Consider the following 163,662-nt stretch of genomic DNA (forward strand, 5'->3'; position numbering starts at 1 on the left):
TAAACGCAAATATGCCAGTGCTAGTTTAACCTCTTGCCGTTCATAAAAGCGTATTGAACCATAAATTTGGTACGGTAATCCTGCTTGTAATAAAGTATCTTCAAAAATACGCGATTGAACATTATTACGGTATAAAATGGCACAGCTTGAATATTTATCACCTTCTTCATGACGTTTTTTGATTTGACCAATTACAAATCTTGCTTCATCAATATCATTAAAACCGACATAGAGTGAAATCTTTTCACCTTCGCCACTATCCGTCCATAGGTTTTTACCTAAGCGATTTTGATTTTTGGCGATTAAAATGTTAGCCGCATCTAAAATATTACTGGTTGAACGATAGTTTTGTTCTAGACGGATGATTTCGGTATCTGAATAATCATTAATAAACAATTGTAAGTTATCGGCATTAGCACCACGCCAGCTATAGATGGATTGATCATCATCACCAACAATCATGACGTTAGCTGTATCGCCAGCCAATTTTTTTACTAATCGATATTGAATTAAGTTCGTATCTTGGAACTCATCAATTAAAATATTAGAAAAACGCTGATGACAATAATTTAGTACGTCATGATTTTGGTTAAGCAGTTCATAAGCTCGTAAAATTAATTCCGAAAAATCAACATATCCTACTCTGTCACAAATTGCTTGATAATCTCGATATATGGTTTGCCACATTGCTTGCTTAGGATCTTCAGGTGCGATGTCATTAGCTCGTAATCCCATCTCTTTTTGATTAGAGATAAAAGCTGCACACTCTTTCGCTGACCACTGTTTTTCATCAACTTTAAGCTCTCGAAAAATTCGTTTAATAAGGCGAATCTGATCTTCCGAGTCAATAAGCTGAAAGTTGGAAGGTAATTTGGCTTGCTGTGAAAACATCCGTAACAAACGATGCGTTAATCCGTGAAAAGTACCAATCCACATCCCACTAAAATACCCTTCGCCAACTAATGCTTGGATACGCTCTTGCATTTCAACCGCCGCTTTATTCGTAAAAGTTACGGCAAAGATGGATTGGGAAGAATAATGTTTTTCCATGCACAACCATGCAATTCGGTGAACTAAAACACGTGTTTTACCACTCCCCGCACCTGCAAGTACAACAGTATATTGGTTATCGGTAGTCACTGCATTTTGTTGTTCGGTATTGAGGTCTTCTAATAATGATTTTTTAATTTCCATTATATTTAAACCTATTTTGGTTATAACAAATACGAGTTGGTTTCAATTTCATAAGCATTACAAATATATTCATTGTGTATCTAAGTATTGTTTATTGACTGTAAATAAATAGGATATAAAGAAAGGTTTTTAATTAAATGTAAATCCTACTTAGCTTTACTGTCTATTTATACAGATATTTACAAAATTATAACAGATTATCCAATTCAGGCAATTGGCTTATCTCAATATGGGGTAAACATCGAGCATCGGCAAGATGAAAAATATCTTGATTAAAGATATTTATCCAACAGGCTAATAAACCATTATTGATGGCACCATTCACATCGGTCAACAGGTTATCGCCTACATGTAATATATTACCTGCTGGTACACCCAATTTGGAAATCGCTAAATTAAAAATTTCAGGAAAAGGTTTTGAACGTCCATCAGCGCCCCCACGTAAAGAAAATTGAAAGTAATCACTTAATCCAATTTTATTAACCTCAACATTACCATTGGTGATCACCGCTAAAGGGACTTTGGATGCTAATTTAGTTAATAAGGCGTGAGTCGACGGTGGAACATGCATTTTATGACGCCAAAAATTAAATGTATCCATTGTTTCGTCAATAATGTTTGACCATTTTTCTGATGGAATTTTTGCTTTATTTAAAAGAGATTTGATGATTTCAATTCGCCAAACTACAACATCATGATAAATTTCAGGATTGGCAGCAAGCACCGCTTTTTTCTCTAAATGCAGTCCTGATACGGTCAAATGCTGTAAACCCTCATAACGCTGTAAATATTTGACAATTTCCTCTTCGGATTTTTCAACAATGTCACTATTATCATACAAAGTATCATCCAGATCGAAAGTGATTGCCTTAATTGTGTTCATGGAACGATAAATATGCATTACTTGTTTCCTCTTTTCGCTCTTGGATGGGTAGAATCATAAACTTCAGACAGATGTGAAAAATCTAAATGAGTATAAACTTGTGTGGTCGATAAATCTGCATGACCTAACAACTCTTGTACAGCTCGCAAATCACCACTTGATTCTAACATATGAGTGGCAAATGAGTGCCGTAATTTATGCGGATGAACATGCACTGATAATCCGCGTTTAACACCCCATTGTGCAAATCTTTTTTCGACATTACGAGGTGAAATGCGTTTACCTAATTTGGAGATAAATAAGGCATCATCCTTGGGATCCAATAAATTACGCATTGATAACCAATTATTAATCCATTTAATAGACTCATAACCTAATGGTAATTTTCGCTCTTTGTTCCCCTTACCCATCACTCGGACTTCGCCCTCATTCAAGTTCAATTCACGGCAATTAAGATTAACTAATTCTGACAATCGTAGCCCTGAACCATACATAAGTTCAAGCATTGCTCTATCGCGAACAGAAAGAGGATCATTATAATTAATATCGAGCAATTGATTAATTTCATCAATATCAATATTTTTAGGAAGATGTTGCCCTAATTTGGGATTTAAAACACCACGAGCGGGATTGGCACTAATAGATTCATTTTTTATCATCCAATCACAAAAACTGCGTAGCGCCGATAACCTTAAAGATAAACTTCTTGCCTGTAAACCGGTTCGTTTGCTATGACTAATTAATAATCTTACTGCTGATGAATCTACATCTTGCCATTTGGTGATACCCACTTCTTTTGCGATGGCGATAAGCGCATAAAGCTGACGTCGATAATTGACTTGGGTATTTAGGCTGAGCTGTTTTTCCGATTTTAGATAATTTAAAAAACGATCAACCGGTTCGGTTAGTAAACAAAGATTATTTTGAGAGGATTGAATCATAACTTACCTTATTTTTTTCGCATAACCCATTTTTCAATTAATATAGGTAATAGTTGACTCACTTTTTCCAATAATAGTGTACCTTGTTTTTCTTGGTAATGATGCGGATCAGAACTGGTAAACATTAAGATCCCCAAATCACCAAATTGTCCTAATAAGGATAAAGCAACAGAACCGATATAATTACGTTTAGATAATAAAAAATCCAGTTCAGTAGTATTTAATGGACCTAGATATTGGTTGCTGTATTGTAGATGCCTAACTCGAATAAAATCAAAACCTGAACGATTTAAAGCATAGTGTTGATATTTTGAAGGAGCGTTAATTAACCATTTATCATCAAAAAGGTATAAATAAGCACCATTAAGACCCAACGATTTTGCCCAATTTTTTAATATTTGTACCAATTCATCAAGATCATCAGCTTTAAATATTTGAATTTGCAGATCCATAAATTGATTAAACAACAATTCATTAGAACGCGCATATTCCATTAACAAAGTTATTTCAGCCTCAAGATGACTAATTTTATTGCGCTGCCTTGCCATTTGCCATTCAGGGAGTGAAACGCCTCCTCTAATTGGGTGAGGAATGCGCATATTTTCGAAAAGACTTGCGTTTCTAATAAAAAAATCTGGATTGTCATTCAAATATTGACTAACCATCTCATCATTCAATTTCATTTTACGAGTTGTTGGTTTTGTATTTTTTGTTTTATAAGATTGTGTTGTTTTAGCAACCATGCTGAATCTCTGTTATAACCGATATGACACACTAGTCTAAAAAATTACTTAAAATCATAATAGTTAGTTTTTTAAATAATTTATTAACCAAGAATGAAATTTTACTAATCGACTTTACTATCAAACCAAATCTAAATCGCAATAAATCCATCGTAAACATGCGTAGCGGGGCCTGTCATATAAAGCGGTTTATTTGCTTCTTGCCATTCTATGACTAACTTACCCCCAGGCAGGTTTACTTTAACTTTGCTGTTAAGCAATCCTTGATTAATACCAACCGCGACAGCCGCACATGCTCCAGTTCCACAAGCTTGAGTTTCACCAACGCCACGTTCAAATACTCGTAAATTGATATTATTACGATCGATAATATGCATAAAACCAATATTGGCTCGTTCAGGAAAACGTTCGTGCGACTCCAATAATGGTCCTAATTTTTCTACTTCTGCGGTAATGACATTATCCACTTGAAGAACACAATGCGGATTACCCATTGAAGCAACGCCACATAATATTGTGCGCTCTTGGGCTCGAATGATGTATGTTTTTTCTTCTTTGATTGCTTTAAATGGTACTTTGCTCGGCTCAAAAGTAGGCTGCCCCATATTAACTCTTACCGTCTCATCATCATTAACAGTTAACACAATATTACCTTTCATCGTGCTAACTTTTAAAGTCCGTTTTTTAGTCAAACCTTTTAAGCGAACAAAACGCGCAAAACAACGAGCTCCATTTCCACACTGCTGAACCTCACTACCATCAGCATTAAAAATTCGATAATGAAAATCGGTATCTGGAGCATAAGGAGGCTCAACAATCAAAAGTTGATCAAAACCAACTCCAGTATATCTATCAGCAAGACGTTTAATCATTTCAGTCGAAAGATGAACATTTTGGGTTACCGCATCAATGACCATAAAATCATTTCCGAGTCCATGCATTTTTGAAAAGTTCATCTATTTCTACCTTCTATTGAAAAAAACATAATTATCTATTGAGTTATATAACCTAATAAGGTCATCACAATGACTGATGAATGAAACCCTATCACTGAATTTCTAAATCATCAGAAATTTTATTTATTATAGAGATTCACCTCGCCATAAATCGTCAAATGACTCTCGCTGGCGAATAATTTTATGTTGTTGCTCGCCAATTAGCATCACCTCTGCAGGTCTTGGGTGACTGTTATAATTCGATGCCATACTAAATCCATAAGCACCAGCACTACAAACCACTAACAAATCATCTTGTTGAACCGAAAGCTCACGTTGATAAGCCAACACATCACTTGATTCACAAATTGGGCCGACGACATTATATATCAAGGTCTCATCTGATGATTTTGGTTCTTTTGCTGGTAAAACTCGCATCCAAGCATCATATAGGGCTGGTCTAATTAAATCGTTCATACCCGCATCGACAATGGCAAAATGATTACCATCTTGATGCTTAGTATATTCTACTTTTGTGATTAATAGTCCCGCATTGGCCACAATACAACGACCAGGCTCAAAGAGAAGCTCAACATTAGCGTATTTGGCAAATTTCTTTTTCAACTCAGTAACAAGTTGTAAAGGGGATATGGTTTTTTCATCATTATAACAAACACCAAGTCCACCACCTAAATCAATATGTTCAATATTAATGTCATTAGCGTTTAATTCGTCAACTAATGCCACAATACGATCAGCAGCATCTAAAAATGGCGATAATTCAGTTAACTGAGAACCGATATGACAGTCAATGCCTGCTATTTTGATATTCGATAATGATTGGGCTTTACGATACACATCCAATGCTAACTGATAGCTAATACCAAATTTATTTTCACGTAATCCGGTTGAAATATAAGGATGAGTTTTGGCATCAACATCGGGGTTAATTCTTAACGAAATTGCTGCAATCTTATTTAATCTTTTAGCAATATCATTGATTCGGTAAAGCTCAGGTTCGGACTCAACATTAAAACATTTGATACCCACTGTCAGTGCACGTTCAATTTCAACAATTGATTTTGCCACACCAGAAAAGACAACTTTGTTAGCATCTGCCCCCGCTTTTAGCACGCGTTCCAACTCACCCTGAGATACAATATCAAATCCTGCGCCTAAATTTGCCAATTGTTTTAATACGGATAAATTACTGTTAGCCTTAACTGCATAACAGATTAAGTGGTTCGTATCGGTTAAAGCTTGTTGATAAGCTAAAAACTGTTTAGTGATATAATCTGATGAATAGACATATAATGGTGTACCATACTGCTCAGCTAAATCAGATATAGCAACTTGATTAGCAAATAATTGACCGTTTTGATAATGTAGAAAATCCATAAGCTATTCCATTATGATGTTTGGTTAATTGAATCCGAATCCATTGATGCTGTTGAGTTTTCAGCAGGCATATAAAGAGGTCCTTTCAGTCCACATCCCAATAATGTCAATGTAATTAAAAGTATAGAAAGTAATTTTATAGATGATTTCATAGAACATTCACAATTATTTCATTTGTACGATGCCGACTATATTACACGATAGCCATATCCGTGCAAAGCATAAATAATCAAATCGTTATATATTACTTTGATATCAAAAATATTCATTTGTTTACTTATGTTGAGTTAGGTTGCAACATTCAATCTAATTTTTAATTTTTTTGGATCAAATGAGTTTTTATGAACCGATCTACAACGACATCAATTAAAAAATGGGCGTATTCAATTATTTTATATTGATCACTTTTTTGAACGCTATTTAACAATCCATACACTGGTCTTTTTTTACTGATAGATGTGGCATATAGTATTAGAGCATTACAACTCATACTATTATCCTAACCATTTTTTACTGAAACGTAGGTGTTACCTGAAACTTTTTTACAAACCTACTTTTATTCAGTCAAAAAAGAAGATCTTTTACTATGTCTGATTTTACTGATATTTGCGGGCATTTAACGTTAAATCACTACAACTCATATTATCCTAACCATTTTTTACTGAAACGTAGGTGTTACCTGAAACTTTTTTACAAACCTACTTTTATTTAGTCAAAAAAAGATCTTTTACTATGTCTGATTTTACTGATATATGCAGGTATTTAACGTTAAATCACTACAACTCATATTATCCTAACCATTTTTTACTGAAACATAGGTGTAACCTGAAACTTTTTTACAAACCTACTTTTATTCAGTCAAAAAACAAGATCTTTTACTATGTCTGATTTTACTGATAAATGCGGATATTTAACGTTAAATCATTACAACTCATACCATTATTCCAGCCATTTTTTACTGAAACGTAGGTGTAACCTGTAACTTTTTTACAAAGAAATTCCCAAAAAGAAATCATTTATAAAAAAGATCAGCCATATTAGAGTTATATTTAATCTGATTGATTAGGCTTAAAAAATAAATAATCGTTTAGCACTAAGCATTAATGTATTTTTGACGATCTGGAAGCCAACAAGCTATTAATTGCTGAGCGACTTGTGGGTAGTTTTGTTGTAGATAGTTAGATGTTTTTTGTACTTCACTAATCAGATGTTGATCACGAATTAAATCAACGATTTTAAAGTTTGCCACACCCATTTGACGAGTCCCTAAAATTTCACCACTGCCACGAATTTCAAGATCTTTTTGGGCAATAACAAAACCATCATTACTTTCACGCATGACTCTCATTCGGGCTTGAGCGACCTTACTAAGTGGAGCTTGGTACATTAAAACACAATGAGAAACGGCACTACCCCGGCCAACTCGCCCACGTAATTGGTGTAATTGAGCTAATCCCAGTCGTTCAGCATTTTCAATAATCATCAAACTTGCATTGGGTACATCAACACCAACTTCAATTACCGTTGTTGCAACTAAGAGTTGAGTGTTACCAGCTTTAAAGTTTTGCATCACCAACTGTTTTTCATCTGATTTCATTTTGCCATGTATTAATGCAATGGATAAATTAGGTAATCGCTCACGCAATTCTTCAACTAACATTTCGGCAGCTTGGGCATCAAGTGTTTCTGACTCTTCAACTAAGGTACAAACCCAATAAACTTGCCGTGCACTTAAACAAGCTTGATTGACTTTTTCAATAATCTCATCTCGGCGAGAATTAGGAATAACGACCGTTGTAACAGGCGTGCGACCAGGTGGTAACTCATCAATCACCGAGACATCTAAATCAGCATAGACAGTCATTGCCAACGTTCTTGGGATCGGTGTTGCCGTCATAATTAATTGATGAGGATGCATACTTTCTTTTATACCTTTTTCCCACAATGTTAATCGCTGATTAACACCAAAGCGATGCTGTTCATCAATAATCACTAAGCCTAAAGCTGCAAATTCCACTTTTTCAACAAAAACAGCATGCGTACCAATTAACATAGTGATATTGCCACTTTGTACGCCTTCATAACGCTGCTTTTTATTTTTTGCCGTTAAACGCCCAGATAACCAATCCACAGTGATGCCAAGGGGTTCAAACCATTGTTTAAAATTGTTATAGTGCTGCTCCGCTAATATCTCGGTCGGTGCCATTAAGACGACTTGTTGATTATTTTCTATGGCATTTAATGCCGCCAATGCAGCAACTAAAGTTTTACCTGAACCCACATCCCCTTGAATTAAACGCATCATTGGAATAGGTTTAGCCATGTCTTTATAAATATCCCCAACGACACGTTGCTGAGCATTCGTAGGACTAAAAGGTAATGATGCTAAAAAAGGTTTTATAAACTTCTGACTTGTATGCATGGCATAAGCTTGTTGCTTTTGATTATCGACTTTCAATAGCAACATACTTAAGTGATAAGCAAGTAACTCTTCAAAAATAAATCGTTTAATCGCACAATGCTCACCAGTGACTAATTGATTAATATCGGTATCAATTGGTGGATTATGAATGATATTTAATGAATCTAACGCGGGTAAAAAATGGCTCGCTAATTGAGGAGGTAAAATCTCAGCAGGAGGATTACGTTTTAACAGTAATAAAGCAGATTGAATTAACTTACGAATCACATTTTGAGTTAACCCATAGGTTGTCGGATATATAGGGGTATATCTTTCCTGACTCGCATCGGCTAAGGCATTATCTTCACGACTTGCTTTAACTTTATATTGTGGATGAATAATTTCTGGATAATTTTTTCCACTTTTTATTTCACCGTAAGCACTTACCCATTTTCCTTGAGCCAAACTTGCTTTAATGCCAGCATTGAAATTCATAAATCTCAATATCGCTATGCCTGATTCATCCTGAATATGACAAACTAACATTTGTTTGCGTTTTAAAATCACTTCGGTTTTTATAATACAACCTTCAATCGTGGTATGTTCGCCAATAGCTACATCACCAATGGCACATGATGAAGAGCGATCTTCATAACGTAAGGGAAAATGGAATAATAAGTCTTGAATGGTATCAATACCAAGAGTATGGAATTTTTTTTCTAAACTACTACCAATTCCACTTAAGTTAATTAATGGAATGTGATTGAAAAAACGGTTTACCATAATAATTAATTGATATTACGAGTCACACTCACAACATCTTGTTGTAAAGACAGTTTACGCATTAACTCATTAAGTTGTTGAGAGTTTTTCACTTCAATTTGTAAGATGATAGTATAAATTTGTCGATCTTTTTCTTCCGTATTCAACCATTGTAGATGAGCTTTTTCATCGTTTATGATGGAAAGAACATGACCTAATGATCCTTGATTATTTAAAATATCTACCCAAATTTCAGCAACAAAGAACTGGTCAATATTTGTCGCCCATTTAAGAGGAATATACTTATCAGGATTATTTTGATAACCTGTTATATTACGACAAGATTCATGATGTACGGTTAAACCTTTTTCTGCACTCACATGACCAATGATAGGGTCATTAGGTATTGGATGACAACATTTTGAAAAAATAACTAAAACACCTTCACTTCCCGTTATCACTAAAGTTGAACTTGGATCAGATTGATCTTGCAATAATTCATTATGCTTTAAGCCTTTGGCAATAAAGTGACTCATAATATTACCTAAGCCAATTTCAGCCAACACATCATCAAAGGATTGTAATTTGGTAATTTGTAAAATTTTCTTGATCTGTTGATCAGTAAGAGCTTCAATTCCACCTGTGTTAACTAGCGCCAAATTGAGTAATCGACGTCCTAGCTCCATGGCATCTTCACGTTTTAACGATTTCAACGCTTGACGAATACGCGATCTTGCTTTGGCGCTTACCACGAAACTGAGCCAGCGAGCATTAGGTCGAGCCTCAGGTGAAGTAATAATTTCAACCGTTTGACCATTACTTAATGGTTGGGATAGTGGATAAGGTTTGCGATCAACAATTGCACCAATACATTGATGACCAATATCTGTATGGACTGCGTAAGCGAGATCAACGGCCGTTGCCCCTTCAGGTAATTGAACAATGCGGCCTTTAGGCGTAAAGACATAGATCTCTTTAGGAAACAGATCCGATTTCACATTTTCAATAAATTCATATGAATTACCAACACTTTGTTGCAGCTCTAATAAGCTTTGCATCCAGCGTTGAGCCTTAATTTGGGCAGTAGTATGCGTAATCTCATCTTTTTCATTATATACCCAATGAGCAGCTACACCCATTTCAGCCATTTGATCCATATCTTCAGTGCGTATTTGCACTTCTACTGGAGTACCATGAGGACCAATTAACGATGAATGTAACGATTGGTAACCATTGGCTTTAGGAATGGCAATATAATCTTTAAATCGATTAAGACGTGGTTTATATAGATTATGTACTAAACCCAAAGCTCGGTAGCAGGCATCAATATCTTTAACGACAACACGAAAAATATAGATATCCATGATTGAGTGAAAATGCTGTTCACGCATTTGCATTTTCTGATAAATCACATAGATATTTTTTTCTAAACCTTTTACGACTGCATCAATATGAGCATCGGCTAAACGCCCTCTAATTTCTGACAAAATTTGCTCAATAAGTTCCTTTCTGGTGCCGCGAGCGACATCAACGACTTTTTCTAAAACTTTTGCGCGATTAGGATGCATCGCGGTAAAGCCCAATATTTCAAGCTCAGTTTTAATATGATGAATACCTAAACGATGTGCTAAAGGAGCATAAATCTCTAATGTCTCTTTTGCTATGCGACGGCGTTTATCGGGTCTTAATGAGCCCAGTGTTCGCATATTATGGGTACGGTCAGCAAGTTTAATTAAAATAACGCGCACATCTTCGGTCATGGCGAGAACCATTTTGCGAAAATTTTCAGCTTGTGCCTCTTGTCTGTTGCGAAATTTTAATTTATCTAATTTAGAAACACCTTCAACTAAGATAGCAACGTGTTTACCAAATTTTTCCGTTATATCTTGAAAGGTGACAGGTGTGTCTTCAATAGTATCATGTAAGAGTGCAGCGATGATTGTTTCATAATCCAGTCGCATATCGGCTAAAATTGTTGCAACCGCAACTGGATGAGTGATATAAGGTTCACCGCTACATCGGAATTGCCCGTCATGCGCCTTTTGAGCAAAGAGATAAGCATCTTGAATAATTTCAACTTGTTTAGCTGGAAGATAAGATGTGACAACCTCTTTTAAACCATCAAAATATTGCATAAGCAATTCTCATCAGAATTTATTCGTACGAGGGAGTATTATCAAGAAGAATCGATTCATGAAGTGCAGAACGAACTTCCGCTTCTTCATCTTGACGAGCTTGGAAATCAGCAGTATCAAGAATTTGTTTGTTGACAAGGCCATCTTCAATTTCACGTAACGCAACAACGGTTTCCTTGTCGTTTTCTTCTGGAATTAATGGCGATTTATTTTCAATTTGTAATTGACGAGCACGTCTTGCTGCAACTAAAACGAGATCAAAGCGATTACCAATTTTTTCTACTGCATCTTGGACAGTTACACGAGCCATTTTTACCTCTAATTTGTTTTACTAAATTGCTTTATTTGAAAGATCTATTATTGTACTTAATTTTGTAGCAAAATGTCCATATTAATATTATTTTTAAACCCAAGCTAGCTGGATTTTTTACAAAAAACTATCAATCGTTATTCAATCAAATCTAACCAAACATTCGTACCAATAATTGGCATGTTTTCAAAATAGCGGCGTAAAGCATCTAAAGCGATTGCACAAAGAATTTTTTGAGTGATGTGACGATTCTGTTGTCGACCTGTGTATCTCAAATTAAATTTCAAAAACTGCTGTGACGTAGCTATGATCAAGGTAAATTCCGTATTCCTTTCTCTAAAATTAACTAGCCCAAGTACGATATCAGCCCTATTTTTAGTTAATATGTCTAAAAAATAGTCTTTAGAATCCTCAAGAAACAATGGAACGATTTCCGACTTAACCAGCGGCGCTTCACACTCAAATAATTGATGAGCAATAACGCCTGCTGATTGTTGTTCAATAACAGCGATGGTTTGATTTTTTTCGAGTAAAATTCTGGAAACAAGCATTGCTAAGCCTAGATCGCCATGTTGAGTTAAAACACCTTCATACAAGAAGTTGTTAGCCACAATTGATTTAATTTGTTGCCATAACTCATCCATCTTATTTCTTTGTTGTTCTGACCCCGTTAATTTCAGTTCAATCATTGGCATTGCTGCTCGATATCCAACTACAATATCAGTTGGTATATTTAGTTTATTATCAATTTTCGTTGCTAAATCACTTTCTGTTTGTCCCATGGTCATCAGTCGATAACATAATTTCTTTTCTAATGTTGGAAAGCTTAATTTAATTTCAGGCAAAATTGAGGTTTTAACCATTTCTTTAAATTCGCTCGGGACACCAGGAGTAAAATATAAAAGGCACTGATTGATCCGCATTTTAAAGCCACATGCTGTTCCCATAGGATTATCAATTAAAGTAGCACTTTGGGGTAACATCGCCTGCTTTATATTACTTGGCGACATCGTTTTACCACGGCTTGAAAAATATTGCTCAATTTTATCCACCCACTCTTGATGCAATATAAGGGATTCGTGATTGGCTAATGCTGCTGCCTGTGCACTTAAATCATCACTTGTTGGCCCTAAACCACCGTTTACAATAATAATATCATTATCTAAACTATGTTGTTTAAGTGTGTAAATAAGTTGCGTTAAATCATCGCCAACCGTGTGTCTGGAAGTCATTAAGATGCCTTCCTGAAAAAGCAATTCAGACAACCACGCCGCGTTGGTATCAATTATTTGCCCATATAAAACCTCATCACCAGTACTGAGCATTTCGATCTTAATTATTTTTTTATTCATAAAATACCTCATAAACCACGCAATGATTAATTATCAATGTCTTTGCTATTTACATCTTCTTCATCATTATTGTCTATATGTTCTATGCTATTCACATCGTCATCGTCACTGTTTATATGCTCTTTACTTTGCACTAACCTGACTGAAAAATAGAGATCATAAGCAAATTCAATATACTCTTCATCAAGCTGTATATTCATCTGTTTAAACCAATTTTTGAGTGTTTTTCGCCGACCAGATAGGATCAAAATAACATTTCGAACTTTTAAAGATTTAACTAATTCTTCAACACCGAGTAAAACGCTGACATCTTTGTAAGTAAAACAAGGAATCGCATCGACAATCACGTAATTTATTGGCTCTTCTGATTCGTCAATATAACTTATAATTTTTCGCTTGAAATATGCAATATTGAAATAAGTCAGTGGAGAATTAAATCGATAAATAATTGTACTTTTTAGTGGTTTAACCTCTTTACCTAAAGAGTGAATACGACCACTATCATCCATCCCTAAAAGTTGATCTTTCGGTCGGAAAACACGGCGTAAAAACAGAAAGAGTCCTAGCAAAACCGCAAGCGCCATACCCGGGATAATGCCAATCAATAACACCGAGATAAACGTGATTAAACTTAAGTAAAACGCATCACGATCAAACTTGAAAAAACGAAATATAGTTTGGAAATTAATAAGAGAAAGTGAAGAATAAATTAAAATCACCCCCAATACACAAGTGGGAATGTATTGTAAAGGCGATAAGAAAAACAGAACCACTAAACCAATTAATATCGCAGCAATAATTGAAACGAGCTGAGTTTTACCACCATTGGCATCATTGACAGCTGTACGCGATGAAGTGCCACTGACCACAAATCCTTGTGATAATCCTGCTACAATATTAGCCATACCTAAGGCTCTAAATTCTACATCGGCGTTTGTTTCATAATTATTTTTAGAGGCAAAGCTACGAACCGTTATCATCATACTAACAAAACAGATAACCGCTATATTCAATGATGGAACCACTAATTCTCGCATTTTTGCTTTATCAAAACCAATCCATGATTCAGCAGGTATAAATTCACCACTAACTTGACCGATGATACGTATACTGTACGATTCAAAATTAAATAACCATGAAAAAAAGGTCATTATCACTACGGCAAAAAGCGGAGCTGGATAGCGAGGTCTTAATCTTTTCAAAGCAACTAATATGAGTAAAGTAAAAAACGAGACCAATGCGGTTAAAATATGGATTTCAGATATTTTGAAAGGTAAATATACGACTCGTTCAATTAAATATGAAAAGTCATAAGAAAAACCTAACGTCCTAGCAAACTGATCAATGATAATTGTGATTGAAATCCCGTTAAGTAGACCGATTAAAATCGGTTGACTGAGCAAATCAGCTAGCGCCCCTAAATGCAATTTACCGGCAATAATACACCATATTCCAATCATAATGGTTAACAATATAACCAATTGCCAACGTAAAATAGGATCATCCTCAGCTAAAGGAAAAACAACGGCTGCAACTACCGCACAGGTAGCAGTATCTGGGCCAACAATAAGTTGTTTAGAAGAGCCAAAAAGTGCATAAACAATAAGGGGTAAAATAGTTGAATATAATCCAGCTATTGCACCTACGCCCGTTAATTCAGCGTATGCAATTGATACAGGTAACGAAACAGCCGCGACCGATAAGCCTGCTTTTATATCAGAATTAAAATATTCCCGTCTATAATGCAATAAACTGATTAATCCTGGCATCCACAATGCTATTTTTTGTAATATCCCTTTGTTTTCCACTTTTTGCATGTTTTATTATCTTCCAGCTATACTTATGTTTTCCATTAAAATTGATCCGCATTGAATATTACTTCTTGTTTCAAGATCATTCCCTATCGCCACGATATTTTGATACATATCTTTGAGATTACCAGCAACAGTAAATTCATTGATTGGATACTGGATTTGACCATTTTCCACCCAAAATCCAGTTGCTCCACGTGAATAATCTCCCGTGACATAATTAACACCATCCCCCATTAAAGAGGTCACAACCACACCTTTATCTAATTTGGCTAACATTGCATTAAAGTCTGCATCTGTTTGACTTGATGAGACTAACCAATTATGTATACCGCCAGCATGTCCTGTTGATTTTAGACCTAATTTTCTGGCTGAGTAATTACTCAATAAATAAGTTTGTAAAATACCCTGCTCAATAATATTACGTTTAACGGTTTTTGTTCCTTCACTATCAAATGGTGAAGAACCAATTCCTTTTAAAATGAAAGGATCTTCCAAAATAGTTAACCAAGATGGGAATATTGTTTTACCCACACTATCTAACAAAAACGAAGATTTACGATAAATTGCACCACCACTTATCGCACTCACTAAGTGTCTAATTAATCCGACCGCTACATCCGCACAAAACAGAACAGGTACTTGCATGGTCTCAATTTGTCTCGCCCCTAAATGGGCAATCGTTTTTTCGGCAGCTTGTTGGCCGACCCATAGGGGTGATTTTAGATCGCCAATGTCCCGTGATGAAGTGAAAGCATAATTGCGCTCCATTTGCTCATCTTGTTTTGCGATAACTGAACAAGATAGAGAATGAGAACTTGCACAGTAACCATTCAACATACCTAAGCTATTCCCATACATATAAATACCATAACGGCTTCCAAAATAACTGCCATCACTATTAATAATCTCGGGATAAGCTAAAGCAGCTTCTTCTGCTTGTTTGGCTTGCTCAATGGCTTTATCGACATTCAAATCACTTGGATAGAACAGATCTAAATCTGGAGCATCAAATGCCATCAAATCTACATCACCTAAACCAGAATAAGGATCGGGTGAAGTATATTGCATAATGTTGATGGCCATATCAATGGTTTGGGCAATCGCCTGCGGGGATAAATCATTTGTTGATGCACTCCCCTTACGTTGGTTTTGATAAACCGTAATGCCTAATGCACCATCGCTATTAAATTCTACGTTTTCAGTTTCCCCCATACGAGTGCTGATACTTATACCCGTGGATTGATTAATCGAAACTTCAACCGAATCAACTCTTGGTTTAGCTTGCTTAATAGCATGGGCAACAATAGCGGATAAATTTTCTTTTTGGGTTAAAGCGTCTTTCTTGATTTGTTCTATACTCATTTTATTATTTTCTACAATTCTGCTAGTGATACGTTATAATAAGCCAGAATTGCATTTTAGTTAACAAAAGAAATCATATGAATCAAAATCAAGAGACAATCAAAGAGCCAAACTTAACTATCGACGAGATCGAAGATGAGATCATTTATGTCAGTAAGAGCGAAATCAAAAGAGATGCTGAAGAACTAAAAAAACTCGGAATTGAGCTAGTTAATCTAAGCAAAAATGAAATTGTTAAAATTCCTCTTGATGAAGATTTACTTTACGCTATCGAATTAGCGCAAAAAATCAAAAAAGAAGGTTATAGAAGACAAATTCAATATATTGGCAAGTTGCTTCGCAATCGTGATATCGAACCGATAACCCTTGCTCTAAACAAACTTAAAAATCGCCATAATCAACAAGTAGCAATATTTCATAAATTAGAAAAATTGCGCGATGAACTTATTGAAACGGGTGATGCAGAAACTATTATTGGTTTATACCCAAATGCTGACAGGCAACAACTGCGTACTTTAGCTCGTTTAGCCAAAAAAGAGTTACAATCCAATAAGCCGCCTAAAACAGCAAGACAAATTTTTCAATATTTAAAAAAATTGAGCGATACAGAATAAGTTTTATAATGTACGCTCATTACTGATGAACTAAACTATTATTAATCTAGATAGAGGATACAAAAAATGGGACTTTTAAATGTACCAGCTGGTAAAGAATTACCCGATGATATTTATGTTGTGATTGAAATTCCTGCCAATGCAGATCCAATCAAATATGAAGTAGATAAAGATACTGGCGCAGTATTTGTTGACCGCTTTATGGCAACAGCTATGTTTTATCCTTGTAACTATGGCTATATCAATAACACATTATCTCTTGATGGTGATCCTGTTGATGTATTAGTCCCAACTCCGTACCCATTACAACCAGGTTCAGTTATTCGTTGTCGCCCAGTTGGCGTATTAAAAATGACCGACGAAGCGGGCGAAGATGCTAAATTAGTTGCGGTACCACATACTAAACTTTCAAAAGAATATGACCATATTAAAGATGTTGAAGATTTACCAGAATTACTTAAATCTCAAATCAAACACTTTTTCGAACAATACAAAGCACTCGAAAAAGGTAAATGGGTTAAAGTTGATGGATGGGAAAACGCAGATGCGGCTCGTAAAGAAATTATCGAATCTTTCGAAAGAGCTAACAAAAAATAGACTTAACTAAAAAATTTACAAAATTTATATTAAGTAAACGTTAAAAAAAGAGTCGCTAAAAAATAGTTAGTGACTCTTTTTTTTAGTGTAAACTTTGACTTTCGAAATAAATATAATTTTTTGTCATGTTTAAATTGTTTTATATCAAATTAAGTTGATTTTAAACAAAAATTTATATAAAACGGCACTCTAAGATTAAAAAATTGTCATTAAAACCTTGCTTTCGATTATAATTTATGCGGTAATAGTAGCAGACTTATAACGCAGTATTTTATTATGAAAACGATTAACTTTTTTTATGTAATGTTAATCATATTTTTAGTTTTGAGTTGAATTAATAATACTAAGTGAAGGTCTATTCGTGCCTTAAAGGCAAATTATTAATTATTGTTAGGATGTCTAGTAAATGAATAAGAAAACTGGCCAAGTAAAATGGTTTAACGAGAGTAAAGGTTTCGGTTTTATAACCCCTACCGATGGTAGTAAAGACGTATTTGTTCACTTCTCAGCTATTTCCGGCGACGGATTTAAAACTTTAGCTGAAGGTCAACAAGTCGAATTTGCTATTCAAGATAGCCCTCGTGGACCAGCAGCAGCTGAAGTTGTTGTTATCTAACCAACTAATTTCTTTATTAGTTTGAATGCAAAAGCCCATTTAACCAAATGGGCTTTTTATTGCATTTATAAATTGTACATTTATAAATTGATGACAATCTTGTAATAAAAAAGCGACCCAAAGGCCGCTTATTGAAATAATTATGAATTGCTTCTATTATTTAGAAACTACAGCGATTAAATCTAATACTTTGTTAGAATAACCTACTTCGTTGTCATACCAAGCAACAAGTTTCACGAAAGTATCGCTGATTTGGATACCTGCTTTCGCATCAAATACAGAAGTACAAACTTCACCTAAGAAGTCAGTTGAAACAACTGCATCTTCAGTATAACCAAGAACGCCTTTCATTGGGCCTTCAGATGCTGCTTTGATAGCTTTACAGATATCTTCGTATTTAGCTGGTTTAGCTAAACGCGCAGTTAAATCCACTACAGAAACGTCTGGAGTAGGAACACGGAAAGCCATACCAGTTAATTTACCGTTTAATTCAGGGATAACTTTACCTACAGCTTTAGCTGCACCAGTTGAAGATGGGATGATGTTTTGAGCAGCACCACGACCACCACGCCAATCTTTGTGAGATGGACCATCAACAGTTTTTTGAGTAGCTGTTGTAGCGTGAACAGTAGTCATTAAACCTTCAACGATACCAAAGTTATCATTGATAACTTTAGCTAAAGGCGCTAAACAGTTAGTAGTACATGAAGCGTTAGAAACGATATCTTGACCAGCGTAGTCTTTATCATTAACACCCATTACGAACATAGGAGTGCTATCTTTAGAAGGACCAGTTAAAACAACTTTCTTAGCACCAGCTTGGATGTGTTTACGAGCAGTTGCATCATCTAAGAAAAGACCTGTTGCTTCAGCAACAACATCAACACCTACTTCGTTCCATTTTAAGTTTGCAGGATCTCTTTCAGCAGTAACGCGGATAGTTTTACCGTTAACGACTAATTTGCCATCTTTAACTTCAACAGTACCGTCGAAACGACCGTGAGTTGAGTCATATTTAAGCATATAAGCCATATATTCAACATCTAATAAATCATTGATAGCAACGATTTCGATGTCTGAACGTTTTTGAGCAGCACGGAAAACAATACGACCAATACGGCCGAAACCATTAATACCTACTTTGATTGTCATAACAATTACCTTCTTTTTTGTGTTTTTAAATGTAAAAAATCTTTGCTGTAAGCTATCAAATTTTAACGGTTTATTCAAGATCATTCGATCAATTTAGACATGAATTCATTAAATAGTTTTAACAGAAAATTACTGGAATAAGATGATTAGCAATAAAATCATTTACTTATTCAAAACATTTGACCTAACAAAATAAATAAGCAAAAAATAGTACCTAAAATTAAAACCATAGTAACGGCAGACTTAACTACATGACCATCGTTCACTTTATACTGCATAAATTATGTATTTTATTAGTCTATATGCTTATTATTGCTTAAAATTATGTTTAAATGCTCAATTTTTCACTTTCAATGGTAAAGATAAATTTGAAATAAATAAGGGAAGATTATGTGTAAGGATTTTCAAAATACTTTCAAAGTTTAAATCTCACAATGCGCAATTCGTATTGACGTTTATACAACATAACGACCTACCTTGACGCTTGGTTTTTTATATCAGCAGATAAACCCTTATGTGGATTTGATTATGCAACTTAAAAAGTTCAAATTAAGATTGTTGAGTACAATTGCTAAAACAGAAGTTTTAAACTGATAAAAAATGACCTAGTGACTATAACTTTTGTAATATAACTTTCGGCAATATAACTGACTATTGCAAGCACAAGGCAACCAAGAATATCAACTTATTACCACCTATTTTGAATTTATACAAACCATCTAAATAATAGGTTATAATAACCGCTTATTATCTATGATTTAATACACAATTAAATTGCATAAACTTTATTGATTATACCTTTTGGTATATCACAAATTAAACGTTATTGCCGTCACCGACCATAAAATAGCAAAATCTTAGATTTTGTTGAAAGTTAGATAGTGTAATACAGTAATCGCCTGAACTTTAAATAAAAAAGAAATACCGCCATGATAAACGAAGACAATTTTGACAACCACACTCCAATGATGCGACAGTATCTCAAGTTAAAAGCTGAAAATCCCGATATCTTATTGTTTTATCGTATGGGGGATTTTTATGAGATGTTTTATGATGATGCCAAGCGTGCCTCACAGCTTTTAGATATTTCGTTAACTAAACGTGGTGCTTCTAATGGTGAACCGATTCCTATGGCAGGCGTGCCATATCATGCGGTTGAAAGCTATTTAGCTAAATTAATTTCCCTTGGTGAATCGGTTGCGATTTGTGAACAAATCGGCGATCCTGCGACAACTAAAGGCCCCGTCGAGCGAAAAATTGTCCGTATTGTCACACCGGGTACCGTCAGTGATGAATTATTATTAGAAGATCGGAAAGATAATTTATTAGCATCAATTTGGCAATCAAAAAACCATTATGGTTATGCCACACTCGATATTAGTTCTGGACGATTTTTTATTTTTGAAACGGAAAGTTACGAGTCAATGCAGGCTGAATTGCAGCGCACCAATCCGGTCGAACTGCTTTATCCGGAAGATTTTCAATCAATGACTTTGATTGAACAACGCAACGGTTTAAGACGTCGCCCAATTTGGGATTTTGATCTTGAAACCGCTAAACAGCAGCTTAATTTACAATTTGGTACTAATGATTTAGTCGGATTTGGGGTGGAAGATTGCAGTTATGCACTTAGCGCAGCTGGCTGTTTACTGCAATATGTGAAAGATACACAGCGCACCGCCCTACCGCATATTCGTTCAATCATCAAACAATCAGCTTTCGACTTTGTGGTACTTGATGCGGCAACGCGGCGCAACCTTGAAATCACCGAAAATTTATCTGGAGGTACACAAAATACGGTTGCTGAAATTTTAGATAAAACCCAAACCCCAATGGGTAGCCGTATGCTGAAACGCTGGCTCCATGCCCCTATTCGTAACATAACCTTATTACAAAACCGTCAGCAGGCAATCAGTGAGTTACAAAATCATATTGATGATATTCAACCATTATTAAAACTGATTGGCGATCTTGAACGAATTTTAGCTAGGCTGGCATTGCGTACCGCTCGCCCACGTGATTTTGCCCGTTTGCGTGATGCATATAACTTACTGCCTCAAATGCAGCAATTACTAAACCAACTGAGTGCGCCAGCTTTAGTTGGCTTGCGAGCTAAAATCAACCAATTTGATCACATTGCAGATATTTTAACGCGAGCAATTGTTGAAGCGCCTCCGGTAATAATTCGTGATGGTGGTGTCATTGCCGCTGGTTACAATGCCGAACTTGACGAACTGCGCAATCTTGCAGATGGTGCCACGAATTATCTAGAACAATTAGAAATAAGAGAACGTGAAACCTTAGGTATAGACACACTCAAAGTAGGGTTTAATGCTGTACATGGTTATTATATTCAAATTAGTCGAGGACAAAGCCATTTAGCGCCTATTCACTATACACGACGCCAAACGCTTAAAAATGTTGAGCGCTACATCATTCCAGAGCTTAAAGAGTATGAGGATAAAGTCCTCACCTCAAAAGGTCGTGCTTTAGCACTTGAAAAACAGTTGTATGATGAATTATTTGATTTACTTATGCCACAGCTTGCCGATATGCAACTGAGTGCCGATGCTATCGCTGAACTTGATGTACTCACTAACCTTGCTGAACGAGCGTTAACATTAAACTATCAGCAACCAATGCTTGCAGATAAAGCCGGAATTAATATAAAAGATGGTCGACACGTGGTGATTGAACAAGTATTACAAACCCCATTTATCGCCAATTCCCTGCAATTATCGCCTGACAGACGATTGTTAATTATTACTGGGCCAAATATGGGTGGGAAAAGTACTTATATGCGCCAAGCAGCCTTAATTGTTTTACTCACCTATATTGGTAGTTTTGTACCTGCATCGCAAGCAACCATTGGACCGGTTGATCGCATATTTACTCGAATCGGTGCATCGGATGATTTAGCATCAGGCCGTTCAACTTTCATGGTCGAAATGACTGAAACGGCTAATATTATGCATAATGCCACTGAACAAAGTCTAGTGCTAATGGACGAAATTGGACGCGGTACTTCAACTTATGACGGGCTATCTTTAGCTTGGGCATGTGCTGAAAACTTAGCAAACCAAATCAAAGCGATGACGCTCTTTGCTACCCATTATTTTGAATTAACTCAATTACCTGAGCATATGCAAGGTGTTTATAACATTCATTTTGATGCCATAGAACATGACAACACGGTGGCCTTTATCCACGAAGTATCTGAAGGCGCTGCCAGTAAAAGTTTTGGTATTGCGGTGGCAGGATTAGCAGGTGTACCCAAACAGGTATTAAAACGTGCCAAACAAAAGCTAAAAGAGCTTGAAATCATTTCAAAACAAGCAGCAAATAGTCACGTTGACCAATCACAACTGAGCTTTGAGACCATAAGCGAACCATCAGAAGTTGAAGAGACTCTCAAACAGATTGATCCTGATGCTTTATCACCAAAACAAGCGCTTGAAGTGTTATATCAATTAAAGAAAATGCTTTAAAACTATATTGAATTAATAAATGATACATACCCAATGCTAAACATTGGGTAACATTTTATTAGACTCGTTATCACTATAGCATTTCCCAATAATGGGAATATTAAGGCAGATAAAATCTGCCCGATTATCACTGCCAATATTTCTTCTTAGATGTTTTACCTATTCCTGGATTAAAGCTATTAGTTGGATCTAACGCATGATAGAATTTTTTCAAATCCTCATTAGCATGATACAAATGCCCAACATTATGCTCTGCTGGATATTGTGCTCCACGCTGATCAAGTATAGCTAACATCTCCTCTTCCACTTTACTGCAATCAGTACCTTTTTTAGCAATATAATCTTGATGGAATACAGAACAGAAAAAATGACCATAATACAATTTATAGATGAAATGCTGACTAATACTTTCAGGTAACGTTTCGAACCAATCTTTATCATTGCGTCGTAAAGCAATATCCAACGCCACTAAATCCTCAACCGTTTTGGTATGTACATTACGATACACTGTAGCTGCGCCAGCAACGGCAAAACGGTGCAACATTGCAGCCTCCGCTTCTTTATTATTACAACGGAAATAACTGCCATCACGTTTTTCAGCGGTTGAACTATTATCAAAGTAAGATTTCAAAAATGCTTCAGCTTCGGCAATACCTTCATCTGACATTTTTAAAATCAAGTGATGCGCATAACGATCACGATAATCACGCAGAGATTTTGGCAAATGATTTGGCCATAATTTACATACCGTTACTGCGAATTTATCGGAAAAGCTACCAGAAAAACAAGGAATTTTACTCATTATTCGATCGACAAAATTCTTTAATGCATACATCTTTGGTATGGTATCAGTGCCCAGCTTTTGAATCGCCAAAAACAGATGTTTACCATATACTGCCGCTATATCAAAGGCATCTCGATGAATATACTCTCCCGATACGGGCAAATTTTTAAATTGTCCTAAAATATGACGGCGAATATCATCCAATTCATTGGTATTATTCGTTCCTATATAAAATACCGCCGTATTTTCTTCTAAAGGAAACGTATCTAACCGAACAGCAAATACCATCAACCGCCCTGCACTACCTGAAGCCTCATAGTGACGAGCTGGATCAGCGTTATACCTTGCTGGTGTATCAGCATCGATTTGACGCACATGATCGCAATAATCATGATCATGCCCCAAACCAGCATCTCGCTGAATATCTTTATCGGAATAATTATGATTTTGAAGATTTTGCAAAATGGTATCGGGATCATTACCTAATTCAATTCCTAAATGATTTACCAATTGCAACTTACCTTGTGCATCAAGCTGAGCAAATACCGCCATTTGTGTATAAGCAGGCCCGTGCTGAATCAGTGCGCCTCCTGAGTTATTGCATACTCCCCCCATCACCGACGCCCCAATACAAGAGGAACCAATGACCGAATGCGGACCACGCTTATATTTTTTCAACTCTTTTTCTAAACGAAACAACGTACTACCAGGTAAACAGACCACCTGCTCGCCATTTTCGATAACATTAATGCCATCCAAACGACGAGTACTAACAATTACAATTGGGCGATCATAATCATTACCGTCTGGTGTTGATCCCCCTGTTAATCCAGTATTTGCAGATTGAGTGATCACTATGACATCAGCTTCCACACACGCTTTTAATACATGCCACTGCTCAACAAGCGTTCCGGGCAAAACCACCGCCAACGCATCGCCTTTACCAAAACGAGCACCTTGACGGTAAAATAAGGTACGTGCAGGATCGGTTAATGTATGTTTCTTGCCCACAATGGATTGTAGTTTTTCAATAAACGCCGTTGTTTCGTTGCTGTTCATAGTCTTTTTTCCTATATAAAAAATTAGAAGATCACCCAAAATTGCAATTGATTATTTTATAACCGCTAAAATAAATAAAATAGATACATATTGTGCTATTAAAGAAAAAGGAGAAAATAAAAGACAAAATGAACAGATGAATCCAAAAATGTTGATAAAAAATATTATCGTTATCGATAAACAAGACAATCGTAATGATAATCAGGTTAGCTTAAAAAACTTTGCCTAATTAAAAAGTGTATTCAGGCTGATACGTTGTAATCACATAACAAAAAATATCAAAAATTTTACCCTAATTTTTAAGATGACTAAATTTATAAAACAATTCTCTTAGCCAATAAACCGTCATTTATAAAACATACTTATCCCCTATTATCTTTTTTCATAAATAGCAGTTACCAAGTTATATTTAGATAGATTTGCTAACTTTCACTGCAATAAATCACGCAATCTTGTGATTTTGAGTTAACTCCCGATATTCAATTTTGCCAACAAAATATAATTAAAATTTGGTCTAAACATGATCAAAAAAGGATTAACAGATCTTGGATTTTATGGATTTAGTATTGAGGATTATTTAAGATTTTATATCAAAAAATTTCATTTTACTCAAACATCCCCATAACCTGAAACTTTTTGACAAAATAACTGACAACACAATGGCAAAAAATACTTTTTAAAAGTATTACTAAGATATTGAATAGAATTTAGGAAATATCTAATAATTACATTTAGATTAATATAAAAAAATAATTATATTAATAAGTTAAAATTATTTTTGTAAAAAATATTCAGGAGTCTATACCATTACATTATTAAAAAAGTACTTTTTATGAATAATTACTTTCTTTCTATAGTGCCTGCATTCAAGTTTTACACAGTTTAATCTACATTTTATAAATAGACTCAATAAATTTTTTTATCATATCCTCATAGTCCCTCTTAATATCACTCTTATACTTTCACTCTTGAACAATGCCTAAACCACATAACATTTTATTACCATCAACATTTATCAAAATGACAAATCTATTATCATTACATTTGTCGTCATTCAACCAATGGCTGGATATGTCGCAGTAATATGAAAAACCGACTACCTAAACAATATTATAGAGGTGAATACTGTCTAATATTTTGGCAAGGATCAATTCAGTATAATCTTTTCTATTTACTCATTTGCAAATTATTTCTTTCTTTTCAATAAGATCAGCAATCATCATATCATCATCACCATTACTAATGCTTACTTCCATATAACTATATGCAGCCTCATATTGTTGACCATTATAGCGGTAATAAACAATTTGATGTTCTGCCGAACTATACCTACCACTTGTAAAAAAATCTGGCATACCATACAAATAGAGTTTAATGGGTAAAAAGGAGCTTCATAAGAATTAAATAGTAGTTTGGGTTCAATATCGGGTTTTAATAAATAAATCCATGCTTGTGTATTAACCTGATTACTAAACATTTTACAGTCCGCAATAAACAGGTCACCAACGTTCGATTTGCATATATCAAAAAGGATATTGGTATAAGGTTTAGATTTATCTTCATCGATAGGATTATCTTCATAATCTGAAAAATCTTTACTACCACAGTTATCATCAGTACTTAAACTCGCCACTAATTTTTTAATAACCAAGTCCATTTTTTTATCACTAGCCAAATCAATTTTATCACTGCATAATTGACCACTTGTTGGTGAGCGGTGGATGGGAATACTGATATACAGAGGATATAATTGACTAATAATGGTATCCAATGCTTTATCTAAACAAGCGGTATCCTTACACTGTGATATCAATTTATTTTGCTCAACAATTTTAATATCTAAATTCCAAGGGTCATCGACTAAGGTAATCGTCGAATATTGAAGAAAGCGTGCCTTAAATAACTTATTTGCTAATGCAGAGTTATTGCACGTATTAGCTGGATATTTTGATTTTGCTTCATTAACCATCCTAATAATATTATCATCTTTATCATTGAAACCTGATAAGCTAATATCCAAACATGGATTAATTAACAAAGTTGTTGATAAGTAAGGAGGGGCAATTTGATCAATACGAGGAATGGCTCTCTCTTGCTTAATTTGTTGAGTGTAAGCAGGAAAAACAATTATCAATAAACTTAATAAATAAAAAGTTTTTTTATCATTTAAACATTTCTCCTTAATTATTTCCTGCCAAATGTACTCTCGTTTTTTTATTTATTCATTTACAAATTATTTCTTTCTTTTCAATAAGATCAGCAATTGACATACTATTACCGTTATCATCACGGCCAATACCTACTTCCATATAACTATATGTAGCTTCATATTGTTGACCATTATAGCGGTAATAAACAGTGTGATGCTCTCCCATGCTATACCTACCACTCGTCATAAGATCTGGCATACCATTACAAGTGGAATCTAATAGGTAATAAGGACCTTCATAAGAATTAAATAGTAGTTTAGGTTCAATATCGGGTTTTAATAAATAAATCCATGTTGGTGTATTAGCCTGATTACCAAAAACTTTACATTCCGCAATAAACAAGTCACCAACATTCGCTTTGCATAGATCAAAAAGCACATTGGTATAAGGTTTAGATTTATCCTCATCGTAAGAATAACTTCCATAAGCTGAAAGATCTTCACTATCACAGTTATCATCAGTACTTAAACTCGCCACTAATTTTTTAATAACTAAGTCCATTTTTTTATCACTAGCCAAATCAATTTTATCACTGCATAATTGACCACTCGTTGGTGAGCGGTGGATGGGAATGCTGATATACAGAGGATATAATTGACTAATAATGGTATCCAATGCTTTATCTAAACAAGCGGTATCCTTACACTGTGATATCAACTTATTTTGCTCAACAATTTTAATATCTAAATTCCAAGGGTCATCGACTAAAGTAATCGTTGAATATTGAAGAAAGCGTGCCTTAAATAACTTATTTGCTAATGCAGAGTTATTGCACGTATTAGCTGGATATGCTGCTTTTGCTTCATCGACCATCCTAGTAGTGTAACCATCACTATCATAGTTCTCTATTGAGCTAATATCCAAACATGGATTAATTAACAAAGTTGTTGATAAGTAAGGAGGGGCAATTTGATCAATACTAGGAATAGTTCTCTTTTGTTTAATTTGTTGAGTGTAAGCAGGAAAAACAATTATCAATAAACTTAATAAATAAAAAGTTTTTTTTATCATTTACATTTCTCTCCTTGGATAATCTTCTGGAAACTCTAGGGTTAAGTTATTTGTTGCATCAGGAAACTTCATCTCGGTTAATACCGCTAAACAATTTCCATAAGCAGAGCAACGTTGATCGAAACCATTTAAAGTAGAGCTATAAAGATTATTAATTACAGCTGGTAAGTTAACCTTAGCAGAGGCATGCCAAAATGCAGAACTTCGATAATAGACCTTTGTTCCCTGATTTCCTGCGTCAACGGCTACACGCTCTAAGGTGTGTGTTTCATCGGCATACTTTGCCATACTATTCTTAATCCAATAAAAACCTGCCGAATCGGCTGGGTCAATATTAGCTTGGTTAGTCACTTCATCACGCCATGTAAAATACTGATTTAAGTTTGGAAACTCTGCATCTTGAAAACTATCTCGATTCGCTTTTCTTTGTCTATAGTCCATGATTCTACCTCATGATGCCTAGCTATCAAGGTTTCAAATTCTTGCGAAATCTCTCGACCTCTAAATTGCCAATAATACTTGTAATTGTAAGGTTGAGTGAGTTGCAATAAACCTCTACCATGCCAAGGGTAATATCTTTTTTATTTATTCATTTACAAATTATTTCTTTTTTATCATCAATAAGATCAGCAATGACTATAGAGTTATTATGACGGCCAATACCTACTTGCATGTAACTATATGCAGCTTCATATTGTTGACCATTATAACGGTAGTAAACAATTTGATGCTCTCCCATGCTATACCTACCACTCGTCATAAGATCTGGCATACCATTACAAGTGGAATCTAATAGGTAATAAGGACCATTATAAGAATTAAATAGTAGTTTGGGTTCAATATTGGGTTTTAATAAATAAATCCATGTTTGTGTATTAGCCTGATTACCAAAAACTTTACATTCCGCAATAAACAGGTCACCAACATTCGCTTTGCATATATCATAAAACACATTAGTATAAGGTTTAGATTTATCCTCATCGTAAGAATAACTTCCATAAGCTGAAAGATCTTCACTACCACAGTTATCATCAGTACTTAAACTTGCTACTAATTTTTTAATAATTAAATCCATTTTTTTATCACTAGCCAAATCAACTTTACCATTGCATAATTGGCCACTTGTTGGTGGGCGATCAATGGGAATACTGATATACAGAGGATATAATTGACTAATAATGGCATCCAATGCTTTATCTAAACAAGCAGTATCCTTACACTGTGATATCAACTTATTTTGCTCAACAATTTTTCCATCTAAATTCCACGGATCATCAACTAAGGTAATCGTCGAATATTGAAGAAAGCGCGCCTTAAATAACTTATTTGCTAATGCAGGGTTATTGCACGTATTAGCTGGATATGCCGCTTTTGCCTCATCGACCATCTTAATTGTATCATCATCACTATCATCAAAGCCTGATAAGCTAATATCCAAACATGGATTAATTAACAAAGTTGTTGATAAGTAAGGAGGGGCAATTTGATCAATACTAGGAATAGTTCTCTCTTGTTTAATTTGTTGAGTGTAAGCAGGAAAAACAATTATCAATAAACTTAATAAATAAAAAGTTTTTTTTATCATTTAAACATTTCTCCTTAATTATTTCCTGCCAAATGTACTCTCGTTTTTTTATTTATTTACAAATTATTTCTTTCTTTTTAATAAGATCAGCAACTGCCATATCGTTACCCTTATCATCACGACCAATGCCTACTTCCATATAACTATATGCAGCCTCATATTGTTGACCATTATAACGGTAATAAACAATTTGATGCTCTCTCAAGCTAGCCCTACCACTTATCATAAAATCTTGCATACCATTACAAGTCGAGTCTAATGGATAATAAGGACCATTATAAGAATTAAATAGTAGTTTGGGTTCAATATCGGGTTTTAACAAATAAAACCATGTTTGTGTATTAACCTGATTACCAAACATTTTACATTCCGCAATAAACAGGTCACCAACGTTCGATTTGCATATATCAAAAAGCACATTGGTATAAGGTTTTGATTTATCCTCATCGATAGGATTATCTCCATAATCTGAAAAATCTTTACTACCACAGTTATCATCAGTACTTAAACTTGCTACTAATTTTTTAATAACCAAGTCCATTTTTTTATCATTAACCAAATCAACCTCACTAATGCATAAATTGTCACTTGCTGATTCAAACTTGGTAGGGATACTGATATATCGAGGATATAATTGACTAATAATGGTATCCAATACTTTATCTAAACAAGTGGTATCCTTACATTGTGATATCAACTTATTTTGTTCAACAATTTCTATATCTAAATTCCAAGGATCGTCGACTAAGGTAATCGTCGAATATTGAAGAAAGCGAGCCTTAAATAACTTATTTGCTAATGCAGGATTATTACACGTATTAACTGGATATTTTGCTTTTGCCTCATTTACCATTCTAGTAGTATAACTATAATCATTACTACCAGAGATCTCTAATGAGCTAATATCCAAACATGGATTAATTAATAAAGCTGTTGATAAGTAAGGAGAGGTAAGTTGATCAATACGAAGAATGGCTCTCTCTTGCTTAATTTGTTGAGCGTAAGTAGGAAAAACAATTATCAAGCAACATAATAAATAAAAAGTTTTTTTAATCATTTACATTTCTCTCCTATCATAACCTTCTGGAAACTCTAAGATTAAGTTATTTGTTGCATCAGGAAACTTCATCTCGGTTAATACCGCTAAACAATTACCATAAACAGAGCATCGTTGATCAAAAAGACTTAAACGGCGGTCATAAGTGTGATCAATTACAGCAGGTAAGTTAACCTTAGCAGAGGCATGCCAAAATGCATAGCTTCGATAATAGACCTTTGTTCCCTGATTTCCTGCGTCAACGGCTACACGCTCTAAAGTATGTGTTTCATCGGCATATTTTGCCATACTATTCTTAATCCAATAAAAACCTGCCGAATCGGCTGGGTCAATATTAGCTTGGTTAGTCACTTCATCACGCCATGTAAAATACTGATTTAAGTTTGGAAACTCTGCATCTTGAAATCTATCTCGATTCGCTTTTCTTTGTCTATAGTTCATGATTTCTACCTCATGATGCCTAGCTATCAAGGTCTCAAATTCTTGCAAAATCTCTCGACCTCTAAATTGCCAATAATACTTGTAATTGTAAGGTTGAGTGAGTTGCAATAAGCCTCTACCATGCCAAGGGTAATATCTTTTTTATTTATTCATTTGCAAATTATTTCTTTTTTTTCAATAAGATCAGCAATTGACATACTATTACCATTATCATCACGGCCAATACCTACTTGCATATAACTATATGTAGCTTCATATTGTTGACCATTATAGCGATAATAAACAGTGTGATGCTCTCCCATGCTATACCTACCACTCGTCATAAGATCTGGCATACCATTACAAGTGGAATCTAATAGATAATAAGGACCTTCATAAGAATTAAATAGTAGTTTAGGTTCAATATTGGGTTTTAATAAATAAATCCATGTTTGTGTATTAGCCTGATTACCAAAAACTTTACATTCCGCAATAAACAGGTCACCAACATTCGCTTTGCATATATCAAAAAGCACATTAGTATAAGGTTTAGATTTATCCTCATCGTAAGAATAACTTCCATAAGCTGAAAGATCTTCACTACCACAGTTATCATCAGTACTTAAACTCGCCACTAATTTTTTAATAACTATGTCCATTTTTTTATCACTAGCCAAATCAACTTTACCATTGCATAATTGGCCACTTGTTGGTGGGCGGTGGATGGGAATGCTGATATACAGAGGATATAATTGACTAATAATGGTATCCAATGCTTTATCTAAACAAGCGGTATCCTTACACTGTGATATCAACTTATTTTGCTCAACAATTTTAATATCTAAATTCCAAGGGTCATCGACTAAAGTAATCGTTGAATATTGAAGAAAGCGTGCCTTAAATAACTTATTTGCTAATGCAGAGTTATTGCACGTATTAGCTGGATATGCTGCTTTTGCTTCATCGACCATCCTAGTAGTGTAACCATCACTATCATAGTTCTCTATTGAGCTAATATCCAAACATGGATTAATTAACAAACTTGTTGATAAGTAACCAGAGGCAAATGGATCAATGCTAGGAATGGTTCTTTCTTGCTTAATTTGTTGAGCATAAACAGGAAAAACAGTTATCAATAAACTTAATAAATAAAAGGTTTTTTTAATCATTTACATTTCTCTCCTTTCATAACCTTCTGGAAACTCTAAGGTTAAGTTATTTGTTGCATCAGGAAACTTCATCTCGGTTAATACCGCTAAACAATTACCATAAACAGAGCATCGTTGATCAAAAAGACTTAAACGGCGGTCATAAGTGTGATCAATTACAGCAGGTAAGTTAACCTTAGCAGTGGCACGCCAAAATGCAGAGCTTCGGTAATAGACCTTTGTTCCCTGATTTCTTACTGCATTAATGGTTACTCGTTCTAAAGTGTGTGTTTCATCGGCATATTTTGCCATACTGTTCTTAATCCAATAAAAACCTGCCGAATCGGTTGGGTCAATATTGGCTTGGTTAGTCACTTCCTCACGCCATATAAAATACTGATTTAAGTTTGGAAACTGTATATCTTGAAATCTATCTCGATTTGCATATCTTAGATTATGGTCCATTCTTTCTACTACATTATGCTCAGCTATCAAGGTCTCAAATTCTTGTGAAATATCTCGACCTCTAAATTGCCAATAATACTTGTAATTGTAAGGCTGAGTGAGTTGCAATAAACCTCTACCATGCCAAGGATAATACCAACGTAAGTCACCGCTATCTTCATCTAATGCTCTAAACCAACGACATTCTTGAATTGCATTACCAAAAAAACAAGCCATTCTTAATGGCGTATTGATGCAATATTTTCTTAACATCTTATTTATATTCAATTTAAGATCATTTCTTTGTTGATTAGACGGAAAGACTCTTTCCCAATTATTCCCTCTAATGGCATATGTAGGAACTAACTGTTTAAGCTCACTTTCACTTAGCCATCCACATTTTCTAAAATGCTTAATAAATTCAATGGGCGGGCAGTGCCAATGATTTGCATCTATACCTATATTGGCTTGTTCCCAAAATGTCATCGCTTGTACATGGTTTTGAAACCATGTGAATTGTTCATCTGTCTGGTTTCTACCGCCTTGATTTGTAGGATTTTTAATCCATCCAAATCGTTCTTCGAAATTAGCATTTTGCCATTCGGTTGGAAATTTATAGAATATTTTTTGTAATTTTTGTTGAATAGAGGCTTCAGTTAAACGTGTTTGCTTTTGTGCATCTGTTAAACGAGCAAAAGAGCCAGCGGTACCATTATCTAAAATTGTTCTGACAATTTCAGAGTCACAACGACTATCGTTATTAGTATCATCATCTGCAACACTCCAACCTTTCCAGAAAGGAAAATCCGCATCACTGTATTTTTTGATTGCCTCAGTATTAAGATTGACCCAAGTATTGCCACTGGCAGTAGGTATTTGTCGATAATGTGTTGGGGTATCTTGAGCTGTTTCTGTGCCTAATATTCTGCCAAAACGTAATAGTTCATAACCTGCCGTTGGCATAGAGGAACAAATTTTTGATGATTGGTCAAAAAGATTGTACTCATGAACACTTCCTCTTGGACTATCGCCATTTGTAGTAACAGGTTGGCCTATTTGTGTACCATTTTCATCATAAGCGGTAAAAGTACAATTACCACTATGGTATTTCATCTCTAAATAGAGCGCTTGTCCTAATGTATCACCTGTAGCGGTATGTGTATAATGGCTTGTATTATGAACTCCATTGTAGGTTGGAGTATCGGCTGGTAAATAAAAATACATATTTCCGAAACAGCTGCTTGTTCTACCATGTCGGTTAATGTAATGAGTAATATGTCCTTGTCGGTTGGTATAGTAGTTAGCGCCATTTCTATTTAAGGTTATTGAACCAATAATATTTTCTATTTGATCATCAGCAGCGATGATTTCAAAATGAATAAGGTTATCTTGTCCATAAATTTGACCGGCACCACCAAGCTTTGCTTTACGATATATATTATTACCTTGTTTTAAATCGTTTTCTATACGATTTAGGTGCATATAGATCGAGTAATAGGTCACTGTAATATTTTCGCCAATTTCCGTTTGATGCTTTATAACGATGCAACCATTATCTGTCCATCCTTTATTAGGGTCATAAAGAGGATGCTCTCCCAGCTCGGTTGGGTTAGTTGGCCTAGCGGTGGGTTGTCTTAAATAGACAATATTTCCATCCGCGATGGCTCTGACTGGACTATCCGAATCAGGTGCTTGTAAATGTATTCCTCCATGCCATTGCATCTCAAAACTTACAGGAAATTTGCCGGTTAAGGCCGGTGTCATTGCACGACTAACAAAAGTTTCATCTGACTCATTTGCTCTCGCATCTGGTAAAAAAGGAGGACTTATAATCATTCTACTATTCCTTTATCAATTATACTGAAAAACTAAAATAATGATTTTTTACATGCACTAGAGACAGTTCAAGTTCATTTTTTGTAAAGTTAGGTTTCTCGCATTCGAGTGTGTTAGGCCCCATTTTTTGCAATGCATTACTTTTTATATAAACATTATCTGCCGTGCCCAGTTCAATCCCTGCACTACTAAGTTTGATGTATGAACCTCCACACATTAACGTCAAATCTTCACATGCGCTTACTCTAAGTTCACCATCCACACTGTCTATTTTAATATCTTGCTTGGCAGCCATATTCAGGTTGGCATTTTGCGCCTGCACGTTAACATCACCTTGGTTAGCAAAGACTTTCATTCCTGATTTATGGGCAAATAGACCGATGGATTCACCGGATGAGACGGTTATGTTTTTTAACGCATTAATGTCAGTTTGGTTTTCACTGGTCACCGATACACTGTTTGACGTTGACAGTTGGATGTTTTCCGGGCTGGTTAAAGCGATGCCCTCTTGTGCATAAGCAATAATGCCACTTTGGGCTAATTGGGTTAATGTCGCTTTAAGTTGCTCTTGACTGTCGGTATCCGCACCATGAGCTTCAGATGAGGTTGCTGCATTTTGCAGTGCTTTGGCAATTGATAACGCATTTTCAAGCTGGGTAATGGCAGCTTGCATATCAAGTTGTTTACCCTGTGCCTTAGGCTCGGTCTGACTGGTCAGATATAAACCTTTATTGGCAGCAATCGCTCCCCACTCATCGGTGCGCAGTTCAAATCCCTCACCACGCTGCTCTTTGTTTTGGTCTACTAAATGCCCGATGTTAAGCTGGGTTTTACCGTATTCGGTTGCTAACTTGATGTGCTCTTGTCCGCGTTTATCATCCATCCGCAGTTTGTTGTTAGCAGGGGTACGAATTACATTACGGTGTTTGTTTATGGTGGTCACATGGTCAGGGTGTTGACTGTCATGCATCGCATGTGCGATATAAGGTCGGTCCGGATTACCGTTAGTAAACGCTACCGCAACTTCTGTGCCGTCAATCAGTGGAAAGTGAAAACCATAGGTACTGCCCGCATACGGTTTAGCCAGTCTTAACCATAAACTCTCTTCACCGTTTCGCCACTCTTTTAAGTCAAAGTTAAACTTAACCCGATAGCGCCCTTGTGTATCAATATAACCATACGTGTCATTATTCGGACTGGTCACCCGTGCCGGTAAAGTGCCGTCAATAGTCGGAAAAGGAATCGGCTCCGGGCGGTAAGGTTTTAATGGCTGGTAAGGTATGGCGGTAAAGCTCAGTTCATAAGCCTCACTGCGGTTTCCCTGTCCTTGCACCGTTAATATCATTACCCCCTCATCTATTCCGGCAATCGTACTGCCTTTGATGCGGATATGTTGACCCGGAGCTAAATTGGCCTGATTACTTTTACCCCGAATAACAATTTGACGGCTAATGGCGTGTTCATGGCGAATGCGGGCATACCATTCTCCACTTTCAACACCATTACTCGCATTACCAGAATGAGTGCTAATATCACTGCTATTATCGTTATTATTGCCATTACTATCGTCGGTATCAATATCACCACTGTTTTCATCATCATTATTGTTGGTGTCACTATCAATTCCATTATTGCTGTCACCATTGCTATTTAATCCTTTATAGTGCTCATCATAACGGTAATCAGTACCGTAAGTGGTGTTATCTTTCTGTTGGCTGTTAACTTCACCCAGTAAATTAGCTTGCGCATCGCGGTAGTTATAATCTTGTACTTGTACCGATGATTCCACCATCTGACTGTGTAAGGTTATATCCCAGACACTTTCAACGCCGTTATCCAGTGTACCGCTCGGTTGTTTGTACACAATATCAGCCACCTGCTGATAACCTTGTTCATAATCACTGATGACCATCACATCACAATTATGTTCACCATGCGTTTCAAACCGAAAATAGACCCCCACATCCGCAAGCAGTCTTTGAATAAACTCAAGGTCACTCTCCTGCCACTGGGTGATAAATTCACGTTCAGGGTATTGCTCTTTAAGTGCTAAACGATAATCAATCCCGGTATAACCATGACCACGCAAGACCTCTTCAACCACACTGATAACGCTTTGATTCTGAAAAATAGCACAGTTATGACTTAATGCCAGTTTGGCTAATTGCGAGGATAAGACAACCTGATAACGGGCTTCATCATTACTGACTGATAATTGACTGAACTGGGTTATCACACCATAAAGAGTACGGGAGCCACCTTGAGATAATAGTGAGTTTAACGGATTAAGCGGATTAAACTGAGTTAAAGAGTTAAGTGAATCAAGTGGATTGGATTGTTTAAGTTTATCTAACTGTTTTAATGGCTCAGACTGTTTTAATGCATCTAATGGATTAGCCGAAGTTAAGGAATTAAGGGCATTAAGTCCTTGAGTTGCAAAGGCGCTTAAACTGCTAGAATTAGCGGGGTTAAAACTCAAACGGGCATTTTGATTAAGAAATGACTCAACAGAAAGTTGTTTATCCGAGCTGGTGAAAGTAATCATGTAATGCCAAGGCTGGTTAAGTTGCTCATTGCCTTCAACCTGTAAAATTGAAATCTCAGCAGACAAACCATCAATATTTAACGTATAGCGATTGTGACCAGCTCCATTAACCAAACCATGCTTTAAACCACGACTTAAATCATTACCCAACTGATTCACCAAATTGGTTAGTCCTTTATCCATGTTATCCTCGATATATTTCATGTGCACTGCAAATGTGTTTTATTGAATTATTTATTATTAATAAGTATTTAGGATTATTTTTCACTAACAATTTGATTATTTGAAAATTCGTTAGAAATAAAACGTTTGAATAAAGCTGTGATAAAAAATAATCTAAGAAGTCTATAAAATACCTTTTTTTGCGTTTTTTGCAATCTTTTTTTAGTATTTTTTTAAATCAAATTACATGCATAACTTACTGATATTATTAATTATATTAATAAAATATCATTAAAAATTTGTTACTTAAGCATGATCAAAAAAGGATTAATAGAATTTGGATTTTGCAGATTTTTTATTAAGTTCTTTGTAGGATATTTTTTAAGATTTTGTATAAAAAATTTCATTTGACTCAAACATACCCATAACCTGAAACTTTTTGACAAAATAACTGACACCACAATGGTTAAAAATATTTTAAAATATCAATAGAATAATAAATAGGATTTTATTGCGTTTTAATAAATCACAACTATTACTTTGTAATCATCTAACTTTTTTATGTTATTCTTCCAAATCCAACTTTCTGGCTAGTGAGCGAGTTGTTTTTCAATATTGGCTATTTCTTGTTTATAATTTTGAATTAAACAAAACATAACTTTAGATAAATAAGGATCGGTATTTTCCCTATCACCAGAAACTGGAGGTGGTAATTCTAAACAACTTGAAGCCATGTTTTGCTGTAATTTTAAATAAGATTTTTTTATTGTATTGTTATTTTTATTCAATAAGTTAATTTTTTGTTTTAATCTACTATTGTAATGGTTATAAACATCTATATAGCAACTATGATATTCTTCTTTGTCATATTCATCTTCACATGATTTAAGTTCTTGTGAATCGATTTTTGTGACTGGTTTATTCGAAATAATATTAAATTGATTTGGATAAATGATTTGATATTGTACACCATCTGTAACATTGACTAACATATCTTGAAGTACAAACTTCATTTTTTGATTATCAATTTTATAGTGTTTCCAAAACATTGGAGAAATACCTTCTTCATCCTCTATCAAATATAATGTATTTACCTCTCCCTCTGGGGATATAAAATAATGTTGGTAACCTACTGCAAGAAAATCAAAATCAGGAAAAGAAATATGATTATTAGCCAAATAAATCCTATCTTTTACAATATTATCTTTAACTATTGATAAAAATATATCACCTCCAAAAATAGTACTATCAGATTCAATATCATTACTTTTTGACATACTTAATGTCAGTTGAAAATCTTGTCCGTTATAGATGATTACAGGATCTTTATAAATAAATTTATATAACTCTTTTAAATCAAATTTGAGATTATTTTTATTAAAAGGACAAAACTTATATATTTCTTTTCGTTCTAATTCGTTTAATTGCCAATAATTTTGTGGATAAGTACAATCTTTTTCTAATTTATTCATGTCGATTTTCCTAAAAAAGGGGTCGCCACGATACTTGTCTTCTATTTGATAGTGCTGACTGTAACAGTAAGTGCTAAATAGTAAACAAAGTGGTACTAGATAATGTGAGTATTTCATTTTTTAATCCTTTTCTTATTTTGAATAAGTGGCGTTTGAATAGATTGCAAATTTTCTCTATGATATTTAAAGTTTTTTAATGATTTTCATTCTTGCAAATCCGACTTACTTGCTCGGAAGAGAGTTATATATTGCCATTATTTTTTTTACAAATTCTATTTACGGATAATACACAATTTTTACTTGTTATTAATTTTTTTCCAGAATATAAATTGGTTATTAAAATTTCTTTATCATTAGTCTGAGGATCGACTGTTTTATGTTATAACCAGTGAGTATTGTAACTAATAGAATAATTGGTATTTAATTGAAATTTTTCATAATATTATTTCCTTTATCGAACCTGCTTTAAATTCTGAATGTAAATGGTCATCATGAAGAGTTCCATCTAAATCTTGTATTGCATTATCAAATTTTTTCTTATTTTTCCCCGTTCTTTGTTTATTAAAATTAAATTTATGCATGGCATTAATAAATTTTTGTTCATCGTTATCATTTAAATAAAGAGTATCAACGCTTTTTCCATTTACATGTTCAGCACTAGGAAAACAGGACCCCTCAGCAAAACAACTACCAGTAGTTGTTAAATGCAAACCTGTTTCAGCTAAAGCACCAATAAAACCGGCTAAAGCACTTGGTCCTGTATAACGTCTTTTCGTATTTGAAAAACTATATCTAACTTTAACATTACCTTTACTGTAATTGATTTCATCTGGCATCCTAACTATTTCAACACTTTTATTCAATGCTTTATATCGTCGCCAAATTAAGCCTTTTTTTGGATGCTTACCATATTCTGCAATATCTCCATTTTTAAATTTAACTCTTTTTTGGGTATTTCCTTCCTTTAAATTTTCTTTATATTCAATAATATTTGGATCTTTTCTATTCGGCGCGCTTATTACTACACCATTTGCTTTTTCCTTAGTAGTATGCCAATCACAAATACATATTTCATGTTCATTATTCTTTTCATCATGATAAACATACTTATATTTTTGCTCGTAGCCTTTCGATATTTCCAGTGGTATATGTTTTTCAATTTTTCCATCGTGGTAAATATGATATGTCACTATACCTGGACTTATAAATCTACCCATTATTGACACTGGATGAATAAACCATGCTTTACCATCAGCAGAAAGGTTGCTTAGTGCCGGTGTTTGTGGTGTTTGGTTGTTTGATGATTGGGTTGCTTGAGATTGTGCTACTTCTCGCCACCAAAGGGAGGGTTTAATGCGTTGCTCTTTTTCCAGTTGCCAATATATTTTGGTTTCCTCGTGTGCTTCATCAACACTGTTTAACGCTGAGTTTCGCTTATAAGGCATGGTTATGTTATTGTCATCTAACCATTTTTCAATTAATTTTTTTTGTTTATGTGTTTCTTTATCAAATAAATCATCTATTTCTTTCAATTTAGTTAGCGCTTCGTCTGCATACCATTCACTTTCATATTTTATTATTAAGTGACCTATCATTTCGGCTATCCAACTATTGCGTAGACCATCTTTCAGAAATTCAACAGTAAAAGGTGGCAGTCCTTTTTTTCGCTGAACAGAATATAACAGTGATTCAATTAAGATTTTATGCAAAGCTTTCATTGAATCAGTGTATTCTTTAATATCTAATGTTCCTGCTCGGTTATCGTTTATTTTAGTATAAAATTCTCCCACAGAAGCTTTTTCGATTACTGTCTCAAATCCTTGCCAATGCCATGGGCGGATTCGTTTAACGTGCTCTTGAGCATCTTTTTTGATGTTTACCCAACCTGTTATTGACCAACGCTCTTCATTTCCTGCGGTGACTTTTACCCAAATTGAATCCGTGCTTTCGTCTTCTATAGTGATTAAATTCTCATTACTTAATGAATCTAATGATACCGTTCGTGGAAAATGTACCGTGTTATCTTTGGTTGCAGGAGGTAACTTATCAAGTGATAACGGAAAATTATTCCAATAAGGAATCGCGGTATTGAGTGTTCCATCTTGTCCAAATAAGTGAGAGACATCTTTTGATGCTATCCAATAATGTTTAGAATTCACACAAAAACGTATTTTGACAGATGAACTATTGTGATCAACTTCAACAAGTTCAACCTTATCCGGAATATCGGACATGGTTAACTGTGGATAAATTTTACTATATCTATTTTCTAACTGATGTTTATGGTAGTGTGTTAGAATGATTTCTCTATTTTCGTCAGATAGCCTGTCATCAATTTCTTTCGTGTTATTATTAAAGATAGATTTTGTTATCGGATTATTTTCAGAAAAGTATTCCCATGAATTTAAAGTATATTCCAGATTAATTTTAACGTAATAACTATCTTTATCACTGGTAAACTTTATTCCTAATCCTGAATTTAATTTTCCATCTGCTTTTGATGCTTGTATTAATCTTGCACCTTTTTCAATCAGAATTAGGTTTTTTTTACTCTCGGGTAAATTATCGGCTAATTCTCGTGTTTTGGTAATAAATGCTGGCAAATCATCACAGGTAAATAATTCAACATGTAACAGTTGCGGTAATTTTGTATCTGATGGTCGTTTTATTGTGGATATAGATGCTTGTGTAGGCTCATTAAAACGATCTTTTTTGAGTTGATTATGCCCGAACCAATAAAATCGCCACTTGAAATTGCAATCGGCGATTTTAATACCACAATGTCATTGAATTTTTCAGGTTTAAATGTGAATGAAGTCAGTGAGGTTACTTTGACATAACCTTTATGCGCTGCGTCTTCACTGTCATTTTCTTTTAATAAGTTTGGAACATGACAATCTTTAATCTTACGAATTTTAGCGTATCCGTTTTCTTGCCCATCTAATTCAAATGTTGCTTTTAGTGGTAAATAAGTCAATTTTTGTTTGTCATCAGCAGTTTCATATACCGCTATGCCCTTTACGTTCACTTTTAAAATTCCCTGCAATATTTTTATAATTTTTTTATTTTTCAATGTGTTGAATTGATTATTGCTAATATAATTTGATAACCAAGTATTATGAAAGTCTTCTCTAATAGATGGTTATATAGAAAATCAGAAGACGAAAATAATCTATATTCCGCCTAGTAATAGAATTTTTATAAAAACTTAGAGCAATAGGGCAAGTTTACTTTTTTATAATATTTGAGTTCATTTTTAAAAGTATCTGCAATTGTATTGTTAATACTCTCTAACACAACCAAGCAAATAATTGGATAAATTAAGTCTTTTATGCTTTGATCTTTTTCATCCTATAAAATCATATATCCTAATAACAATAAATTTTGAGTTTTTGATTTGATTTTTAATCATCATAACTTAATAAACTTTAAATTATCTTTATCTATTTTATAATGAATATGATTTATATCTTTAATATTTTCACTGTATTCTTTGAATGAAATTATGTAGATATCTCCGCTAGCATCAAAATAGTAGTATTGACTATTTAGGTAAAAAGCACGATCAGAATTATAAGAATAGCTTGCTAAACTTATCCTACTTTTAATTTCCTTTTTGTAAACTAAAGATAAATCTATTTCATAAACTATGTCATGAATTGGATTATCATAATCATAAATTATTTTATCTTTTTTATCAGATTCTTGATGCTTTCTGTCCATAATAAGCTCAAAATCGCCATCACGATAGATGACCGTTTTTTTATCGATTAAATCATAGAGTTTATTAAAATTAAATTTAGTGGTGTTTAAAGAGCAACGCTCTGCCTCCAATTTTCGTTCTTCATTTGTTAAATCTTGCCAATAATCATAATTAAAACCACATCCGGACATATCACCATCTTTCACAAATGGTGCACCTGTATATTTTTCATCAATAATATAGGTGTCACTATAACAAAATGATGTATATATTAATAATAACAAGCCTGAAGAATAAGATATTTTCATTGCATATTTCCCTAAAATCTTGATTAACTCTTTATTAATAGTTAATTATTATATTCTTACGTTTTAATTATATCGGTCATAGATAATAGTTTCTTTGACCTTTTTAAAAATACCAGTTGAACTCATTTGATATATATTCTTTGTGAGAAAATGAATATCTCCATTCTTAAACTCCATATCATCATCAATAAGCATTTGCTCCATTTGATTGACTATTATTTGTCCATCAGTAAGTATTTTAAAATCACTCCATCTTAATACCTCTCCCTCAGCTGAATATCTTTCATCTAACATAATTGCATCAATAAAATTACCTTTTTTATCATAACTATTTAATTGAAAATAAAATATTGGTTCATCATTATCGATATGTGTCATAAAGATAATACCTTTATAAGTAATATTTTTATAATTAAAATAAACAGCAGGAAAATAAAAAGAATATTTTAATGGAATTCTAACTAAGCTTGGTTTATAAGAGAACTCTTTAGCCGAAAATCTGAATGGCATTTTGGAGTTTGGTGATATATGTAATCCTCCTGCTTCATCTTCCCAATAATATTTAGTTATGTCATTGGAAGTGTAAGGTAGATCTATTTTTTTATAATGCTTGAGTTCATTTTTAAAAGTATCTGCAATTGCAATATTAACATTTCCTAACATAGCTAAGAAAAAAATAATGGGATAAATTAATGGTTTCATTCTTTGATTTCCTTAACTTTCTTCATATCATAATATTCAACATGTAAATGATGATCGTGATTTGTAGTTTCTTTTGGAATATGGTTTAAAAAGTATTTTTTTCCTTTTAAGGTATAACTCAAACCTAACATTTTTTATCACTTAATATTGAGTGACCTAACAAATTTAATTGTTGATTTAATCCTTTAACTGATAATAATCTGTCTTTTTCTAAAAAAGTAAATATTTTGTTTGGTCATAAAAATCATAAAATTTACTTTTTTATCAATTATGTATTTCCCTATTTTTATCAATGTAATAATAAATACCAAACCGCTTAATCTTAATCATATTTTATGCTTACACTGTTAAAATTATTATATATCATTTATAGTTATACTTTTTATTCACTACCAGATAATGATTAAAACTACAAATAGAATTGATTGTAGGTACTGAATAGTAAACAAAGTGGTACTAGATAATGTGAATATTTCATCTGTTAACCTTAATTATTTCCTTATTTTTGAAAAAGCTGCGTTTAAAATCACAACTTTTTCTCTGTAATCATTTAACTTTTTTATTATTTTATTCTTCCAAATCCAACTTCCTCGCTAATGAGCGAGTTGTTTTTCAATATTGGTTATTTCTTGTTTATAATTTTGAATTAAACAAAACATAACTTTAGATAAATAAGGATCTGTCTCTCCTCTATTACCAGAAACTGGAGGTGGTAATTCTAAACAACTTGAAGCCATTTTTTTCTGTAATTTTAAATAAGATTTTTTTATTGTATTGTTATTTTTATTCAATAAGTTAATTTTTTGTTTTAATCTATTATGGTAATGTTTATAAACATCTACATAGCAACTATAATATTCTTCTTTATCATATTCATCTTCACATGATTTAAGTTCTTGTGAATCAATTTTTGTGACTGATTTATTCGAAATAACATTGAATTGATTTGGATAAACGATTTGATATCGTACCCCATTTTTAACATTGACCAACATATCTTGAAGTACAAATTTCATTTTTTGATTATCAATTTTATAGTGTTTCCAAAACATTGGAGAAATACCTTCTTCTACCTCTATCAAATATAATGTATTTATCTCTCCCTCTGAGGTTATAAAATAATGCTGGTAAGCAGCTGCAAAATCAGAAAGATTAATATAATTATTAGCCAAATAAATCCTATCTTTTACAATATTATCTTTAACTATTGATAGGAATATATCACCTTCATAAATAGTACCATCAGATTCGATATTATAATTTTCTGACATACTTAATGTCAGTTGAAAATTTTGTCCGTTATAGATAATTACCGGTTCTTTATAAATCAATTTATATAACTTTTTTAAATCAAATTTGAGATTAAATTTTCTAATAGGGCAAAGTTTATCTATTTTTTCTTGTTCTGATTCGCTCAATTGTCTATAATTTTCAGGATAAGTACAATCTTTATCTAATTTATTCATATCGATTTTTCTAAACAATGGGTCGCCACGATATTTGTCTTCTATTTGATAGTGCTGACTATAACAGTAGGAGCTAAATAGTAAACAAAGTGGTACTAGATAATGTGAGTATTTCATTTTTTAACCTTTTATCCTTTTCTTATTTTGAATAAGTTGCGTTTAAATAAATTGCAACTTTTCTCTTTGATATTTAAGTTATTTAATCATTTTCATTCTTGCAAATCCGACTTACTTGCTTGGAAGTAAGTTATATATTGCCATTATTTTTTACAAATTCTATTCACGGATAATACACAATTTTTACTTGTTATTAATTTTTCTCCAGAATATGAATTGGTTATTAAAATTTCTTTATTATTAGTCTGTGGCTCGACTGTTTCATGTTGCAATCAGTGAGTATTATAACTAATAGGATAATTAGTATATAATTGAAATTTTTTCATAATATTATTTCCTTTATAGAACCTGGTTTAAATTCTGAATGTAGATGAGTATTATGAAGATCCTTTTTTAAATCTTGTTTTGCATTATCAAATTTTTTCTTATTGTTACCTGTTATTTGTTCATTAAAATTAAATTTATGCATGGCATTAATAAATTTTTGTTCATCGTTATCATTTAAATAAAGAGTATCAATACTTTTTCCATTTACATGTTCAGAACTAGGAAAACAGGACCCTTCAGCAAAACAACTACCAGTAGTTGTTAACTGCAAACCTGTTTCAGCTAAAGCACCAATAAAACCAGCTAAAGGATCTGGTCCTGTATAGCGCCTTTTTGTATTGCTAAAGACATAACTAATTATTACATCGTCTTTAGTATAATTAATTTTATCTGGCATCCTAACTATTTCGATATTTTTATTTAATGCTTTATATCGTCGCCAAATCATGCCTAGATCACTATGTTTACCATATTCTGCAATATCTCCATTTTTAAATTTAACTCTTTTTTGGGTATCTCCTTCCTTTAAATTTTCTTTATATTCAATAATATTTGGATCTTTCCTATTCGGCGCACTTATTACTACACCATTTGCTTTTTCCTTAGTAGTATGCCAATCACAAATACATATTTCATGTTCATTATTCTTTTCATCATGATAAACATACTTATATTTTTGCTCGTAGCCTTTCGATATTTCCAGTGGTATATGTTTTTCAATTTTTCCATCGTGGTAAATATGATATGTCACTATACCTGGACTTATAAATCTACCCATTATTGACACTGGATGAATAAACCATGCTTTACCATCAGCAGAAAGGTTGCTTAGTGCGGGTGTTTGGTCGTTTGTTGGTTGGGCTTGTTGTTGGTTTTGTGCCACTTCTTGCCACCAAAGGGATGGTTTAATGCGTTGCTCTTTTTCCAGTTGCCAATGTATTTTGGTTTCCTCGTGTGCTTCATCGACACTGTTTAACGCTGAGTTTCGCTTAAAAGGCATCGTTATATTATTGTCATCTAACCATTTTTCAATTAATTTTTTCTGTTTCTGTGTTTGTTTCTCAAATAAATTATCTATTTCGTTCCATTTGGTTAGCGCTTCGTCTGCATACCATTCACTTTCATATTTTATTATTAAGTGACCTATCATTTCGGCTATCCAACTATTGCGTAGGCCATCTTTCAGAAATTCAACAGTAAAAGGTGGCAGTCCTTTTTTTCGCTGAACAGAATATAACAGTGATTCAATTAAGATTTTATGCATAGCTTTCATTGAATCAGTGTATTCTTTAATATCTAATGTTCCTGCTCGGTTATCGTTTATTTTAGTATAAAATTCTCCTACAGAAGCTTTTTCGATTACTGTCTCAAATCCTTGCCAATGCCAGGGACTGATTCGTTTAACGTGCTCTTGAGCATCTTTTTTGATGTTTACCCAACCTGTTATTGACCAACGCTCTTCATTTCCTGCGGTGACTTTTACCCAAATTGAATCCGTGCTTTCGTCTTCTATAGTGATTAAATTCTCATTACTTAATGAATCTAATGATACTGTCCGTGGAAAATGTACCGTGTTATCTTTAGTTGCAGGAGGTAAATTATCAAATGATAGCGGAAAATTATTCCAATAAGGTATTACGGTATTGAGTGTCCCATCTTGTCCAAATAAGTGAGAGACATCTTTTGACGCTATCCAATAATGTTTAGTATTCACACAAAAACGTATTTTGACAGATGAACTATTGTGATCAACTTCAACAAGTTCAACCTTATCCGGAATATCAGACTTGGTTAACTGCGGATAAGTTTTATTATATCTATTTTCTAACTGTTCTTTATTGTCGGCTGTTAAAGTGATTTCTAAAGTCTTATTCGATAAGTCGTTATCATTTTCTTCAATTTTTTTATCAACTTTAGATTGTGCAGCCAGATTGTTATCAGCATAGTATTCCTTTGAATTTAAAGTATATTCCAGGTTAATTTTAACGTAATAACTATCTTTATCACTGGTAAACTTTATCCCTAATCCTGAAGTTAAGTTTCCATCCGTTTTTGATGCTTGTATCAATCTTGCACCTTTTGCAATCAGAATTAGTTTTTTTTCACTCTCGGGTAAATTATCGGCTAAAGCGCGGGTTTTGGTAATAAATGCTGATAAATCCTCACAGGTAAATAATTCAACATGTAACAAAGGCGGTAATTTTGTATCTGATGGTCGTTTTATTGTGGATATAGATGCTTGTGCAGGCTCATTAAAATGGTCTGTTTGCTGTTGATTATGTCCGATATAACCAATAAAATCACCACTTGAAATCGCAATCGGCGATTTTAATACCACAATGTCATTGAATTTTTCAGGTTTAAACGTTAATGAAGTCAGTGAGGTTACCTTGACATAACCTTTATGTGGTGCGTCTGTACTGCCATTTTCTTTTACTAATAGGTTTGGAACGTCACAATCATTAATTTTACTAATTTTAGCGTATCCGTTTTCTTGCCCATCTAATTCAAATGTTGCCGTTAGTGGTAAATAAGTCAATTTTTGTTTATCATCAGCAGTTTCGTATACGGCTATGCCCTTTACGTTCACTTCTGGAGAATCTACAGTGTTATTGTCTTCTTTTACAACTTCATAATTTTGATTGGTATCGGCTTTTTTTCCTGTTGGTTCGGGTGATACATCGCTATGCCAAACATAACCAGTAATAGTATCTAATTGCTGTTTAAATTCGGTTGAGGTCACCAATGTCCCTTCTGATATCGAAACAATTTTAAACCAACCGGCTTTAGTTGCGTGTTTTTCACTTAAACAAATCTTACTTCCTTTTAACAATAAGCCAACCACTTCGGTTCCACTGCCATTTGCTCTAATTACGCTGCCGAAAACAGTATCCGTCTTATTCTCGTCAGCTTTTCCTGAACCAAGTTGCCAATAGTGAGGATATTGTACGTTTGTTTTTTCATCTTTCATTTTTTCCTGATAACCATACCAATCAAGCTGATGCATATACAAACTGTATAAGGTTATTGCCGGTTGCTCAGCTTCTGCATCCGTTGTTTTTGGCATTTGTAATAGGTGTCTTACTAATGTAAAACCAGTCGAAAAATAAGCAACATTTTTTAGAGAGCCTCGTAGTGCAGTAGGTACATTTTCGTCTGGATAGGTTATTTTAGGGTAGACATCATTGATACGATAAGCTATGACTTCACCATTAGCCATGCAATGTAATTGTTCATCATTGCCAAGTTTGTTCAGTACTTTTTCATCGAGATGTATTCCACCATGCCATAAACCATTTTCTCCAAATGGGTAAAAACCGTTATTAGCTTCGGATAATGTCCTATAGTAGGTATCTTGGTTTAATTCTTCATCACCAACCGGAAAAATGAATTTCGTTGTTTTTTTTATGGACATTTATTATTCCTTTATAGATTATCCTGAAAAATTTGTAGAGCTAAATGAGGTATTCTTTTTTGATAATCGTGCACCTTCTTTATTATTGTGATTTGATTTTGGTGACACTATAAAATGATAACGAGTTTCATCTTTATGAAGGGCTATTTGATTTACACCATTAACCGGGTCATGATTTAAACCACCGCTCAACTGATTCATCAGTTTAGTTAATCCTTTGTTCATGTTATCCTCTATGAGTACTTCATGCTTATTAAAAATACATTATTGTTATTGTTATTGTTATTGTTATTGTTATTGTTATTGTTATTGTTATGAATTATTAGATAGTTTTATTTTGTCAATAAATTGCTTATTTAATTATTTATAATTATCAATAAAGAAATGGAATTAATTCACATTAAAAATTAATCTAAAATTGGTTACAAAAATACCTTGTTTTATGTGATTTGCAATCTTTTTTTAAAATATTTTTATATTTCTAATAAGATAGTTAACTTACTGATATCAGTAATCAATTAACAAAAAGTACTTAAAAATTTGTTACTTAAACATAATCAAAAAAGACCAATAGATTTTGCAGAATTTTTATTGAATAATTTTTCACTGAATTTTATTAAAGTTTATATCTAGAAATTTCATTTTACTCAAACATACCCATAACCTGAAACTTTTTGACAAAGTAACTGACAGCACAATGGTAAAAAATACTTTTTAAAAGTATTACTAAGATAATGAATAGAATTTAGATAATTTTGAATGATTAGATTTAAATGAACATAAAAATATAATTATATTAGAATGTTACAATTTATTCTGTAAAAAATATTCAGGAGTCTATACCATTTCGTTATTAAAAACACAGTTTATAAGAGATAAGCTCAAAGGATATTAGTAAAAAGGTTAAGCCTTGTATTAGTTTGATCCGTTTTTAAATATTAAATTCATATAAAAAATTGAAACGGTATAGACTCCTGAATATTTTTTACAAATGCTGAAAGAGTATTTTTCATTATTTTGTCGATAAAACATTCACTAAGGGATCATTACCCTAAGATCCAATTTAGCATACAAATCTTCCTAACTTTTTATTTCAATGTTTAACCAGTTTTTGCCTAAAGTTTCATTAATAGTTTGATTGGTAAACGTTGAACATTTCGGCTATAATTCTTTGCTTTAACGCCTGTAATAGCATATGAAAACCCACTTTAATTTATCATTACTATCATCTATTTTATTAATATTAATGCCGTTTGATATCTATGCTGCAGATTTTAGTGGTCATGATTTGTCAATTTATTGGGGTATTCCCTTTGTCGGAATTTTACTTTCAATTGCGTTAATGCCGCTGTTTTTACCACGGCTTTGGCATCATCATTATGGTAAAGTCACATTAGGCTGGACGCTGATATTTTTATTGTTTGCATTGGTAACGTTTGGCTGGCAAACAACGTTAAATTTAACAGCGCACGCCATTATTGCTGAGTTTATCCCTTTTATTTTATTACTGCTGGCACTGTTTACAGTTTCGGGGGGGATTTTAATTAAAAGTGATGTAGTAAGTACCCCAAAATTAAATGTTGGTTTGCTGGCAATAGGAACTCTGCTTGCATCAGTAATGGGTACAACAGGTGCAGCCATGCTAATGATTCGACCTTTAATTAGAGCTAATCGTGATCGTCAACATGCCGTGCACATTGTTATCTTTTTCATCTTTTTAGTCGCCAATATTGGAGGCGGTCTTACACCGCTGGGTGATCCTCCTTTATTTATTGGTTTTTTAAAAGGCGTCGATTTTGGTTGGACAGTTCAACATATGCTGTTGCCTGTTTTGCTGACATCGAGCTTGTTATTGGCTATTTTTTATATGATTGATCACAAATATTTTAGTCGGCAATATGGTGAATTACCCGTAATGGGCAAGACCTTATCACACAACAAATCAATTAAAATTTATGGGATTAAGAATATATTTTTATTGGTAGCAATTATTGCTGGTGTACTTATGTCGGGTATTTGGCAATCACCGATTAGTTTTGAGTTTTTAGAGGTTCATATTGCATTGCCAAATTTAGTGCGCGACATCATTTTTGTGATAATTACTATTACATCGATGCTTATAACCCCGAAGCAAGTAAGAGCAGGAAATGAATTTAATTGGGATCCAATTATTGAGGTTGCCAAGCTATTTTTAGGAATTTTTATCACTATCGTTCCTGTTCTGGCTATTTTAAGAGAGGGTCATGACGGTGCTTTGGCGCCCGTTGTTGCTTTGGTAAGTGATTCGCAAAACACTCCAATTAATAGTATGTATTTTTGGCTTTCAGGTTTGTTGTCAGGATTTTTAGATAATGCGCCCACTTATTTAGTCTTTTTTAATTTAGCCTCTGGCGATGCCGAACTTTTAATGACCACACTTGAAAAAACTTTACTTGCAATTTCAATGGGATCTGTTTTTATGGGAGCACTTAGCTATATCGGTAATGCTCCTAACTTTATGGTTAAAAGTATTGCAACCCAAAGCAAAATCATTATGCCTAGCTTTTTTGGTTATATGAAATGGTCAATTGGTATTTTGATTCCAGTATTTATAATAGATAATTTAATCTTTTTTGTGCTGTTCTAAATTAACTTTGCCAATCATCTTTTTAACCAAATAAAAGCTAGCATTATCTAAATTTACTTAACCACTGAGATCGACCAGTGGTTGTATTAAAAAAGCGGCATAAGAGTGATTGGCTAACTCACATTTACCGTCTAAACTAATTGAGATTCAACTATTCACTCTCCACCGATCGCCATCTTTAACATCTAAATCTTTTTTACTGTCGTTTTAATGGATGGTTGATGTTTTTTACTTGTAGTATCAATATTGAATTCACTCTCACCCGTTAACCTAAGAACACCTTGTTCTGTCTACCATTCAAATGATGCACGTGTTGGGAGCAAATATAAACATCAGTCTGCAACGACAATTTTTAGCTACATAGACCTCTCCTTTTAAATTATCAAAATACCCTTTAGTACGCTTACTTATCTTCTTATTCACTTTCATTTAATCGTTTGGCATCAAGTTCTGCACAGATGGACGCATAAATGTCATCAAGTTTGTAAAATTTACCAATCCAAAACATAGAAGCTATGATTAAAATTGCAGGTAGATAGAGATAGCAAAGCTTGATGGCAAAAAGTGCACTTGTTACTTGTTCTGCATTAGCGATATAACCACCAGAAGAGAGCAAAAAGCCTGTAATTGCACCTGCACCTGCCATCGCAACCTTACCTAAAAAACCGTTTATAGAGGTTAAGATACCGGCAGTATTAATGCCTGTTTTCCAAACACCATAATCAACAGGATCGGCTTGCATTGAAAAATAGATCGCTAAACGTTGACCTGCTCCAATCGATAAAATCACCGCACCAATTATTAAGCCAAGATGATTAATGCCAGATAGCATCATAATCCCCATTCCGACTAAATTAATGGTGCTAGCAAATAGGTAAATATGGCGTTTTTTAAGACGATTAGCTAAGAAAGGAACGGTGAGCGTTCCAAGCAATGGTACAAAAGTTGATATACCTGCAATAATGGCGGTTAATTCAGTGCTTTGGACATAATAATTGAAAAAATAAACTAACGTGCCCGTTTGTAAAAAGAATGCTCCCCACATGAGAAAGATATTGAAAGCAAATACTTTCCAAGGGGTATTATTTCTTAGACCTTGCCATGCTCGTGTTAGCGTCATTTTATCTTGGGTTATTGAGATTTTTTCTTCAACATTTTTAAAACTGACGATTAAAAAGAAAGTTGCAATGCCACCAAAAATGATTGCAGTATATAAAAAACCATGATTTTGATTACCATTACCTAGCGTTGCAACTAAAGGTAATGTTGCCACTGCAACAATGGTTGATCCTAACGATCCTAATAAAATTCTTACTGAGGATAAGGTTGTACGTTCTAAAGAATCGGCCGTTAAAAACGGTAACATTGCACTAAAAGGGATATTAACAATGGTGTAGATAAATGACAGACACAAGTAGGTCACAAATGCATAGATAAGTTTACCTGTGGTACCAAAATCGGGCACATAAAATACCAACACACATAGTATACCAAAAGGAATTGCGCCGATTAATAACCATGGGCGACAACGTCCCCAACGGGTTGATGTATTATCAATGATAAGTCCCATTAATACATCAGCGACACCATCAACCAATCGCGTAACTAAAAACATAATACCAACATAGTAAGCAGGAAGTTCCATTACATCGGTATAAAAATACATAAGATACAACGAAATTAATTGCCATACTAAGTTGCAGGATAAATCAGCAATCCCATAACCAATTCGTTGTTGCCAAAGTTTAAATATTGAATGCATCATTTTAATGATCCTTTAATAATATTGATTGGTTAAAGAGAGTGTTGACGAATAAACCAAGCAGGTGTACAGCTCCATGCATGGCAGTAACTGTTAATTATTTTGTTTCCGTAAGGTGAATAATTGAGATCATTGGGATCAAAAAGTTCCCAAAAAGTGTCAGCGCCATATTCAACCATTTTTCCCCAATAGGCTTTAATTTCGTCTATCGCCTGTTTTTTCATACCGACTTTTAATAAGGCTAAAATATAGTGATGACGTAAGTAAGGTGTATTCATACAGATATCAGGAGGAGTTAATAGCAACTTATTCATCAATTTTTGCTGATGGTTACGATCCCCTACATCAGCAAGAATCATCCAAATTTGCGTTGCATAGCTAACTTGACGTTGCGCTCCACTTATGTAAAATCCTAATTTGTCATCCCATAGTTGGTCGGCAGCGTGTTTAAGAAAATCCAATTTTTGTTGTAAATTTGAGGATATTTCTGGTTGAAAGGTTTGAGATAGTTTTATCGCTTTGTCTAAACAATAGATTAAAACACCTTGTGAAGCACCTTGTTTATTGAGTTTTTCATGCCAATCAATAAATGACCACCAGTCATCACTATCAACTAGTAGCCCATATTCATCACAACGTTTTAGCGCGATGTCGATCTGTTGTAAGGCTATAGGCCATAATTCTTTGACCGTATTATGATCACTTGTTGCCATGAAATAGTCATATAAGACATCAATGTAAAACAGCGAATAATCGAATAAGAATGTATCATCAGCAATAATTTGTGGTTTGACAAAAATATTGGCCGAAACCATTCCATCTTCTCGCCTATGGCTTGCAAACAAATATAAGCAACGGCGAACAAGGTCATGTTGTTTAAATGTAACATTGTTGACTAAAGCTTGAAGACGTAAGTCTCCTAACCACAATCGTCTATCTCGTTTAGGGCCATCTTCAAACACCTCTTGCATACAGTTTCGCAATGTGTGCACTGATACTTGATCTATTTTAGCGAGTTGAGGATCTTGTGTTTGACACTCAATACAGTATTTAGGCGCTGAACTTACCGTTTTAAACTCGAGATCTTTAAACGTCAAATTGTATTTAGGCGATAGTGAAACAACCTCTATTTTCAAATAGCGAAAACAGTAACGTCTGGATAAAGTTATTTGTGCAGGTAGCACATCAATGTATTCGTCGTGTTCTTGTAACCAACTTTTACTTAACCATCCTTGATATTGACTAAATGGCTCTGCAAGTTCAACCAAAGTTTCCGCAAAGGTAAACTTGATATGTGCAGGAGCATCGGGAGGACTGCCTACCGCATCACACAAAAAAGATAAATAGCCAACACCATGTTGTCCAAAATCAATAATAAAACTTTCGCCAGTTTGAAAGCTTTGATTGAAATAAACTGTCGCAGGGCTAATGACTTTAGCCGACCATCCATGAACCGCTTTAGGATCATTGACTAATGTGATGATATCTTGCGCTTTGATGATTGTTTGATGAATTGTGGGTAATAAATTTTCGGCTTTAGAAATAAACGTTGTGTCTCGAATCATAACAAGATCATTATTTTTTTGCATCGCTTGTGACATAGTCTTCTCCTTTAAAATATCTATTTTTAGGAGTATAGCTATGCGGTGCTTAAGGCAGCTACTTTGACACTGCCAGATTAGCGGTATAAATGGCAGTAGTAAAAAGATCATTAAGTGTCAGTTCACATTTTTAGAATTATTATTTTAAACGGAAAGTTAATTACATTATTGTATGAGGAGTGAAAGTGAAAATAATTTTAACAATCATTACGACTACACCTTTTTTAACTCAGCATTTTCACTCAGCATAACTAGAATTAATTAAAAGAAGTTAGGTAAGCATTATGAACCATTTAAAAATCATTACTTATTTTAATTCTGAATTAGATAAATTAGCACTGTATAAAAGTGATCCAGAAGGTAATAGTTTTGAGCATAACCATGAGTTTGATGAGCTGGTCATTGTAGAGCAAGGCCATGGACTGCACGTTATTAATGGTAAACCTTTATTTATTCAACAAGGTGATGTGTTTTTAGTACGTTGCCATGATTATCATTTCTATGATGATCTAGGCACTTTAAAACTGACAAATATCTTGATTAATCCTCGTCGAAAATTTATGTTTTTAAATAAGATAGAAATGTTATTGAATCGAATTTCCGCAAGTGATTTAAATTCTTATGTTTGGTTAGCACCTAGCCTCAGAAAAGAGTGTAATGCTGTTATCGATCAAATGTTCGATTTGCAAAACTCATTAGAGTATCGTGAATTTTTATTTTTTAAATTAATTACCATTATTGATCAATCAAAACGGCAAGCACAAAAAAATAACACACGTTATAAGCTTCACCTTCTGCTTAATCATTTACAAGAAAACTGCTTTGATGAATATGATTGGCATACTATTGCTCAACATTTTCATTTAACGCTTAGAACAATGTTCAGGCATATTAAACAAGCAACAGGTTTAACACCAGAAAACTACATCAAACGACTACGATTATTATCTGCACGCTCAAAAATTCGTGAAAGTGATATGACCATTACTGAAATATCTTTACTTTGCGGTTTTATCAATAGTACTCATTTTACAACGCTATATAAAAAAACATTTGGTATTACACCAAGTGAAGAAAGGAAAATCGGTAAGCAAAATTCAGTAGATTAAGCGAATAATTAATAGCTCAGCTTGTAAGTTTAATAGGTTGTCAAAAGTGTGAGTCTTCGCACAAATTTGATAAAAAGTCCAAACTACCTATAAATTACAGCCAAAAAAAGATTTTCCATGTCCAGATATTAAAGGTCAGATAAGATTTTACTCTTAGAATATAGATATAATGATTAGTAAAACGATGAGGTCATCTATGATTCAGAAGCTGCTTGATAAGGATTTTTTTGTTTCTAGTGAGCAAAACATCACCCTTGAACCTCGAGCACCACAACCCGTATATCCTGAACATACTCATAATTTTAATGAAATTGTTATTGTTACAAAGGGTTCGGGTAAACATATTTTAAATGGTCAGCTTTTTGACCTTTATCCAGGCATGATGTTTTATATTCATGCAAGTGATTGCCATTTATACGAAAACGTTAATAATCTACATTTAACAAATATCTTATATAAACAGCCCGATAAATTCAATTTCATCAATGGCATTGGCGAATTAATACCTACCCAAAATTCTAGCCAATCGCACTATTTTGTGGACAAAAAATGTAACCAACATGTGCAAACCATTTTGAATCAACTCAATCAAGTTAATGAACAGCCAAATCCCGTTCAGGAAAGCCTTTTTTTTCAGCTACTTTTGTTGTTTAAACAAAATCAGTATGTGAATCAAGGATCAGGTTCGACAGATACTCGAGTTAAACAGTTATTACACTGGCTACAAATTCATTTTAAAGAAGCTATTGATTGGGATAAGATCACTCAACAATTTTCACTGTCACTGCGCTCTTTTCATCGCCACATGAAAAACCAATTAGGTATTACTCCTCAAAAATATTTAATAAAATTACGTTTAGCAGAGGCCTATAGCCAATTAATATATACTAGTAAATCAATTACCGAAATTGCTCAGGAATGTGGATTTAATGATAGCGCCTACTTTTCAACATGTTTTAAACAAGAGTTTAAAGTTGGTCCACAAATATTACGTAATGATCCAGAAAAACGTTATCATTAATGGTTATACAAGGACGTCAGGAACAGGTTATGAATAAACATTTACGTTTATATAAGCAGGACTATTTTATTTCAGAAATAAATACTGTTACTGTCGAAAAAAGAGATGATCAACAGCCTTTTCCTTTGCATAATCATGATTTCCATGAAATTGTCATTGTCTGTTCGGGTAATGGTTTGCATCATTGGAATGATTATATTTATCCTATTACCAGTGGCGATATTTTATATATCACACCTAAAGATATTCATGGTTATGAATCAGTAAATAATCTTAAATTGTTTAATATATTATATTTGCGAGAAACGCTTTTTTTATCAACAATAATTGAAAAATATCTTCCTAAACATAATGCTAAACATACGGAACGCGTTTGGCGTATTAATCCTTCATTTATTAAGCAGCTCTCGCCGTTAGTTGATCAATTAACCTTAGAATCAAAAAAAAATAATTTAGCTTCAGTGCATTTGTCCGAAGCGTTATTTTTACAGTTATTGATTTTGTTAGATAGAATCAAGCAAGTTCCTAATGAACAATCCCCTACAGCAACTCATCAGTTGGATCTGCTCTTTACAACACTGCATAACAATATTGGCAGTTCATTTAATTTAGAGATGTTTTGCAAACAAAATCATATTGCTAAACGTTCGATTAGTCGTTTATTTAAAAGCCAAACTGGCATGACCATTAATGAGTATCTGCAAAAACGTCGTTTATGTAATGCGATGTCATTACTGCGAAATACTCAATACTCGATCAGTATGATTTCATCAGAATGTGGTTATGATGATAGTAACTATTTTTCTGTTGTTTTTAAAAAAGAGACGCAACAAACGCCATCCCAATATCGAGCAAAATTCAAAGATAAGATTAATAACAATCTAAATTTATTGAATTAAATTAGATTAGATTATTAAAGTTAACTCTCTTTTAAATCAGTAAAAGAGAGCAACACATTAATTGAGGTAAAATACGGGTAATAACTCTTCACTTATTGGGCTATTATCGGCATTACTTGGCATAATATCTTGCATAAATGCCCACCATTTTTGACAAGCTTGAGTTTTAGCAACCGCATCCCAACGCTCTTGGGATTCAATTTCTACATATGCGAAAAGTAAACTGCGTTTAGTATCCAAAAAGATCGAATAGTTGTGCGCACCGTGCGCTTTGAGTTCTGTGACCAACTCCGGAAATATTTCATCGTGTCTTTTTTTATATTCCGCATGTTTATCTGGATGTACTTGCATGATTGTTGCTTTTCTTAACATAATCATTCCTTTTAATCTTATTTATAAATAACAAGATAGATTAAATAAATATCATCTAATCTATCTCGACGTTATTAACGGATGAATGTTTTATTCATATATAGCATGATAAAGTTGTTCAATTTCACTCACATTTGTATCACGAGGATTACCGCCCGTGCATACATCATCAAAAGCAGCTTTTGCAAGTGCAGGGATGTCTTCACGTTTCACTCCAATTGCTTTCAAATTAGCTGGAATACCCACATCTTGATTAAGTTGTTTTACGGCATCAATAGCCGCTTGTCTGGCTTTCTCAATGCTCATACTTTCAGTGCCAACAACCCCCATTGCCTTAGCAATATCACGGAATTTATCAGCGGTAAAATCAGCATTGTATGCCATGATATGAGGGAGCAAAACTGCATTTGCCACACCATGTGGTGTACTATAAAATGCGCCTAGAGGATGAGCCATACCATGGACAAGGCCTAAACCAACGTTTGAAAAGCCCATGCCAGCAATATATTGCCCAAGTGCCATCTCTTCCCCCCCTTTTTCGACGCCTTTAACCGAATCACGCAGTGAACGTGAAATGATTTCAATCGCTTTTAGATGGAACATGTCAGAGAGTTCCCATGCACCTTTAGTAATATACCCTTCGATAGCATGAGTTAACGCATCAACCCCCGTTGCTGCTTTTAAACTTGCAGGCATGCTCGCCATCATATCGGAATCAATAATGGCAACTGCTGGAATGTCATGCGGATCAACACAAACAAATTTGCGTTTTTTCTCTTCATCTGTGATAACGTAATTGATCGTTACTTCAGCAGCAGTTCCGGCTGTAGTTGGTATGGCAATGGTTGGAACCGCCGGTTTTTTAGTTGGTACAACGCCTTCTAAACTGCGGACATCGGAATATTCAGGATTATTAATAATGATGCCAATTGCTTTAGCAGTATCTTGTGGTGAACCGCCACCAATCGCGATTAGATAATCAGCACCCGATTGTTTGAAAATTTCAACGCCCTTTTGCACTACACCAATCGTAGGATTAGGTATGACATCATCAAAAATTTGATAACTCAAACCATTGTCATCCAATAAATTTGTAACTTTGGTCGCAACATTGAATTTAATAAGATCTTTGTCCGTTACAACCAAAGCTTTTTTAAAACCTCGTTTTTTAACTTCATCCACAATGTGAACAATTGAACCTGTGCCAAAATATGACGTTTCATTTAGAATCATACGATAAGACATAATTTTTTCCTTCAAATTAATTTGCCATGCCTAAACCAACAATATTGGCAGCAACAATAATCACCAAACAACCAATGCAAAGTACTCTTACTGGTTTTGTACCAGTACCAAGCCACTCTTTTAATACTAATCCAACGATGCCACCACATAATACATAAAAACTCATATGTAACATCCAACTCATAAAACCATATTCGGTTGGGATATTGGCATGTCCCCATGCATAAAAGAAGAATTGGAAATACCACATTGCACCACCCAATATGGCAAAAAGTACATTACTGATGAGTAACGATTTTGCAACAGAAATATCTTGTTTGAATGACAGATCTTTTTTAATACAGAGGCGTGTAATACAGAAACCAAGATTAACAATCGCTCCGCCACCCATAATGACAACATAACTTGGTAGTGCAACATAAAGGTTATCAACACCTAATTCAGCCGCTTTTGTGTGCATAGGTACAGCTGCACTCATGGCAAATGACATACCAGCTGAAAAAATACCACACATAATAGCCAGCAATAACCCTTTTTTAAGGTTAAAATCGACGACTTGTACTCCAAGGGTTTTCTCTTTTAAAAGTCCAGCATAAGTAACAATACCAACCCCGAAAACTGCGACAGCAACGCCTAGTAATGTCATTTTACCGCCAGTTGAAGCAACCAGTTCCCCAAATTTTCCTTGTAAAATCGGCGTCATCAAGGTACCAACAATTAAGGTAATACCAATTGCGATACCGATTCCCATCGACATACCCAAATAACGCATGGTAAGGCCATAGCCGACATTACCCACTCCCCACATTGCGCCAAATAGAAAAACGGGTATCAATATTTGTGAACCAAATGAACCATAATAAGCCCAAAAATCGGGTAATAAAAAGTAGCTAATAGACCATGGTAAAATAATCCAAGAAAACAGACCTGCTATTGACCACATCGTTTCCCATGACCAGTTTTTCACTTTTTTTAATGGTGCATAAAAACAAGCAGCAGAAGTGGCACCCACAAAGTGCCAAAAAATGCCTAGAAAAATCGAACTACCCATATTTGTATCCTTATATCTAAACAATATTAATTAGGCTATTTTTACTAAGCTTATTTATTGTTTTAAAGCATCCTCTAAAGGAGTAACATCAAACCGTTGAGCAAGTAGCCTAAATTGCTCAGTCGTAATGGTTTGTCTCTTGCCGCCCATTGATAATACTTTAACTAATACTTCCGCTGATTTTTCAGCCGTATCAATTAAGCCAAAGGCTTCATCTAAGGTTTGCCCTGTGCCAAAAACGCCATGAAAAGCCCAAAGTACTAAAGTGTGTTTTGCCATTTCTTGCGCGGTTGCATAACCAATTTCATCTTTGCCCGGTACCATCCAAGGCACCACTCCAACACCGTCAGGAAAGACTACCAAGCATTCGGTACTCATTTCCCATAACAAGCGGGTAATGACCGCAGTATCAAGTTCAAGCACATAGGTTAACGCAATTAAATTGGTCGCATGGCAGTGCATAATGACACGATCTTTACCCTGACTTTTCTCAATTCGGACAATATGTGATTGCAAATGTGCTGCCAATTCTGAAGTTGGCAATCCACCATTAATCAATCCCCACATGATGTAATAGCCTTTGCCTTGTTCGTCAATTTTTACAACCGCTAAAGTATCATCAGGATCTAAAATCACATTACGAAAGAATTTACCCGAACCTGTAACTATAAAGTATTGATTGGCCAATTTACTTACATCTTGAGTAAGCGTTACATGACGTGGGTTTTGATAAAAATCGTTTTTGAAAGATATGATATCGCTTTCCAATAATCGCAGACTTACATTACCGCCATTACGTTCATCCCAACCTTTTAACCACATGTCATAGGTCGCTTTAATCATGCCTTGAACAAACCATGAAGATTGTATTTGTTGCATAGTTATCACCTTTATTATCGTTGACTTAATACTTGTTGTTCATACTGACGAACTTCGTCTAACCATGCTTGCCCTACTGGGACATCATTAAGTTGACAATATTTGTCCCAAACTGCTTGCCAAGGCAGTGATTTTTGTTCTTCTAATAATGCTAAACGGGAAGTAAAATCACGGTTATGTTCATATTGTTTGAGCTTATCTGTTGGTTCTAATAGAGCTTTTAATAGACATTTTTTCATATTGCGAGTACCAATTACCCAAGCAGCAATTCGGTTGATGGAGGCATCAAAAAAGTCTAAGCCGATATGAACACGATCGAACAATTTATTACGAATGATCTCACTGGCAATATTTTGAGTTTCATCATCAAATAACACGACATGATCGCTGTCCCAACGTACCGGACGGCTAACGTGTAGTAAAAGATGTTCAACAAATGGCATAACAGCTGAAATCTTATCTGAAATAACTTCTGTTGGATGGAAATGACCAGCATCTAAACACAATGCCGTTTTACGAGAGGTAGCATAAGCTAAATAAAATTCGTTAGAGCCAGCAGTATAGGATTCTAAACCAATACCAAATAATTTACTTTCGACTGCATCAATATGATATTTTGGATCGATTTTTTCACTAATAATCTCATCAATAGATTCGACTAGACGCTGTCTTGGTCCAAATTTGTCAACGGTGATATCTTTCATGCCATCTGGTAACCAGATATTCATAATTGATGGCGTACCTAACTCTTTACCAAAGTATTCTGATACTTTACGACACGCTTTGCCATGATCGATCCAAAATTGACGGATTTGGTCGTTAGTGTGAGTTAAAGTCCCGTCATTACTCAATGGATGCGAAAAGTAAGTAGGATTGAAGTCTAAACCAATTTGTTGTTTTTTCGCCCATTTAACCCAATTGGCAAAATGTTCGGGTTTGATCTCGTTACGATCAACTTTGTGATCGGCTTCTAGGTAACAGGCATGTAAGTTCAGACGTTTAGGTCCAGGAATTAAACTAAATGCTTTATCTAAATCTAAGCGGAGTTCATCAGCACTACGAGCTTTGCCAGGATAATTTCCAGTTGCTTGAATACCTCCAGTTAATTCGCCCTCTTGCTTTTCAAAACCAGCCACATCATCACCTTGCCAGCAATGTACTGAAATTGGCAAGCGAGCCATAGCGGCAATGGCAGCATCCGTGTCTACACCTATTTCAGCAAATCTTGATTTGGCAATTTGATATGCATTTTCAACTACATTCATGGAATACTCCTTTATAAAATTTATAATTTTTTTATTAATTAACTATTGTTTGGATAGTAGTATTTGGTATCAAAATTTTGAGCAATGATCTGACGCAAAGTTTTGACATTTTTAATAGCGCCTAACGAAATCAATTGATAACCCACGTTCCCGAGTGCTGAAGATTCAATTGGCCCAGCAGTAACATTGATTTGACAAAGATTGGCACATAACTGATTTAAAAAAGTGTTTTGGCAGCCACCGCCAACGATATGTAACGTATTGATTTCTTCATTTGTGATCGTTGCCAATTCTTTAATTACATCACGATATAAATGAGCCAAACTGTCAAAAACACATCGTACTAACTCCGATAAACGTTCAGGTGCATGACCGTAATTTTCTAAACAAACTTGTTTAATGGTTTCTGTCATTGATTGAGGATTTAAAAAACGAGAATCATTTGGATTGATAATGTAGGCAAATGGGGATTCTTGTTGTGCTAATTGAATTAATGAGGTGATATCCTTAACTTCGTATTCAGCGCAGATTCGTTGGAATAACCAAAGTCCCATTATGTTTTTTAATACCCGATAATACCCATCAACGCCACCTTCGTTGGTAATATTGGCATTTAATGCTTGTTGCCCAGTAAACGATTGTTTTGATTCAATCCCCATTAATGACCACGTACCAGAACATAAATAAGCACTGTTTTTATCGGTAATGGGTGCAGCAATAACTGCACTAGCCGTATCATGACTAGCAATGGCTATGACAGGAATTTGATCGCCTGTTGGTGCTCGCCACATTCCAACTTGATTCCCAGGTTGAGTAATTTCACCAAGCCATTTACGCGGAACACCCAAATAGTTGAGCAAGTCATCATCCCAGTCATGAGTAGCAACATTAACTAATTGAGTGGTAGAGGCGTTAGTGTATTCGCGATTTAATTGGCCAGTTAACCTATAAATAAGATAATCCGGGATCATCACTAAATCGGTTACTTGTGATAACCAAGTGGGATGTTCAATCATCATCGCTTTGAGTTGATAAAGCGTATTAAAAGTAAGAAATTGGATACCTGTTTTTTGATAAATCGTTTCTTTGCCCAGTTCTGATTGCACAAGTGACATGATATTATCTGTTCGGTGATCACGATAAGCGTAAGTGGGGCCAACTACTTGTCCATTTTTATCAAGCAATACATAATCAACCCCCCAAGTATCAATACCAATACTATCAATTTTGATATTTTGCTGAATAATTTTATTTAGACCGATTAATATTTGTTGTTCCAGATAAACTAAATCCCAACAAAAATGATTACCTATCGCTTTAAATTCATTATTAAATCGGTGAATCTCTTCAAGCGTTATTTTTTGATTTTGCTGTTGATAGCATGACAGCATTACCCGACCACTGGATGCCCCTAAGTCTATTGCTACAATATATCTATCTTCCATTAACACTGCCCTTAGTTTTATTAATGGTGATAGTTTAGATAGAAGTAAATATAGAGACTTTTAATTGATTGCCATTGTTTAATGGATATTGGCAAAATTTTTAAACTAAGTGTGATCTATCACACAAATTGCCGATTTTATGGGTTTTATACATTCCAATAAATTATTGGTATAATGATTCTTTTATACAAAATTTGAGAGTAATCCATGTCAAATCAGTTAAAAGCAATTATTCAGTATCTTCTTCCTAAACAGTTATTAACCTCGTTATTTGGTTGGCTGGCGAAAAAGCAATTAGGTAAAGTTACTACTTGGATAATTCAGGGCTTTATGAAACTGTATAAAATAGATCTAAGTGAAGCAAAATTAGAAAATGCCGAAGACTATAAAACTTTCAATGATTTTTTTGCACGTAAACTAAAAGAAGATGCACGCCCAATTGATAGCGCGGTTAACTCTATAGTTATGCCTGCTGATGGGACTATTAGCCAATTTGGTACGATTCAAGATAATTTATTATTACAAGCAAAAGGACATTATTATTCTTTAGAATCACTCCTTGCTTGCCATTCCGATATGATTAAATTCTTTAAAAATGGCTCTTATGCAACCACCTACCTTTCACCAAAAAATTATCACCGTTTTCACATGCCTTGTGATGGGGTTTTACGTGAAATGATTTATGTACCGGGTTCACTCTTTTCTGTGAGTCAAGCAACTACTGAATGTATACCAAATATTTTTGCTCGCAATGAACGGGTAATCTGTTTATTTGAAACCGATTTCGGACCAATGGCACAGATTTTAGTTGGTGCAACCATCGTTGGCAGTATTGAAGTACAATGGGAAGGCTGTATTACTCCACCACGTGAAGGCATAATGAAACGTTGGGTCTATTCAGGTGAAGTAAAATTAGTTAAAGGACAAGATATGGGATGTTTTAAACTCGGTTCAACCGTCATTACCTTGTTTGCATCTAACACAATTGAATTTGATAGCCACTTAAAAGTTGGTAATACAACACGTGTTGGTCAAAAATTAGCTGAAAGGATATAGCTTTATGTGGATGCGTAGTATTTTATGTTGTGCTTTATTGCTGTTTACATCAATAACATTAGCTGAACAAACAGCCATTACCATTGATAATGAAGAAGAACTATCACAAACAGTCAATCAATTAAGTGATAAAAATGATGAACTCCGTCAAAATTTAGAACTTCAAAAAACACATTTAACCAGCATTACTAATGAACAAAATAATATTACTACGCAAATATCACATGTTCAAAATACATTATCAACCCTTGCTGAACAAGGAGAATGGTTAAGCTTTTCAACTGCACTTGGCGAAACACTTCGCCAACAATTGTTAAATCTACCAGAAAAACCAAAATCACAACCACTTGATGCAGAAATAGCGGAAGCAAAAGTTCAACAATTAAATTACAGTACTAATTTAAAGGCATTAGAGAACTATCCTACATTATCAAACCCACTTAATAGTTCAAAACTTGCCAGCCAGTATCGCCGATCAATTCGAGAACAAAGCGAATTGCTTAAAACGTTAATTTCAGGTACAGATACCACTATTTTGGAGTTAACAAAATTAAAAATATCCAATACACAATTAACCAATGCCATCGATGAAGTTAATGATGCGGCACATCGTTATTTTTTCTGGGTTGCCGATGTAAATCCAATTTCGTTGGAATATCCAGTAAATTTAGCTAAAGATGTGGTGTATGTTCTTTTTTCTATTGATACGCTAACTCAACTGTATAATGCCAGTTGTGAAATATTATCTTCACCTAAATTACTATTCTTATTAACATTATCTATGATATTTGTTTTCGCACATTTCAAAATGCGAGCTAAATATTATGCATTTTTAAACAAATCCGCTGCGCGTGTGGGTAAAGTAACGCAAGACAGTTATTCATTAACGTTAAAAGTGGTTGTCTACTCGTTAATCATGGCGTTACCTGTACCCATTTTATGGGCTGTGTTTGGTTATGCATTACAACAAATTAATTGGGATTATCCGGTAGCTATAGCTCTAGGCTATGGTGTTAATGCTGCAGCACCGATTTTATGGGTCTTTATAATCACGGCTCATTTTGCGGAAGAATCAGGACTCTTTATTACCCATTTTGGCTGGTCAAAAGCTAACGTCCGTGAAGCAATGAAATATTATAAACTTTCAGTTTGGTTAGTGATCCCCCTTGTAATGATTGTGATGAGTTTTGATCAGTTTAGTAACCGCCAATTTGCTGCTACTATTGGTCGTAGTGCTTTTATTATTTTGTGTTTTGCATTAGTATTTATGAGCAACTCAATTCACCGAGCGGGTGTTCCATTGTATATAGATAAAAAAGGCTCTGGTGATAATCTCTTAAGCCATATTTTATGGTTTATCTTATTGAGTGCTCCGTGGTTAGCCATTATTGCCGCCTTTTTAGGATATTTATCAACGGCTCAAGTTCTATTAGGTCGCCTTGAAGCTTCTGTTTTTATTTGGTTCGGTTTATTAGTTATCTATTTTATGATTCGTCGTTGGATGTGGATCCAAAAACGTCGCATCGAATTTGAACGAGCAAAACAGCGCCGACTAGAACGTATGCAACGCGCTAGAGGTCATGAGGAAGAACTAACAATTAATGACAATATGGATGAACCTGTCATAGATTTAGATGCAATTAGTGCTCAATCGTTACAGTTAGTTAGATCGATTATTATGCTGATAGCATTAATCAGTATGATATTACTTTGGTCAGAATTGCACTCAGCTTTTGCCTTTATGAACAATATTAAACTCTGGGGCACGAGTGTAATAATAAATGGAACCGAAGTTGAACAGTACATTACTTTAGGCGCTGTTTGTATTGCCATTTTAGTTATGACCATTACCGTTCAAATAGTAAAAAATCTGCCAGCACTACTTGAATTAGGTATTCTTCAACATTTAGATTTAGCCCCAGGCACGGGGTATGCCATCTCAACCGTATCAAAATATATCGTTTTGATGATAGGCAGTATGATTGCGTTTTCGTTTATCGGTATTGATTGGGCAAAAATTCAGTGGCTTATTGCGGCACTAGGTGTCGGTTTAGGATTTGGTTTACAAGAGATATTTGCAAACTTTATTTCAGGTTTAATCATCTTGTTTGAAAAACCTGTGCGGATTGGCGATACCGTTACCATTCGGGATTTAACGGGAAATATCACCAAAATCAATACGCGTGCCATTACTATTGTCGATTGGGACCGTAAAGAAATTGTTATGCCCAATAAAGCGTTTATTACCGAGCAACTAGTCAATTGGTCATTATCAGATTCAATAACCCGAATTGTATTAACCATTCCAGCAACCATTGATGCGGATAGCGATCTGGTGATCAAATTGCTACAGCAGGCTTGTGAAGAGTGTGAATATGTACTTAAAGATCCTGAACCACAAGTGTTTTTAGTGGATATTCAAGAAGGTATTCAGTTGTTTGAAATACGCGTATTTGCAGCAGAAATGGGACACCGTATGCGGCTACGCAGTGCAATTCATAAACTGATATTAGAAGCTTACCGTGAACACAATTTAAAATTACCATTCCCACCTTTACAAACCAATTTGGAAGCGCTTGGTCGCAAAAGTGGGCGTCGTAGTTATAATGTTGGTACGATTTAACCAAATAGGGTTTCTAACCAAGGTACACCAAATGCACCGGGAGCCAAAAGCACAAATGCCCAAATTGGTGCTGAAGCGATATTAGCTAAATTAAATTTACTTGCTGGCATATGCATCGTGCCAGCAATGAGCGGTACAAATGCTCGTAATGGACCAAAAAACCGACCGATAAAGACGCCTAACGTACCATAACGTTGAAAGAATTGTTCGGCTCGAAAAATAAGTTTTGGGTGTTTGTTTAATGGCCATGAGGCAATCACTTGTTGATGGTAGTGCTTACCTAACCAATAAGATACCCAATCCCCTAAAACTGCTCCGGCTGAAGCAGCAATCATCACAGGAAAAAACGATATCGCACCACCGCCAACTAAGGCGCCAGCCCCCAATAATATGGCAGTTGCTGGCACAAGTAACGAAATAACAGCCATTGATTCACCAAAAGCCAGTAAAAATATAATTGGCAATGCCCACATTTGATGTGTCTGAATAAATTGCATTATTATGTGTGTAATTTCTTGTAATGACATAGTTTGACTTGATAAATTAGCAATTGATATTAGCTTTTTATTTTACCATAATATTAAACGTATAGGATTTGAGCGTATTAATTATTGGCTGCTTTTAAAATAATAAGTATATTGATTTACTCATTATTAACATTGATAAGCTGATCATAAAAAACCTATTTGTTAACAACTAAAATAGCCAGAGTTCAATTATGACGATCGGAACCACTTCATTGGAAGTAACCAAATTCAGTAACAGTACATTACAAAACCCACGAGCGGATAAAGTAGCTATCGAAAAACCCGTTGCCTTAGTTTATAACGGAATTTCGCATGTTGTTATGATGGCAACACCTAAAGATCTTGATTATTTTGCTATTGGTTTTTCATTAACTGAAAACATAATTGAATCAGTTAATGATATTTATGGCATTGATATCGTTGAAAGATCGCAAGGAATTGAAGTTAATATTGAATTATCATCAAGACGTTTTGCTCAATTAAAAGAAAAACGTCGTAATTTAACTGGCAGAACAGGATGCGGAATTTGTGGTACTGAGCAAATTGAGCAAGTTTGTCAAAGTATTTCACCGCTTCAAATAAACGATACAATAGAATTATCCAATTTTAGAGACTCTCTTTCATACTTAACTCAAGTTCAATTGGTTGGCAAACAAACTGGCTGTACCCATGCTGCTGTTTGGCTTGATTTGAATGGGCAATTTTTAGCTGGCTTTGAAGATATCGGTAGGCATGTTGCATTAGATAAATTACTCGGTTATCGAGCAAAACAGCAACAATTGAGTAATCGAGAACAGAAAGGCGTTATTCTAGTTTCTAGCCGCGCCAGCTACGAAATGGTTCAAAAAACAGCTATCTGTGGAATTGAAATTCTTTTGGCTGTTTCTGCCGCAACATCTATGGCCATTGATAACGCCAAACAAAATAACTTAACGTTGATTGGTTTTTTTCGAGGTGATAAAGGGGTTATTTATTCCGATTGCGGGCGTATTTTGGGATGAGATTAAATTTAATCAGAACTAAGCGTTATCAAATAACCATACGATACTGAAAAAGTATTTTTTACATATTATCAATGTGATGCATTCCAAAATAGCACATTAAAAAATAATAAAACTATTTTTATCCCATAATTAAATGAAAGATAAATTAATAAGCATCTTTCTTTATTCCATGAAGATCAGCATAATATACAACTATGAATAACAAATACTTTGTTTTTCTTGTAGATTTTTAGGTGATCTTTTTTTTATAAATGAAAAATAGGGTTATTTATATCGATTATTCTCTATTATTGAATAGTATGATATTTATAACTCTGTTTCTCAAAACTAACAATAATTGTTAGTTTTGAGACATCTAAGTCTTTTGTGATTATGTTTAATCACCAATTTTTTTGTTTTTTTCGATAATTTGAAAGGGTACAGTCATGCATCAAACATCTGATATACAGCAAGCAGTTAATTTTATTCAACAACATACCGATAAAAAACCAACGATTGGGATTATTCTTGGTTCAGGTTTAGGCCCTTTTGCCGATACGCTTGAAGATGCGGTTCACATTCCTTATGACACAATTCCTCATTTTGCGAAATCTGCCGCAGTTGGACATGCTAACGAATTAGTCATTGGTCAAAGTGGCGATAAAACTGTAATCGCGATGAAAGGCCGTTTTCACTATTATGAAGGTTTTACATTAGATCAGGTTACTTTTCCTGTTCGTGTAATGAAAATGCTCGGCGTTGAAAAACTGATTATTACTAATGCTTGTGGTGCTGTGAATACGAGTTTTAAACCAGGCGATTTGATGCTCATCACTGATCATATTAATCTAACAGCTAATAACCCATTAATTGGACCAAATAATCCAGAACTTGGCGTTCGCTTTTTAGATGTAAGCGAAGTTTATAATAAACAATTACGTAAAATCGTGTCTGATGTAGCAAACGAACTAAATATTACACTACAACAAGGTGTTTATGCATGGTGGACAGGACCGACCTATGAAACGCCGGCCGAAGTGAGAATGATTCGAGTTTTAGGGGCGGATGCAGTGGGTATGTCAACAGTACCGGAAGCAATCATTGCTCATCATTCAGGTATTAAAACCATTGGTATCTCTTGTTTAACTAACATGGCATGCGGCATATTAGATCAACCTTTAGGTCACGAAGAAGTAATTGAAACAGCAGAGCGTGTTAAATCAACATTTTTACAGCTAATCACTAAAACAATAGCGCGTTTTTAATCAATACTTTTTATTATTTATTATTTGATATAAAAAGTTCACATTATTTTAGGGATAAATAATGAACATTAAAAATAGATTGAAAATAATGATGTTTTTCCAATATTTTATTTGGGGAAGCTGGTTAGTGACTTTCGGCGGTTATCTGTTCAACACGTTGCACTTTTCAGGCGCCGAAGTAGGAATGATTTTTAGTACAAAAGGTTTAGCCGCATTAATAATGCCATGTATTATTGGCATTATTGCAGACAAATTTTTACAACCTAAATATTTGTATATGCTTTGCCATTGCATTTGTGCTATTGCTCTGTTTTATGCTGCATCAGTCAATAATTCGATAATGCTATTTTGGGTGATGTTATGTAATGCATTTGCTTTTATGCCAACCATTGCATTATCAAATTCAATCAGTTACCACTGTCTGGATGAGGAAAAATTAGATACCGTCGCTGTTTTTCCTAAAATTAGGGTATTTGGTACTATTGGTTTTATTGTTGCAATGTGGATGATTAGCTTACTGAAATTTGAATTGAGCAACGCTCAGCTTTATGTAGCGAGCGCGGCATCAGTTTTGCTAGCGGTGTATAGCACCACGTTACCTAACATTAACATGAATAAATCACAGCAACAATCTTGGAGTTCCCGTTTAGGCTTAGATGCATTTGTGCTATTTAAGAATCCCACTATGGTTGTTTTTTTTCTATTTGCGATGTTACTTGGCGCAATCTTGCAAATCACTAATACATTTGGTGGTGCATTTTTACATGATTTTGGTAAAATTCCAGAGTTTAAAAATAGCTTAATTGTACAGTATCCAGCAATTTTGTTATCTGTTTCACAAATGGCAGAAGTGGCATTTATTTTGACCATTCCATTCTTTCTTAAGAAATTTGGCATCAAAAAAGTCATTATGATAAGCTTAATTGCTTGGACACTCAGATTCGGTCTGTTTGCTTTTGGTGATCCAACACCATTTGGTTTTGTACTGTTAATGCTGTCGATGATTGTGTATGGCTGTGCCTTTGACTTCTTCAATATTTCGGGTTCTATTTTTATCGAAAAAGAAGTAAGCCCGAATATTCGAGCGAGTGCACAAGGATTATATATGACCATGGTGAATGGCATTGGTGCTTATTTAGGGTCAATATTGAGTGGTTTTGTTGTTGACATGTGCACGCATGACGGTGTTAAAGATTGGCAAACAATTTGGATCATTTTTGCATCTTATGCACTGGTATTAGGAGTAGTTTTTTATTTTACATTTAACTACCGCCACAGTAAGTTAGAGCCTGTTGTGCAATAATTTACTGGTCAAAATTACTGGTCAAACTAATGAGCTAAACCTAATAACGTTCATTCAGTTCTGATTCGTTTAGTATTCTTTATACTAATTATTAAATAATTTAAGAGTCACAGGGGATATCCCCTGTGAGCTCTAATTGTGTGTGTTAAATAAAATATTTTGTTAGAGTAATGAGATTTAAATATGAAAGAAAAATTTTTGGGTGGTTTATTAGTTTTTTTAGGAGCATGTAGCTTTGGAGTGCTCTCATCTATTGTAAAAACCGCTTATAAAGATGGCTACACACTTGGTGAAGTGACGGGTGTTCAATGCTTTTTAGGTATGCTAATGTTGTGGTTGATTCATTTTCTGGTTAAAACACTAAATAAATCTAAACCTGATTTAACCCCAAAACCTCAATTAACTAAAAAATGGAAAGCGTGTGCCGTTGGTATTTTTCCAGGGTTAGTGGGCATTTGTTATTATCAATGTGTACAATTAGTTCCCGCTTCAATTGCTATTATCTTATTGATGCAATATCTTTGGATTAGTATCATTATTGATTATGTTATCTTTAAAAATAAACCAACTAACATTCAAATTTTAACCGTAGTAGCAATTATTTTTGGTAGCTGTTTGGCTGCGGGTATTTTTAATGAAGACATTAAATTGAATTTAACTGGTTGTCTGTTTGGTTTTTTAGCTGCATTGATGTACTCATTATTCATCACAACCAGTAGTAATATTGGTAATGATTTACCGAAATTAGAAAAAAGTGCATTGATGATAACAGGCGCTTGCATTGTGACATTTTTAATTTTTCCGCCTATGTTTTTCTTTAAACTCGATATCAGTGATAAACTTTATCAGTTAGGCTTTTTATTAGCTTTGTTCGGTACCGTTTTGCCACCATTTTTATTTGCAGTGGGCATGCCTAAAATAGGGATTTCATTAAGTGCAATACTATCAGCAGCAGAATTACCCGTGGCGGTTACCTGTTCTTATCTTTATCTAAAAGAGTTAGTGTTTTTTAACCAATGGATGGGCGTCATAATTATTCTATTGGCCATTGCACTATCAAATTTAAAACATTTAAAAAAATAATAGGAATTTATGAATGAGTGCGGTTAACTTCCGCACCTTTAGTAAAGGTGAGTATATTAATTAATCTAATGTTTTGATAAAAAAGTCTTACATATAACTTTTTAACCATTTAATAAATAAATCAGCTTTAGGATTATATCGCTCTTTTGGTGTACAGATATAATAATGTTGAGAGCACTTTACTTCCATTCCCTCAAATGGAGTAATTAGTAAGCCTGATTCGAGGTAATTTTTAATGACTTGCTTTCTTCCTATCGCAATACCAGCATGATTTATTGCAGCTATTGCAGCCAAATCGGAACGATCAAAACATATATTTTGCATTTCGTTAAAATCATAAGATAAGGAAAAATGTTTTGCCCAACTTTCCCATTCATCAAAACTTGAATCATATCCCCATGCTTGAGTGTCATGCAGTATGAAGCATTTCGATAAATTCTCAATTTTGTTACATAAATCATTTTGTTGTGCATAATAAGGACTACAAACGGGAATAATGGTTTCATTTAATAAATGTTCACAGGTTAAATCATCATAAGTCAGATCATCATAATAAATGGCTAGATCAACCCGATGGCGACTGAAATTGATAATTTCATTACCCGAAACAATGTTTAACGATATATAAGGATAGTGCCTAGCAAATAGTGATAATTTTGGAATTAACCAATTTTGAGCAAAAGAAGGTCTTGAAAAGATAGTCAAAGTGCCAAAAGCTTCTTGATTTTTAATTTCCAATATTTCTTGATTTAAAATATTTAGAGACTTTTTGACTACTTTAAATAAGTTCATACCTTCATGAGTCAAGGCTATTCGTCGATGATAGCGCTGAAATAATTTAAATGAAAGTTCATCTTCCAGTTTATTAATTTGATGACTTACTGCACTTGGACTAATGCAAAGTTCTTCAGCTGCTAATGCAAATGATAAATGACAAGCGAGCGACTGACTCAAATGTGTGCAGCTTCGAGAGCTGATAACAATTAATAACATGATTTTTATTTAAAAATCTATTTTCATCATACATAATAATTCTCCTTTACTAACTCATTACTATACTATTTCATGTGCAAACATTTCAAAGCTTACGCTTCTAAATAATTATTTACACGAAATTTATTGAAATATTAGCATTTTTTGATTTTAATCACACTTATAGATGAATTTAATTCAAGTTAAAACCATTATTGATCATTTGTCAAATTATCACCAAAAACTTCTAATAAAGCTAGCAATTAATGAAAAAGAATGGAGGGTAATATGGATTCGCAGTTGTGGATTATTAGTGTGTTAATCACCAGTATTATCCTTATAGTAATCTCGATCATAAAATTTAAACTTCATCCTTTTTTAGCGTTATTACTTGCCAGCTTTTATGTGGGTGCGTTAATGAAAATGCCACCACTAAAAATGATTGCAGCGATCGAAGACGGTATTGGTAGTACATTAGGTTTTTTAGCTGCGGTAATTGGTTTAGGCACTATTCTTGGCAAAATGATGGAAATTTCAGGTGCTGCCGAACGCATAGGGCTGACATTACAAAAATGTCGATGGTTATCACCACAAGTTATTATGGTGCTAGTAGGTCTGATTTGTGGTATTACCCTATTTGTCGAAGTAGGTGTTGTTTTATTAATTCCATTAGCTTTTTCAATTGCTAAAAAAACTCAAACTTCTCTTTTAATGCTAGCTATTCCGCTCTGTACGGCACTAATGGCCGTTCATTGTATTGTTCCACCTCATCCTGCTGCACTGTTTGTAACAAATGCGTTGGGTGCTGATGTTGGAACTGTAATCGTTTACGGATTAGGTATCGGATTATTAGCATCATTAATTGGTGGACCTATCTTTTTAAAATGCATTAACAATAAAATCCCTTTTAAGACCGTACCTGAAGAGTTTTCAGATATGAAAGTGAGAACGGAAGAAGAACTTCCTTCTTTAGGTACCACATTATTCACAATATTACTGCCGATTGTTTTGATGCTAATAAAAACAGTAGCCGTCTTTGCTATGGATAAAAATAGTTTTAGTTACTCAATGTTAGAATTTTTCGGTAATCCTATTACAGCAATGTTTATTGGAGCGTTTGTTGCTTACTATATGTTGGGCATTCGACGCAATATGGTTATGTCCATTCTGTTATTTAAGACAGAGGAGTGCTTTTCCTCCATTGCAAATATTTTATTAATCATTGGTGCAGGTGGAGCATTTAACGGTATTTTAAAAAATAGTGGATTAAGTGATGGTTTAGCTGGCATTTTTTCCCATTTAGATATGCATCCAATTTTATTGGCATGGTTAGTGGCAATCATTTTACATGCAGCGGTAGGATCGGCAACAGTCGCAATGATGGGTGCAACAGCTATCGTTTCACCAATGTTACCTCGTTACCCTGACGTAAGTCCAGAAATCATCACATTAGCCATCGGTTCGGGAGCTATTGGATGCACAATTGTTACCGATTCTTTATTTTGGTTAGTTAAGCAATATTGTGGCGCAACATTAAATGAAATATTTAACTACTATACATCAGCCACCTTTATTGCATCATTAGTCGCATTAGCAGGTACTTTTTTACTATCTTATATTATTTAAAATATATTACAGGAATAAATTATGATCCCTAAAGATGTTGAAAAGTTAATACAAAAATATCCTTTAGTCGCTAATTTAATACAACTAAAAGAAACAGCTTGGTTTAACCCAAATATAACGAGCTTGACAGATGGATTATCTTATGTAACACTGACTAAGCAAGATGTTAAGGATGCAAGTAATCGATTAGCAAGATTTGCGCCTTACTTATGTAAAGCATTTCCCGAAACAGCAGTAACGAAAGGAATAATTGAGTCCGAGGTTGTTGCGATTCCCAATATGAAAGCGGTTCTTGAAAACCGTTATCAACACAAGTTCACAGGAAGTCTGTTCCTCAAGAAAGATAGCCATTTACCAATTTCCGGTTCCATAAAAGCTCGCGGTGGTGTGTATGAAGTACTGACCCACGCAGAAAAGCTAGCTATTGAAAATGGCTTATTAACCGAAAAGGATGACTACACCAAAATATTTTCTGACAGATTCACCCAATTTTTTAGTCGATATAGTATTGCAGTAGGTTCAACAGGTAACTTAGGCCTATCTATTGGTATTATGAGTGCCAAATTAGGTTTTAAAGTTAATGTTCACATGTCTAGTGATGCTCGCGAATGGAAAAAACAGAAATTACGTTCACACGGTGTAAATGTTATCGAATACCAACAAGACTATAGTGTTGCCGTTGAAAAAGGTCGCAAAGCTGCGGCGTCTGATCCTAATTGCTTTTTTATCGATGATGAAAACTCAAAAACCTTATTTTTAGGTTATGCAGTGGCTGGCGAACGCCTTAAAAAACAGTTTACTGAAATGAACATAAAAGTGGATAAACAACATCCATTGTTTGTTTACCTTCCTTGCGGAGTGGGTGGTGGACCGGGAGGTGTTGCTTTTGGATTAAAACTTGCGTTTGGTGATGATGTACACTGTATTTTCGCAGAACCAACTCATTCACCTTGTATGTTTTTAGGTGTTTACACTGGATTACATGACCATATTTCTGTTCAAGATATTGGTCTTGATAATATCACCGCTGCTGACGGTTTAGCCGTAGGCAGACCTTCTGGATTTGTAGGACGAGCAATGGAAAGATTAATTGATGGTTATTACACCATTAATGATCAAGAGATGTACGATTTACTCGGTTTATTAAATCAACAACAACAAATTCAATTAGAACCCTCAGCTTTAGCGGGAATGCTTGGTTTATTACATGTTGAAAAAAATTCAACATATTTAGAAAGAATTAATGTTTCATCAGAAATTTTAACAAATGCGACACACTTAGTCTGGGCAACAGGTGGTGGCATGGTTCCAAAGGAGGAAATGGGAAAATATCTTAGCCTATCAAAAATATAAAATGCATTAATATTATAAATGGTCAATTTTATGGTGATTTATTTTTTCAAAATTAGAACATCATGAAAGTTAATAAGGAATTGGAATTAGAACTTGGCAGTTTTAGTTTATTTTTATACTAAAACATTACATTGACATCTTTACAACATAGTAACAATCGTTTTTTTAATTGTCCTATACATTGTTATATTATTGTCCTGAATAAAAAGGAAGTTATAGAATGAAGACACATAAAAAACCATTATTTACCCTAGTACAGAGCAGTGAATCAATACCTGAAACAAATACATTAAGTTTTCTAGACTCTAAATTAAATTATCCTGATAGTATTAATGAAATTATTGCATTGCGCATTAAAGAGCTTAAATTACATCATGGTGAATATAAAGATAAGGAATTCAACTGTAAACACCATAATGATAGCAATAAAGAATTTCGTTTTATATTTGGTGAAAATTTTGAATCAGAACATCATAAAAAACAAATTGGTATTTTAAAAGATGAATTAGCATTAGCTAAAGAATCAAATAAAGTCAAACAATTACTTGGTAGTCGTTTAAAACAAATGGCAAAAATTTACCCTTGTGTTGAGATCGATCTAAATAATATTAATGTGATACCGACAAAAATCAAAGAACACCTTTTTGCTCCGCCACTCATATTAACGGATGATAATGCCATTATGCTTTGGGATGATTAATCAGTTAATCTTAAATAATATAAAAAAATCTACAGCGGTTATGCTGTAGATTTTATTTATATCGTTTTGTTAATCTAATCAATAATTTTATATGTTCAACTTTTTTATCCACATTAACCCTAAGGATAAGTAAACAAAAGAAGTATTATTTATGAAGATAAAAGGTCAGTTCTAAGAAGACAAATAAAGCAGACAAGCATTCTAACAAATATAAATCAAAAGTTTACCGCATTTTGTCGGTAAACTTTTTAATAAAGAGATTTTATTTCTATAAACTATTTCGATAGTTTAACTCAACTGTTGAAAGCACTTTCACCATGAGTGTTAATATCAAGGCCTTCTCGTTCATGTTCTTCACTAACGCGTAAACCAACACAAATATCCGCAATTTTATAAGCCACAAAAGCGATAACAGATGTCCAAATAACACAGGTAATCACACTCATTAGTTGGATTCCAACTTGAGTCGTCATGCCTATTCCATCGGCATAGCCTACTCCACCTAATGATTTTGAAGCAAAGATACCCGTCAATAAGCAACCAACGATACCACAGACCCCATGTACTCCAAATACGTCACAAGTATCATCAATTTTTAAGATTCTTTTTAGTGAAGAGACGCCCCAAACACCCGCAAAACCACAAATAAGACCAATTAGCATTGCGCCCCCTACCCCGACAAATCCTGCTGCAGGTGTGATTCCAACTAATCCAGCTATTACACCTGATGCGGCCCCTAAACATGACGGTTTTCCTCGTAAAACCCATTCGGCAAATGACCAAGATAAAACCGCTGCTGCTGTTGCTGCAACAGTGTTAATAAACGCTAATCCAGCAATTTCATCAGCATGGGTTGAAGAGCCTGCATTAAATCCAAACCAACCAATGTAAAGAATTGCCGCGCCAAGATAAACATAAGGAAGATTAAATGGTTTTAATGGCTCACGATTATAACCGATTCGATTTTTAAGTAGATAAGCACCCATCAAACCAGCAACCGCAGCGTTAATATGAACAACCGTGCCACCAGCAAAATCTAAAGCACCTTCATCACCTAAAATACCACCACCCCATACCATATGGGCCATTGGTATGTATGAGAACGTAAACCATAACACCATAAAGATGAGTACAGCAGAAAAGCGTATTCTTTCAGCAAAAGCACCCAGTATTAAACAGCATGTAATACAAGCAAAGGATCCTTGAAACGCAACCCAAATGAGTTCATAAATGGAGCCATTAACATCCGTTATATCAATACCAACTAAAAGCAAATGTTCGAAATCACCAAAAAACCAGTTTCCCTCACCAAAAGTAAGCGTGTAACCATAAACGATCCATAACACAGAAATCAGTGAAAAAGTAACTAATACTTGTGATAACATAGATAACACGTTTTTAGATCGTAATAAACCACCATAGAATAATGCAATACCAGGAATAGACATAAATAGTACTAATGCAGTACAAATCATCATAAAACCATTATCCGCATTATCCGCGTGTTCTAGAACAACATCTGCAAAGGCGTACGAAGGAAAAATAAGACACAATGGTAAAATACATTTCTTCAACATAATAATATCCTTAATTATGATTACAAAGCTGATTCATCCGTTTCACCGGTACGAATACGAACGACATGCTCAAGTGAAGTTACAAAAATCTTACCATCACCAATTTTGCCAGTATAAGCAGCTTTAGAAATAGTACTAATAACTTCATCAAGTTGTTCATCATTGATTGCTAAATCTATTTTCACTTTTGGTAAAAAATTAACGTTGTATTCTGCTCCGCGGTAGAGTTCTGCGTGCCCTTTTTGTCGCCCGAAACCTTTAACTTCAGTAACGGTTAATCCAGTGATCCCTATATTTGATAATGACTCTCTGACTTCTTCTAACTTGAAAGGCTTAATAATTACTGTGACTAATTTCATTAATTTTTCCTCACGAATATGGTATAAGATGAAATATGCAAACTCTGTGCCACAAAACTATATTTACGCAATCCTATATCTTGCTTTTAAAATTCATATAAAAATTATTAAAACTGCAAAATCGATTTGTTTTTGTTGTCATTGAATAGGCTTACAATAAGTTACAAATGTTCTTTTATTCGAAGTTTTATGCAATGAAGGACGCTTTAATTTCTATGCTATTTAATTAAAATGCTGGATAATTAAAATGCTGGATAATTAAAATACAATTTAATTAACCTACGAAATATTTAAATTAGTAAGCAATTTATCAGTTGCATTGTGTTGAAAATTATCCGAATTGATATTAATTGAGCTGGAGTTATTATTAATATACAAATGTTGATGTGTTAATTTATTCTCTATTAAAATTCTAATTAACAGAAATAGATGTATTATTTTATTATGCACAACGATAGTGCTTATGCTTCTATTTGGTGCTCTATCCGATAAAATGATAATAGGATTAAAAAGTTACCATCAATTTACGGTATTCATCATAAGCAAAGTGATCAGTCATACCGCTAATGTAATCTTGCAACAATCGACAACGGTAATAAAATTCCCAATAGGCAAATTTGGGATCTTTTTTTCCAATCAAGTTCGTTGCCTGTAGATAAGCATCACAATGTTTGGCAGAGAGTTTATGATAAAGTCTGGTTTCAATTGGGTATTGATGATGATTGTTTTCTTCAGCAAGTTTAAAAAATTCATTAGTCGGCATGTTTAGCAACGGACTGTAAATATCTAATAATCCACTGATAATACGATAACCTTGCAATTCTATATTTTCTACCGATTCATGATTAAAAACATGTTCGACACCCACTCTTTTAAATATTTTTAATAATTGATATTCGGCGCCATGATCTTCCAATAATGCATGATTAAACGAACCATGATAGATGTCTTCAATATTTTCAACAAAGCGTTCAGCAGCATGGTAAACAAGTTTACTAATGGTATTCACTCGTAGATACATAAAAAATTGCCCAATAGCAATTGAGTTAAATTTTTTTTGCTCCAGATTAACGTATGGACGTTTTACTACTTTGTCAAATAAATCACCCTCTTTAATATTCCCCCAAGCTTTTTCTAAATAGTGATAGAGTTGTTGAACCGTAAAGAGTTTCTTTTCTACTGCATCTTCAAGATCCGCTATACAGTAAGAGATATCGTCCGCAGCTTCCATAATATAAGTGAGTGGATAACGATGAAATGGCTGAATTTCCAGTTGGTTAGATAATTTTTTTATAAATGGTTCTTCAGACAAATAATAACCAGGTTTTTTCATTAAATAAGAAAACTCTGTAGGTATATCTTCTTTAGGCAAATAAGCAGGTTTAGTGTATTTTAATATTGAGGCGACTTGTGAATAAGTGAGATTTAATCTTTGGATACTATGTACTAACCTTATGGCTTGAGCATTACCTTCAAAGTTGGATAAATCACGACGAATTTTAATTTTTAGTTCTTTAATCGTCTCATCATCCGACTCTTGGGGTTGAAGTACGGAATATTTTGGTTGAACATCCACACCTAACTGTTTAACAAACCAGTGATTTATTGCTTTTTCACCAAAATGGCCAAATGGCGGATTGCCAATATCATGCATTAAGCAAGCCATTTCAACTAAACTTTCAATCGAGGTAATAATATTATCAAACCCATAGGTTTTAAGTTTTTTTGATTTGCTTAGTCGATGGATGATTTCTTTAACAATATATCGACCGACTTGTTGAACTTCCATTGAGTGAGTAAGACGAGTTCTAACAACAGAGTTTCTTTCTAGAGGAAAGACTTGTGTTTTTTGTTGCAAACGTCTTATCGCAGCGGAATTGATTATTCTTCCTCGATCACTCTCAAACTGGCGAACGATTGAATAGGGATCAGTTAAAACCTCGTATGCTTTACTTGCATCACGTTGATAATTGATTTTTTTTGAAAAGTCTACCATATTCAATCCTTTGTATTTAAACTACAACAATTGTTTTTTTGCCCATTCAATCGATGATTGATACTCATCCGGTAAAAGTGGTGTTAAAAGAGATAAAGAGTGTTTCAATTTCTCTGGTTGATTGTGAGTTAAATTTAGATGCCCAACTTTACGACCTGCTCTAACTTCTTTTTCATACCAATGTAGATGAACTAAATCAACAGACAACCAATTTAGGTTTAATTGAGTCCCAACAAGGTTGATCATAACCGATGGCGCAAATACATTCGGTTGTGGGAGTGGTAATGCCAATATCGCCCGCAAATGTAACTCAAATTGACTAATAGAAGCTCCATTTTGTGTCCAATGTCCACTGTTATGTACCCTTGGCGCTAATTCATTAATCAATAAGTTATCGCCCATGACAAAACATTCCATTGCCATTACACCAATATAATTAAGTTTATCCATAATAGCTTTTAGCATTTTTTCTGCTTTAGCTTGTAATATTGGATATTGGTTAGGGATAGCGACACTCATTTTTAAAATACCGTCTTGATGCAAATTATTCGTCAGCGGATAAAAAACAGTTTCACCTTTTCCGTTACGTGCTCCGACTAAGGAGATCTCTTTTTCAAAAGCGATAGCCTGTTCTACAATCGCATTATGGTATATATCATCAGGTACGGTTATATCGCTTTGATTAGTGATACGCCATTGTCCTCGACCATCGTATCCTCCAGTTCGACGTTTGACAATTAACAATTCACCAAGCTCTGCAAATAATTTTGTCCAATTTTGCGGATCTTCTAATAATGACCATTTAGCGGTAGGTAAACCTAGTTCATCAAATAGCTGTTTTTGGGTTAGTCGATCAGCAATAATCGGAAAAATATCTCGATTAATAAAATGAGAATGATTAGCTAAAATTTGAGTAAAAGGGGTATCTGGCCAGCGTTCAATCTCGGCAGTAATGACCGATTGTTGGTATGGGATAGTTGTTGGATCAACATCTAAGCCAACAGGGAATACATGAACGCCTAATGGTTCACCTGCTTGTTTTAACATTCGGCCTAATTGACCATTCCCTAAAACACAAACTGATTTAATCGTCATTTTAAGCATCTACTCTTGGATCGGGGTTATTTAATACTTCATCTGTTTGACTTAATCGCCAAGTGGTTAAACGTTGATAGAGCTCTTGGTTATGTAAAGCAAGAATTTGCGCTGCTAATAGTGCTGCGTTGGCTGCACCTGCTTTACCAATAGCCAGTGTTCCAACAGGTATACCTTTTGGCATCTGTACAATAGAATAGAGACTATCAACACCGTTTAAGGCTGCACTTTGAACAGGTACACCTAATACTGGTACTAAGGTTTTTGCCGCTAACATACCAGGCAAATGCGCCGCACCGCCTGCTCCGGCAATGATGACATCAAAACCTCGTTGTTTGGCTTCTTGTGCAAATTGAAATAATTTATCAGGAGTTCGATGAGCGGAAACAATTTCGACATGATAATTGATAGCTAAAGCGTCAAGAATATCGGCAGCATGTTGCATGGTTGCCCAATCACTTTTGGAGCCCATTACAATGGCAATTTTAGGTTGAATATGCATATAAAATTATATGTGTATATAAATTATTATGTTGTTGAAGTATACACCAAATTTTATCTTATGGGGATAAGAATAACCATGATTTGAAATATCAAAGTTAAAAAATTCGATCATTTTACTAATAGAAAGAGATTTTATTTCTGAAGATTTAAGTAGGTAAACAGATCGTTTAAAAGGGATCCGCCATCTTTAATGGCGGAATTGTAGAACTTTATTTTTTTATAGCAGCAATGATTTTTATTTCGACTAAGTAATCAGGGTTCATTAAGCCAGCCTGTACGGTACACCGCACAGGCGCGGATCCTTTAGCAACCCACTCGTCCCAAGCTTTATTCATCGCTCCAAAATCACTTTTATTTACTAAAAATATCGTCACATCTAAAATATGACTTTTGTCACTGTCGGCACTGACTAAAATTTTATCGATTTCTGCTAGGGCACTTTTAGTCTGCTCATAAGCGTCATGGATTAAATTGCTTGGCACACTAGTATAATATATAACATTATTGTGAATCACTGCTTCTGACCAACGATCTTGTGGGTCAATTCGAATAATTGTCATCATGATTTCCTTGTTCGATGATTAACTAAGATACTTTAATAAAATCTGCACGTAATTTTTTGATCTCGTCACGTAATACACCCGCTTTTTCAAACTCCAGATTTTGCGCAGCTTCGTACATCATTGCTTCAAGCTCTTTAACTCTTGCTTGTACATCTTTAACCGACACATAATTATACGGTTTATTTGGTTCAAACGCCTGTATTTTAGCTGTTGCTTTTTTAGTGCTCAATCCTGCGTCCAAAATATCTTTAATTTCTTTGCGTACTGATTTTGGTGTTATACCATGATTAGTATTAAAATCCTGCTGCTTTTTACGGCGTCGAGCCGTTTCGTCAATCGTTTTCTGCATTGCAGGGGTAATCTTATCAGCATATAAAATTGCTTTCCCATTCACATTACGCGCTGCTCGACCAACGGTTTGAATCAATGAACTCTCAGAACGCAAAAAGCCTTCCCGATCAGCATCTAAAATGGCAACCAGTGAGACTTCAGGAATATCTAATCCTTCACGCAATAAGTTAATGCCCACTAATACATCGACTTTACCAAGACGTAAGTCACGAATTATTTCCATTCGTTCAACGGTATTGATATCTGAATGTAAATATTTAACATTCACATTATGTTCAGATAAGTAATCCGTTAAGTTTTCTGACATTCGTTTAGTCAATGTAGTAACCAAAACTCGCTCATCCTTATTAATACGGAGTTTAATTTCTGATAAGAGATCATCCACTTGTGTCGCAACGGGTCTAACTTCGATAATTGGATCCAATAAACCTGTTGGTCTCACGACTTGTTCAATGATTTCGCCCCCAGATTTTTCAATTTCATAGGTCGCGGGTGTTGCCGATACGTATATCGTTTGTGGCATAATATTTTCGAATTCAGAAAACTTTAAAGGTCTATTATCTAACGCCGATGGTAAACGAAATCCATACTCAACCAGATTCAGTTTACGTGATCGGTCACCATTGTACATGGCTCCAAGCTGTGGAATGGCCACATGCGATTCGTCAATAAACAGTAACCCATCTGCTGGTAAATAATCAAATAACGTTGCAGGTGGATCACCTGGATTACGCTGTGATAGAAAACGCGAATAATTTTCTATCCCCGAACAATAACCAAGTTCTGTCATCATCTCAATATCAAAGAGTGTACGTTGCGTTAATCGTTGCTCTTCTAAAAGGCGATTATTATCAAGAAGTACCTTTTGACGCTCTTTTAGTTCCTGCTTAATTTGTGCTATCGCATTGTCCATAATATTTCTAGGTGTCACGTAGTGAGTTTTTGGATAGATGGTAATACGTGATACTTCATTCACAGCACTCCCCGTTAAAGGGTCGAACATCACAATCCGATCAACTTCATCATCAAACAGTTCAACGCGCACAGCAAGTTCATCTGAGTCAGCAGGAAAAATATCGATCACATCGCCACGAACCCGAAACGTACCTCGGCTAAAACCAATTTCATTACGCGTATATTGTAGTTCAGCAAGACGTGTTAGGATTGCTCGTTGATCGGTTATCGTACCTTTAGTTAAATGCAATATCATTGACATATAGGTCTCAGGCGCACCTAATCCATAGATAGCGGACACGGAGGCAACGATCACGACATCACGACGTTCAAGTAATGATTTGGTTGCTGACAAACGCATTTGTTCAATGTGTTCATTAATCGATGCATCTTTTTCAATAAATGTATCAGTTGAAGGCACATAAGACTCTGGCTGATAATAGTCATAATAAGAAACAAAATACTCAACAGCGTTCTCAGGGAAAAAAGCTTTCATTTCACCGTATAATTGAGCTGCCAATGTTTTGTTTGGCGCAAGAATAATTGTTGGGCGATTATGATGGGCAATAACGTTTGCCATAGTGAACGTTTTACCCGATCCAGTTACACCTAATAATGTTTGATGTGCAATTCCATCATCAAGATTTTGATTAATCCTTTTTATTGCTTCTGGTTGATCACCAGCAGGTTTGAATTCGGAACACAATTTAAATTTTTTCATTACATCGTAACCTAATATTTTACCTATTAATAAAAATTATCCCCAAAAAGGCTTGACCTTTTAAAATCTTATATTTTTTGTTCAGTTAACAAAAACGCTTATCAGATTAGTTCGAAAACAACAGCTTGATTTAATATAACGCATTGATAAATAACAACAATATAAATCATGACTAACATGTGACCAAACCAACTTAAAACCTGATAGCTATTGGCTTCTGAGCTGTTTTCAATAAACTACTCACAGAGTTATCCACAGGCAACGGGGATAACTCTCTAAGTATAATTGCTATAAACTTTTTTCAAAGATCAAGCAAAAAATCCTTAATAAAAACACCTTTTTTTTTAAGGTTATTCCTATTTTTTAAATCGATTTTAATAGTTAAAAACTAATAACTAATTCAGTACTTCAAATTTATATTGATAGCTATGATCGAAGTTAGGCACAAATATTAATCGATGAGTGATGCATTTTGGAGCATCTTCCACATGATGAGATACAAATAACAGTTGTGTGTGCCCTTCCTCTATTAAGCGATCTATCCAACATTTTACTAACTCTCGATTAAGATGATCTAACCCTTGTAAAGGTTCATCTAAAATAAGTAGTGTTGGATGTTTAACCAACGCTCTTGCTATTAATATTAATCTTTGCTGTCCCCATGATAATGATTGAAAAGGCTTATCAGCATGATCTTTCAGACCCAGTAAATGTAACCATTCATCAGCTAATTTCGCTTGCCTATCACTAGCGGCCTGATAGACCCCAATCGAATCAAAATATCCAGAAATTAACACAGCTTTAACGCTGGAACTTACACGATAATCGAGATGCAAACTGCTGCTTACATAACCAATGTGCCGTTTAATATCCCAAATGGTTTCTCCGGAACCACGTCTGCGACCAAATAAAGTAAGATCATTACAATAACCTTGTGGATGATCCCCTGTTATTAAGCTCAATAGCGTGGATTTTCCTGCACCATTCGGCCCGACAATTTGCCAATTCTCATTGGCTTTTACCTGCCATGTTAATCCATTAATGATAAATTTATCATCGTATTGAATATAAACATTATTTAAGCTTACACGTTCTAATTGATCGGCTAATTGAATTGGTGGTTCGTCTGCTTCGGGTAACGGCATATTGGGCAGGTTTTCTAAATCTGCTAGCTGCTTAACTATTTCATCGTTTAATATGGTTGCTTTAGTTCCAAATTTCAATAGCTGACAATCTACAAGAAGACCAATATTTTCAATAAAGGTTGGAATTTCATTAAATCTATTCAAAACCAATACTATTGAAATGCCTTGTTTGGCTAATTGACCCAGTTTTTCTGCTAAATTTTCCCGCGATAAGATATCTAAACCATCAAACGGTTCGTCTAATATTAATAATTGAGGATTTAACATTAACATTCGACAGATGAGTGTTTTACGCGTTTCACCTGTGGAAAGATATTTAAATCGCCGATTTAACAGATGACTTATTCCAAATTGTTCTGCAAGTTTGAGACAAAGTTTTTCGTCTTTATTATTTTCTTGAATAATTTGTTGAGTGGTTAATCCTGTATCATTTTCACCTTCACTAAGCATATCGGTATTATTGCGTTGCCATTCCTCTTCAATTAACTTTTGTAACTGTTCAAACGAAATATAGGCTACGGATTCAAATTGATTAATCACTCGACCCGATAATAATTTTTGTTCGCCCGCAAGTGCTTTAGCTAGTACAGACTTTCCACTGCCATTACGGCCAACAAAAGCAATACTTTGTCCTGGACTGATAGTGAGTGATTCAATGGTGAAAACTTTATAGTCACTAATCTTGTAGTGAGCATTTTCAATGGTTAACATAATGACCTCGTTTTACTAAACTAATGTGGCAACAATAATATGCTGAGGATGAATTGATATTGTTAGCGGTTTATCTTTGTATAAATCATACTGCTTGACTTCTTGGGTTAATTTACTTGCATAAAGTTTCATACCCGATGGCAATGTAAATTCAATTTCAGTCCATTCACCATCGGTTTTTATGGTTTCAACCTTAACTGATAAACTATTTTCATTGGCATCATTTAACTCAATTAAGGGGGCTTTGATTAGCAGAAGTACCGTTTTATCCACACTTAGCTTTAATCTTTCAATACTTTGTTGAGTGATGTAACCTTTTAATTCTGTTTGGTTATCGCTTAATTTAACCGTAACATATCCGGCAACATGGTTTGTTTCAATGTGTTTAACACTACCATACAATTGATTTCGAGCACTGGTTTGTAATGATAATCTTGCGGTAGCTTTTAAAATATCATCTAGCGGTACATTATCATCATTTAATATATTAAAAGCATTATGTTGTAAGTGGGTTAAAAGATCGTAAAGTTGAATAAATCTTACTGCGTAGGAACTTAATTTAGTACCACCACCATTTTTACCACCAGTTGTGGTAATTAAAAAAGGTTTGGTTGTCAGCCTATTAATTTCACTTATTGCATCCCAAGCCGTTTTATAACTCAACCCTATTTGTTTGGCAGCTTGGCTTAATGAACCTGTTTTTTCAATGGCTTTGAGTAAAGCAATACGCCTTGGATCAATAAAGAGTTGTTGGTTCAAATTGAGTGTTAACAAAATATCGGGCGAGAGGATCATTTGTATACCTTGATAAACTTTAAAATAGCTCTATTAAAAAACAATTTAGGTATTGTAGACCCTTTTATTGCTTCCTACAAAATTTGTGAGAAATAATTCTTTCTTTGGCAAAGAAAATTGATAAATCAATTAGATAAATTCTATCCTAACAACCTTATTACCTAAGTGATACAAAATTAGATTTTTGCTAATGTATTTGTTTATTATCAATACGCTCGATTACATCGATATGTTTTATTTTATATAACGAAATGTTACTATGTTTTGCACTATGATTCAGTTTTCATATTTTCTAAATAAAAAACATTGAGCATTAGTAAAATAATCATAACGTACATTATTAACTAATTACGATCAATTATCTTTGGTAGTGAGGAATAGAATGAAAAAAATCTCTATATTAATTTTTGCTTTAACGACTTTAATATTCACTTTTACAGCACAGGCACTTGAAAAAGTTACGGTATTTGCAGCTGCGTCATTAACGAATGCGATGCAAGATATCGCTTCAGAATATAAATCAGATCATAAAAATGTTGAAGTCGTTTTTTCATTTGCCTCATCTTCGGTTTTAGCCAAGCAAATTCAACAAGGTGCTCCTGCCGATATTTTTATGTCAGCCGACCAAAAATGGATGACCTACCTTATTGAAAATAAATTAATTAAAGATAAAGAAGATTTACTTAAAAATGCATTAGTTTTGATTGCACCGGCACAATCAAAATTAAATAAAGTTGACATTCACATGAATACCAATTGGAATGAGATCCTTCCTAAAGGAGAAAGGATAGCAATAGGTGATCCCGATCATGTTCCAGCAGGGCTTTATGCTAAAGAGTCATTAACTCATTTAGGTGTATTTGACAAACTTGCACCACAATTTGCCCCTGCGAGTAATGTTCGTGATGCATTGATGTTGGTTGAACGCAATGAAGCAGCACTGGGTATTGTTTATAGTACTGATGCAAAAGTAAGTGATAAAGTAAAAATTGTTGGTATCTTTCCTGCTGAAACTTTTACATCTATTGAATATCCCGTTACTTTATTAAAACCTGAAGCAAACGATTTTTACCAATATTTAAAATCACCACAAGCTAAAACGATTTTTGAAAAATACGGATTTGTAACTAAATAGTAACGAATTATTATGATATTGACCGTATTTGAATGGCAAACATTGCTACTTAGTCTAAAAATAGCTGGAGTAGCAATTCTATTTAGTTTGCCTATTGGTATTTTGACCGCTTGGATTTTAGCTAGATGTCAATTTTATGGGAAATCGCTTTTTGATAGCATTATACATTTGCCTTTAGTTTTACCGCCGGTAGTACTTGGTTATTTATTACTATTAACGATGGGACGCAACGGTATCATCGGCAGTTGGTTAAATCACTATTTAGATATTAGCTTTAGTTTTAACTGGCAAGGTGCTGCTTTAGCTTCTGCTGTGGTGGCATTTCCATTATTGGTTCGCTCAATTCGTTTAGCGATAGAATCAATTGATTCACGTTTAGAAAATGTCGCACGCACATTAGGTGCAAATCGTTTACGAGTATTTATGACAATCACACTACCTTTAGCTTTTCCTGGTATTTTAATGGGCACAGTGCTAGGTTTCGCACGTTGTCTTGGCGAATTTGGTGCTACTATTACATTTGTATCGAATATTCAAGGTGAAACGAGAACCCTTCCCCTAGCAATGTATACATTATTGCAAATGCCTAATGGAGAAAATGCCGCTTTAAGGCTATGCATTATTTCAATTGCGCTATCGTTGGTTGCGCTATTTTTATCAGAAATGTTAAACCGCTGGCATAAAAGGAAATTATTGGGACAATAAATGATGATAAATATAGATATTATTAAACAATTGACCACTTTTTCCTTTGAATTTAAGCAAACCATTCCCTGTCAAGGTGTGACAGCTATTTTAGGTGTTTCAGGTGCGGGCAAATCAACATTAATAAACTTAATAAATGGTTTGATTAAACCTGATAAGGGTAAAATTTTACTTAATGATGTGACGTTGGTTTCGACTCAACAAAATATTTTTGTTCCCCCTGAACAAAGGAATATTGGTACCGTTTTTCAAGATGCTTTACTTTTCCCTCACTTGAAAGTATTAAAGAATCTTACTTATGGCGCAAAGAAGATTAATCAACAAAAATTCGATGAAATTATTGAAGTACTCAACATTAACCACTTATTAAAACGCTACCCGACGATGTTGTCTGGTGGTGAAAAACAACGAGTAGCAATTGGTCGGGCGTTATTAACCAATCCCCAATTATTATTAATGGATGAGCCATTATCGGCATTAGATATGCCAAGAAAAAAAGAGTTATTAAGCTATATCGATATATTAGTTAACGAGTTAAAAGTGCCGATCATTTATGTCACTCATAACATTAATGAAGTTAAACGTATAGCGAACTATGTAGTTATTTTAGAACAGGGAAAATTACTGTCTCATGGGAAAACTCAAAACATTTTACAAAGTGATTATTTAAAAGAGTGGTTATAAAGCTGCAATGTATCACAATTACTGTCTTGTTTAATGTAAGATACGCCATCATGCCAAGCGCCTAACACCAATCGACTAGCAGGTTTACCATCAATTAAAAATTCATGTGTCGCTGGCTTATGTGTATGACCATGTACCATAATATTGGCATTATATTTACTCATCATCTTTTCAACAGCTTGTTGATTCACATCCATAATACTTTCTGATTTAATTTGATTGTGTAAACTGCTCTTTTGTCGCAATTTGCCTGCAATCTTTAAACGAATAAACAGCGGAAGTTTCAAGAAAAGTTTTTGTAACCATTTTTTATGCATGATCTTACGAAATTTTTGATACTGTGGATCATCCGTGCATAATAAGTCACCATGTAAAAAGAGGATATTACTATATGCATTAGGTAAACAGTTAATATCCGCTAAAATCGTCATATTACATGATTTAGCATATCTTTCGCCTAATAGGAAATCACGATTACCATGAATAAAATAGGTTTTAATTTGCCGTTTTGTTAGTGATCGCAATGCAAGTGAAATTTGTTGATGTAACTTTGAATCAACATCATCACCTATCCAGTAGTCAAATAAATCACCAAGAATATAGAGTTCACAGCAATCAGGTAGGCTCTCTAAGAAAGATAAAAAGCCTGCGGTTATATCAAAATAACCCGAAGCAGGCTCATTATCCGTTAGATGAATATCTGCAATAAAATAACGAATTGGATTATTCAACCGTTACACTCTTAATGATTACATCTTCAACAGGCACATCAGAATGCATACCACTGCGCCCTGTTTTTACTCCTTTAATTTTATCAACCACGTCCATACCATCAACCACTTGCGCAAAAACACAATAGCCATAACCATTAATGTCTGATGAACGATAATTTAAATAATCATTATCAACGACATTAATAAAAAATTGCGCAGTAGCAGAATGAGGATCGGATGTGCGAGCCATAGCTAAAGTGCCACGATTATTTTTCAAGCCATTATCCGCTTCGTTTTTGATCGGAGACTTGGTTTTTTTCTGCTTCATACCAGGTTCAAAACCACCGCCTTGAATCATAAAATTATTAATGACTCGGTGGAAGATAGTATTGTTGTAGAAACCTTCTTGGCAATATTCAACAAAATTTTTAACTGTTTCTGGCGCTTTATCGTCAAAAGTATCAATTTTTATATCACCTAAAGAAGTGTGAAATATAATCATAAAATGTTCCTTATTATTTTCATTTTTTAACTTACATTTACAAATCAAAAACTAAGAGAATGATTCTCTATTTATTTGCCAAATTTTTCACATGCTTCAAGCGTGTTACTCATTAACATTGCAACAGTCATTGGACCAACACCACCAGGAACTGGAGTTATCCAACCCGCACGTTCAACGGCGGTTTCAAATTCAACATCCCCAGCGAGTTTACCGTCGGGTAATCGATTGATACCGACATCAATCACAATTGCCCCTGGTTTGATCCATTCACCTTTAACATAATTGGCAATACCAACACCTGCAACAACAATATCTGCATTGCTGACATGTTTAGCTAAATCCACGGTACGACTATGAGTAATCGTAGTTGTGCAACCTAGTAATAAAAGCTCAAGTGCCATAGGGCGACCAACAATACTTGAAGCTCCCACAACGGTGGCATTTAATCCAGCTAAATTAATACCCGTTGATTCTAACATTTTAACCACACCATAAGGGGTACATGGACGTAAAAGCGGATCTCGTTGTAGTAAATGACCAATATTATAGGGATGAAAACCATCAACATCTTTACTAGGATGTATACGTTCAAGGACTTTAGTTTTATCAATATTATCTGGTAAAGGAAGCTGAACTAAAATACCATGGACATCATCACGTTGATTAAGTTTATCAATAAGAGTTAATAACTCTTCTGTTGTGGAAGTGGGAAAATCATAAGAAAAAGAAGCAAATCCGACATCATCACAGGCCTTTTGCTTATTTCTAACATAAATTTTTGAAGCTGGGTCTGATCCCACCTGCACTACAGCAAGCCCTGGAACAGATAACCCTTTTTCAATTCGTTGTTTTACCTTATTAGCAATATCATCTCTGATTTGCTTCGCTAAAAATTTTCCATCAATAATATTGGCTGTCATAAACTTGTGTATCTTCAACTGGATTGATAATAGTGGGATATTTTCGCAAAAGTTTTTATTAATGTCTATTCACTTATAAGTTGATTGGTTAAGTTGAGTTAATATTTGTTGATATTGACCATCAATATCAGTGATAACGGAACAAATATGAGCATCAAAAGCTTTTAGTTTAGGCTTCTGAGCTTTCCATTCATTTTTCGAGATCTGTTTTATTGCGCCATAATTTTTAAAAAAATCAAAATTTATAATGCTACCCCCTACTACATTATAAAAAATATGCGTACCTATATCCTCACCATCTTTTTTTAAATTATTAAAATTTTGGTAATAAAATTGAGTATTACCACTTTCTGATGTTATAGATTTATGGAGTAATTTCACTAATCTTTTATATAATTTATTTAATTCACGATGCAGTTCATTATCGTTACCTAATTTATTTTTTATCGCATTTTCAAATGTTATTTTAACTTCTGATAAAAGGCTTAATGCTTCTTGTTCTAATTTTGGTAATTGCTGTCGCAAATCTTTCTGGAATTTTTGGGTTTGTTTTTCGAGTGGAGGTTGCAGTAAAACAGTTTTTTCATTAAATACAACTTTTCCGTTAGATTTGATCATTAAATCATTTTTTTTATTGAAAATATGAACACTTTCTTTGTTTATTACGATGTTATAGCTTGGTTTAACTGGACACTCTTTTTGAGCGGCAAATAATGTGGCAGGAAAAATGATTACCATCAATAATAATTTCTTTAACATATATATATCCAGTTTTTTTATTAGAATAAATTATAGCGGTTGATTCTCAATTAATATAATAAAAAATCTTTATTATGTCATTCCAGTTTATCTGGAATTTATTAGAGCGTTTTTTAAGTATAAGTAACAATAAACTTATTAATAAAAGATATTATTCATCTATTCTTATCAAGGTTGCTTAAATTACTTATCTAAAGCATTTTTTATTTAACCATTTTTAAAGATATTTTTTAGATCGTCATAGCGTGTGCGTTGCAATCTCTCTTACCAGACCAACCCAATACAGTTGATGAATGAAGTTGCCAAGCATATATATCTAATTTATACTGAAACGTATAGTTAACCTGAAACTTTTTTACAACAATTAAAAATTTTTTTGAAGATTCAACTCCACTCATTAGTTTTATTTTAGTTGTTCCGTTTCAATAATTATTTTTAACTAATAGGTTATGTACTATTTCATTTTTATAAAAGTCTAATAACAGGATATGAAAAATTTCAGGTTCCTGAATGTTATAATAAATTAACCCAATAAATACTACGAATAAAAGAAACATATTAAAGTTATCTCTTTTACAGACGATCTTTATAATGAACTCATAGTATCAATAGATATAATCTATTAAAACAACTATATTTAACTGCTTTTTTTTCTCAAAAAGTAAAGTATAGTATTTATATATTCAAAAAATAATTTATCAGAGGTGAAAAATGTATACTGTAATTTTTGGTCGTCAAGGTTGTCCATATTGTGTTCGAGCTAAAGAGTTAGCTGAAAAACTGTCTAAAGAACGTGATGATTTTTCTTATCGTTATATCGATATTAATGCTGAAGGCATTACTAAAGAAGATCTTTCTAAAAGTGTTGGCAAACCAGTAGAAACAGTTCCTCAAATTTTTATTGATGAAAAGCCAATTGGTGGTTGCACTGATTTTGAAGCTTATGCTAAAGAGCATTTGGGACTATTTAGCGAGTAAGCGAACATAGTTTTTTGAGATTCATTTAGCCACCATTAGGTGGCTTTTTGTTTTTAACGGCCAGGCAGTTTTTGCCATGTAACTTCATTACGCAAATAGGTTGGTTCAGCATTTTCAACACTAACCCATTCATCTTTTTGCCACTTCTTATCGGCTATGACAATTAAATCCTGAGCATGTGGTAATAAAATATCGCTTGTGTGAATATTTTCCAGCATATCTGGATAAGTTTGCCATCCAGTACCAGCACTATAACTATCATTATAAATATGTTGAACTTTATCTATTACTTTTTCTGGCGCAATGACACACTCTGGAATAATTGCTTGCCAATGGTCATCAATGTATTGATATTGACCTAGATAGACTTCATTCATTCTGGCATCTATCGCAGGAATAACATTTGTTATCTGTCTGGTACGATACACCCCCTGAGCTAATGTCATTAAGGTTGAAACCCCTATCATTGGTTTATCAATACCGAGTGCTAATCCTTGCGCTACACCTATACCAATTCTAACACCAGTAAAACTACCAGGACCTGCCCCAAAGGCTACAGCATCTACCTGAGAAAGTGAACAATCCGATTGTTTTAAAAGATTGTCAATCATAGGTAAGATCTGCTTAGTGTGATCACGGGCAGAAATTTTAAAATCGAATGTGATTTCATTACAATAGAGTAATGCAACAGAGCAAGCTTCTGTAGCGGTATCAATGGCTAAAATAGTACTCATTTTTTTCCCAAAATAATTTATTTTTGTAATTAACTTTTAGCTAATAAAAAATTTATCACCTTATTTATATCACGTGTTCTTGGCGAAGGTGGCAAGCTATTAATAAATGTTGCACCATAAGCTCGCATCACTAATCGATTATCACAAATGATAATTGCACCTCGATCGTTATGGTGGCGTATTAATCGCCCAACACCTTGTTTTAATGTAATTACAGCTTCAGGTAATTGAACTTCATTAAATGCATCGCCCCCTTGCATTTGACAATCTTCCATACGGGCTTTAATTAGAGGATCATCTGGCGAAGTAAAAGGTAATTTATCTATGATAACACATGAGAGGGTGTCTCCCCTAACATCAATACCCTCCCAAAAGCTACTGGTTGCAATCAGTAGTGCATTACCTTTATGGATAAATTGCTCCAACAATTTAACTTTACTGGTTTCGCCCTGAACCAATACCGGCAAAGTGGTTAATTCTCGAAATTGTTTGGCTAGTGCATTCATCATTGCATAGGAAGTGCATAAAAAGAAACAACGCCCTTGATTAGCTTCAATAACAGGCAAAAGAATATCGATTAATTTCTGTGCATTCCCTTGTTCATTTGGTGAAGGAATATAGCGTGGAACACACATAATAGTTTGATTTGCATAATCAAATGGACTTTCTAGAATGAGCGACTCTGCATTATCTAAGCCTAAACGTTTAGTAAAATAGTCCAATCGATTATCAACCGATAGTGTTGCAGAAGTAAAAATCCAACTTCCATCACGTTCAGCAATTAATTGAGTGAATTTGTCTGCCACCGATAATGGAGTCAAAGCAAAAATAAAATAGTTATTAGTGCATTCATACCAATAACTAAAGCCTGTTATATTTGTCTGCTGTAATCGACTCAAAAGAGCATGATATTGCTTTATTCTTTCAAAACAATTATCTAAAGTTGACGACCGTCCCACAGCTAGTAATAAAACTTCATGACAAAAATTTAAAGCATCAACCAAATAAGATAACTCATTTTTTACTGCTTCTTGATTGAATAAATAGCGTAAGTTTCCTTTTGGCGAATGTTGGTTGATGACTAATCGTAGATCTTGTGTGCATTTTTGAAGTTTATCCGCACACTGCTGTAACTGTGCCATATCTTTCACTTCAGTGCGATATGTAAGATTTATTTCCTTAGCCAGATCGAACAGTTGCCGGCTAGTTAACTGTTGCCCAAAGTAGTGACAAGCTAGATCGGGTAGCTGATGTGCTTCATCAAAAATCATAACATCCGCTTTAGGGATAAGTTCCCCAAACCCCGTATCTTTTACTACTACATCAGCTAAAAATAGATGATGATTCACCACGACAACATCTGCGTTTAATGCTCGCTTACGCGCTTTGACAACATAGCAATCATTATAATGTTCGCAGTCACTCCCTAAACAATTATCGTTAGTACTGGTTAAAATTGACCAAACAGGATTGTCTTCAGTTACAGTTGTACATTTACTAATATCACCATCTTTAGTTTTAATTGACCAATTTTTAACTCGAACAAGATCGATGCGTAAATCTTTATCAAGATCGCCTGCGCCTGCATATTGATGATACAACCGCTCTAGACAAAGATAATTAGCTCGCCCCTTAAGGAGTGATATTTTACCTGTGTAATTAAGGGCTTTTTTTATTATAGGTAGATCTTTACTAAAGAGTTGCTCTTGTAAATTTTTCGACCCCGTTGAAAGAATTACTTTTTTATCACTACGCAAGGCTGGCACTAAATAAGCAAATGTTTTGCCTGTTCCGGTTCCCGCTTCCACCACCAGAGAATGTTGCGCATTGATTGCTTCAGTGACTTTATTTGCCATACGTCTTTGTGGCTCTCTTGCAATAAAACCATCTATAGCCGTCGCAAGCAAACCATTTTCTGCAAAATCATCAATCACTTAAAATGCACCAAATTAATAGATAAGCCCAATTTGTATTTAACACTGGAAAATTTATTTAAGAAATAAGTTAATGTTTGAAAAAATAAAATAATTATATATTTGAGATGAAATTATTGTCATGTAATTGAAAAATTAACTATCATAATAACTATCTATACTATAACAATAACGAAAGCAAAAATATATACAAGAATATTCATGGTAAAGAAAAAGCTTAGTTAGAAATAGATTAATTTTTCAAATCAATAAACCAAATAAGCTCAAAAATTAGGATTATTCAACCACTATAATTTTTTCAATTTAGTTTTTAAATAAATCATATAGTGCTTTATTCCTGATAAATATTTTTTCTGCTTAAACATTAGCTTTGAATAAGCTCGAATTGAAGAGGTTTTGTTATCATTATACAAAGGTAATAACATACCTTTCCAAGGTGAATTAGCAAAATAATGATCAAAAAAATCAGTTCGATAAGGTTGATGCCAAGGTTTATTTTTAGTTATATAGTGTATTATTTTAGTCGTTTTATCAACTTTTGCATCCTCATTACCATTTACAGTCAAAGCCGTTAGATTATTAAAATCAGAAGGCAGTAGTAATGTATTTTCTTTCATAACAATGTTTAAAACATCTTGATCAGCAAATGTATATACATTTCCATCATTAATAAGTTCAAAAGTTTTTTCTGTTAATTTATTTTCATTCCACAATGATGTATTAAAATAAATTACGCCAGCATTAAAATATTCACCATTAGGAATACCATACTTTTTACCTTGGCCATTTTGCATATACTCCGCATCAGGTACTACCGCTGCTATTTTATTATTTAAATCAATATTGAAAAGCTCATCCAAGCTACCAACACATAAGGTATCACAATCTAAATATAAAACTCTGTTTGTTATTTTTTGTAAAACTTCAGGAACAATAAATCTCAAACATGTTGCAATTGATATTCCTAAAACTAATGTGTCAGAATTTACTGAAAAATTATTATCTATTTCGTAACAAGTTATGGAGCAATCAAGTTGTTTGGCTATTGTTTCAAAATTAGATAAATTTTTTTTCGAAAGATTATTAGTAAATAAATGAAAATTAATCTCAATATTTGGGTTATTTTCAATAACTGACGTTAAAGATAAACCAGCTGGCATTGCATAATTATCATCGAAACAATAAGCAATATGATAGCCTTCATTTATCTGTGCTTTTTTATTCAAAACTAATGTATTTTTTATAAATTTATCACTATAGTTCATATCATTTTCCATACAACTAAAACCATTTTTCTATTTATTAGAATAAATTATTTTTTAAATGCTTTATGTTTTAAATATAAAATGTAATATTTAAAAGCTTTAAAATATTGATGTTTACTCGCTAACAATTTTGCATAACGTCTTGTGGTTGAAGGTGCATTTTCATTAGCCAATGATAATTTTTGATTAGCCCATGGCGAAGTAGCTATATAATGTTGATAAAGTGGTGTAATATAGAGTTGATACCAAGGTTTATTACCTGTTACATAATGGATGATAGCTGTATTGGCTTCAATGAGATTATCTTCATTACCGCCAACGGTAAGCGAAGTAATAGTGTTAAAACGTTTTGGTAAAAATACCGTTTTACCTTGCATTAAAATATTCAATACATCTTGATCAGCAAATTTATAGACTTTACCGCTGTTAATCATGTTAAATGCTTTTTCAGTTAGGTTATGTTCAACCCACATATCCGTATTGATATAAATCATACCTGCATTAAAATATTCTCCATAAGGAATATCGCAAGCCGCACATTGCTTTTCTTGTGTTTTACCGATATCAGGTACAACGGCTGAAAACTTATTTGTTAAATCAGTGGAAACAAGTTCATCAAGATTATTGGTACATAGTACATCACAATCAAGATATAAAACACGAGAAGTCACTTTATTTAAGATTTGCGGAACAACGAATCTTAGACACGTTGAAGCAGAAACATGTAAAACTAAAGTATCAGGATTTATCGAAAATTCATTACTAATTTCATAACAAATTATTGAAGTATTTTCTTTATTTAACTGATTGAATCGCTCGATTTTTTCATTTGATACATTATTGGCAAACAAATGGAAAACTAGATTTTTATCTGGATTATTTACTATCACAGATGACATTGCAATACCGGCAGGCATTGCATAATTATCATCAAAACAGAATGCTATGTGTAAAGTTTCTAAAGATGCTAGAGCATTATTAAATAATGTTGTAGTTTTACTGATAAAAAGATTTTCTGCTAACATGTTCTAGTAATACCGAGAATTTAAAGTTTGATTTATTGTAGCATAACCAATTATGATAAAAAAATTAACTATCAATTTCATATTTATGTAACTATTTTGTAATGAATAAATAGCTATGATATATTAAAAAAATTGTATTAGTGAGTATTTGAAATGAATAATAGTATTATTAATATTGTATATTGTACTGATTCAAATTATTTTGAACATGTAGGTGTATCTATAACTTCAATTATACTTAATAATAAACACCATAATATTCATTTTCATGTTTTTCTATATGATGTATCAGAAAAAGAGAAAAACAAATTACAGGAAATCAGCAGTTCAATTACTCTTTATTCAATTCCTATTGATGAGTTGAATAAATACTCGGACATCCAGAACAACAAAATAAAACATATCAATCGTTCGATGTATATTCGCTTATCTGTACCACGATTATTGCCTGATTATGTTGATAAATTCATTTATTTAGATGCGGATATTTTATGCTTTGGCGATATTTCTTCAATTTTGAATATTAATATAGGCTCCGTAGTGTGTGCTGTTACATCCGATTCTTTAGATGCAGATAATATGTTACAAAATAAAAAACGTTTAAATTTAGCATTTGAAAAATATTTTAATTCTGGTTTTTTATACATAAATACCGAGAATTGGAAAAAGTTTGATACTGAAAATAAAGCTAATCAAATATTATTATCGCCTCAAAATTATAATTTATCATATCCTGATCAAGATGCTCTGAACATTGTCTTACAAAATCAAGTTACTTATATTGATGTAAAATGGAATTATTTATTTACTTGGATGAATGACCAAGAAAAAGAATCTTTTTTCCATAATAAACAATCATTACCTTATTTTGTGCATTTTACGGGTGCAAGAAAAATTTGGTACCAAGAGCATACCGGTATTGCCCAAAATCTTTATTGCTTTTATAAGCACTTTACACCTTGGAGTAACAGCAGTTTAAAAAGTTATAAATCGAAAATGCGAGTAAATGATTATCGGATTTATTCTAAATCTTACTTAAAAAATAAAAAATTTATAGAAAGTGCTAAATATTATTTCCATTATTTAAAACTAAAACTATTTAAGAAGTAATTAGTTTATTTTTCTTAGTAAGTAGAAATAATAGAATTGCATAGCCGAAATAAATTTTTTTTGTTTAAAGCAGTACTTTGCATAATTCCGTAACCAAGATTTTTTTAAGGCTAATGGGCGTTCTACATTTTTCCAAGGTGATAGCTGATAATATTTTTTAAATAATTGGGAATTAAACGTTTGATACCATGGCTTATATCCTGTCACATAATGTAACAAAACAGTATATGGCGCAATTTCTTTCTCTTCATTGCAAGGGATAGTGATATGAATTTTAGTATTATATTTAATAGGTAAAAGGATAGTTTTATTTTCTAATAAAATATTTAGAACATCCTGATCTCCAAAGCGATAAACATTACCATCATTTATCGTTTTCATACATTGTTCTGTCATATTATTAACAAACCATTGTGTTGTATTAATGAGCAAAACACCAGAATTAAAATAATTTTCAGAATTGATGTTATATAAATCCTTAATAATATTTTTCATTACACTATCATCAGGTATAACACCTGCGACGTAATCATTTAATTCAATATTATATAAAGCATTAATTGGTTTTAAACATAAAATATCACTATCGATATATAGAAATTTTTCTGTTTCATCTTTTAATATATCAGCAATAATAAATCTAGCACACGACATTGCTGATAAATAACCTTGTACTAAGGTCTCTGAATTAATCTGAAAATTATTATTTAAATAATATATTTTTATAGTGATGGTTGAATTTACTAATTGTTTAAACTTTTCTAGGTTGACGGAAGATATTTTGTCAACAAATAAATGAAAACATATATGAGCATTGGGGTTATTATAAATAACAGAGGAAATCGTGACACCTGCTGGCAGCGCATAGCCATCATCAAATGCTAATGCTATGTGCATCATATCTGAATTTTGTTTATCTGATTGTGTGAAAATTTCTAATTCACTAATATATTTATTTGTAATACCCATTCCATTCATTTATTTTTTATAGTTTCTTTTCTTCATTTTAAATAAAATATATCCATGTGTAAATTTATTAAATTTCTGAGCTATATTTTAATAAAAATTGAATATATAATTAGTTAAATTTTTAAAATTTAATTACTTTACATGGTTAATACTCATAACTTTATCGATCAAATAAAACCTCTTTTTAATGAATACAATCCTCAATTTCAGACACTTGATATTGCTTTAGGTTTTGATAATAATTATGCAATGCCAGCTGGTGTCGCGATGTTATCAGTTATCGAAAACACGCCAAATTATAATTTAAATTTCCATTTATTTATTGATAAGGTTTCTGAAGAAAATATTCAAAAATTTAAAGAGTTAAGAAGAAACAATATTTCAATTACACTTTATTATTTGAATAATAACTTTAAAATAAATCCCAAAACTTTAGTTTTACATATTACTACTATATCTACTTGTATTCGTTTTATTATGCCTGAAATACTTGAATCAAAAACTAATAGATTAATTTATCTTGATAGTGATGTAATATGTTTGCAATCATTAGCAAAATTATCTCAATACAATATTGAAAATTATATTGCAGGTGTAATAACTGACACCAAAGATATGCAACAAACAATTAGTAAAATGTACCAAATCGATTCAACTAAATATTTTAATGCAGGTGTTCTTTTAATAAATACTAAAAAATGGTGTGAAGAAAATATTACAAAGAAAGCATTAGAACTCATTAATGATGGAAATGTATATAAATTTGCAGATCAAGACGTTTTAAACATTTTATTAGAAAACAGAACTCTTTTGTTGCCCGTAAAATTTAATACTAAAATAAAAATTTCAATTGATGCTCATCAAGAAAAAGATATTAGACCATATACAGTAATTTTACATTACATATCACAAAATAAACCTTGGTTTAAAGTTTATCAATCAAAAATATTTGACCATTATTTTCAACTATCTCCATGGAAAAATGAAACGTTACCTTTGAGTGGAAACAGTTCATCAATTAGAAACTATGCTAAATATCTGATGAAACAAGGCGCTCAATGTAAATCTATTTATTATTATGGTGTTTACTTAAAGTATAAGCTATTTCAGAAAAAATAATTATCAGAAGAATATTATATGATGAATAAAGACGCACACGTTTCTGTTATTATTCCTTGTTATAATGTAAGGGATTATATCGCTACTTGCCTGGATTCTTTGATTAAACAACAGTGTTTACCCAAAGAAATAATTTGTATTGATGATGGTTCTACCGATGATACATTATTAATCCTTCAGAAATACTCATCAAAATATAATTATATAAAAATTATTCAACAGGATAACCAAGGTGTAAGCTCAGCTAGAAATAGAGGAATTGAAATAGCAACCGCTGATTTTATTTTATTTATTGATTCTGATGATATTATCAATACAAATTTACTCTATCAATTTGAATCATCATTGACTTCCAATCCTAACTTAGAGTTTTTTTATTTTAATTATACATCCTTTGAAGTTAGTAAGGCCCCACAAAAAACAAGCAAATTGATACCATTAGTGCAAAAAAAATTTGAATCCGGTACAGATCTATTAACTTATTTGCTTGAAAGAAAAAATTATTCAGGTGTTGTATGGAGATATATATTTAAACGAGATTTATTTACAAAAAACTTTATTGGCAAAAATCATGAAGATCATCTTGTTTCACTCTCTATTATATCTAGAGCTAAACTTTCTTATTATTTCAATAATAAGGAAGCTTATTTTCATCGAGTACACTCATCGTCATTATCGAATATAAATATAGATTCTATTTATGTACATACTTTAAAGAATGTATTAAAAGAATGTATACAACAAATTAATACATTACAATTATCAGAGCCTGCTAAACTTAATTATGTTTTATTAATGAATGTAACGTATTTAGAAACAGTATTAAAATCCAATCTACCAAAATCAAAAAAAGATAAAGATAGTTTAATTCAAGAATTAGGTCTGCTGAAATTATTAATCCGAATTTATACCAACAACAAACCAAATGTTATAAGAAATATTTTTTATATTTTAAAATTTATCAAACTTCATAATTGCCCATTATTAACAAAAAAAGTTTTACTAAGATGTGCTATAACCAAGCAATATCCTAACTTAAACATTAAAAGTAATTATGAGCAATATTCCTCATTGAATAAATTTTAGCAATCATTAAAAAATTAATATTAATAATATGTTATTTAATCATTAAAATTACTTCTATACAATTTGGTGTAAACCCCATTCATATTTAATAATTCCGAATGATTGCCCTTTTCAATAATTTTTCCTTCACTCATAACTAAAATCTCATCTGCATTTTCAATAGTCGATAATCGATGGGCAATGATTAAAGATGTTTTTCCCTTTTGCAATTCATCTAAAGCTTTTTGTATAGCTCGTTCGGATTCAGTATCTAAAGCAGAAGTAGCCTCATCTAATATAAGAATTGGATTATCTCTTAATAAAGCCCTTGCTATTGCAATACGTTGACGCTGACCACCAGATAGCAAAACACCATTTTCACCAACTAAAGTGTCAAAACCTTTATCAAACTCCTTTATGAAAGCATAAGCATTGGCTTTTTTTGCTGCTTCCTCAATTTGATGTTGTGAAAACTCTCCAATTTTACCGTACGCAATATTATTAGCGATTGTGTCATTAAACAGATGAACACGTTGAGAAACTAATCCTATTTGGTTTCTTAAACAATATAAGGTAAAATCCTGTATATTAATTCCATCGATTAGAATTTTTCCTTGAGAAATATCATAAAAACGAGTTAGTAAACTAGCTATAGTAGTCTTACCTGAGCCAGAGCGACCAACTAAAGCAACTGTTTTACCAGCAGGAACAGAGAAACTAATATTCTGTAAGGCTAAATCATTTTTTGTTTCATAACCAAATGATACATTTTCAAAAACAATATCACCTTTTACTTTATCAACTTCAATAGAACCTTTATCATTCTCAACTGGTTGCTCTAATATAGCAAATAATGTTTGGCATGCAGCCATACCTTTTTGAAATCCGGCATTAACACTTGTTAAACTTTTTATAGGTTGCATCAAAGCGACTAATGATGAAAAAACAACAGTAAACTCACCAGGAGTAATATTCAATTCAGGATTACTTGCTGTTAATAATACAAATGCTATCGCAAAAGAAATAACCACCTGAACTATTGGTGTGGATAATGCTGATATTGAAACTAATCGCATACCATCGCGACGAAATTTATTGCTAACTTTTTCAAAATTCTTTGACTCTTCCTCTTGAGCACCAAATACTATGATTTCACGATGTCCTTTTAACATTTGCTCAATTGACATGGTAAGGTTACCCATTGAGTTTTGCATGTTTTTAGCTAAGCGCCTAAATCTAACAGAAATAAAGGTAATTAAGGCGATAACTATTGGAGTAATAATAATTAAGGACAAGGATAACTGCCAACTATTGTAAAACATCGTATAAAATAGGCCACAAATAAATGCGGATTCACGAATTATTGTAATTAAGGCATCTGATGAAGATGACGCAACTTGATCAGTATCATAAGTTATCCGAGAGAGTAATCTACCTGTTGAATTCTGATCATAATAACTTACTGGAGAATCAACAAAATGACTAAATAATTTTTGTCTAATTTTCATCACAATTTTTCCTGAAATTAAGGAAAGAAGAACTGAATAACCGTAATTGGCAAATCCTCGCAATAAAACTAGACCAAAAATATAGAAAGGGGCCATTAATAAAAACTCTTGGTCATTCATAGAAAAACCACGGTCAAGTAATGGGCGTAATAATGCAATTAAAGATGTATCTGCAAATGCGCTAGCAACCAGTAAAATAACAGAAATAAATAAAATAAATTTATGTTCTGCAATAAATGGCCACAATTTAAGAAAAGTTCGCCATGTTGATGAATCTTTATCGATATCATTTGTGAAATTGGACTTATTTTGTTTAGTCATATATTTTAGTTTCTATTTTAATCTTGTGATGAATTAAATTGCATTTTATGCATTTGTGCATAAATTCCATTTAAATTGATTAGTGATTGATGATTACCATCTTCTAAAACCTTACCATCATCTATAACTAAAATCCGATCGGCTTTCTCAATAGTAGATAAACGATGAGCAATTATAATTGACGTTCTATTTTTTTGTAAAATCTCAATGGCATTTTGAACAAGTTTTTCAGATTCATTATCTAATGCAGAAGTCGCTTCGTCAAAAATTAAAATTGGATTATTACGTAATAAAACACGAGCTATTGCGATACGTTGTCTCTGCCCTCCAGATAATAAAATACCATTATCTCCAATTTCAGTATCGATACCTTGCTCCAATTTATCAATAAATTCTAAAGCATTAGCAAACTTGGCTGCATTAATTATATCTTCTTTGCTATGAAGTTCTTTCTCTCCATAAGCTATATTCTCAGCAATTGTGCCATTAAATAAATGAACATTTTGAGAAACATAGCCTATCTGTTTCCTTAAGGAACTTAATGTATATTGTTGAATATTTATTGAATCTAATAATATTTCACCTTGAGTTACATCATAGAAACGAGGAAGTAAACTTGCAATTGTTGATTTTCCCGCACCTGAACGACCGACCAAAGCGATAGTTTGACCTGCTGTTATTTTTAAAGAAATATCATTAAGAGCTGGCGTACTTCTTGTTGGATAGGTATAAGTCACATTTTTAAATTCAATATCGCCTTTGACTTTATCCGCTACAATTGTACCATGATCCTTTTCCAAAGGTGAGTTCATAATACCAAATAAAGATTCACATGCAATTGCACCTTTTTGTAATTCGACATGTAAACTAGTTAATTCGCGCAAAGGACGCATTACTGCAACCATTGCAGAAAAAACTACAGTAAAAGATCCTGGTGTAATATCTAAATTTTGGCTTGCGACTAAATAAAGAATAAAACCTAGACCAAGAGTCGCAATTAATTGAATAATTGGTGTTGATAATCTAGAAACTATCTCTATTTTTAACATTCCTCGTCGGAAAGCATCGGTGACATTATCAAAATTGCGTTTTTCATACTTTTTAGCATTAAATATTAGAACTTCTTTATGCCCTTTTAGCATTTCATCACTTGCAATAGTTATTTGCCCCATACCTTGTTGCATTAATGCAATGGTTTGTCTAAATTTTTTAGCTATGAATTGAGCTATAAAAATAATGAGTGGAACTAAAACAATAAGAACTGAAGCTAATTTCCAGCTTCCGTATAACATAACTATACATAACCCAACAGCATATGTTATTTCTCGAATGATAATAATTAATGCATCAGAAGACGCTTTTGATAACATTTGGGTATTATAAGTTAAAATGGAAACGAGATCTCCGACAGATTGCTTATCATGATAACTTGTAGGACATCGAATTAAATGATTAAAAATCATTTGTCTAAATTTAGTCACTACTTTTCCTGATAACCAAGAAAGACAATATGTTGATAAATAATTAGATAGACCCCTTAATAAAATTAACCCAATAATTGCAATTGCAATTGCAATTAAAAGCGAATAATTTTTGTCCATTAAACCATGATCAAGCAATGGTTTTGTTAAAGATATTAATGTTGCATCTGTGGCAGCATTCAGCAAAAGACCTATTATGGCAAAAATCAAGGCTTTTTTAAAAGGTCTTATAAACGGCCATAGTTTCTTTAACGTTGAAATCGAGTTTAATTTTTCAGACATAATTTAAAGTATTCTAATGGTAAAATTAAGATCTATTATACAATAAATAAAGAGTTGCTCGTTAATTTTATTGGGCATTTATTAGGATAAGTAAATACTGATATCCAAAGCATTCTTATTTTGGTTTTCTTATTTTTATTTTAATACCAAGAAAACATATAATATAATATTTATCAGCATCCCAAATTCCAAAAAAACGTTGTTTTTTGTTCAAAAAATATAAATTAACTTTACTGATATTATGATATTTTTCATTAAAAAGTGAGGTTATAAAGCTATCATCTGAAAAATAAGATTTTAGATTAAATTTAAGAACAATTTCTGTCGATTTATTTATAGCGAATATTCGTTCATTTCTAGGTAAATACTTCAATGATTTAAACATTTTTTCCTGAAATAAGTCAATTAATACAGGCTTAAATTTTTCCAACAAATCCCATTTAAAAACAAAATCAAGTAAATACTCAAAGCATAATAATGGATCTAATTCATGTGAAGTTCTGTGATAAATTTTACCTTTCTTTTTATACTGACTCATTATAGAATTCGATCTTATTAAATAATGATAAAACTTATCATTCATAAAAAATGCAGAATCACTTACTAAAGCATAAGACCAAAAAAAAGGATTATCTTCATACCAAAGCCCATCTGGAAATCTGATTTTATATTTTTTTATAATGGAAAGTTTATATATTTTATTCCAAGTACAAACATCCATTTTTGTCATAACATCATTAGATAAACTTACCAAACCATGATATTTATGTTCAAAATATTGTTCATCTTGAATACGATCAACATTTACCTCATAAACAAGATCTGTTGAAAAATAAACAAGATCTATTTTAGGGCTGTCAAAATGTGATAATGATCTTTCATAAGTATTTAATTCTATGAAATCATCTGAATCAACAAATGCAATATATTGACCTTTGGCATGTTCAATTCCTATGTTTCGAGCTGAAGATAAACCACCATTTATTTTACTGATAATTCTGATTCGTTTATCAATTTTTTGATACATTTCTAATATACTTTGAGAATCATCTGTTGAACCATCATTTATACAAATAATTTCAATATTCTTAACCGTTTGATTAATCAAACTATCTAAACACTTTGTTAGATATTTTTCTGTATTATATACTGGAACTATTATTGATAAAATTGGTGAAATATTCATGTGAATTGTTATTGAAATTTTTTATGTGAAATATTTTTTACTTTATGAATCATGAGTATAAATTATATCAATATTGAAAACGAATAGTAAATTATTTAAAGTGAATTGATAAATACTTATAAAACAAATTTATTATACTATTTATCTTAAAGTAATAATCATGATAATAACAATGTATTATGTGTAATTAACAACTAAAAAGTAGTATACTTGCATTTAATAGTTCTACTTTTTAGTTGTTAATATTTTAAAAAGATAAAAAAATACCGATAAATATAATATTTTAAGACACCTATTTGCAGAGGCTTTTAATTTTAAGTAAATAATCTAGAGCTTCTTCAATTTCACAGATAGTCTTATTTTCTGGGTTAACATAAAAACAATAGTCAATATAAGAAATATAAAATAATTCTTCTAAAGATAATTGTCTTTTTCTACGAGAAAATGGTATTTTATCAATTGTTAGTCCCCATCCAGCATAAAAAGGTATACCGTAAACATAAACAGGTTTACCACACATCAATGCTTCTAATCCTATTATATCATTATGTACATATATTTCATCCATCTGGTTGATTAAATCAAATGGGTTAATATTATCTTCTACATATTTAATAGATAAATTACCATCTAAGTTTGCCAAAATACTTTTATAACGTCTAAGTTGTTTTTCACAACACTTATAGGAAAATTTAATGACTATGTTCCCGTTTGGATTATTACAAACAGCTTCAATTAACATATCTTCAAAATTATAATTTATTTCATAGTGTTTTTTATAAATTTCCCAATCTGATTGGACAACAAGAACATTTTTCTTATTATCTTCTCTATAATTATTGAAATTACTATTATAATTATTATATTTTGATAGTTTCTTGTTAACGATTTCACTAATAACATTTTTGGATCTTAATAACTGCTTTTTATCTAGTTGAACTGTATTCAATAAGTTTTCAAGATCTGTTGCTACATTACCATCATTAAAATAACCTTGAGAATCAACCACAAATGAAATACATGAGCAAAATATTGGCATTGCTGTTCCATAAGGTGGTATTACATTACTTATAAACCCTGTAAAAATATAATAAAATAGTTTGTTTTGTTCCTCTGCTAGTTTCATTATTTCAGAAACGTTCTGATGCTCAAATGAAAATACCGAATTAGAATCATCTAAGTTATTTGTTAACTTTGCTAAAATTGATAAATTTTCAAAATAATATCTAAAATCATTTAGGTTAATTTGGTTATAAAATATTAAATTATTTTTGTTAGGTAGAAATCTTTCTTTTTTCTGTTTTGAAACATTTGAAACAATAATCTGTCGTAATTGGGATAACTCATCATACAAATAATTAAATTTGTTATTTGTATCTATAGCAAGTTCCTCTAATTTATTTTTAGTTATTCTTTTTTTTACTTTTATTCCTAATAAGCAAAAAATAGTACGATATGGTGAACGATATAAGCCAAATACTCTCTGCTTTCTCGTTATAAACTCAAGGTTCTCAATTTTATAATATTTTTGTTTAGATAATGCTCTAAAAAAACGATTTAAAGGAAATAATTTGTTTAAAGAAAACTTATTTATGATATCAGTTGATTTTTCTAGAATGTTTTTTACGTTTTTTTTCGATGCATGGTTAATTTCATCTCTAAAAACTTTTTCAAAATATTTTTCTAAAGTTAAAGCTACTTTATAAAACAAATTCCATTTAAAAATAAAAGATAAAAACTCTTCAAAGCATAACAGTCTATCATATTCATGAGATAGCTCATTAACTTTAGTTTTCTGAACTTTCATCGTTAAATTCATAATTGAATTTTTTCTACTTAAATAGTTATGCAATCTTTCTGGCATAAAATAAGCATAGTCACACACCAATGCATATGACCAGAAAAAAGGATTATCTTCATAGAGTTTACCTTCAGGGAATCTTATACCGTAATTGTTAATAATTGAAAGTTTATATATTTTATTCCAAGCACAAACATCTAAATAGTTAATAACATAGCTAGTTAATTTTACTAATCCGCGAAATTTGTGTTGAAAATAATCTTGATTGTAACGTTCACAACCATTTTCTTCCATTACTAAATTTGTTGAAAAATGTACTAAATCAACTTTATCATTAACAAATCTTGATAACGCTAATTCGTAAGCATTATTTTCAACATAATCATCTGAGTCAAGAAAAGTTATATAGTCACCTCTGGCATTTTCAATACCCATATTTCTTGCAGATGACAGCCCACCGTTAACTTTATTAAAGATTTTTATTCTAGGGTCTTTTTTAGCATATTCATTTAAAATAATATGTGAATTATCTTCTGAACCATCATTTATACAAAGGATTTCAATATCTTTGAAAGTTTGGTTAACAAGACTATCCAAACATTTTCTTAAATATTTTTCTGTATTATAAACAGGTACTACAACAGTTAGTTTTGGTTGCACGATTAAATATTCCTATTTAGATAGTGATAAATGCATATTTTTTTTTCTTAAATGAAAACGAAGCCAATATTCTATTTGGTATCGTTTCTTGCTTTAATTTAACAAATACAACTTTCTTATTTACTTTAAATTTGACTTTATAGGGTTGTTCTAGCTCTGTATGTATAATTTCATCGTTACTGTCATCTTTCCAAGAAGCATAAAATTCATGAACACAATAATTATCATAACCTTCAATTTTTTCGCAAAAATAATGGGAAGGAAAAATGACTTCTTTTGACGAAATATTTAAAGTATCAAATTTATTATATGGTTCAGCTACTAATTTTTTATTTTTTAATAAGGTGGTTATTCTTTCAACATTAGTTGTTACATCTGGTTCTCCATTTATAATAAACTTATTATTTTCATAAGAATCTAATATTTCTTTAATAAAAAGATTATTTTTAGCTGCCCCTAAAGTAGCTGTTGAGATAGGATGGATTATTTCTCTCCAGTTTTCATAACATGAAAAAAAATCCAAATTGAGAAAAGGATCAAAAGATTTAGACAGAGTTATATCTGTATCTAAATAAATTCCTCCTTCATTAAATAAAGCATAAACCCTAAAAAAGTCAGCAACAAATGCAAATTTTCTAGCTTGATATGCCTCTTTGACGTACTGATTATTTGTTAAATTAAGATGACTATCGTTCCACTCAACAAACTTATAATCAGGAAGTTTCTTTTTCCAATCTTGGATATTATTTAAAACTTTTTTTGGCTTAGGATTATTACCGAACCAACAATAATGTATTATTTTAGGAATCATAATTAATAAAAATCTCCGTCATTTATTAAAAAAATCAAATAAATAAATACCCAAAGAAAAAGAAAATACTTTTTTCATATAAGATTTCGGTAAATTTGAGTGCCTAAGTAAATTTAACAATGTATCTTTAGTAACACTCCCCCCCCAATCCAAATGTTTTCTTATCATGTAGAAAATAGCATTATATTTGTTTATGTTTAACTTATTTTGAAACATATATTGCAATATTGAATAAATAACTATAGCCCTATCGACATTATTACGTCTTTGTACATCTAAGGATGGGTTATTACATTGAGAATTTTCGTTAAGTTTATTATAAATATAGTAGGTTCTATTTGTATAAAGCAATTTTTCCGAATTAATTAAATATATTGAATTGAAATAAAAGTCTTCAGCAAAACCAAAATAATTATCACACTCCAGAAACTGATGACCAAGATTTCTTATTTTACTTAAATTAAACAATTTTGCATAAGGGGCAGGGAAAGAATCATCACTTAACATATAAGTTATCTTTTTCCTTGTATCTAGTGATACAAACTCTTTTTTAAAAAAAGAATTTTTAACCAATCCCTCATGTTTTTGATGATAAATATCACAAAATACACAATCTATATCATTTTTATATAAATTTACCAAAACTTCGAAATAATTACTAGGAATAATGTCATCTGAATCAACAAATGTAATCAATTCACCCGTTGATTTTTTGATACCTAAATTCCTTGCTTTATGGGATCCACCATTCGGTTGATAAAAATATTTTACTCTGGAATCATACTTAAATTGTTCACAAATCAAACCGGTAGAATCGGAACTTCCATCATCAATAATTATCAACTCATAATCTTTAAATGATTGAGAAAGGATGTTCTTGATACAAACATCAGCATATTTCTCAGAATTATACATGGGTAAAACAACTGAAAGTAATTTCATATCTAATCCTAGCTAGATAAAGTAGAAAACTAAATGCCAACTACTGAAAAATATAAAAGAGAAAGATAAGGTATAAAAAAGAAAATGTTTAATTGAATCTCGCAAGCATACTCTATTCTATAAACAACCCTGATTTTGAGTGAATAATATAGTTGCTTAACCTCAATGTATTATGGATATATATACAATATGATTAATCAACTATATAAAGAATAACATATAGAAATTTACCAATACTATTCTACTATAAACTAAGAATAATTGAAAAATGAAATATATTCCAAACATTTTCTATTTTAACAAAAATCTTCCTCTCTTATTCCATAATCCCTAAGCTTATTAGCAATTGAGGTATGGGATACGCCTAATCTTTTTGCAAGTTTTCTTGAGCTTGGATATTCAATATACAAGCTTTTTAAGACTTCTTTTTCGAATTGTTTAGTCATTTCATCAAGTGTTTTGTTCTCAATATTGTTAATCCAAGAAACTTGAGTCGAAGTTATCGCAGGAAGAACAATATCTTTTACTGTCAATTGTGATGACGTCAACTGAGCTAATGCGGAATAAAGTACATTTTTAAGCTGTCTTACATTACCCGGCCAAGTGTAGTGAGTTAAATAAGGAATAACATCCTGATTTACTGTTGGCGGTATAATACCTTGCTTATGAGCAAATTCATCAATAAAAATATGTGTAAGTGGAGCAATGTCATCTTGACGTTCTTGAAGTGAAGGTAAATTTAAAGACAACACATTCAAGCGATAATAAAGATCTTTCCTAAACTTTCCTTGTTCCACTAATTCAGCTAAATCAACTTTAGTCGCACAGATAATTCTAACGTCAACGTAAACTTCGTTATCATCACCTACTCTTCGAAAATATCCGTCATTGATAAAACGTAATAATTTGGTTTGCATTTGAAATGACATTTCATCAATGCCATCAAGTAATACAGAACCGCCGTTTGCTTGTTCAAAAAAACCTTTTTTACTTTCTAGTGCGCCAGGATAAGCGCCTACAGCATGACCATAAAGTTCACTTTCAACCACATCATCAGGCATAGCAGCGCAATTTAGACCTAAAAAAGTTTGATCACCTCTAGGACTATATTGATGACATGCGCTAGCCAACAAATCTTTACCAGTACCTGTTTCACCTGTAATCAATAATGGCTCTCGTTGCATTGAAAATGCTTTAGCCTGAGCGATCAATTTTTGCATTGGTTGACTTTGGTCTGCAAAAATATCAAAAGCATGATTACCAACGACATTAATTTTTGATAATCGTTTTTTTAGATATTCAACTGGTTGCAAAATGAATGTAATTTTGAATGATTCATTAATTTTTTGCAATAAAAAATACTGAGAATTTAAAACAATAATCGTATCATCTTGGACATCCAAATTAACGGAATTATCAAGAGAAAAGACATCATGATAATTAAAAGGTTGATCCAAATTTAACAAATCAGACGAAATCAGTTCACCAGCTTGTTGATTATAGTTAATTAATTGTTGGTCATTATTGATTTCAATGATTGCTGCTTGCATAATCTGCCCATTTCTCATTTAGTTTGGTTAATTTATCACGACGATGCCGCCACTCAAGGCTTTTAGTTAATTCATCAAAGGTTATTTTAGTGTTGGATAATAGAAGTTTTGCTTTATTTGTTGCTAAAGGCTGAGTTTTATCCAAAATCATCAGCTGTTCTAAAATCGCTAATGAACCTTGTCGATTATTACAAGCTAAGAGTAGATCACAACCTGCAGCTAACGCAGCCTGTGCTCGCTCTGCATGATTTCCCATTACTGATGCACCCTCCATAGATAAATCATCAGAAAAAATCACACCATTAAAATGTAACTGTTCTCGAAGCACTGTTTTGAGCCAGTATGACGATCCACTAGCTGGTTTATCATCAAATACTGGATAAATCACATGTGCTGGCATAATTGCATCAAGTTTATTATCTGAGATAAGTTTCGAGAAAATTTGCATATCTTGTTCAATCACTGATTTTTCACGATCATCAATAGGTGTTTCTTTATGTGAATCTGCAATAACATGACCATGTCCCGGAAAATGTTTACCTGTAGTTTTCATTCCAGCCATATGCATACCATCAATCATAGATGAGGCAATTTGATAGGCAATATCAGCATCATGATGAAATGATCTTGTGCCAATAGCTAGACAGTCATGACCTAAATCTAAAACGGGTGCGTAACTAAGATCGATATCAAAAGCAATCAGCTCCATAGCTAACATCCAACCCGCATCAAATGCTAATGATTTAGCATGTTCAAGATCGTTAAGTGCAGCAAAAGCTTGGGCTGGTGGAATAAGAGTAAACCCATGTTTAAAACGTTGAACTCGTCCACCTTCATGATCGACCGAAATTAATAATCGCTCATTCGATGCGGCACGGATCTGCTTTATCAATTCGTTCAATTGTTTTGGTTCTTGATAATTACGGCTAAATAGAATTACACCTGCAACCAATGGATTTTGCAGTAGTTTCTTATCATCATCGGTTAGGGTTATGCCATCAAAATCAATCAACAATGGACCCATTACTCACTAGCCTCACTTTGTTGATTATCATTGGTACTTTGCTTAGAAAAATCTTTAGATGTTACTCGATTTAATATTTCACCTGTTTGGGTTGAAATTAATTCCATAGAAAGATTAGCTTCATTATTTTCTGTTGGTATTTTGTAAATGGTGGTAAAAAGTACATAACCAGCATTCATTGATTTGGCTAACCCAATCATTTTACCTCTTGAAACCAATTTATCATCAGGTGAAATGCCTAATGCTTGTTTAGTTTGGTTGATAGATTGTCTACTAGCGACAGTGAATTTATTTTGTTTATTCATTAATTGATGTAACGCTTCATCAATTTGGTTATTTATCAAATAATCACCACTGCGATTTTGAATATCACTAATTAACAAAACTTTGTTTTCATCATTCAGAGAAGATGAATCATTTATCAGTTTATTTGTAAATGGTGACAAAATTGTATTCCAATCCGTTTTCTTAGTAATTAAAGGTGGGGTTTCAATTACATCTCCATCAGTTGGATTTATAATAACAGGAGGCGTCATGATGTCATCTTTATTATCTAAAAGATGACAACCCGTTAAAACAAAAGCTATTGCCGAAGTAACAACTATACGTTTTATCTGTTTCATACATTAACCTATTAATCTACCTAATTTTTTTCCACCCAATAAATGCATATGGATATGAAAGACTTCTTGCCCAGCATCTTCATTACAATTAACAATTAAACGATAACCACTTTTATCAATGCCTTCTTGCTTTGCAATTTTTGCGGCAACAATCATCATATGCCCAAGTACAATTTCATCTTCTTCTTTAACGTCATTAACAGTGGGGATAAGTTTATTTGGAATAATTAAAATATGCGTCGGCGCTTGAGGCGATATATCACGAAAAGCAGTCACTTTATCATCTTGAAAAACAATATCAGAAGGAATTTCTTTCCGAATAATTTTACTAAAAATTGTTTCCTGAGTCATCATAGTTCTCCTTTTATTGTATGCCTAAAAGTAAAAATTTACATTAGGTTAAGCATAACATATTTTGACATTAATAATGTATAGATATCCTTACATTTTAGCGTTCTGTCATCTATTTCAATATAAAAAATAATGGTAACACTAACCTACTCACTATTTTAGTAAAATATTTATGTTTAATCAGAAAACAACAACATTATTGTCAAGAATGATTAACAAAAACAATTTTTAAATATAACTATAACATATTTTTGTAAAAATTATTCAGGAGTCTATACCGTTTCATTGTTATTTTAGTCTGAATTTAACTTCTTAACATAAATTTAGACACAGTATGGGGACATCCTTAATATATTCATTTGTCAATTAAAATAAGTTGATATATAATGCCCCGTCGATTTCAACCGCTTATTTTCATGTTCCTTGCTTTCAATGGGTTGCGGTTGCCCCGACAGAAAGCTGATTAATCCGTAGGGAGCGATAATGCGTCATTACGAAATAGTATTTATGGTTCACCCAGATCAAAGTGAACAAGTACCGGGTATGATTGAACGTTATACTGGTACATTAACCGCCGATGGTGGTAAAATTCATCGTTTAGAAGATTGGGGTCGTCGTCAATTAGCCTATCCTATCGAAAAACTGCATAAAGCACATTATGTGTTAATGAACGTTGAAGCAACTCAAGAAGCTGTGAATGAGCTTGAAGATAACTTCCGTTTTAATGATGCGGTAATTCGCAGTTTAATTATGCGTACCAAAAATTCTGTAACTGAAACTTCACCTATGTTAAAAGCTAAAGATGAGCGTCGTAACTCTGAAGAAGATTTTAGCGAAGTAAACATGGACGATGATTCGGACGAATAATCGTTTAGTGTTATCGGGTATTGTAAAAAAAACACCGATACAAAAAATGAGTCCAAGTGGGATCTCGCATTGTCAGTTTTATTTAGAACATGTTTCTGAACAAATTGAAGCAGAACTTAGCAGACAAGCATGGTGCATAATGCCCGTAATTGTCAGTGGACAACAAGAGTTAAGTTACATAAAAAAAGGCAGCAAAGTTTTAGTGAGCGGTTTTATAAGTACCCACACAAAACGCAATCAAACAAGTCAACTTGTTTTGCATGCTGACCAAGTTAAACTATTAGGAGAATAGCCAAATGGCACGTTATTTCCGTCGTCGCAAATTCTGCCGTTTTACAGCAGAAGGCGTTAAAGAAATTGATTATAAAGATGTTTCTTTATTAAAAAGCTATATCACAGAAAGTGGTAAAATTGTACCAAGCCGTATTACTGGTACTAGCGCAAAATATCAACGTCAATTAGCTCGCGCTATCAAACGCGCTCGTTACTTGGCATTATTACCATATACTGACAACCATCAGTAATTAGCAACAGAGGGAACATATAATGCAAATTATTCTACTCGATAAAGTTGCTAATTTAGGCAGCTTAGGTGATCAAGTTAATGTTAAAGCGGGTTACGCACGTAACTTTTTAATTCCACAAGGTAAAGCAGTACCAGCAACTAAAAAGAATATTGAATTCTTTGAAGCGCGTCGTGCTGATTTAGAAGCAAAACTTGCTGAAACATTAAAAGCCGCTGAACAACGTGTTAACGAAATTAACGCACTTGAAAAAGTAACCATTGCTTCTAAAGCTGGTGACGAAGGTCGTTTATTTGGTTCTATTGGTACTCGTGATATCGCTGATGCAGTTAAAGCTCGCGGTGTTCAAGTATCAAAAAGCGAAGTTCGTTTACCAAATGGTGTATTACGTACAACTGGTGAACACGAAGTGTTCTTCCAAGTACACAGCGAAGCTTTTGCTAAACTTATTATTGAAATTATTGCTGAATAATTATCATTCAATAAAAAACCCGTCAAACTGGCGGGTTTTTTGTTATGTATTAGTAACAATTTTTTAATACTAGCAAATAAATTGCTATAGCAACAAGAATGTTATAAAAATTTTATTCTACAATTATTGCTTTACCTCGACCACGGATATCTGATACAGCATCAGGTTTATTATTGGTAATTTTTATAACCTGAATATCTCCACTAAAATCTTGTTGATAAAAGCTATATCCCATCTGCTCAAGTTCAGTTTTCAATTGTTTTGGTACATTATTTTGAAAACTTTCGATATAAATAACATTGCTTGGTAATAATTGATGATGATAACGCGGCGCCTGTACAGCTTGTTTTAAAGTCATATGGTTATCAAAAACATTGGTTACAACTTGAAAGATAGAGGTAAAAATCCTTGAGCCGCCCGGTGTACCAATAACCATTACCACATTATTATCTTTTATGAAGATACTGGGTGTCATCGAAGATAAAGGTCGTTTATTGGGTTCTATTGCATTTGCATCTTTACCTACAACACCAAACTGGTTAGCGACACCAGGTTTACTACTAAAATCATCCATCTCATTATTTAGTATAATACCGGTACCTTGCACAACGACAGCAGAACCAAACCAACCGTTCAGTGTATAAGTATTTGAAGCTGCATTGCCCCATTTATCCACAATTGAAAAATGGGTTGTTTGTAATTTTTCTCCATTATCTAAACCAGGTTTAACTTGTTCTGTATTGGAAATGCTTTTTGGATTAACTTGTTTAGCCCTTTGAGCCATATAATGAGTATTGATTAATTGAGCGACGGGTACGGTTACAAAATCAGGATCTCCCATATATTCCGCTCGGTCGGCAAAAACACGTTTTTCTATTTCTGCCATAAGGTGAATATACTTTGATGAATTAACTTTAACACCTTCAAAATCATTCGCTAATTCTTGTTTCATTGATAATAGTTGAATTAAACCTACCCCGCCTGAACTCGGTGGTGGTGCAGTAATAACTTGCATATCTTGCCAATTTGCAACTAAAGGATCTCGCCATTTTGCTTGATAATTGGCTAAATCACTCTCCGTAATTAAACCATCATTTTTTGCCATTTGCTCTGCAATTAATTTAGCAGTTTCTCCTTTATAAAATCCATCACTACCTTGCATTGCAATACGTTCTAATACTTTGCCAAGTTCAGGTTGTTTAAACATCTGTCCTTCTTGCATAGAACCAAAATAGTGCTTAAAGTAACCATTGGCTGGTGCCGTTGGTTCTATTTCTTGATAACGAGTCACTAATTGCTTATTAACTCTGAATCCATCATTAGCAAAACGAATCGCTGGCGCCATAACTTCTTTCCAACTTAACCGACCAAAGCGTTGATGAACAGCCCACATTCCCGCAACAGTACCCGGAACACCTGACGCTTTATGAGAATATAAACTCAGATTGTCGATTACATTTTTTTTACCATCCAGAAACATATCTTTATCTGCTTTGCTAGGAGCAACTTCACGATAATCCAGAAAATAAGGCTTTCCTTCAATCCAAAGTGTCATAAATCCCCCACCACCTATATTACCCGCTTCAGGATAAGTAACCGCTAATGTAAAAGCTGTAGCTACAGCAGCATCCACAACATTACCCTCTTTGGATAACATCTCTTTGGCAGCTATGGCACCATAATAATCAGGAGAGGCAACCGCACCCGCTTCGAATTTAGGTTGAAGATCTTCAGCGGAAATAGCTTGCTGACTTATCATTAAAAACGCAATAAAACAGCTATACTTGATCAACCTACGCTTAAGATAGAACATTTTAAACCTCCTAAAGATAAATAATTAACATCTTCCCATAACTCAAAAAAATAAATTTTATATTGTGAATTTAATGAAAGAGGTAATAATCAATATAGCATAGAAAATCAAAGAGGCGAGCAAATAATGATCAGCGCAAATAAAAGCAAAAATGTCTAACTTTGTGCTTTATTTAAATTTTAGGCTGAAACTTAGAAAAATAAAAAGAGCATACATAATGACATACAATTATCTACGCTCTTTTCAATTCATTGGCAATTAAGATAATTGCTCTTGATTTTCAGATTTAGCTTGTTCTTCTTTATATAGTTTGTTGTCATAAATTTTTACAAATGGAAGATAAATTATCAATGCTAAGATTGCAGAAAGTATGGCCACAAACATAGCTCGATAATCCCCGCCTGTTCCAATAAATGCACCTAAGCCCATTGGTGATGGCCAAGGTATTAACGCGATAATTGGATTCATAAAACCTGAACTTATAGCAAAATAACCCAAAGTACCACATGCCATTGGTGCTAATAAGAATGGTAAAGCAAGATATGGGTTATACACGATTGGCATACCAAAAATGATTGGTTCATTAATGTTAAATATTGCAGGAACAGCTGAGGCTCGACCTAAAATCTTTAATTGACTTGATTTAGCACAAAAAGCGATAAAAAATGTCATAAGAAGTGTTGAACCCGAACCACCTAGAATTACTAAAGAGTTATTAAATTCACCCGCAAACGGAATAGCTGCTCCACCAATATTCTCATTCATATTGCTAAGCATTATCGGTGTAATAAACGCACCAATAATACTTGCACCATGAATACCAACAACCCAAAGAGCATGGATTAAAAATAGTATCACCATAATACCAAGCCAGCTTTTAGTTAAATTGGTTACAAAGATAAACGGAATACCGATGATATTGAAAATGTCCGTACCAAAATAAATCAAAACACCATTTAAGATAATAATTGTAAATGCGATGACAAATGTTGGAATGAGTGCTGTAAATGATCGTGATACTCCTAATGGAACGGTTTCAGGCATTTTAACTACCCAATTACGACGTACACACATAAAATAAAGTTGTGTTGCTAAAATTGCCATAACAATTGCAATAAAGATACCTGAAGTTCCTAACCGAGTAACAAAAGGATTTAGGCGTAATCCGTTATAGACGGATTCACTTTGATCATTAAATAACACCATCGCCCCATTTTGCATCACTAATTCTGGTAATGTCATGATGAAAGCAAAAACAGATAGCATTGCACCATTAAGAGCATTAACTTTTAAACCTGTCTCTTCTTCCTCAATTTTAGTTAATTCGTAACCGACAACAATATTAAAATAAAGCGCTAATATTCCCATTGTTGCAGTATTAGCTATCATATAAAGATCTCTTATTTTGAAAACAGAATTATCAAAAGCTGTTTCCAATCCAGTAAATGTCATCGGTAAGGTATTAAACACCAAAAACATCGATCCAACGATACAAAAAGGAACTGATGCCATTCCCGCTGCCATTACGGCTCGAACAATCTTAAACTGCGATATTTTTGCCATCGGAGTCATTAGATATTTTTGTAACAACACAAATCCGTTATTCATTTTGTTTTCCTCATTTAATTAATGATTTCTTGATAAGCTTGGATTCTTTTAAAATGTTTATCCTCATTACGCTCAATCTTTTTTAGTTTAAGCAGTATAAAAATTGTAAAAACTAAACTTGCTACCAAAATTCCTAGTAATACGTTTAAAGCCTCTTGTGAATATTTTAAAAATGGAAAGAAAAAGTGAAATAAGGGGGTATAAATCGAAATAATTAACATAATGACGCTTATCAACATTATTCGATAGAAAAGACTAGCATATCGTAAATGGTTTTGATGATTTCGATAAAGTTTAATCTGCTCAAAACTAGTTAATGTAGCAAACAATATGAGTAATAGTGGTAGCACAATGGCAATGGATAAACTTCCCATCAAAAAAACGGCCCAATAAAGATTTAAAAATAGAAAAAATGCTGTGGTATAACGAACCGCTAAAAAACGATTAAAATAGAGATTAGTCAAACTCACTTTTTTATGCGTTTTAAGTTGGCTTTCTAATTGAGAATCCATAGCTGACCTCTTAATTAACTGGATAACTTATAGGTTTGTTGATAAAGATGAGACATCTCAATAGCAATTTCACGAAGCGTCATTGTGGTCATCAAATGATCTTGAGCATGAACCATGATAATTTCCATTTCAATTTTAGTCCCATTAGCATAAGATTGAAGTAGCCCTGTTTGCGACTCATGGGCTTCTAAAATCTCATCATTCGCTTCATCTAAAAGCTGATTAGCTTTATCAAACTCACCCTTTCGCATCAATTCGAAAGCCGAATGGATTTTGGTTTTAGCATTACCACTGTGCAAAATAATATTGAAAGCAGTAATTTGGATATCCTCTGAGCTCATTTTGTCATTCATTGCTACGCTCCTTTTTCAATTAGTTGGATAAAAAGTGATTTAAATTGATTAAAATCTGAAATGTCTAACATCGCCTGTTGCATGGGTGAATCATCAATTAAGTTGACGATTGCTTTTGTCATCATGGCTAAGTTTGAATTTTGATAAATAGATGGTGAAATCATAAAGACAAATTTGACATTTTGATAATTGTCATCCCAAAACAAACCATCGGGAATCACGGCAATGGCTATTTTCGCTATCTTGCCAACCGGTATAGCAGGATGTGGAACAACAATTGTTGGACTAAAGAGTATTTCGCCGATAGCCATACGTTTTTCCATTTGCTTTTTCATCTCTTGTTTGAAGTTTTTAACTTCATTAACGGATAATAGATCAACTAAATGATCTAATACGGTTTGTCTAGTTGTCTTTCGATGGCACAAATAAAAATAATCAGCGGCAATATCATCAAAAATCTGAGCAATATAATTTGAATGATTTTGCTTCTTGTGTTCTGTTGTTATTGGTAAGGAATCTTTGTGTAATAAATTGGGTGTTTGTCTATGAGAAAAATATCGACGAATTGCTTGAACATCCTCTTCACCAAAAAATACCGATACATGAAATACGGGGACTTTAAACACTTTTGATGATAAATCGACAGATGAAATAATAAAGTCAATATCATTTATCATTTCGGGTTCAATTTCATAGTAACCACGGGTTGCAACTATTTTTACACGCTCATCAAATTCGCTCTGGACCCGACTTTTTAATAATTGTGCACTGCCTACTCCTGTTGCACAAATGATCAAAACTTTAGCCTTCTGTTCGTTTTTTAACTTTTCAAGTGAAGCTAAAAAATGCAGCGCCAAATACCCCCATTCATCATCATTGACCTGATATTTATTTAAACTAGGTAATTGGCTTAAATAACGTTTAACTAACATAAAAACTTCTAAATATTGATCCTTAATTTCATCTATTAATGGATTTTCTAATTTTATATTTTGTTCTAAACGCACTAGCATAGGTTTTAGGTGTTGAATTAATCCATTTTTCAATTGTTCATCATGCCAAAAAGGGTAACCAGTCTCTTGTTGAATTTTTAGAAGTAAATTGGTTAATGACGAGCAGAGTTCATCATCAAGAACATCTTGAATTAAATTAGATTTACTCATCAAATGTAAAGTAAGATACATTTGCTCTTCTTTCGGAAAATGAAAACCAATTACAGACTCAATGCGTGCAATGATTTTATTGGCAACTTGATATTCAAGCGTTGTACTGGTTGAAACGGGCAAATCAAGATTTTGAATAGAAAGTCCTGATTGTAAACGCTTAATGCTTAGTGATAGATGCAATACAATATTTTGAATCATTACATCAGATAATTTGATATTTGCTTCACGACACTCATCTAAAATAATGATAGTAAGGGTATCAAAGCTAATAGTTTCACATGATTGATTGAAATAAGATAAATGGTGTAAAAAATTAATCGAATCTTCATGGAAAAAGTAACTCATTATAAAATGACGTTTGGCTTTTTCTTCACCGTCGACAAAAATTAACGATCGATTTTTTTTAAGGGTTAATTCATAAGTCTGTAATTGAGATTTTATCTCAGCTATATCTTTATTTAATTGTGATGAACTAATAAATAGCTGTTCGGATAACTCTTCAACATCAATTTTTTGACTCTCTAGTAATAGCAAATTAAGGATAAAATGTTTCCGCTCACTAGCTTCACGGCATTGAGATTGTTCAAGATTTTTATCTAATAAATGATGTTCAATTAAAAATAAGTTAAACGAAGTTCTATCTAAAATTTCTAAATGGAAGCCATAGCCTTGCTTACTGACTATATTGCCGCCATTGCGCTCAATTAAAGTTTTTAAGTCTTTAAGATAAGTACGTACAGTACGATCAGATAAGGATAATTCGGTAGCAAGTTCTTGACTACTTTTATATTCATTTTTAGAACGAACTAGTAAACTAATGAGTTCTCGTTGTTTATGTTTTATCATTATCTACTATACCTAAGCTATTAACTAAATCTATCCTAAATGGTTAAATTATTAAAAGATCACTTAAAAACTTGAACCATTTTTATGATGCGATCATTTAATTAAACAATCGCATCATATTAAGAACGTTAGAACTGGGATTTTCTTAATTTTTAATTAATATTATCCTCAACTAACTTAGCTAACTGCTCTATACCCGATTGGATAGGGATATAGGCTTGAAATGGAATACTGACTACTGGTTTACTTACTTCATCACCTAATGCTTTTAATTTATCAAACATCATCATGGTTTGAGGGCTAATTAAAAACAGTGCAAAATCACTATTTTTAATCATATTACTGCCTTGTGTTGCCGATACCGCATCAAGCTCAATAGATTTATTTTGGCTAGCAAAAAATTCAGTTACCTTTTTAGCCATAAGTGATGATGACATACCTGCAGCACAAATAATTAACGCTTTTTTCATAATCTCTCCTAATGAATTTTATCGTTATAAAGTTTCACCATTTGACTCAATGACTTTCTTATACCAAGCAAATGAATCTTTTCGACTACGTTTTAAGGTTCCATTGCCTTTATTGTCTTTATCGACGTAGATAAAACCATAACGTTTTTCCATTTCGCCGGTTCCTGCTGAAACTAAATCAATACAGCCCCAAGGGGTATATCCCATCAAATCAACGCCATCTTCTTCAACGGCTAACTTCATTTGTTTTATATGCTCGCGTAAATATTCAATTCGATAAGTATCATGAATACTTCCATCTGCTTCAACTTTGTCATAGGCACCAAAACCATTTTCAACAATGAAAAGTGGCAAACGGTAAGTATCGGTTAACCAATTTAATGTATAACGTAAGCCTTCAGGGTCAATTTGCCATCCCCAATCGGATTTTTTGACATACTGATTGCCGACTAAATCAGTTTTTTCATTATAATCAAAATGGTCATTCCCCTTATTGTGTCTAACCACATTCGACATGTAATAACTAAATCCAATATAGTCAACTGTTCCTTTCGTTAACACTTCCAAATCTTGTGGGGTAATATCAAGTTTAATGTTTTTACGTTGCCAATATTTTTTTATGTAATTTGGGTATTCACCATGAACATGGACATCAGTAAAGAAATACTTACGTTCCATGACTTTTTGAGCCATTAAGATATCGCTTGGTTTGCATGTTTCTGGATAGATTGGTACTAAAGCAATCATACAACCAATCTCAAAATCAGGATTAATCGCATGACCAATTTGTACTGCTTTAGCACTAGCAACTAATTCATAATGTGCAGCTTGATACATGATTTCTTCGCGATTATCGCCTGGTTTATAATAAATACCAGAGTTAGTGAATGGGGCAAAATCTTCGTTAAAATTAGCTTGGTTATTGATTTCGTTAAAAGTCATCCAATATTTAACTTTATTCTTATAGCGATCAAAACAGACGGCAGCAAAGCGAACAAAGAAATCAATTAATTTTCGATTTCGAAAACCGCCATATTCGGTAACTAAATAATAAGGCAACTCAAAGTGCGAAAGGGTAACAACCGGCTCAATGTTATATTTCAAACACTCATCGAAAAGATCATCATAAAACTTCAGACCTTCTTCATTTGGTTCAAGCTCATCACCTTTCGGAAAAATACGAGTCCAAGCAATTGAGGTTCGAAAACATTTGAAACCCATTTCAGCAAAAAGTTTAATATCATCTTTGTAATGATGATAAAAATCGATAGCTTCATGATTAGGATAATATTCTCCTGGAATAATGCCTTCCGTAATTTTTCGATAACTTTTTGGCGATCCAACAGTCATCACATCAGCAACACTAGGCCCCTTACCGCCAGCTTGCCAAGCACCTTCTAATTGATGAGCGGCAACAGCTCCTCCCCATAAAAAACCTTTTGGTAAACCTTTATTATTCATAATCAAGTACCTATATTTATTGACATTTCAACTTCAGTATAAAAGGAAAAATAATTAATTACTAACCAACTTTTTCCTTATTGATAAGGAAAAATAATAAATAAAAACATAATAAGGAAAATTTATCTTACCTTAAGATAAAGAGATAAAATTGGAGAAGAAAAGATAAAAATGCCATCTAATTAGATAGTTGAATAGTAAAATTTGGCAGTTTAACTTTTTTCTTAATTACTGCCATTTTTTTAAATACGATAAAACCAAATAGAATTTAACTATTATTTTGTTCAAACAGGCGCATTGCTAACAGACCATGAGCCATGGTTGCGCCAGCTCTTACCGATGCGGAAATCGAAATCAATTCAGCCAACTCATCAACGCTTGCCCCTGCCCGTTTTGCACCTTTAACATGAACATCAATACAATAAGCACATTGCGTCGTAAGTGCTATAGCTAATGCAATTAATTCTCGTGTTTTTGTTGGAATAACTCCATCAGTTCGCTTAATCGTCTGCTGATCAAAATGTATAAATGCTTGGGTTTCATTGGGTGCATATTTCAATAATGAAGCAAGATATTTAAAATCACTACTTGATTGATAATTACTCATGTTATTCTCCTTTTTGTATTTGTCGTTTTTTAATTAAACCGAAAAACCAACAAGCAGGACAGCCTCGTAACAAAATAACTGCACAAAGAATAAAAAACAGTTGTGTAACAAGTGAAAAAGGTATGTTGCAGGCAAATTATCAAGTTCAAAGTCTGAATTAATAGTTTTTGAGCGCCTAATTTTAAATAACCAATAGCATTCTCGTTCAACAATGCGAAATAACCATCCTGTAAACGTTGCTACCGTTTTTAACATCCCTATTTTTCGATATAACTGCCATAATGCAAATTGAACAGCATCCTCAACATCTTCTGAGGTTGAACATGTTCTTCGAGCGAATCGTTTAATATCGGGCTGACAAATCAACAATAACTTTTCAATTGCTTGTTGATCTCCCTGACAAGCTAATTTGATTAGTTGTTCTCTGTTTTTACTCATGATTTTTTAATCTTTATTTAATCCGTCATACAAGAATAGTAAAAGTAAATGAATTTAATATAATTTTATTTATTAACTAACATACATATATATAGAGGCTCAAAAAAGCAAAAAAGGTTCAAAGTTTTAATTAAATTTTTTGAATGGTTATGTTTAAAGAAAGGATTGATTAGATAATCAACTATGGAAGTGTAACTTTTAGATAATTAACATTATATTTATTGTATCAAATGGATGATATAACTGTTTAATTTTAAATTAAAGATAGATATTGATGTTCCATGTTATTAAAAATAGCTTTTAAACAATCGACAATAATTAAATAAATACTTCAAATTCTTTTGCATATTTTGAAGGTATAAATTCTATCAGTTCATATTCGGCAATGTGGTGAATATAGAACGGATCTTCTTGTATGATTGACATGGCTTGTTCATGACTATCAGCACAACAAAGAATTACACCACCTTTGCGAGGTACTTTGCGACCAGAAGCAATAAAATGCCCTGATTGATAATAGTGTTCTAGATAATCAATATGTTGTGGTAAATATTTTTCTACTTAATTAATGGGTTTAAGATAGGTAAGAGAAAAAATAAACATTTTAATTCCTTAATTTAAATATAAATTAAGCCAACTATACATGTTGGCTTAGATTTTATACTATCTTTTTATTGATTTATTAATCAATAGCATTAATAAATGTTAAAGCAAAGGATAGTTATCATTTAGGTAGTTATTTAGCAACCCATTTGCCATTTTCATCTTTATGATAAAGTTTTTCTACTGCCGACCAAGCAACTCGAAACGCAATCTGTTCAGGCGAACTATTATCTCGTCGTTTTTTAGGATCTTGATACTCTTTTATTGCGCTATTAAAAGCTTCTTTAAAAATATCTTGAGCATGGGCAGGTAGAACATGTCGAACCGATTCTGGTAGGTCATCTCGTGTTTGATAAGGCATATCACATTTCCCCTCTTTAAATTACTCACTAAATATTGATAATTTTAAACAGTCATTGCGAACTTCACTTTCAAAACAACTTACTTAGATTGAATTTATTCTGATTTCACAGGAAATACAAGGATAATTACTGAATTAATCCTTTTTGTTTACATTTAAATCGGCTGTTTACTTAATTTGAATGAGCGGTGAATATTTTACACCGCTAAATCATAAGAAATTTATATAGTTAATTTTTACGTTAATGATTAACATCAATCACAAAACGCCCTTTAATTTGTCCTGCTATCATTTTATTAGCTATGTCAGAGCATTCATTTAAGGTAACTGTTTTACCTATATGAGAAAATAGTTTTTCATCAAAATGTTGTGCTATTAATTGCCATGCAGCAACCCGTTTACCATAGCTCGCCATCACACTATCAACACCTGCTAATGTCACGCCACGTAAAATAAAAGGTGCAACCGTTGCCGGTAAATCCATACCTTGAGCAAGACCACAACAAGTGACAATACCACCATATTGAGTTTGTGCACAAATGTTTGCTAATGTATACGAACCAACCACATCAATGGCTGCTGACCATTGTTCTTTTTGTAATGGTCGATTAGGTTCTTTCAATGATTGGCTATCAATAATCTCGACCGCACCCAGTTTATGTAAATAATCTTCATCCGTCATTTTATTGGTTGAGGCGGTGACCTGATAACCTAATTTACTCAATAATGCGATAGCAACTGACCCAACGCCACCCGTGGCGCCTGTAACTAAAATTTTGCCATCTTCTGGTTTAACGCCAAAATCAACAATACGCAAAACACATAAAGCAGCCGTATACCCTGCAGTACCAATAATCATTGATTGATAAGGAGTTAGATTGCATGGTAATGGAATTAGCCAATCTGATTTCAAATAGGCATATTGAGCAAGGCATCCCCAATGTGTTTCACCGCATCCCCAACCATTCAAAATAACCAAATCATCTGGTTGATAACGACCACTTTGACATTCAATTACTGTCCCTACACCATCAATACCTGGAACCATTGGCCATTGTCTAACAATAGGACTTTTATTGGTCAATGCTAATGCATCTTTATAATTAATACTTGAATATTGTATTTTTACTAAGGTATCGCCTTGTTGTTGAAGTAGTTGTTGTTTCGTTATGGTTTTCAATGAATGGGAAAACCCAGTAACCTCATTTTTCTCTAAAATAATGGCATTGAATGACATACATATTCCTTATTGTGTAATGGATAATAAACCAATAGATAATTGACTCACTGAAATAGTTGGCTCGTCAGTTAGATAATTTATTTACCATTAATAGACGAATGGTCTAAAAATTATAGACCGATCGTCTAGTTAAAAGCAATAAATTATATTTGGACAAGGTTTAAAAAAATAAATTTATAATATATTAGGATGTTACATTCTATTTAATCATCATATTAATGAAAATAGTTATAAATGTATCTAACGGCTCTGATTTTTTTAGCAATTTGCTACGTGTTACCGCACCTTCCCAGCCTAACCAAAAAAATTCAGATAATAATTTACAATCAATTTTTGCGTTGATTTCACCTGATTTTCTTGCCAATTCAAGGCATTTTTCTATTTTAACTTGCCAACTTTGCAAAACCTGTTCAAGCAGTTGCGCATAACCTTGAGGTAAGAGTGATTCTTCTTGAATTAATTCGCCAATTAAGCATCCACGTTTATAATCATACTTTGCCATACCTTGCTTTGCATCTTCGCAAAAAGCTTTAATTCGGGCGATAGGTGATTTAATCGACGAATCATTTAAATGCTTATCTAATTTATGAGCAAAAAAACTATCATAACTGGCTATGATTGCTTTTCCAAAGTCTTCCTTACTTTTGAAGTAATAATAAAAGGAACCTTTGGGCACGCCTACCTGCTTTAAAATATTTTCAATATTTGATGAAATGTACCCATATGTGGTCATCAATTCTACTCCACTACGAATCAGTGCAGATCTTGTCTCATTACCTTTTTTTGTATTACCTTTTTTGGGAAATGTCGAAGCAGAAATAGTTTGATTAGATGGCATAAGATTCCAATATTTTACGTGAATATAATTGATTGAATTTTGAATTATGATAAATAGTCATATCAATAAATGCAATAATTTGCCTGATGACTAAATCTATTGGTTAATAAAAAAGCCTGATAAATTTTTTTATCAGGCTGTTGAGATAAGTATAAGCTAACGGTTATCTACATATTTTAAAACTATTTTGTCTTATTACGTTGGACTTTTTCTGATACTGCACCGATAAATACGACATCACTAGATGAATTAAGCGCAGTTTCAACAGAATCTTGAATTACACCAATAGCAATCCCGATACCAATGACTTTTGCTGAAATTTCGTTAGGTATACCAAACATACTACAAGCAACAGGAATAAGCAATAAAGACCCGCCTGCGATACCTGATGCACCACATGCGCATACGCTCGTCACAATACAAAGTAATACCGCAGAAAAAATATCCACTTCTATATGCAAAGAATTAACGGTCGCTAAAGTTAAAATAGTGATAGTGATTGCCGCACCTGACATATTAATAGCCGCACCTAATGGTACTGCTACGGAATAGGTATCTTCATCCATTTTTAATCTTTTGCAAATTTCGATATTAACCGGAATATTTGCTGCTGAACTACGAGTAAAGAATGCTGGGATGGCACTATCTTTTAATGAAGTCAAAACGAGTGGAAATGGATTTTTACGCATAACAATATACGCTAATAATGGATTAATAATTAATGCCACAATTAACATACAAGACACTAATACGACTAATAGGTGGGCATATTTAAGTAACTCCCCAAAACCTGTTTCTGCAAGAGTTGAAGCAACTAAACCAAATACGCCTAATGGTGCAAAACGAATAATAATTCTTACAATGAATGAAATTGCTAAAGATAGATCGTTCATCATTGTTTTGGTCGTTTCACTTGAGTGCCTTAACGCAATCCCAATACCAACACCCCAAATGATAAGACCAATATAGTTAGCATTAACCAACGCATTTACTGGATTGTCGATCATTTTGTTAAACAACGTTTTTAATACTTCAATAATACTACCTGGAGGGGTTAATTTGCTTTGGTTAGCGGCATCCCCTAATGAAATAACAGAAGGAAAGATAAAACTAGCAACCGTTGCTAATAATGCAGCCAACATCATTCCAGAAAAATAAAGCGTAAGAAGTTCACCCATATTAGCGCGTTTACCATGTTGGTGATTGGATATTGAAGCAATAACTAAAATAAGAACCAAAATAGGAGCGACAGATTTTAAGGCATTAATAAAAAGTGCTCCAATAAAGGACATATCTAATGCAAGATCTTTCGAAATAGCGGCTAATGCAATACCTAGAATTAATCCTAATATAATTTGCGGTATCAGCCCTACTTTAAAATAAATACGAACCAATCTATTAGTTGAATGAGGCATAGTATTTCCCTATATAATAATGTAACGGCAAAACATTAACATAATTGAACAGTAAAACTATAAAAAAATTATTATGATAACTATTTTTTATATCACATTATTCAATTATTAAGATTTGTTATTCCTTTTTATATACAAGGATATTAAAAATGATTGGCGAGAGATCATGATTTTATAAAAATTTAAAAAGTAAAAAATACCAGCAAATCATTGTTTTTACCAATAATTAGATAGTAACGTTTAAAAATTTTGGACGATTTCCATGTTAAGTAATATTTTAAATATATTCGATTAATGGACAACTTATCTTTATACATCATAATTTTAAAGATATTATTAATTATTAATTGTGTAATTAATTTAGAAAATATCTAGGCTAATCCTTAACAACAACTCCTTTACCTGTGATATAAAACTGATTACCCGCTATATAATGCAACGTCTTCATTTCATCACTTATCTCATCAAACTTCCAATGACCATTTTCGTAAATACGATTATCAGCCCATGCACCGATAACTTCACCAATTAATAGATCATAATTTTGCTGGTTATATTCTTCAGGGATCAGACGACAGATCAACCAAGCAGCACAGCCTTTTACAAGAGGAACATCAAAACCTTCTTGATAGAATAACTCGATGTGGTTATCGGCTAATTTGTTTGGATTATCGAAATAACTTTGTGTACCAAGGCCTATAACTTGTTCAGCTTGTTTGGCAATAGGAATTTGTATTGCAAATTTCTGGCTCTTTTCGATAAGTTGCCGTGTGAATGACTTTTTGTCTAGTACTGCTGTCAATTTTGCAGGAAACATATCTAATGCACAGACCCATGATGCTGACATAACATTTTCAGTATTATCATTTTTTGCTGAAACCATTACCGTTGGTCCATGATTCAGTAAGCGATATGATTTATCAAGAGGTACAGCACGAATCGTCATTTTATTCTCCTTTATTAATATGTTAGTCAACTCTTTTAGATTTTTTCTAAAAAGTACCGAAATTCATCAATTGTAATCTGATAAAATTATTATATAAATCGAAATGATTTATACTTTCAATCATAACTGATTCTTTGTATTTAATAACGACGTTATAAACATTTTCAAAATCGCTTAAAACATCAATATTTATACAATAACATATGTATCATCTAACCGAATCCTCAATGTTTTACTTTTAATACCAAAAAATAATCATATACAAATAACGCAACTTCTAATATACGATAAATTAAAATTGCAATAGTATTGTTCAGTAAATTATCTTGTAACTAAAACAGATAAAAAAGCAAATCAATCTATCAAACCTTAATGAATTAAAAAAATTTACAGTTATCAATGAATGTATTGGAATTTATTCTAACTAAATTAATCCTAATAAAACTATTTGATGACGTTTAATAATTAAACTAAAACTCAAACGATAGAGGATTGTTAGTAAAGTTGTTGGCATACAAAACTTTATCTTAACTGATTAATATTTTTAGCTTTACTAAATAATATAATTGATAAATAATCATAAAAATATAATAACACTTGGTATTTTCAGTTAATTTTTTGTAGAGGTGATCATTATGAGAAAGATAAAATTAAATAATGGGATCGAGATGCCAACTTTAGGATTTGGTGTTTATCAAATTGATGAAAAGCATTGTGAACAAGCAGTATTAGATGCAATTGATGTTGGTTATCGCCTGATTGATACAGCAACCGCTTATCAAAATGAACGCCAAGTGGGAAATGCGATTAAAATTAGTGGGATTGACCGAAAAGATCTATTTATTACCACCAAACTTTGGTTAAACCGAGCTAGTTATGAAGGTGCTAAAATCCAATTTGAACAATCATTAAATTTATTACAAGTGGATTATATTGATTTATATTTAATCCACCAACCTTTTGGTGATATTTATGGTGCTTGGCATGCAATGGAAGAGCTCTATGAACAAGGAAAGATTAAAGCCATTGGTGTCAGTAATTTTCAGCCAGATCGTTTAGCTGACTTAATGGCTTTTAATAAAATAAAACCTGCTGTAAATCAAATAGAAGTTAATCCATTTAATCAACAATTACAAGCAGCACCTTGGATGCAAAGTAAAACGATTCAGCCTGAAGCATGGGCACCCTTTGCAGAAGGAAAAAATGATATTTTCAATCATCCTGTTTTAACCACCATTGGTAATAAGTATAATAAATCAGTTGGTCAAGTTATTTTACGCTGGTTAATACAACGCCAAATTGTCTGTTTAGCAAAATCAGTGAGAAAAGAACGTATGACCGAAAATTTTAATATATTTGATTTTAAACTTTCAAATCAAGATATGATCGATATTACCGCAATTGATACTGCGACCAGTGCATTTTTCTCACATCGAGATCCAGCAGTTGTAGAGTGGCTGACTAAACGTCGGCCTAATATTTAATTTTGAAATCGTAATATAGATTTAATACTAATAAACATCATGGTCGCCTCCAACAAAGGGGGCTTTTAACCCATTAAAAAGTATGAGTTAATTTTATCTATGTCCGATGATAGTAAAGATTTAGTGCAACAAGTTGATTGCATTCTAAACAAGCCCTATAACAATTTATCTTTAAGATTAAAATATAAAAACTGTAATATCACTTATTAATCCAGCTGTGTAACGTTGATATCGATAATAATACGTTCAGATATGGTTATTCTGAATCAAGTTGTTTGAATAAAGTTTTTAGAAAATATTTCCGATGATTCTCCTGATAAGAATTCATTAGCTATGATAATTTTTAAATCTCGACTATATTTTGACATAAAAAGACCCCCTGTAATTGGTTGTCCAACTATTGGGGGTCACTTAAATTCGCTATGTCATACCGGTTTTTTATGCCTTAGTGAAAGTTTATTTAACTATTACCAATTAGCCCGAATACCAACAGATGCGCTAAACGGTGCTTTGACTCTTGCATCCCCACCATTTGTCCATGTATGGCCGATTTCTGTATAAGCGCTGAATTGATTATTAATTTCAAAACTGCCACCTATTGCCATTTCCGAACTTAAATATTTAGCACCATTACTAAATTCCGTAGCAGCATTTTTACTAGCAAAGGTTATATGATCAGCACCACTTGGTGAATAGAACAGGTTAACACGAGCATAAGGACGTAATAATGTATCATCCATTTTGAAATTACCTTCAAAACGAGCACCAATTCTGAACAACACAGCATTATTATTACTATGTTTTACTTTGGTATTACCACTAATATGACTATCATGCATATCAAGCCATTGATGTATAATTTGGGCTTGTGGTTCAAACTTCCAGCCATTAGCCGATAAGATAAATGGTTTACCTGTTTCAATTGATGCACTTAAGCCATAGCTTTTTTGTTTGCTGTTTTTATTACCATCAGGTTTTACATTGACACGATGACGAGCCCCTTGTAAAACAATATCAAGATAAGTACCATTGTCTTGCATATAAGTACTATAAGCACCTAAGAAGTAGGAATTTATACCATTTTTACCCATTTGTCCATTTCGACCACTAGCAAATCCATTAACCGTCATATTACCATACAAATAGCCAAAATAAGCGCCCAGTCGCCAATTGTCTTCTTGCCAAAAATCACTTCCCAATTGAAAACCAGTATAGTTTCCTTTGCTTTGAGGATTAGTAATGCCATTTTGTTCTACATCAATACGTTTAGTTATAATTCTACCCCAACTTATTGGTGAATCTAACAACGGCATATTACCAATACGTTGATGTAAATTACTTTGCATAATATTTTCTGCTAAGCGAAGTTGTTCTGCGATTGCTCCAAACAAAGGAACTTCTTTACGATAAGTTTTTACACCTGCTGGTTTAACAGGTTTTCCTGTATCCGGATCAATACTTGGATCGATTGGATGTGTTGGGTTTGTTGGGTTTGTTGGATTCATTGGGTCTGTCGGATTGATTGGATCCGTTGGGTCTGTTGGATTGGTTGGATCCGTTGGGTTTGTTGGATTGGTTGGATTCATTGGGTCTGTCGGATTGATTGGATCCGTTGGGTCTGTTGGATTGGTTGGATTGGTTGGATCCGTTGGGTCTGTTGGATTGGTTGGATTGGTTGGATCATTAGGTAAATAGGAGCGTAAATACCAGTTATTATTTTGGTTGTTAAGATCACCTTTATGCAAATAATATTCATATGCGCCAACATCTAAATGATCTTCAGGGATTTTAAATGCATCATGAGTACTTACCCCATCGACATGGACTAATTCAATGCCATTAGTATTACTCGTATCAGCACCTAACCCATTAATATTATTAATTTGTATAAATGTGTTTCCTGAAACATTACCGTTTACAAATAATCGATCTGTTGGACTATTGCTATTTTGAACGACGGTATCAAGCACTAATTTCCCATTATCTCCAAAATAATCGCCAGCAATAATCAAACTATCTCCTGCATAGGAATTACCAAGTGTAATAGTCCCTCCATTATGAACACTTCCACTAATTTGTGATTGATGTAAAGTGGATTGAAGATCAACAATTGCACCTGATTCAAGAGTTAATTGATCTGTATTTAAATCCCCTGTTAATGTCAATTTACCAATCGGACTGAGATTAATATTTTCCCATCCAACGATTGATACATTTCCAGTCGAACCGCTTGAAGTTGATGAGCCGATAAGATGAACATTAAGGTTAAGGGTATCATCGTCAGACGATCCACCTACGCGCGTAAATTTATTACCACCATCTATTGCAGTTAGTTGTGATATATCTGCTCCTTCATTAATAAACAATGTATCATTACCTTCTCCAAGTCTAATTTGTCCACTAATTTTAGAACCATCATTTAGAGAAATAATTGAATTTGTGGTTTCGTTTTTTATTGCAATGTCACTAGCCGATGAGACATCTGCACCCTGATTTAAATTTATATGGGTTTCTAACCCTTCTTTACCTGTGGTATAAATACCTGCTCCTGATTGTCCTTCTACTTTGCCATAAATGTTAATCTCTGTAATACCTGTACCACTATTGGTAGCCTCAATACCATTATCAAAACCATTGATGATACCACCTGTTTGGTTTATTAATAAATCTGAGGCAGTATCGCTATTAAAAGCTAATATTGCTGAACCGTTATTAGCAGTGATCTTACCTTCACTAACAATACGTGTAATACCATTTCCATGATTAGTGAAATTAATCCCATTTTTAGCACCTTGGATCTCACTATCAGATTCTTGTCTAAATGTTAAATTATTCGAATTAGAATAATTAGTTGCAATAATGGCATCTAAGTCTAGACTAACTATTTTGCCTGCAACTTTAAGACCTGTTGAACCTTGTCCATGATTAGCAAGATCAACACTATTAAGTTTACCAATTATTTCACTGTTTTGTGTCTGTCCAAATAATAGGTTATTGGTTGAGGATTGGCTTACAGCTGAAATAGCATTACTATTGTTACCAATAACTTTTCCGGCTATACTGATAATGGTTGATCTTTGACCATTATTAACAATATTAATACCATTCTTATTACCAATAATTTCACCACCAGATTGAATTATGTTTAGATCTTTAGAATTAGTATTATTTGTTGCAAATATTCCGTCTTCTTGATCACTTATGACTTTACCTAAAGTAGTAATAGATGTTAAACCTTGTCCATTATTTTCAATTGTCATGCCATTGTGTTTACCGTTAATTTCACCTTCTAATTGGCTAACTTTAAGATCAGTAGTATTGTTGTTATTAAACGCATAAATACCATCATTAAGTTTTCCGATAACCATTCCGGATGTATTTATTGATGTGGCACCTTTACCATTGTTAAACATATTAATACCATTTTGTAAACCTTGAATATTACCGGCTAACTGAGAAACAATTATATCTTGGGTATTTTGTTCATTAACAGCGGTCATACCATTGTTTTGTGTTCCTATAACATCATTAGAAGTTGTTATTGATGTAGTACCGTTTCCTTTATTGTTAACATTAATGCCATTTAAATTACCTTTTATACTGCCCGCAGTTTGCATTACGTTGACATCTTGACTGTGAGTATCATTATTAACCAGTATTCCATCATATTCGCTACCCTCTACTTGTCCTGCAGTGTTAATGAAAGTTGAACCAGTTCCTAAATTATTAAAATTAATACCATTTTTTTTCCCTAAAATAGAACCAGATGATTGTTTGGCTGTTAAATTTTTAGTGTTCGTTTGAGTTATGGCATATATTCCATTTTCTTGATCACCTATCACTTGTCCAGAGGTTGCGATTGTTGTTGTACCTGTTCCTTTATGTTCTACATTAATACCATCAAGCTTACCATGAATATTACCTAGTGGTTGCCGAATATTAAGGTCTTTAGTATTTGTTTCATTAACAGCGCTAATGCCGTAATTATTGTCACCGATTACATCGCCAGATGCGCTAACAATCGTCGAGCCACTACCTTTGTTATTAATATTTATTCCATTTGATTGGCCATGAATATTGCCTGCAGATTGATTAATTGTTAGTTCATGAGTATTCACTTCGTTAACAGCAAATATCCCATCATTTTGATGACCGGTTACTTCACCATTAGTCGTAATTAAAGTCGAACCGTTTCCTTGGTTGGTCATATTAATGCCGTTTAGTTCACCTTTTATACTACCAGTAGATTGACTAACGTTTAAATCGTTAGTGTTTACACCACCAATACCAAATATACCATCTTTTTGTTGGCCTTCGACATTGCCATAACTGTTAATAGATGTTAAACCATTACCATTATTGACAATATTGATACCATATTGTTTGCCTGTAATATCGCCTTTTAATTGGTTGAAAGTTAGTTTTCTAGTATTGGCTTGATTGACAATAGCCACACCATCTTGCTGATTAGCTGTAATCGTTCCTGAAGTGGTTACAATAGTTGCCCCATTACCGCCGTTGGTAGCATTGATTCCGTTTAATTCTCCACTAATTGAACCGGAAGATTGGGTAATCGATAAATCATGAGTATTACTATTATTATTTACAAATATTCCATCATTATTTTGCCCAGTAATCTTGGCTGTAGTTGTGATTGTAGTCGAACCATTACCCAAATTATTAGCTTTTATTCCGTTTAAATGACCACTAATTGAACCACTGTTTTGTTCAATAGCCATATTACCAGCATTTTGTTCATTGACAGCATTAATTCCTTCATTATCATCACCAATAACTTCACCTGCGGTTGTGATATGTGTAGTCTCTTTACCTCTATTGTCGGCATTAATACCATTTTTTTTACCATGGATGCTCCCTGCTGATTGGATTACTTTAATACCTTTTGTATCACCGTCATTCACCACAACAATACCATCACTTTCGTCACCTACAACGGAATCTGAAGTTGTTATTGTTGTTGTTCCGTGACCATTATTAGCAACATTAATTCCATTCAAATTACCGTGAATGTCGGCGCCTACGGTCTCTATAATGTTTAAGTCTTGAGTATTAGTTGAGTTTGAAGCATGTATCCCATCATTTTGTTTACCAGTGACATCACCATTAATTGATATATTTGTTGATCCAGTACCATTATGATTAATATTAACACCATTTGTTCCACCAATGATATTACCGGCAGGTTGGTTTATAACTAAGTTATCAACATCAGAGTTACTTGTATAGGTATAACCATCGTCATTAGATTCGAGATGGTGTGGAAGAGATATTTCAACTGAACCGTTAAGATTTGCAGTGCTCAACAGATGATTTAGATAATCACTACGTTGTAAACTTAATAAATTTTGATTTGCATATTGGCTAGTAATTTTTGTCTCGCAACTATTATTTTTAAGAGATGTTTCGATACATTGAGCATAACTAACAGGTACCATTGCTGCGGTTAAAGTTGCTACAGATAACAAATTAACCAAAAATAATCGCCCTTTTGATTGCGCTTTTTCTGATGTAACAATGAAAGCTTTACGTCTAGCATTCCAAACTAACTTGTATACTTTATTCATTATTTCCTCCCATTCAAATCCACAATTAATTTATGCTGGATTTAACCAGTTTTTATTTGAAAACTTGTACTGAATGAAACTCACTAATTTAGATCAATGTGTGATTAATTAATAAATCGATAAATTAGTGTATTAACGAACAACTATTAGTAGATATAAAACTTGGAAAAGGTTTAAGGGTTCTTTAATTTTTGACAAAATTTAAGTTTATAAAGGCGTAAAAAACTTGTGGATACGTTTATCAAATTACAAATCAATTACTTTACCTCCTAGCAATGAGCTGAAAATGTATATCAATTTGAAAAATTTTAAAATTATTTAAGTGATTATTAATTTTAAACTAAAAAAATACGCGAAATAAGTTAATTTGTTTTATTAAGTTAAAAAACAACTAGCATATCGACTCAAGACAATTTATAAATGTATGAGACATGGAAAATATTCATGACTTCTTTAAATATTTAAAACAGTATATTCTTTCTAAACTAAGTTTTGGGGGATATCTATATAAACAGTAATAGGAAAAGGCAAGATATAGAAATCATCCCTGAATATCCATACAGAAAAATGATAATACGAGATAATTTCTGTACACTTTTAACATATCGTACATAAATTGGCAATGAAAATAATCAAAAAACTCAATTAATAGTTTATAGTTACCAAAATATCAACCATATTAAAATAAGCTTGCGTTGTTGATAAAACTGTAAAGATTCTAGAAAAATGAATCATCATAATTCAATCAAAAATGGGAAATTTCCATCAATTTTATCAAACAATGAAGCTATCTCTATTAATTAATTTCGGCGACTTTATCACCGGTATTGACAAAATCACCTTCTTTACTGATTAATTTTACGATGCCTTTGCGATGAGCAATAATCTGAACTTCCATCTTCATCGCTTCCATAATACCTATTACATCACTTTTATCGACTTCTTGACCTTCTTCAATAATCCATTTAAAAAGATTTCCTGAAACTGGCGATTTTACAATAGTTTCTGATTGTTCCTCATTCTTTAATGAAGTTAATGCTGACTCACTATTCACAGCTAATGACAATCCTGCCAATAATTGTGCAGGCAAACCAATTTTGCAACGTTTACCATCAATTTCGATCACAGTATGGGTCAGAGTAGAATCTTTTATAGGTACCTGCCTCGGCAATGAATCCATCATTGGTATAAACTCTGTTTCAATCCAACGCGTATGTATTTTAAAATCACGATAAAAATCAGGATGTTCTATGATTGCACGATCGAATGGTAAAACACTCGCAACACCTTCAATAGAAAACTCCGCTAATGCACGATGAGCCCTAGCAAGCGCTTGCTCACGATTATTTCCAACAATAATGAGTTTTGCCATAAGTGAATCAAAAGTTGAGGGGATCGTTGAGCCAGTGACAACACCACTATCTAACCGAATGCCAGGTCCTGAGGGTACTTCAAATCGTGTAATAGTTCCTGATGTTGGTAAGAAACCATTAGCTACATCTTCAGCATTAATACGAAATTCGATAGCATGACCTCGAGGTTTAGGTGTTTCATTAATACTAAGTGGTAATCCTTGTGCTATACGTAATTGTTCCACAACTAGGTCGATTCCGACTGTTTCTTCGGTAACAGGATGTTCTACTTGTAGGCGAGTATTTACTTCAAGAAATGACAATTTACCATCCTGACTGAGTAAAAACTCAACGGTTCCAGCTCCAACATAATTTGCTTTGGCGCAAATGTTAATTGATGCTTGAATAATTTGTTGTTGCAATTGATCCGATATAAATGGTGCTGGCGACTCTTCAATTAGTTTTTGATTACGACGCTGCAATGAGCAATCACGCGTTCCTACAACGACAATATGGCCTAATTTATCTGCAATGACCTGAGCTTCTATATGACGTGGATTATGTAAAAATTGCTCTAAAAAACACTCACCACGTCCAAAAGCTGCTGTCGCTTCTCGTACAGCAGAATGGTAAAGTTCTTCAACTTCATCCATTTGCCATGCAACTTTTAAACCACGCCCTCCACCTCCAAAGGCGGCTTTAATAGCAATGGGTAAGCCATGCTTATGTGCAAATTCAACAACTTCTTTAGCATCGCGTACTGGTTCTTTAGTCCCTTCAACTAATGGAGCTCCGACTTGTATGGCTAGCTGTCGAGCTTTAACTTTATCACCAAGAATATCTATTGTTTCTGGATTCGGTCCAATCCAAATTAATCCTGCTTTTTGAACAGCTTTAGCAAATTCCGATCGTTCGGATAAAAAACCATATCCTGGGTGAACCATAGTAGCTCCCGACCTTTTTGCAATCGCAATAATCTTATCGATATTAAGATAAGTTTCACTCGGCAACTTTCCCGATAATCCATAAGCTTCATCAGCCATTTGAACATGCAGCGCATTAATGTCCGTATCAGCATAAATTGCAATGGATGCAAACTCCATATCACGACATGCGCGAATAATGCGTACAGCAATTTCACCTCGATTAGCAATGAGTACTCTGTGTGTTATTTTTTTATTATTCTCAAACATGGTCGGTATGACTCCCTTCAAATTCTTTAAATATTCCAACAGGATTAAATTTTATTTTAGCATTTATAGGGATTTGTCCTGATAAATCTAAATGATATTTGCATACAGCACCAATAATCGGATACCCACCCGTTAGGGGATGATCATTTAAAAATAGCACAGGTTGTCCATTTGCTGGTATTTGAATTGCACCAATACATGTACCCTCGCTTGGTAACTCTTGTAACTTAACGCGAGTTAATGAAATATCACCAGATAATCTTAATCCAATACGATTAGAAGCAGGCGTTACCCGCCACAATTGCTCAGTTAATAACTTAATTGCATTAGGCGTAAACCAATCAGTTCTTGGTCCAAGCACAATGTCTAATACCACTACATCACCTGGGCATGGATAGTTTATGGCTGGTGATTCATTCAATGATACAGATGCTTTTATATTTGTTGATTTGATCGTTAATGTTTGCCCAATTGTGATTGGTGGAGGTCCCACTTGTGCCAATGTATCAAATGAACAACTTGTTAAAATAGGTGATACTTGAAAACCACCACGAACAGCCAAATAACTACGCACTCCACATTTAATATTACCAAGTTCAACAGTATCACCTTTTTCTAATAAAATGGGTTGATACATTGGTGCAGTATATTTTTCACCAAGTAATGTGGTGATATTAATGTCACACACCGCTCCTGTGACTGCAATTAACATAGAGCGGTTTATTTGACTTTTAAAACCACCTTGGGTGATCTCAAGTGCGACTTCATTAATTGGGTTGCCAAGCACTCGGTTAGCACTATGTAGTGCACTTTTATCCATTGCCCCCGATTCTGAGATCCCTAATGCAGCTTGACCAATTCGTCCATTGTCCTGAAAAAGAGTTTGTAATCCCGTTGCCAAAACTTTAATATCTTGCTGAAAGTTATTTTTCTCTTCTTTCTTTATCGTCGGTAAATGATATTTCTTAGAGGATTTAGCCGCATCCACAAAATGCACGCGGCTACCTGGTTTAAACAAAGCGGGATTATCTCGATTTATATCCCAAACCGCAGATTCGGTAATACCAATAAGTTGCCAACCACCTGGACTTGCTTGAGGATAAACACTACTAAATTCACCAGCTAATGCCACTGAACCAGCTGGAATACGAACTCTAGGCGATTGGCGACGCGGAACATTAAGCTGAGCATGATTTGATACCATATAAGCAAAGCCTGGTGCAAAACCACAAAAAGCAACTTGATACTCATTATTAGTATGCCTATTAATTACTTCACTAACTGTTATACCAAGATGATCAGCGACGTATGCCAAATCTTCACCATTATAGTTGACATTTATAATAATTAATTCCCCTGAAAGAATTGAACCAGATGTGAGATCAAGAGCACAGATGTTCTTAGCAAGAGTATCGGCATCAGTAAGAATTGGGTTAAAACGGATTAAAACGGTTCGAGCCGCCGGAATGATTTCTTCAATTTTCCAAAATACTAGATTATTTTGTAGTTGATCAGTTAAAGCCATGGTCTGTTCAAGGCTAGAAAGCTCAACCATAATTGCATCGATATTTACGGGTAAAAATCGCATTTAGTACCTCTAACCTTGTCGGTTATCTAATCCATGATCTTAACAAAAAGCCAGTCAAAATTATTTCTTTGATATCAGTTTATATTTTATTAAACTCAAATAATGATTTATCTATCACTTATTTTCGTAAACGAAGTTATGGTAATTCCATTTTGTTGTAATTTTTCACGAACTTTTTGTGCCATCGCTAATGCACCTTCACTATCACCATGCACACAAATAGAATCTGCCTTAATTGTAACAAACTTACCTTCAATAGAAGTCACACCGCCATCTCTGACAAGTTGTAACATACGTTCTGCGACTAATTCAGGATCGTGTAATACGGCTCCGGTTTCTTTACGAGAAACTAATGTACCATCAAGATGATAAGATCTATCTGCAAAGGCTTCGGCAACCACATGCAAACCTTGCTGTTTTGCCCAATCAATAAGTGGAGAGCCAGCAAGTGCCACTAATATAAGATTAGCATCAATTTGACAAATAGCATTGATAACAGCCATAGCTTGACGTTTATCGTTCGCAATAGTGTTATATAAAGCGCCATGAGGTTTAACATAACTCACTTTTGCACCAATTGATGTTGCTAAACCTTTAAGTGCACCAATTTGATAAATCACATCAGCCGTTAGTTCGTTAGATGCAATGTCCATATTACGTCGCCCAAAGCCAACTAAATCAGGGTAACCTACATGAGCACCTATTGTAACATTATTAGTTTTAGCTGCTTTTAGGGTGTCTAAAATGGTTACTGGTGAACCTGCGTGAAAACCACACGCAATATTTGCACTGCTGACCACTTGTAACATTGCTTGGTCGTTACCCATTTTCCATTGACCGAAACTTTCACCAAGATCACTATTTAAATCAATAAATCTCTTAACTTTCATATTTAATTTTTACCTTAAATAGTTAAATATGGTTACAATTGACATTGCGCCCATATACCAAGTTATCGCACAGACTATAAAACCAGACCATAACAACCAACGTGGATAGTGATATCCAGACATTAAATCAGCACGTTTCCAACCAATAAAAATAAAAATTGTTAAACCCAGTGGTAAAACTAAGCCGTTAAAACCTCCAGCAAAAACTAATAATGATACAGGCGCAGCTCCCATAATTAAATAAACGGCTAATGAACAAATAATAAAAATTATCGTCGCTATTTGGCGTTGCCTTATTGTGATAGAAGGTTTAAAAGGAGTAATAAACGTCATTGAAGTATAAGCTGCACCAATAATACTGGTTAATGCAGCTGCCCATAAAATTAAACCAAATATACGCAACCCCAATTGTCCTAAAGCTGCTTGAAAGGCTTGGGAAGCAGGATTAGCTGCATAGCTTGAGATATCAATAGTAACACCACTGGCTACCACACCTAAAATTGCTAAAAATAAAATATATCGCATCACTCCTACAACGATAATCCCTCGTGTTGCTGCGCTTGATACATATTTAATGTTTTCAACGCCCACCATTTTTTTATCAAGCAGGCGATGTGCGCCAGCGTAAGAAATATATCCGCCAACAGTTCCTCCTACAATAGTGGTAATAGAGGCAAAATCAATGCTACTTGGCAAAACAGTTTCAGTAAATGCTTGTGCGATAGGGGGATGCGCAGCAAACAACACAAATAATGTTAAACCGATCATTAGCAAGCCGAAACCAATCATTAAGCGATCAATAAAATGGCTTGCTTTATGTGACGAAAAGATATAGATCGCCATAAATGCGCTGATTGCACCGCCCCATTTTGGATCAAGCCCGACTAAAGCATTCAAACCCAGTCCTGCACCGGCAATATTACCAATATTAAAAACTAATCCACCAAAAATAACTAATATAGCTAAAAAATAACCACTATAAGGGATTGTCGCATTCGCAATGTCGGAAGAATACATTTTTGTTAATGAAACCACACGCCAAATATTTTGTTGCACTACAAAATCAATGATAATAGAAGCTAAAATACCAAAACCAAATGCACTACCTAATGTTACCGTAAAGGTAGCTGTTTGCGTGATAAAACCAGGACCAATTGCTGAAGTTGCCATTAAGAAGATCGCACTAATCAAGGAAGCTCGACGATTTTTTACAAAAGTTTTAGTATTACTAGTACGATTTTCCATATACATATCTCCTTTAAACTTGTCTCTGCAATTTTTAATAATGATTGTATAATTTTTATAGGCAATTATCATGCCATAGTTTAGTAAACATTAATGTTGGTAATTAACTATATTTGTCGTTTTTCAAACAAAACATTAATCAAAATTATAGTGATTCACTCCCTCGAAAAAATAACAACCTATGTGGTTCTAAATCGATGCAAACTGCACCAAAATAATACATATAAATACCATTATAAATTGTAAAATTTTTTAATAAAAATGATTAAAAAGAACAATTATTGTAAAGAAGCTTGAGGTTAAACATGGATTTAAGTAAAAAAATTAGTTTTAAATCAAAAATGCATCATTAGATATAGGAAATAGAAAAAATTAAAAAGGTATATGATTCCCTCTTAGCTATGTTTTAACTAAGAGGGATAGAATTGATATTAAAGCTTATTCACATCAAAAATAACAATATATAAAAAGTAACTAAATTAATACTTTAAATAAAATCAATGAAGTAATGATATAACTACCTGTAATTGCCACACCATAAGGTAATGTAATTCCACCCTCTACTTTTTTTAGCCATTTATAGATAATGGCAAAGATTGCCAAAGGTAATCCCAAAAATGTGGTCACAGCCAAAAAAAACATTACGTTACCAGCAGGAATAGTTATCAAAAGTACAGTAATTAATTTTATATCTCCAGCACCTACCAATCGGCAATAAAACATCAATAAACCACAGACTAAAAATATACCGGACGCACTATAATTTAATGCACCTAGACCAAAGGCATAATTCAAAATCGCCAAAGCAAATATAACTATGACAATATAATTTGAAATTATCCGGTATTTTATATCTGTGTAACAAGAAATTAACAAACACAACCAAATCGTTAAAATAATTGCATCGTTAATCAACTCTTGATTAATCATTATTTTGCTTGCCCTAGAATGTAATCGTTACCGTATACAGCATGCATAGCATCCATCAAAAAATCTAATCTAGACGCATTCCAATCTCGAGTGCGAGCACTAGAAAGATCAAATTTATGGTAACTACCCACACCAACACCATAAACTTCTCCTCTTTCATTCCAATAGAATAGATTCTGTCTACCACCATCAATTTTAGTCAATGTTCCATTAAGTTTTCTTTGCACTACTCTACCTGTTCTCCTTTGACCGTAAAGTATTCCTTTTAAATGACTACTGCCTCTTATACCCCATGTTAATATACTTTTATGTCTTGTAATAGCAACACAACCACGAAATCGGCAATAGAGTGAATGAGTAACCGCTTTTTCGTCTGGAGCATTCTTTCCAATGATAGCTATAGGAGTATCAGTTATACTATGTGGATCCTTTCGATCATCGTCATCATCTTTTAAATCTTCTTCATCTTCTTCACTATCAATTCTACTTTCATCACCATCCACCATCTCTATCTCATCATCTTCATCTATTTCATTTGGATCGAAATTACCATCAGCTAAATATCTAGTTCTTCCCATACCATAAACTTCACCTTCAAAGGTTAAATAAGTCAAATAATCCCTACCACCTGTAATTTCCTTTATTTGCTGACCAGAAGTAATGCCTGAATCAGATTGTACTAGAGTATTATTAATTCTTATTGGTCTAATAGCATAATTACAAGTTTTTTTATTTTCCGGGCAAAATGTATTACTTACAGTTTCTCCCCAAGCATAAATAGTTCCAGCTCGATTGATAGCATAAGCACTTCGATAACCAACACCCATGGTTCTTACTCGGCTGCCATTAAAAAAACTTGACGGAATCTGTCTGAGTCTTTGTCTTGATTCTCGCTTGTCAAGTCCTGTTTCACCACGATTACCTCTTCCCCAAACCCAAATCTCACCATTAGCAGTTAAAGCATAAGATGTATATTCATTACAATAGACATCAATAACTCTTCTGCCAGACAACACTCTAACAGGTGTGGTTACATATTTGACATCAGTTCCTATTCCGCCACTCGCTTGACTATGTCTATTACGCCCCCAACCCCATACGTCACCATTTTCATCAAGTGCAATAATATGATATCTTCCTGCTGCAACTTGAGTAATCGTAAGTCCTTCATCAACGAACTTTTGTACTCTCGCTGGCACACTCCTACTGTTAACGTTTGTAACACCATTACCTTGCAAGCCTTGACCTCTATAACCCCAGACCCAGACATCACCATTTTCAATAGTAACCCCTGTATTTCTCAGATTTATGCGAGTAAGTGGTTTAACTCCTGTTTGGGTTGATAATATTATAGCATCAGTTTCTGAATCAGCTATAGCCGACAGGCTATAGCAAGCCAAAAATAGTACTATGATTTTTATTAATTTCATTTCATTATTACTCCTATTCTAACCCTATTGATATTCAGCCTGAATTTTTTTTGATGAATTTTCCTGTTTCAATCTCAATAACTTTATTTATAACCTCAGTCAATGACTTCCTATCCTTTGCCTCCATTAAGAACATAGGGTTACCATTCATGCATTTAGTAAACCACTTACCATACTCAGCCTCATATTGAGCATTAGTTGTTAAATTACTAGCATTAGGATTTAATTTTATATAGTAAATAATTGCACTTTTAGCTAATTTTGTAGTATAACCTCTGTCAAAGTTCTGCTTGCTTCTTAAGCCCCCTGTAATTGCCTGACAAACACCCTTATCTAAAAAATTATCTCTAAGAACGTCAGCCCCCTGATCATCTTTACCATCACTAATAATAATCATAACTTTATTGTTGCCTTTACCTTGAGCCATTACAGGCACTGTCCTTAATAGCGCAGTCATCGTGTCCGTACCTCCGCCAGGCATCCAATTTGTCTTTTTTATACTTGTTAAAATATTATTATTATGATCAGTATCATCGCTAAAAGGAATTAAATGTGGTGTGGATTGGAAATTGGTAACATATTTTGCTTCCCCAATTTCCTTGTATATATCATCAGTTACATTTTTCACACCAACCATTTTTTTATTCATTAGATTATTGCTATACAGCGGTGATTGACACATGCCCATAAAAGGTGAAAATTCTGCAAGTACCGGTGAAATAGGACGCTCAAAAGTAATAATATTTTGTTTCATACCACTAAATAAAGTATTAATAGTATTATCCACATCTACAGTCCTAGTATTGGCAAATGAATAATGCACATCGCTATAATCCCCTGAGAACATATAATCAAATAGTTGAACCACTGCAGCAAATTGACTCTCTATAAGAACTCTATTTTTTTCTGGATGATCATTTCTATTTGTACCACAAGCATACTCATGTAATCCATTTTCAGCTCGATCTTGATAATTGGTTCTCTGAGTACATAAACCAGCATTAACTAATGCGTTATTACTACCATACTCTAACCCTAATGCTGGTCCAATTATTTGTGCATAATAATGATAATAAGAACTATCCATATAGTAAGTAATTAATCTTCTATGTTTAGGAAAATAGTTACTTCTGGACAAATAATCGCTAATAACGTGATCTTCTTTTAGTTTACTCCATTTTGTAAATCCAATATTCTTGTTTGCCCAAAAATTATAATTAAGATTATTATAAGGTTGGTTCATTCTGTACATAACAGAACAATTATAATTTTGCCCCCCTGCTGCATTCTTAGTTTGGTTTTCTACTGGCACACCAATATCATAAGGCACTAATGCAAATTGATAATCTGAATAATCCTTATATTTTTCAATAATGTCTACTATTGCCTCTTTCATATAGTCAAGACGCCTTTGAGCATTATTATCTGGAGAATAAGCATTACAGTTTACATCACTATATTGGCATGTAGATGAAGCAGAAAAATCGCTGATAAAAGCAAAATCAAATGAATCATTAATTAGATATTTTCTAGTATTACCATAGCTTTCTGTTTTATTACCTACAACAACAGGCTGAGGTTTCTTATCGTCATTTTTAATCTTAGTAAATTCATTAAATGGTTGGTTGTAGGCGATATAATATTCATGTCTATCTCCGTCATAATCTACATTAATTTCGGAACCAGGTTTTAATAAATTTGTATCTGTATTAGAGTCATTACCTATTTCTTTTGAAACGAAATAATTAATATAATTCAATGCAAGTTTTCGATTTTGCTTTTTTGCTTCATCATCGACATTTCTATTATCTATAGCTATGACTGCTAATGATGCTTCATTTGTGGCCTCAGAAATTATAGCCCGATTGCGCATAGTGTAAGCTTGATTAATTGAAAATGCCATACATGTAAATATAGCGGGAAGCATAATTGCCATTGATATTGCCACGGCTCCCGAGGTACACTTTAAAAAAGAATCTTTATGATTTTTTTTATTTAATTGGCTATTATTGTTCATATTATCCTCTCAAAAGCGCATTTAATAATAAGTAGGGCAAACACTTGAATCATTACAACGTGACAATACAACAACGTTATTACATAGATTCGGTACAATGCCACCGGAGCCTTGTCTATTAGAATTTACCCATTTTAAATAAAGACTTTCTTCATTAACAATGCACATAGAAACTCGATATAATGGAATCCAACGTCCACTTAACATAATTGATGAATCCACCAATTTTGGGACATATGGCGCAAGTTGTTGGTAATTACTTGAAGGGTTATCCATGGCTGGTAAAGAATTAAAATAGCTTCTAATTGAGCTATTACCGCATGTTCCCTTAGAACAAGATAGTAAATTTTTTCCAAAAGTCACTAGTTTAGCTTTTGTCAAATCTCCTTGATTCTTAGGATCTTGTAAAATAAATAGAGCCTCTATCTGTAAAGCAATTTCACGATTATTCAATAGTGAACTTGCTAATCTGCCCATTTCATTGACTTGTTGTGAATCAAATAACTCACTAGAAACATAACACGCATTCCTACTTGAACATAAACCTGCCCTATTAACATCATTAATATTTTTTATTTTATCTTTATATAAAGTTGATCTTTCACGAAAAACAGATGCTACAGTATAATTTGCACGTTCTAATTTATTTTGTAACATAATAGATGTGTATACATCATAAATAATGAATACTATGATTGAAAACAATAAGAAACAAATTGCAAACTCGATTGATAATGCTCCATTTTTATTATGGAAAAAGCTTTTAGAATATTTCATTATTACTCATTTCCTTTGTATTCCATTTCACTTTTAATAAACTCACGGTAAACAACTGTTTTTCTAGTCAAAGCTGTGTCAAGAAAACTAAAAAACTTGGAAAATACTACTGAATATTGATATCTCAAATCAAATAACAATATGTGAGTTTCATCAGTAAGAGTTGTTTGACAGGTGTCACGAATAATATTATTCACCTCTTTACAATACATTACAGTGATATTAATTTGGTTAGAATTAGCAATATAAGGCCATAATGGAACTTCAGATTGAACTAGACCTTCTATTTTCTCAGCATAATCGTCTTGTTCAGTGATAGCGGCTTGTCTTGTTATTTCTGTAGTCATTAAATCTAAAGCCGAGCCAATAATCATAACTCGGCTAAATTCAAATGCTATCAAAAAAAGAATAAGTAAAAACGGAAAAATAACGGCAAATTGTATTGAAACAACTCCATTCTTTTGACTAAAAAACAATCCCCAATATTTCAACATGATTTTTTCTCTATTCTGCCTTAAAAATTATTTTTCTTTTTCCTTAATAACGAAAAAAAAGCTTTCTGCTGTTTATCATCCATTACTTTATTACCAATAATAGCAGCCGCTATTTCTCTTATTTCAGCACTGTCATTAGCTTTCTTAAATTTATTAATACTTGGTATAAATTTACGAGTGAAATCAATTTTCCGTTCTAAAAAATCTTCAATATCAGAATCACGTAAAGCACTTTTTTTATCATAAGGAATATCATCATTTAGACAAATTAAAAAACGCTTATTGAGTAAATCAAAATTTGTAGCACTTGCACGCGTGATTTCTGTTAACATCTTCTTAGCAACTTTAATAGAGTAAGGATCTCTATTTATCACAATGAAAATAATATTAGAAAATGTAATAATTTCTTCAAAATGCTTAAACGATGAAGCTAACCCCATATTTTGATCAATAATCGTAATATTGAACTCTCCAGAATTGAGGTCTTTATAGTTCCATGCTTTTTCATTAGTTTCCACTTTAACCTGTAAAGAATGCCCAACATCGATTATCGAGCCATCGTCAGGTATTGGCATTTCAAACAAAAAATCCGCATTCGAACTTGTTGTTGCACCTTGTATATAAAGAAGCGGGTAATTAGTTAACTCACTAATTTTCCTAAGAGTATGAACAACCAATGATGAAGTTCCAATTCCTCCTTTACAACCTAAGAAGCTAATTACACTCCCCACTCTCTGACTTGAACCAGGAGGTGTCATGCTTCTCTTATGCAAAATATCAGGAATTTTTTCTAATTGGCTATTTTCCAATAAGAAATGTATTCCTTTTTTTGATAAAAATTCGGAGAACTGAATTGAATCGTAACTACCAACAAGTACTGTTGTTGCTTGAATAGGAATACAACGATTAATATTTTCAGATATTTGTTCAGCATCATCAGCATTTTGGATATCTACAATAATTGCATCAAACTTATTCCAACTCGGTGTTTCTGTCAATTCAGATAATGTTAATGAAATAATTTCCATACCCAATATGTTATATAGAAATAATACAGAACGAACCTTTTCAATCAATTCAGTTCTTTTACTTACAATTGCTACCTTATAGCCAGATATCCGTCCAACAACATATTCTTGTGAAGGAGAATTTGCTGATGCATCTGTATCTTGTTTATTGCCAAATAATTGCATAAGAATCCCAATAACCTTTTATTCAATAAAGCCCATGTCATTAATAAATTTTTCACTTTCGTTAGAAGCTGGCACCGTTTTATTTCTTTCTTTATTAAGATTATTTTTAATATTAAAGAAACTATTGATTACATCAGTCCGCTCTATAGTTGGTAATTCAATACTGTCAAAACTACTTTTTGGTGTTACTAAATTTACTGTTGCAAAAACAACCATCTCAGATTTAGAACGACTCGTTGTTGAACTTCGTGCTAATGCACCTAAAATTGGAATATCACTAATAAAAGGAAGACGAGATAATTGTTCTTGATCATTTTCATTAATTAATCCTGCAATAACAAAACTATCACCATCAGATAAATCAATCGTCGATCTTGTTTTTCGAGATGTCAATGTAGGAATATTATAGTCATTAAAAGCATAAGAACCAGAAATTGAACTTACTTCATTTTCCATGAACAACCTTATACGTTTATCATTATTTACTTTTGTACTAATATTCAACCTAATACCGTATTCTTTATAAGTAATATTGGCATCACCATCTTTATTTTTAGTTACAATAGGAATCTCACCGCCAACTAAAAATGATGCACTTTCACCAGAGAGTACAGATAAATTAGGTTGTGCTAATACTTTAGCCAAACGATCATTTTTTACTGCACGAATCATAGTAGCAATATTATGTATATTCAGGCCTTTTCTTATACCTAATAGTGAAAACTCACCAATCGAGTTGGTAACTGACTCACCACTTATCATGCTGTCGAGAGTCAAACTTTGCCATTCAATACCTAGTGAATCGGTAAAATCCTTGCTAACTTCAACAAAAGTCAATTGTACGTTAACCTGATACTCTTCTATAACTCTGATATTATCAATTATATTACTGTAAGTATAATAATCTTGAAATGTAAGAAGCTGATTACCAGAACCCCCACCTCCATTATCGAATTCCTGCCTCACTCGCTCTGCATTTTGCCCGATTGAAGACCCTATAAGAGCCAAAATTTGGCCTTTTGTTGTAGTATCAGGTGCAGTACCACTTAATACATATACAAATTTATTTGCGTCACCACTATCATAACGATCGATTGTTATACTACTATTTGGGAAATTTTGCGCTAGCCTATTTGTAATTTGATATAAAAGTGGATCGACATTAATAGTATCATTAATAACAATATTATTTTCACTATCATAAACAATTAAACTTGCTCTTCCGTTTGATCTTCCATATATAATCAGTGATTTACCATCAATAACTTCATAGTTTGCTATACTATCTTGGCTAATAAATACGGTACCGACATTTTCAGGTAACACAAGTGTTTTACTTTGTCCGATCTGTAAATTATGAATATTAGCAAAAGCCAACGAAGAGAAGCCAATCGATAATAAGCAGATTATAGGTTTGATCATATTAGTAATTGATTTAGTTCTTATTAGCATTCTTAGTTACCTTTTAACAGATTAATTCGTGTCCCTGAAAAAATATCTTTTTCAGATAGAGGCCAATTTTTTTCTTTATCACTTAAAAGACGTAATCCATCTTCAACATTTTTCTTGAAAGTACTTGGATACATAATAATTGTAGAGTTCGTCATTAATGTTCTTAATAATTTAATTTCCTGATTCGAAAGTTCTAATTGAACTTGGGCAATATTGTTTCTGTTATAATTATTGTCCATCTCTTCTTCTACTTCAAAAAATAAAATTTTCTTTCCGACAATAATTGGTTTTATACGATTTTTAACAAAATCACGACTAGGTGAAACTAATTTATCTTCTCTAATATTCGCTGTTTTTTCTGTTTCATCACCATAAAAAACATAAAGATCAACAAGATCGCCTCCTTTAAGATTTTTTATTAAATAAGAATCGATTGGATCTATTGTAAATGGAAACATATAATTGCCATCTTTTAATGCTAACAACAGATAATCTTCTGAATTCGGGGATGCAATAAGACCTTCTTCAATTATAGTATCTTTTGCAATATGATTTCTCACAACATGAGCATCAATCCCTGTTGCATCAGTTATAAATTTAGGTCTTTCTTTATTGATAGCAACTTCAATTGATTTAAAATAGTAATCATCTTTTGTCAAGATCGTTTTTTTATCAATATCATGTTTTGCTACTGCAACATTAATAACCTCAGTTTTAGGCTCTTCCTGTTTAGGAGGAGGTTCAATGGCGACTGCTGTATCCGGCGGTGCAACAGTTGGAGGAGCCGACTTAGTAAAAAGTAAGGCTAATCCCACAACCATCATAGCTAAATATAAAACAATTAATTTTTTATCTTTCATGCAAACTCCACTCCGTACTATATTATTTTTTTACTTTTTCCGTTGCACTTATTTCTTTTCTAATGAAAAATCAAAAGCATAACAGTGATTTTTCCCTTTAGAATTAGATCCAACATAAAAATCTTTCACTATTGATTTTTGTTTAGTTTTTATTTGAAGAATTAATGTTTTTTCAGCGGTTAAGGTTCCTGTAATAGTAGTAAAATCACGATCACTACTAGAAATACGTTTGATAATATTATTAATTCCTTCAGCAGGTAGTGTCACATCATAGAATGATAATTTAAATTCTGTTGGAGAAATTTGTTCAACTGAGTAATCTTTCTTACTCAATTTATTTTCTGTTTCAAAAGTAATCCGGCTAAACTTTCCATGCTCCCCTGCGCGAACCGCTAATATAGTTGACTTAGTAGATATTTTTTGATCGGTTTGTTTATTTTGTTTCAGAGTAACAGGTGTAACATCTGATGCTGAGTCAGTCGTAGTCGATGAATCGGCTGCATCTAGTTTAGTTATATTTGATAATTTGTTAGCATCAACATTTGATTTAGCTGGAGTTACAGATTTTATTGATTTAGGTTCATTTTTATCTTTAATAGTAACTTCTGTTTTCGTATTGGAAGCTAACTGTTCTGCAGCTTTCTCGATTGTATATTGTTTTTGGTTATCGCTTTGTGAAGGTTTAACTTCATTAAAGTTAATAGCATCTATTGGCTCGATTTGTCTTAATTCTTGAATTAAAATATCTGGTTCGTTAGATAGTTTATGCGCAATGCAAAACGACCTAGCCAATTGCATTCTATCCAATTTTACTAATGTAAAAAGTAAATTATGAAGAATGGTTTGATCTCGATATCCTTTAGTATATAAAATATTGAGCTGTTTATAAGCTTCACTATATTCTTTATTTAAGATCGATAGCATGGCTAAATTATTGGTAACTTTATTTTCATCATAAAAGTTTTCTCTAGCTTCATGAAATGCGAATCGTGCAGCATCATATTGTCTTTTTTTCAGCAATACAATACCTTTTACATTATGTGCTTCTCCATTTTTACTATCAATTTCAATTGCTCTATTTAAATACTCCAATGCTGTATCATTGTGACCTAATCTAGATTCAACATGGCCGTACAAAATAAGAATACCATCATTTTTGGTATTTTTTATAATCGGTTCTAAAACTCTTTTTACCGCATTAAAATCATTCGAAAGATAATAAGCTCTAGCAAGTTTATGTCTTGTATCTTCTGTATCCTCACGTTTTAAGCGCTGTCTATACAATTCAATTAAACCACCATAATTCTTCGTTGTTTCGTTAATATAAATTTTCTGTTGTTCGTCCATATCATATTTTAATGTGCTATTTTGACATCCAACAGCAAAAAATAACATTGAGCATACAACCATAAATTTTGGTTCGAATAACCTACTTGATTTACAGCATCTTGAAAAATAATTCATTATCTTTATATCCTATTAAACGTTGACACAATACTCATAAAAACAGGTCCTGCAATAATCACAAGAACTGGCGCTAGAAAAAATACCATCGTTGGTATAGTTAACTTAGCGGCAAGTGCAGCGATCTGTTCTTCTATAGTTAATCTCTGCATCTCTCGCATCTCAGCTGATAAATCTAGCAAAGTATCATAAATTGAATTACCATAACTGATACTTCTTCTTAATGTTACACAAAACATTCTCATTTCTTTACTAGGCACTTCACGCTGAATTAGATCAATTGAAAGCTCAATACCATTAACGTCCATCATTAAACAAGCTCTTTCTAAAATAGCTGCAATATCTCTATTGATCGGTTTAACTCTTGTACTTAAATATCTAAAGCAACTTTCTACTGTCATACCAGATCTAACCATAATCGCCATCATATCAATAACTAACGGTAAATCCCGTGAAACTTTTTTGATCTTTCTATTTGTCTGTCTTTTAACAAGAAGATCCGGAACAATGATGACGAAAACGACAATGAATAACAAAACAATCAATAATACATTTGAATCAATTTCAATAAATTGAACAATTTGATTCATCAAATAAAAAATAGAAAATACAATAATAATAGCATATATTTTCCAGCTATTTTTATCCTGAAAACTTCTTAAAAAACTTATTGTTACACTATTTTTTGCAACGATTTTCTCAAAAGCAACATTTTTTTCATTTACATGTTTTTTAGGAATATTTCTTTCTTGGCTTTCATTATTTAATATTAAACCAATTTTTTCTTTATTTCGAAACAGTGAATAGGTAATAAACAACTCTCTACAGCCAATAGCGATGAGAAGAATTGATATTGATATATTTAATAAGATATTCATAATTATATAATTTTATTAATCCAACTTTTGATAATTAGAAAACCGATAACAACACTGCCTATAACATAGTAAATAATATAATGACCTCCATCAGTGCTGGTCAAAATACGATAATTGTCTTCTGAGACGAGCCTGAGTATTCCGATAAAGCCAAAAGGCATAGCTCCTAATATCCACATGGTCATTCTTAATTCAGCCGTTTTACCATCTCTAGTTTTGGCCATAATTCGATTATCTGTTAACATTTTACTTAATCGACTAAAAATTTCTTTTAATTCCCCCCCACTATCAAGATTAACCATTACAGTCAGAATAAAAAAGTAATATTCTGGAAATGGGAGTTGCTGATAAGAATTAATCAAAACATTTTCAACGCTATCCCCTACTTCCAATCTGTCACTAACCTCTTGCAATGTTTTGCCAACAATTCCTTCGATAGAAGCCCCACAATTTTTAAAGGTTGTAGTTATTGCATAACCAGAAGCAACAAGACCAGTAATAATAGTTAATGCCTCTGGAAAATTTGCATAAAAATCTGCTTTAAGTTTTCTTTTTCTAAAAATACAAATGACAGCTATAGTAAAAATAAGACTTAAAGGGATTACAATATAATTGTCGTAACCGACATATTTCTTATTTAAAAAAATACCTGCAACAGTTCCCGCTAAAATATAACCAATAGTTTTAGACTTAGATTCTCCCGTCATTAGTAGGCGAAAGTTAAATTTCAACCAAGCATTAATACCAAACAATACCTGATCTGAAAAAGATTTTTCTCGATCTGCAAGTTGACTTTCGAGCAAACTCAATATCGATACACTTTTAGGCTCAACATTATTGAAAACCTGCAAACGCCCCCTACGACGACGTAATGCAAGAAGATTAATAAGAGCTGCAAAAATAAGTGCTATCGAAAGTACAATAATCATGATTCAATCCCCATTGCACTTAACATCAGTTTTTCTAAAATATCTGACATTTCATAATATTGAGCGCTTTCATAAAGTGCTGAACGTTTAACTAAACCATTACAGACAAATTCACCTTGAATTTTCCCATTAGGATCTCTTTCGTCATTAACACGAAATTCAAATACATCTTGGGTAACAATATTACCTGATTCTAATCCAATAATTTCCGTGATACTCATTACTTTTCGTTGACCATCCGGAAGACGTGAGACTTGAATAATAAAATTCACAGATGAACTGATATAGCGTTTAATCGCAGCAATAGGTAACTCGGACTGAGCCATAATAATCATACTTTCCAAGCGAGCCAATGCATCTTTTGCAGTATTAGCATGAAGTGTCGACATTGAACCACTGTGACCTGTGTTCATAGCTTGTAACATCTCAAACGCTTCTTCACCACGGCATTCACCCAAAATAATTCGATCCGGTCTCATACGCAAAGCATTTACTAAAAGATCTCGCATGGTTACTTTGCCACGCCCATCTTCACCACCACTTTTAGTTTCCATTCTAACTACATGTTCTTGTTGAAGTCTTAATTCTGCAGCATCTTCAAGTGTAATGGTTCGTTCATGTTCACCAATAAATCCAGACAGAGCATTAAGCATAGTTGTTTTACCTGAGCCTGTTCCGCCCGATATAATAATATTCATCCGACAACGAGCTGCAATCACTAAAAAATTTGCCATATGTTCGTTCAATGAACCGAATCTAATTAAGTCATGAAATGTTCGGTGACCATTACCGAATTTACGAATTGACATTGATGTACCATCAATGGCTATTGGGGGAATAACAACATTGAGACGACTTCCATCAGGCATTCTCGAGTCGACCAACGGGTGGGATTCATCGATATTTTTTCCTACTTTATTTACTAACCGTCTTGCAATATCAAGTAGCTGGCGTTCACTAATAAAAAATTTATCAGTTTTACTAAGAATTCCCCCTCGCTCAATATAAATGCTATTAGGACCGTTTACTAAAATATCATTGACAGTTTCATCTTTCATTAAGGAATCAATTGGACCATAACCTACAATTTCATCACAAATCATACCAGCTAATACATTCGATTCATCAGCTGTAATGTAAGCACTGCCTGAATTAATGATATCACGGATTATAGTCTGTATTTCACGTAAAACTCGGTTAGGTTCTTTTTTAAATTGATCTATTAAATCAAGATCTAGGACTTGGAATACTAAATCACGAACCTTTCCCCATTCATTAGAAAACTTAAATTGTTCATTAGCCATAGCGTTTTTGTTTGAGCCCCTAATTAACAAAAGCTACTAGCAAAAATATTACACTGGTAACTTCTATCTTATAAATTGAAACGAGAATAAACTACTTTAAACAATCACTCCCTTATCCTCTCATTGAAAAGAATAAGTTGATATTAAAATAACGGTTAACCGCTAATACTCTAATCATTGATTCCTGTGTAACTTGGATTTCAATGAATCTAATATCTCATTTAACATATCATGTAGAGAACTACTGCCTTTATGATAGTTAAAATTACCGCTGAAACATCAGCTAAAACGATTGTATATTCGTTAGCAGTTACATTGCATACATTTTTGATAAATTAACTTGCAAAAGTTCCTTTTCGTACAAAAGTTTTGCTAATTACGAAAACAAAATAATAATTCTCTCAACTAATATTTACGTTATCTTTATAATTAATTTACTTTATTATCAAAAACTTTTTGCATTATATGCGAATTAATATAAATTTGCTAGTACTAAATGTAAATTTCCTTTAATTTTTTTTTGTATTAATTAACTTAAAAAACATATAGTTAACATAATATCGAAAAAAATTTTAAAAATAGCAAATAAGTGAATAAATGAATATAAGCAATTTTATTGAAAATTTGTTAATTACCATCTGATGGTTAAAATAATAATGTTTATTATTTCTAATAAAAGGTTAAATGAACATCTAATAACCAATCATCTTATTGATTTATTAACAATATTAAATACATTATTAAAGCTTTAAGTAATATAGATATATTATTAATTAATGTAAGTAAAAAGAATGGATATTGATGTGAGTAATAAAATATCTAATAATCTAATTTTAAAAAGCTAAGACGCAGACGTAATATCTAAACAAACTAACCATTGAATTAAAACTTATGAAACTTGCTGTTATTTATAATTACTAAATGATTTATAACTAGTATTTCATCATTTGACGTGATACCCCCCCCAAAACAATAAACCACTTCTTTATAAAGGAGTGGTTTATATCACCATAACAATCAAATCTTATGATTGAATAACGGTATTTAATTTAGATTGTAAAGTACTAAATACATCATTTAGCATATCGTGAACAGGACCACTAGTACCGTTAAAGATAACCAAAATCACTGCCGAAACACCTGCTGCAACGATTGCATATTCAATCGCAGTTACACCGCGTTCATTTTTGATAAATTTGTTTGCAAAGTTTTTAAATTGTGCGCGAACTGCTGATAAGTACATCATAATGATTCTTTCCTTAGTTATTAACATTTATTTTAATATTATTTTACTTTCTTTTTAGAAAGTTTTCACATTATATGAAGATTAATAAAAATTTGCCAGCATTAAATACAATTTAATTTTAATTTTTTATATCAAATCAGTAAAAAACATTCTTACAGTTCTAAAAGAAAGAGAAAATTTTATAATAAAAGGCTAACAGATAACGATACATAGCTTTTTAAAAAGCTATTTTAATCATTATCTAACTCATTAAATTTTTTTAAATTATATGAGAGGAAAAAGAGGTAACATTGATATGAGTAATAAAATAATTTAATCTTAAAAGGCTAAGACTCAGACGCGATATCTAAAAGAATCAGGCTTTGGACAAAAACTTATGATGCTTGCTGTTATTTGTATTTACGGCATGATTTATAATTAGTTATTTCATAATTTGACATGATAACAAACACCTAAAAATAATAAACCACGCCTTTATAAAGGGGTGGTTTATTTCACTATAGCAATCAAGTTTTGTTAAAAGATAATACTAATTAATTTAAATCTTAAAGTATTAAAAACGTTATTGAACATACGATAAACAGTACCACCAGAACCGTTAAAGATAACCAAAATCACTGCTGAAACACCTGCTGCAACGATTGCATATTCAATTGCTGTTACACCACGTTCATTTTTAATAAATTTATTTGCAAAATTTCTAAATTGCGCACGAACTGCTGATAAATACATCATAATAACCTTCTCCTTTAAACATTTACATTATTTTAAAAATTATTTTCGCTTCCTTATCAGAAGGTTTTCATATTATATGTAATTGAATGTAAATTAACCAGCATTAAATGTAATTTTATTTTAATTTTTTATATTAATTTAATGAATGTTTAATTATTACGAGAAAAAAAGGATTGTTTACAATAAATAAGTTAATAGATATTTTTCTGTACACTAGAAAAATAGAATTCACTAAAACACCATTAAATCTTTTAAATTGCATAAGAGGTAAAAGAGATGACGCGGATACAGATGCAATACTTAAACAAACTAGGTTTTGGACTAAAACTTATTGTATATGCTGTTATTTGTATTTACGGCATGATTTGCAACGGGTTATCTTATAATTTGACATGATAACAAACCACCAAAAACAATAAACCACCCCTTTTAAAGGAGTGGTTTACATCACCAATAACAATCAAATATTATGATTGAATAACGGTATTTAATTTAGATTGTAAAGTAGAAAATACATCAGTTAGCATATCGTGAACAGGACCACTGGTACCGTTAAAGATAACCAAAATCACTGCTGAAACACCTGCTGCAACGATTGCATATTCAATTGCAGTTACACCGCGTTCATTTTTGATAAATTTGTTTGCAAAGTTTTTAAATTGTGAGTGAACTGCTGATAAATACATCATAATAACTCTCTCTTTTAATGTTTACATTATATTTAATTTGTTTTCGCTTTCTTATCAGAAAGTTTTCACATTATATGCGGTTTAATATCAATTTGCCAGCATTAAATACAATTTTATTTTAATTTTTTTATATCAAATCAATAAAAAATACCATTACGACTCCAAAAGAAAGAGATAATTTTATAATCATACGTTAACAGTTAACCATTTATAGTTTTTTAATAAAGATATTTTATATTATTATTTAATTAGTTATATTAAAACAATTTACTCATTAATATATTTTTACTAAAACACCATTAAATTTTTCAAATTAGATAAAAGGTAAAAGAGGTAATGCTGATATGAGTAATAAAATAATCTGATCTTAAAAGGCTAAGAAGCGGGCGCAATATATAAACAAACTAGGCTATGGACTAAAAATTATTTTATATCATGCTATTATTTGAATCTACGGCATGATTTGCAACGGATTATCTTATAATTTGACATGATAACAAACCACCAAAAACAATAAACCACCCCTTTTAAAGGGGTAGTTTATATCACCAATAACAATCAAATATTATGATTGAATAATGCCATTTAATTTAGTTTGTAAAGTAGAAAATACATCAGTTAGCATATCGTGAACAGGACCACTGGTACCGTTAAAGATAACCAAAATCACTGCTGAAACACCTGCTGCAACGATTGCATATTCAATCGCAGTTACACCGCGTTCATTTTTGATAAATTTGTTTGCAAAGTTTTTAAATTGTGCGCGAACTGCTGATAAATACATCATAATAACTCTCTCTTTTAATGTTTACATTATATTTAATTTGTTTTCGCTTTCTTATCAGAAAGTTTTCACATTATATGCGGTTTAATATCAATTTACCAGCATTAAATACAATTTTATTTTAATTTTTTTATATCAAATCAATAAAAAATACCATTACGACTCCAAAAGAAAGAGATAATTTTATAATCATACGTTAACAGTTAACCATTTATAGATTTTTTATAAAGATATTTTAAATTGGATAAGAGGTAATGCTGATATGAGTAATAAAATAATCTGATATTAAAAGACTAAGACGCAGATGCAATACTTAAACAAACTAGGTTTTGGACTAAAACTTATTGTATATGCTGTTATTTGTATTTACGGCATGATTTGCAACGGGTTATCTTATAATTTGACATGATAACAAACCACCAAAAACAATAAACCACC

At 33.1% G+C, this 163,662-nt stretch carries 132 protein-coding genes and 3 pseudogenes (1 of these 135 cut by a window edge); 29 read left to right on the plus strand and 106 right to left on the minus strand.

The annotated features are described in order from the left end of the window. The 13 genes from uvrD to pmbA all read right to left on the minus strand — a co-directional run. Positions 1-1,194: the 5' portion of a DNA helicase II gene (gene uvrD, locus H3S73_RS06120; protein ID WP_198236125.1), read on the minus strand. 1,050 nt of this gene lie to the left of the window's left edge; only the first 1,194 of its 2,244 coding nucleotides appear in the window; it begins with the start codon at positions 1,192-1,194; the stop codon falls past the left edge of the window. 187 nt (positions 1,195-1,381) lie between these two features. After that, positions 1,382-2,095 (minus strand): 5-amino-6-(5-phospho-D-ribitylamino)uracil phosphatase YigB, encoded by a 714-nt coding sequence (gene yigB, locus H3S73_RS06125; RefSeq protein WP_198236126.1) that lies wholly within the window; start codon positions 2,093-2,095, stop codon positions 1,382-1,384. Further along, positions 2,095-3,018 (minus strand): tyrosine recombinase XerC, encoded by a 924-nt coding sequence (gene xerC / locus H3S73_RS06130; protein WP_198226628.1) that lies wholly within the window; start codon positions 3,016-3,018, stop codon positions 2,095-2,097. The genes yigB and xerC overlap by 1 nt, the downstream gene beginning before the upstream one ends. An 8-nt stretch (positions 3,019-3,026) precedes the next feature. Continuing rightward, on the minus strand, positions 3,027-3,761 hold the full coding sequence (locus tag H3S73_RS06135) for a DUF484 family protein (RefSeq protein ID WP_198236127.1): 735 nt from the start codon (positions 3,759-3,761) through the stop codon (positions 3,027-3,029). Between the two features lie 131 nt (positions 3,762-3,892). Beyond that, entirely contained in the window at positions 3,893-4,717 is an 825-nt protein-coding gene (gene dapF / locus H3S73_RS06140; protein ID WP_198236128.1) for a diaminopimelate epimerase, read from the minus strand. Positions 4,718-4,843: 126 nt separating this feature from the next. Next, positions 4,844-6,094 (minus strand): diaminopimelate decarboxylase, encoded by a 1,251-nt coding sequence (lysA, locus tag H3S73_RS06145; RefSeq protein WP_086327525.1) that lies wholly within the window; start codon positions 6,092-6,094, stop codon positions 4,844-4,846. 11 nt (positions 6,095-6,105) lie between these two features. Continuing rightward, a complete protein-coding gene (locus tag H3S73_RS06150; protein WP_198226620.1) occupies positions 6,106-6,246 on the minus strand; it encodes a lipoprotein in 141 nt (46 codons plus the stop codon). 941 nt (positions 6,247-7,187) lie between these two features. Beyond that, positions 7,188-9,278 carry an ATP-dependent DNA helicase RecG gene (gene recG / locus H3S73_RS06155; protein ID WP_198236129.1) on the minus strand — a complete coding sequence of 697 codons (2,091 nt, stop codon included), beginning with the start codon at positions 9,276-9,278 and terminating at the stop codon, positions 7,188-7,190. Between the two features lie 5 nt (positions 9,279-9,283). After that, positions 9,284-11,392: a bifunctional GTP diphosphokinase/guanosine-3',5'-bis pyrophosphate 3'-pyrophosphohydrolase gene (gene spoT / locus H3S73_RS06160; RefSeq protein WP_198236130.1), complete on the minus strand. Its 2,109-nt coding sequence runs from the start codon at positions 11,390-11,392 to the stop codon at positions 9,284-9,286. Positions 11,393-11,411: 19 nt separating this feature from the next. Then, positions 11,412-11,702 carry a DNA-directed RNA polymerase subunit omega gene (gene rpoZ, locus H3S73_RS06165; RefSeq protein ID WP_025315037.1) on the minus strand — a complete coding sequence of 97 codons (291 nt, stop codon included), beginning with the start codon at positions 11,700-11,702 and terminating at the stop codon, positions 11,412-11,414. A 137-nt stretch (positions 11,703-11,839) separates the two neighbouring features. Beyond that, a complete protein-coding gene (locus H3S73_RS06170; protein WP_198226614.1) occupies positions 11,840-13,054 on the minus strand; it encodes a CinA family nicotinamide mononucleotide deamidase-related protein in 1,215 nt (404 codons plus the stop codon). Between the two features lie 26 nt (positions 13,055-13,080). After that, on the minus strand, positions 13,081-14,871 hold the full coding sequence (locus H3S73_RS06175; RefSeq protein ID WP_198236131.1) for a SulP family inorganic anion transporter: 1,791 nt from the start codon (positions 14,869-14,871) through the stop codon (positions 13,081-13,083). A gap of 6 nt (positions 14,872-14,877) precedes the next feature. Then, positions 14,878-16,230: a metalloprotease PmbA gene (gene pmbA / locus H3S73_RS06180; RefSeq protein ID WP_198236132.1), complete on the minus strand. Its 1,353-nt coding sequence runs from the start codon at positions 16,228-16,230 to the stop codon at positions 14,878-14,880. Between the two features lie 77 nt (positions 16,231-16,307). Between pmbA and yjgA the strand changes: the two genes are divergently transcribed. From yjgA to H3S73_RS06195, 3 genes are all read left to right on the plus strand, one after another. Further along, complete coding sequence (yjgA, locus tag H3S73_RS06185) at positions 16,308-16,844, plus strand: ribosome biogenesis factor YjgA (protein ID WP_198236133.1); 537 nt, start codon at positions 16,308-16,310, stop codon at positions 16,842-16,844. 66 nt (positions 16,845-16,910) lie between these two features. After that, complete coding sequence (gene ppa / locus H3S73_RS06190) at positions 16,911-17,441, plus strand: inorganic diphosphatase (RefSeq protein WP_025315033.1); 531 nt, start codon at positions 16,911-16,913, stop codon at positions 17,439-17,441. A 406-nt stretch (positions 17,442-17,847) separates the two neighbouring features. Continuing rightward, complete coding sequence (locus H3S73_RS06195; protein WP_065619463.1) at positions 17,848-18,057, plus strand: cold shock domain-containing protein; 210 nt, start codon at positions 17,848-17,850, stop codon at positions 18,055-18,057. A 156-nt stretch (positions 18,058-18,213) separates the two neighbouring features. On the opposite strand, the gene gapA is transcribed toward H3S73_RS06195, so the two are convergent. Next, complete coding sequence (gene gapA, locus H3S73_RS06200) at positions 18,214-19,209, minus strand: glyceraldehyde-3-phosphate dehydrogenase (RefSeq protein ID WP_025315031.1); 996 nt, start codon at positions 19,207-19,209, stop codon at positions 18,214-18,216. Between the two features lie 929 nt (positions 19,210-20,138). Between gapA and mutS the strand changes: the two genes are divergently transcribed. Beyond that, positions 20,139-22,697: a DNA mismatch repair protein MutS gene (gene mutS / locus H3S73_RS06205; RefSeq protein WP_198236134.1), complete on the plus strand. Its 2,559-nt coding sequence runs from the start codon at positions 20,139-20,141 to the stop codon at positions 22,695-22,697. Positions 22,698-22,824: 127 nt separating this feature from the next. Here mutS and dld read toward each other — a convergent pair whose 3' ends face one another. The 18 genes from dld to H3S73_RS06295 form a co-directional block, all read right to left on the minus strand. Further along, the gene (gene dld / locus H3S73_RS06210) at positions 22,825-24,540 is read right to left on the minus strand and encodes a D-lactate dehydrogenase (RefSeq protein ID WP_065737446.1); all 1,716 of its coding nucleotides are present in this window, start codon (positions 24,538-24,540) and stop codon (positions 22,825-22,827) included. 1,246 nt (positions 24,541-25,786) lie between these two features. Next, positions 25,787-26,674 (minus strand): hypothetical protein, encoded by an 888-nt coding sequence (locus H3S73_RS06215; RefSeq protein WP_198236135.1) that lies wholly within the window; start codon positions 26,672-26,674, stop codon positions 25,787-25,789. 88 nt (positions 26,675-26,762) lie between these two features. After that, on the minus strand, positions 26,763-27,761 hold the full coding sequence (locus tag H3S73_RS06220) for a hypothetical protein (RefSeq protein ID WP_198236136.1): 999 nt from the start codon (positions 27,759-27,761) through the stop codon (positions 26,763-26,765). Then, the gene (locus H3S73_RS06225; RefSeq protein ID WP_198236137.1) at positions 27,762-28,202 is read right to left on the minus strand and encodes a hypothetical protein; all 441 of its coding nucleotides are present in this window, start codon (positions 28,200-28,202) and stop codon (positions 27,762-27,764) included. 148 nt (positions 28,203-28,350) lie between these two features. Next, entirely contained in the window at positions 28,351-29,346 is a 996-nt protein-coding gene (locus H3S73_RS06230; protein WP_198236138.1) for a hypothetical protein, read from the minus strand. 52 nt (positions 29,347-29,398) lie between these two features. Beyond that, entirely contained in the window at positions 29,399-30,403 is a 1,005-nt protein-coding gene (locus H3S73_RS06235; RefSeq protein ID WP_198236139.1) for a hypothetical protein, read from the minus strand. After that, the gene (locus H3S73_RS06240) at positions 30,404-30,844 is read right to left on the minus strand and encodes a hypothetical protein (RefSeq protein ID WP_198236140.1); all 441 of its coding nucleotides are present in this window, start codon (positions 30,842-30,844) and stop codon (positions 30,404-30,406) included. Between the two features lie 149 nt (positions 30,845-30,993). Then, complete coding sequence (locus tag H3S73_RS06245) at positions 30,994-31,992, minus strand: hypothetical protein (protein WP_198236141.1); 999 nt, start codon at positions 31,990-31,992, stop codon at positions 30,994-30,996. Further along, positions 31,993-34,251, minus strand: coding sequence for a M23 family metallopeptidase (locus H3S73_RS06250; RefSeq protein ID WP_198236142.1), 2,259 nt, complete (start codon positions 34,249-34,251; stop codon positions 31,993-31,995). Between the two features lie 19 nt (positions 34,252-34,270). Continuing rightward, entirely contained in the window at positions 34,271-37,000 is a 2,730-nt protein-coding gene (locus tag H3S73_RS06255; RefSeq protein WP_198236143.1) for a type VI secretion system Vgr family protein, read from the minus strand. A 548-nt stretch (positions 37,001-37,548) separates the two neighbouring features. Continuing rightward, positions 37,549-38,430 carry a hypothetical protein gene (locus H3S73_RS06260; protein ID WP_198236144.1) on the minus strand — a complete coding sequence of 294 codons (882 nt, stop codon included), beginning with the start codon at positions 38,428-38,430 and terminating at the stop codon, positions 37,549-37,551. Between the two features lie 434 nt (positions 38,431-38,864). Continuing rightward, positions 38,865-41,033, minus strand: a complete 2,169-nt coding sequence (locus H3S73_RS06265) for a hypothetical protein (RefSeq protein WP_198236145.1) — start codon at positions 41,031-41,033, stop codon at positions 38,865-38,867. A 62-nt stretch (positions 41,034-41,095) separates the two neighbouring features. Beyond that, complete coding sequence (locus tag H3S73_RS06270) at positions 41,096-41,458, minus strand: hypothetical protein (RefSeq protein WP_198236146.1); 363 nt, start codon at positions 41,456-41,458, stop codon at positions 41,096-41,098. A gap of 383 nt (positions 41,459-41,841) precedes the next feature. After that, on the minus strand, positions 41,842-42,441 hold the full coding sequence (locus H3S73_RS06275) for a hypothetical protein (protein WP_065738417.1): 600 nt from the start codon (positions 42,439-42,441) through the stop codon (positions 41,842-41,844). Between the two features lie 63 nt (positions 42,442-42,504). Further along, positions 42,505-43,143: a hypothetical protein gene (locus tag H3S73_RS06280; RefSeq protein ID WP_198236147.1), complete on the minus strand. Its 639-nt coding sequence runs from the start codon at positions 43,141-43,143 to the stop codon at positions 42,505-42,507. 593 nt (positions 43,144-43,736) lie between these two features. Beyond that, a complete protein-coding gene (locus tag H3S73_RS06285) occupies positions 43,737-44,609 on the minus strand; it encodes a hypothetical protein (RefSeq protein WP_144093557.1) in 873 nt (290 codons plus the stop codon). Between the two features lie 439 nt (positions 44,610-45,048). Continuing rightward, positions 45,049-48,468 carry a hypothetical protein gene (locus H3S73_RS06290; RefSeq protein ID WP_198236148.1) on the minus strand — a complete coding sequence of 1,140 codons (3,420 nt, stop codon included), beginning with the start codon at positions 48,466-48,468 and terminating at the stop codon, positions 45,049-45,051. 18 nt (positions 48,469-48,486) lie between these two features. Further along, positions 48,487-48,693, minus strand: a complete 207-nt coding sequence (locus H3S73_RS06295) for a hypothetical protein (protein ID WP_198236149.1) — start codon at positions 48,691-48,693, stop codon at positions 48,487-48,489. Between the two features lie 970 nt (positions 48,694-49,663). Here H3S73_RS06295 and H3S73_RS06300 point away from each other — a divergent pair. Beyond that, positions 49,664-51,094: a sodium:proton antiporter gene (locus tag H3S73_RS06300; protein WP_198236150.1), complete on the plus strand. Its 1,431-nt coding sequence runs from the start codon at positions 49,664-49,666 to the stop codon at positions 51,092-51,094. A gap of 415 nt (positions 51,095-51,509) precedes the next feature. Here H3S73_RS06300 and H3S73_RS06305 read toward each other — a convergent pair whose 3' ends face one another. Together H3S73_RS06305 and H3S73_RS06310 are read right to left on the minus strand one after the other, a co-directional pair. Beyond that, entirely contained in the window at positions 51,510-52,859 is a 1,350-nt protein-coding gene (locus H3S73_RS06305) for an MFS transporter (protein ID WP_198236151.1), read from the minus strand. A gap of 29 nt (positions 52,860-52,888) precedes the next feature. Next, positions 52,889-54,457 carry a hypothetical protein gene (locus H3S73_RS06310; protein ID WP_198236152.1) on the minus strand — a complete coding sequence of 523 codons (1,569 nt, stop codon included), beginning with the start codon at positions 54,455-54,457 and terminating at the stop codon, positions 52,889-52,891. Positions 54,458-54,741: 284 nt separating this feature from the next. Here H3S73_RS06310 and H3S73_RS06315 point away from each other — a divergent pair, with 284 nt between their 5' ends. The 3 genes from H3S73_RS06315 (at position 54,742) to H3S73_RS06325 (ending at position 57,486) form a co-directional block, all read left to right on the plus strand. Further along, positions 54,742-55,566, plus strand: coding sequence for a helix-turn-helix domain-containing protein (locus tag H3S73_RS06315; protein ID WP_198236153.1), 825 nt, complete (start codon positions 54,742-54,744; stop codon positions 55,564-55,566). Positions 55,567-55,762: 196 nt separating this feature from the next. Continuing rightward, complete coding sequence (rhaS, locus tag H3S73_RS06320; RefSeq protein WP_198236154.1) at positions 55,763-56,587, plus strand: HTH-type transcriptional activator RhaS; 825 nt, start codon at positions 55,763-55,765, stop codon at positions 56,585-56,587. Between the two features lie 29 nt (positions 56,588-56,616). Then, positions 56,617-57,486, plus strand: a complete 870-nt coding sequence (locus H3S73_RS06325) for a helix-turn-helix domain-containing protein (protein ID WP_198236155.1) — start codon at positions 56,617-56,619, stop codon at positions 57,484-57,486. Positions 57,487-57,543: 57 nt separating this feature from the next. Here H3S73_RS06325 and rhaM read toward each other — a convergent pair whose 3' ends face one another. The 6 genes from rhaM to rhaB all read right to left on the minus strand — a co-directional run bounded on the left by rhaM (position 57,544) and on the right by rhaB (position 63,743). Next, positions 57,544-57,858: an L-rhamnose mutarotase gene (gene rhaM / locus H3S73_RS06330; RefSeq protein WP_086351446.1), complete on the minus strand. Its 315-nt coding sequence runs from the start codon at positions 57,856-57,858 to the stop codon at positions 57,544-57,546. Between the two features lie 90 nt (positions 57,859-57,948). Further along, positions 57,949-59,103 carry a lactaldehyde reductase gene (gene fucO / locus H3S73_RS06335; protein ID WP_198236156.1) on the minus strand — a complete coding sequence of 385 codons (1,155 nt, stop codon included), beginning with the start codon at positions 59,101-59,103 and terminating at the stop codon, positions 57,949-57,951. A gap of 16 nt (positions 59,104-59,119) precedes the next feature. After that, a complete protein-coding gene (gene rhaT / locus H3S73_RS06340) occupies positions 59,120-60,154 on the minus strand; it encodes an L-rhamnose/proton symporter RhaT (protein WP_198236157.1) in 1,035 nt (344 codons plus the stop codon). Between the two features lie 54 nt (positions 60,155-60,208). Continuing rightward, positions 60,209-61,033 carry a rhamnulose-1-phosphate aldolase gene (rhaD, locus tag H3S73_RS06345; protein WP_198236158.1) on the minus strand — a complete coding sequence of 275 codons (825 nt, stop codon included), beginning with the start codon at positions 61,031-61,033 and terminating at the stop codon, positions 60,209-60,211. Positions 61,034-61,047: 14 nt separating this feature from the next. After that, a complete protein-coding gene (locus H3S73_RS06350) occupies positions 61,048-62,298 on the minus strand; it encodes an L-rhamnose isomerase (protein ID WP_198228823.1) in 1,251 nt (416 codons plus the stop codon). 38 nt (positions 62,299-62,336) lie between these two features. Further along, the gene (gene rhaB, locus H3S73_RS06355) at positions 62,337-63,743 is read right to left on the minus strand and encodes a rhamnulokinase (RefSeq protein WP_198236159.1); all 1,407 of its coding nucleotides are present in this window, start codon (positions 63,741-63,743) and stop codon (positions 62,337-62,339) included. A 207-nt stretch (positions 63,744-63,950) separates the two neighbouring features. On the opposite strand from rhaB, the gene asd reads away from it, so the two are divergent. Then, positions 63,951-64,799 carry an archaetidylserine decarboxylase gene (gene asd / locus H3S73_RS06360; protein WP_086308947.1) on the plus strand — a complete coding sequence of 283 codons (849 nt, stop codon included), beginning with the start codon at positions 63,951-63,953 and terminating at the stop codon, positions 64,797-64,799. A gap of 76 nt (positions 64,800-64,875) precedes the next feature. Then, a pseudogene (gene mscM / locus H3S73_RS06365) lies at positions 64,876-67,422 on the plus strand (miniconductance mechanosensitive channel MscM); the annotation flags it as partial. Here mscM and H3S73_RS06370 read toward each other — a convergent pair. Continuing rightward, positions 67,419-67,949: a DedA family protein gene (locus H3S73_RS06370; RefSeq protein WP_065737461.1), complete on the minus strand. Its 531-nt coding sequence runs from the start codon at positions 67,947-67,949 to the stop codon at positions 67,419-67,421. The pseudogene mscM and the gene H3S73_RS06370 sit on opposite strands and share 4 nt — an antisense overlap. 191 nt (positions 67,950-68,140) lie before the next feature. Here H3S73_RS06370 and fdhD point away from each other — a divergent pair, with 191 nt between their 5' ends. The 4 genes from fdhD to H3S73_RS06390 all read left to right on the plus strand — a co-directional run bounded on the left by fdhD (position 68,141) and on the right by H3S73_RS06390 (position 72,583). Beyond that, complete coding sequence (gene fdhD, locus H3S73_RS06375; protein WP_198236161.1) at positions 68,141-68,950, plus strand: formate dehydrogenase accessory sulfurtransferase FdhD; 810 nt, start codon at positions 68,141-68,143, stop codon at positions 68,948-68,950. Positions 68,951-69,378: 428 nt separating this feature from the next. Beyond that, positions 69,379-70,197, plus strand: coding sequence for a purine-nucleoside phosphorylase (locus H3S73_RS06380; RefSeq protein WP_039128454.1), 819 nt, complete (start codon positions 69,379-69,381; stop codon positions 70,195-70,197). A gap of 61 nt (positions 70,198-70,258) precedes the next feature. Continuing rightward, positions 70,259-71,500 carry a nucleoside permease gene (locus H3S73_RS06385; protein WP_198236162.1) on the plus strand — a complete coding sequence of 414 codons (1,242 nt, stop codon included), beginning with the start codon at positions 70,259-70,261 and terminating at the stop codon, positions 71,498-71,500. Positions 71,501-71,683: 183 nt separating this feature from the next. Further along, positions 71,684-72,583 (plus strand): DMT family transporter, encoded by a 900-nt coding sequence (locus H3S73_RS06390; protein WP_198236163.1) that lies wholly within the window; start codon positions 71,684-71,686, stop codon positions 72,581-72,583. Between the two features lie 87 nt (positions 72,584-72,670). Here H3S73_RS06390 and dsdC read toward each other — a convergent pair. Beyond that, positions 72,671-73,610 (minus strand): annotated as a pseudogene (gene dsdC / locus H3S73_RS06395) (DNA-binding transcriptional regulator DsdC). Positions 73,611-73,843: 233 nt separating this feature from the next. Between dsdC and dsdX the strand changes: the two are divergent. From dsdX to H3S73_RS06410, 3 genes are all read left to right on the plus strand, one after another. Next, on the plus strand, positions 73,844-75,181 hold the full coding sequence (gene dsdX, locus H3S73_RS06400; protein WP_198228815.1) for a D-serine transporter DsdX: 1,338 nt from the start codon (positions 73,844-73,846) through the stop codon (positions 75,179-75,181). A 21-nt stretch (positions 75,182-75,202) separates the two neighbouring features. Next, complete coding sequence (dsdA, locus tag H3S73_RS06405; RefSeq protein WP_198228814.1) at positions 75,203-76,534, plus strand: D-serine ammonia-lyase; 1,332 nt, start codon at positions 75,203-75,205, stop codon at positions 76,532-76,534. A 220-nt stretch (positions 76,535-76,754) separates the two neighbouring features. Then, positions 76,755-77,234 (plus strand): hypothetical protein, encoded by a 480-nt coding sequence (locus tag H3S73_RS06410; protein WP_039128532.1) that lies wholly within the window; start codon positions 76,755-76,757, stop codon positions 77,232-77,234. Between the two features lie 293 nt (positions 77,235-77,527). Here the strand turns inward: H3S73_RS06410 and amtB are convergent, their stop codons facing one another. The 9 genes from amtB to H3S73_RS06455 form a co-directional block, all read right to left on the minus strand. After that, a complete protein-coding gene (gene amtB / locus H3S73_RS06415; protein ID WP_198236164.1) occupies positions 77,528-78,811 on the minus strand; it encodes an ammonium transporter AmtB in 1,284 nt (427 codons plus the stop codon). 20 nt (positions 78,812-78,831) lie between these two features. Continuing rightward, entirely contained in the window at positions 78,832-79,170 is a 339-nt protein-coding gene (glnK, locus tag H3S73_RS06420) for a P-II family nitrogen regulator (protein WP_025315005.1), read from the minus strand. A 505-nt stretch (positions 79,171-79,675) separates the two neighbouring features. Continuing rightward, a complete protein-coding gene (dgt, locus tag H3S73_RS06425; protein WP_198228812.1) occupies positions 79,676-81,166 on the minus strand; it encodes a dGTPase in 1,491 nt (496 codons plus the stop codon). Positions 81,167-81,187: 21 nt separating this feature from the next. Further along, on the minus strand, positions 81,188-82,255 hold the full coding sequence (gene purK / locus H3S73_RS06430; protein ID WP_144091715.1) for a 5-(carboxyamino)imidazole ribonucleotide synthase: 1,068 nt from the start codon (positions 82,253-82,255) through the stop codon (positions 81,188-81,190). Positions 82,256-82,262: 7 nt separating this feature from the next. Next, complete coding sequence (gene purE / locus H3S73_RS06435; RefSeq protein ID WP_086326574.1) at positions 82,263-82,763, minus strand: 5-(carboxyamino)imidazole ribonucleotide mutase; 501 nt, start codon at positions 82,761-82,763, stop codon at positions 82,263-82,265. A gap of 211 nt (positions 82,764-82,974) precedes the next feature. Continuing rightward, on the minus strand, positions 82,975-83,325 hold the full coding sequence (locus H3S73_RS06440) for a RidA family protein (protein ID WP_144091683.1): 351 nt from the start codon (positions 83,323-83,325) through the stop codon (positions 82,975-82,977). Between the two features lie 25 nt (positions 83,326-83,350). Then, positions 83,351-85,354 carry an excinuclease ABC subunit UvrB gene (gene uvrB, locus H3S73_RS06445; RefSeq protein WP_086308959.1) on the minus strand — a complete coding sequence of 668 codons (2,004 nt, stop codon included), beginning with the start codon at positions 85,352-85,354 and terminating at the stop codon, positions 83,351-83,353. Between the two features lie 395 nt (positions 85,355-85,749). Continuing rightward, positions 85,750-87,210 carry a molybdate ABC transporter ATP-binding protein ModF gene (gene modF / locus H3S73_RS06450; RefSeq protein ID WP_144091682.1) on the minus strand — a complete coding sequence of 487 codons (1,461 nt, stop codon included), beginning with the start codon at positions 87,208-87,210 and terminating at the stop codon, positions 85,750-85,752. Between the two features lie 15 nt (positions 87,211-87,225). After that, positions 87,226-88,005, minus strand: coding sequence for a TOBE domain-containing protein (locus H3S73_RS06455; RefSeq protein ID WP_198228810.1), 780 nt, complete (start codon positions 88,003-88,005; stop codon positions 87,226-87,228). Positions 88,006-88,375: 370 nt separating this feature from the next. On the opposite strand from H3S73_RS06455, the gene modA reads away from it, so the two are divergent. From modA to modC, 3 genes are read left to right on the plus strand one after another with little or no spacing between them, the layout of a single operon-like run. Further along, positions 88,376-89,140: a molybdate ABC transporter substrate-binding protein gene (modA, locus tag H3S73_RS06460; protein ID WP_370528605.1), complete on the plus strand. Its 765-nt coding sequence runs from the start codon at positions 88,376-88,378 to the stop codon at positions 89,138-89,140. A gap of 12 nt (positions 89,141-89,152) precedes the next feature. After that, complete coding sequence (gene modB, locus H3S73_RS06465; protein ID WP_198228808.1) at positions 89,153-89,845, plus strand: molybdate ABC transporter permease subunit; 693 nt, start codon at positions 89,153-89,155, stop codon at positions 89,843-89,845. Beyond that, on the plus strand, positions 89,846-90,529 hold the full coding sequence (modC, locus tag H3S73_RS06470; protein ID WP_198228807.1) for a molybdenum ABC transporter ATP-binding protein: 684 nt from the start codon (positions 89,846-89,848) through the stop codon (positions 90,527-90,529). Here modC and H3S73_RS06475 read toward each other — a convergent pair. The 4 genes from H3S73_RS06475 to H3S73_RS06490 all read right to left on the minus strand — a co-directional run bounded on the left by H3S73_RS06475 (position 90,508) and on the right by H3S73_RS06490 (position 93,426). Then, entirely contained in the window at positions 90,508-91,260 is a 753-nt protein-coding gene (locus H3S73_RS06475; protein WP_198228806.1) for a UDP-2,3-diacylglucosamine diphosphatase, read from the minus strand. The two genes, modC and H3S73_RS06475, sit on opposite strands and share 22 nt — an antisense overlap. After that, complete coding sequence (ppiB, locus tag H3S73_RS06480; protein WP_198228805.1) at positions 91,253-91,744, minus strand: peptidylprolyl isomerase B; 492 nt, start codon at positions 91,742-91,744, stop codon at positions 91,253-91,255. The genes H3S73_RS06475 and ppiB overlap by 8 nt, the downstream gene beginning before the upstream one ends. Before the next feature lie 71 nt (positions 91,745-91,815). Further along, a complete protein-coding gene (gene folD, locus H3S73_RS06485) occupies positions 91,816-92,667 on the minus strand; it encodes a bifunctional methylenetetrahydrofolate dehydrogenase/methenyltetrahydrofolate cyclohydrolase FolD (protein ID WP_144091677.1) in 852 nt (283 codons plus the stop codon). Positions 92,668-92,736: 69 nt separating this feature from the next. Further along, positions 92,737-93,426: a DUF2884 family protein gene (locus H3S73_RS06490; RefSeq protein ID WP_198236165.1), complete on the minus strand. Its 690-nt coding sequence runs from the start codon at positions 93,424-93,426 to the stop codon at positions 92,737-92,739. Between the two features lie 711 nt (positions 93,427-94,137). Between H3S73_RS06490 and H3S73_RS06495 the strand changes: the two genes are divergently transcribed. Further along, on the plus strand, positions 94,138-94,404 hold the full coding sequence (locus H3S73_RS06495; RefSeq protein WP_025314989.1) for a GrxA family glutaredoxin: 267 nt from the start codon (positions 94,138-94,140) through the stop codon (positions 94,402-94,404). Between the two features lie 53 nt (positions 94,405-94,457). On the opposite strand, the gene tsaB is transcribed toward H3S73_RS06495, so the two are convergent. The 4 genes from tsaB to H3S73_RS06515 all read right to left on the minus strand — a co-directional run bounded on the left by tsaB (position 94,458) and on the right by H3S73_RS06515 (position 99,362). Beyond that, positions 94,458-95,138 (minus strand): tRNA (adenosine(37)-N6)-threonylcarbamoyltransferase complex dimerization subunit type 1 TsaB, encoded by a 681-nt coding sequence (tsaB, locus tag H3S73_RS06500; protein WP_198228803.1) that lies wholly within the window; start codon positions 95,136-95,138, stop codon positions 94,458-94,460. A 29-nt stretch (positions 95,139-95,167) separates the two neighbouring features. After that, the gene (locus H3S73_RS06505) at positions 95,168-97,072 is read right to left on the minus strand and encodes an ATP-dependent DNA helicase (RefSeq protein WP_198236166.1); all 1,905 of its coding nucleotides are present in this window, start codon (positions 97,070-97,072) and stop codon (positions 95,168-95,170) included. Positions 97,073-97,359: 287 nt separating this feature from the next. After that, complete coding sequence (locus tag H3S73_RS06510; protein ID WP_198236167.1) at positions 97,360-98,337, minus strand: glycosyltransferase family 8 protein; 978 nt, start codon at positions 98,335-98,337, stop codon at positions 97,360-97,362. A 47-nt stretch (positions 98,338-98,384) separates the two neighbouring features. Further along, positions 98,385-99,362 carry a glycosyltransferase family 8 protein gene (locus H3S73_RS06515; RefSeq protein ID WP_198228800.1) on the minus strand — a complete coding sequence of 326 codons (978 nt, stop codon included), beginning with the start codon at positions 99,360-99,362 and terminating at the stop codon, positions 98,385-98,387. A 153-nt stretch (positions 99,363-99,515) separates the two neighbouring features. On the opposite strand from H3S73_RS06515, the gene H3S73_RS06520 reads away from it, so the two are divergent. Continuing rightward, the gene (locus tag H3S73_RS06520; protein ID WP_198236168.1) at positions 99,516-100,472 is read left to right on the plus strand and encodes a glycosyltransferase family 8 protein; all 957 of its coding nucleotides are present in this window, start codon (positions 99,516-99,518) and stop codon (positions 100,470-100,472) included. Here H3S73_RS06520 and H3S73_RS06525 read toward each other — a convergent pair whose 3' ends face one another. Then, complete coding sequence (locus H3S73_RS06525) at positions 100,473-101,441, minus strand: glycosyltransferase family 8 protein (RefSeq protein WP_198228798.1); 969 nt, start codon at positions 101,439-101,441, stop codon at positions 100,473-100,475. 141 nt (positions 101,442-101,582) lie between these two features. Between H3S73_RS06525 and H3S73_RS06530 the strand changes: the two genes are divergently transcribed. Further along, complete coding sequence (locus H3S73_RS06530; RefSeq protein ID WP_198228797.1) at positions 101,583-102,560, plus strand: glycosyltransferase family 8 protein; 978 nt, start codon at positions 101,583-101,585, stop codon at positions 102,558-102,560. Positions 102,561-102,578: 18 nt separating this feature from the next. Then, positions 102,579-103,646 carry a glycosyltransferase gene (locus H3S73_RS06535; RefSeq protein WP_198236169.1) on the plus strand — a complete coding sequence of 356 codons (1,068 nt, stop codon included), beginning with the start codon at positions 102,579-102,581 and terminating at the stop codon, positions 103,644-103,646. A 35-nt stretch (positions 103,647-103,681) separates the two neighbouring features. Here H3S73_RS06535 and msbA (H3S73_RS06540) read toward each other — a convergent pair whose 3' ends face one another. From msbA (H3S73_RS06540) to H3S73_RS06585, 10 genes are all read right to left on the minus strand, one after another. Next, positions 103,682-105,454, minus strand: a complete 1,773-nt coding sequence (msbA, locus tag H3S73_RS06540) for a lipid A ABC transporter ATP-binding protein/permease MsbA (RefSeq protein WP_198236170.1) — start codon at positions 105,452-105,454, stop codon at positions 103,682-103,684. 17 nt (positions 105,455-105,471) lie between these two features. Further along, complete coding sequence (gene msbA, locus H3S73_RS06545; protein ID WP_232352572.1) at positions 105,472-107,217, minus strand: lipid A export permease/ATP-binding protein MsbA; 1,746 nt, start codon at positions 107,215-107,217, stop codon at positions 105,472-105,474. Positions 107,218-107,332: 115 nt separating this feature from the next. Further along, positions 107,333-108,403 (minus strand): glycosyltransferase, encoded by a 1,071-nt coding sequence (locus H3S73_RS06550; RefSeq protein ID WP_198236171.1) that lies wholly within the window; start codon positions 108,401-108,403, stop codon positions 107,333-107,335. 292 nt (positions 108,404-108,695) lie between these two features. After that, positions 108,696-110,864, minus strand: coding sequence for a glycosyltransferase (locus H3S73_RS14005; RefSeq protein WP_198236172.1), 2,169 nt, complete (start codon positions 110,862-110,864; stop codon positions 108,696-108,698). A gap of 16 nt (positions 110,865-110,880) precedes the next feature. Beyond that, positions 110,881-111,675 carry a glycosyltransferase family 32 protein gene (locus tag H3S73_RS06560; RefSeq protein ID WP_198228792.1) on the minus strand — a complete coding sequence of 265 codons (795 nt, stop codon included), beginning with the start codon at positions 111,673-111,675 and terminating at the stop codon, positions 110,881-110,883. A gap of 18 nt (positions 111,676-111,693) precedes the next feature. Next, on the minus strand, positions 111,694-112,617 hold the full coding sequence (locus tag H3S73_RS06565; RefSeq protein WP_198228791.1) for a glycosyltransferase family 2 protein: 924 nt from the start codon (positions 112,615-112,617) through the stop codon (positions 111,694-111,696). Positions 112,618-112,913: 296 nt separating this feature from the next. Beyond that, positions 112,914-114,167 carry a sigma 54-interacting transcriptional regulator gene (locus H3S73_RS06570; RefSeq protein ID WP_232352945.1) on the minus strand — a complete coding sequence of 418 codons (1,254 nt, stop codon included), beginning with the start codon at positions 114,165-114,167 and terminating at the stop codon, positions 112,914-112,916. After that, positions 114,148-115,191, minus strand: a complete 1,044-nt coding sequence (gene nagZ / locus H3S73_RS06575; RefSeq protein WP_198236174.1) for a beta-N-acetylhexosaminidase — start codon at positions 115,189-115,191, stop codon at positions 114,148-114,150. Before nagZ ends, H3S73_RS06570 begins: the two co-directional genes overlap by 20 nt. Continuing rightward, positions 115,191-115,814 carry a penicillin-binding protein activator LpoB gene (locus tag H3S73_RS06580; protein WP_198236175.1) on the minus strand — a complete coding sequence of 208 codons (624 nt, stop codon included), beginning with the start codon at positions 115,812-115,814 and terminating at the stop codon, positions 115,191-115,193. Before H3S73_RS06580 ends, nagZ begins: the two co-directional genes overlap by 1 nt. A gap of 3 nt (positions 115,815-115,817) precedes the next feature. Continuing rightward, the gene (locus H3S73_RS06585) at positions 115,818-116,165 is read right to left on the minus strand and encodes an HIT domain-containing protein (RefSeq protein ID WP_198236176.1); all 348 of its coding nucleotides are present in this window, start codon (positions 116,163-116,165) and stop codon (positions 115,818-115,820) included. 483 nt (positions 116,166-116,648) lie between these two features. Between H3S73_RS06585 and rpsF the strand changes: the two genes are divergently transcribed. From rpsF to rplI, 4 genes are read left to right on the plus strand one after another with little or no spacing between them, the layout of a single operon-like run. After that, the gene (rpsF, locus tag H3S73_RS06590) at positions 116,649-117,032 is read left to right on the plus strand and encodes a 30S ribosomal protein S6 (protein ID WP_065737505.1); all 384 of its coding nucleotides are present in this window, start codon (positions 116,649-116,651) and stop codon (positions 117,030-117,032) included. Then, positions 117,019-117,324, plus strand: coding sequence for a primosomal replication protein N (gene priB / locus H3S73_RS06595; RefSeq protein ID WP_367274771.1), 306 nt, complete (start codon positions 117,019-117,021; stop codon positions 117,322-117,324). Before rpsF ends, priB begins: the two co-directional genes overlap by 14 nt. Before the next feature lie 4 nt (positions 117,325-117,328). Beyond that, positions 117,329-117,556, plus strand: a complete 228-nt coding sequence (gene rpsR, locus H3S73_RS06600) for a 30S ribosomal protein S18 (protein WP_025314965.1) — start codon at positions 117,329-117,331, stop codon at positions 117,554-117,556. 22 nt (positions 117,557-117,578) lie between these two features. After that, positions 117,579-118,028 (plus strand): 50S ribosomal protein L9, encoded by a 450-nt coding sequence (rplI, locus tag H3S73_RS06605; RefSeq protein WP_198236178.1) that lies wholly within the window; start codon positions 117,579-117,581, stop codon positions 118,026-118,028. Positions 118,029-118,140: 112 nt separating this feature from the next. Here the strand turns inward: rplI and ggt are convergent, their stop codons facing one another. The 15 genes and pseudogenes from ggt to H3S73_RS06680 form a co-directional block, all read right to left on the minus strand. Beyond that, positions 118,141-119,787, minus strand: coding sequence for a gamma-glutamyltransferase (gene ggt, locus H3S73_RS06610; RefSeq protein WP_370528790.1), 1,647 nt, complete (start codon positions 119,785-119,787; stop codon positions 118,141-118,143). 312 nt (positions 119,788-120,099) lie between these two features. Further along, complete coding sequence (gene celB, locus H3S73_RS06615) at positions 120,100-121,449, minus strand: PTS cellobiose transporter subunit IIC (protein WP_198236180.1); 1,350 nt, start codon at positions 121,447-121,449, stop codon at positions 120,100-120,102. Between the two features lie 14 nt (positions 121,450-121,463). After that, positions 121,464-121,961: a hypothetical protein gene (locus H3S73_RS06620; protein ID WP_198236181.1), complete on the minus strand. Its 498-nt coding sequence runs from the start codon at positions 121,959-121,961 to the stop codon at positions 121,464-121,466. A gap of 14 nt (positions 121,962-121,975) precedes the next feature. Then, a complete protein-coding gene (locus H3S73_RS06625; protein WP_086326180.1) occupies positions 121,976-122,314 on the minus strand; it encodes a PTS cellobiose transporter subunit IIA in 339 nt (112 codons plus the stop codon). Positions 122,315-122,316: 2 nt separating this feature from the next. Next, positions 122,317-124,326: a BglG family transcription antiterminator gene (locus tag H3S73_RS06630; RefSeq protein WP_198236182.1), complete on the minus strand. Its 2,010-nt coding sequence runs from the start codon at positions 124,324-124,326 to the stop codon at positions 122,317-122,319. Between the two features lie 152 nt (positions 124,327-124,478). Further along, the gene (locus tag H3S73_RS06635; RefSeq protein WP_198236183.1) at positions 124,479-124,796 is read right to left on the minus strand and encodes a PTS cellobiose transporter subunit IIB; all 318 of its coding nucleotides are present in this window, start codon (positions 124,794-124,796) and stop codon (positions 124,479-124,481) included. A gap of 24 nt (positions 124,797-124,820) precedes the next feature. Next, positions 124,821-126,257 carry a 6-phospho-beta-glucosidase gene (locus tag H3S73_RS06640; protein ID WP_198236184.1) on the minus strand — a complete coding sequence of 479 codons (1,437 nt, stop codon included), beginning with the start codon at positions 126,255-126,257 and terminating at the stop codon, positions 124,821-124,823. 268 nt (positions 126,258-126,525) lie between these two features. Next, positions 126,526-126,864: a carboxymuconolactone decarboxylase family protein gene (locus H3S73_RS06645; RefSeq protein WP_198236185.1), complete on the minus strand. Its 339-nt coding sequence runs from the start codon at positions 126,862-126,864 to the stop codon at positions 126,526-126,528. Positions 126,865-126,897: 33 nt separating this feature from the next. Then, on the minus strand, positions 126,898-127,302 hold the full coding sequence (locus H3S73_RS06650; RefSeq protein WP_198236186.1) for an RNA polymerase sigma factor: 405 nt from the start codon (positions 127,300-127,302) through the stop codon (positions 126,898-126,900). A 318-nt stretch (positions 127,303-127,620) separates the two neighbouring features. After that, a pseudogene (locus H3S73_RS06655) lies at positions 127,621-127,845 on the minus strand (YciI family protein); the annotation flags it as partial. A 193-nt stretch (positions 127,846-128,038) separates the two neighbouring features. After that, on the minus strand, positions 128,039-128,266 hold the full coding sequence (locus H3S73_RS06660; RefSeq protein WP_086289315.1) for a ChaB family protein: 228 nt from the start codon (positions 128,264-128,266) through the stop codon (positions 128,039-128,041). Between the two features lie 241 nt (positions 128,267-128,507). Further along, a complete protein-coding gene (locus tag H3S73_RS06665) occupies positions 128,508-129,503 on the minus strand; it encodes an MDR family oxidoreductase (protein ID WP_198236187.1) in 996 nt (331 codons plus the stop codon). Between the two features lie 202 nt (positions 129,504-129,705). Further along, on the minus strand, positions 129,706-130,344 hold the full coding sequence (locus tag H3S73_RS06670; protein WP_198236188.1) for a TetR/AcrR family transcriptional regulator: 639 nt from the start codon (positions 130,342-130,344) through the stop codon (positions 129,706-129,708). Between the two features lie 182 nt (positions 130,345-130,526). Next, the gene (gene sstT, locus H3S73_RS06675) at positions 130,527-131,759 is read right to left on the minus strand and encodes a serine/threonine transporter SstT (RefSeq protein ID WP_198236189.1); all 1,233 of its coding nucleotides are present in this window, start codon (positions 131,757-131,759) and stop codon (positions 130,527-130,529) included. 376 nt (positions 131,760-132,135) lie between these two features. Then, positions 132,136-132,705, minus strand: coding sequence for a flavin reductase family protein (locus H3S73_RS06680; RefSeq protein ID WP_198229044.1), 570 nt, complete (start codon positions 132,703-132,705; stop codon positions 132,136-132,138). Positions 132,706-133,340: 635 nt separating this feature from the next. On the opposite strand from H3S73_RS06680, the gene H3S73_RS06685 reads away from it, so the two are divergent. Then, complete coding sequence (locus H3S73_RS06685; protein WP_198229043.1) at positions 133,341-134,189, plus strand: aldo/keto reductase; 849 nt, start codon at positions 133,341-133,343, stop codon at positions 134,187-134,189. Between the two features lie 467 nt (positions 134,190-134,656). On the opposite strand, the gene H3S73_RS06690 is transcribed toward H3S73_RS06685, so the two are convergent. From H3S73_RS06690 to H3S73_RS06790, 21 genes are all read right to left on the minus strand, one after another. Further along, a complete protein-coding gene (locus H3S73_RS06690) occupies positions 134,657-139,774 on the minus strand; it encodes an autotransporter outer membrane beta-barrel domain-containing protein (protein ID WP_198236200.1) in 5,118 nt (1,705 codons plus the stop codon). Positions 139,775-140,570: 796 nt separating this feature from the next. Continuing rightward, positions 140,571-142,319 (minus strand): biotin carboxylase N-terminal domain-containing protein, encoded by a 1,749-nt coding sequence (locus H3S73_RS06695; RefSeq protein ID WP_198236190.1) that lies wholly within the window; start codon positions 142,317-142,319, stop codon positions 140,571-140,573. Continuing rightward, entirely contained in the window at positions 142,312-143,907 is a 1,596-nt protein-coding gene (locus tag H3S73_RS06700; protein ID WP_198236191.1) for a 5-oxoprolinase/urea amidolyase family protein, read from the minus strand. The genes H3S73_RS06695 and H3S73_RS06700 overlap by 8 nt, the downstream gene beginning before the upstream one ends. Before the next feature lie 107 nt (positions 143,908-144,014). Continuing rightward, positions 144,015-144,797 carry a LamB/YcsF family protein gene (locus tag H3S73_RS06705; protein ID WP_198236192.1) on the minus strand — a complete coding sequence of 261 codons (783 nt, stop codon included), beginning with the start codon at positions 144,795-144,797 and terminating at the stop codon, positions 144,015-144,017. Positions 144,798-144,806: 9 nt separating this feature from the next. Further along, positions 144,807-146,042, minus strand: coding sequence for an NRAMP family divalent metal transporter (locus tag H3S73_RS06710; protein ID WP_198236193.1), 1,236 nt, complete (start codon positions 146,040-146,042; stop codon positions 144,807-144,809). Between the two features lie 474 nt (positions 146,043-146,516). After that, entirely contained in the window at positions 146,517-146,972 is a 456-nt protein-coding gene (locus H3S73_RS06715) for a prepilin peptidase (protein WP_198236194.1), read from the minus strand. Next, positions 146,972-148,402, minus strand: a complete 1,431-nt coding sequence (locus H3S73_RS06720) for a hypothetical protein (RefSeq protein WP_198236195.1) — start codon at positions 148,400-148,402, stop codon at positions 146,972-146,974. The genes H3S73_RS06715 and H3S73_RS06720 overlap by 1 nt, the downstream gene beginning before the upstream one ends. A 34-nt stretch (positions 148,403-148,436) precedes the next feature. After that, positions 148,437-150,419 (minus strand): hypothetical protein, encoded by a 1,983-nt coding sequence (locus H3S73_RS06725; protein WP_198236196.1) that lies wholly within the window; start codon positions 150,417-150,419, stop codon positions 148,437-148,439. A 21-nt stretch (positions 150,420-150,440) separates the two neighbouring features. Further along, positions 150,441-151,196 carry a tight adherence pilus pseudopilin TadF gene (tadF, locus tag H3S73_RS06730; RefSeq protein ID WP_198229034.1) on the minus strand — a complete coding sequence of 252 codons (756 nt, stop codon included), beginning with the start codon at positions 151,194-151,196 and terminating at the stop codon, positions 150,441-150,443. Between the two features lie 2 nt (positions 151,197-151,198). Further along, positions 151,199-151,690, minus strand: coding sequence for a TadE/TadG family type IV pilus assembly protein (locus H3S73_RS06735; RefSeq protein ID WP_198236197.1), 492 nt, complete (start codon positions 151,688-151,690; stop codon positions 151,199-151,201). Between the two features lie 20 nt (positions 151,691-151,710). Continuing rightward, positions 151,711-152,883: a hypothetical protein gene (locus H3S73_RS06740; RefSeq protein WP_198229032.1), complete on the minus strand. Its 1,173-nt coding sequence runs from the start codon at positions 152,881-152,883 to the stop codon at positions 151,711-151,713. 18 nt (positions 152,884-152,901) lie between these two features. Beyond that, the gene (locus H3S73_RS06745) at positions 152,902-154,335 is read right to left on the minus strand and encodes a type II and III secretion system protein family protein (protein ID WP_198229031.1); all 1,434 of its coding nucleotides are present in this window, start codon (positions 154,333-154,335) and stop codon (positions 152,902-152,904) included. Between the two features lie 2 nt (positions 154,336-154,337). Beyond that, positions 154,338-155,195: a hypothetical protein gene (locus H3S73_RS06750; protein ID WP_198229030.1), complete on the minus strand. Its 858-nt coding sequence runs from the start codon at positions 155,193-155,195 to the stop codon at positions 154,338-154,340. Between the two features lie 48 nt (positions 155,196-155,243). Further along, entirely contained in the window at positions 155,244-156,590 is a 1,347-nt protein-coding gene (locus H3S73_RS06755) for a M48 family metallopeptidase (RefSeq protein WP_198248897.1), read from the minus strand. Between the two features lie 74 nt (positions 156,591-156,664). Continuing rightward, positions 156,665-157,537, minus strand: a complete 873-nt coding sequence (locus H3S73_RS06760) for a type II secretion system F family protein (protein ID WP_198229028.1) — start codon at positions 157,535-157,537, stop codon at positions 156,665-156,667. 2 nt (positions 157,538-157,539) lie between these two features. Further along, positions 157,540-158,466 carry a type II secretion system F family protein gene (locus tag H3S73_RS06765; protein WP_198229027.1) on the minus strand — a complete coding sequence of 309 codons (927 nt, stop codon included), beginning with the start codon at positions 158,464-158,466 and terminating at the stop codon, positions 157,540-157,542. Then, a complete protein-coding gene (locus H3S73_RS06770) occupies positions 158,463-159,770 on the minus strand; it encodes a CpaF family protein (protein ID WP_198229026.1) in 1,308 nt (435 codons plus the stop codon). Before H3S73_RS06770 ends, H3S73_RS06765 begins: the two co-directional genes overlap by 4 nt. A 1,024-nt stretch (positions 159,771-160,794) precedes the next feature. Beyond that, positions 160,795-161,016, minus strand: coding sequence for a Flp family type IVb pilin (locus tag H3S73_RS06775; RefSeq protein WP_198229025.1), 222 nt, complete (start codon positions 161,014-161,016; stop codon positions 160,795-160,797). 516 nt (positions 161,017-161,532) lie between these two features. Then, positions 161,533-161,751, minus strand: a complete 219-nt coding sequence (locus tag H3S73_RS06780; RefSeq protein WP_198229024.1) for a Flp family type IVb pilin — start codon at positions 161,749-161,751, stop codon at positions 161,533-161,535. Positions 161,752-162,218: 467 nt separating this feature from the next. After that, positions 162,219-162,440 carry a Flp family type IVb pilin gene (locus H3S73_RS06785; RefSeq protein WP_198236198.1) on the minus strand — a complete coding sequence of 74 codons (222 nt, stop codon included), beginning with the start codon at positions 162,438-162,440 and terminating at the stop codon, positions 162,219-162,221. A gap of 565 nt (positions 162,441-163,005) precedes the next feature. Then, positions 163,006-163,227: a Flp family type IVb pilin gene (locus tag H3S73_RS06790; protein WP_198235492.1), complete on the minus strand. Its 222-nt coding sequence runs from the start codon at positions 163,225-163,227 to the stop codon at positions 163,006-163,008. Between the last annotated feature and the right edge of the window lie 435 nt (positions 163,228-163,662).

This window comes from Gilliamella sp. B14384G12 (assembly GCF_016101825.1).
Taxonomy (GTDB): domain Bacteria; phylum Pseudomonadota; class Gammaproteobacteria; order Enterobacterales; family Orbaceae; genus Gilliamella; species Gilliamella apicola_N.

Coding starts and splice junctions, on each gene's coding strand:
- rplI (WP_198236178.1), top strand. CDS start 117,579: ATGCAAATTATTCTACTCGATAAAGTTGCTAATTTAGGCAGCTTAGGT.
- rhaM (WP_086351446.1), bottom strand. CDS start 57,858: ATGTTAAGAAAAGCAACAATCATGCAAGTACATCCAGATAAACATGCG.
- H3S73_RS06315 (WP_198236153.1), top strand. CDS start 54,742: ATGAACCATTTAAAAATCATTACTTATTTTAATTCTGAATTAGATAAA.
- H3S73_RS06635 (WP_198236183.1), bottom strand. CDS start 124,796: ATGAAAAAAGCGTTAATTATTTGTGCTGCAGGTATGTCATCATCACTT.
- H3S73_RS06665 (WP_198236187.1), bottom strand. CDS start 129,503: ATGTCATTCAATGCCATTATTTTAGAGAAAAATGAGGTTACTGGGTTT.
- H3S73_RS06775 (WP_198229025.1), bottom strand. CDS start 161,016: ATGATGTACTTATCAGCAGTTCGCGCACAATTTAAAAACTTTGCAAAC.
- H3S73_RS06580 (WP_198236175.1), bottom strand. CDS start 115,814: ATGAAACAGATAAAACGTATAGTTGTTACTTCGGCAATAGCTTTTGTT.
- H3S73_RS06625 (WP_086326180.1), bottom strand. CDS start 122,314: ATGAATGACAAAATGAGCTCAGAGGATATCCAAATTACTGCTTTCAAT.
- H3S73_RS06720 (WP_198236195.1), bottom strand. CDS start 148,402: ATGAAATTAATAAAAATCATAGTACTATTTTTGGCTTGCTATAGCCTG.
- H3S73_RS06300 (WP_198236150.1), top strand. CDS start 49,664: ATGAAAACCCACTTTAATTTATCATTACTATCATCTATTTTATTAATA.
- tadF (WP_198229034.1), bottom strand. CDS start 151,196: ATGAAATATTCTAAAAGCTTTTTCCATAATAAAAATGGAGCATTATCA.
- H3S73_RS06520 (WP_198236168.1), top strand. CDS start 99,516: ATGAATAATAGTATTATTAATATTGTATATTGTACTGATTCAAATTAT.
- H3S73_RS06530 (WP_198228797.1), top strand. CDS start 101,583: ATGGTTAATACTCATAACTTTATCGATCAAATAAAACCTCTTTTTAAT.
- H3S73_RS06280 (WP_198236147.1), bottom strand. CDS start 43,143: ATGAAACCATTAATTTATCCCATTATTTTTTTCTTAGCTATGTTAGGA.
- H3S73_RS06680 (WP_198229044.1), bottom strand. CDS start 132,705: ATGACGATTCGTGCTGTACCTCTTGATAAATCATATCGCTTACTGAAT.
- H3S73_RS06135 (WP_198236127.1), bottom strand. CDS start 3,761: ATGGTTGCTAAAACAACACAATCTTATAAAACAAAAAATACAAAACCA.
- H3S73_RS06755 (WP_198248897.1), bottom strand. CDS start 156,590: ATGTTATTTTTTGCTGTTGGATGTCAAAATAGCACATTAAAATATGAT.
- H3S73_RS06700 (WP_198236191.1), bottom strand. CDS start 143,907: ATGCGATTTTTACCCGTAAATATCGATGCAATTATGGTTGAGCTTTCT.
- H3S73_RS06620 (WP_198236181.1), bottom strand. CDS start 121,961: ATGGATTCTCAATTAGAAAGCCAACTTAAAACGCATAAAAAAGTGAGT.
- H3S73_RS06780 (WP_198229024.1), bottom strand. CDS start 161,751: ATGATGTATTTATCAGCAGTTCGTGCGCAATTTAGAAATTTTGCAAAT.
- celB (WP_198236180.1), bottom strand. CDS start 121,449: ATGAATAACGGATTTGTGTTGTTACAAAAATATCTAATGACTCCGATG.
- H3S73_RS06410 (WP_039128532.1), top strand. CDS start 76,755: ATGAAGACACATAAAAAACCATTATTTACCCTAGTACAGAGCAGTGAA.
- H3S73_RS06175 (WP_198236131.1), bottom strand. CDS start 14,871: ATGCAAAAAGTGGAAAACAAAGGGATATTACAAAAAATAGCATTGTGG.
- rhaT (WP_198236157.1), bottom strand. CDS start 60,154: ATGGGTAGTTCGATTTTTCTAGGCATTTTTTGGCACTTTGTGGGTGCC.
- H3S73_RS06785 (WP_198236198.1), bottom strand. CDS start 162,440: ATGATGTATTTATCAGCAGTTCACTCACAATTTAAAAACTTTGCAAAC.
- H3S73_RS06715 (WP_198236194.1), bottom strand. CDS start 146,972: ATGATTAATCAAGAGTTGATTAACGATGCAATTATTTTAACGATTTGG.
- H3S73_RS06640 (WP_198236184.1), bottom strand. CDS start 126,257: ATGAATAATAAAGGTTTACCAAAAGGTTTTTTATGGGGAGGAGCTGTT.
- H3S73_RS06385 (WP_198236162.1), top strand. CDS start 70,259: ATGAACATTAAAAATAGATTGAAAATAATGATGTTTTTCCAATATTTT.
- H3S73_RS06240 (WP_198236140.1), bottom strand. CDS start 30,844: ATGAACTATAGACAAAGAAAAGCGAATCGAGATAGATTTCAAGATGCA.
- dapF (WP_198236128.1), bottom strand. CDS start 4,717: ATGAACTTTTCAAAAATGCATGGACTCGGAAATGATTTTATGGTCATT.
- H3S73_RS06310 (WP_198236152.1), bottom strand. CDS start 54,457: ATGTCACAAGCGATGCAAAAAAATAATGATCTTGTTATGATTCGAGAC.
- H3S73_RS06250 (WP_198236142.1), bottom strand. CDS start 34,251: ATGATTATAAGTCCTCCTTTTTTACCAGATGCGAGAGCAAATGAGTCA.
- gapA (WP_025315031.1), bottom strand. CDS start 19,209: ATGACAATCAAAGTAGGTATTAATGGTTTCGGCCGTATTGGTCGTATT.
- mutS (WP_198236134.1), top strand. CDS start 20,139: ATGATAAACGAAGACAATTTTGACAACCACACTCCAATGATGCGACAG.
- yjgA (WP_198236133.1), top strand. CDS start 16,308: ATGAATCAAAATCAAGAGACAATCAAAGAGCCAAACTTAACTATCGAC.
- rpsR (WP_025314965.1), top strand. CDS start 117,329: ATGGCACGTTATTTCCGTCGTCGCAAATTCTGCCGTTTTACAGCAGAA.
- H3S73_RS06685 (WP_198229043.1), top strand. CDS start 133,341: ATGAGAAAGATAAAATTAAATAATGGGATCGAGATGCCAACTTTAGGA.
- H3S73_RS06260 (WP_198236144.1), bottom strand. CDS start 38,430: ATGAATAAATTAGAAAAAGATTGTACTTATCCACAAAATTATTGGCAA.
- uvrB (WP_086308959.1), bottom strand. CDS start 85,354: ATGAAAAAATTTAAATTGTGTTCCGAATTCAAACCTGCTGGTGATCAA.
- H3S73_RS06690 (WP_198236200.1), bottom strand. CDS start 139,774: ATGAATAAAGTATACAAGTTAGTTTGGAATGCTAGACGTAAAGCTTTC.
- rpsF (WP_065737505.1), top strand. CDS start 116,649: ATGCGTCATTACGAAATAGTATTTATGGTTCACCCAGATCAAAGTGAA.
- ppa (WP_025315033.1), top strand. CDS start 16,911: ATGGGACTTTTAAATGTACCAGCTGGTAAAGAATTACCCGATGATATT.
- msbA (WP_232352572.1), bottom strand. CDS start 107,217: ATGTCTGAAAAATTAAACTCGATTTCAACGTTAAAGAAACTATGGCCG.
- dsdX (WP_198228815.1), top strand. CDS start 73,844: ATGGATTCGCAGTTGTGGATTATTAGTGTGTTAATCACCAGTATTATC.
- H3S73_RS06510 (WP_198236167.1), bottom strand. CDS start 98,337: ATGAACTATAGTGATAAATTTATAAAAAATACATTAGTTTTGAATAAA.
- ppiB (WP_198228805.1), bottom strand. CDS start 91,744: ATGATTATATTTCACACTTCTTTAGGTGATATAAAAATTGATACTTTT.
- tsaB (WP_198228803.1), bottom strand. CDS start 95,138: ATGAGTACTATTTTAGCCATTGATACCGCTACAGAAGCTTGCTCTGTT.
- glnK (WP_025315005.1), bottom strand. CDS start 79,170: ATGAAATTAGTCACAGTAATTATTAAGCCTTTCAAGTTAGAAGAAGTC.
- pmbA (WP_198236132.1), bottom strand. CDS start 16,230: ATGAGTATAGAACAAATCAAGAAAGACGCTTTAACCCAAAAAGAAAAT.
- asd (WP_086308947.1), top strand. CDS start 63,951: ATGTCAAATCAGTTAAAAGCAATTATTCAGTATCTTCTTCCTAAACAG.
- H3S73_RS06170 (WP_198226614.1), bottom strand. CDS start 13,054: ATGAATAAAAAAATAATTAAGATCGAAATGCTCAGTACTGGTGATGAG.
- H3S73_RS06285 (WP_144093557.1), bottom strand. CDS start 44,609: ATGAATAAATTAGATAAAGATTGTACTTATCCTGAAAATTATAGACAA.
- H3S73_RS06235 (WP_198236139.1), bottom strand. CDS start 30,403: ATGATTAAAAAAACTTTTTATTTATTATGTTGCTTGATAATTGTTTTT.
- H3S73_RS06390 (WP_198236163.1), top strand. CDS start 71,684: ATGAAAGAAAAATTTTTGGGTGGTTTATTAGTTTTTTTAGGAGCATGT.
- rhaB (WP_198236159.1), bottom strand. CDS start 63,743: ATGGAAGATAGATATATTGTAGCAATAGACTTAGGGGCATCCAGTGGT.
- H3S73_RS06380 (WP_039128454.1), top strand. CDS start 69,379: ATGCATCAAACATCTGATATACAGCAAGCAGTTAATTTTATTCAACAA.
- H3S73_RS06710 (WP_198236193.1), bottom strand. CDS start 146,042: ATGGAAAATCGTACTAGTAATACTAAAACTTTTGTAAAAAATCGTCGA.
- purE (WP_086326574.1), bottom strand. CDS start 82,763: ATGCATATTCAACCTAAAATTGCCATTGTAATGGGCTCCAAAAGTGAT.
- H3S73_RS06750 (WP_198229030.1), bottom strand. CDS start 155,195: ATGAAAGATAAAAAATTAATTGTTTTATATTTAGCTATGATGGTTGTG.
- H3S73_RS06455 (WP_198228810.1), bottom strand. CDS start 88,005: ATGATCCTCTCGCCCGATATTTTGTTAACACTCAATTTGAACCAACAA.
- nagZ (WP_198236174.1), bottom strand. CDS start 115,191: ATGGGTCCATTGTTGATTGATTTTGATGGCATAACCCTAACCGATGAT.
- modB (WP_198228808.1), top strand. CDS start 89,153: ATGATATTGACCGTATTTGAATGGCAAACATTGCTACTTAGTCTAAAA.
- spoT (WP_198236130.1), bottom strand. CDS start 11,392: ATGCAATATTTTGATGGTTTAAAAGAGGTTGTCACATCTTATCTTCCA.
- H3S73_RS06705 (WP_198236192.1), bottom strand. CDS start 144,797: ATGAAAGTTAAGAGATTTATTGATTTAAATAGTGATCTTGGTGAAAGT.
- H3S73_RS06325 (WP_198236155.1), top strand. CDS start 56,617: ATGAATAAACATTTACGTTTATATAAGCAGGACTATTTTATTTCAGAA.
- lysA (WP_086327525.1), bottom strand. CDS start 6,094: ATGGATTTTCTACATTATCAAAACGGTCAATTATTTGCTAATCAAGTT.
- ggt (WP_370528790.1), bottom strand. CDS start 119,787: ATGATAAGTCAGCAAGCTATTTCCGCTGAAGATCTTCAACCTAAATTC.
- amtB (WP_198236164.1), bottom strand. CDS start 78,811: ATGTTGAAGAAATGTATTTTACCATTGTGTCTTATTTTTCCTTCGTAC.
- folD (WP_144091677.1), bottom strand. CDS start 92,667: ATGACAGCCAATATTATTGATGGAAAATTTTTAGCGAAGCAAATCAGA.
- H3S73_RS06255 (WP_198236143.1), bottom strand. CDS start 37,000: ATGAAATATATCGAGGATAACATGGATAAAGGACTAACCAATTTGGTG.
- H3S73_RS06790 (WP_198235492.1), bottom strand. CDS start 163,227: ATGATGTATTTATCAGCAGTTCGCGCACAATTTAAAAACTTTGCAAAC.
- H3S73_RS06670 (WP_198236188.1), bottom strand. CDS start 130,344: ATGCCATCTAATCAAACTATTTCTGCTTCGACATTTCCCAAAAAAGGT.
- sstT (WP_198236189.1), bottom strand. CDS start 131,759: ATGCCTCATTCAACTAATAGATTGGTTCGTATTTATTTTAAAGTAGGG.
- H3S73_RS06650 (WP_198236186.1), bottom strand. CDS start 127,302: ATGAGTAAAAACAGAGAACAACTAATCAAATTAGCTTGTCAGGGAGAT.
- msbA (WP_198236170.1), bottom strand. CDS start 105,454: ATGACTAAACAAAATAAGTCCAATTTCACAAATGATATCGATAAAGAT.
- H3S73_RS06695 (WP_198236190.1), bottom strand. CDS start 142,319: ATGTTTGAGAATAATAAAAAAATAACACACAGAGTACTCATTGCTAAT.
- recG (WP_198236129.1), bottom strand. CDS start 9,278: ATGGTAAACCGTTTTTTCAATCACATTCCATTAATTAACTTAAGTGGA.
- fucO (WP_198236156.1), bottom strand. CDS start 59,103: ATGTCTTATCGTATGATTCTAAATGAAACGTCATATTTTGGCACAGGT.
- H3S73_RS06225 (WP_198236137.1), bottom strand. CDS start 28,202: ATGGACTATAGACAAAGAAAAGCGAATCGAGATAGTTTTCAAGATGCA.
- H3S73_RS06760 (WP_198229028.1), bottom strand. CDS start 157,537: ATGAATATCTTATTAAATATATCAATATCAATTCTTCTCATCGCTATT.
- H3S73_RS06515 (WP_198228800.1), bottom strand. CDS start 99,362: ATGTTAGCAGAAAATCTTTTTATCAGTAAAACTACAACATTATTTAAT.
- fdhD (WP_198236161.1), top strand. CDS start 68,141: ATGACGATCGGAACCACTTCATTGGAAGTAACCAAATTCAGTAACAGT.
- H3S73_RS06150 (WP_198226620.1), bottom strand. CDS start 6,246: ATGAAATCATCTATAAAATTACTTTCTATACTTTTAATTACATTGACA.
- H3S73_RS06305 (WP_198236151.1), bottom strand. CDS start 52,859: ATGATGCATTCAATATTTAAACTTTGGCAACAACGAATTGGTTATGGG.
- H3S73_RS06195 (WP_065619463.1), top strand. CDS start 17,848: ATGAATAAGAAAACTGGCCAAGTAAAATGGTTTAACGAGAGTAAAGGT.
- rpoZ (WP_025315037.1), bottom strand. CDS start 11,702: ATGGCTCGTGTAACTGTCCAAGATGCAGTAGAAAAAATTGGTAATCGC.
- H3S73_RS06660 (WP_086289315.1), bottom strand. CDS start 128,266: ATGCCTTATCAAACACGAGATGACCTACCAGAATCGGTTCGACATGTT.
- H3S73_RS06630 (WP_198236182.1), bottom strand. CDS start 124,326: ATGATAAAACATAAACAACGAGAACTCATTAGTTTACTAGTTCGTTCT.
- H3S73_RS06560 (WP_198228792.1), bottom strand. CDS start 111,675: ATGATTCCTAAAATAATACATTATTGTTGGTTCGGTAATAATCCTAAG.
- H3S73_RS06220 (WP_198236136.1), bottom strand. CDS start 27,761: ATGATAAAAAAAACTTTTTATTTATTAAGTTTATTGATAATTGTTTTT.
- H3S73_RS06245 (WP_198236141.1), bottom strand. CDS start 31,992: ATGATTAAAAAAACCTTTTATTTATTAAGTTTATTGATAACTGTTTTT.
- H3S73_RS06725 (WP_198236196.1), bottom strand. CDS start 150,419: ATGAACAATAATAGCCAATTAAATAAAAAAAATCATAAAGATTCTTTT.
- H3S73_RS06735 (WP_198236197.1), bottom strand. CDS start 151,690: ATGTTGAAATATTGGGGATTGTTTTTTAGTCAAAAGAATGGAGTTGTT.
- H3S73_RS06295 (WP_198236149.1), bottom strand. CDS start 48,693: ATGAACAAAGGATTAACTAAACTGATGAATCAGTTGAGCGGTGGTTTA.
- H3S73_RS06645 (WP_198236185.1), bottom strand. CDS start 126,864: ATGAGTAATTATCAATCAAGTAGTGATTTTAAATATCTTGCTTCATTA.
- H3S73_RS06745 (WP_198229031.1), bottom strand. CDS start 154,335: ATGCTAATAAGAACTAAATCAATTACTAATATGATCAAACCTATAATC.
- modF (WP_144091682.1), bottom strand. CDS start 87,210: ATGTTAACCATTGAAAATGCTCACTACAAGATTAGTGACTATAAAGTT.
- H3S73_RS06770 (WP_198229026.1), bottom strand. CDS start 159,770: ATGGCTAATGAACAATTTAAGTTTTCTAATGAATGGGGAAAGGTTCGT.
- rhaS (WP_198236154.1), top strand. CDS start 55,763: ATGATTCAGAAGCTGCTTGATAAGGATTTTTTTGTTTCTAGTGAGCAA.
- xerC (WP_198226628.1), bottom strand. CDS start 3,018: ATGATTCAATCCTCTCAAAATAATCTTTGTTTACTAACCGAACCGGTT.
- H3S73_RS06290 (WP_198236148.1), bottom strand. CDS start 48,468: ATGTCCATAAAAAAAACAACGAAATTCATTTTTCCGGTTGGTGATGAA.
- H3S73_RS06570 (WP_232352945.1), bottom strand. CDS start 114,167: ATGCAAGCAGCAATCATTGAAATCAATAATGACCAACAATTAATTAAC.
- H3S73_RS06370 (WP_065737461.1), bottom strand. CDS start 67,949: ATGTCATTACAAGAAATTACACACATAATAATGCAATTTATTCAGACA.
- H3S73_RS06740 (WP_198229032.1), bottom strand. CDS start 152,883: ATGCAATTATTTGGCAATAAACAAGATACAGATGCATCAGCAAATTCT.
- H3S73_RS06350 (WP_198228823.1), bottom strand. CDS start 62,298: ATGAATGTAGTTGAAAATGCATATCAAATTGCCAAATCAAGATTTGCT.
- H3S73_RS06275 (WP_065738417.1), bottom strand. CDS start 42,441: ATGAAAATATCTTATTCTTCAGGCTTGTTATTATTAATATATACATCA.
- H3S73_RS06535 (WP_198236169.1), top strand. CDS start 102,579: ATGATGAATAAAGACGCACACGTTTCTGTTATTATTCCTTGTTATAAT.
- H3S73_RS06550 (WP_198236171.1), bottom strand. CDS start 108,403: ATGAATATTTCACCAATTTTATCAATAATAGTTCCAGTATATAATACA.
- H3S73_RS06565 (WP_198228791.1), bottom strand. CDS start 112,617: ATGAAATTACTTTCAGTTGTTTTACCCATGTATAATTCTGAGAAATAT.
- H3S73_RS06525 (WP_198228798.1), bottom strand. CDS start 101,441: ATGGGTATTACAAATAAATATATTAGTGAATTAGAAATTTTCACACAA.
- H3S73_RS06490 (WP_198236165.1), bottom strand. CDS start 93,426: ATGTTAAAGAAATTATTATTGATGGTAATCATTTTTCCTGCCACATTA.
- dsdA (WP_198228814.1), top strand. CDS start 75,203: ATGATCCCTAAAGATGTTGAAAAGTTAATACAAAAATATCCTTTAGTC.
- H3S73_RS06585 (WP_198236176.1), bottom strand. CDS start 116,165: ATGACTCAGGAAACAATTTTTAGTAAAATTATTCGGAAAGAAATTCCT.
- dld (WP_065737446.1), bottom strand. CDS start 24,540: ATGAACAGCAACGAAACAACGGCGTTTATTGAAAAACTACAATCCATT.
- H3S73_RS06765 (WP_198229027.1), bottom strand. CDS start 158,466: ATGATTATTGTACTTTCGATAGCACTTATTTTTGCAGCTCTTATTAAT.
- dgt (WP_198228812.1), bottom strand. CDS start 81,166: ATGGTAGACTTTTCAAAAAAAATCAATTATCAACGTGATGCAAGTAAA.
- modC (WP_198228807.1), top strand. CDS start 89,846: ATGATGATAAATATAGATATTATTAAACAATTGACCACTTTTTCCTTT.
- H3S73_RS06440 (WP_144091683.1), bottom strand. CDS start 83,325: ATGACAATTATTCGAATTGACCCACAAGATCGTTGGTCAGAAGCAGTG.
- H3S73_RS06495 (WP_025314989.1), top strand. CDS start 94,138: ATGTATACTGTAATTTTTGGTCGTCAAGGTTGTCCATATTGTGTTCGA.
- yigB (WP_198236126.1), bottom strand. CDS start 2,095: ATGCATATTTATCGTTCCATGAACACAATTAAGGCAATCACTTTCGAT.
- H3S73_RS06230 (WP_198236138.1), bottom strand. CDS start 29,346: ATGATAAAAAAAACTTTTTATTTATTAAGTTTATTGATAATTGTTTTT.
- rhaD (WP_198236158.1), bottom strand. CDS start 61,033: ATGCAACAAATACAATCTTCATGGTTTGTTCAAGGCATGATTAAAGCG.